The organism is Terriglobus saanensis SP1PR4, from assembly GCF_000179915.2.
In the GTDB taxonomy this organism is placed as follows: Bacteria; Acidobacteriota; Terriglobia; order Terriglobales; family Acidobacteriaceae; genus Terriglobus; species Terriglobus saanensis.
Map to the genome: position 1 here is coordinate 3,220,828 of NC_014963.1, position 230,686 is coordinate 3,451,513.

The 230,686-nt window shown below is 55.7% G+C and carries 150 protein-coding genes, 2 tRNA genes and 2 pseudogenes (1 of these 154 cut by a window edge); 77 read left to right on the top strand and 77 right to left on the bottom strand.

Translation table 11 applies throughout. The annotated features are described in order from the left end of the window. The 5 genes from ACIPR4_RS13085 to ACIPR4_RS13105 all read right to left on the bottom strand — a co-directional run. On the bottom strand, positions 1 to 860 hold the 5' portion of the coding sequence (locus tag ACIPR4_RS13085) for an ABC transporter permease (protein ID WP_013569140.1). Its footprint begins 1,792 nt before the window's first position; 860 of the gene's 2,652 nt are visible here — the first part of the coding sequence; its start codon is at positions 858 to 860; the stop codon falls past the left edge of the window. Further along, a complete protein-coding gene (locus tag ACIPR4_RS13090; protein WP_013569141.1) occupies positions 857 to 1,201 on the bottom strand; it encodes a PadR family transcriptional regulator in 345 nt (114 codons plus the stop codon). Before ACIPR4_RS13090 ends, ACIPR4_RS13085 begins: the two co-directional genes overlap by 4 nt. A 98-nt stretch (positions 1,202 to 1,299) precedes the next feature. Beyond that, positions 1,300 to 2,715, bottom strand: coding sequence for an efflux transporter outer membrane subunit (locus tag ACIPR4_RS13095; RefSeq protein ID WP_013569142.1), 1,416 nt, complete (start codon positions 2,713 to 2,715; stop codon positions 1,300 to 1,302). Then, positions 2,712 to 5,948, bottom strand: coding sequence for an efflux RND transporter permease subunit (locus ACIPR4_RS13100; protein ID WP_013569143.1), 3,237 nt, complete (start codon positions 5,946 to 5,948; stop codon positions 2,712 to 2,714). Before ACIPR4_RS13100 ends, ACIPR4_RS13095 begins: the two co-directional genes overlap by 4 nt. Before the next feature lie 3 nt (positions 5,949 to 5,951). Next, positions 5,952 to 7,193: an efflux RND transporter periplasmic adaptor subunit gene (locus ACIPR4_RS13105; protein WP_013569144.1), complete on the bottom strand. Its 1,242-nt coding sequence runs from the start codon at positions 7,191 to 7,193 to the stop codon at positions 5,952 to 5,954. Positions 7,194 to 7,261: 68 nt separating this feature from the next. On the opposite strand from ACIPR4_RS13105, the gene ACIPR4_RS23325 reads away from it, so the two are divergent. Further along, positions 7,262 to 7,960, top strand: a complete 699-nt coding sequence (locus ACIPR4_RS23325; protein WP_013569145.1) for a TetR/AcrR family transcriptional regulator — start codon at positions 7,262 to 7,264, stop codon at positions 7,958 to 7,960. A 17-nt stretch (positions 7,961 to 7,977) separates the two neighbouring features. Here ACIPR4_RS23325 and ACIPR4_RS13115 read toward each other — a convergent pair whose 3' ends face one another. Continuing rightward, positions 7,978 to 9,528 (bottom strand): oligosaccharide flippase family protein, encoded by a 1,551-nt coding sequence (locus tag ACIPR4_RS13115; protein WP_013569146.1) that lies wholly within the window; start codon positions 9,526 to 9,528, stop codon positions 7,978 to 7,980. Between the two features lie 117 nt (positions 9,529 to 9,645). Between ACIPR4_RS13115 and ACIPR4_RS13120 the strand changes: the two genes are divergently transcribed. Next, the gene (locus tag ACIPR4_RS13120; RefSeq protein ID WP_013569147.1) at positions 9,646 to 10,728 is read left to right on the top strand and encodes a hypothetical protein; all 1,083 of its coding nucleotides are present in this window, start codon (positions 9,646 to 9,648) and stop codon (positions 10,726 to 10,728) included. Between the two features lie 30 nt (positions 10,729 to 10,758). On the opposite strand, the gene manD is transcribed toward ACIPR4_RS13120, so the two are convergent. The 3 genes from manD to ACIPR4_RS13135 are packed head-to-tail and all read right to left on the bottom strand — an operon-like array spanning position 10,759 to position 13,959. Further along, positions 10,759 to 11,967 (bottom strand): D-mannonate dehydratase ManD, encoded by a 1,209-nt coding sequence (gene manD, locus ACIPR4_RS13125; protein WP_013569148.1) that lies wholly within the window; start codon positions 11,965 to 11,967, stop codon positions 10,759 to 10,761. Between the two features lie 28 nt (positions 11,968 to 11,995). Next, entirely contained in the window at positions 11,996 to 13,204 is a 1,209-nt protein-coding gene (locus tag ACIPR4_RS13130) for an ROK family transcriptional regulator (RefSeq protein ID WP_013569149.1), read from the bottom strand. Next, the gene (locus tag ACIPR4_RS13135) at positions 13,201 to 13,959 is read right to left on the bottom strand and encodes an SDR family NAD(P)-dependent oxidoreductase (RefSeq protein WP_013569150.1); all 759 of its coding nucleotides are present in this window, start codon (positions 13,957 to 13,959) and stop codon (positions 13,201 to 13,203) included. The genes ACIPR4_RS13130 and ACIPR4_RS13135 overlap by 4 nt, the downstream gene beginning before the upstream one ends. A gap of 401 nt (positions 13,960 to 14,360) precedes the next feature. On the opposite strand from ACIPR4_RS13135, the gene ACIPR4_RS13140 reads away from it, so the two are divergent. Together ACIPR4_RS13140 and ACIPR4_RS13145 are read left to right on the top strand one after the other, a co-directional pair. Beyond that, positions 14,361 to 15,500, top strand: a complete 1,140-nt coding sequence (locus ACIPR4_RS13140) for a Gfo/Idh/MocA family protein (RefSeq protein ID WP_245536332.1) — start codon at positions 14,361 to 14,363, stop codon at positions 15,498 to 15,500. Between the two features lie 31 nt (positions 15,501 to 15,531). Then, positions 15,532 to 16,923, top strand: coding sequence for a Gfo/Idh/MocA family oxidoreductase (locus ACIPR4_RS13145; protein WP_013569152.1), 1,392 nt, complete (start codon positions 15,532 to 15,534; stop codon positions 16,921 to 16,923). Positions 16,924 to 17,111: 188 nt separating this feature from the next. Here ACIPR4_RS13145 and ACIPR4_RS13150 read toward each other — a convergent pair whose 3' ends face one another. Together ACIPR4_RS13150 and ACIPR4_RS13155 are read right to left on the bottom strand one after the other, a co-directional pair. Next, complete coding sequence (locus ACIPR4_RS13150) at positions 17,112 to 20,093, bottom strand: glycosyl hydrolase (protein WP_013569153.1); 2,982 nt, start codon at positions 20,091 to 20,093, stop codon at positions 17,112 to 17,114. A gap of 115 nt (positions 20,094 to 20,208) precedes the next feature. Further along, positions 20,209 to 23,778 (bottom strand): TonB-dependent receptor, encoded by a 3,570-nt coding sequence (locus ACIPR4_RS13155; protein WP_013569154.1) that lies wholly within the window; start codon positions 23,776 to 23,778, stop codon positions 20,209 to 20,211. 261 nt (positions 23,779 to 24,039) lie between these two features. Here ACIPR4_RS13155 and ACIPR4_RS13160 point away from each other — a divergent pair, with 261 nt between their 5' ends. The 3 genes from ACIPR4_RS13160 to ACIPR4_RS13170 all read left to right on the top strand — a co-directional run bounded on the left by ACIPR4_RS13160 (position 24,040) and on the right by ACIPR4_RS13170 (position 26,726). Continuing rightward, positions 24,040 to 25,368: a hypothetical protein gene (locus tag ACIPR4_RS13160; RefSeq protein WP_013569155.1), complete on the top strand. Its 1,329-nt coding sequence runs from the start codon at positions 24,040 to 24,042 to the stop codon at positions 25,366 to 25,368. 103 nt (positions 25,369 to 25,471) lie between these two features. Beyond that, positions 25,472 to 26,050 carry a TetR/AcrR family transcriptional regulator gene (locus ACIPR4_RS13165; protein ID WP_013569156.1) on the top strand — a complete coding sequence of 193 codons (579 nt, stop codon included), beginning with the start codon at positions 25,472 to 25,474 and terminating at the stop codon, positions 26,048 to 26,050. A gap of 79 nt (positions 26,051 to 26,129) precedes the next feature. Further along, complete coding sequence (locus ACIPR4_RS13170) at positions 26,130 to 26,726, top strand: hypothetical protein (RefSeq protein ID WP_013569157.1); 597 nt, start codon at positions 26,130 to 26,132, stop codon at positions 26,724 to 26,726. A 281-nt stretch (positions 26,727 to 27,007) separates the two neighbouring features. On the opposite strand, the gene ACIPR4_RS21715 is transcribed toward ACIPR4_RS13170, so the two are convergent. The 7 genes from ACIPR4_RS21715 to ACIPR4_RS21720 form a co-directional block, all read right to left on the bottom strand. Continuing rightward, positions 27,008 to 27,577 carry a phosphatase PAP2 family protein gene (locus ACIPR4_RS21715; protein WP_013569158.1) on the bottom strand — a complete coding sequence of 190 codons (570 nt, stop codon included), beginning with the start codon at positions 27,575 to 27,577 and terminating at the stop codon, positions 27,008 to 27,010. A gap of 466 nt (positions 27,578 to 28,043) precedes the next feature. After that, positions 28,044 to 28,874 carry a CpsD/CapB family tyrosine-protein kinase gene (locus tag ACIPR4_RS13180; RefSeq protein WP_013569159.1) on the bottom strand — a complete coding sequence of 277 codons (831 nt, stop codon included), beginning with the start codon at positions 28,872 to 28,874 and terminating at the stop codon, positions 28,044 to 28,046. 221 nt (positions 28,875 to 29,095) lie between these two features. Further along, entirely contained in the window at positions 29,096 to 30,253 is a 1,158-nt protein-coding gene (locus ACIPR4_RS13185; protein ID WP_013569160.1) for an esterase, read from the bottom strand. A gap of 79 nt (positions 30,254 to 30,332) precedes the next feature. After that, positions 30,333 to 31,700, bottom strand: coding sequence for an APC family permease (locus ACIPR4_RS13190; RefSeq protein WP_245536333.1), 1,368 nt, complete (start codon positions 31,698 to 31,700; stop codon positions 30,333 to 30,335). 296 nt (positions 31,701 to 31,996) lie between these two features. Then, positions 31,997 to 32,296, bottom strand: a complete 300-nt coding sequence (locus ACIPR4_RS13195) for a hypothetical protein (protein WP_013569162.1) — start codon at positions 32,294 to 32,296, stop codon at positions 31,997 to 31,999. A 239-nt stretch (positions 32,297 to 32,535) separates the two neighbouring features. Then, the gene (locus ACIPR4_RS13200; RefSeq protein ID WP_013569163.1) at positions 32,536 to 33,537 is read right to left on the bottom strand and encodes a zinc-binding alcohol dehydrogenase family protein; all 1,002 of its coding nucleotides are present in this window, start codon (positions 33,535 to 33,537) and stop codon (positions 32,536 to 32,538) included. Next, positions 33,534 to 34,052, bottom strand: a complete 519-nt coding sequence (locus ACIPR4_RS21720) for a hypothetical protein (RefSeq protein WP_013569164.1) — start codon at positions 34,050 to 34,052, stop codon at positions 33,534 to 33,536. Before ACIPR4_RS21720 ends, ACIPR4_RS13200 begins: the two co-directional genes overlap by 4 nt. 143 nt (positions 34,053 to 34,195) lie before the next feature. Here ACIPR4_RS21720 and ACIPR4_RS13210 point away from each other — a divergent pair, with 143 nt between their 5' ends. From ACIPR4_RS13210 to ACIPR4_RS13220, 3 genes are all read left to right on the top strand, one after another. After that, entirely contained in the window at positions 34,196 to 34,528 is a 333-nt protein-coding gene (locus ACIPR4_RS13210) for an L-rhamnose mutarotase (protein ID WP_013569165.1), read from the top strand. A gap of 522 nt (positions 34,529 to 35,050) precedes the next feature. Continuing rightward, positions 35,051 to 37,384 (top strand): discoidin domain-containing protein, encoded by a 2,334-nt coding sequence (locus ACIPR4_RS13215; protein WP_013569166.1) that lies wholly within the window; start codon positions 35,051 to 35,053, stop codon positions 37,382 to 37,384. A gap of 64 nt (positions 37,385 to 37,448) precedes the next feature. After that, complete coding sequence (locus ACIPR4_RS13220; RefSeq protein ID WP_013569167.1) at positions 37,449 to 39,116, top strand: alpha-L-fucosidase; 1,668 nt, start codon at positions 37,449 to 37,451, stop codon at positions 39,114 to 39,116. A gap of 88 nt (positions 39,117 to 39,204) precedes the next feature. Here the strand turns inward: ACIPR4_RS13220 and ACIPR4_RS23525 are convergent, their stop codons facing one another. The 6 genes from ACIPR4_RS23525 to ACIPR4_RS13245 all read right to left on the bottom strand — a co-directional run bounded on the left by ACIPR4_RS23525 (position 39,205) and on the right by ACIPR4_RS13245 (position 51,986). Further along, positions 39,205 to 39,576: a PDZ domain-containing protein gene (locus ACIPR4_RS23525; RefSeq protein ID WP_083811934.1), complete on the bottom strand. Its 372-nt coding sequence runs from the start codon at positions 39,574 to 39,576 to the stop codon at positions 39,205 to 39,207. Continuing rightward, positions 39,459 to 41,633, bottom strand: coding sequence for a right-handed parallel beta-helix repeat-containing protein (locus tag ACIPR4_RS22540; RefSeq protein WP_049780910.1), 2,175 nt, complete (start codon positions 41,631 to 41,633; stop codon positions 39,459 to 39,461). The genes ACIPR4_RS23525 and ACIPR4_RS22540 overlap by 118 nt, the downstream gene beginning before the upstream one ends. A 94-nt stretch (positions 41,634 to 41,727) precedes the next feature. Next, positions 41,728 to 44,271 carry a beta-galactosidase GalA gene (gene galA / locus ACIPR4_RS13230; protein WP_013569168.1) on the bottom strand — a complete coding sequence of 848 codons (2,544 nt, stop codon included), beginning with the start codon at positions 44,269 to 44,271 and terminating at the stop codon, positions 41,728 to 41,730. Between the two features lie 79 nt (positions 44,272 to 44,350). After that, positions 44,351 to 46,444, bottom strand: a complete 2,094-nt coding sequence (locus ACIPR4_RS13235; RefSeq protein ID WP_013569169.1) for a beta-galactosidase — start codon at positions 46,442 to 46,444, stop codon at positions 44,351 to 44,353. Positions 46,445 to 46,487: 43 nt separating this feature from the next. Beyond that, positions 46,488 to 48,077 carry a GH39 family glycosyl hydrolase gene (locus tag ACIPR4_RS13240; RefSeq protein WP_013569170.1) on the bottom strand — a complete coding sequence of 530 codons (1,590 nt, stop codon included), beginning with the start codon at positions 48,075 to 48,077 and terminating at the stop codon, positions 46,488 to 46,490. 135 nt (positions 48,078 to 48,212) lie between these two features. Then, positions 48,213 to 51,986 carry a TonB-dependent receptor gene (locus tag ACIPR4_RS13245; RefSeq protein ID WP_187290181.1) on the bottom strand — a complete coding sequence of 1,258 codons (3,774 nt, stop codon included), beginning with the start codon at positions 51,984 to 51,986 and terminating at the stop codon, positions 48,213 to 48,215. Positions 51,987 to 52,403: 417 nt separating this feature from the next. On the opposite strand from ACIPR4_RS13245, the gene ACIPR4_RS13250 reads away from it, so the two are divergent. After that, a complete protein-coding gene (locus ACIPR4_RS13250; protein ID WP_013569172.1) occupies positions 52,404 to 53,465 on the top strand; it encodes a LacI family DNA-binding transcriptional regulator in 1,062 nt (353 codons plus the stop codon). A 180-nt stretch (positions 53,466 to 53,645) separates the two neighbouring features. Here the strand turns inward: ACIPR4_RS13250 and ACIPR4_RS13255 are convergent. The 5 genes and pseudogenes from ACIPR4_RS13255 to ACIPR4_RS13270 all read right to left on the bottom strand — a co-directional run bounded on the left by ACIPR4_RS13255 (position 53,646) and on the right by ACIPR4_RS13270 (position 61,220). Beyond that, a pseudogene (locus tag ACIPR4_RS13255) lies at positions 53,646 to 57,148 on the bottom strand (outer membrane beta-barrel protein). 554 nt (positions 57,149 to 57,702) lie between these two features. Further along, positions 57,703 to 58,497 carry an IclR family transcriptional regulator gene (locus ACIPR4_RS13260; protein ID WP_013569173.1) on the bottom strand — a complete coding sequence of 265 codons (795 nt, stop codon included), beginning with the start codon at positions 58,495 to 58,497 and terminating at the stop codon, positions 57,703 to 57,705. Between the two features lie 556 nt (positions 58,498 to 59,053). Continuing rightward, complete coding sequence (locus tag ACIPR4_RS23155) at positions 59,054 to 59,860, bottom strand: sensor histidine kinase (RefSeq protein WP_245536334.1); 807 nt, start codon at positions 59,858 to 59,860, stop codon at positions 59,054 to 59,056. Between the two features lie 54 nt (positions 59,861 to 59,914). Next, positions 59,915 to 60,475, bottom strand: a pseudogene (locus ACIPR4_RS23400) (HAMP domain-containing protein); the annotation flags it as partial. Between the two features lie 7 nt (positions 60,476 to 60,482). Next, the gene (locus ACIPR4_RS13270; protein WP_013569176.1) at positions 60,483 to 61,220 is read right to left on the bottom strand and encodes a response regulator transcription factor; all 738 of its coding nucleotides are present in this window, start codon (positions 61,218 to 61,220) and stop codon (positions 60,483 to 60,485) included. A 132-nt stretch (positions 61,221 to 61,352) separates the two neighbouring features. On the opposite strand from ACIPR4_RS13270, the gene ACIPR4_RS13275 reads away from it, so the two are divergent. The 6 genes from ACIPR4_RS13275 to ACIPR4_RS13305 all read left to right on the top strand — a co-directional run bounded on the left by ACIPR4_RS13275 (position 61,353) and on the right by ACIPR4_RS13305 (position 73,890). After that, entirely contained in the window at positions 61,353 to 62,663 is a 1,311-nt protein-coding gene (locus ACIPR4_RS13275; RefSeq protein WP_013569177.1) for an efflux RND transporter periplasmic adaptor subunit, read from the top strand. Beyond that, positions 62,663 to 66,145: an efflux RND transporter permease subunit gene (locus ACIPR4_RS13280; RefSeq protein ID WP_013569178.1), complete on the top strand. Its 3,483-nt coding sequence runs from the start codon at positions 62,663 to 62,665 to the stop codon at positions 66,143 to 66,145. The genes ACIPR4_RS13275 and ACIPR4_RS13280 overlap by 1 nt, the downstream gene beginning before the upstream one ends. Further along, on the top strand, positions 66,142 to 69,252 hold the full coding sequence (locus tag ACIPR4_RS13285) for an efflux RND transporter permease subunit (RefSeq protein WP_013569179.1): 3,111 nt from the start codon (positions 66,142 to 66,144) through the stop codon (positions 69,250 to 69,252). Before ACIPR4_RS13280 ends, ACIPR4_RS13285 begins: the two co-directional genes overlap by 4 nt. Further along, the gene (locus ACIPR4_RS13290; RefSeq protein ID WP_013569180.1) at positions 69,249 to 70,769 is read left to right on the top strand and encodes an efflux transporter outer membrane subunit; all 1,521 of its coding nucleotides are present in this window, start codon (positions 69,249 to 69,251) and stop codon (positions 70,767 to 70,769) included. The genes ACIPR4_RS13285 and ACIPR4_RS13290 overlap by 4 nt, the downstream gene beginning before the upstream one ends. A 173-nt stretch (positions 70,770 to 70,942) precedes the next feature. After that, positions 70,943 to 71,884 carry a hypothetical protein gene (locus ACIPR4_RS13295; RefSeq protein ID WP_222829227.1) on the top strand — a complete coding sequence of 314 codons (942 nt, stop codon included), beginning with the start codon at positions 70,943 to 70,945 and terminating at the stop codon, positions 71,882 to 71,884. 731 nt (positions 71,885 to 72,615) lie between these two features. Next, entirely contained in the window at positions 72,616 to 73,890 is a 1,275-nt protein-coding gene (locus ACIPR4_RS13305) for a TolC family protein (protein WP_013569183.1), read from the top strand. 82 nt (positions 73,891 to 73,972) lie between these two features. Here the strand turns inward: ACIPR4_RS13305 and ACIPR4_RS13310 are convergent, their stop codons facing one another. Together ACIPR4_RS13310 and ACIPR4_RS13315 are read right to left on the bottom strand one after the other, a co-directional pair. Further along, positions 73,973 to 74,353, bottom strand: a complete 381-nt coding sequence (locus ACIPR4_RS13310; RefSeq protein ID WP_013569184.1) for a VOC family protein — start codon at positions 74,351 to 74,353, stop codon at positions 73,973 to 73,975. Positions 74,354 to 74,424: 71 nt separating this feature from the next. Further along, positions 74,425 to 77,502, bottom strand: coding sequence for a protease pro-enzyme activation domain-containing protein (locus tag ACIPR4_RS13315; RefSeq protein ID WP_013569185.1), 3,078 nt, complete (start codon positions 77,500 to 77,502; stop codon positions 74,425 to 74,427). A gap of 134 nt (positions 77,503 to 77,636) precedes the next feature. On the opposite strand from ACIPR4_RS13315, the gene ACIPR4_RS13320 reads away from it, so the two are divergent. Next, the gene (locus ACIPR4_RS13320; protein ID WP_013569186.1) at positions 77,637 to 78,392 is read left to right on the top strand and encodes a response regulator transcription factor; all 756 of its coding nucleotides are present in this window, start codon (positions 77,637 to 77,639) and stop codon (positions 78,390 to 78,392) included. 171 nt (positions 78,393 to 78,563) lie between these two features. After that, positions 78,564 to 79,010 carry a hypothetical protein gene (locus tag ACIPR4_RS13325; RefSeq protein ID WP_013569188.1) on the top strand — a complete coding sequence of 149 codons (447 nt, stop codon included), beginning with the start codon at positions 78,564 to 78,566 and terminating at the stop codon, positions 79,008 to 79,010. A gap of 680 nt (positions 79,011 to 79,690) precedes the next feature. Here ACIPR4_RS13325 and ACIPR4_RS21735 read toward each other — a convergent pair. The 3 genes from ACIPR4_RS21735 to ACIPR4_RS13340 all read right to left on the bottom strand — a co-directional run bounded on the left by ACIPR4_RS21735 (position 79,691) and on the right by ACIPR4_RS13340 (position 85,622). Then, entirely contained in the window at positions 79,691 to 80,917 is a 1,227-nt protein-coding gene (locus ACIPR4_RS21735) for a GGDEF domain-containing protein (protein ID WP_013569189.1), read from the bottom strand. Between the two features lie 669 nt (positions 80,918 to 81,586). Next, complete coding sequence (locus ACIPR4_RS13335) at positions 81,587 to 83,533, bottom strand: type II secretory protein PulD (protein WP_144312430.1); 1,947 nt, start codon at positions 83,531 to 83,533, stop codon at positions 81,587 to 81,589. Further along, entirely contained in the window at positions 83,523 to 85,622 is a 2,100-nt protein-coding gene (locus tag ACIPR4_RS13340; RefSeq protein ID WP_245536335.1) for a cohesin domain-containing protein, read from the bottom strand. Before ACIPR4_RS13340 ends, ACIPR4_RS13335 begins: the two co-directional genes overlap by 11 nt. A 1,002-nt stretch (positions 85,623 to 86,624) precedes the next feature. On the opposite strand from ACIPR4_RS13340, the gene ACIPR4_RS13345 reads away from it, so the two are divergent. The 5 genes from ACIPR4_RS13345 to ltrA all read left to right on the top strand — a co-directional run bounded on the left by ACIPR4_RS13345 (position 86,625) and on the right by ltrA (position 92,265). After that, the gene (locus ACIPR4_RS13345; RefSeq protein WP_013569192.1) at positions 86,625 to 87,128 is read left to right on the top strand and encodes a carboxypeptidase-like regulatory domain-containing protein; all 504 of its coding nucleotides are present in this window, start codon (positions 86,625 to 86,627) and stop codon (positions 87,126 to 87,128) included. A gap of 32 nt (positions 87,129 to 87,160) precedes the next feature. Then, the gene (locus tag ACIPR4_RS13350; protein WP_013569193.1) at positions 87,161 to 87,460 is read left to right on the top strand and encodes a KH domain-containing protein; all 300 of its coding nucleotides are present in this window, start codon (positions 87,161 to 87,163) and stop codon (positions 87,458 to 87,460) included. 217 nt (positions 87,461 to 87,677) lie between these two features. Continuing rightward, positions 87,678 to 88,235 (top strand): carboxypeptidase-like regulatory domain-containing protein, encoded by a 558-nt coding sequence (locus ACIPR4_RS21740; protein ID WP_013569194.1) that lies wholly within the window; start codon positions 87,678 to 87,680, stop codon positions 88,233 to 88,235. A gap of 217 nt (positions 88,236 to 88,452) precedes the next feature. Next, positions 88,453 to 89,724: a carboxypeptidase-like regulatory domain-containing protein gene (locus ACIPR4_RS13360; RefSeq protein WP_013569195.1), complete on the top strand. Its 1,272-nt coding sequence runs from the start codon at positions 88,453 to 88,455 to the stop codon at positions 89,722 to 89,724. Positions 89,725 to 90,780: 1,056 nt separating this feature from the next. Further along, complete coding sequence (ltrA, locus tag ACIPR4_RS13370) at positions 90,781 to 92,265, top strand: group II intron reverse transcriptase/maturase (RefSeq protein ID WP_013569196.1); 1,485 nt, start codon at positions 90,781 to 90,783, stop codon at positions 92,263 to 92,265. Positions 92,266 to 92,468: 203 nt separating this feature from the next. Here ltrA and ACIPR4_RS13375 read toward each other — a convergent pair whose 3' ends face one another. Beyond that, entirely contained in the window at positions 92,469 to 92,870 is a 402-nt protein-coding gene (locus tag ACIPR4_RS13375; protein WP_013569197.1) for an arsenate reductase ArsC, read from the bottom strand. Between the two features lie 182 nt (positions 92,871 to 93,052). On the opposite strand from ACIPR4_RS13375, the gene ACIPR4_RS13380 reads away from it, so the two are divergent. From ACIPR4_RS13380 to ACIPR4_RS13405, 6 genes are all read left to right on the top strand, one after another. Next, positions 93,053 to 93,463 (top strand): ArsR/SmtB family transcription factor, encoded by a 411-nt coding sequence (locus tag ACIPR4_RS13380; protein ID WP_013569198.1) that lies wholly within the window; start codon positions 93,053 to 93,055, stop codon positions 93,461 to 93,463. Further along, on the top strand, positions 93,463 to 94,584 hold the full coding sequence (gene arsB / locus ACIPR4_RS13385; RefSeq protein WP_013569199.1) for an ACR3 family arsenite efflux transporter: 1,122 nt from the start codon (positions 93,463 to 93,465) through the stop codon (positions 94,582 to 94,584). The genes ACIPR4_RS13380 and arsB overlap by 1 nt, the downstream gene beginning before the upstream one ends. A 79-nt stretch (positions 94,585 to 94,663) precedes the next feature. After that, positions 94,664 to 94,972: a PadR family transcriptional regulator gene (locus ACIPR4_RS13390; RefSeq protein WP_013569200.1), complete on the top strand. Its 309-nt coding sequence runs from the start codon at positions 94,664 to 94,666 to the stop codon at positions 94,970 to 94,972. 106 nt (positions 94,973 to 95,078) lie between these two features. After that, entirely contained in the window at positions 95,079 to 96,410 is a 1,332-nt protein-coding gene (locus tag ACIPR4_RS13395; RefSeq protein WP_187290182.1) for a TolC family protein, read from the top strand. Positions 96,411 to 96,431: 21 nt separating this feature from the next. After that, positions 96,432 to 99,578, top strand: coding sequence for an efflux RND transporter permease subunit (locus ACIPR4_RS13400; RefSeq protein WP_013569202.1), 3,147 nt, complete (start codon positions 96,432 to 96,434; stop codon positions 99,576 to 99,578). Then, positions 99,565 to 100,656: an efflux RND transporter periplasmic adaptor subunit gene (locus tag ACIPR4_RS13405; RefSeq protein WP_013569203.1), complete on the top strand. Its 1,092-nt coding sequence runs from the start codon at positions 99,565 to 99,567 to the stop codon at positions 100,654 to 100,656. Before ACIPR4_RS13400 ends, ACIPR4_RS13405 begins: the two co-directional genes overlap by 14 nt. Before the next feature lie 130 nt (positions 100,657 to 100,786). Here ACIPR4_RS13405 and ACIPR4_RS13410 read toward each other — a convergent pair whose 3' ends face one another. Beyond that, positions 100,787 to 102,976, bottom strand: a complete 2,190-nt coding sequence (locus ACIPR4_RS13410) for a PD40 domain-containing protein (protein WP_013569204.1) — start codon at positions 102,974 to 102,976, stop codon at positions 100,787 to 100,789. 403 nt (positions 102,977 to 103,379) lie between these two features. Here ACIPR4_RS13410 and ACIPR4_RS13415 point away from each other — a divergent pair, with 403 nt between their 5' ends. From ACIPR4_RS13415 to ACIPR4_RS13425, 3 genes are all read left to right on the top strand, one after another. Next, positions 103,380 to 106,739, top strand: a complete 3,360-nt coding sequence (locus ACIPR4_RS13415) for a TonB-dependent receptor (RefSeq protein ID WP_013569205.1) — start codon at positions 103,380 to 103,382, stop codon at positions 106,737 to 106,739. 409 nt (positions 106,740 to 107,148) lie between these two features. After that, positions 107,149 to 108,978 (top strand): prenyltransferase/squalene oxidase repeat-containing protein, encoded by a 1,830-nt coding sequence (locus ACIPR4_RS13420; protein ID WP_222829228.1) that lies wholly within the window; start codon positions 107,149 to 107,151, stop codon positions 108,976 to 108,978. A 225-nt stretch (positions 108,979 to 109,203) separates the two neighbouring features. Continuing rightward, entirely contained in the window at positions 109,204 to 110,373 is a 1,170-nt protein-coding gene (locus tag ACIPR4_RS13425; RefSeq protein ID WP_187290183.1) for a ComEC/Rec2 family competence protein, read from the top strand. A 272-nt stretch (positions 110,374 to 110,645) separates the two neighbouring features. Here ACIPR4_RS13425 and ACIPR4_RS13430 read toward each other — a convergent pair. The 3 genes from ACIPR4_RS13430 to ACIPR4_RS13440 form a co-directional block, all read right to left on the bottom strand. Beyond that, a tRNA-Leu gene (locus tag ACIPR4_RS13430) sits at positions 110,646 to 110,732 on the bottom strand. 113 nt (positions 110,733 to 110,845) lie between these two features. Further along, entirely contained in the window at positions 110,846 to 111,826 is a 981-nt protein-coding gene (locus ACIPR4_RS13435; protein WP_013569208.1) for a magnesium transporter CorA family protein, read from the bottom strand. 20 nt (positions 111,827 to 111,846) lie between these two features. Beyond that, on the bottom strand, positions 111,847 to 112,539 hold the full coding sequence (locus ACIPR4_RS13440) for a queuosine precursor transporter (RefSeq protein ID WP_013569209.1): 693 nt from the start codon (positions 112,537 to 112,539) through the stop codon (positions 111,847 to 111,849). Positions 112,540 to 112,648: 109 nt separating this feature from the next. Between ACIPR4_RS13440 and ACIPR4_RS13445 the strand changes: the two genes are divergently transcribed. After that, a tRNA-Glu gene (locus ACIPR4_RS13445) sits at positions 112,649 to 112,724 on the top strand. Between the two features lie 49 nt (positions 112,725 to 112,773). On the opposite strand, the gene ACIPR4_RS13450 is transcribed toward ACIPR4_RS13445, so the two are convergent. From ACIPR4_RS13450 to ACIPR4_RS13460, 3 genes are all read right to left on the bottom strand, one after another. Next, positions 112,774 to 114,342, bottom strand: coding sequence for a hypothetical protein (locus tag ACIPR4_RS13450; protein WP_013569210.1), 1,569 nt, complete (start codon positions 114,340 to 114,342; stop codon positions 112,774 to 112,776). A gap of 211 nt (positions 114,343 to 114,553) precedes the next feature. After that, entirely contained in the window at positions 114,554 to 116,017 is a 1,464-nt protein-coding gene (locus tag ACIPR4_RS13455; RefSeq protein ID WP_013569211.1) for a hypothetical protein, read from the bottom strand. Further along, a complete protein-coding gene (locus ACIPR4_RS13460) occupies positions 116,017 to 117,225 on the bottom strand; it encodes a hypothetical protein (RefSeq protein WP_013569212.1) in 1,209 nt (402 codons plus the stop codon). The genes ACIPR4_RS13455 and ACIPR4_RS13460 overlap by 1 nt, the downstream gene beginning before the upstream one ends. Before the next feature lie 120 nt (positions 117,226 to 117,345). Between ACIPR4_RS13460 and ACIPR4_RS13465 the strand changes: the two genes are divergently transcribed. Further along, on the top strand, positions 117,346 to 118,590 hold the full coding sequence (locus ACIPR4_RS13465) for a dipeptidase (RefSeq protein ID WP_013569213.1): 1,245 nt from the start codon (positions 117,346 to 117,348) through the stop codon (positions 118,588 to 118,590). 24 nt (positions 118,591 to 118,614) lie between these two features. Here ACIPR4_RS13465 and rfbD read toward each other — a convergent pair whose 3' ends face one another. Beyond that, positions 118,615 to 119,541: a dTDP-4-dehydrorhamnose reductase gene (gene rfbD, locus ACIPR4_RS13470; protein WP_013569214.1), complete on the bottom strand. Its 927-nt coding sequence runs from the start codon at positions 119,539 to 119,541 to the stop codon at positions 118,615 to 118,617. A 27-nt stretch (positions 119,542 to 119,568) separates the two neighbouring features. Continuing rightward, a complete protein-coding gene (locus ACIPR4_RS13475; RefSeq protein ID WP_013569215.1) occupies positions 119,569 to 120,720 on the bottom strand; it encodes a mannose-1-phosphate guanylyltransferase in 1,152 nt (383 codons plus the stop codon). Positions 120,721 to 120,901: 181 nt separating this feature from the next. On the opposite strand from ACIPR4_RS13475, the gene ACIPR4_RS13480 reads away from it, so the two are divergent. Further along, positions 120,902 to 122,014, top strand: a complete 1,113-nt coding sequence (locus ACIPR4_RS13480) for an aldose epimerase family protein (protein ID WP_013569216.1) — start codon at positions 120,902 to 120,904, stop codon at positions 122,012 to 122,014. 26 nt (positions 122,015 to 122,040) lie between these two features. Here ACIPR4_RS13480 and ACIPR4_RS13485 read toward each other — a convergent pair whose 3' ends face one another. From ACIPR4_RS13485 to ACIPR4_RS13505, 5 genes are all read right to left on the bottom strand, one after another. Then, a complete protein-coding gene (locus tag ACIPR4_RS13485; RefSeq protein ID WP_013569217.1) occupies positions 122,041 to 123,231 on the bottom strand; it encodes a glycoside hydrolase family 88/105 protein in 1,191 nt (396 codons plus the stop codon). Positions 123,232 to 123,257: 26 nt separating this feature from the next. Beyond that, positions 123,258 to 124,253, bottom strand: coding sequence for a LacI family DNA-binding transcriptional regulator (locus tag ACIPR4_RS13490; protein WP_013569218.1), 996 nt, complete (start codon positions 124,251 to 124,253; stop codon positions 123,258 to 123,260). Between the two features lie 67 nt (positions 124,254 to 124,320). After that, on the bottom strand, positions 124,321 to 125,313 hold the full coding sequence (locus ACIPR4_RS13495; protein WP_013569219.1) for a pectinesterase family protein: 993 nt from the start codon (positions 125,311 to 125,313) through the stop codon (positions 124,321 to 124,323). A 12-nt stretch (positions 125,314 to 125,325) separates the two neighbouring features. Continuing rightward, positions 125,326 to 126,552 carry a glycoside hydrolase family 28 protein gene (locus ACIPR4_RS13500; RefSeq protein ID WP_013569220.1) on the bottom strand — a complete coding sequence of 409 codons (1,227 nt, stop codon included), beginning with the start codon at positions 126,550 to 126,552 and terminating at the stop codon, positions 125,326 to 125,328. Positions 126,553 to 126,584: 32 nt separating this feature from the next. Then, entirely contained in the window at positions 126,585 to 130,277 is a 3,693-nt protein-coding gene (locus ACIPR4_RS13505) for a TonB-dependent receptor (RefSeq protein ID WP_013569221.1), read from the bottom strand. A 487-nt stretch (positions 130,278 to 130,764) separates the two neighbouring features. Here ACIPR4_RS13505 and ACIPR4_RS13510 point away from each other — a divergent pair, with 487 nt between their 5' ends. After that, positions 130,765 to 134,379: an alpha-mannosidase gene (locus tag ACIPR4_RS13510; RefSeq protein ID WP_013569222.1), complete on the top strand. Its 3,615-nt coding sequence runs from the start codon at positions 130,765 to 130,767 to the stop codon at positions 134,377 to 134,379. A gap of 64 nt (positions 134,380 to 134,443) precedes the next feature. Here ACIPR4_RS13510 and fdhA read toward each other — a convergent pair whose 3' ends face one another. The 3 genes from fdhA to ACIPR4_RS13525 all read right to left on the bottom strand — a co-directional run bounded on the left by fdhA (position 134,444) and on the right by ACIPR4_RS13525 (position 139,461). Then, positions 134,444 to 135,634, bottom strand: coding sequence for a formaldehyde dehydrogenase, glutathione-independent (gene fdhA / locus ACIPR4_RS13515; RefSeq protein WP_013569223.1), 1,191 nt, complete (start codon positions 135,632 to 135,634; stop codon positions 134,444 to 134,446). A gap of 274 nt (positions 135,635 to 135,908) precedes the next feature. Next, a complete protein-coding gene (locus ACIPR4_RS13520; RefSeq protein ID WP_013569224.1) occupies positions 135,909 to 138,617 on the bottom strand; it encodes a glycoside hydrolase family 2 protein in 2,709 nt (902 codons plus the stop codon). After that, complete coding sequence (locus ACIPR4_RS13525) at positions 138,589 to 139,461, bottom strand: winged helix-turn-helix domain-containing protein (protein ID WP_013569225.1); 873 nt, start codon at positions 139,459 to 139,461, stop codon at positions 138,589 to 138,591. The genes ACIPR4_RS13520 and ACIPR4_RS13525 overlap by 29 nt, the downstream gene beginning before the upstream one ends. Before the next feature lie 166 nt (positions 139,462 to 139,627). Between ACIPR4_RS13525 and ACIPR4_RS13530 the strand changes: the two genes are divergently transcribed. The 3 genes from ACIPR4_RS13530 to ACIPR4_RS13540 are packed head-to-tail and all read left to right on the top strand — an operon-like array spanning position 139,628 to position 141,541. Beyond that, positions 139,628 to 140,419: a hypothetical protein gene (locus tag ACIPR4_RS13530; protein ID WP_013569226.1), complete on the top strand. Its 792-nt coding sequence runs from the start codon at positions 139,628 to 139,630 to the stop codon at positions 140,417 to 140,419. Between the two features lie 28 nt (positions 140,420 to 140,447). Further along, complete coding sequence (locus ACIPR4_RS13535) at positions 140,448 to 141,149, top strand: CDP-alcohol phosphatidyltransferase family protein (RefSeq protein WP_013569227.1); 702 nt, start codon at positions 140,448 to 140,450, stop codon at positions 141,147 to 141,149. Then, positions 141,146 to 141,541, top strand: a complete 396-nt coding sequence (locus tag ACIPR4_RS13540; protein WP_013569228.1) for a GtrA family protein — start codon at positions 141,146 to 141,148, stop codon at positions 141,539 to 141,541. Before ACIPR4_RS13535 ends, ACIPR4_RS13540 begins: the two co-directional genes overlap by 4 nt. Positions 141,542 to 141,551: 10 nt before the next feature. On the opposite strand, the gene ACIPR4_RS13545 is transcribed toward ACIPR4_RS13540, so the two are convergent. The 5 genes from ACIPR4_RS13545 to ACIPR4_RS13565 form a co-directional block, all read right to left on the bottom strand. Beyond that, positions 141,552 to 142,229 carry an ABC transporter ATP-binding protein gene (locus ACIPR4_RS13545; RefSeq protein WP_013569229.1) on the bottom strand — a complete coding sequence of 226 codons (678 nt, stop codon included), beginning with the start codon at positions 142,227 to 142,229 and terminating at the stop codon, positions 141,552 to 141,554. Further along, the gene (locus ACIPR4_RS13550; RefSeq protein WP_144312435.1) at positions 142,222 to 143,319 is read right to left on the bottom strand and encodes an ABC transporter permease; all 1,098 of its coding nucleotides are present in this window, start codon (positions 143,317 to 143,319) and stop codon (positions 142,222 to 142,224) included. Before ACIPR4_RS13550 ends, ACIPR4_RS13545 begins: the two co-directional genes overlap by 8 nt. A gap of 106 nt (positions 143,320 to 143,425) precedes the next feature. Beyond that, complete coding sequence (locus ACIPR4_RS13555; protein ID WP_013569231.1) at positions 143,426 to 146,929, bottom strand: TonB-dependent receptor domain-containing protein; 3,504 nt, start codon at positions 146,927 to 146,929, stop codon at positions 143,426 to 143,428. A 472-nt stretch (positions 146,930 to 147,401) separates the two neighbouring features. Then, positions 147,402 to 149,648, bottom strand: coding sequence for an alpha-galactosidase (locus ACIPR4_RS13560; RefSeq protein WP_013569232.1), 2,247 nt, complete (start codon positions 149,646 to 149,648; stop codon positions 147,402 to 147,404). 181 nt (positions 149,649 to 149,829) lie between these two features. After that, positions 149,830 to 153,162: a TonB-dependent receptor gene (locus ACIPR4_RS13565; protein WP_013569233.1), complete on the bottom strand. Its 3,333-nt coding sequence runs from the start codon at positions 153,160 to 153,162 to the stop codon at positions 149,830 to 149,832. Positions 153,163 to 153,734: 572 nt separating this feature from the next. Here ACIPR4_RS13565 and ACIPR4_RS13570 point away from each other — a divergent pair. Beyond that, the gene (locus tag ACIPR4_RS13570; RefSeq protein WP_013569234.1) at positions 153,735 to 155,054 is read left to right on the top strand and encodes a Gfo/Idh/MocA family protein; all 1,320 of its coding nucleotides are present in this window, start codon (positions 153,735 to 153,737) and stop codon (positions 155,052 to 155,054) included. Between the two features lie 94 nt (positions 155,055 to 155,148). Then, complete coding sequence (locus tag ACIPR4_RS13575; RefSeq protein ID WP_013569235.1) at positions 155,149 to 156,693, top strand: M81 family metallopeptidase; 1,545 nt, start codon at positions 155,149 to 155,151, stop codon at positions 156,691 to 156,693. 6 nt (positions 156,694 to 156,699) lie between these two features. On the opposite strand, the gene ACIPR4_RS13580 is transcribed toward ACIPR4_RS13575, so the two are convergent. Both ACIPR4_RS13580 and ACIPR4_RS13585 read right to left on the bottom strand, forming a co-directional pair. Continuing rightward, positions 156,700 to 158,025 (bottom strand): MFS transporter, encoded by a 1,326-nt coding sequence (locus ACIPR4_RS13580; RefSeq protein ID WP_013569236.1) that lies wholly within the window; start codon positions 158,023 to 158,025, stop codon positions 156,700 to 156,702. A gap of 52 nt (positions 158,026 to 158,077) precedes the next feature. Beyond that, positions 158,078 to 158,878, bottom strand: a complete 801-nt coding sequence (locus tag ACIPR4_RS13585; RefSeq protein WP_013569237.1) for a 6-phosphogluconolactonase — start codon at positions 158,876 to 158,878, stop codon at positions 158,078 to 158,080. 305 nt (positions 158,879 to 159,183) lie between these two features. On the opposite strand from ACIPR4_RS13585, the gene ACIPR4_RS13590 reads away from it, so the two are divergent. Together ACIPR4_RS13590 and ACIPR4_RS13595 are read left to right on the top strand one after the other, a co-directional pair. Continuing rightward, the gene (locus ACIPR4_RS13590) at positions 159,184 to 160,281 is read left to right on the top strand and encodes a LacI family DNA-binding transcriptional regulator (protein ID WP_013569238.1); all 1,098 of its coding nucleotides are present in this window, start codon (positions 159,184 to 159,186) and stop codon (positions 160,279 to 160,281) included. A 57-nt stretch (positions 160,282 to 160,338) separates the two neighbouring features. Further along, positions 160,339 to 161,592: an MFS transporter gene (locus ACIPR4_RS13595; RefSeq protein WP_013569239.1), complete on the top strand. Its 1,254-nt coding sequence runs from the start codon at positions 160,339 to 160,341 to the stop codon at positions 161,590 to 161,592. A gap of 2 nt (positions 161,593 to 161,594) precedes the next feature. Here the strand turns inward: ACIPR4_RS13595 and ACIPR4_RS13600 are convergent, their stop codons facing one another. Genes ACIPR4_RS13600 through ACIPR4_RS13620 form a run of 5 tightly spaced genes read right to left on the bottom strand, consistent with a single transcriptional unit; the run spans position 161,595 to position 167,457 of the window. After that, complete coding sequence (locus ACIPR4_RS13600; protein ID WP_013569240.1) at positions 161,595 to 163,211, bottom strand: acido-empty-quinoprotein group A; 1,617 nt, start codon at positions 163,209 to 163,211, stop codon at positions 161,595 to 161,597. Continuing rightward, complete coding sequence (locus ACIPR4_RS13605) at positions 163,180 to 164,016, bottom strand: c-type cytochrome (RefSeq protein WP_013569241.1); 837 nt, start codon at positions 164,014 to 164,016, stop codon at positions 163,180 to 163,182. Before ACIPR4_RS13605 ends, ACIPR4_RS13600 begins: the two co-directional genes overlap by 32 nt. 23 nt (positions 164,017 to 164,039) lie before the next feature. Next, entirely contained in the window at positions 164,040 to 165,446 is a 1,407-nt protein-coding gene (locus tag ACIPR4_RS13610; RefSeq protein ID WP_013569242.1) for a Gfo/Idh/MocA family protein, read from the bottom strand. 38 nt (positions 165,447 to 165,484) lie between these two features. Next, positions 165,485 to 166,483 (bottom strand): DUF6807 domain-containing protein, encoded by a 999-nt coding sequence (locus ACIPR4_RS13615; RefSeq protein ID WP_013569243.1) that lies wholly within the window; start codon positions 166,481 to 166,483, stop codon positions 165,485 to 165,487. Positions 166,484 to 166,542: 59 nt separating this feature from the next. Next, positions 166,543 to 167,457 (bottom strand): amidohydrolase family protein, encoded by a 915-nt coding sequence (locus tag ACIPR4_RS13620; RefSeq protein ID WP_083811936.1) that lies wholly within the window; start codon positions 167,455 to 167,457, stop codon positions 166,543 to 166,545. A gap of 174 nt (positions 167,458 to 167,631) precedes the next feature. Here ACIPR4_RS13620 and ACIPR4_RS13625 point away from each other — a divergent pair, with 174 nt between their 5' ends. Beyond that, on the top strand, positions 167,632 to 168,429 hold the full coding sequence (locus ACIPR4_RS13625; protein WP_013569245.1) for an IclR family transcriptional regulator: 798 nt from the start codon (positions 167,632 to 167,634) through the stop codon (positions 168,427 to 168,429). Positions 168,430 to 168,460: 31 nt separating this feature from the next. Here ACIPR4_RS13625 and ACIPR4_RS13630 read toward each other — a convergent pair whose 3' ends face one another. Together ACIPR4_RS13630 and ACIPR4_RS13635 are read right to left on the bottom strand one after the other, a co-directional pair. Then, positions 168,461 to 169,498: a dihydrodipicolinate synthase family protein gene (locus tag ACIPR4_RS13630; protein WP_013569246.1), complete on the bottom strand. Its 1,038-nt coding sequence runs from the start codon at positions 169,496 to 169,498 to the stop codon at positions 168,461 to 168,463. Continuing rightward, a complete protein-coding gene (locus ACIPR4_RS13635; protein ID WP_013569247.1) occupies positions 169,485 to 170,516 on the bottom strand; it encodes an NAD-dependent epimerase/dehydratase family protein in 1,032 nt (343 codons plus the stop codon). The genes ACIPR4_RS13630 and ACIPR4_RS13635 overlap by 14 nt, the downstream gene beginning before the upstream one ends. A 187-nt stretch (positions 170,517 to 170,703) precedes the next feature. Between ACIPR4_RS13635 and ACIPR4_RS13640 the strand changes: the two genes are divergently transcribed. The 3 genes from ACIPR4_RS13640 (at position 170,704) to ACIPR4_RS13650 (ending at position 174,130) form a co-directional block, all read left to right on the top strand. After that, positions 170,704 to 171,708: a Gfo/Idh/MocA family oxidoreductase gene (locus ACIPR4_RS13640; protein ID WP_013569248.1), complete on the top strand. Its 1,005-nt coding sequence runs from the start codon at positions 170,704 to 170,706 to the stop codon at positions 171,706 to 171,708. A gap of 98 nt (positions 171,709 to 171,806) precedes the next feature. Further along, entirely contained in the window at positions 171,807 to 173,360 is a 1,554-nt protein-coding gene (locus ACIPR4_RS13645; RefSeq protein WP_049781135.1) for a sodium:solute symporter family protein, read from the top strand. A gap of 32 nt (positions 173,361 to 173,392) precedes the next feature. Next, on the top strand, positions 173,393 to 174,130 hold the full coding sequence (locus ACIPR4_RS13650) for a glucosamine-6-phosphate deaminase (RefSeq protein ID WP_049780925.1): 738 nt from the start codon (positions 173,393 to 173,395) through the stop codon (positions 174,128 to 174,130). A gap of 78 nt (positions 174,131 to 174,208) precedes the next feature. Here the strand turns inward: ACIPR4_RS13650 and ACIPR4_RS13655 are convergent, their stop codons facing one another. Next, positions 174,209 to 175,120 carry a sugar phosphate isomerase/epimerase family protein gene (locus tag ACIPR4_RS13655; protein WP_222829229.1) on the bottom strand — a complete coding sequence of 304 codons (912 nt, stop codon included), beginning with the start codon at positions 175,118 to 175,120 and terminating at the stop codon, positions 174,209 to 174,211. Positions 175,121 to 175,299: 179 nt separating this feature from the next. Between ACIPR4_RS13655 and ACIPR4_RS13660 the strand changes: the two genes are divergently transcribed. Next, positions 175,300 to 176,232, top strand: a complete 933-nt coding sequence (locus ACIPR4_RS13660) for a sugar phosphate isomerase/epimerase family protein (RefSeq protein WP_013569252.1) — start codon at positions 175,300 to 175,302, stop codon at positions 176,230 to 176,232. An 81-nt stretch (positions 176,233 to 176,313) separates the two neighbouring features. Continuing rightward, positions 176,314 to 177,399, top strand: coding sequence for a LacI family DNA-binding transcriptional regulator (locus ACIPR4_RS13665; protein ID WP_013569253.1), 1,086 nt, complete (start codon positions 176,314 to 176,316; stop codon positions 177,397 to 177,399). A gap of 23 nt (positions 177,400 to 177,422) precedes the next feature. Here ACIPR4_RS13665 and ACIPR4_RS13670 read toward each other — a convergent pair whose 3' ends face one another. Next, positions 177,423 to 178,775, bottom strand: a complete 1,353-nt coding sequence (locus tag ACIPR4_RS13670) for a carbohydrate porin (RefSeq protein WP_144312436.1) — start codon at positions 178,773 to 178,775, stop codon at positions 177,423 to 177,425. 209 nt (positions 178,776 to 178,984) lie between these two features. Between ACIPR4_RS13670 and ACIPR4_RS13675 the strand changes: the two genes are divergently transcribed. After that, positions 178,985 to 180,118 (top strand): NADH:flavin oxidoreductase/NADH oxidase, encoded by a 1,134-nt coding sequence (locus ACIPR4_RS13675; protein WP_041586786.1) that lies wholly within the window; start codon positions 178,985 to 178,987, stop codon positions 180,116 to 180,118. A gap of 24 nt (positions 180,119 to 180,142) precedes the next feature. Beyond that, positions 180,143 to 180,592, top strand: coding sequence for a thioredoxin family protein (locus ACIPR4_RS13680; protein ID WP_013569256.1), 450 nt, complete (start codon positions 180,143 to 180,145; stop codon positions 180,590 to 180,592). Between the two features lie 227 nt (positions 180,593 to 180,819). Here ACIPR4_RS13680 and ACIPR4_RS13685 read toward each other — a convergent pair whose 3' ends face one another. Then, positions 180,820 to 182,376: an MGH1-like glycoside hydrolase domain-containing protein gene (locus tag ACIPR4_RS13685; protein ID WP_013569257.1), complete on the bottom strand. Its 1,557-nt coding sequence runs from the start codon at positions 182,374 to 182,376 to the stop codon at positions 180,820 to 180,822. 123 nt (positions 182,377 to 182,499) lie between these two features. Beyond that, positions 182,500 to 182,634: a glycoside hydrolase family 3 C-terminal domain-containing protein gene (locus ACIPR4_RS23530; protein ID WP_083811998.1), complete on the bottom strand. Its 135-nt coding sequence runs from the start codon at positions 182,632 to 182,634 to the stop codon at positions 182,500 to 182,502. A 292-nt stretch (positions 182,635 to 182,926) separates the two neighbouring features. Between ACIPR4_RS23530 and ACIPR4_RS13690 the strand changes: the two genes are divergently transcribed. Both ACIPR4_RS13690 and ACIPR4_RS13695 read left to right on the top strand, forming a co-directional pair. Next, entirely contained in the window at positions 182,927 to 183,754 is an 828-nt protein-coding gene (locus ACIPR4_RS13690; protein ID WP_013569258.1) for a VOC family protein, read from the top strand. 32 nt (positions 183,755 to 183,786) lie between these two features. After that, on the top strand, positions 183,787 to 184,551 hold the full coding sequence (locus ACIPR4_RS13695; protein WP_013569259.1) for a DUF899 family protein: 765 nt from the start codon (positions 183,787 to 183,789) through the stop codon (positions 184,549 to 184,551). A gap of 46 nt (positions 184,552 to 184,597) precedes the next feature. Here ACIPR4_RS13695 and ACIPR4_RS13700 read toward each other — a convergent pair whose 3' ends face one another. Both ACIPR4_RS13700 and ACIPR4_RS13705 read right to left on the bottom strand, forming a co-directional pair. Then, positions 184,598 to 186,433, bottom strand: coding sequence for an alpha-amylase family glycosyl hydrolase (locus tag ACIPR4_RS13700; RefSeq protein WP_013569260.1), 1,836 nt, complete (start codon positions 186,431 to 186,433; stop codon positions 184,598 to 184,600). A 91-nt stretch (positions 186,434 to 186,524) separates the two neighbouring features. Then, the gene (locus tag ACIPR4_RS13705; protein WP_013569261.1) at positions 186,525 to 189,893 is read right to left on the bottom strand and encodes a TonB-dependent receptor; all 3,369 of its coding nucleotides are present in this window, start codon (positions 189,891 to 189,893) and stop codon (positions 186,525 to 186,527) included. Between the two features lie 252 nt (positions 189,894 to 190,145). Between ACIPR4_RS13705 and ACIPR4_RS13710 the strand changes: the two genes are divergently transcribed. The 5 genes from ACIPR4_RS13710 to ACIPR4_RS13730 all read left to right on the top strand — a co-directional run bounded on the left by ACIPR4_RS13710 (position 190,146) and on the right by ACIPR4_RS13730 (position 198,265). Continuing rightward, positions 190,146 to 192,365 carry a winged helix-turn-helix domain-containing protein gene (locus ACIPR4_RS13710; RefSeq protein ID WP_013569262.1) on the top strand — a complete coding sequence of 740 codons (2,220 nt, stop codon included), beginning with the start codon at positions 190,146 to 190,148 and terminating at the stop codon, positions 192,363 to 192,365. Positions 192,366 to 192,477: 112 nt separating this feature from the next. Beyond that, positions 192,478 to 194,982: a glycoside hydrolase family 31 protein gene (locus ACIPR4_RS13715; protein WP_013569263.1), complete on the top strand. Its 2,505-nt coding sequence runs from the start codon at positions 192,478 to 192,480 to the stop codon at positions 194,980 to 194,982. Between the two features lie 106 nt (positions 194,983 to 195,088). Continuing rightward, positions 195,089 to 196,471: a glycoside hydrolase family 28 protein gene (locus ACIPR4_RS13720; RefSeq protein WP_013569264.1), complete on the top strand. Its 1,383-nt coding sequence runs from the start codon at positions 195,089 to 195,091 to the stop codon at positions 196,469 to 196,471. 17 nt (positions 196,472 to 196,488) lie between these two features. Next, positions 196,489 to 197,550: a pectinesterase family protein gene (locus ACIPR4_RS13725; RefSeq protein WP_013569265.1), complete on the top strand. Its 1,062-nt coding sequence runs from the start codon at positions 196,489 to 196,491 to the stop codon at positions 197,548 to 197,550. Between the two features lie 43 nt (positions 197,551 to 197,593). After that, positions 197,594 to 198,265 (top strand): DUF6988 family protein, encoded by a 672-nt coding sequence (locus ACIPR4_RS13730; protein WP_013569266.1) that lies wholly within the window; start codon positions 197,594 to 197,596, stop codon positions 198,263 to 198,265. 64 nt (positions 198,266 to 198,329) lie between these two features. Here ACIPR4_RS13730 and ACIPR4_RS13735 read toward each other — a convergent pair whose 3' ends face one another. Next, positions 198,330 to 199,982, bottom strand: a complete 1,653-nt coding sequence (locus ACIPR4_RS13735; RefSeq protein WP_013569267.1) for a TIGR03118 family protein — start codon at positions 199,980 to 199,982, stop codon at positions 198,330 to 198,332. Positions 199,983 to 200,145: 163 nt separating this feature from the next. Beyond that, entirely contained in the window at positions 200,146 to 201,339 is a 1,194-nt protein-coding gene (locus ACIPR4_RS13740) for a substrate-binding domain-containing protein (protein ID WP_013569268.1), read from the bottom strand. A 159-nt stretch (positions 201,340 to 201,498) separates the two neighbouring features. Between ACIPR4_RS13740 and ACIPR4_RS23160 the strand changes: the two genes are divergently transcribed. From ACIPR4_RS23160 to ACIPR4_RS23165, 12 genes are all read left to right on the top strand, one after another. Further along, positions 201,499 to 201,705 carry a hypothetical protein gene (locus ACIPR4_RS23160; RefSeq protein ID WP_245536337.1) on the top strand — a complete coding sequence of 69 codons (207 nt, stop codon included), beginning with the start codon at positions 201,499 to 201,501 and terminating at the stop codon, positions 201,703 to 201,705. Further along, entirely contained in the window at positions 201,689 to 204,931 is a 3,243-nt protein-coding gene (locus ACIPR4_RS13745; protein WP_245536338.1) for a TonB-dependent receptor, read from the top strand. The genes ACIPR4_RS23160 and ACIPR4_RS13745 overlap by 17 nt, the downstream gene beginning before the upstream one ends. Positions 204,932 to 204,964: 33 nt before the next feature. Then, a complete protein-coding gene (locus ACIPR4_RS13750; RefSeq protein ID WP_013569270.1) occupies positions 204,965 to 206,476 on the top strand; it encodes a GH39 family glycosyl hydrolase in 1,512 nt (503 codons plus the stop codon). A gap of 12 nt (positions 206,477 to 206,488) precedes the next feature. Further along, positions 206,489 to 206,869, top strand: a complete 381-nt coding sequence (locus tag ACIPR4_RS21745) for an L-rhamnose mutarotase (RefSeq protein WP_013569271.1) — start codon at positions 206,489 to 206,491, stop codon at positions 206,867 to 206,869. Continuing rightward, positions 206,859 to 208,295 carry an arabinose isomerase gene (locus tag ACIPR4_RS13760; RefSeq protein ID WP_013569272.1) on the top strand — a complete coding sequence of 479 codons (1,437 nt, stop codon included), beginning with the start codon at positions 206,859 to 206,861 and terminating at the stop codon, positions 208,293 to 208,295. The genes ACIPR4_RS21745 and ACIPR4_RS13760 overlap by 11 nt, the downstream gene beginning before the upstream one ends. Before the next feature lie 304 nt (positions 208,296 to 208,599). Further along, the gene (locus ACIPR4_RS13765) at positions 208,600 to 211,836 is read left to right on the top strand and encodes a TonB-dependent receptor (RefSeq protein WP_013569273.1); all 3,237 of its coding nucleotides are present in this window, start codon (positions 208,600 to 208,602) and stop codon (positions 211,834 to 211,836) included. 35 nt (positions 211,837 to 211,871) lie between these two features. After that, complete coding sequence (locus tag ACIPR4_RS13770) at positions 211,872 to 213,374, top strand: sulfatase/phosphatase domain-containing protein (protein ID WP_013569274.1); 1,503 nt, start codon at positions 211,872 to 211,874, stop codon at positions 213,372 to 213,374. A gap of 156 nt (positions 213,375 to 213,530) precedes the next feature. Continuing rightward, positions 213,531 to 214,697: a LamG domain-containing protein gene (locus tag ACIPR4_RS13775; protein ID WP_013569275.1), complete on the top strand. Its 1,167-nt coding sequence runs from the start codon at positions 213,531 to 213,533 to the stop codon at positions 214,695 to 214,697. 26 nt (positions 214,698 to 214,723) lie between these two features. Continuing rightward, on the top strand, positions 214,724 to 215,851 hold the full coding sequence (locus ACIPR4_RS13780; RefSeq protein ID WP_245536339.1) for a sensor histidine kinase: 1,128 nt from the start codon (positions 214,724 to 214,726) through the stop codon (positions 215,849 to 215,851). Further along, on the top strand, positions 215,832 to 216,617 hold the full coding sequence (locus ACIPR4_RS13785; protein WP_013569277.1) for a LytR/AlgR family response regulator transcription factor: 786 nt from the start codon (positions 215,832 to 215,834) through the stop codon (positions 216,615 to 216,617). The genes ACIPR4_RS13780 and ACIPR4_RS13785 overlap by 20 nt, the downstream gene beginning before the upstream one ends. Before the next feature lie 177 nt (positions 216,618 to 216,794). Continuing rightward, a complete protein-coding gene (locus ACIPR4_RS13790; protein ID WP_013569278.1) occupies positions 216,795 to 218,015 on the top strand; it encodes a PQQ-dependent sugar dehydrogenase in 1,221 nt (406 codons plus the stop codon). Positions 218,016 to 218,130: 115 nt separating this feature from the next. Beyond that, complete coding sequence (locus ACIPR4_RS23165) at positions 218,131 to 218,664, top strand: c-type cytochrome (RefSeq protein ID WP_281047441.1); 534 nt, start codon at positions 218,131 to 218,133, stop codon at positions 218,662 to 218,664. Between the two features lie 41 nt (positions 218,665 to 218,705). On the opposite strand, the gene ACIPR4_RS13800 is transcribed toward ACIPR4_RS23165, so the two are convergent. Then, on the bottom strand, positions 218,706 to 220,106 hold the full coding sequence (locus ACIPR4_RS13800) for an ATP-binding protein (RefSeq protein ID WP_013569280.1): 1,401 nt from the start codon (positions 220,104 to 220,106) through the stop codon (positions 218,706 to 218,708). Next, positions 220,103 to 220,804 carry a response regulator transcription factor gene (locus tag ACIPR4_RS13805; RefSeq protein ID WP_013569281.1) on the bottom strand — a complete coding sequence of 234 codons (702 nt, stop codon included), beginning with the start codon at positions 220,802 to 220,804 and terminating at the stop codon, positions 220,103 to 220,105. The genes ACIPR4_RS13800 and ACIPR4_RS13805 overlap by 4 nt, the downstream gene beginning before the upstream one ends. Before the next feature lie 376 nt (positions 220,805 to 221,180). Between ACIPR4_RS13805 and ACIPR4_RS13815 the strand changes: the two genes are divergently transcribed. From ACIPR4_RS13815 to ACIPR4_RS23335, 6 genes are all read left to right on the top strand, one after another. Further along, positions 221,181 to 221,984 carry a hypothetical protein gene (locus tag ACIPR4_RS13815; protein ID WP_049780931.1) on the top strand — a complete coding sequence of 268 codons (804 nt, stop codon included), beginning with the start codon at positions 221,181 to 221,183 and terminating at the stop codon, positions 221,982 to 221,984. Between the two features lie 82 nt (positions 221,985 to 222,066). Continuing rightward, the gene (locus ACIPR4_RS13820) at positions 222,067 to 223,383 is read left to right on the top strand and encodes a TolC family protein (RefSeq protein WP_013569283.1); all 1,317 of its coding nucleotides are present in this window, start codon (positions 222,067 to 222,069) and stop codon (positions 223,381 to 223,383) included. A gap of 14 nt (positions 223,384 to 223,397) precedes the next feature. After that, a complete protein-coding gene (locus ACIPR4_RS13825; RefSeq protein ID WP_013569284.1) occupies positions 223,398 to 224,615 on the top strand; it encodes an efflux RND transporter periplasmic adaptor subunit in 1,218 nt (405 codons plus the stop codon). Between the two features lie 27 nt (positions 224,616 to 224,642). Next, positions 224,643 to 227,807: an efflux RND transporter permease subunit gene (locus ACIPR4_RS13830; protein ID WP_013569285.1), complete on the top strand. Its 3,165-nt coding sequence runs from the start codon at positions 224,643 to 224,645 to the stop codon at positions 227,805 to 227,807. An 88-nt stretch (positions 227,808 to 227,895) separates the two neighbouring features. Next, a complete protein-coding gene (xylA, locus tag ACIPR4_RS13835; RefSeq protein ID WP_013569286.1) occupies positions 227,896 to 229,227 on the top strand; it encodes a xylose isomerase in 1,332 nt (443 codons plus the stop codon). Between the two features lie 138 nt (positions 229,228 to 229,365). After that, positions 229,366 to 229,794, top strand: a complete 429-nt coding sequence (locus tag ACIPR4_RS23335; RefSeq protein ID WP_013569287.1) for an MGMT family protein — start codon at positions 229,366 to 229,368, stop codon at positions 229,792 to 229,794. 22 nt (positions 229,795 to 229,816) lie between these two features. Here ACIPR4_RS23335 and ACIPR4_RS13845 read toward each other — a convergent pair whose 3' ends face one another. Continuing rightward, positions 229,817 to 230,434: an energy transducer TonB gene (locus ACIPR4_RS13845; RefSeq protein ID WP_041586096.1), complete on the bottom strand. Its 618-nt coding sequence runs from the start codon at positions 230,432 to 230,434 to the stop codon at positions 229,817 to 229,819. Positions 230,435 to 230,686: the final 252 nt, after the last annotated feature.

A 230,686-nucleotide genomic window follows, 5' to 3' on the forward strand; every position in this document is an offset into this window, starting at 1 on the left:
ACATTTTCCGTCACCAGCGGAATGAAGTAATCCATCTTAGCTCCCGGCGCAAAGACAGCACCGAAATCAAAGCGGGATGGAAGTACACCCACCACGGTCATCGTGTCTTTGTCCAGGGTGATCGTTTGTCCGATGATCTTTGGATCTGCGTTGAACTGTCGCTGCCAGAAGGGATAGCTCAGCATCACGGCCGGAGGTCCGCCCTTCACCGCCTCAGTGTGCAGAAACTGACGTCCCAACACAGGCTCAACTCCGAGTACTTTGAAGAAGTCCTCCAGAACCCATACACCGGCCACGGGCTTCGGTTCTCCGTAGTGCATCAACTTTGTTTCACCCACAGAGAGGTAGGGGACAAATCCAGTAAGGTTTTGCAGCGAACGGCTGTCCTGCTTGTACGCCTCATAGTCATCGACGCGATACGACGTGTCGGAGAGACCGCCCTTGCCGAAATTGCCCGCCATCCAGACCAACTGTTGGGCATCGTGAAATGGGAGGGGCCGTAACAGAATCGTATTGACGACACTGAAGACGACGACATTGGCACCGATGCCGAGCGCGAGAATCAGGATGGAGATGCAGGCGAATCCACGGTCGCGGAGAAGGGTTCGCAGAGTGTAGCGAATGTCCTGCCGCAGAACATCCAGCCACTGCCCGGGCCGCTGCTCATCGCACGCCTCGCGCGTTCGTTCGACGCCGCCGAAGTCAATCATTGCCCTACGACGCGCTTCGTCAGGGGACATGCCGGCGTCGACGTTTGCTTCGATGGACCGCTCGATGTGGAGACGGATCTCTTCTTCAAGATTCTCTGCGGGAGGACGGTTGAAAAAGAAACGCAGACGTGTGAGCAGTTCGCGGATCATGCGGACACCTCCGCGCCTTGCCCCAGCACAAGCGCGATGGCCGTGCTTAAACGATTCCACTGTTGTAGTTCGGCTTTGAGCTGCTTCTCACCAGCGCGCGTCAATGAATAGAACTTGGCGCGGCGGTTGTTCTCGGATGAGCCCCAGTCGGATTCAATCCAACCCTTGTACTCCAGACGGTGCAGCGCGGGGTAGAGAGAACCCTGTCCAATCTGCAGAACATCTTTTGAGACATTTTGAATGCGACTGGCGATACCCCACCCGTGCATGGGCTCCAGAGCCAAAGTTCGCAAGATCAGAACGTCCAGCGTTCCCTGCAATAAATCGGTCGATGGCGGCATGCAATTCTCCCCTTGACGTTCGACAACAGGATGCAATCTGCTCTTGTCGAATGTCAAGGGGAATATGGGATTACATTTTATTTTCCGGGGAGCCTGCCTTACTGCCAGCCGCCACCAAGTGCTGCGTAGAGCTGGACAAGCGTGAGTGCCTCATTCTGCTGTGCAGTCACCAAGCTCAATTGCGCGGAAAAGAGATTCGAGTCGGTGGTGAGCACTTCCAGGTAGCCAGTTGAGCCCCCCTGATACCGGATGCGGGCGAGACGGGTAGCATCCTTTGCGGCATCAACAAGAAGTTGCTGCTGCTCGCGATAGGCACGTTGCTTATTCACTGCAATCAAGGCATTAGAGACATCGCGGAAGGCGCCAGCGATAGTTTTCTGATAGTTCAGAACCATCTCTTTCTCCGTTTGCTGAGAAAGACGAAGCTGACCGCGAAGCTTGCCTCCGGCGAAGAGAGGCTGCGACAGCGAACCGATGCCGTATACCGTTTGTGCACCACTCTTGAAGATATCCGGGAAGCTGTCTCCACCTACACCGCCCGAAGCACTAATCGAGAGCTGAGGGAAGAACTGTGCTCGGGCCACGCCAATGTTTGCATTCGCCGCCTTGAGCTGCGCTTCCGTTTGTTGAATGTCAGGACGGCGCTCCAGAAGCTCAGAGGGCAGACCGACGGGAAGATTCTGAGGCACCGGCGAAAGCGCAGTCGGCGAACTCCGGATGATCGTGCCGGGGTTATCGCCCAATAGGAACTTGATCGCGTTCTCCTGCTGCTGTACCTGCTGCTCAAGCTGCGGGATCTGCGAGGATGCTGTGTACAAAAGCTGCTCGGCCTGACGAACATCCGAGAGCGGGACGGAGCCACCGGTTTCCAACTGGCGTGTAAGACCGACAGAGTCCTGGCGGATCTTGTAAGTCTGCCGCGCGATCTCGAGCTGGTGATCGAGGGCACGGAGCTGGATGTACGCAGTGACTACCTGCTGCACCAGCGTGAGACGGACGGCGCGCTGGGCCCAGGTCTGGGCGAGAAGCTGATCCCGCGCAGCTTCTGTTTGTTTGCGATAGAGGCCCCAGAAATCGGGGTTCCACGCTGCGGACAGATTGAACGATCCAACGACGAGAGGGCTGGTGATCGAGCTTCCGCCGATCGAAGGAATCTCCGCACCAGCGCCGGTTCCACCGGCACTGATCGTGGGAAACTGTTGCGAGCGTGTGATCTGCACCTGCGCCTGTTGCTCGAGGATACGTTGCGCAGCAATCCGCAGATCGTAGTTGTTGGCAAGAGCCTGAGTGATGAGCGCCTGGAGCTCCGGCTCTTTGAAGATTTGCGTCCATTGCTGATCGGCTATGGAGTTCTTGGCCTCTCCAACAATAGCCTCATCATCCGCGCCGCGGAAGGCTGGAGGTGCGGGATAAACGGGACGCTTGTACTTCGGTCCGACGTTGCAGCCAGCCAGTACGAGCGCCATGGAGCCACCAAGGACAGCCATGCTGCCAAGTTTCAGAAGGGTTTTCATGCGTGACCTCCTGGGGTCAGAGTTTTGCCTTCTGTTTGCGGGCCGCCGCCTGCCGCTTTACCAAGAACAACGGGGTCGACGTCAGGCTTGGAGTCCATCGTGGTTCCCTTGCCGCCCCGCGTGTAGCGATGCGAGACGTATTCTACGAAGGAAAAGGTGACCGGGATAAAGAGAATGCCGATCACAGTGGACAGCGCCATACCGCCGACGACCACGGTGCCGAGGATGCGTCGCGATACTGAGCCTGCGCCTGTTGCGGTCCATAGAGGTAAGCAACCACAGATAAAGGCAAGCGCGGTCATCACGATGGGACGGAAGCGAAGACGTGCGGCGTTGAGTGCTGCCTCCGAGATACTCTGACCAGACTCGTAGTTCGTCTTCGCGAATTCCACGATCAGGATGGCGTTCTTTGCAGACAAGCCGATGAGCATGACCAGACCGATGGTGGCAAAGACATCGTTTTCAAGCGATCGGATATTCAACGCAAGATATGCGCCGAGGATTGCGACGGGGGTACTGAGAAGAACGCTGAACGGCAGGGTCCAGCTTTCATACAGTGCTGCGAGAATCAGGAAGACGAAGAGGAGCGAGAGTCCGAAGACGACCCAGGACGGTAGACCCTGAGATGCCTTGTGTTCCTGGTAGGACATACCGGCGTAGTCGAAGCCCATACCTGGCGGCATGCTCTGCGCGAAGGTCTCTTCGAGCGCCTTCATCACCTGCCCGGAACTGTACCCCGGAGCGCCCACGATACTGATCTGGGTGGCGTTGTACTCATTGAATCGGTAGATGAACTCCGGTCCATTGATCTTCTTGATGTTGACCAGCGCGGACAGAGGCACCTGGCTTCCATTTGCACTTCGAACGTAGAACTGATTGATATTCTCTATCTTGCTTCGAGTGACACCTTCCGCTTCGACGTAAGTCTGCCACTGTCGACCAAATCGGTTGAAGTAGTTGGTGAGATAGCCTCCCATAAAGGTCTGCATGGTGGTGTAGACATCGCTGAGTGCGACCTGCTGCTGAATGACCTTCTCTTTGTCCACGGCCGCGTAGATCTGCGGTACGGCAGGGAGATAAGCAGGAATTGCAGCGATGACTTCCGGACGCTTCTTCAGAGCTCCGAGGAAGGCACCGAGGTTTTTCGTAAGGAACATCGGATCATCGTTGCCCGAGCGATCCTGAAGAACAAAGGTGACGCCGCCAGAGGTACCTACACCGGGAATGGAAGGCGGCGGGAAGCTGAAGGCGATACCATCAGGATTTCCTGCGAGTTGTTTCGCCATGCTTGCCTGGATCGCGGTGAACTGCTCTTCCTTCGACTTGCGCAAATCCCAATCCTTCAACGAAACGAAGAAGAAGGCGGTGTTGGTGCTCTGCGTCTGGGTAAGAAGACTAAAGCCGTTGACCTGAATGACACCGCGAACACCGGGGGTCTTCAAGAGAGCGTCCGAGATCTTCAAAGCAGCTTCATCCGTACGCTGCAAGGACGAAGCATCTGGCAGTTGCAGAGCGACGAAGGCGTAGCCCTGATCTTCCGTAGGGATAAAGCCCGTGGGAAGCTTCGAACCGAAGAGCACGGCCAGGACACCCACACCGACCAGCACCAGCATGGAGAGACCGGACTTGTGCAGCAGAACGCTCGAGGTAGAAACGTAGCTTTCGGTGGTTCTGCCGAAGATGCGGTTGAACCAGCTGAAGAAGCGACCGAGCAGACCGGGCTTCCTCTCTTTGTCCCTGGGCTTCAAGAGCAGCGAGGCAAGAGCGGGGCTGAGGGTAAGCGCGTTGAAGGCAGAGATTAGAACCGAGATCGCAATGGTGATCGCGAATTGCTGGTAGAGACGTCCGGTGATTCCAGGAATCGCAGCGGTCGGGATGAATACTGCGGCAAGGATCAAGGCAATACCGATGACCGGGCCAGATACTTCTTCCATCGCCTTGTAGGTGGCGTCCTGCGGGGTCATGCCCTCGTCGATATGGTGCTCGACGGCTTCCACCACGATGATGGCATCGTCGACGACGAGACCGATCGCCAGCACAAGACCAAAGAGCGAAAGCGTATTGATCGAGAAGCCAAGCGCCGGGAAGATGATGAACGTACCGATGAGCGAAACCGGAACAGCAAGCAGGGGGATGAGCGTGGCGCGCCATCCCTGCAGGAAGATGAAGACCACGACGACTACGAGCGCGAGGGCTTCGCAGAGGGTAAGGATGATTTCGTGAATGCCAGCGGTAACAGCCTTGGTGGTGTCGAGGGGAACGTCATACTTCAGACCTGCCGGGAAGCTTGTAGAAAGTTCAGCAAGACGCTTGTTGACGAGCTTGGAGACTTCTACGGCGTTCGAACCAGGAAGCTGGTAGACACCGAGAACACCGGCTGGCGCTTTGTTATAACGACCATTCAGCGTATAGAACTGCTGACCGAGCTCGACGCGTGCAACGTCTGAAAGATGCACGATCGAACCGTCTGCATTGGCGCGCAGGACGATCTTCTCAAACTCTTCGGGCGTGACAAGACGGCCTTCGGTGCGGACCGTATAGGTGAACTGCTGGCCTACTGGTGCGGGATCGCCACCAATTTGACCTGCGGGATTTACATTGTTCTGTGTCTGCAATGCTGCGATGACTTCAGGCGCTGTGATGCCGAGCTTCGCCAGCTTGTCCGGCTGCACCCAGATACGGAGCGCATACTGTCCACTGAAGACCTGAACGCGCGCGACACCCGGAACGCGCGTGATCTCATCCTGCAGCTTGATGATGGCGTAGTTCGTAAGGAACTTGGCGTCGTACTTGTTGTCCGGGGAAGAGAGCGAGACGAGCAACAAGGGTGAAGTCAGAGACTTCTGTACCGTGATGCCCGCAACCGTAGCCTGCACTGGAAGCTGGGACTGTGCCTGCGAGACGCGGAGCTGGGTAAGAATCTGATCGGTATCGGGATTGGTCTTGACGTCGAAGTCGACAAAGATCTGGGACTGGCCGTTGTTCGCATTCACCGAGTACATGTAGAGCATGTTGTCTACACCGGTGATCTGCTGCTCCAACGGCGTAGATACTGCCTGCAGGAGCGTCTTTGCATCGGCACCGGCATAGTTCGCCTGCACCTGGATTTCAGGCGGAGCGATGTCCGGAAACTGTGCTGTTGGCAGCGTCAGCATGGAGACCGTGCCGAGAATTACAGTCAGGATCGCGATAACGATGGCCACAATGGGCCGTCGGATAAAGAATTTCGACATCGATTACCTCCCCGCCGAACTGGACGTCTGCGGTGTAACGGCGGCATGAGGAGCCACGGGCACGCCTTCCTGGAGCTTCTGGGCATTGTCTATGATGACGCGTGACCCTGAGGGCAGACCACCGGTCACAATCCAGTTTTCGCCGGACTCTGATCCGAGCGTCACATTGAGAACGTGAACCTTGTTATCGTCACCCGCAACAAAGACCTGCTTGACGCCCTGCAGATCCTGTACGCCAACCTGTGGAACCAGAAGAACGTTGTGGCGAATCTCTGTATCCGCGGAGACACGGCCGAACTGACCGGGACGCAGTACGTTACCGGGATTCGGGAACACAGCCGCTATCCGGATGGCGCCAGTCTGCTGATTCATCTGACGATCGATGAAAGCGATGTGCCCCTTTTGCGGGAAGGTCTCACCGTTCGCAAGTTTGAGCGAGAGTTGGATCGCCGAGGCATCTTTCAAAAGATCGCCCTTGCCCTTACGTGCACGATTGATGAGAGCGAGATACTCGCCATCGCTGAGCGAGAAGTACACCTTGATGGGATCCATTTGCGAGACGGAGGTCAACACCGATTGCGGGCTGACGAGATTGCCTACCTGCGTGGTGGCCTGCCCCGCGATACCGGAGATCAGCGACCGGACCTGTGTAAAACCAAGGTTCAATCTTGCGCTTTCAACATTGGCCTGGGCCGATGCGATGGCGGCTTCTGCGGCTTTTACGCTCGCTTCTGCCTGCATGGCCGTCTGCTTGTCGTTGTCGAGCTGGCTCTGGGCAATGGCGCGCTGCTCGGCGAGTGGCGTGTCCCTGTTCAAGTTAATCTTTGCCAGGCCCAACTGTGCCTGCGCCTGACCCAACTGCCCCTTGGCCTGACCGACCTGCCCCAAGGCCTGATCCAACGTGGCCTGGAAGGGACGAGGATCGATCTGGAAGAGCACCTCCCCCTTACTTACGGACGAACCTTCGCGGTAGTTCTGGCGAACGAGGTAACCACTGACCTGGGGCTGAATCTGCGCGTTCACAAAACCATCGAGGGTTCCAACCCATTCGCTGGTAATGGCGACATCTTCGGCTTTTACCGTAACAACAGAGACGGGAACAGGTGCAGGAGGAGGCGCCGCAGCAACTTTGTGGTCACATCCGGCAAGACCAAAAACACCAAACACGAGGCAGGCCGTCGCACGTTGGAGGACTGTGCCCGCACCGATCTGTGGCTGCCGATTTTCGACTTTATTTGACGTCATGCAACATCCTCCGGCTAGCTGAAAAAGTCATTCATACATGTATGTATCTTCCATGAGATTCTTAGAGGGTGAATCAGGATTCAGAAAATCCGCTTGTTGATTTTTCAGACCATGGTGCTAAGCGTCAGGAGCGTTCGCTGTTGACACGGCAAACATTGATCACCGCCGCGCGCGTGATCTTTGCGCGCGATGGTTTTGAAATGGCGCGCTTGGAAGACATCGCCGCGGAAGCCGGAAAAACACGTGGCGCATTCTATGCGCATTTCGAAAACAAAGAAGATGTCTTCTTCGCAATCTTTGAAGAAGACATTTATAACGACCACTCCCGCCTTGCCGATCTGCTGAGCAAAGCCTCGAATTTCGAGGAACGGCTTGAGGTCTTCATTAACAAGCTCATGAAGATATTAAAAGATAAGCGCCGCATGCTTCTGGACATCGAGTTCAAACTCTACGCGATTCGTCACCCACACAAACAGAAACGCCTGGCCGATTTGCACGCAGCGATGTGCTATCGCTGTGCGGGAGAGGAAGTAGATTCACTCTTCTCCGAGGTCACGGGTTTCAGTGGTGGAAATAAGAGAAGAGAAGCCACTCAATTCGGAGCGCTGCTGAACGGTTTCGCTTTGAATGAACTCTTTGATCCGATGGGAATGAACGAAGAACAGTTGCGCCAGCATATTCGAGCAGCCCTACTCACCATGATTGACCTGGGAATGGCTGACCGCAAAGGTTCACTCATCTCTTCCCTCGGCTCACGCCCAAGCTGAAGTTTGTGGCAGTTGCTTTACATCATGTCAATCTCTGCCGCTGCCGGTACAGCAAACGCGACGAGAGCGGAGAAGCCCGGACGAACAGGACCAGGAAGCCGATTGATGAGCGGCATGAGACGCAGGCGATCCGATGACTCAAGGCCGCGAGTGAGCCTGACCAGCCCCAGGTAAATAGGAACAGCCGAGACTACCGCCACGATCAACCCTGGCATACCTGGAATGGCACGCCCTACCGCGAAGGCGATGACCGCCATGAGTACCCCCGCTACTCCAAGCCGAATTGTGGACTGCATCGGGAGACTGAAGCGATAAGCCCGTTGCGCCTGTTTCCACATGGCAACAATGCCAAATGCTTGCGAGAGGCCATTGCCCCATGCCGCTCCTACTGCGCCGAAGTGAGGGATCAACGCTGCGTCGAGCGCAATGTTCAGGACACCGGTGAGGATAAGCCAAAGGAAGAGTTTCTTCTGTCGATCTGCTGCTCGAAGAAGAATGTCGGGGATTTCCTGAAAGGCCCTGGGTATGGAAAGAATGGATGCGACGATCAGGACTGGAATCGCGCCTACATACTTTGCACCATAGACGAACCGGATCGCTTCGTTTGTAATTGCCGCGCAGCCAAGGTGTACCGGAAAGACAACCAGCAGCAGATAGCGGCAGGAGTTCTTCACAATGCTGTCGATACGATCAGGATCACGCGCTGCCTCGACCATGAGGGAGATTCCCGTGGCAGAGCCAAAGGTTCGAGGAACGATGAGAAGATTCGCTGCGAGACTGAAGCTGATCGAGTAAAAGGCGATCTGCTCCAGACTCGAAAAAGCGCGAAGGAAGACCATCTCCGAACGGTCCCAGACGACAGACATGAGAAGTTGAATTCCGATCGCCTCCAGACAAAACTTCCGGATCCGCAAAACTACTTCACTCTCCAGTTTATCCAGCGGAAATGTGCGAAGCTTCGCGTTGAGAGGAATGGTACGGAGTACCACCTCAACAGTTCGCGAGATCAGAGCGGCCGATGCGACACCCACAAGGTCCCAATGAAAGTGGATGGTAAGGCTGATGATGATCGCATACGCGATCAGATATCCGAACGCACTGAGGGTGTTTTTAGAGACATCTTCAAACGCATTATTCGCCTGTGCGGGCACCCACGACATGACCCCTGGAACGATGGAAAGGATCAACAGATACGACATCAATTTATAGGACGGATCACCCCATATGGCAACGGACGCCAAGCCCAGGAGTGTGATCAAAACTGCGCCCAGGAGCTGATATCGATAGGCCAGGTTGTAGACGGCGCGTGCCGCTCCAAGCTGGTCCAGCGCGATAAACTCGGACATATATTTCCGGGTTGCTCCGGCCAGACCGGAGCCGCTGGTTCGAGTCACAATCATCACGAAGAAATTGATGTAGCTGAAGTAACCAAGCTTTTGCGGCCCCAGATATCGGGCAACAGCAACGGACGCCGAGAGAAAGACAATCGTCTCGATGACGGTTTCAAGACCGAACCAGATCGAGTTGTGGAGAATCTTTCCTGCGGTGGTTGCTGCCTTCGAACTCATACCTTCAGCATAACTGCTGCGTTAGTGGATGGCTGGAGCATCTTTGATGCTCCCAAAAGACAACAGCCTATTGCACCGTATAGGATCAATAGACTGATCACAGCCGATAGGAAGACGATGTCTGGAATAGCGTATTTGGGGCCACCCATTCAACATCGAGACAGCCTGTGCCTGGCATTTCGCAAGATTGGCGTCGAACTCACCCAGGTCTACGACTATCTTTCCTGGCCGGGACGCAGTGATTCCCCTTTGCAATCGTCCCTTGCTGCTCGAGGTGCAAGAGTTCAGGCACAGTTCTTCGGCACAAATGACGAGCGGTACCTGGAAGAAACGCTTCGTATTCTTGACGAAGCGCATATTACCCACGTGCTTGCATTCTGGGGAACACGTCCGCTGGCGGACATCAAAGCCCTGAAGCGAAGACGTCCGCATCTGAAATTTATCCTCAATGTGCTTTGCCATCCCATCGGGCTTACCCCTTTGACCGTAAAGCTGCAGCACCTGGTGATGGGCAGTGCGATGAAGAGCCTCGACGGTCTCGTCGTTTCAAGCGCGTATATGCAAAAGTATTTCGAGCAGAACGTGCCTGGAACCGCAAAGGTACCAACGCTTGTGCTGCCTCCTTGCTGGTCTGAAGAGTACGCCCGCAAGGTTCCTGTGGAACCGTCCGATGCACGACCGAATGTGGTCTTCCTTGGACGGACGGACTGGAGTTCCGGCCAGCCTTCGGACAATGTCTCCGTGTCTTTGCGCACCCTCATGCAGCAGGGCATCGACGTTCACTACAATCGATCGCCCGAGAGCGAAACGAGCGAAGAGCACGCATGTCCCTTCGACGGGATGGATATTGACAAGCTCACCAACTTCGCCGCTCGCTTCGATGCTTCCCTGATCGTGTATGAACTCGGGAATGTACAGAGGAGAGACCGTTTCGATGTGACGGTTCCCGACCGTTTGATCACAAGCGTCGCGGCCGGGATTCCAGTTGCACTTCCGGCCGAAGGCTACTCCGCCTGTAAGGAGTACTTGCGACAGTATGGTGCCGTCATCGAATATCGGTCGATGGCTCACCTCGCCGAGCAGCTTCGTGATCGGACGATGGTGGAGGGTTTGCGCAAGACTGCCTTTGAAAAGGCCAAAGAATATCGCGCCGAGAAGCTGTTACCACGCTTGACGAGTTTCCTGAATGAACTCCGCTAAATCGGCTGAGCCGCTTATGTCGCGAGAGTATCACCAGTCAGTCAGCGTGCCATCCAGCTTGCGTGCAATAGGCAGATATGCACGCTGGTAGGGATACCTTGCCGCCAGCTCTTCGTCGATATCCACGCCCAGACCGGGCGCATCGGTGACACTCATATAGCCAGCGTCAAAAGAGTAGGAGTGCGGAAAGACTTCATCCGTCAGCGCTGTGTGGCACATGTGTTCCTGAATCCCAAAGTTGTGAATGGCCAGATTGAAATGCAGGGCCGCCGCCATCGTAATGGGTGACAGGTCGGTCGCTCCGTGAAAACCGGTGCGTACCTGATATACCGCAGCGAAGTCCGCGGTTTTCTTGAGTGCGGTAATTCCTCCGCCGTGGACGATGGTCAGGCGAAGATAGTCGATCCACTGATTGCGGATCAAATCGTGCGCGTCCCAAAAACTGTTGAAGACCTCACCCGTTGCGATGGGAATAAGTGTGTGTTCTCGAATCAGCCGGAAGGCATCGGGGTTCTCGGCTGGCGTGGGGTCTTCCAACCAGAAGAGATGGAAGGGCTCCAACTCTTTGCCAAGACGTGCCGCTTCAATGGGCGTCAAGCGATGGTGGACATCGTGCAAGAGATGCAGATCTTCACCTACCTCGCTCCGTAGTCGCTCAAATAACTTCGGTGCAAAGTTAAGGTAACGCTCCGTCGACCATAGGCTTTCACTCGGCAACCCACGCTCTGCAGGCTCGTATGACTTCCCCGCCTTAGGTACACCATAGCTGGATGCAACATTTGGAACCCCCGATTGCGCACGCACGGCGAGATACCCCATCTCAACATGCTTCTGCACAGAATCAACAGCCTCCTCAATATTGCTGCCGTTTGCATGCGCATACACGAGCACTCCGTCGCGGCTCTTCCCTCCCAGCAGGTTGTAAACAGGTGTTCCTAATGCCTTGCCCTTGATGTCCCATAGTGCGACGTCCACCGCAGCGATCGCGCACATAGTGACTGGACCGCGACGCCAATAGGCACCGCGATAGAGATACTGCCAAGTATCTTCGATGCGCGAAGGGTCGCGGCCGATGAGGCACGGGATGACGTGCTCTTCCAGATAGGCAGCGACGGCGAGTTCACGCCCGTTCAGCGTTGCATCGCCGAGACCATAGATCCCCTCGTCCGTCTCGATCTTCAATGTTACAAAGTTACGATCCGGTGAGCATACGATGAGGCGCGCGGCAATGATCTTCATCGGCTTGATTCCCTTCTTCAGAGTTCTCTCAAGTAGTCGAACGGTGATATCCAGCATGGCGTTGCAGAACCAGGGCAGCGGCGCCACGCAAACGCGCCGTCTCACCGTCTCCGATGGGGAGTAATAACGGCGCGCTTCCGGCGAGCATTCCATCATCGACCACCGTTCGAATAACGGACTCAACATGTGGCCAACAGGCAGTGATGTCTCCTGCAAACACAATCGCATCGGGACTCAGGGCTGCGGTGATCATCCGCAGACCAACCCCGATATACTTCGCCTGCCGCGCTATGGCTTCCAGTGCGGCAGATTCTCCCTCGTCGGCGCGGTTCATGAGGTCCATGATGTCGTCGGCAGGATCTTTCGGAAGCAACTCCGCATGGTGCCGAAGGGCCGCACGCGACGAAGCGAAGGTCTCCCAGCAGCCCCGTTTGCCGCAACTGCATAGTGCGCCAGCGGGATCGATCTGAATATGACCGAACTCTCCCGCGAGCCCCCTGCGACCCGTAATAAGTTGACCGTTCGTAAGCACTCCGGTTCCGACACCTTCGCTAATCGTCACGACGACAACGTTCCGCACATTTTGCATGCCGCCGAACCACAACTCACTTAGGAGGCACGCGTTCGCTGCATTATCCATCTCAACCTGCAGACCCAGCTCACGCTCAAGAGCGGCTCTGATGTCGTACTTAAGCCACTTCGGATTCAGATTCGGCGCAAGAATCAATTGATGTGTCTCTGGATCGACACGCCCGGGAAGGCTGATTCCAATTCCTTCAAAGGTTCCGTGTTTGTGCTGGCTGCGAAGACGCAACATTCCTTCTGCGATTCTGGCAACGCCGAGCTTCGGATCGCTCGCCAAACGAACTACTTCCCGCAAAATAAAATGGCCATTGAGATCGACGACCGCGAGCGTCGCCTGGCTGGGTCTGACATCGGCCACAAGGATAGCAAGATCGCGATTAAGCGACAGCATCGTTGGAGGGCGGCCGCGCGGTGTGCGTACCATCGCACCTTCCACCACCCACTTTTCTTCGATCAACTGCTCGACGATCAACGAAACAGTGGAACGCTGCATCCCGGATAACTCCGCCAGTTCAACCCGTGCGATCGGCTGGCGCAGTCGCAGTAGTTCCAGGATGATGTCGCGATTGATGTCGCGTGCCAGGATGCTTGAGGCACGATCTTCCTGAAGAAGATCGAAACGACGCTTCGGCGGTCGCGCGGTTTTCTTCATTGGTTCACACCGCTAGCCAGAAGACCGCCGTCCACCACGAGGATCTGCCCGGTAGTAAAGGTTGTTGCATCGCTGGCAAGATAGAGTGCCGCGGAGACTAGCTCAGTCGCATCACCGAAGCGAGACATCGGTGTTCTCAGCTTAAGTTCTTGCCCGCGCGCGCTGTCGATGATTTTGCTGTTTAGCGCAGTAGGAAAAACTCCCGGCGCAATCGCATTGACAAGTACGTCGTATGGCGCCCATTCGACAGCAAGAGATCGAGTAAGAGCGCCTACAGCGGCCTTGCTGCAGCAGTAGGCCGTCACTTCAGTAAAGGCAACAAAGGTCGAGAGCGACGCGAGGTTAATGATGCGTCCCTTCCGCCTCTCGATCATGTGTTTACCAAAGACCTGACACGCCCGCAAAGTTCCTGTCACATTGATATTCATGATGTGGTTCCATCTCTCCTCCGAGACATAGAGCGTGGGCTCTCGCTTTGTAATTCCAGCGGCGTTCACCAGGATATCGACGCCTGCGAACCGGGCGACACTTGCACTCAGCAAGCGCTCCAGGGAGACGCGATCGCTCACATCGCTCGTCTGACGTATTGTGGAACGGCCAAGGGCCTCAATTGCCGATGCGGTCTCTGCAACAGCTTCCTCCGAACGCGACGATGCAATCACATCTGCACCTGCCTGAGCGAAGCCGAGAGCGATGGCCCGTCCGATCCCCGAAGTACCGCCAATCACGACGGCACAAAGTCCGTTTAAACCCAATTTTCAACCTCAGTCTTAGACCAGGTTCGCACACCTCAAAAATATGTCAGGCGAAAAAACAAAATCGCCATCAGCGTTCGAATACCACAGAAGACATCCTCTACTCTAAATAGAAAGAGCAAAGCTTTGTGAGATAAGTTTTCCCAATTTTTTGAAATCAACGGAAGGCCGTTTACGCTTCACTATTGGACTTGCCAGATCATGACGGCTCAGTTTATATTTCTGGCTCGCAAGGCTCAAGCTTTTCAAGTTGCTTCGAAAAGCGTTAGGGCATATTAAGTTTGATATTCCAATCAAAATCTATAAAAGCCAGAAGGATTGTAATGACGATAAACGATCAAAGTAGACGTCTCTTTTTACAAGGGATGGGCGCAGCTGGCTTGGCCGGCGCTTTGCCTCTTATGGCAGTGGGAGCCGGCGCCAGCGGTGAAGGCTTAAGCGGACACGTGCTTCACGAGGTCGTACCACCCGGCCCGGTGGAAACGCCCAAACATGCGATCCGCTTCGCTGTGTGCGGTATGAGCCATGATCACATTTATCTGATGGTGGAAGCCATTCGACGCGGCGGCGGCGAGCTGGTGCTCGCCTATGCAACGGAGCCTGACAAGATTGCCGGTTTCAAAAAGCGCTATCCCGATGTCAAGTGGGCATCAACCGTCGAGGAGATTTTGAACGACAAGTCGATCCAACTGGTGCTAAGTTCTCAGATCGCCAGTGAGCGCGCTCCTCTTGGTGTACGCGTTATGAAGAGCGGGAAGGATTTTCTTTCGGACAAGCCAGGAATAACCACGCTCGATCAGCTTGCAGCCGTTCGCAAAACGATCTCGGAGACTGGGCGTATTTATGCTGTGGAGTACTCTGAGCGGTTCGATGTGAAGGCGGCGGTCAAGGCTGGAGAGCTAGTGAAGCAAGGGGTGATCGGACGGGTCATTCAGACGATCAACATTGCGCCGCACCAAATCTCACAGCGCGCAGGAGATGCTGGCGGGTCGGGTGGACGTCCCGACTGGTTCTGGAACGATGCGCAGTTCGGCGGCATTCTTTGCGACATCGGCTCTCACCAAATCGACCAGTTCCTCTATTACACCGGTTCCACAAAGGCTGAGGTCGTAGCGTCACAGATAGCGAATCTGCAGCATCCAGAGCACCCCCATTTCCAGGACTTCGGCGACATGATGCTGCATGGAAACAATGGCTGTGGATACGTGCGCCTGGACTGGTTTACACCTTATGGCCTGGGCACGTGGGGAGATGGACGACTCTTCATCCTGGGGACCGAGGGATACATCGAAGCACGCAAGTACACTAATGTTGCAGTGAACACGCAGGGAAATAATCTCTTTGTCGTCGATGGCAAGAGTTCACGTTATATCGACTGCAACAACCTGACTCTTCCATTCGGTCCACAGCTTGTTGGGGATGTCGTCAATCGTACTCATACCGCACAAGACCAGGAGCAGTGCCTGCTGGCCGCAGAACTGAGCATCAAAGCCCAGAGCAATGCAAAGCGAGTTCATCTTGATTGGCAGAAGAAGCCTTAATTCTCCGGACAGTTCTGTAAAGGAAACGCATATGTCGAGTAGTCGTCGCACGTTCCTCAAGACTTCCGCTGCGGTGGCTGCAGTGGGTTTCCCCACCATCGTTCCCTCCAGCGTCTTCGGTCAGAACGCTCCGTCGAACCGTATCCAGATTGGGGCCATCGGCGTGGGTCGGATCTCTCGCGGCCATGACATGCCGAGCGTAATGCAGTTCACAGGCGTGGCTGGACGCGACAATCGCATCATCGCGGTCTGTGACCTCGATAGCAAGCGGGTGGAACTTGGCAAGAAGTTCGTGGACGATACCTACACAAACAAATTAGGTAGAGAGCATCGCGGAACCCTTGGATATGCGAACTACAAAGAACTGCTAGCTAACAAAGACATCGACGCCGTTCTGATTTCTACGCCAGACCACCAGCACGCGCGATTGGCAATCGAATCCGTGCATGCCGGGAAAGATGTCTATCTTCAAAAGCCTGCCTCGCTCACGATTCGTGAGGGGCGCGCGATGGTAAAGGGAGTGGAGGCGACAGACAGAATTCTGCAGATAGGTTCACAGCAGAGGAGTTGGAAGCAGTTTCATCGCGCGTGTGAGTTAGTTCGGAACGGCCGCATCGGCACACTCAAGCGTGTGGAGGTCGGACTTCCAGGAGATCCTGCCGGAGGAAGCCCAACCCCGATGCCTGTCCCTGCGAGGTTCGATTACGATGCATGGCTTGGTTCGACGCCATCTGTTCCCTACACCGTAGATCGTGTAATGCCCCAGAGCGACTTCGATCGCCCTGGCTGGCTTCGCTGTGAGCAATTCGGTGCGGGGATGATTACCGGATGGGGCGCGCATCATGTCGACACCGCACATTGGGGCATGGACACAGAGCACACCGGGCCTATCGAAATCTGGGGGAGTGCTGAGTTTCCTCACTACACTGACGAGAAGCCGGGACTGTGGAATGTCCACGGCAGCTTCAAAACGTATGCGCGCTATGCCAACGGTGTGGAAATGACGATCTCGGGCGACTTTGAAAACGGGATCAAATTTTATGGAGATAGGGGCTGGATTTTTGTCTGCCGCGATGGCATGAGTACCCCAACAGCATCGGCGAACGATAAGCCTGTAAAGATCGATCCGCTTCGAGCAAGCGACCCCAAGATCCTTACCAGCGTCATCGGTCCGAACGAAGTCCACCTCTATACAAGCGATGAGCAGCATGGCAATTGGCTGGACTGCATCCACAGCCGCAAGGCCCCGACTGCACCTGCGGAGATCGGCCATCGGGCTTGCTCTACCTGTCTCATTCATCACATTGCGATGAAGACGAAGCGTCACCTGCACTGGGACCCCAAAGCCGAGCACTTCCTCAATGACGAAGAAGCCAACCGCATGTTGAGCCGGCCGCAGCGGCATCCTTACGAACTCAGCTGAGACCAGAACAACGAGGGAGCTACGCAGAGTCTCCTTAGCTCCCTAACTTCCGCCAAATTAGAACTGAAAGCGACCGCCGAAGCAATCGTCCGGTTGCTGTTCTGCAGCCCGCTTGTAATGCGGCGGAAGGCAGCATCTCTTACGTTGGAGATCGGCCGCCCTCGATCATTCTGTACCGTGCATTTGAACTAGCGTGTTTTGTAGATGACCCACTCCGCAGGTCCGATCAGGCCCGACGGAAGCAGTGGACCTTGGATGGTCTTGATATTCGTCTTCGTGATCTTCGTCTTCTGCTCAGGGTCAAGATCTCCCAGAAGCCGGTTGTGCCAAAGATTTGTTACTTTGATCGTCAGCTTGTTCGAACCTTTCAGCATTGGAATGTGAATACAGGCCATATAGGGGTTTGCCCAGATGGTGCTCACAGGCTTTCCGTTTAAAGCGACCTGCGCAATCTCCCGCACATCCTGAAAACGAAGGCAGGCTTCTTCTTCCGCAGCCAGTTTTGGTGCATCGAATTCCGCAGAGTAACTTGCCGTTCCTGAAAAGTACCGAACGTCGTCTTCGTTCCACGTGGTCCAGCTTGTCAACTCTTTCGTATGGCGGGCAACACCTGAGACGCCACGGTTTCGTTGAAAAGAGACGTTCCAACCGTCGATGACTTTGAGCGGCTCGACGCGCTGCATCTCGCTCCGCAGCCCTGCGACCGAAGACTGCTGCACAAAGAGCACGAAGGTCGAGCCAAAAGCAGGTAAATTCAACGGAACATCCGTTGTTCCATCAGGATGGGCTTGCGATAAAACGCTACGCTTCATCTCTCCCGTCACAGCGTCCCATAATTCAATGTTGCCGCTTGCGCGGAACGTTGCGGTGAAGCTAGCTGCTCTTTCACTCGGATTACGAAGGAAGTAGACCTCGGATGTACCGACGCGGCGATGCACATAATCAATCCCACTATGGCTTGAAGCCGCCAGGTGGATTTTTGGGTCGGAGGCGGTGATCCTCAAATCAGGCAGCACGTGGGCGGAGGCCAACGCATTGCGGCCGTTCGAACTGCAGACCACTGTTCCGCTCTCGAAGAGATGGACCGAACCGTCCCGGCATCCCTGCCAAATCTCCTTTACAAGAGCATCAAAGCTGAGTCGCTGCCGCGCATCAACCAGTCCGGTAGGCGAGGTAGGCGAGAGCGACGCCACTGTTCCACCTGCCTGGAGATAACGCTTCACGAACTGCAGGACAGAAAGCGACACGCGGTTTGTCCTGGGCAAAACCATCACGCTCCATCGCACACCACTTGGGCCAATGAGTTCCCTGCCCTGGATTTTGATGGTGCGAAGCAACGCGTCTTCATTGGAGACGTCATAATCATAGCCGGGAAGTACACCCGCAGGATCGTCGGCCTTTAGGCGCACGAAGTTAGGAACGTTGTCGCCGTAGAAGTACAGCGCATCGTTGACCGGCGTACCGGCCTGCATGACGAACTGGATGCGATTCAGATATGCAAAGAATGCACCGGAAGCATTCCACCACGTCACTTTGGGGTTGAGATGTGTGCCAGCAAAGTACTCCTGACCCGGCAGTCCCGTGCCCTTTGGACTGGATGTGAACTCGTGCCATACCAGGCGATTCATACCTTCAGTAATGGCCATGTCGAAGGCGGGCTTCAGATCCGTTGCCAGAGACTCCGACCATTGTGGGCCGATGGAGGTTTCGCCTTCCTGTGCGACGAAGCGCTGGCCATAGATGTTTGCGGCACTGGCACCTTCCTTAGTAAAGAACCGCTCACGATCCAGACTGCGGTGAGGATTCGCAGACCAGAACTCTGTCTGCGGAACTGCGGCATGGCGAAAGGTCTCAAGCGCATCGATAGGCGCCCCATGTGGTCCACCACTCTCCGCCTGTATGCCGAGCCCGTGTTCTTTTGCTTTCTCCGCGAAGACGTCGAAGTGCTCCGACACGATGAGGTCGGCTACCGTTCGCCGCAGGTCCGTAAGGAAACGCGTGCTGTCCCCTCTTCCATCCACGATGCGTCCAGCAACGATTGGAAGGTAAAGAATGGGATCGTAGCCTCGCAGCTTTATAAATTGGCTTTGAAAGTCGTCCGTCCAGTTTGTACCTCCAAGCTCCCAACTATCGGTCGCAAGATATTTCAGACTCTTGAAAGGCTTTGCCACACGTAGAAGAGGTTCGACCACGGTGTTCCAGTACGTGTCGAACGCGTGACGGTTCATATGGTCAATGGCAAGGCCCTGCCATGCGCCGCTTGAGGTAGAGACACGCGCATCGGAGTCCGTATATCCAATACGCAGGAACTCCCATTCCCCTGCCGGCAGTTCTGTCTGAAGGCTGCCGTCCTTCCCCATAAGGATGGTCAGGTTCTTCACCTCATGCAACTGAGTGTCTGCGTAGGTGGGATCCGAAGCAAACTGCGATCTCGTCCCATCGTCCAGCATTGAGGCAGAGTCCGGCATGCTGAAGCCATTCTCCGCCGCCGCGCTCCGAAACTGAAGAGTCAGCGGCACACTATCTTCCTGATCGCTGTTCGCCGTATAGCGATCTCCCTGACGATCGTTCGGTTGTTCCGGCAGCTTGGCGCCGTGCGACAGCGGATACGCCAGCACAGCAATATCTCGATAGAAACCATTCTTTGTCGGAGGCTGCTTGAGCACCAACTGCACTTTGCCGCCCGCGTGGATCTCTCGTGTGTACGTGAGTATCTTGGAGGCCTGCTCGGGCTTCACGGGTGGCCCCCCCAGATTCCAGCCGCTGTTGATATTGAGCGTAATCTCCAGTCCTAAACGATCCGCTTCGCGTAACGCATGCGTGTACAGATCAACCCACGCAGGAGATCCAAACGTCGGCCCCGGCGCAACACGCGTATTGCCGGCCTGTCCTGAACCATCCGCATCGACTAGAAGGGCTCCGCCGAAACCTTTGGCCTTCATCTCTTCCAGGTCGTGGGTGATGGTTGGCTTGTCCGTGTTGCCATTCAGCCACCACCAGTAACAACGCAGGCGTGCCTGTAGTGGAGGGTTCTGAAATCCCGCGCGCAACTCCGCCAGCGAAACGGCGGCCGAAGCGGTGGAAGCCAAATGCGCTGAGCGTTGTTGCGAAAACAAAGGGAGCGAGACGATCAATCCAAGGATCGCAAAGAGAGTTCTTTGAGGGCGCATAGTTCCTGGTCTCGCTTGCTGTGCAGGCATGGTTGGGCAGAGATCTGAAATAAAAGAAAGATTCCGCAGCCGATCGGAAGACAATCTCCGAGTAGCTGCGGAATCGAAATGGCGGTTAGAAATTAATACGCCCAGTCAGTTGGCCGATGCGCGGGTCATTTGCCTGAGTGTAGTAAGTCGCACCGTTAATACTGGAGTAGGGCGACGCTCCGAACTGCGAGTTGCCGATCGTGGTGTTGGGGCCGCTGAAGTTTGGAGTATTCAGCACATTGAAAAACTCGCCCCGAATCTCAAAGCTCACACCCTCACGGACCACAAACCGCTTGAACATGGAGAGATCCAGCAGCGGATAGATTCGCTGACGAACACCGATGTAGGTGCTGTTGTTTTGCAGATCGTAAGCATACCGCTGACGGTACGCCGGGTTCGGAGAGAGAGCATCGCAGGCGGGTGCTGATGCAGTAGAAGCCACGTTAGCCCCTGCCTGGTTCTGGTAGCAGGTGTTGATGTAACGGCTGTAGGTTTTATTGCCCTGATTCGGATCGCCGATGATATTGACCGTGGAAGGAGCAGCTACGAGATTTCCGTTCTGCGCACGGAAGACAGAGTTCAGTTGCCATCCTCCAATCAGCAGACGCTCATATGCTGGGCGCTTCAGGAATCTCGGCAGCTCTATCGTGCCAAAGACATTGCCGATAAGCGTGGCATTGAGATCCTGCACCGAGTAAAGGTTTGGGTTGGTGACCTGATTGCCGTTGCTGAAGAAGCCATTCCGCAACATGATCTTCTGCCAGGTGAAGTTGCCCTGGATAGAGAAGTGGTTCCTCATCGGACGCTGCACCTGAATCTGCATGGAATTATAAGGCGCGCTGCCAATAGAAGAGTACTGCTCTGTGACCGTTCCAAACTCAGGAAACGGTAGCAACAACTGGTACTGTGGAACGGTTGCGTTGTTAAGTGAAGTGGTACCCATCCCAGTGAATTTTCCAGCCATCGGATTCGTCACCGCTGCATTGAGGAAAGAAACGCCTGCAGCTCCCTGGTTCAGATACTGTGCGGGCAATACGTTGATGTTGTGACTGACTTCCAGCCGCGTGGGACGTGCACCGATATACGCGATCTGCAGAACAAACTTTCCAGGAAACTGCTGTTGCACGCTTGCAGAATATTGAGCACTCTTTGGCGTGACGTGATTCGGATCAACGAAGTTAATATTTTGTCCGAGACCCGTTCCAAGACCCAGAGAGCTGCCCGTAGGCAGCGTAACGCCGGATGGATACGGATTGCTAAGTGAATACAACGGTGCGCTGGTGGTGTAGTTGTTGTAGGTCGTTGTCTGGCTGAAGCCGGTGCCGATGGGTGATTCCAGCGTGTTGAAGTAGATGATGCCGAATCCGGCGCGAGCGACGGTCGTCGGCGTTGCCTGGTAAGCCGCTCCGAGGCGCGGCTGAAAGTTGTTCAGATCGCGCGGATACGGAAAACGGTTCGAGTTGCTCGTAAAGCGAAGGCCTCCGTTCAAAGCAAGGTTGGGAACCGAGGCCTGCAGCGGACTGGCGCACGTGGTGCAGAAGTCCGTGACCTGCTTGTTGTATCGCTCCGTGATGGGCGATTCGTAATCCCAGCGGGCGCCGAGGTTCAACGTCAACTTGGGAGTGATGCGCCAATCGTCCTGAACGAAGGGCGCCACGTATATCTGTTGCAGAGCATAGGCCGCCTGGATGTTGTACGTCGCTGCCGAATGATATCCGAGCAGGAGAGACGCCATGGCATCGCCCGAGCTCGCATCCGCGCCCACTGCTGTATTGACGGAGTTCTTTTGCGTGAAGCGACGGTCGAAGGTCAGCGCGCCAAAACCACTGAGCGGGTTCTGCACGTTATAACGGATCATGTTGCCTTCAAATCCAAAGCGAACCGAGTGCTTTCCCCAGATCTTCGTAAGGATCTCGGAGAGAGAACCAGTAACATTGGAGCTGATTTGACCGCCCGCACCCGCCGCAAGGCCTGCGTAAGAATCCGTCGGGGTCACACCGGGAAAGGAGAGATTCGGATAGTTACTGGTCGACATGCCGATGCTGCTGAGATCGAAGTTCGAGTTGCCGGGATACTGCAGGCCGAACGGGTGGTAAATCAAGCCGAAGCGTGAATCGAGCACCATGCTCGATGTGAACGTATGAACATCGTCGATGCTTCCGCCGCGGTTGTTGCGGTAGACACTGTATCCATAGCCTGTCGGGCCAACGGCTTTTGGAAATCCCTGCAAGGGGTAGCTCTGTGTCAGGCCAGAGCGAAAGAAGGTTGCGTTCAGGCGGTTCTTCGCTGTGACCTGGTGATCCAAACGAAAGATGAAGGAAGGATACGTGCTCGGATAGGAGGTCTTGGTGGAGATATAGTTGGTGCTCGTAATCGAGGCTCCAGGCACATTTGGCAGTGGCAGATACGTCATCAGGGCCGCGCCTGTGGGGTTAATCGCGGATGCGATGTTGTTATTTGCGTAGAACGCCGTGCGATTGTTATTACCGTCCAAGACCGAGGCCGGACGATAGAGTTGAATGCCCGAGGTGCAAAACCCAGTTGCATCGAAGGCACTGCAGAGTGCGGAGAAGTCGCCCGCGCGCTCGGCTGCTGTCGGTACGCGTGCGGAATAATTGATCGCCGTGTGCGAGGCATAGCGTTCAAAGGCCGCCATAAAGAACGTTTTGTCGTGACCGTTGTAGATCTTTGGAATCCATACGGGCCCGTCGACCACAAAGCCGGTCTGGCTTAGTTGATCGTTGTTGCGCGGCGTCCGAACGGTCGGATTAGTCGAGTTCTGATTCAGCACTTTCTCCGAGGTATTGGCATTCAGATACGTGTTCTGAAACACGTAATAGGCCGCGCCGTGCAGTTTGTTGGTTCCACCGCGTACGACCGTGTTCGTTACGGTGCCGTTTCCATGGCCGACCTGCGCGTCAAAGATGGAGGTCTGTACCTTTACCTCTTCGACGGCCTCTGGTGAAGGAACAAACCCGGTGTATCCGGCACCGGAGAGACGCTCGGCGGGATCGTCGGGAATACCATTGAGCAGAAGCCGATTGTGACCGGCGTTGCCATCGGTTGTAATCTGGACCGCCACGCCGCTGAACGGGTTGGTGAACTGGCTGGCTTTGCCCTGGAAGTAACCGCCCGATCCTGTATTGACCACACCCGCCGCCAAGGTCGCCATAACGAACGGGTTCCTGCCAACATTGGGCAGGTCCGTCACTTCTTTTGTGCTTAGAGTCGTCGCAATATTCGCGGATCCGGTGTCGAGCAAGGGATTGCTGGCGGAGACATCCACACTTTCCGTGGACCCGCCTGCCCTCAGCTTGAAGTCGATCTTTTGCGACTCGCCAGCGGTAAGCACTACTTCGTGGCGCGTGTCCGTTCCAAAGCCGGTCGCTGTAGAAACGACCGTATAGTTTCCCGGATTCAGGGCCGGGAAGGAGTAGACGCCCGATGCATTCGTCGTTGTGGTCGATTTGAAGTGGGTTGCCACCTCCGTGACCGTCACCGATGCATTTGGAATGACCGCGCCGCTCTCATCTGCGACTTCGCCCTGAATCGCTCCAAGATAACGCTGTGCGGAACTGACTACGGAAAATAAGGTGAAAACGATTGCTATCAAAATTGCGGGAAGGGACATCTTCCCCACCAGGTACTTCTTCATACTGCCTCCAGAACGGTGCAAAGGGGTGCATTGAGAACGCCCAATCCTCTGGATCGGCTAGTAACATTGCCAAGTTAATTCACGGGCAAACGCAGGTAAAATTAACCGCTAGAAGCATATAAGCCCTTTATTACTATTTAGATGCAAAGGCACCTCCGTCGCCCCACTGCTGGATGAGTTGTGACCATCTGGCCCAAAAACCAGAGATTCAGGCCAAATGCTAAACTTGCTCTCTCGCTTCTTAGGTGCTGCAAGCATCACATGTCTGTCCTTCATGAAAATCCGGCTTCCCTGTCTGACACCTCCATCCCAGCTTCTGTAGAAGAGCGGCTGGCGATCATCGAACGTGTCGCAAACAGCACCCAATTCAGCAAGTCCACCAGATTGCGGGACTTCCTTCGCTTCGTCGGGAAACGGTCCGTCAAGGCCGGTGCAAACGAGATTCATGAGCATGAGATCGGAGTCCAGGTCTTTGGCCGTTCGGAGAGCTATGATCGCGGGCAGGACAACATCGTCAGGGTCAACGCGACGGAGCTGCGCAAACGGATCGACTCCTACTTCTCCTCGGAGGGCGCACACGAGACCCTGATCTTCACGATTCCACGCGGTAGCTATATCCCTGTTTACGAATACCGCTCGCTCGCCCCGGACATACCTGCCACGGGCGAACCGCCGGTTCCCCTGGGGATCGACTCACTGCTGCCCTCGGCGTCTCGCTGGAAGAACTCACAAGTTTTCTGGATCTTCTTAAGTGCTGGACTGGCCGCCATCTGCATATTCCAGTTCGTCCAGATGCGCTCGTTGAATACGCCAACGCGGGCCTGGGCCAATAAACCAAACGTCGTGGCCTTCTGGACAGAATTTACCAAGCCGAACACCTTAACCGATATCGTTCTTCCCGATGAAGCCGTCAGTATGAGCGAGGAGATCGTGGGCCACCCCATTACTCTGAGCGACTATCTGGATAAGGCCTATATCCACGAGTTCGAATCGTCTCCGAAGATGAGCGCCGAACGCAAGGCCGACCTGCACACTATTTTCAATCACAATCTGGTCACCTTTGGTGGGTTCCACGCGGCCCAGGAGATCATCGAGATTGGGCCGATCGCCCGCTCGATGCACCTGGTGCACTCCCGTTTCTACGAAGCGGAATCCCTCAAGCGGAACAATCTCATCCTGATCGGCGGGAAAAAAGCGAATCCCTGGGTTCATCTCTTTGACGATCAGGTCAACTTCAGCCTGGATTACGACGATGCACATTCGCAGGCTTTCGTCTCCAATCACCAGCCGAAACCAGGAGAAGAGCCGATCTACAAAGTAGTCATGGATCGCAATGCGCTCTATGGCTACAGCGTGATTTCCTACTTGCCCAACCCGAGCCACACCGGCAACGTCCTTATTATCGCGGGCACAGATTCCGATGCCACGGCCGCCGCCGCAGAGTTCCTGACGTCCGAAGAGGGCTTGCGAAAACTTCGCACGACCTTTGGTGGTGGAGAGTTCCACTACTTTGAAGTTCTGCTGAAGACGTCCAGGCTCAGCGGCACATCTTTTAACTCTCAGCTTGTCGCTTACCGCACGCATGCTTGATGCGGTGATCTAAAACGCACAGAACAAAAGATACCCAGCGGTTACAAAATTGTGCATCCCAAACCCTCCTTAGACATCCAACCTACTGATAGGTAGTTTGAAAATGGAAAACGACACCGCAGAACGCATTCTTGACTCAGCCCACGCACTCATTGCGGAGCGCGGCTATGCCGCGTTCAGCTATGCCGACATCGCGGACGTGGTCAAAATCAGAAAAGCGAGTATCCACTACCACTTTCCCTCGAAGGAGGCGCTCGTGACTGCGGTATTAAAGCGACATCGGGCGAAACTGAATGCGGGCATTGAAATGCTAAATGCTCAAATACCGGATCCGTTCGCCCGTCTTGCTGCCTATATGAACCACTGGGAAGGCTGCATTCGTGCGAAGACCGAGCCGATTTGTATTGCGGCTTTGCTTGGCGCTGAACTGCCAACCCTGCCGGAGGAAGTCAAAGTAGAGATTCAACGACACTTCCAAGACCTGCGCGATTGGTTCCGTGAAACGCTTGAGGCTGGCGTCGCGGTGCGCGTAATCCGACTCAGTCTATCGGCTGCGGTTGAAGCCGAAAGCCTTCTCGCTCTGGTACATGGAGCCATGATCTCGGCCCGTGCCTACGATTCCACCGAAGTTTTCGCCCTGATTACCGAGGGCGCGCTTAAGCGACTTTCACCTGGAATTTAACAAGTATTTATAGAACAGTCGCCTCCATCACCCCAACCTACCAACTAGTCGGTAGCTGCACCTCGAAAGGAATAACTCCATGACAAATACATTTAGAAACCCAGGAACACAGAAGCCAACAAGCTCCCTCCGTACCCTCTACTTCAGCCGAACGATCATCCAGTTTATTTGGGCAGCTCTCGTCATTGCTTTTGCAACCTCATCTCCCCTCCTGGCAGTCATCCTCATGGTCGCCTATCCACTTTGGGACGTAGCTTGCACGCTCTTTGATCTGAGTTCCAGCAATACCTCCGACTCAACTGCCTCTTCCAAAACGTTGCAGTACTGCAACATTGCTCTTGGCGTCGTAACCGCCATCGGCATTGGCGTGGGCGCGAGTTCGGAGATGCGTTATGCGGTTGCTGCCTTCGGGGCCTGGGCCTTTGCCGCTGGGCTTTTACAACTGGCGGTTGGAATCTATCGCCGGTCTTTAATGAAGGGACAGTGGGCCATGATTCTGAGCGGTGTGCAATCGATGATTGCGGGCGGCGCATTTCTATTCGGCGGACTCGGAGGGAAGGTTCATGTTAAGGATTTGGGGGGCTACGCTGTCTTTGGTGGTGTCTATTTCCTCATCTCGGCGATCTTGCTCGGCCGCAAAAATCGTTCCCTGGAGACGACCGCCGCTGGCGCTTAGTAGTGAGCCTTCCTCGAAACGCTACGCCGAAAAACTGGCCTTACTGGACGTGCCTATGATGGAAAACGCGGGCACGTCCTTTTTACTAGCCCTTTTAAACTTTCTGGCTCAGAAGCATGGAAAACAAGATCTTCTTAAACCTCTCCGTCGGCACCAGACTGCGTTCTGCTTTAGCCAGCAGAAGTGCACCCTCCATCGCGCCGTGGATGAAGCCTGCGAGATCATCACACTTTGTCTGTTGTAATCGAAGATATTCCTACGGCCTGAGTTCCGCTTGCGCGTTACAAAAGGATGAGCGCGACAGTAGTGCCGACAAAATATCCCACTCCAATACCAGCAACCAGATCCGAAGGATAGTGTTGACCGCTTGCAACCCGCGCCCAACAGAGCAACAGCAATCCTAAAGCGAGTGCGGGAATGGCTGCATGATGCTGCCAGCAAAGCAGAAAACCGACCACTGACAGCGTCATACAATGTCCGCTTGGGAAAGAGTATCTATCCAGACAACGACTACGGCTGGGTATATTCTCGACGAAGTTACAAGGACGCACTCGCGCAAATCTAGGCTTGGTTGAGCCATAGAAAAGATGAGAGAGGGCGACCCCGGTGATTAAAGCGACGAGGAGCCTCCACTCTCGCAAAACAACAACGTAGAGGGCGATGGGCAGGTAAATCCAACCATCGCAGAGTTGGTTGATGGCGTTGACCGTCAGGAGAAGCGGCTTCGGCTCAGAATACCGCACCAACTTCGCAACAACGTGCACTTCCCTTTGGTTCATCCGCAGAAACAGGTCGTCAATTCTGGCTCGATAAGTTGACGATAAGGTAACGTCCGTATTTACCTGAGACATAATCTTCACCTGTCACGTTTAAATAGCCAAACAATGTGTCCGAAATGCTACACCAACCCATGTGTCGTCACAAGCGTTTCCTATCACCGACAGGCAAAGGCCCTCATAGATTAATTGAGTAAATAGCTAAGCGAAAAGAATCGAGACGCTGGTGGAACGTAGAAGAACAAGATGCTCACCAACGTCCCCTTGTGCATAAATTTGGATCGATAAAGAGGAAAGAATCATTGGCAGCTAAAGAGCCATTCCAACGATTCTGTAATACGGGAGGATTTCTATGTAGTTATTGTGGGATGACGGAACGTTCCATCCTTCTCTTATTACTACGAGCCATGCTAGTTGCAAATGTAGCTCCCAGCCAAAATAACACCGTCGCAACATTTCCTCCAGACTTTACCAAACTTTCAGGCAAATGCAATATGCCGTTGAGAACGAATACATGAGAAGAGGAATTGTAGTGGGCGTGCTAATCATAGTAGCCTTCGGTATTTGGAGGCACTGCATTCAGAACAACACCAAGATTTCCATGCAGATGGCGCGAGAGAAGAAGATGGGCAGTCTGCAAAGAATGAGTTGTGGTCTCGCCGAAGCGCGTAATGAGTAGAACAAGGTCGGCTTGCTCGGCCATCATAACGGAATCAGCCACGGCTAATACGGGAGGGCCATCGAGAATCAGCACATCATATTCTGACCTCCACAAGGAAAGCTGATTCTTCATTACGTCCGAGCTGAGCAGCTCATAAGGAAATGGCGTCCGCCTGCCGCCGGGAATGTATTTGAAATTGGGAATCTCGGGTAGTGAAATAGCCCAACCAGGGGGTAACTGTCCCGTGAGTATGCCGGAGAGACCGTCGTGCAAGCTCGATAGATTCATTCGGCTAGCAATCACTGGCCTCCGAAGATCCATTTCTACAAATAATGTGCGTACCCCTGCTCGAGCATAGGTCGCTGCAAGATTGATTCCAGTTGTGCTCTTTCCTTCAGCGGGGGTGCTACTCGTAATAAGAATGACTTTAACCATTTCAGGCTTCGACAGGAGAACAGCAGTTCTAAGGGCGCGCAAAGCCTCCGCATAGGGCGCTCCAGGGTGAGCGAGGACCTCTATGTTGTAGTGTTTTCCGAGTGAATCCAGGGAAAGCGGCGCAGAGACCCTGGAGCGTTGTCCGAACCAGCGGCAGAAATCCCAGGCAAAAAATCGTCTTGAGTTTACATAGTTGAAATCCGGTACCACTGTGTAAACTGGCAGTTCTAAATCGGCCTCGATCATCTTAACTGAATTCACTTTGTCGTCCCGCATCTCTACTATTCCTTCGAATCGGGGCCAAATTATCTCAGAGGCTAAACTGTGCGGGCCGTGTAAGCCAGTTGCCGGAGATAGGCCGTATCTTCCAGGCGTTCATCTTGACCTTGCCCGCGCCCGTCGCATGCAATCGCACATCAGGCGCTGTCTTTCCCTCGTAATAGAAGTGATGTAGTCTCCAGGTCTCTTTGCGTTGTTCTGGTTTGACGCACGTCGGGTTATTTTTGGAAGAGCAGCGGTGTGAAGTGGATTAGGTTGTCGCGCCAGACGGGCCACTGGTGATGGCCAGGAGTTTCGATGGCAGTAACCGGCAGGCCCTGGGCCTTGAGTGTCGCGATGGCGGCGCGGTTGGGTTTGAGCAGCGCGTCGTCAACACCACAGGCCATCCAGAGGAGACGGAGATTGGCCTTCTGCGGAGTGACTGTGGGGAGCTTGGCAAGCGTAGCGGGATTGAGGCCAGCAGAGAAGGTGCCAATCCAGGCAAAGAGGTCGGTATGGTTGAGACCGGTCAGGAGGCTCTCCCCGCCGCCCATGGAGAGACCGGCGATGGCGCGGTGATCGCGATCTCCGATGACAGGGTACTCGGCCTCGACCCTGGGGAGGATCTCGGTGAGAAGCATGGCCTGGAAGAGGTCGATGTTCTGGATATTCAGGGCGGGGGTGCGGCCGGGTTTGAGAACAGCGAGGTTGCCGTAGCCGAGGGTCATGACAACGATCATGGGCTTAGCCTTGCCGGTAGCGATAAGGCTGTCGAAGATATCGTTGGCCCTGCCGGCGGAGAGCCAGCCATCGGCACCGTCGGAATAGCCGTGGAGCAGGTAGAGCACGGGGTATCTGATTTTGGCCTTTGCGTCGAAGCCGGGCGGCGTGTAGACGTAGTACTCATCCTGATTGGCGGGAGCGTTGAGAACAACACTGGTGGTGTAGAAGTGGTGGTTAATTTCACCGTGGGGTATGGCCTGGATCTCCCAGGGCATGGGCGGATTGCCGGGGATGGTGAAGGTGTTGACAAGCTCCTGGAGATTGGTCTGGATAGTGGGGTTCTGGGTATCGAGAACATAGCTGCCGTCGATGCGGAAGCGGTAGGAGTAAATCTCAGGCGAATAAGGCTGGGTGGTGAGGGTCCAAAGGCCCGCGGCGTCCTGGGCCATGGGCATGTTGGCGTCTTCGACGCTGACAACGACCTCTTTGGCGTTGGGAGCGGCGATCCGGAAGGTGACGGAACCGTTGGGCTGGACCTCGGGCGAGATATAGGTGAGCGCAGATTTCGGCCGGGCTGGCTTCGAGGAGTCGACCGTGCGGACGGTAGGGTTCTGGGCGGCGATAGGAAGGGTCGCGGAGAGGAGGAGCACACAGAAGATCGCCAGCTTGCGCATGGGCGCAAGTCTATCGCATGAGTAGCGCCCGTGCCCATGCGATACCTGAGGACGAGGATCGCATGGGCACGCTTGTCGGCTATCTTGGTGCATCCATTAGTGGGCTTGACGTCGCCGAAGGCCCCTTCGAAATGTATCGACGTCGCGTCCAGTAAAGCACCAGACCTATCGTTATCCACGTAAAGCCCAAAAGTTGTGCACTTCGCCCAAGATGAAGCCAGATAAAAGTACAAACAGTGATTCCCGCAATTGGAATCGTGGCGGCGAACCGAATCTTTTCGCCTGAACGAAACTTGTAATGTACGAGAGCTGCCGCGTTGACGCCTATGAACGCGATAAATGCACCGAAGTTTAGCAACTCGGCTCCCTTTTCATAGGTAAGCACGAATACTCCAAGCAGCGTGCAGGCACCAACGATAAGGACATTATTTCGCGGGATTGCTGTCTTCGGACTCAGCGCAGCAAAGAGACGATGGGGTAGCACATTGCTGCGTCCCATACTGTAGAGGAGCCGGGCTGCTCCAAATTGCGCCGCGATGCCGGACCCCAAATTAGCAATCAGGAGAGTGGCATTCAAAAGATGAAAGAGCAACGGTCCGCCGATCCTTCTGGCTACTTGCACGTAGGCAGTATCGACAGTTGAAGTGGGAAACGCGCCAGTATGGGGCCAAGCCAGTTGCGCGACATAGACTTCGATAGCGGACAAGATACCTATGATTAAACAAGTGAGAACCGTGGCCAGCATGATGTTTCGACGAGGATTCTCCACCTCCTCGGACATCGTGGAGATACCATCAAAGCCAATGTAGGTGAGGACGGCAATCGACGTGCCGCGGAAGAAGCTGGAGGCGGAGAAGCTGGATGGATCATAGAAGGGTATGAGCCATTGACCTCCAATGGGACGGGCTACCCGTGCAAGGTACTGGATCGCATAGCCCAGGAAGATGAACACGACAATACTCATTGCAATGGCAAGAACAGCGTTGACGCGCCCTGAAGCCTGAACGCCAACCAGGTTAAGCGCAGTAAACAGAATCACGATAGCAACCGCCCATGCGGCGTAGGGAACGCCAGGCAAAATGTTGCTGGCAGCGGCGCTGCACCATATGGCACAGATAATCGGATTCAAAAGGTAGTCCATCAGCATGGACCAGCCTACGACGTAACCCGCGACGGGGTTGAGTTCGCTTCCGACATAAGTATAGGCAGATCCCGCACTGGGATAGACACGTGCCATCCGCCCATAACTAACGGCCGTGAAAAGCATCGCTACCATGCCCAGCAAAATGGTAGACACAACATGTCCACGAGCGACGTTGCTGACAACGCCATAGATCCCCATGGGAGCCGTTGGCTGGATGATGATGATGCCGTAGAAGATGAGATTCCAGAGCTTGAGCGTTCGCCTAAGGGAAGGCGCTTTCAAGGCGATCGTTTCGTCGGTCAAATTCGCACCAGCATACAAAATTTTATTAAGCGGGATTAGGCCCAACCTTGTGAAGGTGGAAGTCCGCGTCTGTGACAACATCTTAGCCTCAGCATAGCCGTATGGAACAGCCAAGGAGACATCGAGGGCGGTTGGCCATTTTCATTACGCTCAAAGTGGCCCGAGCTTCACTTAAGCTAAAAACGCGCAACGATTTAGTTGTCTTTTCACGAGGATGCGTGACCTACATTTTTAAGACACTCGACGCCCTGAATGTAGTACCAAATCCCACCAGATCCTAGCCCCCCGGCTCCTTCTCAAAATCCCCCGTTCTTGCGAATGACCTTCCTCGGCATCTTTGTGTCCTCCCTAATCGACAACAGCAAATGAGGTATAAACCGGCACCAGCTCTTTCGGACATGAAAAAGCCTCTCGGACTGAGGGGCTTTGGTCATTGCGAAGCTGGTTAGCTTTTCGTCTGCCGTCCCTTCCAATGCCATCAGCACGATTTCTTCGTCGGACTGCTGCGCGTTCTCGTCACCCTTGGCGAGGTGACTCGCCACCTCCTCAAGGAAGCTGTAGTCCATGTGGATGAGCAAGCGCAGGAAGACTCGCATCTGTTCCGCGCCGAAGATTGCGGGAGTCTCCGCGAGGATGCGTTCGAAGGTGGCGACCCTATGCAGCGGTCACTTATATTTCATGATAATCATTGGCTTGCAGCATCATCGAACTCCGTTCTGAGGTAATGTCCAAGAGGCAGGACCGTTAAGGCCGATGCCATTTCTTCGATTCCCGGCTGCAAAGCAAAAGACCATGATCGTATCCATTAAACTCATCTCAGATGTTTATGCTGTTCCTAAAGGCTCACCATGATCTTGGTAAAGCTGGCGGGGTTCTCTGACCATTTCGCAAGCATCGCCGGAGCCTCCGTGAGTGGCACAATTGTAGAGACTGCACGGTCGACTGGGAACCTGCCTGCCTCTAGAATCGCCATCACCTCCCGGAAGTCCTGCGGAAGTGCGTTTCGGGATCCCATAATATCCAATTCCTTTTGTACGAATAACCTAGTCTCGTAGCTAACCAGCTCCTTCGCATAGCCGATATAGACGATACGTCCGGTGAAGCCCACCTCTTCGACCGCCGCCCGAAAGGTGTCGGGAAGGCCGATAGCCTCGATCACCACATCCGGTCCGAAGCCACCGCTTATCTCCTGTAGACGTTCGTGTACATTATCCCGGCTCGAATGAATCAGATGGACTGCGCCAGCTGCCCTGGCCGTTTCGAGCTTCTCGTCATCAAGATCGATCGCGATCGTTGTGGCCCCCCGAAAGGCAGCTCCTGCGATAGCGCCCAGGCCAACGCCCCCACAACCATACACGGCCACGATGTCCTTGGAATCGACGCGCGCACGAGCTGCGGCGTGGACTCCCACCGTTAGGGGCTCAACCAAGCAGAGTTCCTTAAACGATAGCGAGGACGGATACAGCTTATCCGCCGAAACGCTCAGCAACTCGGTCATTGCGCCGTCTCGCTGTACACCAAAGGTTTGATTGAATTGACATGCGTTCACGCGACCATGACTGCATGCAGCACAGTGGCCGCAGTGGGTGTAAGGTGACACCGTGACACGCGTACCTGCAGGAATGCTTACGCTTCCCTCGAGAACAGTTGCGGCGATCTCGTGTCCGATCACCCGCGGGTATGTTATCAGTGGGTTCTTGCCGCGAAAACTGTTCAGGTCTGTTCCGCAGAGGCCGACCATCTCGACCCGCAAAAGGACCTCTCCCTGCTTTGAGACAGGCTCCGTGATCTCTGTGATCGCTACTTGACCGGGTCCGGTCAGCGAAACTGCTTTCATACATCGGCTCCATTACCCCTCGTCAGGTCTCCTTGCATGACATGCCGAAGTCCCTTTGGGAGCCGCCCTCGATAGCGTTCCAACAATGCCGGAAACCGCGAGCCACGTTGCAGCCAGTGGATAACACCATGCATGAGCGGAGCTGACTCGGCGATTGTAAGTAACCACTCTATCTCTTCGATCCACGGACGCGCCTGCGCAGCAACTGCACTTCCCACATCGGCCCGCGCAACATCTTTGATGAGGTCTTCGGCGGCAAAGTGTCGGTGAAGAGGTGCTAAGGTGCCCCTCCGCCAATCGAACCCTACAACGTCGTATCGCCAACGGTGATGATGCGCCTCAACGCCAAGCATCGCGGCTCCCGATGGCTCTTCGAGGTGCGTCTTGATTCTGCTCCAGCCCCGAACGCCAAACCGCGTTGTGCGCGGGTGCAATGATTCTCCGCACCTTTTGGACGCACCGAAGCCGATGATGGACGCCTCGATACCCGTTTTGCCGAGCGCGCGATACTGCATAGAGTTTCCCATCTAATCAGTGTGGTTCGACTGTAGGAGGATCCTACTATAGACGATAAAGGTAACGAATAACATTATGTAAAATTGCGCGTGAAGTGGTTTCCGCAGGGTGTTAAAAGCCGTGATCACACAGGAGACATTAAGTGCAACGCTATTGTTTTGTGTTAGATCTTCGCCCCGACCCGGTCCTCATCGCTGAGTACATACGTCTTCATCAGGGAGTTTGGCCTGAGATCCGGGAGAGTATTCGTGAGGCTGGCGTGCTCGATATGCAGATTTACCGCCTGGGCGACCGACTTTTTATGATCATGGATACGCTCGATGACTTCACGCTTGAGAGGAAAGCGGCTCTGGACGCCGCTAATCCAAAGGTGATCGAGTGGGAGACACTGATGGGAACTTTCCAGCAGGTGGATGCCGCGGGAGATCTTACTCGAAGGTGGCAATTGATGGACAAGATCTTTCAACTCACCTGAAGCGCCGTAAGTGAAGTGAATAACTCAATCAAGACACGAACTGCCGTCACTGCCGCACGCGCGAACAATAATTTCAAATTTTGGAAGCTAAAGACATTGCTTGCTCAAGGTAGCAAAGACCGCATGATCTCACCGAAGAATGGAGGAACGAGATCCTGCACAACGAGTCCACCAAGTGGGCTTCGTCCTGTAAGCAGACTATGCGCTTGTGAAGCTTGGCCTGCAGCTATTCGGGACTAACGCGCTCTTTAGAAACAATCGATAAAACAGTCCGTGGCTCTGGCTAGAAAGCGCTACAGTAAACGTATAATTCCAGGATGACAGGCATGGTTTTTAGGGAAGTCGGACGGAAAACCAACCGTCCAAGGAACACGTCGTGACCGGGTATTCTGCAACTTTTGATAAGGGCCAACCGAGGATCCATTATGCTTCAACGGTGGTCGCTCCAACATTTCATCAACACTCAGGTCTTTGAAACCGCAGTTTCAAGGTGTCCAACACAGCGTCGGGAGTGCTGAAGCTATGAAACTTGCATGTGCGGTCTCGACATTCACTCTTTTGTCCGTATTTACCCTGGGTTTGTCTTCTGCCACCGCGCAAGCGGCGCTAGAAGGCGAAGACGCATCATCGTCGGCCGGGTATTCCACTTTGCAGCACATTATCGGAAACGACTCGAGTCAGGTGATCGTCCAGAAGGCATCAAGGCTTCTGCCCCGCCAGAACCAAACGGACTGGATGCGTCTGGAGCGCACATTCTTCATCCACTTCGGACCAAACACCTTTCGAGGCGTTGAGTGGGGCAACGGCCACGAGGATCCTTCCGTCTTCAACCCTGTACAACTTGATGCGGATCAATGGGTACGCACCGTGCGGGATGGCGGCGGCAAGATGGTGATTCTCGTATGCAAGCACCACGATGGATTGAACCTGTGGCCGACCCGCTATTCGAATCACTCCGTAGCGTTCAGTCCCTGGGAAGGCGGAAACGGAAATCTTGTTCGCGATGTAGCCGCGGCGGCGCGGAAATACAACATCAAGCTTGGCGTATATCTTTCACCCGCTGACCTCTATCAGCTGAAAACCAATCCCTCCAATCCAAAAGGCTACTATGGCAACCAAAGCCCAAAGCTGCGCTCGATTATTCCGACAGATCCCACCTTCTTCAAGACGGATCCATCCAAGGGTCGGACGCAGCCTGCGGGCTTTGGCAGATTTACGTACCAGGTCGACGATTACAACCGGTACTTCCTCAACGAACTCTACGAACTCTTGACGGAATACGGTCGGATCGATGAGGTCTGGTTCGATGGTGCGAACCCTGATCCGAGCGTGCAGGAGACATACGACTATAACGCCTGGTACGACATGATCCGGCATCTTCAGCCGCATGCGATCATCTTCGGCAAGGGGCCCGATGCTCGCTGGGTCGGCAATGAGAGCGGTGTCGGTCGAGCGACAGAGTGGAGCGTGATCCCTCTTCCCACCCCGCCGGATCAGTTCCGGTGGCCGGATATGAGGGATGAGGATCTGGGCAGCCGTTCCAAACTCGTCCCCGGATCGTACCTCTGGTGGTATCCGGCAGAGACCAATGTTCCGATTCTCCACGGTTGGTTTTGGGCTGAAGGTAAGAGTTCGCGAACCGCCGCCGAACTCGTAGATATCTATTACCAATCCGTCGGCCGCAACAGCAACTGGCTGCTGAACCTGTCACCGGATAATCGCGGCTTGATCCCGGAACTACAGGTTGCCAACGTCCGTCTGATGAATCAGGTCGTTAGCGAAACCTTTGCGAGAAACCTCGCGGACGGCGGCACCCTCACGGCTGATTCAAGTCAAAGAATGCACAGTCCCTCCGCTGTTCTCGACGGCAATCCGGATACGTGGTGGGAGGCCACGCCTGGTCGCAGCACAGCCATCCTGACGATAAAGCTTCCACACCCGGCCAAGTTCGACGTCATCTCCCTGCAAGAGGCCGTCGACCATCGCGGCCAGAGAATCGAATCCTTCGCCGTGGACGTGAAGGATGGATCGCAATGGAAGCAGGTGGAACAACAGACGACGATCGGTCACAAGAGGCTCTTGCGGCTGGACTCGCCGGTGAGCACCGATGAAGTGCGTATTCGTATCAACAGTTCCCGAATGGAACCCACCCTTGCCGAAATAGGTCTCTTCAAACAGGCTGAGCTAGTCCAGGCGCCCGTGATCGGGGATAGGGATACTCATGGAGACGTCACTATCACCAGCACGAAGGACCTGCCGGTTGTTTACACCCTGGACGGCACCGTGCCCACAGTTCGGTCGGCTATCTATCGGACGCCTATCCATCTGGTAAATGGCGGTGAAGTCCTGGCGGCATGCATTGCTCCAGATGGGCGACTCGGTATGCTGGCTCTGAAAGATATGCCAGGTGTCGCTCCGATCGGCTGGAAAATTGTCAGCGTTTCGAACGAGTTGCCGGAGCATCCTGCGATCAATGCGTTCGACGGAAATCCGAAAACGCTCTGGGAGACCGGTGCGAATGCACTGCCAGCTCCGCAAATCACGGTCGATATGGGAGATATTCATCGGGTCGCTGGCTTCACATATCTGCCGCGTCGGGACGGTAATCCCTCGGGCATCGTAGAAAAGTACCGTTTCGAAACCAGCGCCGATGGCCAGACCTGGAGTCTAGCTGTCGCTTCGGGCCGTTTCGAAAACATCTCTAACAATCCCGAACTGCAAAAGGTTTTCTTCCCTCCATCAGACGCCCGCTTTTTCCGGTTTACGGCATTGCAAGACACACAGAATGCTGGCAGAGCAGGTGCAGCCGAGATCTCCGTCATCTCGCCCTCTGAGACGACGCCTCACAACAAATGACGCGATTGTGAGCGCCAGCGTTATCACACGGCCTGTTGTAGTGCTACGAATACGAAAGGATCGAATGATTTCAGGCAATTTGTCCCGACGTGCACTCTTGAAGGAAGGTTCATTGGCTGCTGCGGCTGTTCCTTTCGGCCCCTACCTTCGAGCGCAGGCAAGCGTCTCGTCTACAAACGGGATCACGAAGGGAAAGTATCTGCCGACCTGGGAGTCTCTGCAGCAGTGGCGCATGCCGGAGTGGTTTCGTGACGCGAAGTTCGGTATCTGGGCGCATTGGTCGGCACAGTGCGTCCCGGAGCAGGGCGATTGGTACGGGCGCAACATGTACCTCCAGGGCAATCCGCAGTATGAGTTCCATTGCAAGACCTATGGGCATCCCTCCAAGGTGGGCTTCAAAGATATCGACCACATGTGGAAGGCGGATCGCTGGCAGCCCCACCAGTTAATGGACTTATACGTCAAGGCGGGAGCGAAGTACTTCTACGCACTGGGTTGTCATCATGACAACCTGGACTGCTTCGACTCCACCTATAACCACTGGAACACTACCAGAGTTGGCCCCATGAAGGACATCGTCGGCACATGGGAAAAGATCGTGCGCCAGCATGGACTTCGCTTCGGCATTTCAAATCACTCCTCGCACGCATGGCACTGGCTACAGCCAGCTTACGGCTACGATCCGGAGGGTCCGATGGCGGGGCTGCGCTATGACGCATACACATTGACGAAGGCGGACGGGAAAGGCCAGTGGTGGGATGGGCTCGATCCGCAGGAGCTTTACACGGGCCGCAACATTGTGATGCCGGACGGCATAAAGACCATCGCCAACGCCAATGCCTGGCATGAGAGCGGTGATCGCAAATGGCATGAAGAGCCACCGTCAATGAATCCGGCGTTCACCCGCAGGTGGTTTCTGCGCTGCAAGGAGATGGTCGACAAGTATAAGCCGGACATGCTCTATTTCGACGATACGGAGCTTCCACTTGGCCAGGCTGGGTTGGACGTTGTCGCCCACTTTTACAACGCAAACATGCGTTGGCACAATGGCCGCGAGGAGGCAGTGGTCGCGGCCAAGGAGTACACCCCCAAGCACATGGGTGCGACCATGCTGGACATCGAACGTGGCCGCGCACAAGGCATCCTCGAAGCTCCCTGGCAGACAGACACCTGCATTGGGGACTGGCATTATCGACGTTCGCTCTTCGACGAGCACTCGTACAAGCAGCCCAGCACTGTCGCGCAGATGCTCGTCGACATCGTAAGCAAGAACGGCAACCTGATGCTCAACATCCCTGTTCGTGGCGATGGAACGATCGATGAAGAGGAGCATAAGTTTCTGCGCGACTTCGGACGTTGGATGGCGGTGAATGGGGAGGCCATCTACGGCACGCGACCGTTCGCTGTCTACGGCGAGGGTCCGCCGGACATAACCGGTGCGCACAACTTCAACGAGCAGCACACCCGCCCCTACACCGCGGAAGATATCCGCTTCACGCGCAAAGGCGACCAGCTCTACGTATTTGCCTTGGGTTGGCCACACGACGGCGTGCTCCGGGTGAAGACACTCGCGAAGGAGAACTCCGTCTATCCGCAACTCATTCGCGGCGTAGAAATGCTGGGCAACGCAGGACGCCTGAACTTTCAGCAGACCGCACACGGTCTAGAAATTAAGCTTCCACCGCGAAGCCCTGAGATCCTCGACGCTTACTCGTTCCGCATCCTGGCCTGAGCCGCGGTTTGGACTGCGTACTCTTCAGGAGCCAACAGCTTTGCGATTGGCTGACCGACGTTCGCGAGTGGTTGCCCTGTGCAGGGCATCACTCAGCACAGAGCAACGTAAACTCAACCTTGCGCTGGTTCCGTAGTCCGCTCAGCTTCAGCCGTTGGCCGGACTTGCATGAATTTGTGATGGACCGCAATTGATGTGTAGTTTTCGCCGCCTTACCATTCACTTCAAGTAAGAGGTCGCCCGATTGCAATCCCGCACGCGCAGCAACAGAATCTGGAGGCGCGGTTTCCACGATCACACCCGTCTCCATGGGCGCCCCCTTCTCGGACATTTCACCTTGGCCTACAAGGTTGCGAACGGTAGCTCCCATCCACGGCATGGTGTCACGTCCCCTAGTGACGGCGAGCGTGGCCGATGGCGTGGCGAGCCACTTTGCGATATCCGGAGTCTGGGCAAGCATCCGCAGTCTCTTAGACCGAACTCCGTATTGCCTATGTGATAGACCCACGATGTCAAGACGGCGCGCTGGAGACTCCTCCGCAGAGAGAAGTCGCCTCCTACAGGGTCGAGGAACAGCGCATCTCCCTCAAGCGAGAGTGCATCCTGCCCGGAGAGCCTCTGCAGGTCCTCAGCACTCTTTGTTGCCGTCGCGCCGTCCCGTTGAAGGAAGTTCAGGTCGATCAATTGACCCCAGCCGCGCATTCGAATCGGCTGATATGGAGCGAAGACAATGTTCCTTTGAATCACGTCGCCAGTATGCGCGGGCCATACATGTGGATGAAACGTGTTGTTCACAAGCACATTGTCGAGTGCAGTCCGCAAAAACCCCTCACGGAACTTGATGCCGCCGCACAGGCAGAGATTTTCTGTAATCCGATAGTTCGTCGATCCATCGTCCAGATCGATATCCCATCCATGCGCGCATGCCCAGCGCGTGCGAGTGAGCACAATGGGTTGCACCGCATCGAGTGTCGGCAGGTCAAGCAGCGAGCCTGTCAGGAGGTCGTCTTCATTCGCACCATGGAGATGCCACCAGCGATCGCGCCCCCACGAATTGAACGCACCATGATCACTCGTCTCCAGCACTGTATCGAATACATCGCAACCATCCACGCAATGTCCTCCGAATGTACCATCGCCGATGTTGATCCCGGCGCGAGGTACACCGTAAATCGAACAGTTTGTCACCCGGATCTCACAGCTGGTGGAGATGTGAACACCGGCCGATTGCTTTTCAAAACGTCCGGTCCTCGCAATGAGACAGTCATCCACAAAGCAGTCGCGCGGATATGCGTCGTCCTTCGGCCCCAGTTTCCGGTCAATCTGATCGAGAGACGCTTCCTGGGAGTACCCAAGCAAAGCATTGCGCACCGCGCCAGGCCTGCCCACAAAGCAGATGCCATTCGATCCCGCCTCCTCAATGCGGCACGTTCTGAAACCCACCCGTCTCGCGTGGCCACTGACGAACACTGCGTTGCCGCCAACCTGATCGAAGAAACAATCTTCAAAACTGATATCTTCGGCGTTCTCGATCAGGAGTGCTCCACCGCGAAAGATGCGCCAATCGCTGCGCAGCAACTGTTCCCGCGTCTGCATGAAGGTGCGCTGCGTATGGCGGAAGGTGAGGCCGCGCAGGCGGACGCCATGCGCGGTCGCTGCCTCTTTCGAACCGATTTCGATGAGATTGACGAGGCGAACGATATCCACGTGCGCTCTCTTCAGATCGATACCACTGGGAGGATAGAAGTAAAGCGTCGAGGATCCTTCGTCGAGGTACCACTCGCCTGGCGCATCCAACTCCTCGAAGATCCCTTCTACGAAGCGAAACTCTTTATGCATCGGTTGGTCGCGATCGATCTGCCAGCCGCCTTCCATGGTCAGAAAACCTTCCACGTTGCGACCGGTCACACGATAGTGCAGGCTCCCCCAAAGCGACGCCTGCAAGCCGTGTACGTATGCGCCTTCCGGATGTTTCCATCGCCGCACGCGCTCGGGACTCAAAGCATCGATTGCCGTCCCGTTGAAATAGCACGCATTCTTGTCGAAGTTCGGATAACGCGCCAGGATTTGTCGTTGTCCGTTGACAAATAATTGGTCGGTCCTGGTGCCAGGAGGGACGGAAGCCTGATAGATCCCATCGCGGTATGGCTTCCATTCGAGAGAAAGACGGGAACCTCCACTTAGCACGGTCTCGCTGTCTCCGAAGGCTTCTATGCGTAGCGGACAAGCAGCCGTTCCCGCATCGTCGCTCGTAAGCCGGAGCGTCGCGGATAATTCGTGGACTCCTCCGTGCAGAAGGATCAACGCGGGAAAACCAGTCTCGTGCTTGCATTTCCGAGAGAGTTGCAATGCCCGCGAGAGGGTTCGAACTGGCGCAACAGGGGTTGCTGGATTGAGGTCATCACCCGACGGACTGACGTGTATCTCCGCTTCCACGCCGGGGCCTTCTGCGTTGAGCGCAAGCGGTCCACCTACGGCCACTGCACCAACGTTTCGAAGAAACTGCCGTCTATTCACTTGAACCTCTACCCTGCCTCAATCTCATTTCATTCTGTGGAGCCCGGAACTCCGTTCGCGGAGTCCTGGAATCTCGCAGACACCAGCACACTCGTCACCCTCTTGGAACGACTGGGATTGTGGGCCGCAGCCGCACCTGCTTGGTAGCGATGATCAACGAGGCAGGTATCAACCCGGGACCATCCATTTCTTCTTTCACTACCTCGACACGAATATTTCCGGGCTCCATGGTGCTCTGGACGATCGCCTGGGCCAGACCATTGAAAACCGAGCGCCTCGGTTCCTTATCGCTTTCCTGGCAGTTTGGATCTCCGTTGCCAACACCGATGAGTGTGCCCTCGCCGGAAACTTTCAAGACGATCTTGTTATCTGCGGTTGGTACAGGTCTGCCCTGCCGGTCGAGGATCTCGATCTTGAGAACAGCAAGATCTTCACCGTCGGCATTCATCTCGGTGCGGTCAGCGGTGAGCCGGATAGAGTGCGGTGCTCCAGTGGTCTCTCGCCTTTCGATCATGACCACCTTGCCGTCCCTCGATCCTCGTGCTTCGATCACGCCGGGCTCGTACTTTACCTTCCACTCGAGATGGCTCAGATGCGGAACCTTCTGCTTGCCAGCAGACTTTCCGTTCACCAGCAACTCCACCTCGTCCAGATTGGAATACACCCAAACCGGAATGTCTGTGCCTTCCCTGCCAGTCCAATTCCAATGCGGAAAGAGATGCAGCGAGGGTTCAGGACGCCACCACGCCTTGTAGTAGTAGAAGTAGTCCTTTGGAAATCCACACAGATCGACAATCCCGAAGTTGGAGCTGACGGACGGCCAACCGTATGGGGTCGGTTCACCACGATAGTCGAAGCCTGTCCAGGCAAATCCTCCTGCGGTCCAATCCCTCTCCCCGTAAAATTTCCACCATAGTTCTGGCAGCTCATAAACCCCGTGGTAGGAATCGACTACATTGCGCTTCGAGTCATTCGTGTATTCACCGCGCGTACTCACAGCACTCGACGTCTCCGAACCGAAGACTGGGCGCTTTGGGTTGTCCTTGTGAAAGGCATCCGGAAAATCCAGATGGTAGTTAAAGCCGACAACATCCACGGCGTCGGAGATCCCCCGCCTATTGTCGGCGTTGACAGCGGCAGTAACAACGCGAGTCGGGTCTAGTTCATGGCACTTGCGCACCATAGTGGCTGCAATTTTCGCTCCCTGCTCGGCCATCGGCCCTTGCAGCTGATTTTCTTCGTTGCCAATGGACCAGATGATCACCGACGGAGAGTTGCGGTACCGCTTGATCATCACTTCAAGTTGGCCGAGACCTTCCGCGCTTGAGCTCGTCTGCCGGGCTTCGCACATCAGCATCATGCCCATACGATCGCATGCTTCGACCCATTCGGGTGTAGGCATGTTATGCGCGGTCCGAACCGCGTTCGAGCCCATCTCACGCAGCACGGCGAGCCTGAACCACTGCAGTCGATCTGGCAGGGCAGCCCCCACGCCAGCATGATCCTGATGGTTGCAGGTACCCTGGATCTTCAAGGACTCGCCGTTCAGGAAAAAGCCCTTCTCGGGGTCGAAGGCGAGGCTACGCACGCCGAAAGAGACACGCTCACCATCGCAGACCGAGCCTTCCGTTTCGACGGTAACGATGGCCGAGTAAAGATTCGGTGCATCCACCGACCAGAGCGCGGGATTTGACAACTTCGCAGATGCCTGGAAAGTCGCGGATCCGTCTGGGTTGATCGATTGTTCGAGAGCCTCAGCTGTCGCTACCGCAACGCCGCGGGCATCTACGATGCTCCACTTGACTTTGGCTTTTTGTGGCTCATTGTGCTCGTTTTCCACGATCGTCGAAAGGTGCAGCGTTGCAGGTCTGCCGTCAACCGTGGAACGGACGACGCTCTCCCACCTGCTAAGGTGCACAGCATGGGTTTTGAGCAGCCAGACGTGCCGATAGACGCCCGCGCCCTCGTAAAACCAGCCATCTCCGAAGCTGGCGTCGACGCGCAGAACGATGTAGTTCTTCGCCCCGTATGCCAGGAAATCTGTCAGATCGAAGCGGAACGGGATATACCCGTTGTTGCTGCGGCCAACGAAACAACCATTGACGAAAACCAGGACATCGCGGAAGGCACCGTCGAACTCAACCCAGATGCGACGACCGGCATCGCTCGCGGGAGTCTCGAATTCACGCCGGTACCAACCCACACTGGTCTCTGGATAGCGTCGCCCCAACGGCTTATATCCGTGGGAACGCAGTTGGCTATCTCCGGTTCCGGAATCGTCATGAACGGATGGAAGCGCCACCGCCCAATCATGAGGCAGACGGACGGGAACCCAGTCAGAGTCGTTGAACTCAGCCTTCGCAAACTTAAACTCGCCCGTCTTTGAAAAATCGGCTTGGCCGTAGCCAAATTCCAGGTCCTTTGAGGGATCGGTGCCGTGACCAAACTTGAACTTCCATCCGAAGTCGAAGAGCAACTGCTCCCGAGGCGCGATAGCTGTCACGCTATCAGCTGCAGAGACAAGCTTCCTATCCAAAATCGAGTTCATGTCCCGGGCCCAGAGAGACCGCTCCAGTAGCGACGATGCCGAGATAGCAACAGAAGAAGCAAGAAGCTCACGACGAGTGATCAAAACCATATCAAGTCTCCGACCAAGGCGAATTGTCCTCTATCCAACCAATGAAAGCCACTCGCCAATGTTGGCAGCCAGCATGACGCTACTTCACAAACTCCTCACCGTATGGAGCCAGCTCGATCTCTCCCTTGTATCTCCGGTCGGAGAAAACTTCTTGTACATCCTTACCGAGGATGACCTTCTTCGTCTCGTTCGTTGTGTTGACGTAAAGTGTCCGGCCATTCACGACTCGTGCATATACCCCTTCGGGTGTGTTGGGACCGGGTTGTATGCCCAGCGGCCCATAGAGCGTGCCAAGAATCGCTTCAAGAAAAGAACGCTGCGCGGGAGCCGCGAGATAAAATGCCCGCCCTTTGCCGTACTTGTTCACGGTGAGGGCAGGCGGTGTTCCTGGGAGGTTGGAAAACTTCGCCAGCGGTTCTGCCGTCCCTGGCTCTAGAACTTCGTAGAAGCGTATGCTCCCCTTCACGGTCTTTCCGTCGAGCGTGAATTCCGGCGCTTCCTCCGGTTTATAGAACTGCGAGGTGCGCAGCCCGAAGACGTCGCTTAGTCTTCCCGGTAGAGCAGTATCGAACCACTGTCCATGTTCGTCGACTTTCGCGGAGAACGCGGTCATCAGGACAGCTCCTCCTCCGCTTACATAGGCGCGAATGGCCCTGGCGCTAGCATCGTCCATCACGTAGTCGGCCGGTATGACGACCAGTTTGTATGGCGATAGGCTGTCATGACCTATGTTGATAATGGCCGTATCGATATTGGCATGAAAGAACGGCTCGAAGGCACTTTGCACCTGATCCGTATAAGAGGGCGCAAAGTACTGAAGCGTCGTGTTGGAGGGACCATTCGGATGCGAAACAACGAACGAATCGAAGGAGTAGGCGATGGCTACCTCCGGATGCGTGTAGCGCGGAAAGCCAAACTTCTCCATCTCGCGAAACTCGGAGGCAATGTGCGCGAACTCATCGACCTTCCAGGAAGGTCTGCCGTCGTGGTCGAGTAGCCCAAAGAGCGCCTGCTCCTCTCCACCGAGGTGGCTGTTGAACGTCCACGCTAGAAATCCTTGCGCGCCCATCATCAATCCCAGATAGGCATACATGCGGCTTCTGCCAGGCGTTCCATAGTAGCCTCCGCCCCCTGCCGTGAACTCGTTGAACCATATCGGCGTTGGTAAATCCCCTTTGGTCATCAAGGCCCCGAATGCGCCGCTTACAGGATCCCCTGGGTAGAAGCCTTCGGCGCCGTAAGATACATACGATTTATATGTACTCAGATAGTCGAAGCCACGGCGCTGCGCATTGTCCCAGAGGTTGGAGATCGCTGGGATATCCGGCATATTGCGGCGACGGATCGCGTCGAGTTCATGGAGCCGTGTAACCGAAACATTTGACCAATAACGGTGCAAATCCAGGAAGCGTTCAGACGGGCCGGGCCCGTCGGCAAGCGGTAGATCAACATCATCGAAGCTATTTAGCCGACGCGACCAGCGCTGTGTGGCCCAGGCTTTATTGAGTTCCTCGATCGTTCCGTACTTCTTCCGAAGCCAGGTAATGAACCGCTGCCGGTCGGCCTCCGAGTACGACATTAAACCATTGCCGATCTCGTTGTCATAGCCGACCGCGATGACTGCCGGGTGGTGCATATACCGTTTCGTCATCGTCTCCGCGAGAATCGCGATTTCGCGGGCATAGTCAGGATCGCTGATGTTATCCATGTAACGCTCGGCAGGTGGTCGACGTTCCCCATTCTGGTTGACGATATCGACGCCGGGGTACTTGCGATGGAGCCAGATCGGTGCCGGCGTGCCGGGAATATCCAGAATCACCCTGATGCCGTTGGCCTGCATCTTATCCATGACCTTGTCGAACCATTCGAATTTAAACTGTCCTTGTGAAGGTTCAAAGGAATCCCACGAGAGATCCCCCATTCGCACCACGTTGAAGCCTGCATGCTTCATGATCGCGATATCGTGGTCAATCTCTTCAGGGGATCGATCGATGGGTTGGTAGCAGGCGCCGACGAAGAGCTGGCCGGCCCCCGGCCAACCCGGATGCGTTATGGCTTCCTGTGCAGTCGCTGCGAAGTTCGCGCTGGCCAGGGTGAGAAGAAAGGGTGCAACCCGCCGGATGGCCCAGGGGAGGAAAGTTCGCTGGCTCGCTGGCTCGACTTGATTCTTCATAGCTCCTCTCGCGCAAGAGACCGACTGCAGGCCTCTTGCGCCGTTATCGATTTCGCGTCAGTTTGATCAGAACAATATCGTTGCTATTCATGGGTACGGTGAATTTGAGTGTGCCCATCGCTCCGCTCCGAAGATTCCTCTCCGTCTCGGGAAGGTCCCGTGTGAACAGATTTAGCTGAGACACCTGTTGTACTGTCAGCGTCGTCGGAGAACCCATCTCGATATAGGCGCTGTAGGCATCGTTGGCGCGATAGCCAGTCCGATAAACCTTGAGATGGTAGATGGACTTGGGCTCAAGACGCACAGCTTGCACCATCATGGGCACGGCTTTGTGGGAAGGAACCAGTCTCGTGTAGAAGGAGTGGTTGCTGAGTTTCTGTTCCGGCTGCTCGAAGTTCCAAATCACGCCAGCAAGGTCACCGCCGCTCTTCGAGAACAGGGACTGTTCGTCGTTGTTTAGAAGACTCTCTCCTTGAAGGGCGTGCAGGTACTTATAAGCAAAGTACGCTGGCTTGCGAATCCCTTGGGGATTCATGAGTCCGAACCCGCCCTGAAAGGGAGCGGTAGGAGGGCCGGGTTCTTCGAACAGATCCGTATAAGTCCAGTAGCTCATCCCCTGCGCCATCCCTTGGCATGCCTTCAGCTTACTCAGGATATATGCGGCGCTTATGTAGGAATCGTGAACAGCGTCCCGCGGAGTATAACTGGTGGTCCACTCGGAGAAATAGAGCGGCAAGTTTGGGAACGGTGACTTTGAAATTTCCGAACGAACGCGGCGCACATCGCCAACGATCGCATCCGGAGACGGATCAAGCTTGGTGTCCGACTTTCCATTCTCATCGAGGAAGCCACCCTGCACCCCATAGGTATGCGTCGTTACGAAATCGACGCCTGCGCCGCTCTGCTTCATATGGGCCAGAAACTCAGGCACCCAGGCCGCACCTGCGGTAGATGGTCCGCCCACGCGCAACGCCGGGTCGACAGACTTGATCGTCTTTGCGGTCAGATCGTAGAGGGCAAAGTAAGCCTGCTGGTCTCCACCCTCAAAAAAACCTGAGAGATTCGGTTCGTTCCAAACTTCAAAGAACCATGTACGCACCTCATCCCCGCCGTAACGTGCCTCGATATGCCGGATGAAAGCGTCCACAAGATCGCGCCAACCGTCAGGCTGGGGATGCGACGTATTGCCATGCCAATAGAAGATGCTGCTCTTCGAGGTAGCAAGTGCGTTTGGCGTAAAGCCAAGCTCGACGAACGGTCTTATGTGCCGCGCCAGCAAATCATCATAAAGCCGGTCGATCCCCGACCAGTCATAAACGGTTTTTCCATATTCAGTCTTCATTGTGCCGAGGACGTCGTGGAAGATCGCATGAAACCGGATGTAGCGAAACCCGAGCTCGTCCGTGACGACTTTGAGCTGCGCCTGACTGTCATCACGCATCAACGTGCCTGGATAATCGGAGCCTACCGATAGGTCGAAGAAACGATCTACCGGCCCTCTCGCATCCGCCATGTCCACATGCACTTGACGAGATACCGTAGGTGGCGATTCAGCATTGATTGCTGCCGCAATAAAACATGCGGAGAAAGAGAATGCCACAAACGATATCGGCCAGAAAGATAACTGAAGCATCGGGTAGGAGCTCCTCTGCGAACAAAGTGCTCAGGTGACGCACGAGCCACGATGGATGGAGTGACAGATGTGAATGCATCACTCTGAATGAGAAAAGAACGCCTGGCGCATCCCGTGGAAACGCCAGGCTGGTTCTTACCAGCTGAGTCGAGCTGACAGTTGCACGTACCGCGGATTGTTGGTGGGTCCGCTTGGACCCTGGCTTATCGTTCCGAAATCAATGCTGGTTGGATCGTTGTTGTAGCTTTCGTCCCAGTTTGCATGGTTGAAAGCATTGAGAAGATCAGCGCGGAGCTGCAGATTCGCCGCCTCCCCGAGGAAAATTTTGGAAGCTTCCGGAATCCTGAAGTTCTTCGAGGCGGCAATGTCCAGTTTGTATGCACCCGGTTGACGAACGCCAAAATCGATGTTCGCCCGGCCGATGGCATATGCGTTCGGTGCCCGCACAAACTCGATGTTCGTGCAGCCGGCCGCAGTTGCTGCCGGACTCGGGATGATCTGACCTGTATCCGTGTCCTTGTATCCGACGCAGGGTGTCACTCCACGGAGCCGAGTGTATCCGTGCGTACCATCTCGCGGAAGGACCGTATGCTCAACTCCCATCGGCTTATCAATTGGAGCGCCCGTCGAAGCCATTTCCCAGTTTCCGGCGTAGTCATACGGCCCTCCAGATCCACCGGAGTCCGTTGGACGCCACGCAAGGCCGCTGTAGTAGGTAAAGAGTGGACTAATCTGCCAGCCGTTGATGAGCGTATCTACAAACCTATTTGCATTCGAAGCGAAGAGCTGGCCCCTTCCGAAGGGCAGATAGCCGACCCCCGAAAAGGTGATCGAATGATTGACGTCACTGCTGGTGCTCACCTGGCGCGCAAACACACGGTTGACCGTGTCCACCCAGCCTGAGGAGGTTTCTGCTTTCGCGTGTGTGTACGTAGCATGCAAGGTCAGACTCGACGAAACCTGATGCGATGCGACCGCCTGGAAGGAGTTGTACCAACTCTTTCCATCGCTCGTGCTGCCGTTTTCTGTAATATCGCCGAATTGAGGAAAGGAACGTGTGAAGGCAGACTTTGAAATAATCGAGGACGAATAATAAGAACTTCCTTGAAATCCCGCAATGCCGACGAATGGATTGGCGATCTGGCCTGTGGCGGTGTCGTCGCAGATGTGACGATTGCCTCCCCGCTCCACGTCGCACTGGGCATTCCACTGAGCAGAGATGTGATTGATGTTGTCGCTCACCGCCAGGTTAGAGACGCGATTTCCGACATAGGAGACGTTCACTACATCGTGCTTGCTCAGAGCAACCTCGTAGGTCATGCTGTAGGACCACACGGCAGGTATCTTGTAATGTGGATTCACGAACGTGAAATTCTGCCCGAGATCTTGCGTGTAACCGCGCGATGCCCCGGCAGGTTGCTGGACCGACGCAATTGGGTTGCTCAAACCCTGTCCGGTTGTCGCAGTGTAGGGCGTGATGCCGTTATCGAGTGAATTGGTATAGGAGGTGGAACTGCTGAAACCGTCCGCGTTGTTCGCGGACGTGTCGGCTAGGTAGTTCTCTCCAATGCCACCTCGGATCGACATACGGGCCGAGATGGCGTATGCGAAGCCAATCCGAGGTTGGACGTTCAGCATATTCATGGCGTATGCGCCCCGCTGCACACCGTTGACCCCTGCAAACGTCAAGCCGCCCTGGAGGTTTGTACTCGTTCCGAGCGCCACTGTCCCACCGGGGATCAGCGAAGAGACTGGATTCAGGACAGTCGGGTCAAATGCGCCGTTCGCCTTATTGTGGCGTTCGACCTGTGGAGTCAGGAAATCCCACCGCATACCGAGATTCAACGTCAGTTTCTTTGTCAACTTCCAGTCGTCCTGTATCCATGGCGCGAAGTAATGTTGAGACCAAAACTGGTGAATGTTCGCGTTCAGGGTTCCTGAGTTTGGGTAGCCCAGGAGCAAGGACGCGATAGACGCTCCGCTCGAATAACCCGGCGCATCAGGCGAGTTGTAGTAGTGGTTGCTGAAGTTCGACGTGAACTGGAAGGTGTCGGCATTGCCACCCACAGGATTGACATACTGATAAAAATTCATATTGATGCCCGTGCGAATGGAGTGGGCTCCGTGTATGTAGGTCACCGTGGGGAGCAGGCTGATCGTATGCCGGAGTCCCGAATAGCCCAGCCAGTTCGGTCCAAAGTCAGCAAAGTTTGCCGAGTTCGGCAGACCGGTGGGTTGGATGTAGGGAAAAGTATGGATATTTTGAAGTTGGTTGTAGTACCCGGCGGCGAACCCCAGCTTTGCCACGATGTTGTCAGAGAAGGTCGTGCCTTCGAGCTGTTTGTTGTTGTACGTCAGCAACGACCCGCCCACATTTAATAAGAGAGTCGGACTGAAGATGTGGGTCCACTGAACTTGTCCGGTCTCAGAGAGTGGCGCCACGCCGTGACCGTTCGAATTGGCTGGATCATCCGCAGGTGCGCCGGTATTCCAGTTGGCAGCAATCCAGCGCCCCTGTCCAGCCCAACGGAACGAGAACTTGTCCTTGTCGCTCAGATTGTAGTCAACTTTGAAGACGGCGTTTCTCCAAAGATCGTGCTCCACCTGAAGGTTCTCGTAATTATTGGTCCATGGAGCAAATCCCGCTCCCGGATTTACATTCGGATTAAGGTAGCTGTAGTACGAAAGAATGTTTGCGGCAACAGGATCGATTCGGTTGCTCGGAACTTTGTTGCCGGGAAATGGATCGTGCGCCAGCTTCGTCTTGCCGTCGATTGGGTCGACCACTGTATGCAACGGTGTAAGTGGATCGTAAATCGTCAACGGTTGAAGGCTATTGGTCGTGCTGTTCCAATACGTGGCGGTACTGAAGTCGCCGGTGAGCCACGCAGGATTCGGAAGAGAGTACACATTGTAGGAAGGGTTTGGGAGAATGTCGTTCATTTGTTCATAGCTGGCGAGGAAAAACAGCTTGTTTCTTCCGTCGAACACATGAGGAATGATGATCGGGCCGTCCAACTCGAATCCGTACTGATCGCGTTTGTGAGGCGCCTTCGAGGGGTTGGCGGGATTGTTATAGTTCGACTGCCATGCATTGGTATCCAGCCAACTGCGGCGCATGTACTCATAGACAGAACCATGGATCTGGTTCCCACCGGACTTCAGGGAAACATCGATCGATGAACCGCCGGAGTGCCCGTAAGAGGCGTCGTATGCGTTCAGAACAATCTTGAATGCCTGAACCACGTCAACGGAAGGTGTAAATGCTGTTCTTCCCAGATCGGATGCGTCGTTGCCAACGCCATCGACGTTAGTTTGACTCACTTGGGGCGAACCATTCGCATACTGGTTTCCCGTTACGTTGTCGAAGGGTCGCGGGTATTGCGAGCTCGAGGTATCACGAACGCCTGGGCTAAGACCAACCAGATTGAATGGGTTCCGCCCATCAAGCGGCATTTGAGTTACCCGCTCACCTTCAATCAACTCTCCGCGATCCGCCTTGGAGAGCTCGACTTGTGCGCCACTCGCATTCACGGTGACCACCTCGCTTGCCGCTCCTACCGCCATGCTGAAATCGATGGTAGAGGTCTGATCGACGGTGAGCTGGATGCTCGTCTTCTGTTGCGTGCTGAACCCGTCTTTCGTAACGGTGATGTCGTAGGCCCCCGGCGTGAGATAAGGTGCGCTGTAGAGTCCGGTGCTTGTGGTCGTAGTCGTAACATCGACACCCGTGGCTTGGTTGTGGATCGTCACCTGGGCGGCAGGGATGACAGCGCCGCTGGGGTCCACAACATGTCCGGTGAATTGCTGGGTCGTTTGTGACCAGCAAACACCCGCCAAGAACGGGAAGAACATCGTTAGGACGATGGAGACAAGAGTCTTCCCGGCCCTCTGCTTAGCATTTTTCATCAGCCCCATCTCCAGCCTCCAGGTAAGTTTTGCTATTCGCTCGGCCCCTCGATGACCTGCAAACTGACAGCAGATGGAAGGCCGCTTCCATCTGCGTATTTAGTAATCGAATGACGCAATGGTTACAGTTATCGTTGACTTTTCGAAGCGGGCAAAATTACACCAGTCGGGATGTGTGATTGTCAACGTCCGAATTTTGCGCGTGTTTTACGCATCCGCGGACGGAAGCGAGGGGACGATTCGACGACCGCGATCCCACCGTCGGGCGGGAATACTCTTATGGATAGTGAACGACAAACGACTAGCCTTCGAGGTACCCGGCGCCGCTTTGGTGAGCCTTGGAGTGCCTGCACGGTAGAGTAAGTATGCCCATCGTCAAAACTTCCTCTACTATGGGCATTGGAGATTTTGTCTCGGATGACATTGACGCTGAAGGATGTTGCGCGCGATTTGAGCCTCTCGGTGGTCACCATCTCGAAGGTGCTCCGAGATCATCCCGATATCAGCGACAAAACGAAGAAACGCGTCCTGGCCCGGCTGAAAGAACTCAACTACCAACCCAACTATGCCGCACGGGCTCTGATCACAGGCCGCACCCTAACGATGGGCCTGATCGTTCCCGACTTGCTGCATCCATTCTTCGCGAACATTGCAAAATCTATGTCTGCCGAAATTCGGAGGCAGGGTTACGGGATGCTGATCGTCAGCTCCGACGAGGAGCCGGAGGTGGAGCAGCACGAAATCCAGCAGTTCCTAGCTCGCAGCGTCGACGTGATGATTATCGCGTCCTCCCAGATCGGCACAGATAGTTTCCGGCAAATAGAAGAGCGAAAGGTCCCCTACATTCTTCTGGACCGCCGCTTCGAGGGATTGTCGTCCAATTTCGTCGGCGTCGATGACCGAGTCGTTGGCCAGCTGGCGACCTCGCATTTGATTGAGCAAGGGTGCAAACGGATTGCACACATCCGTGGACCAGAAGTCAGTACGGCCGTTGGGAGATTGGAGGGCTACAGAGAGGCTTTGGCTGCACACAAGATGGCTCCCCTTCCAGGACATATCGTTCCGATCGGCGCTTCGGGAGATCACAACGGTGAGGCCGGTGGTTACGAGGCTGCCCAACATCTTCTTCTAGCCCGCAAAAAGCCAGACGCCATATTCTGCTTCAATGATCCGGTGGCGCTTGGTGCGATGCGCGCAATTCTGGATGCTGGCTTACGCATCCCAGAGGATGTGGCCGTCGTGGGTTGCGGGAACCTAGCGTATTCGGACTTCCTGCGCGTCCCTCTAACCTCTGTCGATCAAGGCAGCGCACAGATCGGCAAAATCGCCGCAGCAATGGCTTTGAAATTAGCTCAGAACCGCGTTCAATCCGGTTCGAAAATAAAGCTCATCCAGCCCTCCATCGTAGTTCGCGCTTCAAGCTCTCGCGCCCAGACGAAGGGGAGACGCGTCAAGAACCGCACCGCTCCTAAGCCATAGCCCCGCCACAGGACAAGTTCGTAGTCACAACTCGCGGATTCTCGGCGCACGTCACTTAGTAACCCACGAATCGACGCCCTGGAAAGAATCACCAAATGTCTAAGAAATCCCCAAACCCTCAAGCTACGCGGGAAAGCCGGAGAAGAATCTCTCCGGCTTTCCATTGCTGGCCGCCTTCGCTTAGAACTGATACTTCAGAGACAGCGTGAGCTGCCGCGGAAGTGATCGTACGCTTGTGATCTGACCGAAAGTGCCACTCGTGGAATCGTTGTTGGGAGCGCCAAGACTCGTCTGGTTCAAGACGTTGAACGCATCAGCTCTGAATCCAAGTATGTTCTCACGGAAGACGGCGAAATCCTTGAAGAGTGAGACGTCATATTGTTGGAACCCAGGTCCGCGTTCCGAGCCAACACGTGCGTTGCCGTAGGTGCCGGCCGTGGCTGGGCCGTACTTTGTGGTGGCGTCGCCAAACCAGTTGTTGACGGTGTGTTGATTGAGCTTCACGTTGCTGATCTGATTAGGACGTGAGGTTTTGTTGTTGGTGTAGGCGAAATCAGAGCCGCTGATGGTAACCGGCGCTCCACTGTATACGACGCCTGCCATGGCCAGCTTCCAGCCACCGAGGACTTCGTTGACAAATGGGTTTATGTCGGAACCAAACTGTTTGCCGTGCCCGAAGGGTACCGCATACACTGCATTTCCATTCACGGAATGGCGCACGTCACCACCCGCCGGACCATACTCCGAAGCATTGTCGTAGGCATTCTGTGCATATGGGCTGGGACCATTGATGCCAGAAATTCCGAAGAATCCGACAGCGTTAGTCATGGCACGTGCATACGAATAGTTCACCGTATATTCCAAGCCCTTGCTCGCGCGTTGCCGATAGGAAACCTGCAGCGCGTTGTAGTTTGCCATACCCTCGGTGACGGTCTCAAACAGACCTCCGCCTTGACCTACCAGAGCCTTAAACGGCGCGGGATTGGCCGCAGCACAAGCCGTGCTATTCGGATCTGTGGACAGTACTCCGTTGATCGAGCATGGCTGATGCAGCTGGTTACCAGCGACGGCTTGGACCAGATGCTGGCTGGTCTCGCCAACATAGCTGACACGGAACGTGCTGGAGTTGCTTACCTGATATTCGGTCGTTAGGCTGAACTCATTCGTGACCTGCGGCTTCAGGTTAGGATCGTCAGCGCGGTAAAAGCCGCTGCCATAGTTAGTGGAAGTTGAGGTGAAGCCATCCTCCGTCCTGAAGGACGTGCCGGGATTGGTAGTGGATGGAGCGACACCATACTTTTCGACCGACGACTGGAACGGAGGATGTAGGTAAGACGAAGATTGGCGCCCGTGCCTTCCAACGCCTTGGTAATACCAAAGCCGCCACGAACCACGACCTTGGGCGTCGGCTGGTAAGAGAATCCCACGCGCGGCATGAAGTTGTTGTACGTTGTACTGTAACACGCGCGAGTTGCACAAACTGTCGAACCCGCCACTGTATTCGTTGAAGGAACGCTGCCCGCATATTCGAGGAGGCCCGTGCTCAGATTAACGTTAACTTCCTTGTTGTTGACTTCGTAGATGGGCTGAAAGTACTTGTAGCGAAGTCCCAGGTTGAAGGTCAGGTTTGAACGGAACTTCCAGTCATCCTGAAAAAAGTATCCGGACCGCCACTGACGCTGACCAGTACGGCCGGCCACACCACCGATGCCGACGAAAGCCGCGCGGTCGAGAAGGAAGTCTGCCGGCGCGTAACCGTTGGCGTTGGTCGTTGCACTTGCCGCCGCGTTGGGATTCGAAGTGAAGAGGGTCGTAGCGGTACCGTTATTGCCATAGTTGAATTGGCCATTGGCACCATCGTTGCCGGGGTAGTAGTTGTTCTGCTGGTATCGGAGAAGCTCAACACCGACCTTCAGCAGGTGCTTGCCGCGCTTCCAGGTCACATCGTCTCCATAGAGAAACGTACTATCGATCAATTCGGTGCCGCCCGCCGAGTTTCCGACAGTCGACAGATTTGCCACATTCAATGCACTGAAGCCTGGGAAGGCCTGGGTTCCGGAAATACCTACGATGGAATTGCCCTTCAGACCAAAAGCGCCAGTTCCATCCACCGGCTCCCCTTGCTGAAACCGAACGCGCGTGAAACCTCCGCGGAACTCATTGATGAGAGCCGGCGAGAAGGTGTGAACATAGTTGATCGCGATGCCCTTGTCGGGATACACGTTTGTGCCAGGAAAGCTGATTGTTAATGGATTGGTGGAGGAATCGCCAGCCGTGCCCTGAAGGTAGCGAGCAGAGATGCGATCTCTTGTATTGGGGGTGTAGTCAACCTTTACGTCGAACTGGTTGTTATGGATCTCGCTTTTGCTGGGGCCGCTGTAGTTATTCGATACGGGCGAGTTCGTGCCGGGGGACAGATTCGGCAGCGGATAATATTCAGGATGCGCAACAAGATATTTTGCCACCGAATTGTTGATCGGAACGCCCTTGTTTCCCACGTATGGCTGATAGTTGTTGTTCGGGTCATATAGTTGAATCAGCTTTCCCGCGCCGGAAGCAGCGCAGTTTCCTCCTGTACTGGAGCACATAATGGCCGGATTGAGCAGCTCAGAAAAGTCACCCGTCCGCATCAACGACGTGAGTACACTGGCTGTCGAGTTCCCGCCACGGTGGTAACGCGTACCAAAATAATCTGCAAAGAAGAAGAGCTTGTCCTTGATGATTGGGCCACCAAAGGTAGCACTGTACTGTGACTGCGTGTAAGGATTACGCGCAACTTGATCGCTCACAAGTGGGTGATTCTTGTTGCTCCAGGTATTAGCGTCCAGCAGATAGTTCTGCAGGTACGCGGAGGCGCTCCCATGAAAGCGGTTGGTTCCGCTCTTGGTCACCGCGACGATGTCACCGCCATTTACGTTACCGTACTCTGCAGGTGCATTTGCGGAGATCACCTTGACCTCACCAAGAGCGTCGGGGTTGGGGTTATAGCCAACCAAGTTGTTGACGGTCTCGTTAATCTCGATACCGTCCAGACGATAGTTGTTCCCTTCAGCCCGGTTACCGTTGACGTTGGCCTGAGAGACTCCGCCGCCGTTCTGGTTGCGCTCAATTGAATTCCCGTTACCCGAACCGCCGAAGGTGCTGGGGTTTGATGAAGTCGCACCCGGTACAAAAAGAGAGAGGCTGGACCAGTTGCGGCCGCTCAGAGGAATGTTTTCGATCGCATTAGCAGTCAGGGTGGTAGCAATGGTGCTGTCTTCGGTGTCCAGGAGCGGCATAAGCGTGTCGGTAATCTCGACCGTGGTCGTCGAGGTGCCCACCATAAGCTTCACGTCCACCTTCGCAACCTGATTGATTTCGAGTGGAAAGGGGCCGTAACTCTGCGACTGAAAACCGTTCGCATTCGTGACGACTTTGTACCGACCAATTTGCAGGAAGCGGAGATTGAAGATACCGGAGCCGTTTGTCGTGTCAGTCACGGAGACGCCGGTATCAACATTTGTGACGATCACGGTCGCCCCCTTGACGACGGCCCCGCTAGGATCGGTGACAGTTCCGCTCACTGATCCGGTGATGGTTTGCGCAAAGGCATTGCCGCTGATGTTCATACAGACACAAACTGCGACAATCGCTATGCGGAGAAGGGTCCGAACGTGGTTCAACATGGGCGCATCTCCTGGCATTCGAATGATGTAAATGGATCAAAAACCGCCTTCAATCCAGCAATGACCGCCTTTGTTTCAATGGGGTCTCTTCGCTGCAAGATTGGTCGGCTAAAAAATCTATCGCTGTTGGAAGGGTTCTTAAAGGAAGTGAGATGGACTTTGGAATTTCACTGGAATTTCATATGAGTAGCGTGAATTCCATGTATGAAACATGATTACGTTATGATCCGCCATATTGTCAATAAAAAAGCTTTTTTTTCGCATCTGCATTGCTGTCCCCGTAAACGAGGGAGATGGCAAACAGGAGGCATGGTTCTGACTTGAAATCAAGAACATTCTGAGTGCCCGCAGCCCGCGTCGCATACTGAGAGACGGTTGTCGAACACTAGGGGCGAGAAACGCTAGACGGCCGATGCCTCTAAGAAGAAAGCCTTGGTCGTATCTCTATGTTGAAGCAGATGCCTCGCTAAACCTTTACATGAAGTATGGGCTGCACAGTATGGATTGGATGAATTGAGCAGTTCAGTCAGACTTTAATAAGAACTTCTCCCGCAATGATCGCTCCACTCTACTCAGAGCGTGCGGGCGCCAATCGCTGCAGAGATTTCCCGGGTTGCATCTTGCAGAAACGTCGCCGCGTCTCGAAGAGAGACGCCTCCGCCGAGGCGCTTGATGAATGGAACAGTCAAAGCAGCCACGACGCGGTTCCCCTCCCTCATCACCGGGCAGGAAATGTTAGTAATGCCTTCGATCTGATAACTCATTCGCTTTTCGTATCCACGCCGTTCAATCGTATTAAGATGATCGAACAGATCGGATGGAACCTCGCGGCCGGTCTCTTTCTGCCAATCGTTCAGGATCTTTTGCCTCGATTCAATGGGTAGGTGAGCAAGAATCACTTGTCCCGTAGCTGCCTCCATCAAATCCACTGCGGAGCCGACTTTGACATACAACCCTACCGAAGCCGGAGCATTCGCCTGGGCGAGAATCACCACACGCCCAGACTCTAGTACACCGAGGTGACAGGATTGGATCAACTTTTCCGAGAGCCGGTGCATCCGTGGAAGCGCCTCAGAAAGAAGGCGCTCGGTCGGCGGATGTTCCTGAACAAGTTGAAACAGACGCAGTGAAAGAACGTATCGATCCTGGGCCGTTTCGACGATATACCCACGCCTTTCGAGGGTATTGAGCATACGAAAGATCTCAGAAACTGTCCGCTGCAATGCCCGGGCTATCTCACTTTGGGTGAGACCAATCCGTTCATGTGCCAGCAATTCAAGGATGTCTAGTCCTTTGTCGAGTGCTGGCGTCGCATACACAACACTCTCAGAATTTTGAGCAGTTTTTTGTAACAATCCAGGTGACATACAGAATAGTATGGCAGAGCAGAGAAACTTCGCTCCGTCTCAGTCGTTTATCACAATCAGGGGTCTTCCGTGAAGTGAGTTGACAGTTCGTCTCCATACTGCTCGGTGGCCGGAGCGAAGCGCAACAGAAGCCTGGAGTGGACCGGCGCAAAGAGTTTGCACGGCCTTGGCACGGGCGCTCTGGCACCCCTGCAGGCCTCGCTGAATTCCCTTATTGCCGCGAAATCCAGTGACATAGCGGGATCTGTCATGGGCCACAAAGAGCAGTAAGGAGAAACGGGGGCAGATGCGACAAGATGAACAGCCATCATTGGCTATACCGTCGCCTTCGATTGCACGCGCCTGACAGAAATAGCCATCGCGTCGACGGCGGGATGGCTATCTCGTTTACCTGGAATTGCCGGGACAGGCGTGGGAGCCAGAAGGGTTTTGTCGCATTCTGCCACCCGGAATATCTCGGTCGACACTTCGGACACGTCGGGGATCCCCGGCATGCCAAATGCCTTCTGGAGGTACATCGGAATAAAGAGTAAACAGCGGTCACGATTTGTGACGTTTAGTCACCTTGGCCAAAGAAATGATGAGCCGGAGTTGGACTGTCATCGTCCGCGTTCTCCAGTGAGGGCGGGAGGAGAATCTGGACGTTAAGCCCTCCAGTGGCACGGTTGCTCGCCATGATCTTCCCACCATGGAGATGAACAGCGCGTTCGGCGATCGCCAGACCAACGCCGAACCCGCCCGAGCTCTCCGATCTTGCCATGTCTACACGGTAAAAGGGCCGAAAGATGTGAGAGAGATGATCCAGAGGAATTCCCGGTCCTGTATCTCTCACTGAGACTTTAAGACCGCCAGAGGGTATTTGAGCGGCGGCTGAATCGTGTTGATCAAGATTGCTCAATTCAACTTCGATAACGCCGCCTGGCAGCGTATAACGAATCGCATTCCGTAGAATGTTTTCGATGGCCCGGCTAAGCATCTCCGGCTGCCCAGTCATCAGGCTGGTCGTCAAATTGGATTCGAACTCGATCCTGCAACCCCGTGCGCTGGCCTCGAAGTTCGCATTCTCCAGCAGCTCTTCTATCAGAGCCTGCATGTTGAAGCTGTCTAGGCGAGGCGTCTGCCTGGTACTTTCCAGAAGCGAGAGCGTGAGCATCTCGCCGATGAGCGCGTTTACTTTCTCGGTCTCCTGCTCCATATGATCGAAAACTGATTGATCCGCACTGCTGCCCTCGCGGGCAAGTTCGACTGCCATACATAAACGCGCAAGTGGAGAACGAAGTTCGTGGGAGACATCTCGAATAAGCATCTTTTGCGCATCGATCAGTTCCGTCACTCGGTCCGCCATGCTGTTGAAATCCGCCATAAGTGTTCTCACATCAGCGCTATCGAATTGTCCCCAGCGTGATCGACCAGCGACAGCAAGACGTGTATCCAAGTCGCCCGCAGTAAAAGTACGGAAGGCCTTGGAGAGGGACCGAAGCGGACGCGTCAACAAATACGCAAAAATGAACGTCACCAAGATAGAGACCGGCAAGGCGCTCTTGGGAAACGGTGGGAACCAAGGCGGACGCCCGAATGGCGATTTTAGGACAATGAACCACTTCGTGCCCGATTCCAGCGTAATGGGCAGCGCGTGAATCCATTGACGACCGCTCCTGGTCCCCGCCAACGCGTCCTTACTGATGGCACGTTGGAGGACCTCGCTTTCGACGCGGGTCAACGAGCGACCACACAGTGGGGTTCCCTGCGCATTCGCAACGACCCACATGGGATCGGAAAGCGAAGCAGCGGAACAACCTTGGGATCGGTAGTCCTGAAGGACTATGTCCAGGGAGTGCTGAGCCGAACTTTTGAATATAGCCTGCAACTCAGTCGGAGACTGCGGCGCGTCCCCTGGAAAGAAGAGGGTGGCTCCCACGAACACTGCGATCGTGGCAAGCCAAAAAGAGAGAAAGAGTTGAAGGAAGAAGGTACGCATGGGCCTGCTAGGCCTCTCCAATGCGAGCCGCAGGCATGGATGGGGAGAATAGATAACCGCTGCTCCGTATCGCAATGAGTCCGCCACTGAACAGTGGGAACGCTTCAAGCTTCTTGCGCAGACGTGAGACATGCATATCGAGACTCCTGTCATAAGCGCGGTGCGGTCGTTGCAGGGCTTCCATGCAAAGCATTTCGCGGTTGAGTACCTCCCCAGGGTGGGCAAGAAAGATGCGTAGGAGGAGATACTCCACATCGGTTAGATCGATCAGGCGGTCATGAAACGTGACCTGACGGTTTGAAGCATCAATGGAGAAACCGGGAGTCGCTTCTCCGGCGGGCAAATCGACACGTGGCACAACATGCGCTCGGCGAACCACGGCACGCATGCGAGCGAGCAATTCCCGAGGGTTGAATGGCTTCGGAAGGTAGTCGTCTGCTCCCATTTCGAGGCCAACGATGCGGTCAATCTCTTCGCCTCTTGCGGTCAGTAATAGCACATGGGGATTCATCTCACGCTGCAGACGACGCAGGACTTCGAAGCCATCGAAGTCAGGCAGCATCACATCGAGTACCACGAGTTCCGCACGGACCTTGCGCGCAGCCTCCATTCCCGAGGCTCCCGTGTGCGCGGATGTCACGTTCCAACCGTGACGAGTCAGGTAATCCCGCAGCATCGCGCAGAGTTTCACGTCATCGTCAATGACTAGGACGCTGTCCTTCTCCACAGTCTGTGCCTCTGTCATGTGCTCGCCCTCCTCTCATAGTCTGCGCCAAAACTTCCCAGAGAAAACGCCTGGTGACACTTTGTTACAGTCCGTGACCCATCATTACCCCCGCGCAACTTGTATTCGATCACTCTTGGACAAGAGGTATCAATGTTCTCTTCCGACAGGCCGATGCACCAGCCTACATCCGCCACTCCTAATGAACCCGCTCCCCACTCGAAACCCAAAAAAAACCGGTGGCTCGCCTGGGTACTCGTTCTGTTCGTCTGCGGCATTCTGATGATCCCTCTGCTTCTTCCGACGATGCCGCCGAGTGGAATGCCTCCCGGCATGGGACCTGGAGGACCTCCAACACAAGGCGCCGGAGCAAACCGGAAAGGCATGAAGGCTTTTGGACCTCCATCGGCGGTTTTTGCAGCGACCGACAACAGCACCCCAGTTACGGCCGCCAAGGTTCAATCCGGGAATATGGATATCTTCCTGGATGCACTCGGCACCGTAACCCCACTGGCGACGGTGAATGTCTATAGCCAGGTTAGCGGACGAGTCCTTGCGGTCAATTACCGCGAGGGGCAGATGGTTCACAAGGGGCAGGTGCTGGTCGAGATCGATCCACGGCCGACCGAAGCGCAGTTGCAGCAGGCGCAAGGCAGTCTTGCCCGGGATCGAGCGCTTTTGGATCAGGCTCGCGTCAACCTGCGACGTTACCAAGAGGCACTGAAAGAGCGTGCGATCGCCGAGCAGACTGTCTTCGATCAGTCCGCAACGGTAAGGCAGTATGAAGGCACGGTGGCCAATGATGAAGGCCAGGTGAAGTATTACGAAGTTCAGCTTAGCTATTCTCATATCATAGCGCCGATCAGCGGAAGGATCGGACTGCGTCTTGTCGACACCGGAAACACGATCTTTTCCGGAAGCTCAACCACCATTGCGACGATCACGCAGCTCAACCCGATCACGGTTGTCTTCTCTGTGGCAGAAGACCATCTTCCAAAGATTCAACAAAAGACAAGACCCAGTCAGGCGGCTTTGACGGTTGCTATTTACGATCGCTCCCAGAGCAACCGCCTCACCACCGGTAAGCTGCTTACTCTTGATAATCAAGTCGATACGAGTACCGGGACGGTCCGCCTGCGTGCTCAGTTCGACAATGCCTCGGCATCGCTCTATCCCAACCAATTTGTGAACGCTCGGCTGCAGGTGGATACCCTCCAGAATGCCAAGCTGGTTCCAACCGGGGCCGTGCAGTACAACGGCCAGCAAGCCTTTGTCTACCTCGTGAAACAGGATTCATCGGTAGCGTTGCGCAACATCACCGTCCTCAACACCGAAGGAGGCCAGAGCGCGATTGAAGGCCTTACTACCGGCGACACTGTTGTGACCAGCAACTTCGATCGTCTCACCGATGGCGCAAAAGTGACGGTTGGCTCGGGCCAACCTTCCATGATGGGGCCTGCTTAATGAACATCTCACGGCCTTTCATCACGCGGCCGGTTGCGACAATCCTGCTCATGGTGGCCATCCTTCTAGTTGGCGTCGTGGCATACAGGCAACTACCCATCTCAGCCCTGCCGGAGGTCAATTACCCGACCATTCAGGTGCAGACGCTCTATCCCGGGGCCAGTCCCGAGGTGATGAGCTCCACCGTGACCGGGCCCTTGGAAAAACAGTTCGGCCAGATGCAAGGTCTGTCGCAGATGACCTCCACCTCATCGGGAGGTGCGTCTGTGATTGTGCTTCAGTTTGACTTGAGCGAGGACATCGACGTCGCCGAACAGGAGGTTCAGGCTGCAATCAACGCGTCGAACTCGTATCTTCCGACGGATCTTCCAATCCCTCCAACCTACAGTAAGACGAATCCCGCAGACGCTCCTGTATTGACGCTTGCACTCACATCCAAGGTGTTGCCTTTGAGCGAGGTGCAGGACCTAGCGGACACACGTCTGGCACCGAAGATTTCGCAGCTCGCGGGAGTGGGCCTTGTCACCATCCAGGGAGGTCAGAAGCCTGCGGTCCGTATTCAAGCGAATCCGACCGCACTCGCGTCCTACGGGCTGACTCTCGAAGATGTGCGGACAGCAATCACCGGTACGAGCGTCAACACGGCCAAAGGCACTCTCAATGGGGCTCAGCAGGCGTACACGATCGATGCCAATGATCAGCTGACTTCCGCCGATCAATACAAGCAAGTCGTTGTGGCCTACCGGAATGGATCGGCTGTCATGCTGCCAGAGGTCGCAAAGATCACCAATGGCGTCGAGAACAGTCGATTGGCTGCCTGGAAGGACACCACGCCGGCGATCATTCTCAGCATCCAGCGGCAATCCGATGCCAACACAATTAAGGTCGTGGACTCGATCAAAGCGCTGTTGCCGCAGCTGCAGGCTAGCCTGCCTGCGTCTATTGAAGTGCATACACTGACGGACCGAACCATCACGGTGCGCGCTTCCGTCGAAGATGTCGAATTCGAACTTCTGCTCACAATTGGACTCGTCATCGCCGTCATCTACGTCTTTCTGCGATCCTGGCGAGCAACAGTTATCCCAGCTGTCGCTGTTCCGCTTTCCCTGATCGGTACGTTCGCGGCGATGTATGCGCTTGGTTACAGTCTGAACAATTTGACGTTGATGGCATTGACCATCTCGACTGGCTTCGTTGTCGATGATGCCATCGTCATGATTGAGAACATCAGCCGCTATCTCGAAGAAGGTTTGGATCCTCTGGAGGCAGCCCTCAAAGGTGCTGAGGAGATCGGGTTTACCATCCTCTCGCTTACAGTTTCTCTGATCGCCGTGCTCATTCCTCTGCTCTTCATGGGGGATATCACTGGCCGCCTCTTTCGGGAGTTCGCGGTTACGCTAGCCGTAACCATCATCATCTCCGCCGTTGTGTCATTGACCTTGACACCGATGATGGCGTCCCGGTTGCTGAAGCACACCCCTCCGGAAGAGGAGACGCGCTTCTACAAGTGGTCGGAGCACCAGTTCGAGCGGATCATCGGTTTCTATGGGCGAACCTTGAAGTGGGTGCTCGGCCAGCAGTCGGTGGTTCTAGTGATCGCGTTCAGCATGATCATTTGCGCGGGACTTCTCTACTACTTCATTCCCAAGGGCTTCTTCCCTACGCAGGATACCGGGATTATCCAAGCCATCACACAGGCTCCGGAGGCGACCAGCTTCGATGCCATGAGCGATCGTGAACAAGCTGTGGCACGGTCGGTCCTGGAAGATCCCGCTGTGGAGTCTGTCTCTTCGTTCATTGGAGTGGAGGCCAGCAACACCACGCCAAACACGGGACGGATGCAGATCAATCTAAAAGCACTGTCCACCCGTGGCGTGTCAGCGACGGAAGTGATCCAACGCCTCCGACCGAAGCTGAACCGCCTTACTGGAATTAAGACCTACCTGCAGCCGGTACAGGATCTCACTGTTGAGGATCGTGTAAGCCGCACGCAATATCAGTACACGATCGAAGACTCCGACAGCACAGAGCTAAAGGCGTGGTCTTCGAAGCTCGTAGCCAAGCTTCGTACCCTGCCCCAATTGGAGGACGTGACCACAGACGAGCTCCCCAACGGCAACGCCGTCAGGATCGATGTGGACCGCATTACGGCGTCTCGTCTCGGCATCAACCCACAGAGTCTCGACAACACGCTCTACGATGCCTTCGGCCAGCGGCAGATTTCGACGCTTTACACCCAGACGAATCAGTACCATGTGATCCTCGAGGCCGATTCGAAGTTCCAAACCGGAGTGGAGCGACTCAACGACGTTTACATGCAGGGCACGAGTACTGCAAGCAATTCCAGCAGCAATGGCGGAGCGGGAGGTTCCGGCCAGAGCGGGACCTCGTCTTCCTCCTCGACGAACTCTCAACTGGCGGCTGGCAGCAGCAGCAGCGTGAGCGCGACCACATCCAGTAGCTCCACGCTCGCAACGACGTCAGCCAGCAGTCAACTGAGCAGCTCTGCTCAGAGCGGGGCAGTTTTGGGGTCCACCACAAGCAGCACTGTGCTCCAGACATCCGCGACCAATGGCAGCACCTCCGCGCTGAACAACGCTTCTTCAACCAACGGCGGCTCGTCGGCCACCGCGCAGAACAGCACCAGCTCAGGGGGCGGCAGTGCAAGCTCGAGCAACTCTTCGGTTGCGCGTTATCCAGTCCCGCTTGCGGCATTCACCACGATCACGAAGTCTCTTACGCCGCTGACCATCAATCGTCAGTCTCAGTTCCCCGTCATTACGATCTCGTTCAATCTTGCCCCTGGCATTCACTTGAGCCAAGCCGTGAATGCAGTGAATGATGTGGCTGCCGCCCTGAAGATGCCGACCAACGTACAGACGAGATTCCAGGGGACGGCAGCCAGCTACGAAACTTCACTGAACAACGAAGGCATTCTCGTGCTCGCGGCGCTCCTCACGGTCTACATCGTCCTCGGTGTGCTGTACGAGAGCTTTATCCATCCGCTCACCATTCTCTCGACTCTTCCATCGGCAGGCGTCGGCGCGCTGCTCGCGCTCATACTCTGCCGGATGGACCTGGGCATCGTGGGCATCATCGGGATTGTGCTTCTGATTGGAATTGTGAAGAAAAACGGCATCATGATGGTGGACTTCGCTCTCAAGGCGGAACGTGTCGAGGGCAAAGACCCAGAAGAGGCAATCTACAACGCGAGTCTCCTGCGCTTCCGACCGATCATGATGACCACTCTGGCTGCTCTCTTCGGCGGTCTTCCGCTGGCGCTTGGGCGCGGGATTGGTGCGGAGCTGCGCCGGCCACTCGGTGTTGCGATGGTGGGCGGCTTGCTGTTGAGCCAGGTACTCACGTTGTACACAACGCCGGTGATCTATCTCTGGTTCGATCGCATGAGCCAGAGGTTGCAGCGGAAAAAGAATGTCCAACCGACAGTGCAGCGGGATCTGCCGCTCGGGGAAGAGGTATGAACATCTCTGCCCCCGCGATTCGTAGACCGATCGCTACGATTCTCCTGACTTCCGCATTGGGACTGGCTGGGCTTCTGGCGTTCAACGTTCTTCCAGTCTCGCCATTGCCACAGATTGATTCGCCAACCATCACTGTCAGCGCTCAGCTTCCGGGTGCGAGCCCCGACGTGATGGCTGCGGCGGTGGCAACCCCACTGGAACGGCAATTCGGTCACATTGCCGGCGTCACGGAAATGACCTCCCAGAGCTCGACTGGATCGAGCACGATATCTCTACAGTTTGATCTCAGCAAGAACGTCAACGCAGCGGCGCGAGAAGTGCAGGCCGCCATTAGTGCAGCCAGGACCTACCTTCCGACCAACCTGCCTTCTAACCCGGTCTATCGAAAGGTGAATTCCGCTGATGCGCCCATCGCGATCCTCGGTATCGAATCCGATACCTACCCAGTGGGTGCACTCTACGATTCTGCATCCACGATCCTCCAGCAGAAGATCGCCCAGATTCAGGGCGTCGGACAGATCACGATCGGTGGTTCTACGCTCCCCGCGGTACGTGTTGAGATCAACCCGCTACAGCTTGAGCACTATGGCCTCAGCCTCGCGGACGTTGCCACTTTTCTGAAGAACCAGAATGCTCACAGTCCGACCGGGGCAGTGTCCGACGGCCAGACGACGAGCTATATCACCGTCAATGACCAGCTCTCGAAGGCAGAGGACTACCGCAAGCTTGGGGTGAGCACCCAGAATGGCGCTGCGGTCCGCTTGGAGGATATCGCAACGGTGGTGGATTCCACAGAGAATCTCCACTCCAGCGGCTACGTGAATGGTCGGCAGTCTGTTGACCTGATCATCTTTAAGCAGCCGGGTGCCAACATCATCGAAACGGTGGATCGAATCAATGCGCAGCTGCCCGCACTGCGTTCCGCCATCCCTGCCGGACAGACGATCACAAAGATCATGGACGCAACGACCACGATCCGTGCATCCCTGCGTGATACGGAACTGACATTGCTCCTCTCCATCATGCTTGTGATCCTGGTCGTCTTCGTGTTTCTCCGTGACTGGAGAGCCATCATCATTCCGGGCATCGCGGTTCCAATCTCCCTGATCGGAACCTTTGGCGCGATGTACTTGTTGCACTACTCCCTGGACAACCTCAGCCTCATGGCTCTTACCATCTCAACCGGATTCGTGATCGACGATGCCATCGTCGTAATGGAAAATATCACGCGTTACGTTGAGGAAGGCGTGGCGCCGCTCGAAGCTGCTTACAAAGGGGCACAGGAAATTGGCTTCACCGTCATTTCCATCACGCTCTCTCTCCTTGCAGTCTTCATTCCCATCCTGATGATGGGCGGCATCATCGGACGGCTCTTCCGGGAGTTCGCCGTAACACTTTCGATCGCGATTCTCATCTCGATGATCCTGTCGTTGACAACGACGCCGATGCTCTGCTCCCTGCTGCTAAAGCGGCGCGAGAAGTCGGACCACGGACGCTTATATCGAGTGATCGAGGGAGGGTTCGACTGGCTGCGCGGGCTCTATGAGCGCACTCTTCGCTGGGTGATTCGGGACCATGCCATTCTCGTCCTCGTTGTTTTTGTGTTCACGATCGTCCTGAATGTGGTTTACCTCGTGCGCGTTTCCAAGGGCTTGTTTCCACAGCAAGACACCGGCCTGTTGATGGGCGCGGTCATGGGGCCTCAGGATGCGTCTTTCACAATGATGGATGACGCCACGAAGAGGGCGGTAGAGATCGTTCGCGCAGATCCCGCGGTCCAAAACGTCATTGGCTTCACCGGAGGCGGCATCAGCGGCACATCGAACAACGCCTTCATGTTTGTTGTTCTGAAGCCCTTGAACCAGCGAAAGCTGAGCGCCACGGATGTGCTCAACCGTCTACGTCCGAACCTTGCAGCCGTGAAGGAAGCCCAGACATTCTTGATGGCTGCCCAAGAGATCAACCTTGGAGCCCGTCAGTCCAATGCTCAGTATCAATACACGCTACAAGCCGACTCCACGAGTGACCTGAAGAAGTACGTTCCTCTTCTTACTCGCGAGATGAAGAAGCTTTCCGCCGTGGCCGACGTGAACTCCGACCTGCAGAGTGGGGGCCTGGAAACATATCTGACCTATGACCGTCTGACGGCGGCCCGCCTCGGTCTTATGCCTGCCAATATCAATGACGTCCTAAACTATTCCTTTTCGCAGGCGCAGACATCAACGATCTACAAACCGCTGAATCAATACCATGTCATCCTTGAGGCCCAATCGCAGTTCACGCAGAACCCCGAGACCCTCCGGAATACTTATATCCAGACTTCCAGCGGTTCGGTACCTTTGAGCGCGATCAGTAGTTACAAGACCCTCACCGCACCGCTCTCGGTGAATCATTCCGGTCTCTATCCGTCCTCAACGATCTCTTTCAATCTTTCATCCGGAACCTCACTGGAGCGTGCAACCAGCAAGATTCATAATCTCGAAGATCAGCTGCACATTCCGAAGAGTGTGCATGGAGCGTTCTCGGGCACAGCGCAGCTCTATCAGGCTTCGATCGACTCCGAGCCCATTCTCATTGCCACCGCCATCTTCGCGGTGTACATCGTGCTGGGCGTTCTTTACGAGAGCTTCATTCATCCCATCACGATCTTGACGACTCTTCCTTCCGCATCGCTTGGTGCGGTGATTACGCTGGTTCTCTTCCATGCGGAGTTGGACGTCATCTCCCTGATCGGGATCATCCTCCTCATCGGCATTGTGAAGAAGAACGCCATCATGATGATCGATTTCGCCCTGCAGCTCGAACGCGAACAGAATCTTGCTACAGAGGACGCTATCTTTCAAGCCTGCGTTCTGCGCTTCCGTCCCATCTTGATGACCACAGCGGCTGCCTTCTTCGGGGCGGTTCCCCTGGCCTTCGGTACTGGGATTGGTTCGGAATTTCGTCGCCCGCTTGGCCTGACGATCCTGGGCGGCCTTCTTGTTAGCCAGGTACTCACCCTGTACACCACTCCCGTGGTGTATCTCATGCTGGATCGCTTGCGCCACCGGTTCGGGGGTGGCACTTCAAACCGTCCTCACGCGGTCGCAGCTCAGGAGGCACTATGAAGTTTGCTCATGTAACGTTCGCTCTTTCTCTTGTCCTCATTTCAGGCTGCCGTGTCGGACCCAAGTATGTTCGCGCGAATCTGCCTACCGCCCCGCCTGATGCCTACAAAGAAAATCAGGTCGGCAGCGAGGAAGCTCGCGCGAACGGATGGCGTCAGGCCCATCCAGAAGACGCCATGCTGCGGGGCAAGTGGTGGGAGGTGTTTCAGAACACCGAGTTGAATGGTCTTGAAGAACAACTCAACATCGACAACCAGAACATCAAACAGTACTTCGAGAACTACATGGCCGCACGAGCTGTAGTCCGCAACGCCCACGCATCTCTTTACCCCTCGATTTCATTTGCGCCCAGCTTGAACGTCCAAGGCCAAGGTAGCCAGAGCACGGCGACGGCGACAACTTCTACTACGGACACGAGCGGTACAGGCACAACGGGAACGACTCTTGCGAGTTCGACCAGTCAGAGTTATTCACTTCCATTCAGTGCTTCCTGGGAGCCTGATCTGTTTGGGAAGGTCCGCAATACCATTCGCGAGGACGCCAACGCTGCCCAAGTGAGTGCCGCCAATCTGGCTAACGAAACTCTTAGCGAGCAGTCGAGTTTGGCCCAATATTACTTCGAGCTTCGGGGCCAGGATGCTCTTCAGGAGCTCTACAACAAGACAGTCGAGGCCTATCGGGAAACCTTGCGCCTTACGCAGACGCGATATCGTACCGGTCTCGACTCTGACCAGGACGTCGCCCAAGCGGAGACCAACCTCCGCACCGCCGAAGCGAATGCGGCCTCAGTAGCCACCACGCGGGGCCAATACGAACACGCGATCGCTCTGCTTATCGGTCAATCTGCAGGCAGTTTCTCGATTCCCGTCCGTCCCCTGGAGGCCAAGCCCCCGTTCATACCTGTCGGGATACCGTCTCAGCTTTTAGAACGACGTCCCGATATCGCAGCAGCCGAGCGGACGATGGCCCAGGCGAACGCTCTGATCGGTGTCGGTCAGGCCGCTTATTACCCTGACATCTCTCTGACCGCGAGCGCGGGAACGCAGAGCTCCAACATCTCGCACCTGCTCAATTTGTCCGCCGGATTCTGGTCGCTAGGCACCAGCGCGACGGAAACAATCTTTGATGCTGGAGCGCGGCGGGCCACCGTGCAACAGTACAAGGCGCAGTACAACGCCGACGTTGCAACCTACCGCCAGACGGTTCTGAATGCCTTCAAAGAGGTGGAGGACTACCTGATCGCCACCCGTCAACTTTCCGAGCAGCAACAGCGCCAACAGTTGGCGATTGATTCCGCCCAACGGTATCAACAGCTCGCGTTGAGCCGCTACAGGACCGGAGTGGATACCTATCTGAATGTGCTGACGGCACAAAACAGTGTTTTCAGCAGCCAGGAAACTGAGGTCAGTTTGCGAACGAACCGAATGGTTGCGGCGGTGCAATTGATTGCTGCATTGGGTGGTGGTTGGAACGCGTCCAATTTGCCCTCCGAACAAGAGGTCAGACGCAAGCCATAGCGCCAACGGAAAGATACTGTCGTCACCTACATAAACGCTGACCCAGATTCGCCACTCCGAGCGGATCACGTTAGCTTTAGGAAGTCGGGAGAATTCAGATGCATCGCTTATTTGGTCGACGTGCTTTGAGGCTTTTGTGCTCGAAAGTTATTCCAATCACTCTGCTGCTTCCAGTGCAACTCATTTATTCACAAGGGCCAGAGCCAAGCTCCGGGCAGGCAATCTCCAGTTCACCTGTGTGGAGATCGGAACACGCAAGTCATCTCCTTGGTCTAATGGAGCTGGCTCCCAACCTCAAGGGCTCACTTGCACTGTCGCCCAACGGTGTGGTCTTCACGACACCATCCGGCGAAACCACTATCGAGCACGGACACGTCCTTGCGGTCTCGGCTGGCAATGTTCGTATGGAGATGGGGGGTAAGGCAGGCAGAGTTGGCAGGATGCTCATCCCGTTTGGGGGCGGCGCAGTTCTCGCGGCTGTCGCTCAAGGACAGGTCGATTTGCTCACGGTGGAGTTCCGTGATGTCCATGACGCATATCACGGAGCCGTTTTTCTGTTGCCGAAGTCAGAAGCCCTGGCGGCAGCGAAGGTATTCGGTCTGCCCTTGGCCCAAGGATCTGCGGAAGAAGAAGGCCAAGCGTGTGGGGATGTACCAACAGCACCTGCTTCGATGAAGCTGGCAAGTATCGCTGTCGAGGGTCAGCCTATTCCCGCTGAATACAGGGTGCTGCTGTACGAACAAATGATCCGGGGAATTCATGCGGATGCACGCTTTGGGCAGATCTTTCGCGATGGCGATCGCTCGCCCGCGGCGCATTGTCCGGAGTTTCAACTCAAGCTGACGTTGACTACGTTCACCAAGGGAAATGCTGCATTGCGTTCTACGGCTGGACCATTGGGGCTGTTCTGGGGAGTTACCAGTCTCAAAGTTCACGTCCAACTGGTCGACCGCAGTGGGGCCGTGATTTTCAACCGCGATTTCAAAGAGTCAGAGCGCGGCGATACGGACACTCTTGACATCGCCAATAAGATCGCGAAGTCCGTCACAAAGAAATTGAAGAAGACCGCCGCTCATCACAAGGTCGAATTGGAGCCGCCACCAGCCAAATCGTAATCGCGCAAGGCGGAAGTACAACCAGTTGCTTCACAGCGGTTCATTCTTTATAACACCTGGGCGGCGCGACGGTTTCGCCGCCCGCTTCTTTAGGGCTTTGCGATTTGTTCCCCAGGTGTATCACGCCAATCACTCTCATTTTCCTTCTGCCCCATTTCGTCGTCGTTGCCTACATGGGACCTCAACCGGGCGGATGGCCGGGACCACTCAGACTCCATCGAGCGCCCCATCCCCACGGGCGAATGGCACAGCAGCCCCGGTGGCCGATCTCAACGGTTGTTGGGACATGAGCTGGCGTAGTGGTCGAGAACCATTGCAGCACGGATCATTGCGCATCAATCAGGCTGGATCCAACGTGGTTGTAAGCGTCCGCGCACGAGACGGTAAAGATTTCGCGGGTGCGACGTTCATAAGAGGCACCTTCGATAGCACTGATCTTTTCTTTATTACCCGACCCGCCCAGTGGCCCCTCTGTCACCTTCCACGGGAGCATGACGAATGGCTGATTGTTGGAACAGCTGGAACCGGGTTGAGCTGGCTTGCCGTGCGTCACTTCGATTAGTCCTCTTCAGGGGGTCTTCCTGGAGGAATGACGTGACCAATCGTTACATATCTACGTGCTCCTCTCTAGCTGATGAGGCATCTGTTAATTAGTGGAATATTCAATCAAGACCAAATTCGGATGGACTCGAGAATGGGTTCTTCGGCCCATATGGACTGCATTGATAGCGATGGCATCGATGGTGGCAGCAGATAGAGCCTACAGCCAAGACACGCTCAGCAACGTGGCACTGCAGGCCACGCGCAATAGCGAACGAGTAAAGGTCGCGGAGAGTGATCTTGTGAAAGCCAAAGCGGCGCTCTCCGGGGCGCGCGATGTCTACATCCCATCTGTATCCGTCTCAAGCGGCCTAGGAGCGTCCTCGGGAATTACGCTCAGCGTTCCGACAGTTTTCACCGCAAGTGCGCAGTCTCTTGTCTTCAATTACTCGCAACGCAACTACATCCGCGCTACCCGCTTCGGTGTCGAAGCGGCCGATCAGTCGCTTGCCGAGGTTCGGCAGCAGGTGGAAGAGGACGCGGCCGTGACGTACAGTTCGCTCGCATACGCGCTGCGTAGTCAGGCTGTCCTGAGGGAACAAAAGAAAATCGGCTCCCGTCTGATCGAAATTGTAAGCGATCGGCTGGCCGCGGGCTATGAAACAGAATTGGAAGCCATGAAGGTGCAGAAGGAAACAGCGGCTATCGAGCTTCAGGAGATTCAGATGGCGCACCGTATTGAGTTTTTGAAACAACATCTTGCCGTACTTACAGGGACGGCGGAAGGATTTATCACAGTTGAGGTCCAATCCGTACCTCTCAGAACGATCGGGCTGACCGCGATGCATCTGGACGTTCCCTGTGCTGCCGGGGCAGATGTGCTTGCAGCACTGGCGGAGGCACGGGCCAACCTCCAGACCAGCTTCGGGGATGCGCGTTATACGTGGCGTCCTCAAGTTGTTCTCCAGGCACAATACGGTAGAATCAGCCCCTTCAACGACGTGTCGTCCTACTACAACCTGCACGGCAACTACAACACGCTGGCCGTGGGTGTCCAACTTCAACTTCCCATGTTTGATTTCGGTCGACACGCTCATGCGAGGGAAACGGCGGCGGATGCTGCTAAAGCGGAACATCAGGTAACCTTAAGACGACAACAGCAGACCGAGTCATGCGGACAAGTTCGGCATTCCGTCACAGAGTTAGCGGCGCAGGGGAAGATTGCACAGCTCGATTACAAGATTGCCGCTGCTGAACTCGAAGCAATAGACATCCGGGCCAACAACGGGGATGCATCAGCACCTACGCCTATAACGCCTAAGGACAGATTCCGGACGCTCATGCAAGTAGGTCAGAAGCATCTTGACAGCCTCGCAATCGACGCTCAGCTCATGGAGGCTTACATCCACTACCTCAAGAAGACAAGCGGACTGGACAATTGGATCTCCTCGGGAGCACAGCTTTAGCCTTATCGTGCGGTTGGAGACTTTCGCAACGTCGTTGATGTATGCGCGGAGGCGAGTGCTATCACTTTAGATCGAACACGACCTACGGTTCTGCCCGGATCTCCCAGAGGCTGAGAATATTGCCGTCAAGGTCTTCGATTTGCATCTCCAGACTCGACCCAAAATCGGTGGGCGATTTCGCGATCTTTGCACCAGCCACCAAGTATTCCTCAAACAAGACATTCACATTGTTTGCTTCCGCCCGGACCCACATACCCGATTGACTCTGATCATCAACGGTGAGCAGGATGGTGCAAGCTCCTCGGGAGATATACGCGGATCGAGTTGCTTCCTGCCATTCAATCTCGAACCCCAGTGTTTGGCAGTAATAAGCAAGACTCTCGGCAAAATCGTGTACTCGGAAAACCGGCACAGCAGGGCCGAAACCATCGGCAAGCATTTCGAACTGTTTTTCATACTTCATTGACGTGACCCTCTCTGGATATCGCGGGCCTTCCTAATTGGGAGGCCCTTTCGCTGCTATTGCGTTGGGAGTTAGTTCACGGTCAGGTTTAAGTTCGTCGACGATGAGAGGGCAGAAGAAGTGCCTGTCAGTGTCATGGTGTAGGAGCCCGTCGGCACAGCCGAACTGCCTGCGGAGATGGTCATCGTTGAAGGAGACACGGAAACCGCGAAACTCTTCGAAGAGGATCCTCCGCTGCTTCCACAGCTAACCAGCGCGGCTCCGGCAAACGCGGCGAGTAGAACCGCAGGAAAGAGACGCATTCGTCGGCCACGCAGAGTCAAAAACCCCATTACAAAGGCCCCTGCGAGGCTCACCATGCCGCCTGGGAATCCGGGCGTTGTTGCAGGAGAAGGTGCGGTTCCTTGGGCGGCGCTTCTGAATGTATGGATCTTACCCTTCAATTGCGCACTTTCGCAGTAGCTCGTACCCAAGTAAACGGTCAGCGTCTGACTGACGGAACCGGTACCGGTCACATTAGCGTTCGACAGATCGTAGCAAGCATACTGCTGCAGGTATGTGCTTGTTGTGGAGAGCGATAGGTCCACCGTTCCGGTAAAGCCACCCGACGGTGTCACTGTGACCGTCGTAGAGCCGGAACCTCCGTTTCCGGAAGTAGTTCCGCCAGTAGAGCCGATCGTAAGGGTTATGGTTCCCGTTGAACTGCCATAAATGGAATCTCCGGAATAAGTGACGGTGACAACATGGGTGCCGGAAACGGTCGAGGAAAACGTGTAGCTCGCCGATCCATTGGACAAGGCGAGTGATGAGCTAACGGTAGTGCCGTCGACAGCTACTGAGAGGGTGCCTGTCGGGACGGACGAGACCGCACCGGAGTTCGACGAGACCGTGATGGTCACCAGGTCACTTTCTCCTGAAGTCGGTGTAGTCGTCGCAGCAGTCAGTACGGTCTTTGAGGTAGCTTTCGAAGATGTATTCGAGGGCACCGGCCACACTGAAAGAAGGTTGTAGAGATTAACGGATCCGAGCCCGGTCGCTTGATCATAGCCGTTGGCTGCGGAATACTGGCTTGTCGCGCTACCGGAACAATAGCTCGAACCTGCCGTACAAGCGTTATTTCCGCTCGTGATGTCGTGGAAAGACGATGTATAGGTGCTGGAGTTCGATGCCAACTCATATAGCGTGGAGTTGACGACGCCCTGTCCAGAGGAATTGAGTTTCTGATTGATCAATGCCAACATTCCGGCGAAGATCGGGGAGGCGAAGCTCGTGCCACCGGCGACCGTAAGGTATGAATTGTTGCTGTCACGAAATCCGTTAGAACAGCTTCCGCTCACACCCGTTGCGTCGTTATCACTGGAACAAAAGAGATAGCCTGCGTTTGCCGGCGAGGAATCCAGTGAAATGTCAGGCACGAGGCGGTAGCTTCCTGAGGGGATCCCTGCGACGCCTATTTGCCAACTCGGTCGCGAGGTAAGGATGCTCACTCCTCCGCCTCCGGACGAAAGGCCGTTGCTTGACGAATCGTCGTTCCAGGTTTGCTCCGGTATATAGGATTTTGCCGAGGAGACCACATCACTGCTATTGCCAGACTCCCAGTACGTGGTGTTGGATGAGGACACATCTGAGGATGAAAACTCTGTGCCCCCTAAGCCTGTGACATATTGGCTGCTCGCTGGAAAGTCCACTGCTAGGGCTTGTCTCTGTGAAGTTGTGAGTGTGGTCTGCTCGTAGCAATCGGTTGATCCGGAATCTCCGCTTGCGGCGACAACGGTCTGTCCTTGGGCAGCTGCCTGCGCCAAGACTGCGTTGAGGGTCGCGTAGTCGGTGGATCCGATAGCGGTTTCGCAAGCCCCGTAGCTGACACTGATGATGGGCGCAAGCTTGGTGTCAATTGCATATTCCAGAGAATCGAATACACCGTAGTTTTGATTATTGCCGGTGTAAACGAAGTAGATCGTGGCTCCTTTCGCGATGGTACTGGTGTACTCAAGATCCAAGTCCGACTCCGCTTCGTCTCCGCCGGTGTAATACGTCGAACTTCCTGAGTTCGGAACCAGAACGAGCGTAGGGTCTTTTACATCGAAACCCGCGGCTTTCTGAAAGTTTTCGATGTCCGAGACTTGGATTGCGGACTGTCCCACGACGGCAATCGCCTGGCCGCTTCCTGTGTAGCCTGCGCTATAGGCTGGATTTATGTCGTAAATGGTCGCGATATCCGCGGGACTGAGGTAATGATTACCGGACTGGCCGGAGGTAAAGTTCGGAGATACAGACGAATCTCGCTGTCCCTTCTTAAACTTCACATGGGGCTTGGGCCGAAAGGTCGAAAGGTCTGAAACGGTCTGAATAACAGAAGAGAACGCACGCGGGATCGAGATGTCCGTCGACGGAGCATAGTCTCGGACGGTACCTGATTGGTAGTAATGAATCTGGGTCCCGAAGGCAGTTTCTGCCTGCCCCACAGTTCCGGAAAATTTTATACGGGTTTTGCTGCGGGAGACTCCCGTAACCGTGAATCCCTGTTGCTGAAGCCAGGATTCGATCTTTTCAATATCGGAGTCTGCAACTCCGAATCGCTCGGCGAATTGCTCTGGACTCAGCCATTGGTGATAGAGAGAAGAGGCCGTGTCTTGCTGCGCGGTAATAAGTGCCTGCAAATCGGCCTCCTGCTCCGCGGTCCGATTCAGCACCACACTTAATCCCTGCAGTTGTTTATCGGAGTGTGCGCGGCCCGTATCCTGTTCCGTCCGAGCCATGGGCGGGTGAGTACCAGGAATGGTTGCACGTTCCTGCGTATTGACCTCCGTGGAGATGCGGGGGCGCACGCTCTGAGCAAATGCATGACCGCCGAGAGCAAGGCAGACCGAAAAGATGAAGAGCGAAGCGAGCACCGAACGTAGGAGCGCAGTTCGCGTCACGGGCGGATTGTTCGGCGCAGCGACAGAGATCGATCTCCCGTTTCCGTAGAACCGAACAACTTCCGATACGTCAAAACAGACAGAGAGCAACGCGTAGAGAAAACCGTAGAGAGCGCCGCCCGTAAGAAAGCTTGCGAGGAGCGATGGAAACCAGGCCGACATTCGCAGGATTGGTCCTTTAATCGCCTCGTCGAACGAATAGAACAGTTCAGAAGTTTGTTTTCTCATGGATCTCCCCGAATGGAATCTCTTTGCTTATAGACGGGAACCATAGAAGACGGTTCGGTAACAGGTAGTCACCGACAGTAACGATTTGTCACAGCGGCGACGAGCGTCACGGAAAGGAAGCGTTCACCGAAACGGTGCAGGAGAAAGACATTCACGGCCTATCAGATCACCACATCAAGTCGCGCGACGTCTTGATCGTGGACGACGATGTCGACCTATGCCGGATGCTTACGGACTTTCTCGCGCGACACGGTTGGATCGTCCATACCGTGCATACTGGTCAACGCGCGCTGGAAATCTCCCGCAGCAACCTTGTTGCAATGATTCTGCTCGACATTGGCCTGCCGGACTACAGCGGGTTCGACCTCATTCGAGAGATACATCGGTTTGTGGATACGCCCGTCATCGTCATCAGTGCTCGCGGTGACGAGACCGATCGTATTGTGGGCTTAGAACTAGGAGCCGATGATTATCTCGCGAAGCCATTCAGTCTTCGAGAATTGCTCGCACGGATGGGTGCCGTTGCGCGTCGCTCCGGCCCACAAGCTGCTCTGGAGCGACATCTCGCTTCGTTTGTGATCGATCAATTCCTGGTGCATACGGAAACTCGCGAAGTCTTCTACGGAAAGACGAAGCTGTCGTTGAGTACAACAGAATTTCAACTTCTTCGGTTTCTCCTACAGAGGCCGTATGAAGTGTGCAGTCGGGAACTTCTGGTGCGGACCGTGCTGCTCCGGCCCTACGAGCCCCTCGACAGGAGTCTAGACATGCACATTCTCCGTTTGCGGCGGAAACTGGAGTGCCTTCCGAAGTTCGGAGGCAGCATCCGCACCGTGCGGAGTAGCGGCTACATGCTTGCTCTCCATCCTCAGAAGTTCAATGGCGCTTGAGCGGACAGGAGGAAGAATGCGATTCCGCGAGAGCATGCTTCCTTTCGTAGCACTATGCAATTTCGACGAGGAGCATCCCAAGACTATGACCAATCGTTACAATTTCACGACTTTCCGTTACAGTCGCCGGCTTTTTGACGCACTAGCATAAGGGCAGTCTGGAGCGCACCTATGTTAAAACGATTGCCCTATACCCGCTTGATCTTGTTCGGCGCATTTCTCTTGATGGCTGCAGAAACAGCTCCAGTCTACGCTCAGATTCCGATGGAAGTACCGCCGCCGCCGATGGCAGAGGGCCGCACCCCTGATGAAGAACTGAAGCGGCTAACTAAGGCCCTTAAGCTCACGGAGCAACAGAGGGCACACATCCTCCCAGTTCTTCGGGAGCGTTCTGAAGCTATCGACAGATTGTTTGGGGATAAGAGTGTCCCTATGCGAGAGAGATTTCCGAAGATTTTGGAGCTCATAGATCGATCTAATGCCACGATTCGGATGATACTGGACGGGCCGCAGCAGAAGAAGTTCGACAAGATGGTGACTAATGAGAAGAAACGTCAGGAGACAGGTCCGGACGATGGACCGCCGCCCGGCGATATGCCACCGCCGCCGCCTCAGTAGACCCCAGGGTGCGCCATCCCGTTTTGGAATCGGTGAAGGCCGAGCCAATCGTTACGTTCCGAGCATGCTCCGTCGAGGCTGAATGAGCTAAGTGGCGCACTCAGTTTCAATGTCCGCGATGTTATGCAGTTCGGAAGTTAGACCCTCAAGGCATCGGACCATAGATTTGCTCCTCCAACTTAGTACTCTCCGACCTGCCGATGTACCGAACTCGGTCGGCGCTTCTAGCATTTCCAACTCATCTTCCAATGAGCTAGAAATACTCACTCCAGGGTGTTCGGAGGTGACAAGAAGCGGCCAACAAGTGTGAGAATCGATGCTTGCAAGTTCAGGAGACCCACTGCGTGGCTGTCTGCGAGGAGTACCGGATGCTTACCGAAGAGTTGAGAGGCGCTCTTCATCCACGAACCGCGGCAGTCCGGCGCAGACATAAATCTGCGGCAGACAAGGCAGAAGAACGGCGAGAAGTGGCAAGGCGAAGGAATAAGAAGGTTGCTCAAGCTTTCGCCAGACTCTCCGCGCACGTAAAGATTTGTCCCCTCTGCAGTTCCTAAGGCCCGCCGGTCGCTGCGCTCAGCGTGGCAAGATGCGCACTAAAAGCGGTCTCATAAAAGTCTGAACATCATGTGGATGCAAGCGACTTGGGCGAAGCCAAGAGAATTTATGAGCCCTCGCTCTAGTCAAGGAAAACAGGAAACATGGTTGCGGCCATTTTGCTTCGCGCGATACAAAGCTTGGTCTGCCGTACGAAGCAATGCATCCGGCCTGAGTTCTGGAGTAGGTTTGACGGTCACCCAGCCTATGCTCAGGGTGCAATGCGAACTCGAGGCCTCCATCTGAGACCGCGTCCTCTCCGCCAGGCTCTGGACAGCACTCGCGTCGATTCCCGTCAGCAGGACGACGAATTCGTCGCCGCCAACGCGGGCAACCAGATCTTCCTCACGCCGAAATATCTCTCGCAGCATTACTGCAAGCATCTTGAGATAATCGTCGCCCGCTGGATGCCCGTACGTGTCGTTCAGTTCCTTGAAATGGTCGACGTCGATCGCAATAATGGAAAGGCTGTCCCGCTCGCCGCGCACCGCTCTGCGCCATTCGATAGCAAGATGTCTTTCCAGGGTACGACGGTTCGCCAGATTCGTGAGAGGATCAATGCCCGCAAGATGGTCCAATTCGAGATTGGCTGCCGTGAGTTGTTCCATGGTCTGGTCCAGGGTCTGCCTTATCCTTTGATGTTTGTGGTCGACAACGTCTACCATTCCAAGGATCATCAGGCCAGAGGTAGCAGACTGAAGAAGAAGGACCCAGAGATATACGGACGCTTGTGGATCAGGCTTGCCTAGCGCGCCGGCGCTCTGTGACAGGAAAGCTGTCGCCAGAAGGAACTTCGGCACCAGGCTTAGGAATTTCAATCCGCCACCGATGGCCAGAACCCGAGTGGCTTTCTGCCGAATGCCTACAATCGCGATATAGAGAGCAGCGCCTGTCATGGCCAGGTCTCCGAAGATCGTTAGATGAAGGGACTCGACCTGTCCTTTCCGGAGAACCGCGCTCGCCAGGATGACCCCACTGCCCAGAGATAAGAGAGAAATGTACATGCGGTTTTTAAGAGATAGAGGGCGGCCAACCGCTTCACGGAACCCTTGCAAGAAGAAGATCGGTCCGAGCCCACCTATGAGGAAAGTGGCTGTCCTGATGACCTGCTGCCCTGCGGTAAGGGATTCGTGAAACAAGAGGAAGAGATCTCCAGACAGAAAGGCCGTCTGTGAGAACTCAAAGATCATCCACGAGCGCAGGAATGGTTCGTCGCGGAGGCCGCGATAAAGAATTAGGAGCAACAGAGCGCCGAGCGCAGATAAAGGGATCTCGGCGCCTAGTAAACCTGCGCCCTGGAAAACCGTCGGCATTGAGAACCTCAGCGACTTCAGCCTGCAACACAGAGCAAATTCCAGTCTACTCGGTATTGAGGAGGTTAGACTCGAGAACCGGCATGCCGCGAATTGCTCGGCCGAATCGGATATTCAAGCCCGTTCTTCAAACCTGTGCTCGGGTTCCACCAAACCCGCATCGACTGTTCTATATCCGGCACGACTTCCCTCTAGCCTCGTCGATAGCCCGAGCCGTCGGGCTATCGCTTTATCTTTGCTGTTTAGACGATTAGAGGGGGCATCGAGCCACCGGAGGGTCCATCTGGCAAGATCTGCTGGAATCTGGCAGCTTCGTCAATCGCCTTCGAGAGGGGAACGTCTCTCGGTCCAGTGCGCATAAAACGCTAAAATCGAACACTGTTGGAAACACATTAGACACTTGGTATTTACGCGACTCGGTCCTAGCCCCGACCTTCTCCAAAGAACAAGCGATAGAGCAACTCCGCGGAGGACATGTTTTCGAGTAGAGATCGAATGCCCTTCGCTCCCGGCTCTTCATCTCAGATTCGGGACGATCACGGGAAATCTGGTACGACTCATTTGGTGGGTTCGTAGTTTGCTTGGGTCGATCGATCATCCGGATCCTTCTTTCTCAGGTTTGCGGCGGAGTTATTGTCTATTGGTCATCACCCATTTGGCATGTCACGACTAGAATTTGCCGACTGGTCCATACACACTGATGCGCGTCGTGCTGCCACTCACAATGTGTGGTGTCACAGTGATCAGAAGTTCGTCTTTGGCTCCATCGGCATTCCTGTCGGTACTCTGGAAACCGGGGAGATTATCCAAGCCAGGGACACCGTCTAGCGCCTTGGTCTCGTTGGTGCTGACCAATGCGGCGAGCATAGTCGTCTCTCCCGGTGGGATGGTCACAACGGACTTTAGTGCGCGATTATTGAGAATCGGTATGTCATCGACCCCAGTTCCCGCCAAGGATTCCAGTTTGAAGTCAAGATCCAGTTGCACTTCTCCGCTGCGCAGCACTCGAGGTGTGATTTTGAGCGTGAGGCCGATGTCCTCAAACTGAATTTGCGGTGTAGACGTGCTGCCACTGCCGCTTGAACCTGTGAGTTGCGCGATGACCGAACTGCTGACACCAGCGGCTGCAAGCTCGTTGGCCACATCGCTGCTCGAAGCCGACGTGGTAATCGCCGTGAGTATGGGATAACGAGACCCGACCCTGAACGTGACTTCCTGTCGATCGCTTGAACGTAACTGGAGAGCATTCAACATCCGGGCGTCGGTAGAGTTCAGAAGCATGTTCAGGCTTGTCGAACTCATAGAAATTCCGAGCAGAGGAATACCGTCAAAACTTCCCAACGTTCCAAGGATGCTTGTGAATGAGCTGCTTCCTGAAACACCTGCCGCAACCAGAAAGGCCACCTCTTGCAGTTCTTGGTCATAGGTGCTGCCAGAGAGAGTAAGAGCTCCGCTCGAGATCGATTGGCTGAGCAGGCTTTGATTGTCCGAGATGAGTTTTTGTGCGGTGCTGGCGACATCGATGGCGGTAGCGGAGGTCGGAGGTGCAAACCCGATATTGCGGGTCGTGGATTTGTCGACTTCGTAGATATTGATATCGAACAGAATATCCGACGTTCTACTGGCAAGCTCTGTGAACAAATCATGGACGCGATGTACCACGGCTTGCGGCCCACGTATTACAACAGCTCCGCTCTGCGTGTTGACGGCGATCTGAGTCAGGCCGAAGAGTGCTCGCGTCATATTCGCCAAATCCAGCATCTGCTGCGGCGTCTGACCAGAGAGATAGATGGTCTCTTCCACGAGTGGCGTGAGAGATTCACGCAATTCCTTCGTGTCTGCCGCGATCAGGGCGGTCGTCGGATCGAGCGGCACAGCCAAGAGATGAGCTGCCTTCTTGAGGACGCGGACTGAATCAATAAAATCCACATCGTCCATGTCAATCCGGAACGGCGTGTCACTCGCAACCGACGAGTCGAAGACGGCAGCGATGCCGAAGCCGCCATAAAGTTCATGCACGACTTGCCCTAGCTCACCTTGGATATGAAAGCTCTTCACCCCGCCAAAAGGAGCAAAGGCAATGGGTCCTTCGAATTCCTCTTCCATGCGTTCCTTGGTACGCGGGGCCGATTGCTGGAATTCTTGCCCGGCGTTGTATTGCGTGACCAAAGGATTTTTCGGATCGAGACGTCTTGCCGACATGAGCAACACATCTGCATTAGCGAAATCGCCTCGAAGCCGGGCCCTAAGCGCAGCTCGGATCAGGCGGTTCACATTGACTTCGCGCGAATAGAGTAATGCGAGGATGTAGGTCCTGTTGCCAGGATCGAGGCGAACGGCTTGTTCGAAATGATGTTGAGCCTTGTCGAAGTCCCTGCGAGCGAAGCAGCGTGCGCCTTCGAGATAGGCATCATCAGCGTTACGCTCTTGCTTGGGAAGCATTCTGTGCACCGCTACTCCAGGCTTCACTTTCGCCTCCGCTGACGTCGGCTGCGCTTGGCTCGGAGCGGCCCCACTGTTCTGGACGGTAGGGCTGTCAACCGTTACGCCCGGGCTCTGGCATACAGCAGCGAGCGGAACGAGCATAATGAGTCCTGCGGCCAACCTACTGAACATGCACCGCCGCCTGGGTACCCACTGCGGATAGGCTGACATGTTTGCTATCGGTGGCGTTCAGGTTGGTTAAGGTTAAGGTGGAATCTCCGGGGCCGATGGCTTTCATCGTTAGAATCACGACGCTCCCATCACCCGTGACGCCGCCAGCATTAGGGGGACGCGACACAGAGATGGAGACCGCACCGCTGCCACCGTCACGTTGCATCAGGGCCGCGGGCTGGCCATCTCGGCCTAGTAATTCCCCGCTATCCACGCGGACAAGCGACAAAACCTTTGGATCGAAATTCAGTTGGAACGGAGCGCTGAACAAGTCCGCTGCATGGGAAGCCATCACGGCGACCTGGAAGGTGGATCCCACCGCTTGATTTGCCACCGACGGCACCACATTGAATATAACGGAAGCTGCGGATGGCTTCGAAATGGCAGCGCCTGTATCGCCTAATGCCGGAGCGACAGGACGTGCTTGAGCGGCAAGCTGACCAATCATCGCGGACGCTGCGTTTGCTGCGGACGTTGGTTGACTGATGACGGTCAGGTCTGTGGCTCCGTCGCCGCCCAGATCGCGATTGGTGGCAAGCCTACCGTTCGGGCTGCGGCGCCGCAGTTCAATACCTTGGTTTGTGCCGCTATCGATGATCCTCGTGTTCGCGTCGGTCAATGGAGATTCTCGGACAATGTGCGGGATAAGCAGAAAAACGATCTCGTCACTCGACTGTTTCTTATCCTGACTGCTGAAGAAGTACTTGAGGAACGGTATCTCTCCGAGTCCGGGTGTTCCGCTTACACTCTTCGTATCGCTCTGCTGCAGAAGCCCCGCGAGGATGGAGGGCTCCCCGTCCTTAAGCTGAATCACCTGTTGCACCACGCGCTGCGAGATGATCGGTTCTGACACACCACTGATGGTGGTTGTACCGGTCTGCGAGGACACTTCGATCTTCATCTTAAGAGAGACCTGGCCATCAAGGTGCACGGTGGGCGTCATGTCTATGTTGACGCCCACATCCACATAGGTGAATTGCGTCGTAGCGGTAGCGGTTGAGGTAAGTGTTGAGGTGGTCGAACCGGTTGCGACTGGTATCTTGGATCCGATCTTCAACGTCGCTTGTTGGCCATCGCTGGCACGCACGCGTGGGTTTTGCAGCACGCGCGTATCGGAGTCTGAGAGCAAGGCGTTCACCGAAGCGCTACTCAAGGTAACCGCGAAATTGGTTCCATTTAGGTTTGCAAGAGTATTCAGCGTCAGGCCAGAGGTTGAACTGGAAGTTGTGGATGAACTAGAGGAACTGGATGAATTTGCATTGCTCGCCTGGGCGCTCAGGCTGAAACTGGTAGGCAACGTAATACCAAGATTTCGTTCAAGATCACGACTCACCTCGAGTACAGCCACATCCACCACGACTTCCGGGCGAATGCGGTCGAAGTCATCGATGAGCTTCTCAACGAGGACCAGTTCAGCGGGCGTGGCGCGGATAACGATTGCATTCTGTGAAGCTAGAAGAAACACTTTTGTGCTTGGATCCAGGAGGTTTCTGAGTGCGGTCACCACTTCATTGGCATCATTCTGCTGCGACATATTTGTGAGATAGAAAGTCTCAACTGCGAGACTGTCGTTGTCGGTATGCTTCGCACGGTTGTTTTGAGCAACGAAGATCGTATTCTCCGTTAGCGGAGACCAGAATGTGCCGGCGAGCTTTCCGACAATCCGGAGAGCATTGGTCAGCGATACATTGGATAGATCAACTGAAATTCGCCTTGAGTTGTAGTCGGGGTCGAATATTACGTTGAGGCCCGCGAGCTTGCTAATCCCCTGGTAGATGACCTTGCTGTCTTCAACCATGTGCATGGTGATCGGATCTGTTGAAATTGGCTTGAGTTCGACTGGGCTATCTAAGGATTCAATGTCACGCCGCACACGCTTCTGATGGAGGGTCTGCGCCTCTACCCCGGCGGGTGTCACACCAGCACCTCCACCAGGTTCTGCACTTGTAGTTACATGCGCTATGTTCGGCGCGTTCTGTGATGCACGAAGTTCCTGCGCGGCCGATTGATTACCCCGGTCAATCTGCAGAGCACGGGCGAACTCCGTCATAGCCCCGCCAGGATCGCCGGATTGCCGCAAAACCCGTCCTCTATCGAGATGTGCGTTCGAGGCCTGGAAACGCATCCTTTCATAATGGGTCTGATATCGAAGGTCCTTCGGCTTCAGGAGATGCGCTTGACGATAAGCTTCAAACGACGCATCAAAGTCTGCACGCAGCTCTGCCTCATGACCGCGCTTGTCCCATTTCGCAGCGGTTTGACCATAAGACAGGGATGGGACAACACATGTAAAGGCTACGAAGAGCAGAGATAGAAGTACCGTGCTTTTGCCGGAAGTTATGGCGCGTCGAAGAATTAAGGTCAGAATGTGTCGGCCCCCCAATGCGATAGACGTTCACCGAACTACTCGGCAACGTTGTGGCGGGTAACGAATTGTCATCACGAATCGTTACATTCCGGCAAATAGAACATCCCGCTGACCGCTGGAGGCTCGGCCCGAGCCTTCTGTCCAGGTGATGGCCATCTCCCATAAAAACAAACCCTATCTCACGTCAGCTCATGGTCGTTCGTGATGACCAAACCATTGGTCTCGCCGACTGGCCGCCTAAGCCTAGGGGACTTTCCACGAGAAGCGGTGGAACGGCTTGGACAGCTATTCCGAACAGCGCGATCACACTGCGGCTGTTTCCACCGTACGTTCATCCGCAAACGCCGTTGCGGATACTCGTGCGCGGATGGAGCAAAGGGAAAGGCGCAGGCAGGGGAAACATCGACCCTTCGCGCAGTCGGCGAGCGAGGTCGGAAGGCAAACAGACGAGAGCTGGAAAAGCTGCGGGATTCCCCCGCTACCTGTCAGAAGGGAGGATCAGAGAGCATTCGGCCAGTGAAACGTGTGGGCGCATCGGCGTTTCTGCGGAGAACACTGCCACTTAACGCCTGTGCCACGATGACAATTCGTTACAAACCGTTACCACAGCAACAGCCCGGACGCGTTCTCCTAAAGTTACGTAACCGCAGCTCTTGTAGTAGGAACCGCTGCACAAGGAGCACGATGTTGAGCATGTTTTCGATCTCACGGCCTCGCTCCCGGCTTCTACCCGCCAGCCTAACCGTCTCGAGCATCTTTCTAATCCTCAGCCGGTGCTCCGCAGCGCAAGGTTCGCCGCTCGAAGCACCGGCACCATTCAAATCTGTTGTGACCGTCCGCGGCGGCGGCATTGAGCACAACGCGCCATATCGGGTACCACAGCGCGTCGTGCAAGGATTTGTGCGGGATGCAAATGAGAAAGGAATTGCTCAAGCAGAGGTCTTCCTTAGAGATGAAAAGACATCGCAGATGGGCCAGATGCTTGCGGACGAGAATGGAAACTACCTCTTCGGTGGGCTACCACTGGAACATGATTACCAAGTGTGGGCGAAGGTAAGGGAGATCATCACTCCCAAGCGGCCTGTCAGGTCCTTCATCGGGATGCATGATGTAACGATAAACTTCCACATCCCGACCAATAGTCATGCGGCGGAAGTGCCAAGAACGACCGAAGCTGCGCGCCGGTAGCTCTCGTATCATTCCTGACTCGAGGTAACGTGATGGACATACCGAAACATCCGCAGGAGCCCCACGCGGCGGAAGAGATGCGCGACTTGGTGCGCAAAATCGCAAGAGCGCTGGTGGATAAATCAGATCAGGTGCGAGTCGAAGTAACCGCACGTCATGGCGCAATCGTGCTGGAACTCAGTGTCGCTACGACTGATCTGGGCAAGGTGATCGGTAGGCAAGGACAGATGGCACATTCCATTCGCACCATACTGGGTGCGGCCTGTATGAAGTGCGGGCCACGCATCACGCTTGACATTGTGAAAGAAGATCCTCACTTGGGCCGCCATTGAGCTGACCATAGATACCGACGCAGTTTTGTGTCCGGAACGAAAGAGACAGTTCATCACGCAACATTCGGCTCACTCTTCGCACGAAACTAAACTCGTTCTTCTTAGTCCATATCGTGACAAGCGGTGACCAATCGTGACGTTCAACTGCTGTTACTTGATCTTTACTGAAGGAGTGGCCAAGGAAAAATCGGGATGCTGCAAGTTCTTAGGAGGCCAAATGATGTTCTCTTCAGCTTCACGTCGTTGCGAATCTACTCATGCCCTCGCCTTTACAAGTGCGGTGTTGATGTTCTTTCCGGCCGCAATCTCCGCCGAGGCGCAGACGTCGGGTCCTCCTCCCCCTTTTAAGCCTATAGTGAGCATTCGCTTTGGCGGCGCCTACAACGGCCCTCGGTACGTCCCACATAGAACGATCCTTGGCTTAGTGAAGAATGAGGACGGCCAAGTAGTGTCTGACGCAATGGTCTACATGAAAGATATTCAGGCCAAATCGACTCTCGTAGCTTCCGTCGACACTAGCGGGACGTTTCGTTTTGGTTCTCTCTCTTTGGATCATGATTATGAGATCTGGGCGGAAGCAGGCGAGCTGAAATCCCCGACCAGATCGGTGACTACATTCATGACTCAGAACGAAGTGTCGATGCCATTGCTAATCCGAGCGGAACGCAACCATGGCGAACCGATTCTGAAGCGGCGGCCCACAGCGGCGGATGCCGCTGCGGGTCAAACACAAGTGGGGCAAGAACCTAAAACTCCAACGGCAGCACGGCAATGATGCTTGCCCAGACAATGCAGATAACCTCCGCGCAAAACCCTTGCCTGCATCTTCTACGGGCGACTGGTCCGTAAGAGCCTAGTGAGATTCCTGAAGCTCCACGGGGACTACGATGGCACAAATGAAGACTCGCGGCAATGGGAGATCGCTGTCCTGAACTTTCCACAAGAGGTGATCCCAGTGCTCCCTGGCGGCGGACGGTACGAGACGAGCAACCATGTTCCATATCACGGAGGCAAAAAACTATTTGCCTTCCAGAATTCCTGAGGATCACCTGAACAAGACAAAGAAACTCTTCCTGCATCGGGGTCGCCTCAATCTACGCGTACCCTCGTCCCTCGATATACGCTCTCTCCCAGAGCCGAGGAATGAAGTAAGGCCGAAGAAGGTTTTGCGATTCAACATTATGAATTGCGGAACTCTATGCCTCTTTGCTATCGGCTGTTTTGTCACCACCTTTTCGGTCGCGGCTCAAGAGCTGAGCTATGCGTCACGCGAACTGCACTTACCAGATGGGCCGGTCCCCCAAAATACGACGTCTGTATCCATCTCTCAATCTACGACGCAAGGGGAGTCAGCGCTGTCCGGCGGGGTTCTCGACCAGACAGGTGCCGCAGTGGCCGGGATCGATATTCATCTTGAAGACGCCACTGGCGAGGAACTCCGAAGATCATCAACGGGTACGAATGGAGAGTTCACATTCAGCAATCTCCCGCCTGGCCGCTATCGTGTCACAGTGCTGCCGCAAAAAGGATTCCAGGGATATGCCTCCGATGCTTTGGAACTCAGCGGGCAGCAGGCGGCCGCGATTCCCACGATCGTCCTGAGTGTTGCATCTGCCATCACTGAGGTTACCGTACGGCCAACTGAAGAGATCGCTGCGGAACAGATCAAGGCCGAAGAAAAGCAAAGACTGATCGGAATTCTGCCGAATTACTACGTGAGCTTTGTCCATGACGCTGCGCCGATGACTGGGGCACAAAAGTACGGGCTAGCACTTCATGAGTTTCTAGATCCGACCCGCTTCGTGGGCACGGCGATTGTCGCGGGAGTCGAGCAGGCGAACAACTCGTACGCCGGTTACGGGTCGAATGCGGCAGGGTACGGGAAGCGCTACGCGGCGGCTTACGGTGACGGTCTTTTCCAAAGCATGCTAAGCCATGCAGTGTTCCCTGCCCTGTTTCATCAGGATCCTCGGTATTTCTACCAAGGAACAGGTTCCACAAAATCCCGCGCACTGCACGCCATAAGCTTCGCGCTCGTTGTACGCGATGATAGCGGGCGGACGGCCCCAAACTACTCGTATCTACTTGGTGATGTGGGTGCTGGTCTGATATCAAACCTCTATTATCCTCATGCCGATCGGGGATATGGGCTCGTCTTCACGAACGCACTAATTAGTTTGGGGGGGCGCGCCGCTGGCAGCCTGCTTCACGAATTTCTTGATAAGCACATCACAAAGAACGTCCCAAAAAACTCGGCGCCATGACGAAGCCATTTTATACAGAATTGGAATAGATCTGACCTAATAGATGAAGAAGGCGGAACAATTCTTAGAAGTCGATTTTTTGCAGCGGTTGCAATGCAAGCGAAAGTTCTAAGGGAAAAGGACAAGCGTGTCCGCTCACTGCTCCTTCTTGAACAAATCCTGGAAGATAAGCGACCCCAGGTGCGGCCGCGTGCGTGCACCAGCGCGCCACCCTCGTTGAGCTTCCCCAGCTTGACGGGTGCGAACCCGAGTTGTTTGGTTAGATCCGCTACGGGGGCGATGGCGTCCTCGTCATCGCTCGACAGAAAGACGACCCGGTGGCTGCCTTCGACGACTGGATTCGGTCGCCAGGATGGCCGCAACCAGGTGATTGAAGCCTTTCACGAGCTGGCGCCGGTAAACGCTCATTTCGTTATTGATGAGCGCCGCAGGCCGTAAAGGGGGAAGGTGCAGTGCGACTTGAAGTCGTTTGAATGATTGTTCAACACGAAAGGAGTGAACTGAACCTGCGGTTCCGTCCGCAGTAGCCTATCGACATCGGCGTGGCTGGTAACGGCTGGGTCGAATAGCTGTCGAGACAACCACTCTCTTTCCTTTGGATAGGAAGAACTCCGTGAGGCGTTTTTCCGCACTGCAAGCGTCGAAGCGGTGAGAGGGGCAGGCTGAATGATATGTCCAACACATGTGAACTGCCGTAGGCACCGTCATCCCCACAGAGCCAAAGGCGCTGTCAGGCTCCAGCCAAAAGGCATGCGGCCGGTTGCTTCCATCTGCACTTGGAGCACACGGACAGAAAGGCCGCCGGTGTACAGGCAGGGACTAAGTCATTCGTGTCGTTCAAACGGAACAAGGTAAGCCCGATGCTTCGCCCTCTCGGGGGCAAGCTGTGCCGCAAGGCAAGCTGTCGAGGCAGCGGGTAAAGGAGGCTGGAGAAAGCGAATGCCGTTCTGTAATGGAGCGGATAGGAGTAGATCACTCCGCTGCGAAAGCAGGCAGACTTCCAGCAGGTCGCGGTTGACGAAAGAACTTACGGAATCTTCGAAGGAGGAAACGCAAATGAATATGGAGCGATCCATGTGTGCAGCCTCCGACCCTGCGGCGCAATGGGAACAGATCGACTGGTCTCAATGCGAGCAGAAGGTCAGGAGACTGCAGGCGCGTATCGTCAAGGCAACACAGGAAGGCCGCTACGGCAAGGTGAAAGCCCTGCAATGGCTGCTGACCCACTCGTTCCATGGCCGAGCGTTGGCTGTGAAACGAGTGACGCACAATCAGGGCAAGAACACGCCGGGAGTGGACGGAGCGATCTGGAGCACACCGGCGTCCAGATACAAGGCCATCGACACGCTGAAACGGCGCGGCTATAAGCCGAGACCGCTGAGGCGGGTCTATATCCCGAAGACCAATGGGAAGTTGAGACCGCTGGGAATCCCCACGATGAAAGACCGCGCCATGCAGGCGTTATACCTGCTTGCGCTGCTCCCAATCGCGGAGACAACAGCCGAACCCAACTCCTATGGTTTTCGACCGGAACGCTCGACCGCCGACGCTATCAACCAGTGCTTCCTCGTGCTGGCTCGCAAGAGCAGTGCGCAGTGGGTTCTTGAGGGCGACATCCGTGGCTGCTTCGACAACATCAGCCACGCGTGGATGCTCGACCACATACCCGCTGACAAAGATGTGCTGCGGAAATGGCTAAAGGCGGGCTTCATGGAGAATCGAACGTTGTTCCCTACGGAGGCAGGTACACCACAAGGCGGGATCATCTCGCCCACGCTGGCCAACCTGACGCTGGATGGGTTGGAGCGCCTTCTGAAGGCGACCTTCGATAGGAAGGCTGCACGATGGAAAGCCGAAAACCCGAAGGTGAACTTCGTAAGGTATGCGGACGACTTCATCATCACCGGAAGCTCGAAAGAACTGCTGGAGGATGAGGTCAAGCCACTCGTTGAGCGCTTCATGTTCGAACGTGGCTTGCAGCTCTCACCTGAGAAAACCTGCATCACGCATATCGAAGACGGCTTCGACTTCCTGGGGCAGAACGTGCGAAAGTACGACGGGAAGTTCCTGATCACACCGTCCAAGAAGAATATGCACGCCTTCTTGGAGAAGGTGCGCGGTGTGATTCGTCAGAATCGCAGCGCAAATCAGGAAAGTCTGATCAGGATGCTCAACCCGATCATCCGTGGATGGGCAAACTATCACCGTCATATCTCGGCGTCTTCAGCGTACCGGAAGACGGGAATGGTCCTCTGGCACTCGCTCTGGCGATGGGCGAAGTTCCGCCATCCAAACAAGACCTCTGCCTGGATCGCAAAACGATACTGGCATCGGCTTGGAGGACGGAAGTGGTGCTTCGCTGCGGTTGCTGGCCCTAACCCGCACCCGGCGCCTCCGATGATGGCTTGGTTGGTTGATCCCACCAAGACCCGCATCCGACGGCACGTAAAGGTCAAGTCGGACGCTAACCCGTTCGACCTTGGCTGGTACGGATACTTCGAGTCTCGCGAGAGACTCAAGAAGGCCCGCGCACGTCGCTGATCCCTGTGCGTTGTTACCCCGGCCCCGCTTGCGCGGGGCTTACCAACGGCTTGAGCCGGATGATGGGAAACTATCACGTCCGGTTCTAAGGGGAGGGAGTGGCAGCAATGCCACTTCCTTACCTGACGGAAGGGGGAATGAGACTGTTACGAAACTCTCCAAGCGCCTTTAATGTCGAATCGCGCTCCCTCGGGGGCGATTCGTTATTTTCCTGCTTTTTCAGCCTCGATCAAGTTCAGTACTTTAGCCTTCACTTCATCCCGGATGCCCCTTACCTCTTCCATTGGTCGCCCCTTCGGGTCAGGCAAAGGCCAATCGTCTCGGCGCAAGCCAGGAACGTAGGGGCATTTGTCCCCGCAACCCATGGTGATGAGTAGCGAAGCGCCTTCAGCTAATGCTTGAGTAAGCTTTTGAGGCTGGGCGTTGCTCAGGTCAATCCCGACCTCCCGCATTGCGGATAGAACTTCCGGGTGTACGCGAAGTCCGGGCTCTGTACCAGCCGAAACAGCTTCCGCCTTGCTGTGATCGGCAAGCTGATTGAAGAACGCTGCGGCCATCTGCGACCGGCCAGCATTGTGAACGCAAGCGAAGATGATCTTTTGCATCGTTTCCTTTCGGGCTATTGCTTACCGATCTTGTTGATCTCTTGCTGGATCGCAAAACTGTCAAGGGTTCCGAGGAGGAGACTAAGGAAGAGACTGATACGCCAATCAAGCGCCTCTCATCACATATGCCTAGGCGACTATATGTCTTGATATCGCATTCGTCAAGGCGTATACATTAAAGCATGGCGAAACAAAAATTCAATGTCGAGCGATTCTTCCAAGCTCTCGGCGATAACACCCGGCTCCGCCTCCTGAACCTGATGGCAGATCAGGAGATCTGCGTATGCTATTTCGTTGAGATTCTCGGCGGGCCTCAGCCGAAGGTTTCCAGACATCTCGCTTACCTTCGCAGCGCGGGCATCGTCGCGGCACGGCGCGAGGGAAAGTGGATGCACTATCGGATCGTGGTGCCTCCACATATTGGAGCGGCACAAATCCTCAAACAAACCTTGGGCTGGCTCAAGGAAGATAAGGCGATGCAGTCTGATCGGGCGCGACTGTCGAAGGCTTGTTGTTTCCCGTCCAAGTACGCATTGCTCGACGGCGCACCCCTTCCCACAATGATTCAAGAAACATCCTGCGAGGCTTGTTGATGTCTACCGCGCCTTTCACGCAAGGGCAGATTTACGCTCCTGCGGACCGCAAGAAGCTCTCGTTTCTTGATCGCTTTCTGACGCTCTGGATCTTTCTGGCAATGGCAATTGGTGTCGCCGTTGGGCACTTCGTTCCATCGACTGCGGGATTCGTCAACCGCTTTCAGACCGGAACCACGAATATTCCGATCGCAATCGGTCTCATCATCATGATGTTTCCGCCATTGGCGAAGGTGAGATACGAGAAACTTGGCGAGGTCTTCCGCAACAAGCGCTTACTCGGTCTGTCGCTTGTTCAGAACTGGCTCATCGGACCCGTGCTGATGTTCCTGCTCGCCATCGTGTTCCTGCGTGGTGAACCAGCTTACATGCGCGGCCTGATCTTGATCGGGATTGCCCGCTGTATCGCAATGGTGCTTGTTTGGAACGAGCTGGCTGAAGGCGATACGGACTATGTTGCTGGTCTGGTCGCCATCAATAGCGTCTTTCAGGTTCTCTTCTACAGTCTCTATGCTTGGGCGTTTCTGACAGTGCTTCCAAAATGGTTTGGCCTGGAGGGTAGCGTTGTCCAGATCGGCATCGGCCAGATTGCAAAAAGCGTCGGAATTTATCTCGGCATCCCGTTTGTAGCAGGTTTCATCACGCGCTTTGTCCTGATTCGGTTGAAATCAGAGGAATGGTATCGGACTCGCTTCATTCCCCGAATCAGTCCTCTTACGCTTATCGCCCTGCTCTTTACCATCCTCGTCATGTTCTCACTGAAGGGCGATCTCATCGTTCGCCTGCCCCTGGATGTGGTGAAAATCGCAATCCCGCTTGTCATCTACTTCCTCATCATGTTCCTCGTGAGCTTTTGGATGGGTAAGAAGCTGGGTGCCAACTACGCTCAGTCGGCGACCCTATCCTTCACAGCGGCCGGAAATAACTTTGAGTTGGCGATTGCTGTCGCAGTAGCCGTCTTCGGACTGAACTCAGGTGAAGCTTTCGTTGGCGTAGTCAGTCCGTTGATCGAAGTGCCCGCTTTGATCGGATTGGTGAATGTTGCTTTTTGGATGAGGCGGCGCTATTTCACTTCGGGTTCAACCGGCTTCAGCGTTCATCCCATCGAAGATGCGTCTTAGCGCGTTCACCTTGAATGCTTTAACTCGGCTGTGACGTATCTTGTGATATCGTCTTTCGATAACGAAACTCGTTTACTATATGGCCGACGATCGAGATCTTTATTCAGGAATGATTCGGCTGCACATCCTGCACCACGCGGACAAGGAGCTGATCTTCGGCTCCGGTATGGCTGAAGAATTGGCGCGTCACGGTTACAAGATCAGTCCTGGAACCCTGTACCCGATCCTTCACACTCTGGAGAAGCGCGGATATCTACGCGCCCGTGAGAAGCGATCTGGAAAGAGTGTCCGGCGTCTTTATGGCATTACCCCGGCTGGACGTCGCGCTCTCAAGATTGCCAAGCAGCGCGTGAGGGAGCTTTTTGGAGAGTTGATTGATGACAAATAGCCAAATTCCTAGAGCTCTCCGTAGCCCACGGTCTTTCCTCAGAGCGCTGCCGCTTTTTCTGCTTGTGTCCCACTCATCCATCTTGCGGGCTCAAGCGGTGGATGCTGTGGGGCCAACGACCAGCGGCCTCTCACTTCTTACGGTAGTTCAAGACGCCGAACGCGATTATCCCCTTATCCATGTGACGGAGGCCGAGTTGAATGCTTCCATCGCAAACATTCAACTCTCTCGTACCGCCTACCTTCCCCGCGTAGACGGCATTGCTCAGTTCAACCGTGCGACTCGTAATAACGTCTTCGGAGCTCTCCTACCCCAGAGCACCTTGCCCTCGATGTCTGGTCCGGTCATTGGAAGCAACAATGGCGGCTCTGTGTGGGGCAGCGCGACGGGGCTGCTGATTAGCTGGCAGCCGTTCGACTTCGGACTACGTCATGCGAATGTTCAGTCGGCGATTGCAGCCAGGGATAGGGCGGACGCCACGGCAAAGAGGACCCAAATCGAAGTAGCGACAGCGGCGGCAGACGCCTATCTGACGGTGCTCGTCGCGATGCGGGCGAAAACAGCAGCACAGGCGGCGGTAGGCAACTGGGAGACTCTACGTGTGAGCGTCCATGCCCTGACTTCCGCAGAGCTTCGTCCCGGCGCCGACGAGTCAAGGATCGAGGCAGAAAAAGCCGCTGCAAAGACGCAGCTAGCACTCGCAGACGAAGCGATGGAAACGAGCAAGGCTACCCTTGCAAAATTCTTAATAAAGCCAGAAACAGCTGCTCCTGAGATGGCTTCAACCCATCTTCTCGAACAGCTTCCAGCGGTCACAGAAGATGGTCTTCCTTTCCAACCGTCCGCTAACCCCATCATGGCGGAGCAGAAGGCGTCAGTTGCTCAATCCGCAGCTCAACTCCATTCGATCGAAAAGAGTTGGGTGCCACAGTTCAACTTGGAAGGCGCTGCGTATGCGCGTGGTACGGGCGCGGAGACCAACGGGCAACGGCTCTCAGGAGCAAACGGCCTTGCTCCGAATGTCGGGGACTACGCGGTCGGGGTCAATATCACGTTCCCATTCATGGACTTTGCCAGCGTCCACGCTCGTTCTGCCTCTCAAGCGTCGTCTCTGAAAGCAGCCGAAGCGAATGAACAACTCGCTGGCCGAGAGCTTCAAGAGCAGTTCGCGCAGGCGAAGGCCGTTCTGCGGACCAGCCGCGCCATTGCTGAGAACACGCCTGTGGCTCTGTCCGCCGCGCAAACGACCCTTGCACAAGCCAATGCCCGTTACAAAGCGGGCCTATCATCGATCGATGAAGTGGCTCAGGCACAGAGGCTTGGAGTCCAGGCCGAAATCGACGATTCAATCGCTCGCTTGAATGTGTGGCGAGCTCTTCTTCATTTGCAAGCAGTCCGAGGTGATCTTCAGCCTTTTCTACAAGCGGCGAGCCGATAGCGAACCGGGAGATAGATTCACATGCGTCTTGTACTGGCAGCCTTAACTCGACCGCTTACGCTCATCGTGGCCCTGATCGCGATTCTGGCCGGCTTCTTTATGGCGGTCGGCCGAATGCGGATGGACATCTTCCCTCAAGTGGGAAATCCGGTGATCTACGTCGCACAACCGTATGGCGGAATGAATCCCGCGCAGATGGAAGGCTTTCTCACGTACTACTACGAGTACCACTTCCTCTACATCACCGGAATCGAGTCCATAGATAGCAAGAGCATTCAGGGCGCTGCCCTGATGAAACTGAGCTTTCGCGAAGGCACGAACATGGAGCAGGCGATGGCCGAGACAGTTGGCTATGTGAATCGCGCTCGCGCTTTCATGCCGCCGGGAACCGTTCCTCCTTTCATAACACGCTTCGATCCGGGAAGCGTCGCTGTCGGATTGTTGCTGTTCAGCAGTTCGACGCATACCCAAGGAGAATTGCAGAACATTGCCCTCAACCAGGTTCGACCTCTGTTTGCGACCCTACCGGGTGTCTCGGCGCCACCGCCGTTCGGCGGCAATCAGAGAACGATCGTCGTCACTCTCGACCCTGACAAGCTGAAGCAATACAGTGTATCCCCTGAACAGGCGATCTCCGCTGTGAGCACTGGGACGGTTGTTGCCCCTTCGGGAAATCTATACGACGGATCACTCAATCGGATTGTCCGAACGAATGCCACTCTGGGTCCTGAACTCACCGACCTGATGGCGACGCCCATCCACCCGCATTCCGGGACAAACGTCTATCTCCGTGACATCGGCACGATTGAGAACGGCACCGACATTGTCACGGCCTACGCGCATGTTAATGGAAAGCGAACGGTCTATATCCCGGTGGCCAAGCGGTCGGATGCCTCCACCCTTGCCGTGATCCAAGCAGTCAAAGCAGCTATCCCAAGCTTCAAGAAGGTCATGCCGGACGATGTTGACGTACAGCTCGCGTTCGACCAATCGGGCTATGTCTCAAACGCGATCAATGGCCTTGTGCGAGAGGCCCTACTGGGCGCGGTCCTGACTGGCTTCGTGGTGCTCCTGTTCCTGCGCGACTGGCGTAGCTCCGTGATCGTGGTTGCAAACATTCCGTTTGCGCTTGCCGGTGCCGTGCTTCTTTTATGGGCCACGGGACAGACCATCAACATCATGACACTTGGAGGACTAGCGCTCGCGGTCGGTATCCTCGTAGACGAGGCGACGGTCGAAATCGAAAATATCCATACGCAAATGTTGCCAGGCGTTTCTCGGGCCAAAGCTGTGCTCGAAGCCTGCCGCCGCACTGTGACCGCGCGACTGCTTTCCATGCTGTGCGTCCTGGCGGTATTCGTTCCTTCGTTCTTCATGAAGGGCGTTGGTCGTCAGCTCTTTGTTCCGCTTTCGCTCGCCGTCGGCTTCGCCATGATCTCGTCTTACTTTCTTTCGAGCAGTCTCGTTCCGGTCTTTTCAACTTGGCTGATGAAAGAGTCACATCGTGGCGAAGAGACGGAGGGAGCCCTCGGCAAACTTCGCCTCCGCTATGACCGCTACCTTGAACGAGCCTTAAGCTGGAGATGGCAAATCATCGTTGGCTACCTTGCGCTGACAGCCGTCATCTTGCTTGTAGCATCTCCCCTCCTCGGCACGGAGATATTTCCAAACTCAAATGGGCCTGTGCTGCGTATGCGCCTGAAGGCCCCTGTAGGCACTCGGATCGAAGAGACCGAGCCGATGGTGCTGCAGGCTCTCGAACTCATCCGGAACACCGTTGGAAAAGACAACGTCGAGATTACCTCTGACTACGTAGGCATTCAGCCTTCAAGCTACCCCGTCAACCTGATTCACCTCTTCACAAGCGGCCCCGAAGAGGCTCTGGTTCAGGTGCAACTACGGCACGGTCATCCCGACGATGAGGGCGTGCGCGAGTCGCTTCGTTCGGCTTTCCAGAAGCAGATGCCGAACCTGAAGATATCGTTCGAGGCAGGTGACATCGTTTCGCAGGTTATGAGCTTCGGCTCTCCGACTCCGGTTCAGATCGATGTTCAGGGTGTGGATCTCGATCAGAACTACGGCTATCTCGCCAAGGTGCAGGCGGAGTTGCAGAAGCTGACATTCCTGAGAGATGTCTCCGTGGTTCAAGCTCAGTCCTACCCGGTGGTGGATGTGAAGGTAGACCGGGACTACGCAGGTCAGTTTGGTTTGACGATGGCCGATGTCACCAACTCCCTTGTACCCGCAACCGGCTCTTCTCGGTTCATAGCACCCAATTACTGGCGTGATCCAAAGAATGGCAATGCGTTCCAGATTCAGGTGCAACTCCCGTCGAACCGGATGCAGGGGCTCGGTGCATTGTCCGCACTTCCGCTGATGCGTGATGGACAGTCTCAGCCTCAACTGGATCAGGTGGCGAGCCTTCAGTATGGAACAATGCCCGAGATGATTGAACGGCTGAGTGGGCAGCGGATCGTGAGTGTTACTGCGAACCTGCATGGCATTGCGTTAGGTGACGCACAAAAGAAGATCGAAGCTGCTCTCAAGGGCATTGCAGCTCCGCCCAAGGGATCGACGGTCGTGGTCCGAGGCCAGATTCCTGCTCTTGAGCAGACGATCTCCGGTCTCCGTCTGGGCCTTCTACTTGCCATTGCGGCAATCTTCTTGCTGCTCATGGCGAATTTCCAGTCGCTACGTCTGCCACTCGCAATTCTTTCTACAATTCCTGGAGTTTTGTGCGGCGTTGTTCTAATGCTGCTTCTCACGCGAACGACGCTCAACATCCAGTCGTTCATGGGAGCGGTTATGGCGGTCGGCATCTCCGTTGCAAATTCGATTCTTCTCATCAGCTTCGCGGAGCAGTCACGGTATGAGTATCATGACGTGGAGACAGCAACCCGTGCAGGTGCGACGGGACGGATACGCGCCATTTTGATGACGGCTGCCGCGATGATCTGCGGCATGATCCCTCTGGCGATCGGCTTTGGCGAAGGCGGGGCGCAATCAGCCCCGCTCGGTCGCGCCGTCGTCGGCGGGTTGGTTTTCTCTACCTTGACGACTCTCCTGATCCTCCCCATTTTCTACGCCCTACTTCAACGGAAGGCTGCCATAACCTCCAACTCTCTCAACCCGGAAGATCCTTCGAGCCGCTACTATGCCCACTCCTAAGTCTGTTCGTCTTGCTCTTGCACTCCCACTTTTCGCCTGCGTAGCGGCGCAGTCTCAGACCGCCGCGCACATCGAGATGACGAAGGTAGAAAGCCGCTCCGCATCGCGGACGATACCGCTGACTGCCGAACTTCAACCGTATCTCCAGACCGACATCGAAGCCCGTGTGCCAGGCTATGTCGTTAAGATGCTGGTGGATCGCGGAAGCGTGGTTCACCGCGGACAGTTGCTCGTTCAACTTTCCGCGCCGGAGATGAGCGCACAGACGAATGCGACTGACTCGGCGTTGCATCAAGCGGAGGCAGAGGTCGCACAGGCGCAAGCACAGGCAGCGGCTGCGGCAAGCATGTACGCACGTCTACAGGAAGCGGCCAAGACGCCAGGAGCGGTTGCGGGCAATGAATTGGAGCAAGCCGAGAAGCAGAAGGAAGCAGCCGCATCGCTTGTGGAAAGCCGCCGAGCTGCAGTCCGTTCGGCGAAGAGCAAGCTTCAGGCGACAAAGGATATGGAGTCTTATCTGAATGTCATCGCGCCGTTCGACGGTACCATCACCGATCGTTTCGTACATCCCGGCATAATGGTGGACGCAGGTGGTCATACGCCGCTTCTCAAACTACAACAGATTTCGCATCTTCGACTGGTCGTGCCGGTGCCCGAAAGCTACGTCGGTTCCATTGCAAAGGGTAGGTCTGTCACCTTTCATGTCCCTGCTCGTCCTGGGAAAAGCTACTCCGGCAAGATCGCGCGCGTACCGAACGCACTTGACCAACAGAACCGCACGATGATGGCGGAGTTGGACGTGTTCAATACGGACAAGACACTTGCTCCCGGAATGTACCCGACAGTCGATTGGCCGGTTGGATCGAACGACAACGCGCTTTATGTACCGATCACAAGTGTCGTAACCACTACGGAGCGCACCTTTGTCATCACAGTTGTCAATGGTCGCGCTCATTGGGTTAACGTGCGCAAGGGAGCCACAGCAGGGGAACAAGTCGCAATTCGAGGAGAAGTATCGGATGGACAGGCCGTCGTGAAACGTGCCACAGATGAAATCCGTGAAGGCTCGGCGATCTAATTTCAAAGAGAGCCTGACAGAGGATCTTTGATCATAAAAGGGAAAACACTCCGGGCCTGAATTTGAGCGTTCCAGCTAAAATTCAGAGATGCACGGTACACAGCTTGTTGTTCTCGTAGTGATCTTCTTCTTATCGATTTCTCGCCAAAGCAGACTCGCGACGAATCTTGATATCGCTCTTCGTACTGTCGATACAGGCATACAAGAGCCACTTGCCGTCGGGAGACACAACCAGGCTTGGTGTACCTAAGGACAGTGCCTGTGTGAGCTTTCCAGCCGACGTAATCCGGCCGTCTCGGAAAGAATAAAAATTAAGTCTCGCCGACACTGCATCGCCCATCGCGAAGTAGATTCCATCTTTGCTCACTGCCCAATCCAGATCCGGATTAGGGTGAACCCCCGGTATTTGTTTTAGATCATTCCCATCGGTTCTCTCGGACCAGAGACTATGCTCTCCTCGTCCATTTCCACTAAAGAAAAACAATGTCTGACCGTCCATGGATTCGGACGGATACAGCGTATCCTTTGGAGCGATCGGCCGAGTAGCGCCCGTCGCTAAGGTCCGTTTCCATATTTGAGGCATACCGGCCCGGGTAGTATCGAAGTACACCGATCTTCCATCGCGTGACCATCCTGGCCTGCGTACCTCAAATTGCTCGTGTTCAAACAGGGTTGGCTTGCCTCCCGAGGCGGACATAGTAAAAATCTCAGAGTTCCCATTCGGCCTTGCATCGAAAACAACCGCCTTGTTATCAGGAGACCACCGAATCGTTCCAAGCCAAGGTCCCCCGAAATGGGTCATCTGTCTGAGACTGCTCCCATCTTCATTGGCAAACCAGATTTCGGGAGTTCCGGACCGATCCGATACAAAGGCAATCGTCCGACCGTCAGGTGAGAAACTCGGGGAATGGTTGTGGCCCTGAGAAGCCAGAAAGCGCTTAGGGCTCCCAATGTGACCGTTCTGGATGGGCACCCGCCATATATTCCAGTTTTCGTCGCTCTCGACGAACGCCATCCAGTTGCCTATGCGTGAAATAGCAGGCTCCGATGCGGAGGCGGTATCCGACGGCAGCGGTTGCGACTCGCCTCCATTCCTATCTATCTCGCGGAGTTCGTATGACCCTCGCCGATTGGAAGCAAAGATGAGGTGCCATCCGTCCGAAGCCCAATCGACCCCGCGAACATTCCTGTGGTCCGTCGTCAGCTGCTTGAGGTCTGTGCCATCGGCCGCCATGGTGAAGATCTCCCCGGCGCCGTGACTGATATAGCGTACAAATGCGATTCGTTTCCCGTCTTGAGAGAACCTTGGATAGCAATCCTCATCCTGCGGACGAGGCGAGGTGAGGGGTTTCTCGGTACCCGAATCGACGGAGAGGAGAACGAGACCGGCTCCGTAGTCCTTGCCGAGACCATCAGTCAGCAACAATTGCCGACCGTCCGGGGTCCAGGTTGGACTTTGGCAACCGGAAAAAGGATTCTCGGAAGCCCAAAGACCGCTTGTATCTCGAATAGCACCAACCGGATGTTCAGCACCGCCACCTGCGGACTTCACGAACACCTCAGTGCCGGAGGGAGATCGCCGAAGAAAGGCGACCTCCCTCCCATCCGGTGACCAGGCGGGATGAATGTCGGGCTGCTTGTCGTCCGTCAAACGGACGACTCCGCTCGTCTTCAGGTCCTTAATATAGATATCGTAGTTGTCCGCGTTCCCGTCCCAGACATAGGCGACTCGCGTTCCATCTGGGGCAATCGACGGGCTGAATTGCTGTCCGATCTCGTTCGAAAAAGGCACGATGTCGAAACTATCCGCTTTTGCCTGGACAGACCTGTGTAGAGAGATGAGCGACGAACCAGCTAGCGCAGTCAGAACTACAAAGGCGCTTATCGTCGCGATGGAAGTAGGCGATTTAAAGCGGTGCCAAAATCCTTCAACAGAAGTGGCCGCACCCTGAGATTGCGGCAGGACTCCTGGAGACCTGCTCTTTGCCGGGAGCTCGACGAACTGTGCAACGTATCCCCCCTTGGGAATCGTAATGCGGATCGTCTCATCCGGATTATTACTGGCCGCGTATGCATCGAGCTTCGCTCTGAGTCGTCTCGCCTCGCTCCGGACAACGTTATCGAGTTTGGGATCCCAATCAGAGGGGCGATCAAACACCTCGATGCCTATTTGTCTCTCCCTCAATGCGTCCGCATCGTCACGCAAGGATCGTTCCACAACAAAACGCAAAAAGCGCACCATGCGGTCAGCTCGCCCGAACTCCGCGCTGACAGCAAGACGCTCGAGTTGCTTGCGTACGTTTTCTTGAAAACTTTCCATTGGTAGATCGGCCGATGTGGTCCACTCCAGATCTTACATTCGCAAACGTACCAAAGGATGAATCGGGGCAGCGTGACTTCGGTCGAGCGATTCGAGCGCGCAGTAACAGTAAATTAACAAACCCGGAAAGCTATTGGGTGGCGCCCTGCAATCGACTGCGTATCAAAGACATACGTTAGGGTGTGAACGGCGTTCCCACGCCATCGATGGGCTGCGGAGTAGCTCTTTCCCACCCCATACCCACTTGTTTGCGCAACGGTGGTCGTAGAGATTCGCTCTGTACCTTCCCCCCCGAACGGCAAAGCCCTTTCGCCCAACAGGGCCTGCCTTCGTGGGGTAAGGGATCACGAAGCTTTACTTAATTTCAGCGCAACAGACGCAATACTTTGAGGAGATGAGCCAGATGAATTCACTTTTACGAACGATCGGAGCCGCAGTACTGATACTTGCGCCGATAGAGTTCAGTTCCCTTGCGCATGCCCAGGTTCTGTACGGCACCCTTGTTGGAACAGTGGCCGATCCAAGCGGAAAATCAGTTCCTGGTGCAACCGTTATTGCAACCGAAGTCCAGACGGGAACAGAACACCGGCAAACGACAAACGGTGATGGTGGGTACGATCTTCGTGATCTCCTGCCCGGTGTTTACAAGGTCCAGGTCACCGCCAGTGGGTTCTCTCAAGCCGAGCAGACGGGCCTCAATATTCGAGCAAACCTCATCGTGCGCGTCGATGAAAAGCTCAGCGTTGCCGGGACCTCGCAGACAGTTGAGGTGAATGCATCGAACACTGAGCTGCAGACCGACAGCGGGACGATCCATGGCGAACTTACGACGAGAGAGCTTAGCAACATTCCGATCGGAGGATTCAATAACTATCAGAGTCTTCTTAGCCTGCTGCCGGGCGCAACTCCATCGCGATACCAGAATTCCGTGATGGACACTCCTTCCCGCTCCTTGACGACCAACATCAACGGGTCATCCCGCAACAACAATGAAACCGCTGTTGATGGTGCTGCCATTCAGCAGGTCTATCTTCCGCACCACACCCTCTACAACCCGCCCACCGAAGACATCCAATCCGTTGACATCGTGACGAACAGCTTCACCGCCGAGCAAGGTCTGGCTGGCGGCGCAGTCGTTTCGGTCCTTACCAAATCCGGGACGAATCAGTTTCACGGAACACTCTGGGAGGAGAATACAAATTCGGCGCTCGCCGCAAGAAACTATTTCTACAACAAGACCTACTTCTCAGGTGCGAGCAGTTCGGCCCCGAAAAATATCCTGAACCAGTTCGGAGCGAACATTGGTGGTCCGATCCTTCACAACAAACTCTTCTTCTTCTCCGGCTTTGAAGGTCTATCCCAGCGCCAGCTCTATCCCGAAATCGTCTCGGTCCCAACAGATGCAGAGCGAAACGGGGACTTTACAGGTTTGGCTGCACTATACGATCCCAACACTGGTAACTCTGACGGAACGGGACGTGCGACCATAGCGAGCAAGAACATCGACGGACGAAATGCGATTGAGAGCGGCATCAGTCCCGCGGCTCAAAGAGTTCTCGCTCTCATCCCGCATGCCAATCTTCCTGGGACCTCAAACAACCTCTCCGTTGCAGGCACATACAGTCTGGATCGCTTCTCCTTCGACGAAAAGATCAACTGGCAGATCAATCCAAAATCTTCGATGTTCGCAAAACTAAGCTACCTCAGGGCCGACGTCATGTCTCCGAGCACGCTGGGAATCGGCGGAGGTACAGGTCTTAGCCCCGGAGGGAGCAATTCGGGCTCCGGCTATAGTCAGACTCGCATTTTTATCGGTGGCATCGGCTATACACGTACTCTCTCGCAAAACATATTGTTCGACGCGAACTTCGGCGTTGGGCATAACGATCTCGCATGGTATGAGGCCGATTTTGCAAGGAACCTCGGGCCTGGCCTTGGAATACCGGGAACAAACAGTGACGGCAACGGAAGCTATGGGACCGATCCCAACCAGGCGGGCTTGCCTTCATTCGCGGTCACTGGACTTGAGACGTTCGGCAATCCGGATGCTTATACCCCAGAGCTGAAAAATGACTTTACCTACACGTACGTTGGCAACCTGACGTGGGTGGTTGGTTCGCATACCATGCGCTTCGGTACACAGATGCTCAACAATCATCTGAACCAGTATCAACCACAGAGAGGATTTGGTCCGCGCGGTGGCTTTACATTCACCGGCGGTGTCACCGCTCTCAAAGGCGGCGCGTCTCCAACCTCAGCCAACGCATTTGCACAGTTCCTGCTGGGGCTTCCTGACTCCCTTGGGAAAAGCTATCAATTCGAGAACCCCATCTCCGAGACGGAATGGCAATACGGTGTCTACGCGCAGGACCAGTGGCAGGCTTCCCATCGTTTGACACTGACCTACGGTCTCCGTTGGGAGTTGTATCCAATCATGTCCGGCATGGATCGGTACGATTTCACAACAAATCGTATGGTTCTTGGAGGAACCAACGGACAGCCAACCGGAGCTGGATCGAATGCCAGCAAACTGCAGTTCGCTCCTCGCTTTGGATTCGCCTATCGTATCGATGACAAGACCGTCCTTCGAGGTGGATATGGAATCAGTATTGATCCTTATCCTTTCACTCGTGCCATGCGCGATCCTTACCCAGTAACCATAGCCCAAACCATCAATGCAAACAATTCCTATGTGGCCGCTGGCAATTTCGTAACCGGCATCCCCGGATATGCGACCGTCGCACCCGCGATTGGCGGTGACGGTACCGTCGCGCTTCCGCTCACCGCATATACAAAAACTCTGCCAGCGGGTAACTTCCGCAGAGGCTATGTTCAATCGATGAACTTCACGGTCGAGCGGTCGCTCCCTGCAGGCTTCGACCTCACGGCGAGCTACGTGGGAACGCAGACCATTCGCCAGACCACGTACTTTGAAGCGAATGCAGGACAGACTCCCGGACTCGGCGCTGCGGGACAGCCCCTCTACGCTGCCTTCGGTCGCAATGCCGAAACGCAGGTCATCCTTCCCTACAACACGGCTCACTACGACGGATTGCAGTTCAGCCTCAAACATCCGTTCAAGCATGGGGTGCTGCTGACAACCTCGTATACCTACAGCAAGTCTCTCGATGAAGCTTCAGACGATGACAGCGTACCACTGTTCAACGCAGTTGCTTATCAGTATCGCAATCGTGCAGTCAGTGACTTTGATCGAAAGCATGTTTTCGACATGGGCTTCACCGCCGAGCTTCCTTTTGGAAAAGGCCATGCCTTCCTGCGTGAGCGTGGCATCGCCAGTGCAATTATCGGGGGATGGAAAGTGAACGCGGTTATCTCAAAGTACACGGGATTACCCTTTACCCCTGTGGCTTCTGCTACCTCGCTCAACGCGGCATTCAATACGCAGGTCGCGAATCAGATTTCACCTCATGTTGCTACGCTGCACGGGATTGGGAAGTTCTCTACCTGGTTTGATACATCTGCTTTCGCACCGGTCACAACATCCAGCTTCGGAACGGCAAATCGCAACTCACTACGAGGCCCCGGCGATGCTGATCTTGATCTGGGTATCTCCAGAGACTTCCCCCTCAAGGAGCGACTGCATCTGGAGTTGCGGGGAGAGGCCTTCAATCTCACCAACACGCCAAATTTCGCGGTGCCAGCAAACAATGTCTCAAACAGCAACTTCGGCCAGATCACTTCGACCTTCGGAAGTGCAGCGGATTCAAGGATCATTCGATTCACCGGCAAGCTGAATTTCTGAACTCTTCCGTCATCTCAAGAACTGCTGGTGCTGGCCACGCCATATAGCCGGCACCGTAAGCTCTTGAACGATGACTGTTGGCTCCACAGCATTCGTGAACGCGAACCATCTTGATTACATGACAGGAATCAGTCCATTGATTGACAGCAGAACTATATCGAGGCGAACATTCGCACGTACCCTTTCTTCTCTGCCGTTTGCGGCCTGCTTGCCATCCTTCGGACGCACAAGTTCGATGCCATATGACCGAGATAGGATACTTTCCTTTGTAGCCCGCCACCGCAAGCCCGAGGGCGGCTACGGATGGCTTTCCAGGACGAAAGCCCATATCACGCCAACCTTTGCTGCTGTCGGTTGTTATCGAATACTGCAGTCGCCCGTTCCCGAAACAGAGGTTTTAGCTGATTTCGTGCGTTCGCATTATCCGGTACCCGCAGGGCTTTCTCAACAGCCACTCTGGAGGATCGACTATGAACAAGCACAAATACTGAATTGGTTAGGCAAGACCATCGGACCAGACAAGCTTGCGATGTTGCAGGAACCGTTTGTCTATAACACCTATTTTGAAAAAAACGCCTATCCAACATTTCAGCATCAGGCCATGGCGCTGCGCTTGAGAAAAATGATCAGCGCAGACAAGAATCTCTCTTCAGCAGCGTGGCGAGACTACTTCAAACTGCGGAGAAGGACGAATGGCACATTCAACAACAGCGTAGCCGCTGATGGCTCCGATGGCCACATCGTCAATACGCTTTGGGGGATGGGAGCGCTGGAAGACCTCGGACAGCAGGTGCATCTTCCGGCTGACGGAATCGCCTGGATAAGGAGTTGCCAGTTAGAAACCGGAGGATTTATATGGTGTCCTTTTCCCGCGCTGGGTCGATGCGAGAACATGATCTACACATGGGCAGCAGTGTCCCTACTATCTCAGGCAAACTCTAAGCCGCGCGATACGGACGGCTGTATCCGGTGGATCAACGAACAGTTCACGGACGAAGGTGGTTTTCGAAGTTCGCCGCTGGCCAATCCAAACCTTACCGCAACCTACTACGCTCTTGACGCGTTACGAATACTTGGCGCTTCGGCATCGAAGAGAATTCGCCCGCAGTCTGCTCGCAGGAGCTCATCGTTACCTTCGACGCTCAAGGTTTATAGCGCCCAGATCGAGGCGCCGGGCAACGGTAGCCCGAGCGAAGCTGTCAGGCTGGCCCAGAGCTTGGACATTCATCTATGGACAGCAAAGAACGCTTCGCACCAATGGATCGCAGAGGCGCAAAGGATCGCCAGCATGCATGGCTTCAGTATTCAATTCGCCCGCGGTGATGAGGAATACGGAACCTACACGAGCGTAAGCGGCTTCGGAACATATAGCCATCTGGACGACTTGGTCGCTCCAGGCGATGCACGGCTTGGACCATATCCTCCTCAAAAAGACGTTCCATTGCCCTGGACCGAGTTTCGCGATACGCGTATCAAGGCTATCCGTGAAGACAAGGGACGTATGGTGTGGCAGTTCAATGAAAACGAGGAACTGACACGCATTCTGCTGGACGAGGCATGCCATACAGGCGACTATGGCGCAATCAGCAGCTTTCATTTTGGGCTTGATGATTTTCTCGATTTCGAACCCTTCCTCATGGAGTGGGAAGGGCGCCTCGCAATGATTGGCCTGCAGGACTCTCACGGCGGAGAAAGCTGGTGGTGGACAAGCCAACTCGAAGGTTTCCGAACCCTCTATCTTGCTGAAGATCCCTCCTGGGAGAGCTTCCTCAAAGCAATCGATAACAAATGGGTCTTGTCCGTTCGAAGGGATGCATCCACGAACCACCAGATCGAATGGAGCGGCGCATTGTCCGAGGTTCGTCGGTTCATCGCCGACCGAGAGCAGGACTGGTCATGGTGGACCGGTAGCCACTCTGATCGACCGCTAGCCATGCTGACAGTTCTTCGGCCGAACATGCCTTTTGAAATTGGCGCGCCAAAAGAGGGCCTGAGCATCCGTGTGCGTCTGCGCTTTGGCTTGGGCGATAGCCCGAACAAAGCGGTTCTATACGAACAGCAAAGCGAACTCGTATCCATGCACATCGACGATCGGGAGGTGCATCCGGAACAGGTCGTACTGACACATGATCGATATCTCCTCTATAACGTGCGAGAACCCGAATCGAAAGTAGTCAGCGTAGTCGTCCGCGATCTTGCGAACGGCCGGACCGAGGCCCTTCATGCGGACCTTAGATAGTACTTCTCGCAGCCTCGACACACTCTCAGAACAATCAGATACCACTGGAAAGGTGACTACGTGCCTAATAATCTTCCCTTCATTTCACGTCGCGCTGCTCTGCGGGGCTTCGCCGCAGCGAGTTTCGGTTCTTTGCTGCCCACTGACAATCCCGCCCAAAACGTCTCGACCACATCGCAAGCGTCTCCAATCGTGACAAAGCTGCAGCCTTGGAGGCCCGGCGCTTTGGATATTCATCACATCTCCACCGGCCGCGGCAATGTAGCGTTTGCTGTTTGTCCCGATGGGACGACGATTTTAATTGACGCCGGCGCGCTGCAGGCCGCGCCCGACGGGGACAGCGATGAGAAATACCGGATCTCACATCTTCCTGATGCATCTCGCAGACCAGGGGAATGGATCGCACGCTACATTTCGCGTCATATGCCATTTGGTCGTCAACCAGAGATCGATTATTTCATTCTGACCCACCTGCACTCCGATCACATGGGTGGACTTGATCTTTTGACTCCAAGGCCAGCCATGTCTCGTCTGGGACCTTACCAACTAACTGGAGTCATGGATGTTCACGAACAAATCCCGATCAAAATAATTCTCGACCGGGCTTATCCCGACTACAACTATCCCGTCGAACTGAACGATCCTCATCAACTCAACTATCGGAAGTTCATATCTTCTTTCGCGAAAAGCGGCGGAACCGTGGAACGCTTTGTGCCCGGATCCTCAAGACAGATAGCACTTCGTCACTCAAGTCCAGGAACCTACCCTATGTTTACGGTGCAGAATTTAGCAGCCAACGGAAAAGTCTGGAATGGAAAAGATCATGATGCCGTCGACACATTTCCCTCGCTCAAGACTCTGGCCACATCGGATTATCCGACCGAAAATAAATGTTCCGTCGCTCTGCGGCTTTCTTATGGCGGATTCCGTTATTTTTCGGCCGGTGACATGGATCATGACGTCACCTACGGTCGGCAGCCGTGGGGCGATATTGAATCAGCAGTTGCGAAAGCGGCAGGCCCCGTTGATGTGGCTGTGGCGAACCATCATGGCTATGTCAATGCCTGCGGAGCGAGTTGGGTTGGCTCTCTTCGCCCAAGGGCATTCATCGTGAGCGCGTGGGACTCGGCGCATCCCACCATTCCCTCTCTGGGGAACATGTTGAGCGAAGATCTCTATGCCGGGCCGCGTGATGTGTATTCGACAGCTCTGAAACCTGAAAACATCATCGCGACAAAACGTCTGAGAGAGATCCAGAGCGGAAATGGACATGTCGTAGTGCGCGTTCCCCCGAGCGGACGTTCCTTTGAGGTAGCCATCACAACGAACCTTGATGAAAGTGATGCCATGATCGCCAAGTTCGGACCATACGAAACAAAATTGCAAGGCAAGTAGTTCGAAGCGGATTGGTGGTTGTTGGACGTTCTCGAGGATCTTGATTCATGCCCGTAGGTCATTCTGGTGTTTGCCTAAGACCTTGATAGCATCGCTTTGGGTTCGGACTTTCTCCGCTTGAAGACGCCTTGGGTGCGATAGCGGTATGTCCTCCTCGAATCGGGGGGAGCAAATGAGGTACAAACCGGCACCAGCCATTTTGGAGCATGAAAAAGCCTCTCGGGCTGAGAGGCGTTGGTCATTGTAACCTATTCATTTTATGTAGCTTATCATGGTGCCGGGAGGGGGGGTCGAACCCCCACGAGGTTGCCCTCGGCGGATTTTGAGTCCGCTGCGTCTGCCAGTTCCGCCATCCCGGCTTGCCTTTGCTTGCGGCCTGCGACCTAAAACCGCGAAGCCACGTTTTGCGTTGCAGACTCAAGTCTCGCACAGTGATTTTTCATGAGCAAGTCGCCACTCCGCACGCCTGTTTCTAGAGCCAGCCCTTCACTCGAAAATAGAGGTATGGGCCGATGGCAGAGACCACCATTAGGGCAAGGGCGTAATAGTAGCCGTGCTGCCACTGCAACTCCGGCATGTGGGCAAAGTTCATTCCGTAAATTGAACCGATCAACGTCGGAGGGAGAAAAACCACCGAGGCCACAGTCAGCGTCTTCATCACAGCATTTTGCTGAATACTGATCAATCCAAGGTTGGAGTCCAGCAGAAATTGAATCTGCGCTGTAAGAAACGTGGCGTGATCGAGCAGCGAATGCACATCTCGTTGCAGGGTCTTGAGGCGGCTCCGCAAATCGGCATCCAGTCCCTCAAGCTGCAAAAAAGGTACAGCCCTGCCGACGGAGTGCAGGCTCTCCCGCACCCTTGTGGACAGATCTCCGCTCGCACCAATCAACTTCAGCACGCCGCCCAAGTCGGCAGTTGCAATGGACTGCATCGAGTTCGAATTCTGAGAGAAAATCTTCTGCGAGATCGGATCCAGCGAGTCGCCCACTTCCTCGAGGAGGTCCGCATCACGATCCACAATGGTCTCGGCAAAACAAAGAAACAACGAGAGCGCAGTTGGAACATGCGACTCGGGTTTGGCTACGCGCTCTACAAAATTCCGAAAAGACGTTGGTTCCGCATAGCGCACGGTGATCATCTTTTGCCCGGTGAGGATAGTCGTGATCGAAGTCAGCATTGGGGAAAAGCCCTTCAGACGCGTCACCACACGCAGGGTAACGAACGTCGAACCATCCTCGCGGTAGAGCTGGCTGCTGCTCTCCACCTCACGCATCTCATCTCGCGTTGGGATATTCACGCGCAGGAGCGTCTCTACGAGCTCCTCTTGCTCTGGTGTTGGCTCGAAGAGATCGATCCAAAGTGCGCGGTCAATAGAAGATTCATCCACAGATGTGGAGGCGGTGAGAGGACCCCCATGAGAAAGTTCACTCGCAAGATAAGCAGTTAGCATCGTTGCCTAAGGATATCGCGCTAATCCTGCATCTCGGCCTTGTTTGCTCCAAAGCGGAAGGGATTGAAGCTCGTATGCGTATCGAATACGTCTGCATGCTCAGCCTTTTTTAGCCAATAAATCACTAGATAGGTCAGCGGAGTCGCCAGCACTTCATAGCCAACTTTCAGTAGGTATCCCGTCCCGATCATCGCTCCAATCGTGCGCCACGGAAGAGTGCCGCCGAAAGTCAATGTGATGACGATCGCGGTATCAATAGCCTGCCCCACGACCGTTGACCCAACGGTCCGTGTCCACAGCCATCGCCCACGGGTCACGAGCTTCAATTTGGCCATTGTGTAGGAGTTTGCAAACTCTCCTGCCCAGAATGCCGTCAGACTTGCCGCAAGAATACGTGGGATGAAACCGAACACGGTCGCAAACGCCTGTTGATTGTGCCATCCCGGATCGGCCGGAAGGGCAATGGTCACCGTCGCCGCGGCATACAGGAGCGCGGTTCCGAAGAAGCCCAGCCAGATCGCTCGCCGGGATGCGGCGTACCCGTAAATCTCCGTAAAGATATCGCCGAAGATGTACGTCACTGGAAAGAGCAGGATGGCTCCACTGACCGCGAACGGTCCAATGCGGCATACCTTCTGCGCCAACAGGTTGGACACCAGCAAAATCACCACAAATGCCGTTGTTAAAGCATCAAGATAACGATATCTCTGCATGGGGAAAGACTAGCGCAAGCTGCCTCCACTTTGACACAACCCTCAGGTATTGATAGCGTTGGAGATGGCTTGAGAGCACAAACACCAGTTTGCTTTCGCCCACCAAAGCGTCCCCGTCGTCCAGAGGCCCAGGACACCGCCCTTTCACGGCGGTAACACGGGTTCGAATCCCGTCGGGGACGCCAAATATTTTCAACAACTTCCCGCTTTCGAGCTTCAAAGATGTGGGTGAAGTCAATAAAGATTTCCGCCTTGGATATGTGGTGTTTCTTTGCTCAATCTCCAGAGTCCCTCTGGAGATTGAGCAGGGCCCAGGAAGAACGTTTGCTCCAAGCAGTAGTGTGCATGGATATAGTCACGGAATGGACCGGCATGGTCATGCGGGGTCGTGGGAATATCGGGACCCAGGACCACGTATTTCGCAGGGTGCTTTTGCAAAGCATCGAGAATGAGTTTTACATCCTGGACCGAGGTGAAATCGTCATTGTTCACAAACTCGGCGTGCGTCGGGTTCTCCAGTCCCAGATAAAGGGTCATGGCACTCTGGTTGAACACAATGTCACCAGGGGAGGTCCGCTGCAGGAGCCAACCCATCTCCTGCCATTGTCCCTTATCCGTAAAGGTGATCTTTCCTGTGGGCAGCAAAAGTGGGCGGTGCCATTGCATCTGACGATGAATCGGCAGCCAAATCATGGATGCCACGGAAACGCACCATAACGTGTAGCGTGCAAGCTTACGTACTTCTCCTGGTTGATAGATCATCACGACGCAAAGAAGAAGGGCGGGCGGGGCAACCGTGCAGAGACGGAAGAACGTTGGACCTGAACTGACCGCGAGACAAAGATCGAGCCCCACGAGGTTGAGCAGCACCAACTGCTTTCGCTGGTCCTGCGTCGGTCCATCTTTTATCTTGCTCAAATCACGCAGACTTAGAAAGTAGACATAAGGAACCAGAGAATAGATCACCAAAAAAGGAATCCACCGAACCAAATCCCCAGCACCATGGAGGCGCGGCAACTGATGAAGATAGGTTCTGGGTGAATTGACGGTTCCGGAGAGGCCCGTCAGTGGAAAGATCAAGAGATCGTATACAAGGCGACGGGTTCCTGCCTCGTATGCGTAATAGCCAAGCACACTCGTGCATAGACAGATAAAAGGCAGAAGCAACAGACCGATCTGCTTCCAAAAGCGGACCGTTCCATTGCCCCGCAGGAACACTAAGAAAGCAATGAATGCCAGAAGAGCAAGCGCCCCCTGGACCTGTGTAAACAGCGTTGCTATGCCGCAAAGTCCCCCTGCGACGACGATGCGCCATGATTCCTGTCCTGGCATGAGCACAGCAACAGCCGACAGTGCGGCCAGTGTGCCCCACCAGTGATGCGTGACATCCATAGCGCTACTGAGATCGAAGGCCAGAAAAAGCAGCATCGGCAAAAAAACAGCGGCACCCCGCAGAATCCGCCGCGCGATCGATGTGATGACGAGACAAAGGGATGTGCCAAGCACAATGTGCCAGGCTTCCATGACCCAGCCACGCACACCAAACAACCTGAAACCCAATGCATAAAGGAGTTCGGTGCCCGGAGTTACAAGCTCGAAGAAGTCCCTATAAATAACCTGTCCATGAAGAATGCGGAGGGCACGGGAGAAGAAAAGAATTTCGTCTCCATTCACTGCAAACGGTACTATCGGAACGCGAAATGTCCTGAGATACAAGAAAAGGAGAGCAATGCCGAATGCCAGCAGGTTTGTTCGAGTTGCGTTCGGCAGATCCTTTTCAAATTCCACTTTCAACGTGCTCACAGCATCGTCTCAGCTTTCACGATGGATCTAACGAATGTTCACGCAGCGATCAAGCTGAGTCGCAAGACATACAAGTGTGGATGCGACTTTCTCTCTCTACTACCCTGCGGCAAATTTAGTGCACAAGTGCAACAGATGTGTCTTTGGCTTGTAAGAAAACTGTCACTTCTTCGGCTGGCCGCCTCTTTGTTCAAGAAGCACTTGGTCCCCGTTAGGTCCGAGAGTACTGCGACTCTGCGGATGCCTGGTAACTGACCTCAAGTTGAGGCGTATCCAAGCGCTCATTCATGCGATGTTTCGAATGTAGACTCGCCTCCAGGATGCCCGTAGTCAACAACGCGCGATGGATAGAATAAGGCGCACTGCGTGTCTGATACATCTGCTCGATCTTCGCCGCGAGACATGCAGAATGCGTCTCGTTCGGCGCTGGCGTCATAAAGAATTGGGTTGAGACAATACCGTGGCCCGTCACTCTCGCTGCGATGTTGAAGTCTCGAATCGCTCCGTTTAGCAAGAGCAGCGTGCCGCATGTGCCATCGGTGTATTCGATGCGGACTGCGGCGGGATCCTTGACGAGCTGCGGCAACAGACCGGGAGCGGTTAGATCCTGCGTACGACCGTCCAGCCAGGTCAGCCCCAGTGGTGTATCGCTACGTGAAAGCGCAGAGCTCAGCAGATCCTTCGACCAACGGCCTGCATCTCCTGCTGCCCATACATCGTCGCCTTCGAACAGTTGCACAGCCTTCACGCCTGTCTCGCCCCCCTTGCGCCGCTCCAGCATGCACTGCATCGCTTCAAGCGCGTCAAAGCCCGTGCCCTGCAAGCTGCCGACGCCCACCATTACAGCCTCCTGCACCTTGGCTCCGAATGGGATATCCGTATCCGGCAGACGCCACGTTACCGGCATGGAAGCACCCGCGAGCAGCGGAAACTTGAGACGTTCTGCGGTCTTCACCATGCTCTGCGCTTCGGCGTAGCTGAAGGAGAGCTGCCTGTGGTTGAAGTAAGGAACCGCATGTCCGTCCGTCTCAAAAACCTGGGCACATTGCTGGAAGAAATCGTAGTTCGGCAGCAGGATCTCTCCCCTGTCGTTGCGCGGATACTCGTCATCCTCGATGACCGTCAACACAGCGTCGACGGCAAGGAGGTTTCCGCCACAGCGCAGAGCCTCAGGAATATTACGACAGAGGCGGAAATCAAACTGCTTGGCGCGCGCTTCGCTCAGATCACTCATCGGTCCAAGCTCTTCCAGGGGCGTGACAGGCGGCGGTGGCGGAGTAGCAGCTGGTGCGCGTTTCTCACCCACGCGACGCTGGTCCTCGTGGAGTGCAGGAACCCCCGGCGTAGGGCGGAGCCACGCGGCTTTTAAATTGCCGGACATCGCCTTCTGAAACTCGTTCGGTCCCTCTTCCGCTTTGCGAATTCGCTGATCCACATAGAGCGAGACGACCTTTATCTCCGGCATGTGCCACTCGCCCTCGTGCGGATAACCCACCATGAAACGGTCTGCGATGGTCTGCAAAGCGGAACCCTCACGATAGACGCTGCCAAGGATCGCCAGCCGCAGCGGTCCATTACCAGTCGCCTGGCCGAAGGCGGAGCGCAGCAGTGGACCATTTGCCAACAGAGCAGACGAGAGGGCGGAATAACCTACAAAACGGCGGCGGGTCAGCATCAGCTTCTCCAGTACGAAGATTCGGGGTAAGGTTGGTAGGTTACGGCGGCCAGCTCAGGTGTTTCGATGCGCTTCCCTTTAGCTTCACTTTCGACACCGGCGATCAGAAGCCCACTCGTCAGCAGTGTCCGTTCCACGGGATACTGCGTCTTGCCCGTAAGAAACATCTTCTCCGCGTTATAGACCAGCGGCGTAAAGAAGCTTGCCAACGTGGTGCGACCATCCGGCATTGGTAGATACATCTGTGTAGAGAAGGGCTTTGCCTGTCCTTCAATCTCCGCAGCAAAGGTGAAGTCTCTCACCATCCCGCCGAGGAGAAGCATGGTGCTCTTCAGGCCGTCGCGATGCTGATAGTGATACGCAACCGGATTGGGCACGATGGTCTTCATCTGCTCGATGGTTGGAAGCATGTCCGTAAAAGTCGGAACTGCAGACCGCAACGTCGCGCTTCGACTAAGCGCCGCCTTGACCAGCTTCTGCGACCAGACATTGCTCTCGTACGCCTTCCAAAAGTTATCGCTGCGATACGTCTGCAACCACTCCACACCGGACTCACCGCCCTTGCGCCGCTCCACCATGCACTGCAGCGTCTCCAGGCCATGGAAGTCGTAACTTCCCATCCCGCCGTATCCGATCGAGATCGCTTCTTTTACCGTGGCACCGGTTGGAAACTCGACCGAAGGAACTCTCCACGTCACCGCCAGGCTCGACCCTCCTTGAAAGGGAAAGTTGAGCTCCTTTGAAACCGCGACCATCTTCTTACACCAATCCCACTTCCACGAAAGTTCTTTATCGTTGAAGTAAGGCACGGCACGTCCACTGGCGCGAAAGACGGCGGTAATCTTTTCGAAAAACTCATAGTGAGGATGCATGGTGATGCCTTCGGGGCTCAGCGGATAGTTGCCATGCTCTCCAACGACCACCACTCCATCCACCGCAAGTTTGCCTGTGCCAAGGGTCAACGCGTCTTCAATGGAAGTCGCGATGCGCAGATGCGGATGCCTGCCTGAGCGCTCCTGCGTCAGATCGCCTTCGCCATCGCGCTGGTCCACATAGAGCGAAACCAGGTCCATCTCGGGATGGTGATATGCGCCATTCACTCCGTACCCTTCGAGGAAACGATCCACGATGTGTTGCGGGTGCAGCATTCGCTTATAGGCGGTCACCACGGCTGCAAGCCGCGGACGCTTCGGTGTTGTTTCTGCCATGGACAGAACCTCTTCTGGATGTGCGCTTTGCGACGAAGTATACATACGCCACATAACGAAGCACATAGGAGCTTTGTCCTACGCAAGCTGTACGCCGCAAGTCGTACACTCCAAGAAACCATGCTTACTCGCCGCCGTTTTCTCCGATACGCCGCTGTCGCACCTGTTGCTCTGAGCCCCGCTGTATGGAGTGCCTCACCCTCCGTACCCCAGATCTCCGCACGCGCCATGACCATACACAAGCGCGCGTTGATCTTCGACGGACACGTGCATGCACTGGATCGCGAGTTCTATCACGGTGGAAGTATGGGAACACAAACGACCGTGGGCCAGTGGGACTTGCCACGCGCACGCGAAGGCGGAGTGGGAGCTTTCTTCCTCTCGGTCTTCACTCCGGAGGAGTACTACCCCGCACGATTTGAGACCAAGCAGGCGCTACGCAGAATCGATCACGCGCTGCGTCAGCTGGAGATGAACCGCGATCACGTGGAACTCGCTCTGAACTCCGCCGATATCCAACGCATCCGCGCCAAGGGAAAGATGGCTGCTGTGCTCGATCTCGAAGGCAGCTACGACTTGGACGGCGACCTTGGTGTTCTCCGTGAACTGTACGCGCTCGGTCTGCGCTCTGCACAACTCTCCGCGCACAACTGGAACCAGAACTACGCGGACGCCTGCTGCTCGCCTCCAAAATCGAATGGTCTGAACGATCACGGACGCGATGTGATTCGTGAGATGAATCGGCTGGGCATGGTCATCAACGTCTCTCACTCTTCCGACGAAACGATCTCGCAGGCCATCGATGTAAGCGACGTTCCGGTTGTCGCCACGCATCACGGTCTGCGAACCGTGAACAATATTCCGAGAAACATGCCGGATATTCTGCTGAAGAAGCTCGCTGCGAAGGGCGGCATCTTCGGCTTCCAGATCGGCAGCGAGTTCGCCTACCCCAAGGAATATGACTGGCTCACTGCACAACGGAAGAAGACGTTCTGGGACACCGCGAGCATTCCTGATCGCGTGAAGGGCAAGACAATCTACGAAGTAGATGAGTTGGTTGCACCACAGTTCCCCATGCTCGGCGCACAGGTGCCGGAGTCCGTCATGATGAAAGTGGACGACTGGGTGGCTGTAGTCGATAAAGCAATCGAATTGGTCGGAGAAGACCACGTCGCCATCGGTACAGACTTCGACGGTGGCCCCACGCTCGCACGCGGCATGCGTGACGTACGCGACCTCCCCATGATCACCGATGCAATGCTGCGACGGGGATACTCCGAAGAGCGCATCGATAAATTCTGGGGCGGCAACTTGTTGCGCGTCTTCGGGCAAGTGACGCACGCGTCGAAGACTATAGCTTCCTGAGTCTCTATGCGTCGAGGCTTAGCGTCATATGCCTTTCGCCGTTCGCGAAGCAAGCGCCTCATCCACGGACTTCGTCCACAACGGCATCGTCCACCCGAATATATCCCACAGCTTCGTGCAGTCCAGACGCGAGTTCAGAGGACGCTTCGCGGGCGTCGGGTACTCCGCGGTTGGGATAGGCAGGATCTCGGCGAAGGTCTGATCGGGATAACTTGCCTTTCCAAAAGCCACGATGTGCTTCGCGAAATCGAACCAGGTCGCTTCTCCTGTCCCGGCTGCGTGGTAGACACCGCTCTGGGTCCTCACAAGATCCTCCGCCCTTCGTCCCTCGCCTCCATCTTCCAGTTGACGAACAAGGTAGGCCGTCATCTCCGCCAAATCCGATGCAGAAGTCGGCGCACCATGTTGGTCGTTGATGATCGACAGCTTTTCTTTTTCTCGCGCAAGCTTCGCAATAGTTCCCAAAAAGCTCCTGCCCTGCGCTGAGTAGACCCAGCTCGTTCGAAAAATAAGATGGGCTGCGCCCGATGCAGCTAAGGCGCGCTCCCCATCCAGCTTGGTCTGTCCGTAGACGTTCAATGGACCAGTGCTATCGGTCTCTTTCCAGGGAGCACTTCCACTTCCGTCAAAGACGTAGTCGGTAGAAAAAGCAATCACAGCGGCCCCGATCCGCTTGGCTTCTTCTCCAAAGACGCCGGGAGCGACCGCATTCACCGCATGAGCAATCTCAGGTTCGGTCTCGGCTCGATCCACGGCCGTGTACGCCCCGGGATGCACGACCCAACGTGGTCTGACGGCAAGCATCGTCCTGCGAATCGACGCAGCATCGCTCAAGTCCAGTTCGGATCGAGTCGGCGCGACCACCGTTCCCAAAGAAGCTAGTAACGGTTGAAGAGCCGCACCCAATTGTCCAGTGGACCCGGTGAGCAGAATTCTATTGTTCAAGGACAAGTTCGCTGTCTTTCTGCATGGCGCGATTTAGGTGAATTGTTGAAGACCCTTTGCGTTCAGGGCCTTGACCACTCCCCCAACTTCCTGTGCCCCTTCGCGCGTTGTGATCAGAAGTGCATCCTCGGTTTCTACAACGACGAGATCGTGCACACCGACGAGAGCAACCTGCTTCCCAGGAGCGTAAACGTAGTTCCCCGTGGAAGCCAGAACCACACTTCCGCTCGAATCCACAACGTTCGCGTGAATATCGCAGGAACTCGTCTGCTGAGAGATCTGATGTTCATGCAGAGCAGTCCAGGAACCAAGATCGTTCCAGCCAAACTCCGCGGGGATACAGTACACGTTGGATGCGGACTCGCCCTTTGCGGACCGAGGTTCGAGCACGGCGTAGTCGATGCTGATGTTTTCGCAAAGAGGATAGACGCGCGCAAAGGTCTCTTCGAAGTGCGATGTTCCATTGGCATCCGCAATCTCCTGCAGCTGCCCTGCCAAGTCGGGCGAATGCTCTCGGAGCGCGTTGCAAAGCGTCTTTGCGCTCCACAAAAAGATTCCACTGTTCCACGCAAATCGGCCAGAAGCTACAAACTCTGCGGCGCGCTTCCGATCCGGCTTCTCTGTGAAGCGATGAACGTGACGCGCAGGAAGTGGGAGCCCTTGGACGACGGAGGCAGCATCGCCCTGCTCAATGTATCCATAACCGGTCTCGGGCCTCGTCGGCGGAACTCCCAACACGACGATATTTTCTCCCGCAGCAGCGATTGCGATGCCGGTTCCCAGAGCCACAGCGAAACGATGCGGATCCATGATGACGTGGTCCGACGGGAAGATCCCGATCACCGCATTCGGCTGTTCGCGCTCCAGCAAAAAGGCCGCCAGGCCACAAGCGGGCGCGGTATTTCTCGCCGCAGGTTCACAGATAATGTTCTCAGGAAGAACCTCGGGAAGCTGCGTCTGAATCGTTTGAGCAATCGTATCGTTCGCGATGATCCGGATGTTCTCTTTGGCCGCAACCAGAACAAGTCGATCCACCGTCTGCTGGATCATCGTGCGGTCGCCGTCGAGAGCCAGCACCTGCTTGGCGCGTGCACGGCGACTGCGCGGCCAGAAACGCGTTCCGCTGCCTCCTGCAAGAATCACGGGAATGAAGACAGCTTTCGGATCTTGTGCTTCAGAATGCATGCATACTCCTCTTCGATCTGGTTTCCGTGGGAGACCTATTCCGCAGTCATATTGTCAGCATAAAGGAAAAGGAGGACGTCGCAGAACCAAGGATGACCATCACAGAAGATGACATAGTCAGAGATACCCTTGTACGGATACGATGGACACCGGCAGTATACAAAAAGTGGAGTGCGCTGAAATGAAGCTACTTTGGACGGGAATACTCATGACGGGTTTGACAGCAGGATTAGGTATAAACGCACATGCGGCAGTAACCAAAGCACCTTTTGGCAAGCTTCCCGACGGTAAAGCCGTTGAAATCTACACTCTGAAAAGTGCCACGGTCGAAGCGCGAGTAATGACCTTCGGCGCTCGTATCGTCAGCGTACGCACGCCAGATCGCGCCGGGCATGTGGCCGACGTAGTGCTCGGCTACGAAAATATCGAAGGATATCTCGCAGACAAGAAAACATACTTTGGTGCGATTGTGGGTCGCTATGGCAACCGTATCGCAGGCGGCAAGTTTTCACTCGACGGCAAGTCCTACCAGGTTCCTACAAACGATCATGGCAACTCCCTGCACGGGGGTACCAGTGGTTTCGATCAAAAGCTCTGGACGGCCAAAGAAGTCAGCAACGGAGTTGAGATGACTTTGGTTAGTCCTGACGAAGATATGGGCTTCCCCGGCACGCTCACAACGCACGTTACCTACACGCTCGTGGGAAACGCCCTCCATATCGACTACGTCTCAACCTCGGACAAAGACACCGTTCTGAACCTCACAAACCACAGCTACTTCAACCTGAATGGAGACGGCGCCAGCGACATTCTGAGCCACTCCATCACGATCGACTCCGAGCATTTCACTCCAGTGGATGCCACGCTCATCACGACCGGCAACATGGATACCGTAGCCGGGACGCCGATGGACTTCCGCCAACCCCACACCATGGGTGAGCGTATCAACAGCGACTTTGCACAACTCAAACTCGGTGGCGGCTATGACCACAACTGGATCCTGAACGGACCCAACGGCGTAATCAAGCGCGCCGCCTTTGTGCTGGATGCTACGACCGGACGCACGCTCACCGTCACCACCACCGAACCGGGCGTACAGTTTTACACCGGCAACTTCCTCGATGGTTCATTCAAGGGCAAGAACGGAATCAGCTACGGCAAACGAACAGGCTTCTGCCTGGAGACGCAGCACTATCCGGACTCGCCCAATCACCCCGGCTTCCCTTCCACAGAACTGAAGCCTGGACAAATCGCAAAGTCGACCACGATCTTCACCTTCGGTGTTCAGAAGTAGACTGCGATTCTTGGAGCCTCAGCCATTCATTTCGTCGCACGGCTGAGGCGCTCCATCTCGCTTCCTGCCAGTAGAAAAGCTCCAAGCCCCTTGAGATCGTTCGTTACCACTTTTTCGTGAATGTAGTACTCATAGGTTCCTGAGCGATACGGTTTGCCCCCAAGACCTGAGACAGCAACCGTGCCCTCCAACTGCAATCCTTTGCCGTCCGCCATTGGCTTTACAAAAGCCCGTTCGATCTCCTTCCAGCCCAACAGCGCAGCGCTCTTGTACCTGGGTTCAATCCAGCCCAACCGCGATCCCTTCGCCATCGCATACACAAACATGCAGGCGGCAGAAGACTCTTCAAAATTTGCAGGCTCGTCCGGGCCCGTCAGAACATCACGCCATAGACCGCTCCTGGAACTCTGGGTCGCAACGATCGCGGCCGCAGTACGATTGAGCGCTCCGATAAGGGCCACACGCTGCGGATGATCGCGTGGAAACCACTCCAACACATCGACCAGAGCCATCGCATACCATCCCATCGCCCGTGCCCACACCTCGGGCGAGAGTCCCGTTGTTTTATTGGCCCACGCCATCTGCTTGCTCTCGTCCCAGCCGTGGAAGAGCAAACCCGTCTTCGGATCACGCATATGCTCATCCATCAGCAAGAGTTGATGCACAATGTCCGAGAAGTCCTTCTCTTCTCCGAACATCTTCGCGTAAGCCGCGTAAAACGGCTCCGCCATATACGCCCCGTCGAGCCACATCTGGTTGGGATAGATCTGCTTGTGCCAGAAACCACCGTTCTCCAGACGAGGCTGGGTTTCAAGTTCCATGCGCATCGCTTGTGCCGTCGCTGCATATCGCTTATCGTGCGTCTCTCCATAAAGAAACAGTGCAGCGCGCCCCATCTCAAGGTCGTCGAGCGAGTGCGCCTCCGGTTTGAACTCTTTCACCTCTCCATGGCCGGTCAGCAGCGGATCGACGGTGGCACGCACATATTCCAGGTAGCGCGGGTCTCTGGTGGCCTGATACATCGCCGCCATGCCGTCGAGCAAAGTACCCACCTCATACTTCCAACCCGTCGAGCCTCGATACAGCATCCGGCCTGAAGCTTCACTCTGCGTCTCCGCCAGCACCGTATCTGCCATCTGGCGCGGTGTGGATACCGGAGCCGCAGCCAGCGCAGTCGCACTCAAAACAGCGAGACATGGAGCAAGATATTTCCGCATGCGACCGCTTCCTCTCCGACAACTTTCTAGGAACATCCACACGAGCGGCGATAGACCAACTGCCCCGGAAGCGCGATGTTCTGCGGCTCCATCAACTCACCATCTTCAATTCGGCGGAAGAGGATATTCGTCGCGTGCCGCATCATGTTCTCAGTCGGCTGCCGAACTACGGAGAGCGGCGGATCCACCAGCGATGCCAGATCAAAGTCGTCAAATCCCAGCATTGGGATGCGGTCCTCGCGCGCGAAAGCAAGCTCATCGAACGCAAGAAGAATCGTCTGCGTCACACGATTGCTGAAGGACAACAGCGCATCCGGTCGTCTCTGTCCGAGGAAGCTGGACGTCAGGGCGTAGCGAAGCTGGTCGTGGTCGGGAGCTTGAATCAGTATGGTGTCGAGGTTCTTCTCCGCCATCGCTTCGACATAGCCCTGCCACCTCTGCTGAAAGCTGGCGATCTCCGGACGGCTGATCACCGCGGCGATGTGCTTATAACCATGACTCAGCAGATGCTCCGTTGCAGTGCGCGCCGCTTCTCGGTTGCGCAGCACCACCGAATCCATCTCCGGCGAAATCAATCGATCAATGGCAACCACCGGTGTGCCGGGAAGTGCGGAGCGAAGCTCCTCCAACGTAGACCCTGCCGCCGGTGCCAGAATCAGCCCGTCCGCGCGATAGCGCCGAATGGTGGCAAGCTGAACAGCCTGCTGTTTCCGCGACTCCTGATGCGTCAGCAGAATCACAGCAGATCCACGCCTCCCCACTTCTTCTTCAATCAACTGCACGGCGCGACTGTAAAACATATTCGAAACCTGCGGGATGATGACACCAATCGTCCGTGTTCTGCCGACGCGCAGTGCGCGCGCCGTCTCATCCGGGTGATACCCCAGTTGCACAATCGCCTCTGCAACGCGAATCGCCACCTCGGGGCTGACGCTCACGCCGCGAAGGTGACGCGAAACAGTAGACGCACCTACGTTAGCCAGTTTCGCAACATCGGTAACCGTGGGACGACGCTTCTTCATTCTTCTCCGCGAAACAGGTGGATCTATAGATCGCTGTTGAGAGTTAAATAAAGCCTACAAAGAGCCATCATGGCAAGTTCGCCGCCTCGCGCACGGGATTCCAGTGATCTTTCCCTGCGAGAAACTCCAACGTCCCAAACGGAATAGCCTGTCGCGCCGTCAGTTGATGCGACCAAGACACACGCGACTCGGCTCGCGCACCTGGCCCCGAACTGTTTCGCTCGGCATAGAAGGTATCGCGGGGTTCATCTCCATGCTTCCAGGGAGACCAACCCTCCGGGCTTAGAGATGCTGGCAGCTCTGTATCTAGAAAAACGACGCGCGAATAGAGTCTCCATGGCCTACCTAAATAGAAAACCTTGTCGCCGAAATCATCCGCTGTCACACGGGAGTGCTGAAAGACGAACCCAGTAGCCTGCCATGGCTGCGTCCGCGACTGCGCCGTAAGATATCCCGGTCGAGCAATATGAATTTCGCTCTTCTCGAAGACCGCCGCCGCATTGCCAAAGATAAAATCCACGCCCCCCTGAATGTACGAATCCACGTAGTATTGTCGGCCAAAGTTTGCGAGAAGTGTGTCCTGATCCCCGAGAAAGCGACACCGTTTGAAGATGGCTCGGTCGGAATGAACGGCGATCGCGACCGCTTGCCCGTTGTTGCCAGCAGTATTTTCAAAGGTGATATTGTCAGCTTGAAAGCCATCTCCATTCACCTCCACCGTTTCGCTGAAAAAGGTGCTCTGAGAAGTTTTCGCGTTCTGCGCAGCCGTAATTACCACCTGTGAAGGATCGCTTCCAGTCCCCAGCAATGTCGTGCGGGCGCGCAAGGGAGAGACCCAGACTCGCTCTCGATATGTCCCCGGCGCGATATGCAGGTAAAGACGGCCTCTCGGTCCAACGTCCGGCGCATGATCCAACGCCATCTGAATCGTCGGAAAATCGTCTGTGCTCGCCGTCGTCCCGGTAGACGTGGGTGACACATGAATATGGACGTCCTGAGCCTCAAGTAAAGAACAGGAGAGCAGCGTAAACAGGACCATCATATAACTGCGAAGGAGCATTCCATCCCCTCTTCACTTCAGGTTGCTATGCACTCCGGCGCCAATCCTGATTGCTTCCCCTTGTTCCGCCTTCACCACAAAGTCCGTAGCAACAAGGTCAGTGTACTGAATCGTAGCGCCATGAATCGCACTGATATGCACGTTGGTAAGCTTCAGATTGCGGATCGGCGACTCGGGAAGACCGACGATGACGGCCGCATCGCGCGAGCCAACGGCCTGCACATTCTCGATGGTGATGTCGTGAAAGTGAGGCGTAAGCCGCGTCACTGGCTCTTCTGTAATCGTGTCGGGAATCTTGGGATAGAACTCGCTGAGCAGAATCGCAGTCTTCACATTCTCCATCGTGATATCGCGAAAGACAAAATTGCCAATATCGTTTCCGCGGTCGCGATTCGACTTCACTCGAATGCCTTGATCCGTACCCTTGAAGTGAATCCTCTCCGCCCGCACATTCTGCACCCCACCGGCGATCTCACTGCCGATGGACAAACCATGCCCATGAAGAAATTCGCAATCCGTGATGGTGATATCGCGGCTTGGCAGGTCCGGTCCAGGCGATCCGGGCTGCCCACTCTTGATCGCCACGTTGTCATCGCCTGTATCGATATAAACATGATCGATCACGATCTTAGTAGAGGCAAACGGATCAATGCCATCGGTGTTGTGCGAGGTTTGCGGAGCAAGCACCTTCATGTTGCGAAACACAAGATCGTCCGAGTAATAGGGCACAATCTGCCACATCGCCGAATTCTGCGCCGTGATATTTTCCATACGAATGTGCTTGCAATGATCGAAGACGATGAGCCGTGGTCGCGGAAGATTCGGTTGTGGCCACCAGGACTCACCCCGGCCGTCAATCACACCTCCGCCGGTGATCGTGATGTCTTCGGCAGCCTTCGCCGTGAGCATTGCCTGTCTGCCGTGGTCCTTGAACTCCTCCTTCTCAGGAAAATCGTTGTGGTCCGTGCTCGCCTCCAGAGTCGTTCCAGCTTCGACACGGAAGATCATCTTGCTCTTGAGCGTGAGCGGCGCGGTGATGAATTTGGAGGAACCGCCGATCACGACGGTCCCTCCTTTCCCTGCACATGCGTCAATCGCTTTTTGAATCGCCACGGTGTCTTTCGTCGCTCCATCGCCCCTCGCACCGTAGGCACGCACGTTGCAGGTTTTGGCCGCGAGGCCAGAGAACGGAAGCAGGGTCGTTACAGCAAGGCTGCAGAAACGCAGGGTACCAATCATTATTCGTCTCCCGTGGGACATAGAACTTCTTACTAAAATTCAATGCGGGCCGCCAGCTGCAGCGCCCGGTTAGTGGGAGAGTTTGAATCTACAACGAGCGTGCCATAGCTGGAGGTACCCCAGCTGCTGAGCGGCGCCGCCGCCTGGCTATACACAAAGTGCGTGTGGTTCGTCACGTTGAACCAGTCCGCCTCCACCACCAGCCGTGTACCTTCATGAAGCCCGGCTGTCGGAATGCCAAAGCTTCTCCGCAGGCTGAGATCCAGCTTGTAGTTTCCAGGCTGGAAGAGACCATTGTAAGGAGCCGTCCGTGCGATCGTGCTGAACTGGTAGGACGGCGTCGCCAGAAACGCATTGGGGTCCAGGTACTGCGTCTGGCCGAGCGTGGCCGACGTAAGCGGAAGAGGATTCGCGATCTTGCCATTCCCACCGTAGTTCGGGTTCTTGATGGGATAGCACACACTTTGCGACGGGTTCGTATTGCAGGAGTTCATGATGACCGAAACGGGAGCTCCCGAGTAAGCATTGAAGATTGTGGACAACTTGAACCCGCCAAAGAGAGCCCGCATATAAAAGTTCGAGCCACCCAGCATTCCCTTACCGAAGGGCAAATCGTACGCACCCGTCAACACGAACTTGTGTCTCTGGTCTCCCAGCGAAAGACTTCTGTCCAGCGAACGCGCCGCATGGAACTGACCGTCCGAAGCCGCGAAAGCGGGAATGTCATATCCCGAACGGAAGGTCGCATTGTTGTCGATGGCGCGCGACCAGGAGTAGTTCGTCATAAACGTAAGACCGCTTGCCAGACGGCGCGTCATATAGATCTGCAGTGCGTGGTAACGCGTATTGCCTACGAATCCATAGGTATCGCTGATACTGCTGTACTGGGGAAACGGCTTAAGCAACTGCGAGATGGTCGGATTACCCGTACCTCCGAAGGAGGCATACGGCAATCCGGTAATTCCTGCCGATGCGAGGTTCACCGGTCCAGTCGATCCCGTAGCAGGAAGCGACAGCTTCGAGCCCAGCGTCAGATACGCAGGATCCAGCTGATTGGACCACTTGCCGCGACCAGTAAGACTATCCGGCGTAAGGAAGTGTCCCTGGGAACCTACATAGCTAATCGTGAGCGTCATGTCTTTGCTGATCTCACGCTGCATACCGAAGCTCCAGTTGATGAACTGCGGAGCACGGCCACCATAATAGGGATCGGCATAGGCAGGCGTCTGCGCGGCTGCCGTGGAGAGAGACGTGTTGTACGTACCCAGCGATGCGTCCAGCGTAGGTGGCGCGGTATACGTAGGGTAGGGAGTATCCAGCTTCCAGTATTGATTTCCGACCTGTGTCGTACTGGGATTATTGAAACTGGTCGATGGCGAAACGCTGTACCCTGCAAGCCCCGAACCTTGTCGAGAAGTCGCGCTTCCACCATTCGCATTGCCATGCGTGTAGATCACTGCATAGCTTCCGCGAAAGACCGTCTTCGGGTCTGGCTGATAGGCAAAACCAATGCGCGGTCCGAAGTTCTTCAGGAAGTCGTTGACTGGACTGTTGCAGTTGCACTTGCCCGCACCGTTTCCTCCAAAGGCGAGCGCGCCCTTAGCACCGATCAAAGGATTGGTCGCGTTGGGATCGAAGTAGGCGAAGCGGTTCTGCACCTCGCGGTACGTCGGGTAGTAGTCATAGCGCAGGCCAATATCCAACGTCAATTTCGAAGTAATCTTCCAATTGTCCTGAATGTAAGGGGAGATAGGCCGAAAGCGCCCGCCCGTCTCAGGAACAGCGGAGAGAGTAAAGGTCGCAGAGTTGGGAGCGCCAGCAAGAAAGCTTGCATAGGCCTGCCCCGTGGTCGGAAGAGCCGTCGTAGAACCGTTGTATCCTGACGTCGCCGTGCTATTGAACGTAAGTTGCAGCGGGTTCACTCCCGTCGAATTATTCAGAAAGTTGTACTGCATCCATGCAACTTCGCCGCCGAACGTAACGAGATGTCTGCCCAAGGCCCATTGCACGTTGTCAACGACAACATAGCCCGTAGCTACAGGACGATTGCTGGAATAGCCCGCCCATCGATTGATGTTCGTATTGCCCGTAAACGTCACCGTGGGAAAAGAATCCTGCGCCTGTCCCGCTGGCAGTCCTGTGATTCCGTTCGCCGCCGCACCATACGTCGACCCCACGTCCTGGTTGTAACCGGGACCGTCGTAACGTCCGAAACCATACTTGAACTGATTCGTAATGCGTGGAGTAATCGAATACGTATGCTCGATCAAAAACACCTTTGTCTTGGGTGAGAACTGCTGCGACGAGATATACGGCGGTGGCAGACCATTCGAGGTGGAAGAGACCGTTACGGCAGCAGGGGCCGTTGTGGCTTGACGTCCCCACGCAAGCACAACCGATAATTGCTGCTTGTTGTTGATCGTGTAATCGATGCGGTTGGTCGTCGTCCAGTTGCTGAGACCGGTCTTGTAGTTCACTACGTAGTTATTCGAAATACCACCGACCGTTGGAGCCGGAAGATACGATTGCAGCCTCTGAGCTGCAGGCGAAAGACGCCCAGCCGGAATAATATTTCCTGGAAAGGGGGTTCTTACATAGGCGGATCCATTAAACGTTGTAGTGTCCGGATCGTAGATACAGCCGACCCGCTTCGCCGCATTGGTCGACAGACAATCGGCACCGGCAACGAGTTGCTCAGAGAAATTTCCCTGTCGCATCAGCATCGTGGGGATCGTCTCATTCTGATAGGGAACCTGCCTGCGATAGCGATAGCCCTCGTATCCACCGAAGACAAACAGCTTGTCCTTCAAAATAGGAAATCCGAGAAAGAGGCCATACTCGTTCTGGTGTTCGCTCGGCTTCTGCGGAACGTTGGTGAGCGGGTTGTTGACCTTCTGAAAGCCCCACGTGTCGAGGCCCGTATCGCGGAAATAATCGTAGACAGAGCCATGCAGTTTATTCGTTCCATTTTTTACAACGTAGTTCTGAACTCCCTGCCCTTCATAGATCGCGGAATACCCAACCGTCTGTACCTGGAACTGGTTGATCGCATCCACCGCCATCGAAGTCCACACAAAGCGAGGATCGCCTTCACCCGCAGCCGAAGTAATCGGCACACCGTTGATATAGATCGAAGACACCGCACCGCGGCTGCCGCTGCCATTCACCGTTCCCGCGTTCGTGGTCAGGTTGCCATTCGTCGTCTGGCTGTTTACACCAGGAAGAAGCTGCGCAAAGTCCGTCGCGCGACGCTGGCCCCCGCCATCCTGAATGAGAGGCAAGGCCGAATACTGTTCCTGCTCGATCGTCACACCCAGAGTTGCATTCGAAGTCTCAAGCGTCGGCGGCGCATCGGTTACAGTCACCGACTCCGACGTTGCGCCCGTCGGCAACAGGACGTCTACGGAGTACGTCTGCAAAGCGTTGACGGTGATGTTCTCCTGCGTCACGCTCTTGAAACCTGAGTGCGTCACCATAAGGGTGTACTTCGCTGGGTCAAGAGAAAAAGAGAACTCACCCGCTCCTGTCGTCGTCACGATTTGCTTGGTGTTGGTTGCGTCCGCTGTGATCTGCACGGTGGCTCCCGAAACCACTCCGCCGTCCGCGTCGGTCACACGGCCGTTCAGACCGCCTTTGCCTGCCAGCTGTGCCCATCCTGTCGCACTCGTACCGGCAATCAAGATCAATAGAAATGGGAAGTGTTTGAAGAATTGCTTAAGCCCCATCGGTGAACCTCCTGAAGGAACTGCGCCTGGCGTCTCTGGTCTGATTGCCAATCGCGTTTCCCAGAATCTGAAATTCGCATAGGGAACGAATCGGCAACGTTGCCATTGATCCGCGCAATCCTAGTCACCCAGATTCTGATTCGTCAAGAGGAATTTCCTGGAATATAAAAATCGTTGATTCCCCTGTATTGATCGCTGTTCTCGTCTCAAGCAATGGCGTTCGCTCGGTGGACGTATCGGCTTTACCCGTTGCAAGGCTGGATATGCGAGGGGTAGATAGATAGTCCTATCTGTAGAGGGAGAAACCGGCATCGTTGCCAAAAGAAGCCCCATTGCTTGATGGTGCGCAATTCGCCATTCATCGTGGGCATTTATGATGGACGGCGCAAGACCGCGCCATTTTCAGGGGAGCCGAAGTTTAGAGACTCAGCTTGTCCCACTTAGCTTTTTGGTTACCGAACCCAACCGGGTTGGAGGAACGTGTCTCATGCTCCTGAAGTCTTTCGCACGCCGTCCCCTGTTCAAGCAATGCAATCGATTGCTTTTTGTCTCCTGCCTGGCACTCCCGATCTTCAGTGCGCCTCTTTTTGCGCAGCAAGGGCCTATCAATAAGGCTCCGGATATTACAACGGTACCGACGCTATATGTCGTTCCCTATGCTCATCTGGACACGCAATGGCGTTGGGAGATGCCGCAGACGATCAGCGAATATCTGCTGAAGACACTGAAAGTGAACTTCGATTACATCGACAAGTATCCCCACTACGTCTTCAACTGGACCGGCTCGAATCGCTATCGGCTGATGAAGGAGTACTTCCCCGACGACTACGCGCGGATGATGAAGTATGTCGCGGCAGGACGATGGTTTCCGGCGGGATCCTCCGTGGAAGAAGGCGACGTCAATCTGCCCAGCGCCGAAGCCATCTTCCGCCAGGTCCTCTACGGCAACGACTACTATCGCAAAGACTTCGGCAAGTACAGCAACGAGTACATGATTCCGGACTGCTTTGGCTTCCCAGCTTCGTTGCCTGCAATCCTTGCGCATGCCGGCGTCAAAGGATTTTCAACGCAAAAACTGAACGCAGAATGGCAGCCGGCGCCAAAGATCGGCGGCCCGGGATCGCCCGAACAGACTCCCGAAGGTATCCCCTTCAACGTTGGTCTTTGGATCGGACCCGATGGCACCAAGGTCATCGCAGCGCTGAATCCAAGCGGCTACGGCAGCAATGTTTACACCGATTTGAGCAAGGAAAATCCTCCCGTTCCCATGCCCGTCGTCTCAGCAGAGGAGATGGCGACCCTCACCACACAGCAGAAATCCATGTTGACGCGGAATCGCACGCGCAACAATGAACCGAACTGGGTCAAGCGAATCGATCTGGACGGCAAGGTCACTGGCGTCTATGCCGACTACCACTATGTGGGCACGGGAGACATCGGCGGAGCCACGCAGGAGTTTTCCGTAAAGCTATTGGAGGCAATCGCAACCAAGAGCGAGACAACCCTTCCTCCACCGCCGCGCCCCAACTTTTTGAAGCCCACGCCACCGTCGACCGAAATGGTGCGTGTCGGCGAAGGTCCAGTGCATGTCATCGAGACCGAAGCCGACCAGATGTTCAACGACATCAAGCCCGACATGATGGCGAAGATGCCGAGCTACCAGGGCGATCTTGAATTGATCAATCATTCGGCGGGGTCGCTCACATCGCAGGCATACCACAAGCGTTGGGTCGTAAAGAACGAATTGCTTGCGGAAGCCGCCGAAGAGACTTCTGTTGCGGCAGCTCTCATGGGAGGCCGCGCTTACCCGCAGAAACGAATGAACGATGCCTGGACGCTTGCGCTTGGTGGCCACTTCCACGATACGGCCGCAGGAACTGCGACACCTCGCTCGTATGAATTCGCCTGGAACGACGACATCATTGTTGCCAATCAGTTCGCTGGTGTGCTGACGAGCGCCACCGAAGCAGTCGCCTCGGGGATGAACACGCAGGGCGCTGGCACACCTCTAGTCGTCTTCAACTCGCTCAACATCGATCGCGAAGATCTGGTCGAAGCAAAGGTACCCTTTGCTGGCGCGGCTCCACGTGCCGTGCACGTCAAGGGCCCGAACGGTGAAGACGTCCCTGCACAGATGCAGGACGGTAAAGTGTTGTTCGTGGCCAAGGCACCCTCCGTAGGCTTTGCCGTCTACGACGTCTCCGCAGCCTCCGCTCCAGCGCCCAGTTCGGCGTTGAAAGTCACGGCAAACTCACTGGAAAACCCGCGCTACAAAGTAGCGTTGAACGCAGACGGCGATGTATCGAGTGTCTTCGATAAAAAGCTGAATAAGGAGCTGCTCTCCGCTCCGATTCGCATGGCCTTCTCCAACGACACGCCAAAGCAATGGCCTGCATGGAACATGGACTTCGACCAGGAGCAGGCAGCTCCCGTGGGCTATGTCAGCGGACCGGCGAAGATTCGCATCAAGGAGAACGGTCCGGTGCGTGTATCGATCGAGGTCGCACGCGACTCGATGGGCTCGAAGTTCGTGCAGACCATCAGCCTGTCTGCAGGCGATGCAGGCAACCGCGTCGAATTCGCGAACGTAATCGACTGGCGCAGCAAGAAGGTCAACCTCAAAGTAGCGTTTCCTCTCTCGGCCTCCAACCCCAACGCGACGTATAACGAAGAAGTAGGGACGATCCAACGTCCGAATGCAACAGACCGTCAGTTCGAAACCTTCTCGCATCGATGGATCGATCTCACCGATGCAAGCGGCTCTTTCGGCGCTACGATCCTCACCGAAGCAAAGAACGCTTCGGACAAACCTTCCGACAATACGATCCGTCTGACGCTGCTCCGCACACCAGGTCTGCAGCCGACGGCCAACGGTTCCCCCGCCGCATACGCCGACCAGGCGAATCAAGACTGGGGACATCACGAGTTTTCCTTCGGCCTCATCGGACACGCTGCAGGATGGCGTGAGGCGCAGACGGATTGGCAGGGATACCGCCTGAACGATCCGCTGCGCGCGTTCTCCACAACAAAACATGCAGGCACACTGGGCAAGAGCTTCTCGCTGGTCCAGGTCAGCAATCCGCGCGTGCGCATTCTTGCCCTGAAGAAAGCAGAAGGCAGTGACGAAACCATCGTGCGTCTGGTCGAACTGGACGGCAAGCCCGCGCAGGATGTACGCGTCTCGTTTACCGCACCAGTCGGCGCAGCGCGCGAAGTCAACGGACAGGAGCAACCTCTGGGTGAAGCCAGGATCGATGGCGGCGCTTTGGTCACGTCGTTTGTCGGCTACCAGCCGCGCACCTTCGCACTGAAGTTAGGCGCAGCCAAAGCAACCGTTCCTGCAGTCACTTCGCAGAGCGTCGATCTCAAATATGACCTGGCAACCGCCAGCAACGACGATACCAAGACCACTGGCGAAGGCATGGACGGCAAGGGCAACGCCTTCCCTGCCGAGATGCTGTCCTCACAACTCTCGTTCCATGGGGTCGACTTCAAACTTGCAGCCCCTGCCACTGGAACTCCGAACGCAGTGGTAGCAAACGGCCAGACGATTCAACTGCCTGCTGGAAAATTCAACCGCGTCTACCTTCTGGCTGCATCTGTCGGAGGCGATCAGGAGACAGAGTTCCGCGTGGGAAGCAGCGCTACAAAGGTCACTGTTCAGGACTGGGGCGGCTTCATCGGCCAGTGGGACACACGCCTCTGGAAGAACGAAGACCATCGCGACTGGGCCATCTCTGCCCACCATCCGGAGTGGCCGGGTGACTTCAAAGCACGTGAGGCATCTCCCGCAGCTCTTCACTATCCGGAAGACTACGTCGGCCTCCGCGAGGGATATGTGAAACCAGCCGAAGTGGCCTGGTATGTCTCGCACCATCACACCGCGGATGGTCTGAATGTGCCCTACCAATACTCTTACTTGTTCGCCTACGCGATGGACGTCCCTGCGAATGCGAAGACACTGACCTTGCCGAAGAATGACAAGGTTCGCATACTTGCTGTCTCCGTAGCGAATGAGAATCCGACGGTCATACCGGCGCAACCTCTCGCTGATACCCTGCGACACACAACGCAACCGACCTCACAGGAGCCAGCTCAGTAGAAAACTAACCAATAAAGGTTTCACGATAAAGCCCCGCATCTGCGGGGCTTTGTCGCGAAACGATCTACTTTCCAAGCAGTCCATGCGGATCGAGCACGAACTTCTTAGCGGCGCCGGAGTCGAAGGCCTTGTAACCTTCCGCCGCGTCGCCCAGGGAGATCACCGTTGCGTTGACGATCTTCGCAATGGGAATTCTTCCATGCAGAATCGCCTGCATCAGCTGGCGGTTGTACTTCAACACAGGCGTCTGCCCGGTGTAGAAGCGGTGCGACTTCGCCCAGCCAAGACCGAAGCGCAGACTAAGGTTTCCTGTCTTGCCCGCTGCATCCGCCGCTCCTGGATCCTCTGTAACGTAAAGACCAGGAATGCCGATGCCACCTGCCGCACGGACAACGGACATCAGAGAGTTCAGTACCGTCGCCGGAGCCTCCTGCCCATTCTTGCCCTGCGCCTTGGCTTCAAAACCAACGGCATCAATGGCAGCATCGACCTCGGGCTTACCCAGGATCTTTTCGATCAGCTCTCCGAGGTTGTCGCCCTCGCGCAGATCGACGGGAACGAAGCCAACATCGGCCACATGCTTCAGCCTGTCCGTATTCATATCACCGACCAGCACGACCGCCGCACCGAGAATCTGCGCGGAAGCCGCTGCGGCCATCCCTACGGGACCCGCGCCAGCGACGTAGACGGTCGATCCAACGCCAACACCCGCCGTCACTGCTCCGTGAAAGCCTGTCGGCAGAATGTCTGACAGCATGGTGAGGTCCAGAATCTTCTCCATCGCCTGTGCCTTATCCGGAAACGGGATGAGGTTGAAATCGGCATACGGAACGAAGACAAACTCAGCCTGCCCACCAATCCAACCGCCCATATCGACATAGCCATAGGCTCCGCCCGCGCGGCCTGGGTTCACGTTCAGACAAACACCGGTCTGCTGCTCACGACAGGTGCGGCATCGCCCACAGGCCACATTGAATGGCACTGTAACCAGGTCGCCTACCTTGATGTACTCGACATCAGAGCCCGCTTCAATCACCTCTCCTGTGATCTCGTGTCCAAGCACCATACCCGTCGGCGCGGTCGTACGGCCACGCACCATGTGCTGATCCGAGCCGCAAATATTAGTTGAAACCACTTTCAGAATGACGCCGTGCCCAACCTTCTTCCCTGCAGGGTTCTGCATCTTGGGGAAATCAATCGACTGCACTTCTACCTTGTTCTGTCCAAGGAAAACTACTCCACGATTTTCTGCCATACATCCTCCGACAACGTGCGACCTACCGGTTCAACGTTCGCTTCGGTTTAACTGCACTGGACGCCGGTTATCGCTGAGCTTCACAAAGCTGCAGCAAACCAACCGACGTGCGAGGCGATTCTACTGGATCTGTTTGCGTTGCGGCCCGCAGATCATCTTCTTCTTATTGGAGTCGCGGAATCAACAGATGTCTTCACGACAATTGCGGTGAAGTCACGCCGATATGCCTCAGCCAACACTTCTGTGCGTTTAGCGACCGCGCTTCGGTTTCCGTTTACTTCGCAACGGGATCCGCAACGAGGTTCGTTGCCGGCCAAAGCTCAGGCTGTGCCGTTGTATTCAATTCCACCAGCAACGCAGATCCCTGCGTCGGTTCCACTTCCACGTTGAAGCCATCCAGGGCAAGCGCGGGGGCGTCGCCTGTAAGGTTCTTGTTTGCCACCTCAATCGTAACGGTGCGCGCCTCGCCGGGGATCAGTGAGATGTAGTTGTCGGAATAAAAGACGGGAAGCACGCGCACACCGCCAGTCTTTTGACGAAGCTGAAGATGCGTCATCAAAGCAATGACCGATGAAGGATTGCGAAGCGTCACGGTAAAGATCGTACGATCGCCATCTTTACGCGCACTGCCTTCAACATGCAGCTTGGCTTTGGGCAGTTGCGCCAGATCCGCGAACTGATCAGGCTTCGTGCTCTGCCAGTAGAAGTTCGTCGAGAGCAAAGAGCCGTCCGTCGCCTTGAGATCTAGTTTCACGAAGTAGACAGGAGAGATCCCCTGAGGAACATTCAGCGCCGCGACATCGGTCGTTTTGCTTCCCGCCGCGCTGTCGACCGGCAGAGTCTGATGCGTGATGACTTTGCTATCGAGGTCGTAGATCGTTGCCTGCAGGGTAAGGTTGTGCAGATCGTCCGGTTGGTTATTGACGACTTCCAGTTGTCCCGTAGCCTCATTCAGTTGCACATGAATATGCTCGCCCGCCTTCTTCACCGCGAATAACGAAGACTGCGGATCGAGATCATAGTGATAAAGCTGCCAGACAAAACTAGGCTGCGCCGGATGACTCATCCATGTGATGATGCCCGTGGTGGTCTTGAACATCAACGCATTGCGCCCTTCGTACATCGCGCGATACGCCTCGTAGTTCGCAAGCTGCCCTTTGCGTACAAAGTCTGCAAGGTTGCGGATATGTCCGAAGCGTGCGGCCAGCTCCGTAGGATAGGTATCGCCGTGTTCCGCGCCCTTGGCCATATCGTGTTGCGCCCAGTCGTCGTTGATCGTCTCCCAGTCTCTCTCCGGCATCATGCCCTGGATCGATTCAATCGTCGGAATCGACATGGAGCCCACCTCGGTCTTGAAACTCTCATTGAAGGTGTAATAAAAACGCGGAGCACGCCAGTAGTACGGTCCATGCGAGGAGACACCGCGGCCGTCAGCGGAGTTCGACTGATAGAGACGCGATCCATCGAGCTTGCCCATCATCGCTTTGAGCATGTCGTCCAGCTCTTTCGGCGGATAGCCTTCGTTGCGCGCGCACCAGACGGCGATAGAAGGATGGTTGCGATAACGAACAACCTTATCCGTCACATTCGCCAGATACGTCGGAATATCGGTAACGTTTGGGCCATCACTCGGGTTCGGCTGGAAGAACTCATCCCACAGCAGAATGCCGTACTTGTCCGCCATCTCGTAGAAGTCGGGGTTCGTACTCTGGCCGACCCAGTTGCGGATCATGTTCATGTTCGCGAGCGCGTGCATGTGGAACTGCGCGTCCAATCGCTCACGTGGAACACGCTTCATGCCCTCGTCCAGACCCCAGTTGCCGCCGCGCACCATCACGCGCACGCCATTGACGGAGATCGTAAGATTCTCCGAATCCGACACCTGATACTCGATCTTGCGAATGCCAAACTGCACGGTCTGCGCACTCGACTCCCTCTTGCCGGATTCAAACCGCATCGTCATCTGGTAGAGATTCTGCGGGCCGTAGCCATTGGGCCACCAGAGCTTTGGATCAGTGACATGAAGCGCGGCAACCGACTTGCTATCCAACGAGACCACTTTCTGTTCGTTCGGCGCAACCGTGACCGGCGTACGGAAAGTAATCTCTCTTCCCTGCCCATGAAGAACACCAACGAGCGTTCCAGAGACGGGCGCACCTGTTACATTCTTGAGCGTAGTCGCAACCGTAAGGTCAGCTGTCGCGTGCGACGCCGCAAGATCAGCGGTAACAAAAGGATCCTTCACTATTACCGGCCCGGTTGAAGATAAGGTCACAGGCAACCAGATTCCGGTATCGCGGTCGCGAATCGCCGGTAGCCAATCCCAACCGATGGTAGACAGAAACGTCGGCCCATCAATCGCGGTTTCGCCGCCGTTCAAACCTTCGCCCAGGGCGACGTTGTGTTCATGCGGTATACCGGGATGCGGCTGTGGACTGACCAGCACTGCTAGCGTCGCATTCTGTCCCGGTTTGACCACCGCTGTGATGTCGAAGTCGCCACGGATGAATGCTCCACGCGTCGTACCAACCTGCTTGCCGTTGATCCACACCTCCGACGAGTAATTCACTCCGGCAAAGTGCAACCATGTGCGACGCCCTGCATGCGATGCAGGCACCAGGAACGAGGAGCGGTACCAATAGCTTTTCTTGTTCAGGCTCTCCGGGATCGGTCGCATGTTTTCGCCATAGAGCGGTTCGGGGTAGACCTTGTTATTGACCAGCGTGGTCAACACCGTTCCCGGCACCGTCGCGGTGTACCAGCCGTCGGCCGTGAACTTCGCGCTGGCGACCGCAGACGCAGAAGCGGAAACCTGGGTGGCATCCTGCATCTGCCAACCGCCGATGAGCTGATCGGATTGCTGAGCTTTTGCAGTGGCAAGCGAAAGAAGGGCGGCGAGCATGGCGAGGTTCTTAAGGATCACGTTGTTTGCTTTCTGACGAAGTGGGTTGATGTCATTTCTGAAGAACCGCAGAGATCTCATGCTCCGCACCGCCTGCCCCCATGAGGACCAGAGAACGCTGCGCAAAAGGAGAATAGACGAGAAGTGCCGTGCAGGAAAGTGCCAGTCCGAAGCTCATGTGATGCAACAGAAGGAAGGGTGAAAGTGACCAGAGCACGTCGAGTGGCAACAAAAACCGCCAGAGTTTAAGAAGCTTTTCGCCCGCCCTTGGAGCATGAAAGAGGACGGCACAGAGTACAAATGCTCGGACAGGAATCAGAACCGCAGCCGTCAGAACGAGAAGAGCGAAGGCCTGGCTGGCTCTCGGCAAAACCGAGAAGAGATCTTCAATCTCCGCCAGATTAGCTAACGCTCCGACATAAAATCCCAGATACATGAGCTGAAGCAAAAGGAAAAGTGTTTGTACAACGGGGTGGGATATCTTCGGGAGCTCCTCTGGCGTAGCTAAAATTCGGCTGCGCGCTTTCGTTTCAGCAACAGCTGTCTGCTCTTCCGACGATACCGCGTCCGACACGGTTTCACTCGGAGCGATCCGTTCGACGGGAGCGACAAAGCGATAGCCCCGCCTCGCCAGGGTCTCCACAAAGCGCGGATTGCTCGCCGCATCTCCCAGAGCTTCTCGAATGCGATTCACCGCGGAGTTGACGCCATGTTCGTAATCGACGAAGGTGCCGTCGGGCCAGAGTTGCCGCGAGATTTCCTCGCGCGTCAGTACTTCGCCGGGACGTTCCAGGAGCATGGAAAGCACTTGAAACGGTTGCGCATTCAAGCGCACGCGCATGCCCTGCCTGCGAAGCTCTCCCGTGACCGCATCTGCCTCGAAAACTCCGAAGCGATAGCGCCGATCTGGTAGCGAATCCGACATAGCTCGTGACCAGTGTACTCAATCGCAGCGTCGTTCCGGACAATCGGCCAAAAGAGAACTTCCGATAAATCTTTTTCCTGCAACCACTTGCGCCGTGAGAACTAGACCTCCTCCAGATGAGCTTCCGTGTCTTGTCTCGGAGACCCAAACGGAGGAGGGTTCAGACATGAAGCGACGACCATTCTCACTCTTCCCCGCTTACCTCACGTTGAGCCTCTATGTAGCTTCGAGTTGCGCGGCGGCGGAGCCAGCGCCACCCATTGTTTCGGCTTTCAATGTGTATACCCATGGCATCGAGTTACGTCTGGCTCAGCAACACCGATCCAGGATTACTTTTCTTGCTCGACATAATGAGACCGGAGAGCGGCGTGGGGAGTTCACCATCGAGCAGCTCACGCCTTCGTCCAGTGGAGCTTTACCCGGAGCGTTGCTTCACCACTGGCGTGGAACCGCATTTGCCCCCGGAGCCACGGCTGCGGAATTCGAGCAGCTGATGAAAGACTTTACTGCGTATCCCCAATACTTCTCTCCCCAGGTCCTCCAGGCGAAGGTGCTCACATTACACGGCGATCATCTCCAGGCATGGATGCGCGTACGCCAGCGCCACATCCTTACCGTCGTAATGGATACGACCTACGACATCACGTACGCGCACTTGGGCGGGCAGCACGGATACAGCGCCTCGCAAAGCACCCGCATCTCCGAGATCGACAATCCCGGCACCATCAACGAACGAGTCCTCAGTTCCAGCGAAGAGCATGGCTTTCTTTGGCGACAGAACACGTACTGGAGCTATGAGGAGCGCGATGGCGGACTCTACATGCAAATTGAATCGGTCTCGCTGACACGATCCATTCCACGCGGCCTCGGCTGGGTGGTTCGACCCTTCGTTGAGAGTATTCCGCGCGAGTCGCTCGAATTCACGCTTCGCTCCACCTGCAATGCACTTCGGAAGTAGCCCAGAAACGCAAAAGAGAGGAATCCCGATGATCAAAACGAAACCGGTCACAAAGAGTAACGCAACGGCTTTCGCCACGGTACGCAGAGTCAACCAGTCGCTCACAGCTTCCGAGGAGAAGCGCCTTCTACAGTGGATGGCGGGACGCGCGCCTGCATGGCTCACTTCAGATCAGCTCACAGCGCTTGGCCTGGGCGCACAGGTCGGAGCCGGAATCTTCTATGCCCTGTCACGCTCTCATCGGCATGCTTTGCTTCTGGTCATCCTATGCGTGCTGCTCAACTGGTTTGGAGACAGCATGGATGGAACTCTGGCTCGTGTGCGACGGCAACAACGACCACGCTATGGCTTTTATGTCGACCATATGGTGGATGTTTTTGGCTCTGTCGCTTTGATGTGCGGTCTCGGCTTTTCAGGATTTCTGCATTGGCAAACGGCCATCGCGATGCTGGTAACGTTTCTTCTGCTGTCGAGCGAGAGCTATCTTGCGACCTACACCTTGTCCTGCTTCGAACTATCGCAAGGCATCTTCGGCCCCACAGAGATTCGTCTTCTCTTGATCATCGGAAACCTCGCACTTCTGCGTAGTCCGTACTCCACGCTGTTCGGACACAAGATGCTGCTCTTTGATCTGGGAGGAACGATTGCCTCGGTCTGCATGTTTGTCCTGGCAATCGTCGTCACCCTCCGCCACACAGCAGAACTCTACCGGCAGGAGCCCTTACCATGACGCCTTTCCTGCGCTGGTGGAAGTTCAATCTCGTGGGTGCGATAGGCATGGCGGTGCAACTCACAGCGTTGGCGTTCATCAACCACTGGATTCCGGGGCACTACCTTTATGCCTCGGCTGCAGCCATCGAGCTAACGCTGCTGCATAACTTCGTCTGGCACCTGCACTACACCTGGCGCGACCGTCGCAAAGATTCCTCGTGGCTCTCGCAGTTGATCCGTTTTCATTGCTCCAACGGCCTGGTCTCTCTGCTGGGAAATCTTGCACTGATGCGGCTTCTCGTCCATGAGGCGCATCTGCCCTTACTCATTGCGAATAGCATTGCAATTCTGTGTTGTTCCATTGTGAACTTTTGTATTGGAAACAACTGGGCGTTCGCAGCAGCTTCGTAATGGAACGCCGTTACTGCAACAACTGTCCGTCCCGCATATGCACACGTCGATGCGCATAAGATGCTGCTTCCTCGTCATGCGTAATCATGAGGATCGTTTGACCCAAACGTTCATTCAGATCCTTCAACAGATTCAACACGGCAGCGGAGTTCTGGCTGTCGAGATTCCCTGTGGGTTCATCCGCCAGAAGGATGGCTGGACCATTCACAATCGCGCGCGCAATCGCCACACGCTGCTGTTGCCCTCCCGAGAGCGCACGCGGTTTGTGCTTCAGTCGTTCCGCGATTCCAAGTAAACGCAGCACTTCGTTGAACGGCGCATCGAAATCGGTGCCGTGGCCACCGATGTACTTCACAATCTTGATGTTGTCTTCTGCCGAGAGCGTAGGCAGCAGATTGTATTTTTGAAAGACGAATCCCACCGTATCCTTGCGAAGATTCGTCCGCTCCGCGTTCGTCATATGCGAGAGATCTTTACCGCCGATATGGACGCTCCCCGTAGAAGGCGGCGTAAGCCCGCCGAGGACATTGAAGAGCGTCGACTTGCCTGAACCCGAAGTTCCGACCACCGCAATAAACTCGCCCTTCTGCACTTCAAGATCGACGCCACGCAACGCATGCACATCGACCTCGCCGACGCGATAAGTCTTGGTTAACTGCCGCACTTCGATGATGGGAGTCTCATTCATAAGACAGAGCCTCCGTAGCGTCCTGACGAACTGCCTTGATTCCGGGAATGATCGCGCCGATGAGGGATCCTGCGATCGCGATGACTCCTGTAATGGGCCACCACTTGTAGACCGTCTCCTGCGTCATGCCACCCGGCGCGAAGTGCACCATCAACCATTGCGTAAGGTACGTCAGCAGAATGCCTCCGACCGTACCAATCACCGCGAGCAACAGCGTTTCGCGCAACAACATGTTGAGAATCAGGCCGGAAGAACTTCCAACGGCCTTGAGAATTCCAATCTCTCGCGTCCTCTCCAGCACCGCCGTATACATGGCCATGAAGACCACAATGAAGCCAACGATCATGGCAATCCCAATCACCACATAAGTGAAGTTACGCAGCAGACCGAGACTGTTCACAGACAGAAGCGAGGTGTAGTACTCCAACGTATAGATTTGATAGCCGGGATACTTTGCGCGCAGCGAATCGACGATAGCCTGGGCCTGATTCGGGTCGTCCACCTTGAGGTAGATCTGACTCAAACGGTGTGTGTTGGCAGTGAAACGCTGCAACGCTTCCAGCCTCGCGCAGATGCGCGCGAGCTTTCCGGGCTCGTAAATACCGGAAACATGCCATTCCTGGGAGATCAACTTCAGCGTGCTCCCTACCTGGAGATGTTTTTCTCTCGCATAGGGTTCGTCAATGATCAGGTCCGTATCCTGCACGGGCAGACCGCCCTGAACGAATCGGAATCCTCCACTCATCTTTGCGAACTCATCCATGTTGAGCCCGGTGAGCGTATCGAAGAGTTCCAGCGGCTGCACGATAGTTCCCGTCACCATGACGATATGCGGCTCTGCTCGAAAGACATCGACAAGCTTGTCGCTCATGGGAGAAGAGCTCACCGTCGAAAGCGCGGAAGTTCCCGGAGGACGCACCAGAATGTCCGCACCAGTACCTCGCGCGCGACGGGCTGACTCATGCAGCGTGCCGTTGCTCACGCCCACCAGCGTGAGAATCATCGTCACTTCCACAGCGATGGCCAGAATACTCAGGAGTGTCCGAACGGGCCGATGACCGAGATTGGCAAATGTAAGTTTATTGAGCAAGACCTGATCATTATAAGAGGTGCATCGCAACAGCGTGATGAACGTGATGAAAGAAGGGGGCAGCACCGAAGTGCTACCCCCTCTTTAGAGGGCCTCTTCTCGAAGGCTAGAACAAGACGCGGCCTCCGACCTGGATAATGCGGTTGCTGCCGCCTGTACCGGTCACCTTGCCGAAGGTAGTGCTGTTCATCGCGGTCGAGGGAGTACCAAGGTTCGTAAGGTTGAAGACATTGGAGAACTCACCCCGCAACTGGAAGCGAAGCTCCTGATGAATCGCAAAGTCGCGGAAGAGCGAGGCATCCACATTCCGATATCCTGGACTGTCCAATTGCGCAGGGCGAGTATTTCCCAAAAGGCCCAGAGGACCCAGACCAGGACAGCCTGCATCGACACCCGGTCGGCAATATGCGGTTGTGTCGAACCACTGATTCATCATCGCAACACGCGACCGGCCATTGTCTATGAGGTGAGCAAACTTGCCCGGCGCGATGCTCGGGCGGTTATTGCCATTGCCTGAGAAGTAGTTGTCGTTCCCCGTAGTCACGGTAAACGGCTGTCCACTGTTCGCTGTCCAGATGCCCGACACCGTCCAGCCGTTCAGCGCAATCCTGACCACACGGTTGTACTTGTCGAAGTAATCCGGCTTCCAGACGAAGGACATCGTCATCATCTGGCGGCGGTCCTGGTCCGAACGCTGGCGATACTCAAGCTGGGGATAGTTCGAATCCACAAAGCTACCGTTCAACCCGCTGCCGCTATCGAGCGCGTTGCTCTGTAGCGTCTTGCTCCAGGTGTAATAACCGCGCGCACTGACATGGTGCGTCAACCGCTGCTCAATGGAAATCTGTAGAGAGTTGTAGTTGGAGTTCTGATTGGACCGAATGATGTACACGTTGGAGTAGATCGGATTTGCCGCAGACTGACCGAAGCTGGAGTTGAGCGGCCGACGATTGTTGACGGTGGCACTGGTGTTTGCATAACCGCAAGCCTTGGTGAGATCGGTGCAGCTTGCCCCACTGGTGCCTGCTGCAGTGATGTTGAACTGCGGTCCGTTGATGTCGTTATAGAGCGGCGTCTTGCGATTGAGCGACGCAACATAGTTGGCGCTCAGAGCCAGACCTTTACCGAACTGCTGCTGAAATCCAAAGTTCATCTGGATCGTATACGGCCAACGATAATTCGGGTCGAACGCAACGACCTGGTTGAGCGGAAGGAAGGTCGCATTGCCGCTTCCACGAGAAAAGTTTAGAGCAGGGTAAGGGTTCGAACCGGTCGGGAACTCAGTCGGATCTCCGCTATACGGATGCGTCAGCGAGACCACCTTGTTATAGGTATTGCGAACGGCATAGGGAGCGAAGTTCGATGGGAACTCCCACTGGTTGCCGGAGATACCACCGAAGAACAGACCAGCCGCCCCGTGGAAAACAGTCTTCCCATCGGAGAATGGATCATAGGCAAAGCCGACGCGAGGCGATGCGTGGTTGTTCGGCGTAAAGGCACCTCCCTTTGGCACACCTGAGTCTCCGGGAAAGAGCATCCCGATGGGAGCGAGTTGCGGCCCGGTCTTTCCAATGATCGATACGTTAGGAAAGGCATGCGATTGCTGCCCCGGCACGAAGTTCGTCTGACGCACCTGCGTGTCCGTCGGCGCCTGCTGCCAGTCATAGCGGATGCCGAGATTGACCGTCAGATTCGGCAAGACGCGCCAGTCGTCCTGCGCAAAGAGGCCATAGTTAAAGTAGTTGGCGTTGGCGTAGAGCCCCGTATCCTGCCCCATGCTGACCGGGATGCCTGCAAGAAAGTCCGACAGGCCATTGGTGGTGCGCGCACTGCTTGCTCCATTCGTCGTGGAGAAGGTGAACGCCCCGTAGTTGCCCAGCGAGGTCTGCTGGAAGTCTTTTTCCAGCCCTGCCTCGCCGCCCACATATAGGGAGTGCTTGCCTCGGGTTGTAGTGACGATATCGCGAACGCCATAGACGTTCGTACCAGCCTTAGGGCCGGTGATGGCCTGTGCCAGCGTAAAGCCCTCTACGCCGCCCACACTGATGTTCGAACGCGAAGGCGTTCCGACCACGCCGAAGTCAGAACCGAAGTCCGCCAGTGTGCCACCCGGAACCGGAATACGGCCGCCGTTCTGGCGCGTGTAGTTCACCCAGAACTGATTGATCGTTCGCGGACCGATGGTCCAGACATCACTGATGTTGGCGTTTTGCTGCTTGTTGGCGTAGTTGGAATACGACCAGGCCTGTGTGAAGCCGGTAGGATTCTGACGGACCTTATAGTTCAGCAGGAAATAACTGAGGGTCAGGCGATGCGACTTGGTGACCTGATGATCTGTCTTAATAAGGTACTCTTCGTTCTGTTCCGGCAAAGGAGAGCGCGACCGATAGGTATACTGCGTATCGCCGAAGACCGCCGGTTGTTTTGCTGGAAGGTTTTTGACAAGGTAGTTCAGGATGTTCACGGCCGTCGGATCGACCGCAGGCAGCGTGTTATTGGCATAGGGCAAACGGGTCGTCGGATTGCACACCAGGAAGTGGACGGCGGTATTCGCAGCGGCGGTCGGCGTCGTCGTGCAGCTCGCCTGTTCCGCAGCGGTAGGCGTGTTCTCAGAAAAATTGCCGGTGATCTGCGCCGGACTGGGCAGACTGCCGCTGTAATTGGCGTACTGAATAAAGCGGTACCCAGCGAAGCTGCCGAAGAAGAAGTCCTTGTCATGACGGATGGGACCGCCTACGGTCGCGCCGAAGCGATGCTGGTTATACGGGTTCTTGGTAGCTCCCGCACCAGAATTATGCGCAATGGCGTTGAAGTTACGGTCGCGGAAGAACTCGAAGAGCGAACCATGAAATTTGTTCGTGCCATCTTTCGTGATCACACTCACCACCGCCGAGGAATAACGCCCCAGCTGCGCGCTGTAATTATTGGTGACGACGTTGAACTGGCTGACCGCATCGGGATTCGGTACCTGGTTTCCGCTGTTCCGAAGACCCGTCATGTTGAGACCGCCGTCGAGATAGTACGATACCTGGCCGACGAAGCCGTCCGTCGATCCATTCACCAAGACCTTGATCTCCTGATAGCCGAGGTTGTTCACCGTGCTGACCGACTGTACCCCTGGGACGAGTTGCAGCAGGCGACTGACATCCCGGTTCACGAGCGGAAGGTTGTCGATCTCCACATTGTCTACTGTGCGTCCCAAAGTGGAACTTCCCAGGTTGACCAGAGGCACATCCGCGCTCACATTGACGGTCTCAGTGGTGGTTCCGACGTCGAGCGTGAGACTTAGTTCCGCGTTCTGCATGACGGAGAGAACGATGCCAGTGCGCTCAAGGGTCTTGAAGCCCGGGGCCGCGACCGTCACCTTATAAGGACCGAGCGGAAGGAACTCTTCACGGTAGGTACCGTCTCCTTTAGAGATAGCTGCCCGGGTGAAATTCGTATCGGTCTGGACAAGGGTGATCGTGGCATTGGGTACTGCGGCTCCCGAAGTGTCGGTGATATTGCCGAAGACGGTGGCCGTACTGAGCTGGGCGAACGCACTCAACGCCGAAAAGGCAAAAAGCACGATTCCGAACACGGTTCGGTGTAACGAGGTTGAAACCTTCATGCGGGTGGCTCTCCTAAAGCACTGCATTCCTACAAGTTTGTTTAGCGTTCGGCAGGCTGCATCCATAACGTCATCAAGAAAGACAAAACCTGACTCCGAGCATTCCCTTCCCTCGGTGCAAAACCAGGCACATTAGCCGTTTCTTGTCTGAGATTTCTGGGGGACGCGAACATTTGAAGTGCGGCTTAATTCCCGAACACAAACAGAGCCACACTGAACGCCAGAGCGCGAAACTGACAAGTGACTCACCGTTTGGCACAGAAACTTCACAATAATTTTATTTAGAATCAATTACTTAGACTTCACATCGATACTTGTTACAAACCAAACAATTGCCTTTTGAAAAGCAGTTCTTTTTATTCCCTATGGGAAGATCATCGTTTTTGGTCTCGAAATAAAGGCAACGAGCAACCGCAGACCCCACCCGGGCCGGCCTGATCGATTCTGCAAAATGTTGTTTGAAGCGCCGCAGCTAGCGGCGGTTCAAGGTGAAAGCCATCGCCTGAAAGTCTCCTCGAAGCTGAACGTCGATACCACGGTGCATGAGATAAGCTCCGCTCGCGAAGGCAGGAGTGTCGGACGAGAGCTTTCCTGAGAGCGCCTTAATGTCGTAGGTTGCGTTCTCGTCAAGACCCCGGAGATAGATCCGCGGAAATGGATAATTCTGCGTGCTCGAATGGAGAAAGGCAAAGGTGACGGCCTGTTTTCCGTCGCGGGAGACGCTTTCGGTAACCGACGCTTCTCCTTCTCTGGGTGACATCAATCGATAGAGTGCCCCGCGCTGCACCGTCTCCCGGACCCCCTTGTACGCGGCCACCATCTGCTTGGCCGTCGCAAAATCCTCCGGCTTCCATTCGTTCAGGTTCGCCCCGATGCCGAGCGAACCCTGCATGGCGGAGAGGAAGCGGTAATCCAGCGACACAGAACGGTGATTGACCCAGTTGGGAGAGTCGGTCACCCAGGCCATCATCACCCCGGGGGTGTAAGCGTAAGTAAACCCTTCCTGCAGGAACAGGCGGTCATAGGCATCCGTATTGTCCGAAGGCCAGACCTCGTCGGTGTAATGCATTACGCCGAGGTCCACCCGGCTTCCACCACCGGAACAACTTTCAAACTCCGTATTGGGATGCTTTTTGCGCATCTGCTCCAGAATGTCGTAGAAGTTCCGTGTGAAATCCACATAGACATTCTTCTGCTCGTCCTTTGCGACCGAGGGCCAACCCGGTTCTGCCCAGTTGCGGTTGTAATCCCACTTGATGAAGGAGATATCGTTCTCGGTGAGCAGCTTATCGAGCCACTGCAGCACATAGGCATGGACATCAGGACGTGCTAAGTTCAAGACGAGCTGATTTCTACCCTCGGTCTGCGGGCGTCCCGGAAAGTTAAGAATCCAGTCGGGATGTTTCCGGTAAAGATCGCTATCAGGATTGACCATCTCCGGTTCGACCCAAAGGCCGAACTCCATCCCCAGCGAATGCACCTTATTAATGAGTGGCTTCAATCCATGGGGAAATTTCTGCGGGTTGACGTACCAATCGCCCAGACCGGCATGGTCGTCCTTGCGCTGCCCGAACCAACCATCGTCCATCACAAAACGCTCAACCCCGAGGGTCGCCGCCTTTTCCGCGAGGGCCATCTGCCCAGGCTCGTCCACCCGAAACTCTGTGGCTTCCCACGAGTTGTAGAGGACAGGTCGCAGCTTCGGCGTCGGCGCGTGGGGTAAAAGGCTATCGACTTCAAAGCGGTGCAAAAGGCGCGATGCCTCACCTATACCGTGGCTGGAGTACCCACCATAGAAGTAAGGCGTCTGAAAGCGCTCTCCCTTCTTGACCAGATACGAAAAATCGAAGGCGTTCGGACCACCCGTCACGCGGACCTGCTGCATCACGTCCTGTTCGATGGCGATCTGCCATGAACCGCTCCATCCAAGCGCACCGAACCAGACGCTGCCCTCATCCTGGTCTTTCGTGGTGGCATGGTCGATCATGAACCACGGGTTATTGTGCGACCCCGTCGTCCCCCGTCTGCTCTCCAGCACCGTCATGCCGCCGTGCACGGGCTGCTCCTGAAGATTCCACTCTCCTGCCCATCTGCCCGTGACGTAGCGCAGGCGATACTCTGTCCCGCGCGGAAGGTTCCAGGTGCCAGACGCCACCTGCTCGATCGTGAAAGGCGCTCCGGTGCGGTTCTCAATCTCCGCGGAGCGGCGGAGAATTCCAGTTTCGGAATCCATCTGGTACTGCAGCGTCACGTAAACCTCGCGCGAGATGTCCTTCATCACGATCGCAAGTTGTGCATCGCTCACTTTGTTCGAGACGTACTTAAGCACGAGGTCGCGGTTCCCATCAGGGAACGTGATCTTCAGGTCCGGCTGCACATAAAGAGCCCCACCCCATCCAACATATTCGTGAGGCTTCGTCGTCACTGGCGGGTCGAAGGACGCGTTGCCCTGTGAAGGACGAGCCGCATCGAAGTGTTCCGTCGCAGGTAAATGCTTGCCCCAATACAGGGTCTGAACCTGTCCCTCACTGTTTACGCCGAGGACATACGTCACATCGCCTCCATCGAGACGAAATACCTGAGTAGTCGAATCGAACCGCGCACTCGCGGCATTTGCCTGTGCCACGCCTGAGGAAGGCACAAGAAGCAAGCCACCGAGAGTTCCCGCAGCAAAAAGGTGGCTCAGGGTCTTTGTGAGGAAGCGGCGGGACGGTTTCATGGATCACTCCTGCGAACAAGGGAAAGTACATCCATTATGCATTTCCCGTGGAGGATGCTCCGTCCGCAAGACCCGTTCTCTCAGAGAGTGCTTCCATTTCGATGCTGCAATGAATCCGGGTCGAGAGCAAAAAAAAACGGAAGAGCGGGCACATTTGCCGCTCTTCCGCTCGCGCCTGAATCTACCAGTTAGCGCTGAGTCCGAAACGAAGATTTCTCTGGTCCTGCGCGGCGGCGGTAGTCGTCATAAAGCCCGAGTTACTTACGTTCGCATTGGGAGCGGAGAAATGCGGTGTGTTGGTTAGATTGAATGCTTCCGCACGGAAGGTCATCGTCAACCGTTCGTAGAGTGGGAAGGTGCGGAAGAGCCCAGCGTCGAAGTCGACCTGACGAGAAGACCTCAGAGCATTTCGGCTGGAAGTACCGAAACGGGCCGTGGTGACTGCTGCAAAGGAAGAGGGATCGTAGAGGTATTCCCCAGGGCCGCTCGTTCCATACCGCACGATGGGCTTGATCAGATCTGCCGTTTGGGTATTGTCGGGAGCATTCAACGAGGTGGTAGACGCTGTGACGGTAAACGGCCTTCCCGAAACGGCAGAGAATATTCCGTTGGCCTGCCAACCTCCGAACAGAGCGCTTGAAATCCCCGATGTGGCGAAGCGTTGTCCACGCCCAAAAGGCAAGCTGTAAGTGGATGCAAGCTGCAGGTTGTGGGGGATGTCGTATCCGGCGCGCGCATAGTTTTTGGGAATCTGCGATGGCGTGTTGAAGGCTAACTGAGCCCAACCGTCGTTGTCGGTGAAGTTCATCGCCTTGGAATAGGTGTATGCACCTTTAATCGTCAGACCTTTGGCCGCTCTCTTTTCGATCGATGCCTGCAGGCCGTGATAGTTCGCGTTGTAGCGACCATTCCAGGCCCAGGTGATTGCCGTACGCTTGAGAGCCGCCGTGTTGAGCGGCTGTCCTGCCGTACCGCCACCGGGTACGCCCGCATTGACATCGATATCTACAAAGGAATGAATCGTCTGCGTTCCAACGTAAGCGATCGTGGAGAAGAGGTTCCAGGGAAGCTGACGCTGCAAGACGAGATTCCAGGATTCAACGTATCCGCGCTTGATGGAGTTCCCATCGATATAACGTTCCTGCGCCGTGCCGGGAACGGTAAGATTCGGCTGCGTGAAGTCAGGAGTAGCGATGGCCGGGATACCCGAGGACAGGGAGTTAAGTGCGGTATACGAGTTAGCCGAGGTAAAAGTGGAAGAGACCGTCAAGGGATAGAAGCCACGCAGAGGACGTGCCAGCGGAAGCGGATCGATGCTGATACCGTATCCACCACGAAGGACCGTCTTGTCGTCGAGCTTCTGCGCGAAGCCAACACGCGGAACGAAGAGCGTATGGTTCGTGGAGATTCCAAGCCCTTTGGGATTTCCGCCGACTCCACCGAGCGCGACCTGATTGGTCGCGGGATTGAACTCTTCGATACCGCCTCGTCCCGAGCGCGTCATCATGGGGTAGAGCTCATAGCGAACGCCGATGGAGAGAGTAAGGCTTGGCGTTACCTGCCAGCGGTCCTGTGCGTATCCGGCCCACTCGTAGTTATAGGTCGTGAAGTTGGCAAATTGCAGCGTTTCTTTGTCCGATTGAGGAAGACCTAAAAGAAATGCCGCGTAGGAGTTGTACTGCGTCGTTGCAGGGCCTCCGTTGAGGCCCGTGATGCCGCCTACGAAGTTGAACTGTCCTTGCGGTCCACCGTTGCCACCGCCATCCGGTTCATAAAAGTTCATGTGGTGACGAATGACTTCAAAGCCGAAGCGGAAATAGTGCTTCGTGTGCGACCAGCCAACATTTTGCGCAATGGCGTAGGTGTCCTGGTGATAGAGGTAAGGGCGCGTGTCGGTGTCTCCACCGTACTGCGAGTAGCCGGAGATGATGAACTGCGGAGCTCCGCTGTTAAGGATGCTGCCGTTGCCACCGTTCGTTCCCGGAATACCAAGCTGAGTGATCGGAATGGACTGACCGTATCCAAAGCCGTAGACATTGTTTCCGAGGCGGATGTAACCGAGCGTTCCATCCCAGCTAAGGTTTGGGGTGATGACTTTGGTAAAACCGAGATCTGCAACCTGTGTGACGCCATCCGACACTCCGATGTAGCCGGAACAGAGAGGGACGCCGCCCGCGTCGCCAAGTCCGGGAGGACAACCGGTAGTAGCGCGCATAAGGCTGTACTTGGCCCAGAGGCTGGTTCGATCGGAGACGTTGTAGTTGACCTTGGTGTCGTAGTTATCGCGTGTGAGTGACTGCGAACCAGAGTTGGTGTAGTTATTGCTGGTGCCTGCGCCGTTGGGGAGAGGGATGAGCGACTGAATTTTGAGAGCGAATGGGTTCAGGCGCGCTGTGGGAATAACGTTATTGACACCTGCGCTCGAGAGACGTGAACGACCGGTGCCATCCGCGTTTCCTGTCTGCGGATCGTAAAGTGGTGAGCTGTAGGCGCTGAAGTTTCCGGCCCGCTGGTCGGCGGTGGGGACGGTCATGACGGCCGTAGTTCCCTGCCGTTCGCGGGTTCCTTCCCAGCTCTGGAAGAAGAAGATTTTGTCGTGCTTGATGGGACCACCGATGGTGACGCCGTCGATGTTGATATTGGTGAAGGCCTGTTTGCTGCGGTTGAAGAAGTTCCTTGCGGCAACCGCCGAGTTACTGTTCATGGCAAACGCAGAGCCGTGCCACGCGTTCGTGCCGGATTTGGTGATGACGTTGGTGACGATGCCGCCTGCCATGCCACTTTCCGCGTCGAAGTTGTTGGTCGACATATTGACGGTTTGAATGGACTCGGCCGGGGGAATGTACGCCGCGTGATCAGGCAGCCAGAGATAGATGCTCTGAAGACCGTCGACGCGTGTGTCGTTGTTATTGGTATTGACGCCATTGACGTTGACGTCCTGTGAACGCTCCGGGCTTGTCTGGAGAGAGTTTGCGAGGACGCCGGGTGTTGCACCTGGGACAAGATTGATGAGGCTTTGAAAGCTGCGATAGTGGCCTACGGGAAGATCGGTGAGGTCGCTCGCAGTGAGCTCCGTATGGAGATCGGCCTTGTCGGTCTGCAGACCGAGAGCTTGCGCGGAGACAACAACGGACTCGTCCGAGCCACCGACCTGGAGAGGAACGTCTTCGCGAAGAACTCCACCCGCGCTCACGGAGATACCATTTTTGGTATAGGCCTTGAATCCGGCAACGGTGACGTTCATGTTGTATGTGCCCTGCTGGAAATCCGGGCGAAGGTAGTGACCGGCGTCATCAGTCTTGAGCGTGATGACCTGCCCGGTGCCGGGGTTTGTAAAAATTACGGTGGCGTTGGGGATGGCCGCACCGCTGGCATCCTGTACGGTGCCGGAGATCGAGCCGTACAGAACCTGGGAGAGGAGAGTTCTACCGGAAAACAGACCGAGGACGAGCAAGAGGGTCAAGGTACATGCTCGGATACGGATCAGACCGCTTCTGACGAAAAGGCGTTTCATAAGACCTCCTGAAATCGAACATGGATAAAGCCGGTGGAGACAACGCGACAGAATCTGTGGTCCATCTGCCAACTGCCATCCCGGAATGGGATGTAAGAGTGAAGCGCTTGCGGCTCTTCCGGCCGCATTCCTTTTGCTCTTTTGCTACCTCTGTAGGTTTCAAAGGAAACTTCAGCAGAGCGATGCCTTACGTCTTGCGGGGGATATTGGCGTAAGTTAGCATGCAACCGCTTGCATGTAAAGAAACAATTTGCTGGAAGTGAGAGATTTCTTCCTGAGCCATTCTTAGGCGCCTACAGCCTTCAGACGGGGGCATCCCTTCCTTGGCGGCCTCAAATCCGGAGTTAGGGGGGTCAAGTATTCCTGGCTCCGATATTTGCGGACTTAGCCACGAGAAATCCACGAAAGTGGAGGCCCAGGCCACAATTCTGCTGCCTTCGCCTCAAAGAAGAGTTTGACCTGCAACCGCTTGCATGATAGCGTCTCACCCAACGCACACGCTGCACAAACCGCGTGTGTCTGCCTCACACTCTCTTCAACGACCCCTGAGAATTTGTATCGGCGGAGGAACAATGATCTCTAGACGCACCTTTATCGACGGTCTTGCTGCGGGCGCGGCGACGGTTGCAGTGGCCACATCGGCCAAAAGCTACGCGCAGATACTGGGCGCAAACGAGCGCGTCAACTTTGCCATCGTCGGTACGAACTCGCGCGCTCTTGCTCACTTGGCCGGACTGAAGGCAAATGCAGGCAAGTGCCAGATTACCCATCTGTGCGATGTGGATTCGAGGAACCTGACCAACTTTGCTGCGAAGACGAAGGCAGCACTCGGATATTCTCCTGCAACGACGGGCGATTTTCGCCAGGTTCTGGAAGCCAAGGATGTGGATGCTGTGACGGTAGCCACACCGGACCACTGGCATGCGCCGATGGCGATCCTGGGACTTCGCGCAGGCAAGCATGTCTATGTCGAAAAGCCTTCGAGCCACAATCCTCGCGAAGGCGAACTGCTGGTCGAGGCGCAGAAGAAATATGGAAAGCTGGTGCAGGTGGGCAACCAGCACAGGTCTTCCGCCCATGAAGCGAAGATGGTGCAACAGATCCACGAGGGCCGTATCGGGCACGCGTACTTTGGCAAGGCCTGGTATGCGAATACACGCGCATCCATGGGTGTCGGCAAGGTAGTGTCGGTACCACCGGAGTTGAACTGGGACCTGTGGCAGGGGCCTGCGCCCCGGTCGGAGTACAAAGACAACATCCATCCCTACAACTGGCATTGGCTGCGGCGATATGGCACGGGTGAGGCCCTGAATAACGGAACGCATGAGACGGATGTATGCCGATGGGCATTGGGTGTGGGCTACCCGGAACGCGTGGGTGCACAGGGCGGTCGCTATCAGTTCAAGGACGACTGGGAGTTCTACGACACGCTGGTTGTGACCTTGAAGTATCCGGACAAGATGATCAGTTGGGAAGGCAAGAGCTGCCAGGGGATGAAGTACTACGGACGCGATCGCGGCGTATTGATCCAGGGCACAGAAGGGTCTGTCATCCTGGCCCACGATGGATACGAGGTCTACGACTGGAAAGGCAATAAAACCGACGAGTACAAGCTGGGCAGGGTTGCGAAGAGCAGCGATCTGTTGAGCCAGGACGAGATGACGGATGAGCACTTCGCGAACTTTATCCGTGCCATCAGGACGGGCGAAAAGCTGCACTCGGATATCCACGACATCAACCTCTCCATCACTTCCCTGCAACTGGCCAATATTTCGTGGATGGTGAATCGAGAGCTGGACATCGACACAACGACCGGGCATGTGAAGAACGATGCCGAGGCGATGAAGCTTTGGGGACGCTCCTACGAAAAGGGCTGGGAGCCAAAGGTGTAAGACGGTTGCAGTTTCGGGCAGATCCACGGATGGATCTGCCCCTTCTTTCGACGTGTTGCAGGTAAACAGGATTCGGAACGATAAAGGAGCTCGCATGCAGCGCAGATCTTTTCTGAAGAATGCTTCGATCGTCACACTTGGCTCCATAGCATCGCGTGCAGCTCTTGCTGCTCCTGCTGCTCCTGCTGCTCCTGCAAAGCCTCCCCGTATTGCCTTTGGCGGCATCAGCATTGAGTGCAGCACGTACAGCGAGCTACGGACGCACATGGAAGACTTCACGGTCACAAAGGGCGAAGCGCTGAGTTCGTCTCCGACATTCGCCTTTCTGAAACGCTATCCCGTCACCTTTATGCCTACGTTGAGCGCCGTGGCTGTGCCCGGCGGACAGGTGGAGCGCGCCACCTACGATGCGATCAAAGGGGACTTCTTGGCGCGTCTGACGGCGCTGCTTCCGCTGGATGGACTGTATCTTCCGATGCATGGCGCGATGTCGGTGGAAGGCATGTATGACGCCGAAGGCGATTGGATGGAGTCGGCAAGAAAGGTCGTTGGGACGAAGTGTTTGATGTCTGCAAGCTATGACCTGCATGGCAGTGTGAGCCAGCGAGTGATCGACAATATCGATCTATTTTCGGCCTTCCGAACCGCGCCGCATATTGATCGCGAAGAGACGATGATCCGTGCGACCGACATGCTGGTGCATTGCCTCGAGAAGAATATCCACCCCACGCTGATGTGGGCTCCCGTGCCTGCGCTTGTTTCAGGAGAGATTAGCAGCACAGAATGGGAGCCGGGCAAGCATCTCTGGGCGCAGCTACCGGCAATGAACAAAGAACCGGGCATCCTGGATGTCTCGATGCTCGTAGGCTATATGTGGGCGGACGAGCCACGCTCGACGGCGTGCGTCGTCGTCACCGGAACGAATCCTGCAAACGAAGAGAAGGTCGCCCTGAACCTTGCGCAGCAATACTGGGATGCACGAAAGATATTCCAATTTGGATCGGCGACCTGCACTTTGAAAGAGTGCGTTCAGCAAGCCATTGCTGCGAAGACGCAGCCTGTGATCCTTGCCGACTCAGGCGATAACGATACGGCGGGCGGCGTAGGTGACCGCGCCGACATGCTCGAAGAGCTTCTTCGGGTGAAAGCAAAGAATGTAGTGCTTGCGGGCATCGCCGATCGAGCGGCAACCAATGCCTGCTATGCCGCGGGCGTGGGTGCGACACTTCCTCTCTCCATCGGCGCCACCCTGGATTCGCATGCCAGCAAACCGGTGAAGGCACAGGCTAAGGTGAAGTTTCTTTTGCCTGCAACGGACCCACTCCTGCGTGAAGCGGTGGTCCAAGTAGAAGGCATCACGCTGGTATTAGGCGCGCGACGTCGGCCTTATCACGACATCATCGACTTCACCCGGCTAGGACTGGAACCGAAGTCATTCTCCATCATTGTGGTGAAGTCCGGCTATTTATCTCCCGAGTTGAAGCCAATCGCAAACCCCAGCTTGATGGCGCTCTCGGATGGTTCCGTGATCCAGGACTATGCTCGCCTGGGCAATCACCATCGCAAGCCGCTGTATCCGTTTGTGCCGGATTTGGCCTTCACACCGAAGGTGTATCTGTCGGCACGCAGTAAAGCGTAAGTCGGATCACGCCGAGGTAGGATTTTCCGGCAGAGGTCTTGCTGGTCGGATGAGAAGCTTGAGGCAAACCGTCGCAGCAATGGGCAGCAGACCTGCCACAAGAAATGCCGGGCGATACGAGAAGCGGTCGACCGTAACACCGATGACGAAGGTGAAGAAGACACTTGCGAGTCCCGCCGCGAATCCACTAAAACCCGTGACAGTGCCTACAACGTCCTGCGGAAAAAGATCCGAGGGCAGCGTGAGCCCCATCGTGGACCAGCTCGCGTATCCCCATAGAGCGAAGCAGATGAGAATGAGCGCACTGTGTGCGCTGTCTACGCGTGCAGCGGGAATACCAGCCAGGATGGGAACACAACTGATGACGCAGACCCAGAAGCGCGCCTGAAAAACCGTCATACCACGACGAACAAAGTAGCTGGAGAGATAGCCGCCCGTGAAGTTTCCAAGGTCTGCCGCCACAAAGGGCATCCACGCAAAGAGCGCGATTTGTTTGAGACTAAACCCGCGCGCGTCGCTGAGATACTGCGGTAGCCAGAAGACGTAGAACCATCCAATCGGATCGGTGAGTGCACGACCGAGGACGATTCCCCAGACATTGCGGTCCTTCAGAAGATAGGTCCAGCGCGAGATCCCTGTGCGCTGGATGACTTCAACGCCTTCATGACCTGCGCGAATGAGAGCGACCTCTTCCGGCGATACGCGCGGGTGACGGTCGAGAGGGTGATACACGTAGAGCCAGAGAAAGAGCCACACGAAGCCAAGTCCACCCGAAAAGACAAAAGACCATCGCCAGCCAAAGACAATTGCGATCCACGGAATGACGATGGCTGCCAGTGCACCACCCACGCTGGAGCCGCTATCAAAGATGGCAACGGCCACGCTGCGCTCTTCGTTGGGAAACCATTCGGCTACGGTCTTACTCGCCCCCGGCCAGTTCAAACCTTCGCCGATGCCGAGCATGAATCGCATGGCGGCAAAGCCTGCAACCGAGCGTGCGAAACCCATGGCGATATTGACCGCAGACCACCAGATGACTGCGATGGTAAGGCCGATCCGCGTTCCTACGGCATCGAGAAAGATGCCACCCAGCAACCAGGTAAGGGCATAAGAGAGTTGAAAAGCACCGATAATCTTCGCGAGGTCCGCATGCGAGAGATGGTACTGCGATGCAATCATGGGCGACAGAACGGAGAAGGTCTGCCTGCTGATGTAGTTAATCGTGGTGGAGCAGAAGAGCGTCCAGACGATCCACCAGCGTGTGCGTCCAACGCTGCTGGATTTGCCTGAAGACGGAGCGAACGGTGCGTTGCCCGCGCCGGAAACTTTCATGCTTTCCCCTGTCGTTCCGTATGGAAGAGTTCTATTTTAGTGAGACAGAGGGCTAATCAACGCTAAGATAATTTCCAATTTCCGCTGCAGCTTCCTCATCGAGATAGAGCACCGTGCCAGGGTGTTCCCGCAGGATCGTTGCAGGGCATGCAGTAGAAATAGGCTCTTCCAGTGTGCGTCGAACGATGCTGGCCTTACGGCTTCCGGGAACGGAGACAATAAGCGTTGGAACGCGAAGGATCGTCGGAATCGTGATGGAGATAGCCTCGGCTGGCACCTCGGCCGGGTTGGCAAACCATCCCTCCGCAGTCTGCTGTATGCGGCACGTGGCATCGAGCGGGACAACTTTAACGTCGAGCGGATCGCTGAAGTCCGCGACACCGGGATCGTTAAAGGCAAGATGCCCGTTTTCACCGATGCCGACCATGCAGATCTGCGGCGGTATAGAGCGCATCTCCTTCGCATAGGTAGCACAGACTTCCTCGAGATTAGCTGCGGTGCCATCGATCTCAAAGAACTTTTGCATGCCGACTTTTTGGGTTAGATTTCGGCGAAGATATCCGCGAAACGACGCAGGATGTTCCATGGGAAGGCCTACGTACTCATCCATATGAAAGCCCACGACCTGCTGCCAGGGTAGACCTTCTATTCTGGTAAGAGCGTCAAGGGTCGCGAGTTGCGAGGCACCCGTCGCGAAGATAACAGATACGATTTTTCCCACTTTACCGAACCGGAGAATTTCTTTCGCAGTTGCCAAGGCCGCGGCTGCTCCCATGGCTTCCCGCGTGGGATGAACTTCCACTCTCATCTCTCCGACTTTGCCATAGCGCACTTGTGTGGCTTCGATACTCATTCTTTAGAAGCTCCTCTGAGGATTGCTGCATGGGTGGCCAGTTCTAACGGAGACGAAAGATTTCTTGAAAGCGAGGCATGGCTGCCTGCGTCACAACAGCCAGATCCTTTGAATACGTGACTCGCGCACAGACTGTCAATCGTTTTCACGTATTCGAGAAATTTTTCTCATCGAATCGGCCGCAGAGCCAACATAATGACAGATCCTTGCCATAAAAGTGCGATTATTCATTTAGATGGCGAATTTTGCGGAGTATATTTGTACACGGTTTACGAGAAAATATTGCTCCAAAGTGTGGTTTCAAAATGACGAAGCAAGCAAAGACGAAGATTGGATTGCGTGAGATTGCGGCGCTGTCCAAGGTGAGCGTGGCCTCGGTTTCTCGCGTTTTAAATGGAAACAGCCGCGTCGATCCGGCAATCCGGAAGGTGGTTTTAAACGCGGCCGCCAAGCTGGAAGTCGATCTCTCGAAGAGAAACAAGGCCAAGACGCTGGCTTTTCTCCTGAGCAATCGGGTCATGCTCCATCCGTTTCATTCGCGCGTTCTGAGTGGCGCCGAGGCCCACTGCGCCGCAAACGGCTGGGACATGGTGTTTCTTTCGTTCAACTACTCACCGAATACTCCGCCGGAGGAGTTGCACCTGCCAAAGGTGGTGCAGCGACGCGACGTGGTGCGTGCGCTGATTCTGGCGGGAACAAATTCGGCCAATCTTACCGATCTTCTGGACCAGAAGGGCATTCCGTACGTGGCACTGGGCAATAACATCCTGAACGCGTCGGAAGATTCGAAGAGCGATCTGATCTTCTCCGACGACACGCAGGGTGGAGAGGACATGACGCGCTATCTGATCGGTCTGGGACATCGTCATATCTGGTTTGTCGGGAACCTGCGGCTTCCATGGTTCGCGCGTTGCTTTGAAGGACATAAGCGCGCCATGGAGCAGGCCGGGCTGGAGGTCCGTTACACGACGACGGACTCAGAAGATGACAAGGAAGTTGGGTATCTCGGGACCAAATCCTTGTTGTCACGCGGCGAACCCGTGACGGCCATCTTTGCCGGAAACGATCCGACGGCGCACGGTGCGTATCGCGCGCTGCGGGATAGTGGACGACGCATTCCGGAGGACGTCAGCGTCGCCGGATGCGATGACACAATCGGCGCGTGGCTTTATCCGGGACTGACAACCCTGCGCGAGTTTCCCGAACAACTCGGCAAGCAAATGGTGGAGCTCGTATTGAACCGCATCGCACAACCGGGACTGGAGCCTCAGCGCGTTGTCCTTCCCACGGAACTGATACGACGAGAGTCCTGCGGCCCCATTGCTGCAACTACCGGAGCAAGCGTTAAGCTGCCTGAAGCAACCAAGCGTACCGAACGTCATGCCGTAAGTGCACGCAAGTAAAAGTCTGCTTCGGGGCGCGAATGCTTCTCGATATCCTTGTCCTCAGAAAGTTGCTGCATGACGAAGCCTGCATCTGCTGGAATCTTTTATGGATGGTGGATTGTAGGAGCGGCTTTCCTTAATCTATTTTGCGCCGTAGGCATTATTTACTACGGTTTCCCCGTCTTTTATCCCGCGTTCGTCACCTCTCTTGGATTTACGCGGGCAGAGGTGACACAGGGATTTTTGCTGGGTTTCCTTGTGATCGGTCTTCCCTTCGGACTTCTTGCCGGGGTGCTGATCGACAGGATCGGCACGCGTTGGGTGATTCTTTCCGGCGTAGGGCTGGTGGGACTTCCACTCATCGGAATGGGTTTCATGAACCATTTCTGGCAGTACCAGCTCCTGTGCATCTTTGAGGTGATCGGGTACACACTGGCAGGACCGATTGCGAACCAGGTGCTGGTCGCGCACTGGTTTCATACGCAGCGCGGGCGGGCTATGGGATATGCCTACCTGGGATTGGGTCTGGGAGGCGCGGTTTCTCCACCCACGATGAACTGGCTTCTTCATCACTTTGGCTGGCGGCATGCGCTGGAGATGGTGGGTGCGACGATTCTTCTTGTGCTGTTTCCAACCGGTTTCTGGGTAACCCACTCGAAGCCTGCAGACCTTGGGCTCTATCCCGATGGGGCACTCGTCCCTGTGCCGCGGGAGGTCCACACGGCGGCGGACCTTTCCACCCTCGGCGCAATGAAAGTGGCGTTCAAGGACAAAAACTTCTGGCTGCTCGTTGCAGGATCCGCACTCGTCATCGGAGCCTTGAATGCCGTGATCCAGCACTTCATCTTCTTCCTGATAAGCCGCGGGTACACTTCCGCGTCCGCATCGAGATATCTATCGATGCTTCTGATTGCGAGTCTTGGAGGGCGCGTGGTGGTTGGGTATATCGCCGATCGCTTCAAGCGAAAGAACACCATGGCCGGGTTTTACTTTCTGCTGGGCGCTGCAATTCCACTGCTCTATCTCGCACACCAACCATTGATTGCCGCAACTTTTGCCTTACTCTTCGGCTTCTCCATGGGAGCGGACTACATGTTGATTCCCCTGGTCACGGCCGAGTGTTTCGGCGTCGCTTCGCTGGGAAAGATCCTGGCGCTCGTCATCATGGGATATTCGATTGGCCAATGGATCGGGCCATGGGTAGCAGGGCGTATCTTCGACGCACACCACAGCTACGATCCGGCATGGAAGGTAATGTCGATTGCCGCGCTGCTGGGATCTGTGGCGATCTATAGCATCTCAAAGAAACCCGTCGTAATAGCCGAGTAGCTCTAGTTTTCCGGCAGACTCCACACATAGAGCATGTCGCCCACGCCTGTGGCGACATACTGCTTTCCATCCAGCATGTATGTCATGGGCCCGTTGCTCATGTTCGCTCCTCCGCGCGTGTGCCACAACAGGCCGCCATTGGTTGGATCGAGTGCGAGCAGGTTGCCAAGCGCATCGCCGGTGAAGAGAACATGGCCTGCCGTAGTGAGAATCCCGGAAGAGTTGACACCCGCGCCACTGGCCCGCGTCCACTGCACTTTGCCAGTCTGGTAATCGATCGCAATCAGCTCCGAGTTGGTCGTAAGGCCAATGGAAGCTCCTCCCTGATGGTCTTCGGGTTCATTGTTCTCATCAAGAACCAGGTGCCAGTAGCTGTATCCTTTCACCGCAGAGACATAAAGCATCTTCGTCTCCGGATCGAAGCTCGGAGGCATCCAGCTGGTGGCACCGATGAAGGTTTGATGAACCAGTGCACCGTCTAACTGGGGCTCCTTCATTGGATCGGGGATGGGTCTTCCCTTCGAATCAATGCCTGTGGTCCAGTTGCTGGGCACGAAGGGACTGGTCAGGAGGTTCTCACCCGTCTGCCTGTCGAGCAGGAAGAAGAATCCGTTGCGACTAGCCTGCGCGAGCATCTTGCGCGGCTTGCCTTTGAAGTCTCCGTCGAAGAGGATGGTCGTTTCTACGGCGTCGAAGTCGTGTGTATCGTGCGGTGAGACCTGGAAATACCAGACGATCGCGCCTGTATCTGGATTGATCGCGAGGATACAACTGGTGAAGAGGTTATCGCCCTTTCTAGCAAGACCGTCCAGCACTGGATGAGGATTGCCTGTTCCCACATAAACGAGATTGAGCGCGGCATCGTACGTTCCACTAAGCCACATGGGACCACCACCGTGGCTCATACTCTTTGCGTCGGGCCAAGTCTCCGATCCGGGCGCGCCGGGTTTTGGAAGGCTCTCTGTCCGCCACTGTTTTGCGCCTGTCTCCCAGTCGCGCGATTCAAGAAAGTGTGGGACGTTAGCCTGGTCGCCCGAGGTCCCGATGAGTACGTGGCCCTTCACCACGATAGGTGCAGCACTGAGGTAATAACCGAACGTCTTGTCTGCAATCTCAACGTCCCAGAGCTGTTTGCCATCTTTAGCGCGGATGCATACGAGATGCGCGTCGGGCGTTCCGAAGTAAAGCCTGTCTTGATAGAAGGCGACTCCACGTTGGCCGATATGATTTCCGACGGAGATGCGCGTGTGCTGCCAGACCTGCTGGCCCGAGCGCGCATCGATGGCCCACACCTTATCGGGTGCGGTGAGATACATAATTCCGTTGACGACCAAAGGCGTGCCTTTGAGCTGAGGCCCATGCGTGGGAAAAGCCCAGGCGAGCGTTAACGACTTCACGTTCTCGCGATGGATCTGCTTGAGCGTACTGAAGCGTCTGCCGGAGATATCCCCGTTATAAGTTGTCCACTCTTCACCAACGGACGGGGTGGAGTTTGTCGCGACGCTCGCAGCGACAGGGCGCTTGATTGTCTTTTGGGCGGATAGACAAGGTATGCCTCCAGCTAACAGAACTCCCGCTCCGATGAACTTACTGGAGCGTTTCGAGATACGCAAAAACATTATGAATTTCCTTGTCTTGATACCGTGCCAGAAGATCGCGATGAGCATGCAAGGGATCGTCGACCATCACCTTGACTCCGTGTTTGAGCGTCCAGGATCGATATGTTCCGGTGTTGTCCATGAGCGATACGTAGAACGGATCCAGGTGGAGTAACTCTCCGTGAACCTTCTCTCCCGAAGGGAATACTACGGTCGCGGTTTCATGCGCCAGCGTCGGATAGAGCAACCTGCCTTCGAGTTCAAGTGCCGAATATTTCTTAGCAACTCCCTTGAGGTCTCCTGATTCAGAATGGCAGTCTGCGCACCTACCCTCGCCGGAGAAGAACGTCTTCCCTTCTTCGACACTTCCGGTAAGCAGGCGCTTGGCCGCAAGACCGCGCGCCGGACCGCTGGCGGAAGCGCGATTGTCGTACGCGGTGACGATCGCATGCAGAAAGGCGCTAAGGTCAGCGATCTGTCCGTCCGTCAAATTCGGAAAGGGAGGCATGCCCTTGGCGATCCGTCCGTTACGCACGACATCGCCGATGAGATTTCCATTTTCATCATGCCGGACGAGAGAGGAGTCGATGAGGCTTGGACCGGATGCACCCTTCCCCTCCGATCCATGACACATCGCACAGGTGGCCTTGTACTGTGCCATACCTCGCGCTGCATCTTCCTGGACAAGCGGATTTGTCTTGGGAGCACGTCGTTCCTGCGCTATGTTTGCGACCGACCCCAAAAGACAGAGGCCAAGACAAAGACCCCATACGGCCAGACGATGCCGCATTGTGCGCGACTTTTGAAAAAATCCTGCGAGATTCATGACACTCCAAAAAGCGCGGTTGATCAGACTAGCTCGGGAACGACGAACGGCCTTCGGTAGCCTCGATCAGCGCCGCGCAGCAAGCGGTTCGCTTCCTCATCGTTCTGCACAAGTTGAGTTTGAGGATCGAAGTCGAGCGTTCTGCCAAGACGATACGATACGTTTGCAAGGTGCGCCAAACCTGAGGAAATGTGACCATCTTCGATAGGTGCGCGGAGATCTTCCTTCTTACGGCTGACGACACAGGCGATGAAGTTAGCGAAGTGGTCTTCAGGGCCATCGGCTTTGGATGGGCCCGGCTTCTGATCGCGCCCGAAGAAGGTTTGGTAGCCTGCGACGTTGTCGATCGCGAGATAGCCCTTAGGTCCATAGAAAATATTTCCCACAGAGTTATAACTTCCCTCCAGTGGTCCCATTCCACCTACGGCCGTTTCTCCCACCACTGCGTTTGCGGGGCGCGCCGCGCCAATACCTGCTTCGTGATTCGTCATCCAGTGGCGAACCTCGAATTCCAACAGGACGGGCTTCTTGTTGAGACGTTTGTATTCAAAGGCGCAGTTGAGAGTATTCGGCGTCTCCTGGTCGTCATCAAACATGACGTGCCCACCGATAGCGGAGATCTTGTCAGGAAAGCCAAGACCAAGTCCCCAGCGTGCAACATCCAACTGATGAATACCCTGGTTTCCAAGATCGCCGTTGCCGTAGTTCCAGAACCAGTGCCAGTTGTAGTGGAAGTGGTTTTTAGTGAACGGTAGAGAGGGTGCAGGCCCTGTCCACAGGTCGTAATCGACGCCAGGAGGGACGGGAGAGATCGGCGTGCGACCAATGGTATCTCGCCATTTAAAACAGAGGCCGCGCGAGAGATAGACGTCGCCTAGAATCTGCTGGTCGCGGATTTTTTGTATGGCGTCCATCACTCCTACATTAGAGCGAGTCTGCGTTCCATGCTGGACGATGCGATTGTATTTTGCGGCCGCCTTGACCATCTGGCCGCCCTCCCACAAGTTATGCGAGCAGGGCTTTTCAACATAGACATCCTTACCAGCCTGGCATGCCCAGATCATCATCAGGGCGTGCCAGTGGTGTGGAGTAGCAATGGAAATAGCATCGATAGATTTATCTTCGAGTAACTTACGAATATCTTTGTAAGTCTTTGGTTGGTGTCCCAGCTTTCGCACTTTGGCTGCATGTTCGGTAAGTACGGTATCGTCGATATCGCAAAGGGCAGCGATTTCCACGTTCGGCAGCGCAGCATAGCCTTTGATATGGTTTTCGCCTCGTGCGCGCAGACCAACAATGGCGACACGTACGCGATCGTTTGCACCGACACGTTTTTGTGCGGAGCCCCACTTACCAAAACCTTCTGCAGCAGCGACTGCGGCCACTGACTTTGCGCCTGTCTTAAGAAACTCTCGTCTGCTCTCGTCCATCTCTGCTCACCTCCCAAAGTTGAATGTACTTAGCGCAATTACGGATGCTTGGAGTATTCGCCGTACTCTTCCGCGACCTTTGCCTGACGGGAATCACCTTCGTGGATAAAGACGCGATAACTGAAGGTGATGCTTTGCCCCGGAGGGATGGTGTAACTTCCATCCTGCTTTGGATCGTTGAGAAAGTAGGAGAGTCCGAAGACATTGGCTGCAAGGAGGCCGTATCCACGCGCATGCCAGTAGGTGGGATGGCGGAAACTTTTAGGGCTGTCGAAGACGGCGATGCCCACCTTCTGTCCATCGATCGTTCCATCCACGTTTACCCAGTTTGCGCGCTTCCCCCAGACCTGGGCTTCTCCCTGGCCTCCCTCGGAGTTGGTCATGGTTCCGTTGGTAGCTTCGAGTTCGGGTGCCACGCGCACAGCGAAGGTGCCCTCTTTGGTGTCGCCGAACTTTACCGGCTTGTCGAGAGCATGAAGGACAAAGATGCAGTCGACCATGCGTGTCTCTTTACCGCCGCTGAAGGTGAAGCTTTGGTCTTCACGTGCAAAGGTCTTTCCGTCCGGACCCACGAGATCAAAGGAGGCACGGATGAGCCCGGAAGACGCGCCACTGCGGACCTCTTCCAGTTTGCGGAAGACCATCCGACCGAAGTTAGAAGGCGTTGTGGGCGGATAGTATTTCGAATACAGACCTTCGGCCCAGAAGTTATATCCGTTGATATCTCCATGTGCGAAGTAGAGTGGTCGTTGATGCGGCTCGAAGCCTCGGTCATGCTCGTGGCCCGCAGGAATGGTCTCCATCACGGGATAGCCGCGTGTCACTACCACTCCATTCGCGGTGCGGAGCGGCTGCAGATAGGCCTTCGCAATCTTTGGATCGAAGTGATAAGTGGTGAAGAACTTTCCGCCGATCGTAACTTCCACGGCATTTCCCTGCTGCTTGAGCGTCACTCTCTCTGCGACGCTCTGGCCAGGAGAGCACAGGACGCCAATGGCGAGGAGCGGTATCGCAAAGCGAAGCAATCGAAATTTCATGCACGGTCCTCTCAAACTAGGGTGTTCCACGATGCTTCTAAATCTGGATACAACAACTTTCAGCGGAGCACGTCTGCCGCGATGGCCTCTTTTTGCTGCTGCAGAATGCGCCACATGGTTCCGGAGAAGATCAGTGCCTGGTCAGACTCTGAGACATCGCAGGCCTTCAACATCGCGTGGTAACGAGAGAGCGATCCGTCAAACTCATTCAGATCTCCGCCGAAGACGTCGGAGGCGAAGAGCAGTTTGGTGAAGGCTCCAGGCCCACCGGAGGGAGTATGAGGACTGACGACTCCGCTCCACCAGAAGATCGAGCGGAAGAAGCGATAGTCCTCCTGTTTCTTCAGAAGAGTTGTGCCGGAGGCGTCGAAGTACAGATTCGGATCCCAGCGTCCTATCTCCGCAGCTTCGGCATAATCGGGATTGCCGAGATGCGCACCGATGAGGATGAGTTTTGGCCAGCGGCGCGCAATCAGATCGAGACGCGTAATCCGGCTTCGATCGAAGCTGACATCTTCTGCTACTTCGGGGTGCAGACGATTCACAATCCCCGTATGGAACAGAAGGATCATGTGATATTTGTTGGCGCGCTCGTAGATTGGCCAGTAGATGGGGTCGTCGTAGTTCTTGAGAGTCCTGGTGATTTCGCCGAGTCCGAGCATTCCGGCCAGGTGAAAGCGTTCCATCTGGTTCATGATGTCAGGGTCGTCGAGGTTCACATCGCCGAAACCCACAAAGCGATTGGGATGTGCCTGGATGAATTTGCTTGCCTCGGGCAGTCCTTTGGGCGTGATCAACAGTACCGCAAGGCCATCGGCCTGGTTGAGTTTTTCGAGTAGGGTGCCGAGAACGTTGGGTTCGCCGTTGTAATGAAAATGAACGTCGATCAACTTCGGTGCAACCGTTTGAGCTCTCACGGACAAGGCGGCGAAGAGCGATAGCAGCAACATTGCCCGTCGACGTGTCGGTCGCATTCGATCCACCAGCCCAATTTTCGCAACGATAGGACGAGCGTAGGCAGACGCTTGAGCAGTGTCAAGAGAAATTGCACACTTTTGCGAAAATTTTCTTAGAATCTTCCGCACTTTGATTTCTGTTAAACGGCTGGCACGTCTGTATGCTGCTGTCTGGACTGTTTCAAACACACTATGCCTGCAAAAAATCACATCGAGCTTGTCGTCAAAACATTGGCCGTATTGGAGTCTCTTGCCACGAGTGAGCGCGGAAAGGCGTTGAAGGAGATTGCCGCCGATGTTGGACTTGGAAAGAGCACTGTTTTTCGAATTCTCTTTACGCTGAAAGAAGCCGGATATGTTGAGCAGTATGCGGCCAATGGGAGCTATCGTCTGACGCTGAAGACCGGCGGTCTGGCGCGGCGTCACAGCGAGCGACTTCGCCTGACGGATGTAGCTCGTCCTCACTTGATTCGTCTTCGGGACGACCTGGACGAGTCCGTTGCTCTGGCCGAGCGAAGAGCACAAGCGGTCGTTTTGATTGACGTTCTCGAAACCTCTCATCCGCTGCGTCTCTCTTTTCAGATCGGTGATGACTGCCCTATTCATGCGACGGCGCTGGGCAAGGCGGTGGCGGCATTCCTGTCGCCGGAGGAGCTTGCTTCTCTTCTAAAAAACTTTGCTCTACCTCAATACACAAATCGAACAAAGACCAAGGTATTGCAACTGAAGGCGGAACTGGCGCGCACGAAGGTCAAAGGCTATTCGATCAATGATGAGGAGACTGTAACGGGCGCTCTGCTGGTCGGCGCCCCACTCTTCGACCGGAACCGTATTGTGTGTGGTGCACTAAGCGTGAACACGCCCACTGCACGGTGTTCAGAGAAACGAAGACAACAGTTGATCGCTGCGGTTGTGGAAGCGGGACAGCATATCTCCGGCGATCTTGCGGATGTCGGCTTCCTTCATCCCGTGACAAACTCCGGTAGCTAAATCTTTCAACGACCTCCTTTCGTGAGTGGTGCTACGCCAGCCATGCATCGAGATTCTGTTTTATAAAGGCGTCATCGACGAGATGAGGATAGGCAGCGACCACGCGGTCAATCTCTTCCATTTGGCCAATAGACAAGTCCTCCTTTGGGTTAAGGCACCAGCGTCCCGCCATGAGCCCCTGACGCCGCAGGACTTCGTGAATGCCTGCGATGCAGCCGTGGAAATGATTTGCAACGTCGAAGATGGCCCCATTCATGTCCGTCACTTTTCCGTTCCGAACGATCCACTTGAGATCGATGGGTCCGTCTGATGCCACGACTTCGCGGATCTCGCGATGCATCGCTACTGCCGTCTGGGTCCAAACCGCCCAGTGACCGAGCAGGCCTCCGTGCATACGTACCGTCTTGCCTGCATAGGTAAACGGCGAAAGAAGGTCCAGCACGATGTGATCGTCGTTGCCGGTATAGAGCGTAATTTGATCGCTACGGCCCGAAGCGATCACTCCGCGAAGAACGTCCTGCGTGGCGTAGCGATGGAAGGGTGCGATCTTGATGGCGATGACGCTTTCGATCTCTGCAAACCGACGCCAGAAATCGTAGGGGAAGATACGGCCACCGACTGCAGGCTGGAGATAGAAACCGAGGATGGGCATCACTTGCCCCACAGCACGGATATGCGCGAGGATCTCGTCCACAGGGGCTTCACCCATAGCCGCCAGACTCAGGAGGGCTGTGTTGTAACCAAGGTCGCTTGCGGTGCGCGCTTCGGCCAATGCCTGTGTCGTTTTGCCACAGACGCCCGCAACCATCACCATATCGCTACCCGCGAGCGTCTCCGCAGCAAGTTCCAGCACTGGTTTATAAAGATTGAACTGCGGCTGACGAATTTCGAATTGAGTGGAGTGCACACCAACGGCCACACCGTTTGCGCCTGCCGCGCGGTAGTAGCGTGAGAGTGCGCGCTGGTGCCGCTCATCCAGCTTGCGCTCCGAGGTGAGGGCCAACGGATGTGCGGGAATCACACCGCCTGCCCGCAGCTTCTGCATCCAGATTGATTTAGAAGCGTCCATCGCGGCTCTCGAATTTCGTTGGCTTACCCAGGGTCACACCTCCGGCACTTAGCCAGTTGGCGGTCATCTCAAAAAGCTCGTCTTCACTTACTTCCGGCGGACCCAGAAGTTCGGTGCATAGGGAGGAATCGCTCAACAGTGCAGTGGCCGCTTCTCCGCCAGTGAACTGCGGCATCTTTCCAAAGCGGCTGCCGAAACGCTCAGCCATCTCCCGGACGGAGATCGTCCTCTGACCTGTCACATTTAGAAAGCGGGCAGGTGACGTACATAAAGAGAAAGAGCGGAGGCAGTACGAGTTTGCGTCGCCCTGCCAGATGACGTTGGCATATCCCGTCGTGAGGTCGATCGGTTTGCCGTCCAGGACCTTCTGGCCGATGTCGACCAGCACACCATAACGAAGATCGACGGCGTAGTTAAGACGGAAGATCAGTGTGGGCGTGCCATGAGCATTTGAGATGTATTCAAAGAGACGTTCGCGTCCCAGTGCGGATTGCGCGTATTCGCCCGTCGGCGCGGTAGGAACAGTTTCATCCGCTCCACGCCCCTGGATGGGCATGAAGGGATACACGTTGCCGGTAGAGAAGGCAACGATGCGCGAGTGGCGGAAGCGGTGCGCTGCAAGACCGGCCATCCAGACATTTGTAGCCCAGGTCATCGGTTGGTCGCCTACAGAGCCAAACTTTCTGCCTGCCATGAAGACAACATTCTCAGCGTCAGGCATGCGGGCGTAACTTGCAGGATCGAGCAAATCGGTTTCAATCAGGTCGATGCCGTCCTTATGCGCGGCAAAGACACCCTCGCGGTCTTTACGAACAACGACGATCACACGATGTTTTGCACCCGCTTCCTGGATGGCCCGCTTGATCCGAACCGCGAGGGTCGGTCCCATTTTGCCGCCAGCGCCCAGGACTAAAACGTCTCCGCTCCACCCCGAGGCTGCGGCAATATCCGCGGCAGAGGGTTGCGTCAGAAGCTCTTCGAGTCCCACTTCATTCCGAATCTGCGGCTCAGCCATCATGATCGTTCTTCTCAGTGGAATCTATTCTGTTTATGATACGGTTCACGTTAATTGCTCCTGAACTTCTTGTCAACGAAACAATCGCGTTCCTCAAGATGAGGCGCGTTCTGTCGCAAATTCGTTGGCGCGATCACCTGAACACGAAGACCGATGAAAGATGCAAAGAAGACACGAAAGGCGGAATGAAATGTTCTCAGCAAAGACCTGCTCACAACAGACACGTTCTCTTCGCAAAGCATTTGTCCTTACAGCCGTTCTGCTGGCGTATGTTCGCTCCGACGCGGCGCACGCACAGGATTTGAAACTTGGCATTCTGGGAACAGACTCTTCGCATGCGGTGGAGTTCACACGGATTTTGAATGATCCCTCAGCCATGGACCACGTTGCAGGCGCGAAGATCGTGGTGGCCTACCGTGGTGGGAGTCCTACTCTTCCGTTCAGTCGCGACCGGATCGTGAAATTTACAGAAACTCTGCAGAAGACTTGGTCCATTCCTTTCGTGCCTTCGATGGTAGATCTGTGCACGCAAAGCGATGCCATTCTGGTGCTGAGTGTGGACACGAGTGCACGCATGCGGGAACTCGGCGAGGCGGTAAAGTGCAAAAAGCCCATTTTTATCGATAAGCCCCTTGGGGGGACGCTGGCCGATGCGCTCCAGGTGGCTAAGTTTCTCGATGAGCAGCACATTCCCTGGTTCAGTACCTCTTCCTTGCGGTACGGCCACGAACAACGTCCGGCCAATGTTGTGGGCGCGGAAACCTGGGGGCCCGGAAAGTACATCGAAGGGTTTCCCCTGGACCTGACCTACTACGGCATTCATTCGATTGAGTCGCTCTTCAGCATCATGGGGCCGGGCGTGCAACAGGTCGCACGTACCCGCGTAAAGGACACAGACGTGATCACCGCGATCTGGACAGATGGCCGCATGGGGACCGTTCGTCTGATTCACCCGGAATCGACCTATGGCGCCGTAATCTTTCGCGAAGGGGGACACGCCGAACCCAATAACAATCTCCAGGTTGGCTACGGCCCACTGGTGACGGAGATTGTGAAGTTTGCGCGGACCTCGAAGCCTCCTGTCTCAGAACGGGAAACGCTGGAGATCTTTGCCGTGATGGATGCGGCGCAGCAGAGTCTGCAAAAAAATGGCGCATTTGTACAAGTCGTTGTGCCGGAGATAAAGAAGCCTTAGGTCTTCGCCCCATAAGCTCTATTTATGTCTCAAAATTCATTTGCTCTGCAAGCGGTTGCATGAAAGGATATATCCATGCGCCGATTGAGAGCGGACCCATGGGATCTTTAGCCTGGCTCGTACTGGGCGCTTACTTCGTCTTGATGATCGGTGTCGGTTACTGGGCCCGCAAAAAGGTCAAGACCGCCAGCGATTTCTTTACCGCAGGCGGCTCTATGCCGTGGTGGTTATCGGGTATCTCGCACCACATGTCCGGGTATAGCTCCGCCGTCTTTGTGGGATACGCGGCCCTGGCGTATACCTCGGGCATCACGGTTTATTTCTGGTGGGCGTGCTCCATCGCGCTTGCGCTGATCGCCGGTCTGGGGATCTTCCCTGCGAAGTGGGCGAGGATGCGGCAGCGACTAAACGTCATCTCCCCTCTCGAATATCTGAAGATCCGTTACAACCTGCCGACACAGCAGTTGCTGGGATGGAGCGGCGCTCTCCTTAAGATCTTCGACGTAGGTGCAAAGTGGAGCGCCTCGGCGATTCTTCTCCACGCCTTTGCAAACGTCCCCTTTTTCTGGGGAGTCGTTTTGACCGGTGGCGTTACGGTCGTGTACTCCGTAATGGGCGGCCTATGGGCCGATGCGTTGACCGACCTGAGCCAGTTCGTGATTCAACTGGTTGCCGGTATCTCCATGCTGGTGGCCGTACTGCATCGTCTGGGCGGTGTGAGCTCGTTGTGGACGATGTGGAAGTATCTTCCCGCGAACCATGTAAAGCCATTCCATGGGGACTACACTGTGGCCTTCGCCATGACCTATTTCTTCGTGAATCTGCTTTCGTATAACGGCGGAAGCTGGAGCCTGGCGCAGCGATTCATTGCTTCCTCTACAGGAAAGGACGCTCGGAAGTCTTCCCTGCTTTCAGCGTCTCTTTACCTGGTGTGGCCGCCGGTGCTCTTCTTTCCGATGCTGGCTGCGCCGGTTATCTTTCCTCACTTACAGGATCCATCTGAATCCTATGCGTTGCTTACAAAGACGCTGTTGCCTTCGGGCTTGATCGGCCTTGTGCTCGCCGGGCTCTTTGCCCACACCATGGCGATGACCTCCTCCGATGCGAATGCGGTCTCCGCAGTCATCGTGCGCGACATCGTTCCAGTACTTCGCGGTGGAAGAGACAAACTGAGAGACGCAACCCAGTTATTACTAGGCCGCGTCTCTACGTTCTGCTTCCTTGCACTCAGCATGATTCTGGCACTCTTTGCTTCACACTTCGGCGGAGTGATTGGGCTGGTGATTCTTTGGTACGGCGCACTGATTGGGCCCATCGCCATTCCGATGTTGCTGGGGCTGCTCATGCCCTTCCGGCGCAGCGGGCCCGCTGCGGCCATCGCATGCTGGGTAATGGGAGCGGCCACGTTCGGTCTGGCCAAGATCTTTCCACCGGCACAGTGGCTCGGCATGCCTTCTCGCTACGATAACGCCCTCGCTGTAGGCGCTCCCATGCTCGCTTCATTCCTCACCTACGTAATCGTGGGCTACCTTGCACCGCTGCACAGCGCGAGTTCGATGTACTTCCTGCAGACACTGCAGGACGATATGCCCTCAACACCTCTTAAACCAACTCCCACAGAAAATATCAGCATAAAGAAAGTGAAAGCGTGACGATCACCACCCCTGGATTACTGAAGACCTCTATGAATATTCGAATTGAACCAACGCGAGAGGCTCTGGGCAAAGCGGCCGCAACGGATATCGCTCAGGCAATCCGTGAAGAGCTCCTTTCCAAGCCAACGCTGAGAATGATCTTCGCCGCGGCCCCCAGCCAAAGCGAGATGTTGCATGAGCTCATCCGCCAGCCGGGCATCGACTGGCAGCGCATTTCGGCCTTCCACATGGATGAGTACATTGGCCTTCCCGAGCGCTCTCCTCAGAGCTTCGGCATGTGGCTGCGCGATGCCATCTTCGATCGCGTCCCTCTGGCCAACTATCATCTGATCGAACCGGGAAACAAGCCAGAAAAAGTCTGCGAAGATTACGCGCAAAAGCTTGCAGAAGGTCCTATCGATATCGTCTTGCTGGGTGTCGGCGCAAATGGACATCTTGCGTTCAACGATCCCCCTGCCGATCTGGACGACCCACTCTTCGTGAAGGTAGTGGACCTGGACGATGTTTGCCGTCAACAACAGGTCGACGATGAATGCTTCGCAACGTTCGAGGACGTACCCACAAAGGCGATCTCGCTCACGATACCGACTCTCTTGCGTGGAGAAAGACTGTTCTGCTGCGTTCCCGGATCGTTCAAAGCCAGGGCCGTACGCGATATGGTCCATGAGCCGGTCAGCGGGAATTGCCCTGCTACGGCGCTTCGTACGCATCCTCGCTGCATGGTGTATCTGGATCCTGAGTCGAGCGCGGAACTTGAGCGCGAATAAAGATCCATTCTTACGGCATCGGAAAGCACCTGCTCCTTCTACGAGCAGGCGCTTTCCGATGCCTGGAAAAAGGAACCTCTAGACGCTGGAGTATTTCTTGCAGAGCTGTTGAATTTGCGCGATCTGCGAGGGTACGCCTGCCTTGTTCAACTCTTCTCCCTCGTACGACATGTAGCCCTTGTACCCGGCATCGGCAAACATCTTCCAGACGCGATCCATGTCAATCAGCGAACCATCGTCAAAAGTATTCCGAATGTGGGTATGGCTGGCAAAGGGAACACATGCGGCAATTTGCGCATAGGAGTCCTGCGTAGGTGAAGGCGCGAAGTGCGAGATATCGATGTTAATGCCAGCATAGGGCGAGTTCACGCGGTGCATAATCTCCAGGCAGACGTCCGCGCTTTGCGAAACGCCAACGTGGTCTTCAAGACCAAGCGTGATGCCCTTCTTGCCTGAATAATCGCATGCGGACTTCATGGTATCGACGACCCATGTTGTGGCCTGCGCGAGGGTTGTGCCCGCGGGCTGCTTCCCTGCGAAGACACGCAAATGGGGCGCGCCGAGGCGGTCCGTCACATCGACCCACTTCTTAATCTGCGTGAGAACGTCGGCACGCTTCGCGGCATCGGCCTGGACCATGCTCGCGCCACATCCTGCGCCGGAAAAAGGCACGCCGTGTTTGTAGCCAAGATAGCGAAGGTTCTCGATGTATCCCGGCGCGGTGGACTTCATATAGTAGACCGTCATATCGACGCCATCGAGGCGCAACTCTACGGCCTTTTCAATAAAGGTTTCGAGCGTGAGAGAACCATTTTCGAACTCATGACGATAGGTGTAGGCGCAACAACCGGAGAAGAGCCTGGGAGTCTTCGGTACGGAAGGATAGGAGGTGGCGGTTTGCGCCACAGCGGAAGGGGCTCCGACAAACTCCACACCTGCGCCGGCGAGCATACCTGCACCGACTGTCTTCAGAAACTGACGACGTGCCATTTGATTTTCCATCTTTCCTCCGATGAGAACGACTCCGTGCTGCATGGATGTTTGCTGACGAAACAGCAAGAGAGAGCGGCGAGTCCCAAACATAACAAGTTCTGCCGTATCATGCAACCGATTGCATGATATTCTCGCGTCAATCTCTGCAACACACCTTCACACGTCGGAGAACATCGATGGGGCTTTCGAATCGACGCAGCTTTCTGCAATCGGCAAGCGCTCTTCTAGCCAGTACCGCCTTCCCGCTACACAGTCAGGCACGGGAGACACGGAGTTCTTCCGTCCCGCGCCTCGGCATCGTCGTGCAAGTCAAGCGTGGAGGAAGCTCCGAAGAAGTCATCAAGCATGTGCATGACCTGGGATTTCCAACCTGCCAGATCTTTTTCGACGAGTTGAATATGCGCGAAGCACAGCCGCTCCTGCTCGCGCTCAAGAAGTACGGCGTGGAAGTCTCTGCGCTCAGTGAACACAATCCGGGCCCTCGCATCTTCGACTTTTATCGCGGTCCGCTGACCATAGGCATTCTTCCCCAGGAACACCGGCGTGCCCGGATCGATGCTCTAAAGTTGGCTGCGGACTTTGCACGCACATGTGATATCCCATCCATCCACACGCATCTTGGGTTCATTCCAGAAGACCCAAACGATCCGACCTATCCCGTGGCCGTCGAGGCTATCAAAGAAGTCGCACAACACTGTAAGGACCAGGGACGAATGCTGCTCTGCGAAACCGGCGAAGAGACCCCCATCACCATGCTGCGCATGATTCAGGATGTTGGAACGGGGAACGTTTTTGTAAATCTGGATACAGCCAATCTCATCCTCTATGGCAAAGGAAACCCGGTGGACGCGATGGACGTCTTCGGCCATCTTGTTCGCGGCATGCACGCGAAGGATGGACTCTTTCCAACAAACCCTCGAACGTTGGGCGAAGAAGTTGCGATTGGCACAGGCCGCGTGGACTTTCCTGCCTTATTCAAAAAGCTCAAGGAAGTGAACTACGATCGCACGGTGACGATCGAGCGTGAGATCTCAGGTCCGAAACAAACCGCAGATATCCTTCAATCGAAGGTCTATCTTCAGCATCTGATCGACGTCAACTTTGGATAATGCTCACGGCCCTCGCCTGCTTGACGCGTAACTGTTGGCCCTTTCATTTCAATTTCTATCCTGGACGCATAGACTTCTGATATGCGTCCGATCAAGACAAATCCGAGCCCCACGATCAGCGATGTAGCAAAGGCTGCCAGCGTTTCCACAGCCACTGTCTCGCGAGCCTTCAGCCGTCCGGAGATGCTGCGCCAGGAGACGGTGAACCAGGTTCGCTTCCACGCAACCAAACTTGGATATCTGCCGAACCTGGCAGCCCGCGCACTCAGCACGGGCAGGCAGGGAAATATCGCCATCCTTGTGCCGGATATTGCGAACCCGTTTTTCCCTCCCCTGCTCCGGGCGGCCCAGGCTACAGCAGACTTCGCCGGATACAGCGTCTTTCTCGGCGATTCCGATGAAGATCCAGAGAGAGAGCAGCGCCTGGTGAACAAGCTTGTCATGCAGGTGGAAGGATTCATCCTCGCCTCCTCGCGCATGCAGAACAAAAAAATCCTCGAACTTTCAGAACGGCAGCCCGTCGTTTTGATCAATCGAGATACGCCCGGACTGCCTCGGGTTCTGATCGACACCGTTGCCGGGATTGATGCGGCTGTCGCTCATCTTGCAGCGTTCGGCCACCAGCATCTGGTGTACATCAGTGGGCCCGCTGCCTCCTGGTCAGACCAGCAACGACGTTCGGCTGTGAGCAACGCTGCGGCCCGCCACAAAATGAAGATGCAGTCTGTTCCAGCACGACATCCAAGCTTTGACGCGGGCAGAGAAGTCACGAGCACCGTTCTGAATATGGACGTGACCGCAGCAATCACCTTCGACGACTTTGTAGCCCACGGCTTGCTCGCGGGGCTCGCAGAACAGGGCGTTCTGGTCCCCCGCGACTTCAGCGTCATCGGGTGCGACGACGTGCTGGGAGCTTCCACCTACCCAGCGCTTACAAGTGTCTCCGCGCGATGCGATGAAGCTGGACGTATGGCGGCAGACCTTTTGATCAGTACTTTGCAGACCGGCAAGCGCGGCGATGTGCGCTGCCTATTGGAGACATGGCTCGTGATTCGGGATACGACCGCACCTGCTCCTAAAACAGGCCGTCCAAAGTTGAAGAAGAAAGTTCTTCCGAAAAACAATCTGGGAGATCTTGCATTCACGGGCACGCGAAGCTCTGTTTAACCGCACAGCGTCTCCGTGATCAACTAAAAAATGATCCTCATCCTCGCTCCAAGCAGCGCCGTCGTATACGCGTGAGCATTGTTGGTTGGGTGGATGGACACTTCGAGATCCGGCCCGAGTTCCAGGCTCTTTGTCACCCTCACGCGATAAAACGTCTCAAAGAGACTTTCATGGTGCTTCGCTCCATGGCTTGGGTCTGTGAGCGTGAAGGATGCGCCGAACATATCGCCTCGTCGTCCGAAGGGCCGTATATGGACCAACCCCGCGTCAAACACTCTCTTAATCGATGAGCCTTTATCCGTGGCGATCCCAATGCGCCCAAATGGAACCCAGCCGTCTTTCAGTTCATAATCCGATCCAAATCCCACCCCGGCTCCGCTTCCCTGTGTCGCCGTATCGTCACGCCACACCACGAACCGGAACAGATGCTCCTGCTGTGTTGGTGAGCCCTTCTTCCATCCCAGTTCGACGGCGTTCATATACTTTTTATCGACAAGCGTCTTAAGGTTCTTCTCCTGCCCACCTTCTGTATCCACCGTGACCGCATGAATGTAAATGCGAGGCGTGACCTGATACTCGAGCGCTGCGCCTCCCGCGTAGGTCCCGTCCGAGGGAATGGTCAGATTTCCATCGTTCTCTGCATTGAGAAACTGCGTTCGTTCGTCGTTGTTGTAGAGGCTAAGGCTGATGAACTCGTTGGGGTGAATCTTCCCGATATAGAAGGCCATCCTCTTTTGATAAAAATCCTGCCGATAATACAAAACATTCAGAGTAATCGGACGCTGCGCACCCCCACCCGGCAGGCAATTGAGTACCAATCCTGAACCCAGCGAATCGCTCAAATTGAACTGCTGACTCACGCCGAGATTCGTACCCGAACGCACCAGCAGACTGAACGAACCCGCGCTTCCGCCGTGGTCATACGCCTTCCATCCACCCGCCAGATCGAACCGCCCCGTTCCCCAGTTATGTCTTATTCCTTCAGGTGTCGAGGTGGCGTACTGGTTGACGACGGTATAGGTCGCCGCAAAGCTGAGCCCCTCTTTCTTACGAAGCTCGTTCATTGTTTTGTCGGTGGGTACGAGCAGCAGGCGAAACGGATCGCGGACGAAAAGCGGATCGGAGGGCACCCTCGACAATACGGCCACATCCTGGTCGAGGGCCTGTCCCCCGATCGTCGAATCAGAACCTGCCTTGTCTGTGTCTCCGGCCTGCGTCTGCACCTGCACGTGCGCCGAAGCATGCGGCGACCCTGACCCCACCTGCGCTGCAGCCCCATCGCATCCCAGCATGAGTGAGGCCAGAACGGCACTGCGCACGATCCAGTCCATCGGTCGCAGCGAATTCGACCAGAGACAACTCCATTGATTTTTCATAACCTGCCGTTCTTTAGCCAACGCTTCAGGACAAGCATATCGCCCTGATCTCCAATCGCTTTCCGCCGGCGCGTAGTTCGATGATCCGGCCTCCCCGATGACTCATATCCGGTCCTGGAGATCTGGAAGAAGAACTGCTGGTTTTCTGCCAGATTCGGTCACTTATGGGACCCACGAACCTTCCTTCGCTTTGGAACATCCAACAAGTCATGGCAACCGCTCCGAACGATCTCTTCTCTCCGCTCGCGCAACGCTCGGTAACCTTTCCCAACCGAGTTGTCGTCTCGCCCATGTGCCAGTACAGCTACACCGACGGCATCTCTGACGACTGGCAGTTTGTGCATCTCGGCAGCCGCGCCGTCGGAGGAGCAGGCACAGTCTTCACCGAAGCTGCAGCAGTCAGCCCCGAAGGCCGCATCACGCTCGGCGATCTAGGGATATGGACGGACACGCACATCGCTCCGCTCGCCCGAATCAATGCCTTCGTGAAGGCCCAGGGCGCTGTTCCGGCGATCCAGCTTGCGCACGCCGGACGCAAAGCCAGCATGGCAAAACCGTGGGACGTGCCTTCGCGAGCAGTTCCAGTGAACGAAGGCGGCTGGCTGACGGTTGGGCCAACCACCGAGCGGTTTTCCGAGACCTATCCGACGCCATCAGCGCTCGACCGTTCTGGCATGGACAAAATAGTGGCAGACTTTGCCGCAGCCACACAGCGCTCTGCCGCCGCTGGCTTTCTCCTCGCAGAAGTCCACGCCGCCCACGGCTATCTCCTGCATGAATTCCTTTCTCCGCTCTCCAACACGCGCACCGACGAGTACGGTGGCAGTCTGGAGAACCGCGCACGCTTTCCACTCGAGATTGTTCGTACGGTCAGAGCCAACTTCCCCGCTGAACTTCCGGTCTGGGTTCGTCTCTCCGTCACCGATTGGATCGATCCCTCAAAAAACATTCCGACCGGAGGCCTCACGGTAGAAGACTCCATCGCCTTCGCCAGGCTCTTGAAAGCCGAAGGCATCGATCTCGTGGACTGCTCCTCCGGCGGCAACGATCCTCGTCAGCAAATCCCCATCGGCGCGGGATATCAGGTCGCCTTCGCAGACCGCATCCGACGCGAAGCCGGCATCCCGACGGGCGCAGTCGGCATGATCACCGCACCGGAGCAGGCAGATCAGATCGTCCGCACAGGCCAGGCAGACGTTGTTCTGCTGGCGCGAGAACTTCTCCGCGATCCCTACTGGCCCCTGCACGCTGCGGAAGCTCTTCACAAACCCGCCAGCTGGCCCGTACAGTACGAACGCGCCGCTCACGGCAAGGTGGAACGTCGCGAACCACTCAAGTATTGATTCATCCAGAAATCGAGGTCAACCATGCCCGTCGTTCGCACCTGCAGTCACTGCCAACAGAAAAACCGCATCTCGGCCAGGCATCTTAGCGCCACTGGCCGCTGCGGAGCGTGCAAGACCGAACTCCCTCCCATCGCTGAGCCCCTTGCCGTCGACACCGCCCTGTTTGACGACATCGTCCAGAACGCCACCGTACCGGTTTTGGTGGACTTCTGGGCTAGCTGGTGTGGCCCATGCCGGACCGCAGCTCCGGAGGTCTCCCGCACAGCCGCAGACATGGCAGGTAAGGCCATCGTCCTGAAAGTAGACACAGAAGCTCACCCAGAACTTTCGGCCCGCTATCAGGTGCGCAGCATCCCCAACTTCGTCGTCCTCTCTGGTGGACGCGCCGTCTTTCAGCAACCGGGGCTGGTAGGCCATCAACAGATGGAGCAGTGGCTCCGTTCAGCCTCGGCTCAAGGCACCACCGCATAAACGAAGTCAAACTCCAAAACCTAACCTGTGCCCCATGCATCGCGTTCTTTGCGATGTGTGGGCTATGCGCAAAGCGCATCTATCGCTCGAAGAGCGACCCCATAACGACAACAAGCTCCAATGGCGAGATCAGAATCGTCACATACTCCGTAACGCGCGCATCGCCCAGTGCGAAAGAACTCTGGGGACAGATCGCATCACTGCTCCTGTTCGTACCAAAATGGAGTCTAGAGAGATACCCGTTGATTGGGCGATAGGGACAGCGTCCGCGTCGCATGGCCAGGAAGCTTCAACGAAACCTTCTGGGCCTGTTCATGAATCCCCAGCAGCGCGACCGGCTTGCCCGTCTTATCTGTAACGAGGCGCGCTACACCTGATTGCAGGCTGGCAATTAGGTGGCCGTTCAACCTAACCTCTCCGCCATGGCTCTTATAATTCACCTCGGCAACACGTCCAGCATCGGTCACGATGCGGAAGTACGCCGCCTCCGCCGCAGGATGCCCAGGTCGGATATTCCACTGCAACTCATCCGCCTCTTCGCAGACACCCACGAGACGCCAGGTGTACTCCATCATCACCAGCGATGCCGGGGAGTAGCTCGGCATATCCTGCTTCGTGAACACGCCATCGAGCGGATCGAGCTGCTGGCGAAATGTCATGTCTCGCTGCAGTGCCTCACACCAGCGATCCATCATGAAGCTGAACTCGGCGGCGCGCCCATAGTGGTCGAACCAACGAACCGCGCGCAATGCCGTCAAGGCCTGTGATGCCCCGCCCCATGAGTTTCTAGGGATGGGCCGTACGAACTGCGGATCGTCCAACGCAACCGAAGGCAGTGGAAACGGAGCCCAGAACGCCTTCGGGTTATGGATCTGTAGCGTCCACAGCTCATCGAAGAGCTTCTGGTCTACCACGTGTTCCCCGCACATCCGACTGAGAATATCGGAGCGAACCTTAACGAAGTGGTCTTCCCCATCGAGATCGTAGAAGGCCGCATCCTCGGGAACATAGAGTTTGGAGAGAATCAGCTCTCGAATATCTCCGGCACGATCCATCCAGCGCTGAGAATCTGCTGTCTTCCCCAGCGCCTGCGCCATCGCCGAAAGCGCAAGACGTCCGCCATACACAGTAGCCGATAGGTCCGGACAAAGCCGCGGAAGACTCGGGATCGGCGGATACCTCTTCGCGTCCTTGCCCGGACACTGCGGTGGAATACCTTTCCATCGCGGACTATTATCGTGCCCGGTGTCGTAGGTGCAGAAGCCTTCCACCAGTCCGGTGCCGCGCGTGTTGCGAAACTTCGCAAGCCACTCATCCCACTGCGAGCAGGACGTATACGCCACACGCAGCAGTTCGTCATCGCACGTCGCCCGCGCCAGTTCCCACGCCGTCGCGGCAATGGGGACCACCATCTGAATCTGTCCGAAACCTGTCTCTGTCAGCTTGTTGTTCGCGGGAAGCTGCCCGTCCGCGCGCTGCAGCTTAAAGAACGTCATGTGGCTGTTGCGCGCAACATCTTTGCGAAAATGCCGATAGACAAGCGACTCATGCGGCCCACACTCCTGCCAGATACCCGCATAGCTGGCGCCTTCGATAAGCACCGGCTTGTCATACTTCGGCATCACCTGCACGTTGTGCGCGAGGATGCTGAGCGCCTTGTCGTACGCATCCTGCCAACGCCGGTTGGACGTGCGAAACTCAGGCGCGGACCCCGAACTGTCTGGTACTTGCGCGAGAACGGGAAGGCCGCTCAGTACGGCAAGCGAAGCGACTCCCTGCTCCATAAAAACACGTCTGCTGACTCTGCTTCGCATCAAGTACCCATGTCGACCACGGTGCTACATTGCTAGACCCGGTGATTCTAAACGGGAGGAAGAGACCGGCATCCCGCGTCGGCTGGCTCCCACCTACGTAGAGATCGTAATCCTCCGAATCGGTAGCCGTCCGGGGGGGTTGTTTTCTCCAAGTAAGTCTCCGCAAATGGCCGTGCCTCCTTCCTGCCCCGGATACCATGCTTCAAAAACCGCCGACGCAACGGCGATTAAGGGGTTTTGCTAAGCGTGAAGTTTCTACAGAGCCGGGGATGAGACAAGTGAGACAGGTACGGTTCCTGACGGTCAGGAAGTGAACAATATAGGCAATTTTTGAATTTGAAATCGGGTTCGCGATAAAACGAACGGCCTACTCCGCGGAAACCTCCTGTTTTGGCAGCGAACTTGCCTTCCTATGCAACAAGACCTGTCGCGGAATTTTAATCTTCTTCTTGTGGACAGCGTACACTTCCTCTGCTACGTTGTTGTGGCCGGCGTACACAGCCGAAGCGAGGAGGCAAGGATGAGCACAACAACGGCACAGATTTCAGACACACCCGTGAAGCTAAAGACTGGCAATTTCGTCTGGCACGAACTCAGAACCACCGACGACAAAGCGGCGGAAGACTTCTACACCCACGTCGTAGGTTGGAAGGCGAAAGGGTCCGGCGATCCCGGTGGCATGCCATATACGCTTCTTTGCGTTGGAGATCGAGAAACCGCTGGTCTCATGGAAATCACACCTTCGCTGTCCGCTGGTGGCATGAAAGCAGAGTGGGTTGGGTTCGTGGGTGTAGACGACGTGGATGCCTACGCTCATCGGCTGGAACAGGCTGGTGGTAAGTTGAAATTCCCGCCACAGGACATTCCCGCAGTCGGTCGTTTCGCTTCCGTAGAAGACCCGCAAGGGGCGGTCTTCTTCTTATTCAAGGGATCGCTCGCGGACGCGCCAACGCCTCCTCCCGAGGGAACCCCAGGTACAGTCGGCTGGAACGAACTCGCAGCGAATGATGGCGAGTCCGCATGGCCTTTTTACTCCGGTCTCTTCGGCTGGAAAGAAGACAGCATCATGGACATGGGCCCAATGGGTGCTTACAGAATCTTCAGCAACGGCGGAAATTCCATCGGTGGCATGATGACGCGCGATCACTCAAAATCCTCGGCACCGACCTGGCTCTACTACATCAACGTCGGCGATATTGACGCGGCGGCAGCACGCATTCAGGAGAAGCAGGGCGTCATTCTCATGGGGCCGCATGAGGTTCCCGGTCCGGTGTGGATCATCCTCGCCAACGATCCGCAGGGAGTGATGTTCGCCGTCGTCGGTACTCGAAAGACCGCAGCCGCTTAGTTCGAAAAAGCTTTGTCCGACAGGAGAACGATATGGTTGACCCAAGGATCCTTGTCCCGGCAACGGAACTCGCAGCAAAGAACACGGTGAGTTTTCCGAAGGAAAGCAGCGCCTATCGGGAGGCGCGCAATGCTCTGCTTGCAGAAGAGATCGAACTGCGGCGGCATATCGAACGGGTCGCAGAGTTGCGTCGCGCACTGCCACCCGGCGGAGAGATACCGCAAAACTACGAGGTCGAAGGAGAAGCGGGGCCAACTACCTTCGACCAACTCTTCGGCGACAAACAGACACTTGCGGTCTACAGCTTCATGTTCCCGCCGCAGCGCCCGCGTCCTTGCCCGGTATGCACATCGCTGCTCTCCGCATGGGATGGTACGGCGAGGAACCTCCGCGAACGCATTGCTTTAGTGGTCTTTGCACGTTCCCCCATCGATCGGCTTCTCGACTTCAAGAGAGAGCGAGGCTGGGTCAACCTGCAACTTTATTCCGACATTACAGGAGACTACACGCGCAACTATGTAAGTGCCGAAGATGAGGACTATCCGGGATTAAACATCTTCACACGCCGCGATGGCACGATCCGCCACTTCTGGGGCGGAGAGATGGGCGGCAGCATGGCCGACCCCGGCCAGGACCCGCGAGGCGCTCCAGACATCGATCCACTCTGGACGATCCTCGATCTCACACCCGAAGGTCGCGGTACAGACTGGTACCCAAAGCTTGAGTACACCACGCCTCCTCTCATGAAGATCGAAATGAGTGAGAGCGCCGTGCCGATTAGTGCTGGTTCCAGCTAACGCGATCGCCCAGCGCAGCATTGCGCGCTACGAGCATCAAGCTTCCTTAGTGCAAGACGCCAATGTAAACCGAGTTTGCAGGCAGGCTCATCGTCGCGTCGCTCACGCCAGACTCAAAGCTCCCTCCTCCAAAGAGAAGCTCCGCCGCTTTCAAATTTTCCAGACCAGTATTTTCTTTCGGGATATGGAAGCGAACATCCTCATCCCCTGAATGGATCGCAATCAGAAGATGTCGCCCGCCTTCTGTTCGCAGATAGACGATGCTATCGGCAGACGTATAAACAATCTGTTCTACACCGCTCCGCAGGGCGCTCTCTTTTTTCCGCAGGTTAAGCAGCTGTCTTACCCAGGTCAACATCTCTTGCGGCGCCGGATCCGGTATTGGCGTCACCTTTGCCTGTCCGCTCCTCGGGAAACCACCGAGAAAATCGTGGCGATTCTCTGGATCGTCGCCGCCTGTCATCGCGATCTCATCCCCCGAGTAAAGCTGCGGCATCCCGCGCGTCGTCAGTAGAAACGCAAGCGCCAGCTTCTGCCTGGCCACGCTCGCGCCCGGCAAACTCAGAAATCGAGAGGTGTCATGGTTATCCAGAAACGGGACGAGACGCTCCGGATGTGGGTAGAGAGAATCATGTCTGAGTACCTCAGCCAACTGGTCCATCGTTGCCTTTCCACTAAACACGTTACCCATGGCGACATGCAGCGGAAAATCGAATGGAGTATAAAGCCCCGTATCGGCGCCGTCGCGCGTGACCCCTCCGGCAAAGGAAGAAGTAACTGTTGGATCCGGATTGAAAACCTCCCCCACGGCGGTCAGATGGGGATAGAGTTTCTGCAGCGTCGCATGAAAATCGCGCCAGAACTCGCGTCGAACATAGGGAAACGTGTCGATGCGCAAGCCATCGACACCGCCCTGCTCAATCCACCAGATCGCATTTTGAATCAGATATTGCGAGACCACCGGGTTTTCCTGATTCATGTCCGGCAGCACATCGGCAAACCAACCCTCGGTCACATCGCGTCGATCACGCCACGGCGCATGGGGATTAACGAGCGGGAGAAAGTCGCCTTGCGCAACGTGATGATTCGCCTTCGTCCCGTGAAACCAGTCCGGCTCAGGTGAATCATTGACCCACGGATGCGCGGGTCCAACGTGATTGGGAACGGTGTCCAGCACGAGCTTCATTCCCCTGCTATGCAGGGCAGCAGCCAGTGCACGATAGTCCTTAAGTGTGCCGTAGTGCTCGTCGACGGCGTACATATCGGTCGCTCCATAACCGTGATAGCTATCGGGCTCGTGATTCTGATAAACAGGCGTAATCCAGACGGTCGTAATGCCCATGGTTTGGAGGGAATCGAGGTGCTCGATCACTCCGCGCAGATCTCCACCATGCCAGCCGCGCGGCCGCGCACGCTCTTCGACTGCAACGGCACTCGCCGCGGGACTGTGCGCATCCGGTCCGTCGTTCGTCAGATCTCCATCCGCGAAACGATCGGTCATGATGAGATACATCGCATCCTGCGAAGAGAAGCCTGCAAAGCCATCGCTCTCTCCGCGTCGCGGCGCAAAGGTAAACGGCATCGCCGCACGTCCTGCACTTGTCTCCGCAATCACAGTGATGTTCATCGGCTTCTGCGGTGCCGCACTCAGCCACAACTCCGCCCAGTGACCGTTGGCCGAGATCTTTGCGTGATCGATAGGGACCGCAGGGCTATCCGTGCGAAAACGTGCGCCCGTAAAGTTCTCTCCCTGCACCAGCAACATCGCCTTCGGCATATTCACCCACCAGTTCGGCGGGTCGACCTTGATCATGCGCGGAGCCTGCGCAAACACCGAAGAGGATAAGAGAAGAAAGAGAGCAGCGCAGCGCTTGAAAGTCATATCGTCCAATTTTTGTGGTGCGTAGGTGAGACAGAAAGTGAAGCACCACACGACCAGGTCGTGTGGTGCTTTGCCTCCGTTGGTGAATCCTTTAGAAAAGGAAACGCAGCGCCATCTGCATCTGGCGTTCAGATGCCTGGCGGGTTGCAGTAACACGACCGAAGTTGCCATCCGTCGGATTCGTCGTCGGATTGGTGAACTGCGGCGTGTTGGTCACATTGAAGACCTCCGCACGAAGCTCCGTCTTGATACGCTCCGTGAAATTGAGCGTCTTGAAGAGAGAGACATCGCCCGTGGCAAGACCAGGACCGAAGAACTGGTTCCGGCCCGTGTTGCCTTGTCGATTGACAGGAACGACTTTAGAAAACGCACTCGTGTCGAAATACGTGCCCGTGATACTGTGCGCGAACGTGACTGGCTTGACCGCATCGGCACGAATCGAAACGCCGCCGCCGAAGGTTGGGAAGGTAACAGAGAAGGGCGAACCCGTCTCCAGCTGGACAACGGTATTCATCTGCCAGCCCCCCACCAACAGATCCAGACCGCGATTCATGTTGTTCCCGAACATCCGTCCCTTGCCAACCGGCAGATCGAACAGAGCGCTCGAAACAAACACGTGACGCTGGTCCAGGGTGGAGTTTCCCTTGTTCAGAGTGTGGTCGTAGAAGTACAGATCGCTGACAGCAGAGAAGCCGATATAACCGTTGGTGTTGTCGATATTGTGCGACCAGGTATAGGACGTCGTAAGCGTCAGACCCTTGGCCGCACGATAGTTCAACTGTGCCTGCAGGCTGTTGTAGTGCGAGACGCCGTCGTTCAGGTTGTAGACCACCTGTCCCAGGTTCGGGAAAGCGTTCGGTCCTGTCGAACCGAAGGGCTTGGTGTTGTAGTTATATCCGGTAGCCAGATGCGTTCCCAGATTTCCAACATACCCAACCGTAGCTACAGTGCGGTTTCCAAACTGCTGCTGCAACTGCAGATCGTACTGCTGAACCGAGGGCAGCTTCGCCGAACGATTGACCGCGAAGACGTTGATGCCTGCCGGAGGGTTAGTGCGATCGAAGTTGGGCGTGCCAGGAAGCGGCAAGGGATTCGTCGCTGCCGTGCTGATGAGCGATCCGTTCACCGCGTTCTGTCCCGTAAATGTAATACGGTAACCGCTGCTGGCAAAATAGCTTGTGCTGCCACCGAAGGGAACTTGCTGGCCCAGCTGGTTATCGATCCCACCGCGATCCAGGAAGTAGAAGATGCCGTAGCCGCCACGGAGAACCGTTTTGCCCTGACCGTAGACGTCATAGCTGAAACCGACGCGCGGTGCAAAGTTCGTATAGCGCTGATCGATGATGGAGCGAGGCACACCGTTCTGCCCAGCCAGGTCGATGAAACCGGACGTAGGGTTCAGTGCCGCCTGCCGATTCTGCTGCTCCGTCGGATAAGTGATCAGGTCATAGCGGAATCCGAGGTTCAAAACGAGCTTGCTGTTTACCTTCCAGTCGTCCTGTATAAACGCACCTACTTCGTAGTTGCGCGTTCCGAAGAGACCAGTCTGCGCGCCGATGCTGTAGTTGTCCACAAAACCCGCAAGCAGTTCCGAAACTTCATAGCCGGTAAAGTCGCCGTTTCCAATCTGGAAGAAGCCCTTTCCGGAGATAGGACGGAAGAAGGCGACGTCGCGACGAATGCCGCTGCCGCCGATCTTGAAGGTGTGATGACGTAGTGTGTACGTCACTGCATCGTTGATCTGGTAGGTGTTCTCCGGAACCACGTAGCTTCCGTAATCGCCCGTGTACTCAATCTGGTTCTGGTTACCGCCGATCAGAGCGCCGCCGCCCAGATCCGGGGTGCGATTCGCATTGACGATACCCAGGTTTGCCGAAATCGGCGTGTTGGAAAAGACCGGGCGGTTGGCAAAGGTGTAACGGTTATATCCGGCACGGAACTCGTTGATCACGTTCGCAGAAAAAGTATGCGTCTCGCCGATCGCATAGCCACGGCCGTGAACATAGCTGACACCGGAAGCGAATCCTGCAGGCAGCGTGGAAAACCGCGAGGTGCGGGAGAAGTTGCTGTTGTCGTAGATGAACCGCGCAAACAAGCGATCCTTGCCGGTCGCGTTGTAGTCCAGACGGCCGTCGATCGTGTTGTTGTGCGTAATGTTGGTGCGGATGGTGCGGTAGTTGTTCTGTGTGCCATTCACCAGACCGGGCAGGTTGGGCAGCGGGTAGGCATTGAGATAGGCCACTGCCGCACTGTTTAAACGCCCTGCAGGGATCTTGTTGCCTGCAAATTGCTGGCAGGTGTTTGGATCATAGATACCGCCGTTGACTACCACGGTAGGAGCGGCATTCGCGACGCCGCAAATCGACGGTGCCATCGTGGAGCCCTGTCCTAGCAGCTCGGTAAAGTCGCCGGTACGCATCAGAGCTGTAGGCACGGTAACGATCTCAGGATTGAGAGGCTGATTCTCTCGCACACCCTGGTAGTCGCCGAAGAGGAAGAGTCGATCCTTAAGAAGCGGTCCGCCTGCCGATCCGCCAAACGTATTGCGTTTGAAGGGGAGCACAGGCGCAACGCTTGCCCCTTGAAAACGATAGTTCGGGCTGGCGTCGAAGAGGCTGGAGCGTGCGAACCAGAATGCGGAACCGTGAATGGAGTTGGTTCCGGATTTGATCGAGCTCTGAACGATCGAACCACCCGCCCGGCCAAACTCCGCCGGAGCCGTGCTGGTGTTCACACGGAACTCTTCCGTTCCTTCGATGTTCGGGAAGAAGTCCAGTGTGTTGACCAGTGATTCGTTGTTGTCGATACCGTCGAGGATAAAGTTGTTCGCCTGGGGACGAAGACCGTTGCTCGAAAGCGATCCACCGCCGCCGGACGCGTTACGGAACGTCTCGGCATCCCCGTTCACACCGGAGGCGCCATTGCCATAGTTTCCGCGCGTGACACCTGGCGTCAGTAGAGCCAACTGAGTGAAGTTTCGCCCATTGAGGGGGAGCTCCGTGATCTGGCGTCCCTGAATGACCTCGCCGACGGACGACGTGGCTGCGTCGACCAGGGGAGCTTCGGAGGTAACCTCAATGGTTGTGTTCTCGGAACCTACCGTAAGCGCAAAGCTGAGGGTCTGCACCTGAGAAACCTGCAGGTTGAAACTCTGCACCGCAGACGTAAAACCCGCCTTTGAGACAGTGACCTTATAGCTTCCGCGCGGAAGAGCGGGAGCGTTGTAGTTGCCGCTGTCGTCGGCCAGGATGGCCGTGGTGGCGGACGTTTCGGTGTTGACGATGGTGATGGACGCGCCGGGTACGACCGCTCCGGTGGAATCAGTGATGACGCCATTCACGCGACCGGTATCTGTCTGTGCGAGAAGGCGCGACTGTGTGCCAAGGATCAAGGAGAGAATGACGACGGCCACGCCCAAAATACGGCTGACCGGGCTTCTCATCTTATAAGGGGTGTTCATAAACTAAAGCCTCCAGGAAGAAACATCGGTCCGGGTCTTTTCACGGGCCGATTGCTTCACCGGGACTAACACTCGTCATTCTGCAGAGATCACCGCAATCTTCTTCGTTTCCTTTGTCTTTCTTTTTTAGATCAACACTTTCATCAAATCAAATCAATCACTTAGCAGCTTCCCATCGATCGATTTGTATCTCTGTAATAATGTTTATTGATCCGCTAGCCCTCCTTCCCGGGGCCTATCCGCTCTTTCTTTATGACGAGTAATTCGCTCCAAGCCCGCATCGCTTTCGGCCTGTTTGAGGCCGACCTGACTTCGGGAGAGCTGTACAAAGCGGGCTTTCGCGTAAAGCTTCAAAGTCAGCCCTTCCGCGTCCTGATGGCCCTGGTGGAACGCCCAGGAGAGGTGGTCACGCGCGAGGAGCTTCAGCTTCGCCTCTGGGGCAAAGATACGACCGTCGATTTCGACCATTCCCTCGGAACAGCGATTAATAAGATAAGAGAAGCCCTCGGGGACTCCGCCGAGAACCCTCGTTTTGTAGAAACCCTGGCGAAGCGCGGCTACCGATTCATCGCACCGGTCACTCTCCCCCCGAACTCGGTCTCTCAGGAGACGCCCGAAGTTCTTCCCGCAGCTTCCCCAACACCGACCTCAACCGATGTGCCGCCTTTTTACCCTCCCACCATGATCGAAGCTTCTCCGACGGGGGCACACGGAATTTCGCCAGGCGAAATTCTGTCCCGGCGGATCCAGACCCGATACCTGCTCGCCGGAGGAGTCGCTCTCGTTGTTGTAATCGCCGGAGCTTTCTTTCTCGGTGCGGGGCGGGAGCAGGTGCTCGTTCCAAAACTTCGCCAGATCACGCACGATGGCCATATTCTCCCCGGATCGCGTGCCATGGAGGCCTTCCCCGCAGTCGTTACCGACGGAGTCCACCTTTTTACCTCCGATGTGCAGGAAGGCAAAGTGGAACTCGTCCAGATTTCGACCGTCTCGGGAGACGCAAAGCCCCTGGGGATTCCGGACGAGGTCATGGGACCGTCCGTGGGCGATATCTCGCCCGATGGATCGAGGCTCCTGATACGGAGCCACCTCTCGAATGAATCGGAGCAACCTCTTTGGATGGTTCCCGTGGGTGGCGGATCGGCCCAGCGGGTGCCGAATGTGCTGGCGCATGACGCCACATGGATGCCAAACGGAGAAGATGTCCTCTTCGCTGCGGAAGAGAAGCTTTTCGTCGCCCACCTTAAAGACAGATCCATCGAGGAGATGGCAAAGCTGCCGGGAAGGGCGTTCTGGCTCCGCTGGTCCTCCGATGGAAAACGCCTGCGTTTCACCATCTTCGATCCGATCACGCACACACAGGCGCTGTGGCAACTGGATGCTGGCAGTGCCAGCCCAAAACCGTTGCTGAAGGGGTGGAAGGAAGACGCGGACACCTGTTGCGGTGTGTGGACCGCCGACGGCTCCTCTTTCATCTTTCAGGCGATGCACGGCAATGAATCGGACCTATGGCGTATGGGTGGTCATGGCGTTGGAACGCCACAGAGACTGACGGACGGGCCGATGGTCTTTCAGGGCGCCGTGGCCGCACGAACTGGAACACGCATCTTTTTCACCGGTGTGGACGTGCAGTCGGATGTCGAGATCTACCGCCCGCAGAGTAAGGACTTCGGTCCGGTGCAGAGCTTTCTCCGCGACGCACATCGGCTCGAATTCTCCCGCGACCGGCAGTGGGTTGCGTGGGCCGATACGAATGGGCGGCTCTGGCGGGCGCGGATCGATGGCAGCGAAAAACTCCAACTGACGCCCGATGCCATTCAGGTCTTCCTCGTGCGCTGGTCTCCGGATGGCAACCGGCTCGCCCTCATGGGACGGGAGACCGGAAAAGCGTGGCAGATTTACTTAGTAAAAGCCGATGGCAGCGCCCTGGAGCGCGTCCTGCAGGAGTCGCGGAACGCCGGAGATCCTACCTGGTCGCCTGATGGAAAGTCGCTCGCCTTCGGACGGGTCCCGGACCTCATGGGGAAGGAAGAAGAAGCACGCATGGTGCAGATCGTCGATCTGGACACCCGTGCCGTGCAGACCCTGCCGGGTTCGGAGAACCTCTTCAGCCCGAGATGGTCGCCGGACGGACGTCACATCGCGGCGATCTCTCTCGATCAGCGCCGACTGATGCTCTATGACACGGCGACCCATCAGTGGCGGCAACTCGCCTACGGGTCCTTCGCCGACCCGGTCTGGACCTCGGACAACCAGGCGATCATCGCCCATGGATTTATGGACTCACGTCAGCCCATCGTTCGCGTTGCGGTGCAGGATGGCCGGGTGGAAGAGCTTGCCACCCTGTCCAACTTCCATGCGGGCAGCATCATGGATTTCTTCTTCTGCGGTCTGACACCGGACAATCTGGCAGTCGTGCGAGCGCAGCGAGCTACGGGCAATCTCTATTCGCTGGATACCGGAGCGCATTAGCTGGCAGCTCTTTCTGACTGAAAACAAAGCGCTTGCGTGTTGACTGAAAGTTGATCCTCAAATTATCGCAGGGTGCTTGCGTTGATCGATCGATTCGCGTTTTTCTCCTCATATGCGATCACGCGAATCTTTCCTTTTAAAGACTTCCCTCACTTTAAAGACTTCCCTCACTCTCATTCTCGTCACGGAGGCTCTCTCGGCCTATGGTCAGCAGTTCAAACCGACGGGACACGGAGTCGAGGCAAGCGCGGACGGAACCGTCCTTCAGATCTCGGCACTGCGTGAGGATGTTCTGCGAGTGCGGATGTGGAAGGCGGGCAAGGAGTCTGAGGACGCATCCTGGGCCGTATTGCCGAAAGCACGGAAGAGTTCAGTCCACGTCGTCGCAGAACCTCGGGGGTTCCACACGCAGCAGCTTCGCGTGACCATCGGTACAGACCTCACGCTGACTGTCGCGGACCTGAACGGAAGAGTTTTGCAGAAGGATGCGGAGCCAGTGACATGGCAAGGCGATCGATTCCGTGTGCGTAAGGACCGGACGTCCGAGGACAGCTTCTTCGGCTTGGGCGACAAGCCCGGTCCACTCGACCGCAGCGGCCAGGCTTTCGCCATGTGGAATACCGACACCTTCGGCTGGCAGGAGACGACCGACCCCATCTATAAGAGCATTCCCTTCTTCATAGACTTCAAGAACGGCAGGGCCCTTGGCGTTCTGGTCGATAACACATGGAGAAGCTTCTTCGACTTTGGCCGCGAGAACCCGAATCAGATCTCCTTTGGGGCCCCCAACGGCCCCATCGACTATTACCTTCTCTACGGTCCGGAACCAAAGCAGGTCGTGAGCGCCTACGCCTGGCTGACTGGACCCACGCCGCTTCCCCCTCTGTGGTCCCTCGGGTTTCAGCAGTCTCGCTACAGCTACTATCCCGCATCGCAACTAATGGAGGTCGCGAAACGCCTCCGCGACGACAAGATTCCGAGCGATGCCCTCTACCTGGATATCGACTTCCAGAACAAGAACCGCCCCTTCACCGTAGACGACGAGCACTACCCCCACTTTTCGGAGATGGTGAAGCAGCTTGCGCAGGACCACTTCCACCTCGTAGTCATCACCGACCTGCACATCGCTCATCTACCGAATGCTGACTACGCTCCCTACGACAGCGGCACCGCCGGAGACCAGTTCGTGAAGAATCCGGATGGTTCGACCTACGTGGGAGAGGTATGGCCCGGGCCGTCGGTCTTTCCGGACTTCACTCAGGCCACCACACGTGCCTGGTGGGGAACGCTCTACAAGGACTTCACCTCCATGGGCGTGGCTGGTTTCTGGAACGATATGAACGAACCGGCAGTCTTTGGAGTTCCGAGCAAGACCATGCCGGACAACATTCAGCACCGCATCCACGAACCGGGATTTGCGGAGAGAACTGCGACCCACGCGGAGATCCATAATGTCTATGGGATGGAGAACTCGCGCGGTACGTACGAAGGTCTTCTGGCGCTGCAACCGAATGTGCGGCCCTTCGTGCTGACGCGCGCAAGCTATGCCGGTGGCCAGCGCTATGCCGCAACGTGGACGGGGGACAATAGTTCCACGTGGAACCATCTGCGGATGACCGTTCCCCAGATTGTGAACCTGGGTCTCAGCGGCTTCTCCATGTCCGGAGCTGACGTGGGCGGATTTGCAGGATCTCCGTCGCCCGATCTGCTCACAAAGTGGATCGAAGTGGCGGCTTTTCAGCCGATCGATCGTGACCACGCCGCCAAAGGGACACGTCCGCACGAGGTGTGGGCGGACGGCCCTGTGCATGAAGCCATCCGCAAGCGCTACATCGAGGAGCGCTACCGCCTGATGCCGTATCTTTACACTGCCGCTGAGGAGACTTCTCGCGATGGTCTGCCCATCATGCAGCCTCTCTTCCTTGAGTTTCCACATGCCAATGCGAACGGCCGCGCGATGGATTTGGACACGGGCGGCGGCGAGTTCCTTTTCGGGCAACACATCCTCGTCGCTCCGAATCCTTCCCCTGAAGAGGGGGCAGCGTACGAGGTGCATCTCCCTCCCGGAACCTGGTACGACTACTGGAGTGGCGAGCGCTACGAGCGGAACCAGCAGATGAAGACCCTCGACCTGGAGCAGCGAGACAAGCTGACGCAGGAGAAGCCTCTGATGGTGACGCCTACCCTGGAAGCCTTGCCCGTATACGTTCGCGGCGGAAGCATCATCCCGATGGCGCCGCTGACGCAGAGTGTGGATGAAACACCACAAGGACCTCTGACCGTCCGCATCTATCTTGCAAGCGATGCGAAGGAGCCATGCGCTGGCGAAGTCTACACAGACGACGGCAAGAGCTTCGACTATCGCAAGGGACAATATGCGCGTGTGCACTTTGCGTGCGCGCAGCAGGCAGACGGTTCGCTTCAGATCAGCGTGCTTCCGCAGGAAGGAAAGTACACGCCGTGGTGGAAGAGCTATCGCTTCGAGGTTCTCGGCTGGACTCCGAAGGAGAAGAAGGCCGAGGTCTCAGGAAGATCCACGTCTCTGGAGACGGATGGCGCGACCGCAAAGGTCACCTCAGAAGCTAAACGAAACGGCCTGCAGATTATCCTGAGATAAGCGCGAAGACGAACGAAGCAAAGAATCTTGACGAGGCTCGGCGGGCCTCCATATAGTTCAGGCCAACGATTGCAGTGCGATCCTTGCCTGTTCCAAGTGGAGTTTCGTGATTCGAACAGCCTCTTTTGCCCTTCCTTTCTTTTGTTCGTTTGCCCTGTCTGTGCTCGCGCAGGACACACGCCACGTGGCGGAGCCGGTTATTCCACCGGCATGCATTGTCCTGAGGGCGCAGCTTCACGCCGAGAAGAATACTCTCCGTGAAGCGGATGAACAGCGGCTCGACACCGATCGCATTCAGAAGGCGATCGACACGTGCGGCAGCGGAAGGGCCGTAGCGTTGCGCACCGACGGGGCCGCGAATGCCTTCCTAACCGGGCCTCTCGAACTGCGGGAGGGAGTCACGCTGCTCGTTGAAAAGGGCGTGACGCTCTACGCTTCGCGCGACCCCAAACTCTATGACACGCAGCCGGGCGGCTGTGGCACCTCTGGGCCTGACAGCCGACCGTGCAGGCCGTTGCTCAGCGTGAAGGATGTAAAGAACGCGGCGATCATGGGCGAGGGAACCATCGACGGTCGCGGTGGAAGCACGCTGCTTGGAAAGACCTATAGCTGGTGGCAGCAGTCTCGCGCCGCCGAGCCTACAAATCTGAAGTACTCCGCGCCACGCTTACTGGTGGCCAGTCATGCCGACGGTTTGATTCTCTACCGCATCCGTCTGCATAACTCAGCGAATTTCCACGTTGCGGTGAACGGAACGGACGGCTTCACGGCGTGGGGTGTCCATCTTCTGACTCCCACCATTCGCGGCACGGATGCACGCAACACGGACGGCATCGATCCCGGCTCATCACAGAACGTGACCATCACCAAAAGCTGGATCGACAACGGCGACGACAATATCGCGATCAAGGCCGGCGTCCACCACATGAGTGTGATCGACAATCATTTTTACAGTGGCCACGGGATGTCCATGGGGTCAGAGGCTCGTGACGAGTCGGAGATTCTTGTGGATACGTTGACGCTCGACCACACGACCAGCGGCATTCGCATCAAGAGCAACGTGCAGCGCGGCGGTATGGTGCGGGGTGTGGTCTATCGCAACCTCTGCATGCGCGACGTGGCAGTTCCGATCTCGATCAGCCCGTTCTATAACGGCCAGACAACCGACGGGATCGACGATCTCGGTTTGAAAGGATCGTTCACGCCCGACTATAAGGGCATCCGTGTCGAAAATGTTTTGAGTCTGACTCCCGGTATCGTGCAGGTTGCAGGCCTGAACCCTGAGCATCCGACGGAGATCACGTTGGATGGTGTGGAGGTCCGAGGTGTGAAGCCGGAGCAGGTCCGCGCTCGCTACAGCAATATTACGTTCGGTCCCAAGGGTGCGAACTTTACCTTCAGCGGTACAGGTGTGACGAACACGCCTCCCGCACCGAAGCTTCAGATGGACTTTTCGTGCGCGAATAAGTTCGTGCCGTATCAGGATTAGCTGAAAGGATCTCCACCGTGTCACGCACCTGTGCTTTTTTCACCTTTGCCCTCGCCACTTTGTGCGTCACATCTTCTCTGACTGCGGAATCGATGAAGCGGGTTACCGTCTCCGCCTCTGGCGACACTGACTTCCACACGTTGCAGGAGGCCGTCGATCATGCGCCGTCCACAGGAGAGATTATTCTTTTGGCTCCTGGCCGATATCGAGAAAAGATTCACATCACCACACCCAACATCCGGTTGATCGGCGTTGGGAAGAGGCCGCAGGATGTGGTGCTGAGTTGGAACGACTCCGCCCGCAGGGCGGGGGGCACGGGCAAGAGTGGGAGCGTGAGTGTGGATGCGGACGGCTTCGCCGCCGAAAACCTCACGATTGAAAACACATGGGAGATGGAGAACGAACGTACAGAAGAAGGTGCGCAGGCGGTAGCCCTGCTTCTCAATTCGGACCGCGCCGTGCTGGACAACGTACGACTGCTGGGCGCGCAGGATACGCTCTATGCGAACAGCCGCACCTGCCACGAGAACCTGCCGAAGGATGGCAGCGTTCCACCTCCGGGGCAGACGGCCTGCAGCGCATCCCGTGAATACTTCCGTAACTGCTATATCGAGGGTCACGTCGATTACATCTTCGGTGATGCCAAGGCGGTTTTTGACCATTGCGAGATGCACTCGCGGCATCATGACACCGTAATGCTGACGGCACAGAGCAGGCACTTTCCTGAAGAGGACTCCGGCTATTTCTTCCTGCACAGCCGCATCACCGGCGAGGACGTTGGGGACAAAGTTGTTCTGGGCCGTCCGTGGCGCGACTACTCCACCGTGCTTTTCTACGACACAGACGTACAGCAGAAGCTGAGCGCGGATGGCTGGTCGGAGTGGGCTGGACGTCTGAAGACCAGTTCGTACCACGAGTACAAATCGCACGGGCCGGGAGTGAACGGGGGCCATCGCATCGTGAACTATCCTCCGCTTTCGGCTGCGGAAGAAGAGCAGCTTACGCCGACGGGCCTACTTGGCGGAAAAGACCATTGGAATCCCATGGAGGAGGCGAATCGTCTCCGCGAACGCCGGTAGACCCGGAGCCTGTCGCGTTTCGATCTCCTTATTGCGCAGAAAGATGCACTCATTCGCTCACGCTGCTATTCTGACGCGGATGATTACGAACGGGCCACTTTTTCGAAACATCAAGAGAAGCAACGATTTTCGCAACTTTGTTGTTCGTGGCGACTGGTATTTTGGGCAGGTTCCCTCCTACCGCAGCCTACTCACTGGAGCGCTCTTCGACGTTGCTTCGGAGCATCATGCTTCGATTGGACATCTCCTGCTTTCCCGGCGATCTTCCAGCGCGCAGGCGTTGCTTCGCCCACTTGTGGAAACTGCGCTGCGCGTGATGTGGATCATGAAGTGTTCGGACTCTCAGATCGACGCGATCAAGAATAAGCGTGGCAAGCGAGACGGCTGGCTGGATCTTGCGCATACGATTACTGAGATTGAAAGTCAGTACCGGAGCGAGAAATTTCTAAAGAAGTACTTTCCGAATACCGATTTCCTTGACGATCTGACCCACGGCGGCATGGGACTGGCGATAGGAAAACTCGCGGTTCTGCTCGATCTCCAGAAGGAGTCTTTCGAGAAGGACGCTAATTTCTGCATCTTCACGGCAGACAGGACTCTCGTTCTCATGAGCCTGGCTTACTTCACCAATGTGGGAAATAAGGTGCATACGAATGCTCTGAGTGCTTATTACGCTGCGGTATTCGACGAATTCGAGCACGCCTCTGCCGTATAAGCGTCAGGCAGCTCAGACAGAAAAAGGGTGACCGCACCGAAGGTATGCGGCCACCTGCCCGAATCTATTGAACCGTTAACGCGACCATGGTCTGCTGACTTGTCGCGCCCGAGGTGGCAACGATGGCTACGCTGGAGCTTCCCGCAGGTGTGGGGATGGTGGTGTCCCCGCAGCCAGCCAGGAACGCGATGCTTCCTGCGCACACAAACAAAAGTGCACGCAGTAATGAAGCTCCCGGTCGCTTCTTCCGCCAGCACAGCAGCGACACGAAGGGGACCAGCGAGGCCAGGGCGATGCCCGAACCCGGTCGGCCCTTGTTGAACGGACGAAGCGCACCCATGGTGGAAGTTGTCTGGATCGTCACGGTGCTAATCGCTGCTGCCGTGGGAGACACACTCAGCTGACTGGGCGCGAAGGTGCAGGTCGCACCCACGGGCAGGCCGGTGCAGGTGAGCGTCACACTCCCACTGAAGCCGTTAACGGGCGCAACGCTGATGGAGGTGTTGACCGAGCTTCCCGCCTTGACGATGAGCGCGCTGTCCGCAGTGGTGAAGCCGAACGTCGATGCACCGCCTGTGGACGTGCTTGAAATTGCGCCCAGCAGGCCGTGTGCTTCTTTATCCAAACCTGCCGTGAAATACACGGTGCTGAGATCGCCTCCGCTGACGGAAGCACTGCCCGTCACCTTAGTCCCACCGGTCAGCAGGTCCCACAGGCTGGCATAGACGAGTGATTTGCCTGTGCTGTCCATCACTTGTCCGACGTAGGCGTAGGTCTTCGGGTCGTAGACATTGATCTTGCCGTCGCCGAAGTTTCCGACCAGCAGATCGTTGCTGTAGATCCCGAAGTTCGCAGGCGCGAAGGCCACGCCCCAGGGGGAGTTCAGGTTGCCGCCCGTCACGGCACGCGTTACGAAGTTGCCTGCTGTGTCAAAGACATCGAGGACACCCACACCAACGCCATCCTGCGATCGAAACGGTGCCGTTGCTGTGCGTTGGGTGTATGCGATGAAGATCTGCGTCCCTAAAATATGGATGGAAAACGGTGCATAATTTGCCGGAAGATTTGGGTCGGTGAAAGTCCCGGCAAGCTTCGCTGCTTTATAGGTGGAGTCGTATACCTCGACTGCGGCCGTCGCAAAGTTGGGCGCTAACAGGAAGCTTCCATTCGCAGTGTTGAGGAGCGCCAGGCCGGTATAGGACGCGCTGGTGGCGCTATTGTTGACCACGATCTGTGCGTGCGCATTGTTGGTGCCGAGCTTTGAGTTCCAACCGGAGATCGTTCCGTCCAGCGTGGAGAAGAGGAAGCTGGGTGCCGTTCCGTTCGGGAGCAGGAGACCCGTCGATCCTGCTGCTGTTACGGAGCCGGACGGTAATCCATTTGCAGTCGGCACTGCTCCGAGAGGAACGATGACTTTGAAGGCAATCGTTCCAGAGGGTTGCACGACGTAGTTGTAACCGGTGCCTGCAGCGCTGATCCACCAAACAGGACTTGCAGAGACACCCCAAGGATTGATGAAGTTCGGATCGACCGTTGTCGCAGGCACCGATCCATCCGAAAGTATGTTGGTTACACTGAAGGCTTGCGCCCCCGCGTGCAGAGAGGCTACGCCACAAAATACCGCGGCTAAGAGTCCTGCGACGATCTTCCGTTGCACCGCGGCAAGCTTTTGCAACGGTGCGGTTTTTTCTTGATTCCGTTCACTCGACACGCGCATGTGAATCCTCTTTCCGTAATTGGCTGAGATGGAACTCTGGCGGAATGTTCGGCAGAGGGCAACGTTACGAGGGGGAGGGGCGCCTGATGTCAGCAAAATGTCATGCCAATGTCATCACCTGCACAAGATTTAGCGTGGAGCGTTTTCCAACCCACCCATGCTGCTAGTGCTTGCTGAAGAGCAGCGAATCCGTATCTGCGGAGCTGATCTGGGAGTCGTTGGGATAGGCCACGTCCACATTGGCCGCTGTAATCAGCCGGTGCTTGACGAAGGCGGCAGAGGGGATCTCCCGACCCTGGACTCGATCGACAGCCAGTGCGATCACGGCCTCTCCATAGCGTTCGGGAAAATATCCGACCGATCCGATGAGACGAGAGTTCGGTCGTCTCATCTCGCGCCTCGCTTCGATACTCGCGTTTTGACCTACGGCCAGACAATGCTCTGAGCGGCCAAATTCTTCAAAGGCCTGCAGACCTCCAAGGCAGCTGGGGTCATTCAGCGCGGCGAGCAGGATCTTCTTTGACGTGCTTTTGTAGAGATGTTTTCTCACGGCCAGGAGACTGTCTTCGAACCTTCCTTTGCCATCCAGGAAGATCGCCTTCTCATCCGGCAACTTCGGCAGGATTTCGCGGATCCCCGCAAGCGTCGCGATCATGCGCGTCCGAGGCAGAGGACCGGCGATGGGAAGCTCCAGCAAAATGACTTCGTCTACTGCGCCACCCCACTGTTGAACACAGGCATGGCCTAATGCCCGGCCTCCGATGATCCCTGCCTTGTAGTTATCCGCGCCGTAGTAGGTAGCGCCGGGATGTGGAATATCGATCGCGATCATCGGAATTCCCGCCTCGAGAATTTTGGAAGCGACCAGCGAAGCGCTCTGGTGAACTGTCTGGAATTCGATGACGAGATCCACGTGCTCGCGAACGAAGACGTCGGCATTCCGGACGGCGGCCTTTGGATTGTATTGATTGTTCAGAACAAGCAGGTCGATCCCAGCACGGTAAGCGCTGCTGCGGATGCTGTCGGAAACCAACCTGGAGAAGGAGAACTCTTCACTCTGCGAAGCATACCCAAAGCGCAGCTTTCTCTTCAGGCCCTGCTTGCCTGACGGTCTGTAATTGTTCTTGGAGACCCTTTCCAGGACACCGCAGCTTACGAGAGTGCAGAGCAGACGGTAGGCCGTAGGGCGAGTCAGCTTCGTATGTTTACAAACCTCGTCGAGACTTACCTCCTCAGTGGAGGCCTGCACGTATTTGAGGATCTCGCACGCTCTGACGACGGACTGCACTGTGTTGTCTCGAACGGCATGAACATGTGCTGGCTGAATCGAGGGGCTTTCTTTCTTCTGAGACGACATGGCTCCGACCTTCTTCCGCAGTGCGAAATATTACACGACCCTGCGGCATCTCGACCAGCTGGCAAAATGCTGCAAAGAAGGCCAATTCCGGGAATGTGCGGCCAATCGATATTTCGCAGAACGAAATAGTCGTTCCACGCCCTTTTCCAATGGTGCCTCGTGAGTGAGATGCCTAGTATGGCCGTCGTTCGCAGGCTTGCACCGTCATCGCTGCTCGGGCCTGCACTCAGGAGGCAATATGAAATCCGTACCATCAACATGCAGGTCCTTGCGGGACAACGCGAGGCGCCGGGCCGGGGCCTGGTTGAGATCGACGCTATTTTTAATAATTATGGCGATGGTGCTCTTTATGCCGCAGAGGTGTAGAGCACAATCGACTACCGGAGATATCGTCGCGGCAGTCATTGACCCATCGAACGCTGCCATCCCGAAGGTGGGGCTCGTTCTTTCGCAGGTCGAGACCGGTCAACAGATCAAGCAGACCGGTGATGCGAACGGCCTGGCGGTCTTCAGCTCGCTCAAGCCGGGCAACTATAAACTGATTGCGACGCAGCCCGGCTTCAGAACAACGGAGTTGGACAACATCACGGTGGTCATCGGACAGCGTGTCAGCCTGGACGTGCGGATGCAGGTGGGAGCAAGCAGCGAGTCTGTGACGATCTCCGCCAGTGAAGCCGCTCTTCTCAACTCAGAGAGCGCCTCCGTGGGTCAGGTGATCAATAAAAGCAGCATCGATACGCTGCCGCTGAATGGCCGCAATTTCATTCAACTGACTCAGCTGACCACAGGGGCCGCACCCATCGGCGCAGGCAATTCTCCTGCAACAACATGGACTGGCCGCTCCGACACGACGGTGTCCTTCGCTGGCCTTCGGGAGAGCGACACGAGCTTCCTGGTGAACGGAATCGAGACGCGCAATGCCCGGTTTGGCAATACGGGCATTCGTCCCTCGGTGGACGCCATCCAGGAGTTCCGCGTGCAGAGGACGACCTTCGGCGCTGAGTTCGGACATGCTGCTTCCATCGTCAACACGGAGTTGCTGGGCGGCGCAAACCCGTTCCATCTCGTCCTGTTTGAACTGAATCGCAACCGCGCCTACGCTGCCAATACCTACTTTGCAAAGCAGGCGGGAGCGCAGCAGCCAGCGCTGAATCAGAACAACTTTGGTGCTACGTTGAGCGGGCCTGTTCTTCTGCCGAAGATTTATAACGGGCGAGACAAGACATTTTTCATGTTCAACTTTGAAGCCTTTCGGCTGACCCAGGGGCAGACGCTGACGAGCATCTATCCGTCGGTCGCGCAACTGCAAGGCAATCTAGCGGACGATAGCGCAGGGACTGGGCTCTATCCGACCAACTCAGCCTTTTGCGCTGCGAACTCTTCTTCCGCAAAGTGCGTTGATGTGATCAATCCCCTGACCAACCAGCCTTTCGCAGGAAATATTATTCCGACGGCGCAGCTCGATGCTACTGCGCAGAAGGCACTGCAGTTTATTCCTGCTCCGAACCTTGGAAGCGCCGGAGGTGTGAACTTCCCGAGCTTTAACACAATCCGTACACCGCGCAATACGCAGAGCATCAATCAGTACAACGTTCGACTGGATCACAGGTTCAGTGATCGCGACAGCATCTATGCGACCTGGTCCGACAGCAATGACATCCTGTACTCACCGGCGATTAATCCACTCGGTGGCAATACGGCGCCTTTGAACGACCATCTCTGGACGGGTACTTACGCACACGTCTTCTCACCGACTCTCTTCAACGAATTCCGATTCGGTGTCAACGACTCGGCGACCTTCCGCAATGCAGAGAGTGCCTTTGGTCCAAACTACGCGGGCGATCTGTTTGGGCTACCGTATGCGAACAATGCGGATGCCGCCACGTATGGCGTACCCAACTTCGGCATCTCGGGGTTCGGTCCGGTAGGCTCCATCACCGAAGTGATCGGAGCGGATGACAAGAATTACCAGGTCTCCGACAACCTTACCTGGACGCATGGACGGCTAACCTCGGTCAACGGGCTTCAATACCTGCATGAGAGCTTCACCCAGATCACGGATTTCGGATCGAATCCCAATCTTGTTTATAACAACGGCTATTCGACGCGGAATGCTTCAGGGAATCGTGTGAGCAGCATCGGGCTCAGCGACTTTCTTCTTGGCGAACCCTATTCGATTACGGCAGCCAGTGGCGACTCGACCCAATCCCTGCATACTGCTTACTACGGCTTCTTCTCGCAGAACAACTGGAAGGTCCTCCCGTCGTTGACGCTCAACCTTGGGCTTCGATACGAGTATGCGGGATCTCCCATCGAGTCCCGCGATCGGAGTCAGTTCTTCGATACAACAAACGGTCAGTTCTACTATGCGGGCTCTACGATCCGGCGATCGATTGTGAAGCCGGATAAGAATAACTTTGCGCCTCGCCTAGGCTTTGCATGGCGTCCACCTTCTCTTACCAATACGGTGATTCGCGGCGGTGTAGGAACTTATTACGCCACCGACAACTTCAACGAAGAACAGTTCAAGAACCAGGGAAGCCCCTTCTATACCTCCCGGAGCAATACGCCGAGTTCTACCACTCCTGTCTCGATCTTCAATCCATTCGCTTCGAGCTCCACTGCGTTCCCGCCGGCAAACGCAAATATCTTTACTCTGGATCAGAACAATCGCACGTCTTACATCAACCAATGGGGATTGGATATTCAACAATCCTTTGCATCGGATTATCTTTTTGAACTGGAGTACGCAGGAGGTAGCGGGCAGAAGCTGGCGCAGCGGCGCAATGCGAACATTGGCGCTGTCGATACGACGGGGAAGATCCCCCTCCTGAACCGCGTTCCTTTCCCACAGTATGGCTTCATCCTGGTGACCGGCAACTACGGCCGGTCGAACTACAACGCACTCACCGCGAAACTGGAGAAGCGGCTGAGCCATGGAAATTCTTTTCTGGTTGCTTATACGTTCTCGAAGGCAATCGACATCGGCATCACGGATGACTTCTCTGCTCTCTCGACCGACTTCTTTCGTTACGACCGTGGAGTCTCCGACTACCACGTGCCGCATCGGCTGGTCATAAGCTATGCCTATCAACTTCCGTTCGGCCGTGGCAAAACATTCTTTGGAACGGCTCCTCTTCCCGTGGAGTATCTCATTGGAGGCTGGCAGTTCAACGGGATTACAAGCTTTAGTTCAGGCCAGTACAGCACGCCCACGCTAGCGGGTGACAACCTGAATATCGGCTCCTTCAGTCAATCGCGTCCCAATCGTGTGTCGGACCCGAGGATTGGTCGGAACACCCCCACACAGTGGTTCAACGTGGCAGCGTTCGTACAACCAGCCTTTGGGACTCCGGGCAATGCGGGGCGTAACTCTGTCGAGCAGCCTGGCTATCAAAATTGGGATGCCAGCTTGTTCAAGGCTTTTCCTGTGAAAGATCGTGCTAACTTCCAGTTGCGGCTGGAAGCATTCAATCTCTTCAATCACACACAGTTTGGATCGGCGAATACTTCAGTCGGTCCGGGGTTCGGCTCAATTACATCCACGAGAGCCGCACGCATCGTCCAGGTCGGCGGCAGGTTCCAGTTCTAGATCCAGTACCAGGCTTTCATAAGAGAGGAAACTATGATTCTGAGAAGTAAGTATTTGTCTCTTGCAGCCATCTTTGTTTTTGGCATTGCATGCTCTTCTGGCGCACAGGATGCGAAGAGGTATGAGATCAAGATTGATCGATCGAAGTCTCTGGTTTCTAAATCGACTCCTACGCTTCAGGTCGTGGTGAACCCGATGCTTCTTCGGGGGGCGCCGATGCATGATGGATCTTTTGAGGCGCTGCATGCGCTCGGAGCGGACTATGTCCGTTACGTTCCCTGGCTTCCCTATCCACGTCAGGCCGTGGCAGAGCTTGAGGAGCCGAAGGATGGTCATACTTCGTGGGACTTTTCGCATATCGATCCCACGCTTGAAGACTTCATGAAGGCGACCGAAGGGCACAGCGTCATCCTTAACTTCAGCACGATCCCTGCATGGATGTACAAGACGGCGAAACCGGTCACCTACCCCACGGATCCGAACGAGGTTTCCTGGGACTACACACAGGGAACAGAGCTACGCGATCCTTCGATGAAGGAGGTGGCAGGCTATTTCGTCCGACTTCTGAGTTGGTACACGAAGGGTGGGCTCACGGATGAGTACGGGAAGTGGCATGAATCAGGACATCACTACAAGGTGGCGTATTGGGAGTTATTAAACGAGATCGACTTCGAGCACCATTGGTCTCCGGAGACCTACACGCGTTTCTATGACGCGACGGTGGAAGCCATGCGGAAGGTCGATCCCAATTTGAAGTTCGTGGCGCTTGCCATGGCGATCCCGGGAAAGAGTCCGGAGATGTTTGCGTACTTTCTGAACCCGGCGCACCATCGCAAGGGTATTCCGATCGATTTCATCTCCTACCACTTCTACGCTTCGCCCGGCGACGACCAAACGCTCGATCACTGGCAGTTCACCTTTTTTGCGGAAGAGGAAGGCTTCCTGAACACAGTCCGCTATATCGAGACCATTCGGAAGCACTATGCTCCCTCGGTGAAGACCGATCTGGATGAGATTGGAGTGATTCTTGCCGAAGATGGGAAGGAGAATGCCCAGCCCGGAAAATACGTCGCAAAAGACGAGCCACCTGCCTATTGGAATCTGGCTGGAGCCATGTATGCCGACCTCTATACGCAATGCGCTCGCATGGGGATCGATGTGATTGGTGAGTCGCAATTGGTGGGCTACAAATCCCAGTTTCCGAGTGTCAGCATGGTGAATTACAAGACTTCAAAGCCCAATGCACGTTTGTTGATCTTGAAGCTGCTTCACGACAACTTCGGACCGGGAGACAAGATTCCTGACACGACCGGTGGAGATTCTTCTCTAACCATCCAGGCCTTCGATACAAAAGAGGGACACAAGCTACTGTTGATCAATAAGCGAAATCGCGGACAGGAAGTTACTCTGCCATCTGACGTGGGAAGTTATCGCGTCTCTCGTGTTGTAACGTCGGCAGCCGACAGCATCGAAACGGCGGAAGCTCAGTCTCGCCGTTCGTTGAAATTGGAACCCTTCGAAGTTGCTGTGCTTACATGGAAGTGAGGGTAGCCGCACATGCAACGGGTTGCGTTCCAACTATGCATCAAGGAAGGTTGCGAACAGGCCTATGACGAAGCCCACCGCAGAGTCTGGCCGGAACTTATCTCTGAGCTGCGGGCCGCGGGCGTTGTGGAGTATTCCATCTTTCGACGCAACCAGGACCTGTTTCTGTATATGGAAGTGTTGAGCTTCGATTCTTTTCTTCAGTATCTTGATGAGAGCGAGGTGGACCGGCGATGGCAGCAGGAGATGGCAGACCTGTTTGTGCAGGTTCCCTCTCTACGCTCGGGAGAACGTTTCGCCATGATGAACGAGGTGTTCCATATGTCCGGTCAGAAGACATCTACAACCGACCAAGAGAGAACGAACGAAAGGATGTCATCGAATGGAAGCTGAGTACAGCGCGCTGCGTGTGGGTCTTGTCGGTTTGGGCCTGGAGGCTTATTGGAGTCAGTTCGAAGGTTTGGAGCAGAGGCTTCGTGGATATCTCACGACCGTGGAGGAACGTATCGCTGTTCCTAACCGGCAAATCGTGAATCTGGGTCTCGTCGACAGCCCCGAGAAGGCACAGGAAGCGGCACACCGTTGCCGCAAGGAAGAGATCGACATCCTGCTGGTGTATGTCACAACATACGCCTTATCATCTACCGTTCTGCCTCTGATCAAACGTGCCAAGGTGCCTGTGGTTCTTTTGAATCTGCAGCCGGAGCGAAGCATTGATTACGCGCGGTTCAATGCAATGCAAGACAGAAGGAAGATGACCGGGGACTGGCTGGCCTACTGCAGCGCATGTCCCGTTCCTGAGATCGCGAACGTTCTTAGCAGGTTGTCGATTGCGTTCCAGCAGGTGACGGGAACGCTGGAACCAGAACATCCGTGCTGGCAGCAGATTGAAGAGTGGCTGCAGGCCGCCTACGTTGTGCACCGGTTGGCTGAGAGTCGTCTCGGTCTCATGGGCCACTACTACGGTGGGATGTTGGATATCTCTACCGACCTGGTCCAGGTAAGCGGGCGATTCGATGTTCATATTGAAATGATTGAAGTGGATGAGTTGAGCGCACTGCGGCGAGAGGTTGACGAGGAAGCGATCCAGAGCAAGATCCGGAGCTTTCGGGAGTTCTTCACCGTTGGCGAAGATTGCACAGAGGTCGAACTGAACAGGGCGGCAAAAACAGCAGTCGCGCTCGATCAACTTGCCCAGGAGAAGCGTCTGGATCTGATGGCTTACTACTATAAAGGCAGTGGAATCGCTGAGAATGAAGACACGATGAGTTCGATCATTCTCGGAACCTCCATGCTGACTGGAAGTGGCTTACCCGTGGCGGGCGAATATGAAATCAAGAATGCCATTGCAATGAAGATCATGGATTTGCTCGGTGCCGGTGGGTCTTTCACGGAGTATTACGCGATGGACTTCGAGCGGGATGTCGTCCTTATGGGACATGACGGGCCAGGTCACGTCGGGATCGCGGAAGACAAGATCAGGGTTCGGCCTCTGGAGGTGTATCACGGCAAGGTGGGAAACGGACTTTCTGTAGAGATGTCCGTAAAGCATGGCCCGGTGACTCTTCTCTCTGTCGTGGAAGATCGCGAGCACGGCTTCAAGTTACTGGTCGCCGAAGGAGAGAGCGTAGCGGGGCCTATTTTGGAGATCGGCAACACGAATAGCAGTTACAAATTCAGTGTGGGGGCGACAGCATTCGCAGAGTCATGGAACGCAAATGGTCCCGCACACCACTGTGCCATCGGTGTCGGACATGTAGCATCCTCGATCAAAAAGATCGCTGAATTACTTGGACTGAAAGCGGTTCAGATTTGTTGAAATGCTTTCGCATAGGAAGGCCGACGCCAGGGGGAGATTCACTCCATGTAAAGCAGAGGGAATTTATGCAACCGCTTGCTTTGTGTTATTCTTTCTTTCGTATGCGAAGCACACACATCCATTTGACGTATTGTTGTTGCTGTTGACCCTCTCTGCGGTCCGGCAAGAACTATGGGCGGTCTAGTTCTTCTTCTCATCCCCTGAATGAATAAAAAATTAGTGTTCGACGCTTTTGTGTCTTACCTGTTTTTTGTGCGCGGAAATCTTTCTGCGCCTTTGCGACTTATGTCGTCCGAGAGGCTTTATGTTATCGAAGCGATCCCTTTCCTTTGTGTTGATGTTTTTCTCTTCTTTTCTCTCAATTTCCGCAAACGGACAGAGCTCCGGAAGCGGAACCCTTAGTGGAACGGTCACGGACAGTGCGGGCGCTGTCCTGCCGGAAGCGGAGGTAACGGTTCGCCAGACCGCGACAGGTGTTGAACGCTCCACTAAGACAAACTCAAGCGGAATTTACTCTTTGCCTGCTCTCCGTGCCGGGGAGTACGTTGTGCGTGTGCAGGCACCCGGGTTTCAGCGAATAGAACAGGATGGAGTTGTCCTCCAGTCGGACACGACCCGCACCATCAATCTTCAACTTGCGGTAGGTGGAGCGTCGGATACGACGACGGTTACGACCGCTGCTCCTGCGATTGAAACGTCGGAGGGCTCACTCAATACCATCATCACAGGAACACAGCTGAGCGAGCTTGCAACGAACGGTCGCAACTTTACCCAGTTTCTTTCGCTCGGCACAGGCGTGAGCAGTTCGCAGACTGGCCAGCGCATGGGCGTGGGGCAGGAGGGCAATCCGCTGACCTCTGTCAACGGTGGACGCATCAATTCCAACGCTTTCACTTATGACGGCATTCTTGCGATGGATACGGGCGGCAACCGGGGTCTGAATCTTTTCCCTCCGATGGAGGCGATTCAGGAGATCCAGGTTCATAAGAGCAACTACACAGCAGATATCGGCTCCTTCGGCTACAGCCAGGTGAACGTTGTGACACGCTCCGGTGGTGAGAAGTACCATGGCGATGTGTACGAGGTGTTCTCGAATGACGCTTTGAATGCGCGCAACTACTTCAACACTTCCAAGCCACCACTCCATGACAACAACTTTGGATATGACTTTGGCGGCCACCTCTTGCCCGGAGCGAAGGGCAAATTTACCCGAAATCTTTTCTTCTTCTGGTCGCAGGCGTTTGATCGTCGTTCCGGGCCGGAGCTTACGAGTTTCACTTCGGCTCCGCAAAGCACTTTCACGGCGACTACTCCTACCGTCGCACAGAGGGCCGGAAACTTCGCCGGTTCCGCGGCGATTACCAACCCCGATACGGGCTTGCCTTACGCTGGAAATCAGATCACGAACATCGATCCGAACGCGACACTTCTTTTGAATGCCTACTTCCCACTGCCCAACAGCACGAGTTCATCGAACTATGTCATCAGTCCGAAGAGCCAGACGAAATGGCGCGAGGAGTTGATTCGCATCGATGCAACGCTGTCGCCCAGCGATACGATCACGGCACGCTATGCGCATGATGCGTGGAGCCAGCAACAAGCAATCTTGAAGCCGTCCAACCAGTCTTTTGCAACCATCGGTGGATTCTTTGCGAAGCCGGGGCAGAGCGGCGTGTTGCAGTGGACGCATATCTTCTCGCCAACGCTGCTGAATCAGGCGACGATCGGTTATTCGCGCAATCAGATTACGCAGTCGCCCGATTCCAACGGCCAGCGTCCAGCGGGGTTGACTATCCCAAGCTTGTATGGCGCGAACATCTACAATCTGATCCCCACGATTACGATCAGCGGATTCTCCTCCATTGGCGCACAGGGTCTGACGAATAACACGAATAATGTCTACACCTGGCGGGATGACGTAACGAAGCAGCTGCATAGTCACTCGTTCAAAGCAGGTTTCAATATCCTTCGCATTCAGAAGTTCGATCGCTTTCCTTATGGCGGACAGGCAGGGTCGTTCAGCTTCACGGGATCTGCTACTGGAAATGCGCTGGCTGATTTCCTCACCGGTCATGCTTTCAGCTACGTGGAACAGAGCAATGTACCCAATGTCTATCTCTTCTCCAATATGTATGAAGCCTATGTGCAGGACGACTGGAAGATTACGCGTAACCTCACTTTCAATCTCGGGGTTCGCGACACGATCTTCCAAGGTGCGCCCAATGGCTACGACAAGTACGACCGCATCTCGGGATTTGTGCCCAGCTTATACTCTGCCGCCAATGCGCCCACAGTGACTTCGACTGGAACGTTGGTCGCTGGTACGGGCGATCCTCTTAATGGGATTATTACGCCGGGTAATCTCAAGGGACTCGACCTTCCCCGCTCGCTTACTGGAGCGAGAAATAACATCGGTCCTCGTGTTGGTTTTGCGTGGTCTCCGTTCGGTTCCTCCACTACATCGGTTCGTGGCGGCTACGGGCTTTTCTATCACTGGGACAACGATAACCATGAGAACCTGAGCGGCAATCCGCCTTTCGCACAATCCGCGACGATCTACAACACAACACTGACGGGGTTCGCTTCGGGTGCGCAGACACTCTTTCCACCGACGCTCGCTGCCTTTGATACACGCAAGCTTTATCCAACAGTCACGCAGTATTCCCTCACGGTGGAGAAACAGCTTCCGGGGTCCACTGTGCTTTCGGTAAGCTACGTTGGTAACAGCGCGCGTCATCTGGACCAGACGCCCAATATCAACCAGGCGCAACCCAACGCTGCTGTGGCAGCAGGGACGGTGAACGTCAATACTGTTCGGCCCTATAGGGGCTATGCCGCGATCAACTATGACGTGCGTTCCGCTTCCGCGAGTTACAACTCATTGCAGGTCGATGCGCGCCGTCGTTTCAAAAATGGCTTTCTCTTCGAAGCAGCCTATACCTATTCGCGTTCGCTCGGATCGCAGGTAGGGCAGAACCAGTTTGTGAATGAGAAAGGCCCGACGGCTTATGATCGCCCGCAGAGTTTCACGATTAACTACGTCTACGACCTGCCGTTCTTCCGTGGCCGCCGCAGTCTTGCGGCCTATACGCTTGGAGGCTGGGAAGTCAGCGGGGTCTCTACCTTCCAGGGTGGCACGCCTGTGACCCTGGCGATCTCTGCAGATCGCGCAGGCGTAGGCAACACGGGACAGCGCCCAAATGTGACCGGTCCGGTAACGTATCAGCATGGGAACATCAATGGCTATTTTTCAACGACTAACTTTAGCCAGCCTGCACTGGGCACGTTTGGGAATTTGGGGTTGAACACCATCCGCCAGCCTGGATTGAATAGCACGCAGTTCAATCTCTCAAAAAAAGCGACCTTCCGCCTAGTTGGAGATACCCCGGTCACAGCGAAGTTTGAAGGAGAATTCTTCAATCTCTTCAACCACCCGGCGTTTAATGGACTGGGAACCACCGTCGGTGCAGCGACCTTTGGCAAGATCACGTCCGCACTTGATCCACGGAATGTTGTCTTCAAGTTGAAGTTCTCTTTTTAGGCGCAACGCACGTTTTGATAGACGAAAGGATTTCCATGTCAGAAGTAAAATCATCCAACGAAGACTTTCAGGCTGTGACGCCAAGCAAAGCGACCAGGCGTGATTTTCTACAGGCGTCGCTTGCCATTGCAGGCACAGCAGCGGTTTCGAGCGTAGCGACAACTCCGCCGGCAGTCGCACAGACGAAGCAGAAGCGCCCTAACCTCGTCTTCTTTTTTGGAGAAGGCCAACGGGCGGATGCACTCTCCATCGCCGGACATCCCATTCTCAAGACACCGAACCATGACCGTATCGGACGCGAAGGTGTTCGCTTTACCAACGCGTTCTGCACCAATGCGCTTTGCGCCCCTGCCCGTGCGACTGCACTCACGGGCATGTATTCGCGTTCGACGGGGGCGCTCGACAATACGAAGGGCCGCATTCCACTTGCTTCGGATATCCCGCTCTTCACGGAGATCCTTCAGAAAGAGGGATACGAGGTTGCGATCCTGGGGAAGGTACACACGCGCAATGGCGTGGAGGAGCGGAATTGGGACTATTACTTCGGACACAACAATCCGAGCAACGACTATGCGAATCCTCTGTTTAAGGAAGGCCGCAGAGGGAAAGTGGGTCCGCAGAAACAGTATGAGGCCGTCTATCCAGACGACCTTACGACCGACCGCGCCATTTCCTGGATCGACGAAGATCGTGGCGACAAGCCGTTCTGCGTTCTGATCTGGTTTGTTGCACCGCACGAGCCCTTCTTCCGTCCGCGCCGTCATGCGGATCTCTACAACGGCACACCCATAGCCAAGCCCGTGACTTTTGATGACGATCTCAAGGGATATCCCGGCAAGCCAAAGAGCTTTGTTGCTGCGGAAAACAAGCTTGGAACCACGTCCAGTCACGTGGCCTGCGGGTCGCTCGAAGGCGTCGCGAAGGATTATTACGCAGGGCTAGTCGCAGTGGATGAGAATATCGGCCGCGTTCTCGATCATCTGGAGAAAAAGAAGATTCTCGACGACACGGCCATCCTGCATAGCTCCGACCATGGATACTTCCTGGGAGAGTGGAGGCTCTTCGATAAGCGACTGATGCACGAGCCTTCGATCCGCGTTCCGTTCCAGGTACGTTATCCGAAGCGTATTCCTTCCGGTACGGTGCGTGAAGAGATGGTGTTGGACACAGACATTGCACCCACTCTTTTGGATCTTGCGGGTGTGCCAATTCCAGCGCACATGCAAGGCAAGAGCATTCTGCCGCTGACAAAGAAGAACGATCCGGAGTTCCGCAAGGAGTGGTACTACGAGTATTACGAGTGGCCGAACCCGGAGAAAGTAGCTCCGCACCGCGGCATTCGCACGGAACAATACAAACTGATTCAATACGTCCTCGATCCCACAGAAGGAGAACTTTACGATCTGAAGAAAGATCCGGGTGAACGCAATAATCTTTATGGCGCGTCGCAGTTCACCGCTCTTCAGAGTCATCTGACAGAACGACTTAACGCTTTGCGTGCGGAGATTCCTGAACGTAAGGAAGCCAGTCAGAGTTAGCTGACCAGTATCCCGCAGCAAATCCCCGATGGTTTTGCTGCGGGATACTGGACGCTATGGGAGTTCGGCCTGGCTCTGCAACCGCTTCACAACTCGCTGGTCCGTTTCGCAACATTTCACGCGACACGATCATGACCGCTCGATAGCATCCGGCTCATGAGAAACTCAATCGCCTCCCTCTCTCAGATCCTGATCTGTTTCGCCTCTTTCACAGTGAGCGCCTCGGCTCACGCAGCGGAACAGATCAAAGTTCCAATGACCAATGACCGCTGGACGACGACAGCCGGGAAGGTAGACTTTGTCGAATTCAAGGGCAAGCCGTCGATTGAATTGAAGGCTGGCAACTACGCGCAGCATGTTCCCACCGGTGCAGCGGTGCTCAAAGACCTTACCTTTCGCAACGGAACGATCGAGTACGATGTTGCGGCGACCAGCGACATGGGCGCAGGCTTCGTCTTCCGTCGCGCAGACAAAGACAACTACGAAATGTTCTATCTGCGCCCCAGGCCCAAATGCCAGGAGGCCCCGGATTGCGTGCAATACGCTCCAGAGACGCACGGTGTTTTATTGTGGGATGTCTTCCCTCAGTATCAAGGGCCTGCACCCTTGCGCATGGACGAGTGGAATCACATTAAGCTGGTAGTCTCCGGCAAACGCATGCACGTCTACGTGAACGGCGCGGCGGAACCGACCTTGAAGATTGGACGATTGGAGGGGGACGCCAGCGAGGGCGGCCTCATGTTGGAAGGACCCGGCATCTTCGCCAATCTCGTCGTTACTCCGGACGCAGTGGAAGGCCTGCCCAGTGAACCAGAGAGCGACGCAACGATGTCCGACGATCGCTACGTGCGCCACTGGAAGCTTTCGCCCTTCGCGAAGCTGGAGGCGGGTCAAATGCCGACTTTCGCCGATCTGCCGAAGGTCTCGGCGGCATGGACCTCGCTCGACGCAGAACGGGGAGGCCTGGTGAACGCAAGCCGCATCTATGGATTGCCTTTGGCCCGAGCGGACCGCGCCGTAGTCTGGCTCAAGACAAACATTCACTCCGAGAGCACCCAGGAAAAGCACGTTACGCTGGGATGGCTCCGCGAGATTGTGGTGTTTGTAAATGGTCAACTCGTCTTTGCGGACAAGAACCTGTATCAGCCACCGGCGGCACGCAAGACGCCAGATGGACGTCTATCGCTGGAAAACGGCTCGTTGATGCTTCCCCTGAAGGCCGGTGATAATGAAGTGGCTGTAGCCATCGTGAATAACTTTTACGGGTGGGGGCTTCAGATGCACTTCGACGACGTGAAAGGGCTTACACTGGCCGCGCAATAGCAGAGGGAAAGAAGAGCGGGAGGCATTTGGTTATCGATAGAGAGCGGCGCTCAGTGTTTGGCGGAAGCAGCAGGTGGGGCCGTTGGTTCGTCGCCTTCCTGCTCTGGAGCATCCTCGGCCTGCTGTTTGCGCTTCCCAATCTATCGGCTTCCAACTGGATCCACCCGCTCCTCGGTTCGCTCGCGCAGTGGTGGTCCTGGGGGTTGGTCACTCCGCTTATCTTCTGGGTGGACGAACGACTTCCATTCGAGGAAGCTCATCCTGGCAAGCGTGTCCTTGCACAGCTGCTGCCCAGCATCGCTTTAACCACTCTCTATGTCTACGTCTTTGCAGCCGTGCGAGCGCTCTTCGGTCTGAGCGCGTGGAATTCGCTGACGGGTACACAGCTCCTTTTCATGGCATTTCGCGGCGGCATTCTTTGGAGCCTGCTGGTCTATTGGCTTATCTTCGGGGCACGCCAGACCTTTCGCTACCATGAGCACTACCTGGCCAGCGAGCTGCGATTGGAGCGCATGGAGCGCAGCTTTTCTCAGGCCCGCCTTGAATCACTGCGCATGCAACTGGATCCGCATTTCCTCTTCAACGCGCTGAACACCATCTCCTCGCAGGTGGAACGAGACCCCAGGCTCGCGCGCAGCATGATCGAGCATCTCGGAGATCTGCTCCGGCTTTCCCTCGAGGCCCACGACAAACAAGAGGTCCCGCTCGCGGAAGAGATGGCTTTTCTGGATCACTATCTTGCGATACAAACCATTCGTTTTGGAGCCAGCCTACGTTTTGAAACTCACATCGCACCGGAGGTAAAGTTCGTGCTGGTTCCCTGCCTCATGGTGCAGCCCCTCGTCGAGAATGCGATCCGTCACGGTATCTCCCACCGTGCCTCGGGTGGAGAGGTCATCGTCACGGCACGGCGGAACGCGGAGCGTCTCGAGATTCGCGTCACCGACGATGGAGTAGGGCTGCCACCCGGTTGGACGCTCGAAAACTCCACAGGACTCGGACTCTCCGTCACGCGCGAACGCATTGCGGGTCTCTATCCCAAGGGAAGCAGCCATTTTGCAGTATCGCGACGGCCTGAAGGAGGCACAGAAGTCGAGATATCCTTGCCTTTGCGATGGTCTGGAGGAGAAACCGATGATCGCACCGCGCGATGAAGCCCTGCGTATTCTCGTGGCGGATGATGAAGCGCCGGCACGCCAGCGCCTGATCGACCTGTTGCAGAAAGACTCGCGCGTTGGGATTATTTTTGAAGCCAGCGACGGACAGGCAGCAGTAGAAATTATCGAACGCGAGGCCCCCGATCTTATCTTTCTCGATGTGCAGATGCCGGAGCTCAGTGGACTGGAAGTCATCGAAGCCATCGGCGCCGCAGCCATGCCACTCACTATCTTTGTCACGGCCTACGATCAACATGCGATTCGAGCTTTTGAAGCTAATGCACTCGATTACCTGCTGAAGCCCTTTAGTGACGAACGACTGGAAGCCGCGTTGGCCCGTGCCAAGACTCGGCATGATGAGCGTAGCGTGCAGGAGTTCGGACGCAACATTCTGCGCATGGTCTCCGCGACGCCGCCAGTCGACCGACGAATCGACCGGTTGGTCGTAAGAACTGCAGGGACGACTCGCTTCATTCGCGTAGTGGATATCGATTGGATCGAGGCCGCAGGCGTCTATGTCAATCTACATGTCGGCGGGAAAGAGTTGCTCTACCGCGCTTCAATCAACGAGCTTACCGACCGGTTCGATCCGATGCGTTTTATCCGCGTCCATCGGTCGGCCATCGTTAATATCGATAGCATTGTCGAGCTCCAGCCTATTTCTCACGGCGAGTTCGAACTTGTTCTGAAAGATGGTCACCGCTCGCGTGTCAGCAGAACCTATCGAGGTCTGCTTGAGAAGCGGCTAGGTCAATCTTTATAAGGAGAGATCGCAACTTCATGGCCGACAATGACCTTTCGGAAGCCGTTCCGATAGTGTCGTTCATCCTACAATCGACTAAGCGGGTTACTCTGTAACGGAACAAAAGATTTCGAAGACAAGCGTTGGCGTGACAAGATTTTTCGACACCGATCACTCGATTGATAAAGGGAGAAAAAGATGAAGCATTTTGCGATCGCGGGGCTTTGCCTAGCCATGGCCGCGAGCGGAGCATTGGCACAGGTCAATGCAGGGGAACAGAAGTCTGAGCCTAGCCTGCCATTCAATATGGTTCAGGTAACGACGTTGAGCTTGCCCTGGAAGATCGCTTTCCTACCCGACGGGCGGATGCTGATTACCGAGAAGGTCGGCGGTTTGCAATTGGTCACCCAGCAAGGAGCAAAGACGCCCGTTACGGGCGCGCCAGCCGTTCTCTATCGAGGTCAGGGTGGAATGCTGGGTGTCTACGTTTCGCCACACTATGCCAAAGACCACAATATCTACCTCACCTATTCAGAACCCGGCGACGGAGGGTCGAGCCTGGCGCTTGCGCGTGCCCAGTTGAAGATCGGCCAGGATGCGGCAAGCCTTGAGGGGCTCCAAGTGATCTGGCGCGACGGCGAGAGAGGGGATGGCGGCCAGTTCGGCGCGGAGGTTGCCTTTTCTCCAAACGGCAAGTATCTCTTTCTCTCCTCTGGCGATCGTCAGCGGATGACGCCAGCCCAGGACCCTAACCAGCCGCTCGGTAAGATATTGCGACTGACGCTGGATGGCAAACCGGCTCCGGGCAATCCGATGGCTGGCAAGACAGGCACGCCCACTGTGCCCGTCATCGATCCTCCTGCAAATACGGAAGAAGCGAAGACCGCCCCGGTCATAAGAACGTACACCTTTCCCGGCCCTAATCTGACGCCAGCGGAGACTTGGAGCACGGGAATCCGTACTCCCTATGGTCTGGCCTTTGCGCCGGACGGTCGGTTGTGGGAGCTTGAGCATGGACCACGGGGCGGCGATGAGTTGAACCTGATCGAACCCGGCAAAAATTATGGCTGGCCGCTGGTCTCTTACGGACACAACTATGACGGTGTGCCCATTCCCAATCCGGACACACGCCCCGACTTGACGAAGCCTGTTATTTATTGGGTGCCAGTCATCGCACCGGGCAACCTCGTGTTCTACAAAGGAGCAATGTTCTCGAAGTGGAATGGCTCGGCTCTTGCGAGCGGACTGATATCGAAAGCGCTCATCCGCATCACCTTCGACGGCAAGGGAGGAGCGCAGACTGCGGAGCGATGGGATATAGGTCGTAGAGTCCGCGACGTGGAAGTTGCTCCTGATGGCGCGCTGTGGATGATCGAGGATGCAAAGCCAGGTGGTCTCTTCCGCCTGACACCGAAATAAGGCCAGGTCTTCTTCTACCGCCTAAGCAAAGCTTAGGCGGTAGGCGAGATCAACGTTGTAACCCCGGAAGAGCGATGACGATATGGACCAAAAATTGAAAGTAGTGTTTGGGGCGATGTTTGCGTCACTGTGCTTCCTTTGCCTCTCTGGGGAAGCCGTTGGCCAGACTCTGCCGGAGGGCAAAGGCAAGGCGGAATTTGTACACAACTGCACTGCCTGTCACCGCGCGGATATGACCACCCGTCTAAGGAAGACCCCGGATGAGTGGAGAAAAACTGTTGATAACATGGCAGCCCGCGGCACGGATGGCTCAAAAGAAGATCTGGACAACGTCGTTCTCTACCTGGTCACAAATTTTGCAGCGGACGAGCCTGGCCCGGCTGCGACAACTCCATCCACAACGCCTCCTTCGATCTCGGCTGGAACAGCGGTGCTGAACTCCTCAGAGATCGAACGCGTGAAGCGCATCATCGCGGAGAGCGATTGTTTCGCATGCCGTCGTATAGAAAAACAAGGTGCGTCTACCGAGCCAGCATGGAATGGTGTGGGAGGATGGCGCATGACGGATGAGATACGAACGGCTATGATTCGTCCGCATCCAACACTCGCGCCAAGCAACAAACTCGTTCGATCGACCGACACGAGGTAGAGTCCGTCATTGGGTTCGCTTGCAGTAGCCGTCCAAGAGAGCTACGGCGCGAGCGGTAAGCGGATGATGCACTTAGCTCCATGAAGAACTGCTGTGTCGAAGGTGATGCTTCCACCATCTCTTTCAAGCACCAACTTGGCGATGGAAAGCCCCAGACCGGAGCCGCGATTTGCGGAAGCCGCAGAAGAAGTGCCAGTAAAAAAGCGTTCAAATACCAGTTGTTCGTCGCTCGATGCAATCCCAGGTCCGCTGTCGTGAATGCTCACCTGGGCGTGAGAAGTGTTTGTGCCATAGGTAATTTGAAGCGGAGAGTCCTGTGGAGAAAACTTCACGGCGTTATGGATCACGTTGATCAGGGCGATTCGGACGAGGCTCCGATCGGCATAGACGATGAGACTGCCGTTGTCCTCATAGACTTCGGAGACGGTTACATTTCGCTCTTCGATCAGAACCCCAAGAAGGTTCAATACCTCGCGCACCAGCTCTGGAATGGGAAAGGAGGTCTGCGCTTTTCCGGGCTGGGCGGACTCTGCTTTTGCGAGCAAGAGCAGCCCTTCGATCGTCTGATTCAAGCGTCTCGTCTCTTCAAGAATGCTTCCGATCGCTTCGCGGTACTCTTCCGGAGTCGATGCTTCCTGTAGCGCCACCTCGCCCACGGCGCGAAGCGAAGCCAGTGGCGTGCGAAGTTCATGGGCGGCGTTGGCAGTGAAGCGTCTCAATTGCTCGAATGCCTGTTCCAGGCGCTCCAGGAGATGATTGAAGACGCGGGCCATGTGTCCCAGTTCGTCATGCTCGTTTTCGACTTCCAGACGATCATGCAGATTGCTCGCGGTAATCTGCTCTGCGCGCGCGGCCATCTCCTCCATGGGCTGTAGCGCGCGCTTCGCGATGGCGTATCCGGCGAAACCCGCCAATAAGAGACCGGCAGGAAGTGCCACGAGAAGCAGAGCAAAAAACTGCTCCATGCGATCGCGAAAGAGGCTCAAGCTGTAGCCCAGCCGTATGAGAACCGTTCTACCCTGCATGCCGTGCAGATGGCTGATGAGGAAGACATGTTCCCCATCGGCCATTTTGACGACACGCTGGTTGAAGGTGCCATTCCCTTCCTCCGGCATAGACGAACCGCCAAGGCTGGAGCCGTGCAGAGTATCGCTACGGTACAAAATATTGCCTGACAGATCGCGCACTTCCATCAACCGATCAATGAGCAGATGCGAGCGCGGATGAGAGTGGTAATCCTCCCTGAGGTGGAGAACGTTTTGCTGATCGAAGTAAAGCAGCCCCTCTACTGTCTCTACATCCTGCACTTCGTCGTGATAGACCTGACGCGTGAGCACGGCGTATTGGAAGATGAAGACGAGACCTATGTAGAGCGCGAGGAGAACGGCGAGAACCGTAACGTACCAGAGCGTCAACTTTGTACGGAGTTTTCTGGGCCTCATGGCTGCGGCTCCCTAAGGCTGAATCCGACACCGCGAATCGTCTGCAGCAGTTTGGTTGGATAGGGATCGTCCAGCTTCTTGCGCAGGCGCGCCACTTGAACGTCGATCACATTGTCGATGGGAGTGAAGCGAGAAGACTCCTGCCACACATCCTTCGCAAGCATCTCCCGCGAAACTGTGCGCCCCTGATTCTCCGCAAGGTACAGCAGGAGATCGAACTCTCGTGGCGTAAGTTCAAGACGTACACTGGCGCGATGAGCGACCTTCGATTTCGCATCGATTTCCAGATCGCCGATCTGAATCGCGGAGGTGTCAGGAGTCGGCAGTGTGCGACGGAGCAGGGCCTGGATGCGCGCCATGAGTTCAGGAAATGAAAACGGTTTTCCCAGATAATCATCCGCGCCGGAAGAGAGTCCTTCCACGCGGTCCTCCACCGTGTTGTGCGACGTAAGAACGAGGACCCGGAGGTCGAGGCCCTCTCTGCGAATCTGTTTCAAAATATCCAGACCGCTGCGGTGCGGCAGCGTAAGGTCCAGAAGCAGGAGGTTCGGCTGCAGCGTGTGCACAAGGAAGAAGCCCTCTTCCGCACTGGACGCCGTGGCTACTTCATAGCCTGCGGGTTCCATGCCGGCGACGAGAGCCGCAGCCATTTTCCTGTCGTCTTCGATGATGAGAATCTTTGCCCGCAGATGTGTCACTCGCGCCCGCTCCTTCACGATGATTCAGCACGCAACCGCTAAGGACAAGGGCTTCCTTACAAATGTAAGGGAACTGTCAGAGTTTTGTAAGGAACGAAGGTGGTTCACTGCAGATAGACCATTGCAGAGACCGATGACTGCAGCGCGCCTGCTTTTGTGGATGACGGTTTTGCAAACCTTCACGGCTGCCCAGCGGCGCTAGATCGATGGGAATAGAACGTAGTCTCACAGTGTTTATAGCCACAATAGTGCGGCCGCACCAAATATTTGAGTAGAAACGCCGCAGCACCGCGCAAAGGAGCTAAAGACGATGCGAATGACAACGAGTGTAAGGGACACAGGTGATTCATCCGCAAATAGACTATTGGAGGTTCCGATGACCACAGTGCGCACTTGGCTTCTCGTTGCTCTTGGATGCATATCTGGAACGCTTGTTTTTGGTCAGGCATCAGTTTCTACTCGTGCGGAACTGCTCGCACCCAAGACGACGCTACCCATCGTGTTCTCAAGCGGGATCAACGCAGCCAGCGTGCACGACGGACAAAAGTTCGTGGCAAAGACGACGCAAGAGGTCTTGCTGAAAAATGGTGCAGTGGTTCGCCCAGGAGCTTCTGTTGTCGGGCACGTCGTTGCGGCGAAGGCGTTCGTTCTGGACAAGACGCCCTATGCGAACCAAGAAGAATCCGTTCTCACGATCCAGTTTGATGCGCTGCTTGTTGCCGGGGAACGCATTCCACTGCGGGTGTCGGTTCGCGCGATGGCTGACCCAATCACAAGCTGGAACGCGCCTGCTCCAGCAGCGAGCGATATGGATCCGACCGGAACACGAGAGCAGATTGGTGGCGATCAGGTCACGCCATCGCGTCGTGAAGTGCTTTCTGCAGAGGGCGATGTCGTTGGCTACCAGCGTCACGGCGGGGTTGCCGCCCATCTGATTGCGAGTGTCGGGAATGCGCCCACTCCATGCGATTCGAGTTCTACCGAGGAACCAATGGGTCTCTTCTCTGCCTCAGCTTGCGGGCTTTACGGCTTTGTAGGGCAGAAAGCTCTTGTAACGGGAACGGCCTCGAATCCTTCGATTTTGTCCCTTGCGTCGACTCGCTTTTCTCCGCAGATCTGGCGGCAAAGCACGGCGCTCCTCGAAGTAGTTGCAACTGAGCATACGCAGATGGTCCGGTAATAGAGCTAAATTCACGGTTTCAATGGTCACCGCATGAGGCACAGAGTGCGGGATCAATTTCTAAGATTTGGGTGATTTCCTGATGAGATTTTGCACGGCTCTTGTAGCCGGCGTCCTGGTCTGTCTCACCGTGCCGAGTAGTTTCCTGCGGGGGCAGGAAGTGGCCGCGGCATCTGTAACACCAACGCTGACCCTGGCAGAAGCCGAGGCGGCGGCGATCGCGAATCAGCCTCGTCTGCTCGCCGCTCAACTGAGATCTCGCGCCTCCGCGCAACGTATTCGAGAAGCACGGTCGGCCTACATGCCAACGGTGGGCTTCAACGCCACGGGCGCGCTGGTGGCCGATACGGGAAGCTCCACGGCAACGGGGAATATCACAACCTCCGCGATCTCGGACCGCTTCGCCTATGGCGGCAACCTCGTGCAGCTCGTGACCGATTTCGGACGGACGAGCGCTCTTGTAGGCAGCGCCCAAGCGACTGCGGAAGCGCAACGCAGCTTAATGACGCTGACCAGAGCGCAGATCCGACTGAACGTGCGTGAGGCGTATTACCAGGTGCTTGGGGCCGAAGCGGTGCTGCGAGCCGCAGAGGCAGCCCATGCCAGTCGGCAGCTCATCTCACGCCAGCTTTCCGCGCTTGCTCAAAGCGAGCTGAGATCGACGCTCGATGTCAACTTCGCCAAGGTACTGGAGAGCCAGGCGGAACTGGCTGTAGTGCGGGCGCAGAGCGTGGTGGCCCAACAGAGAGGCCACCTTGCCACTGCCATGGGATCGGAAAGAATCATCTCCGCGAAGCTTATCGAGGTAACAGAAGCGCAAGTGCCTCCAGCCGCTCCAGAGGAGTTGCTCGCTGGCGCGCAGACGCAGCGTGCAGACCTGGGCGCGGCGCAAGCCCAGCAGCATGCCGCCGCAGAGTTTGCGCTTTCCGAAAAGCGGTTGAGCTATCCCACACTAAATGTTCTAGGGACGGCTGGTCAGATTCCTTATCGCGACCACACGCTGCATGACAGCTACGCGGCAGCGGGTTTCAACCTGAACATTCCGATCTTCAATGGCGGTCTTTTTACGGCTCGTCGCACGGAAGCGGAGCTGGAAGCGAATGCACGCTCGCGGGATGTGCAGGAGGTCAAGCTACAGGTAACCGAGCAGGTCCGGAACGCCTGGTACCAGACGGATGAAGCCTACCGCAGCCTGGATGTCTCCGCACGGCTGGTTGCGCAGAGCAAAGAGGCTCTGCGACTGGCACAGGACCGCTACGAAGCTGGTCTGGGAAGCATTGTGGAGTTGAACGAAGCGCAGCTCAATGAAACCTCAGCCGAAATCACTTCGGCAGACGCCACCTACACCTACCTCTCTCGCCATGCGGAGCTGGACTTCGCCGCTGGTCTGTTGAATTGAAAGGAACGAAGACGATGGCGTTTACCAAACGTAAAGCGTTGCTCGGAGTTGTGGCTGCGCTCACTGCCTCCAACCTCACGGCCTGCAAGTCCGCCGCGCCTCCTGTGACCGAAGTTCCCACTGTTCCAGTTGCGAATGTGACTCCAGCAACGCTTGAGAACGATCTGACTGTTTCTGCAGAGTTCCGGCCCTACCAAGAGGTCGACGTCATGGCGAAGATCTCTGGCTACGTGAAGAATATTCGCGTGGATATCGGAGATCGTGTGCATCAAGGCGATATTCTCGCTACGCTCGAAGTTCCCGAGATCCAGGACGACAAAGCCAAGGCAAGAGCCGGTGTTGCCGTCGCTGAAGCCAATGTGGTCACCGCGCAGGCGGCTGTCCAGCAGGCTTCTGCTGCAACGAACATGGCCCACCTTTCGTTCCAGCGGATACGGGATGTTGCTGCAAGAGATAAAGGTCTGGTTCCCAGACAGGAAGTCGATGTAGCACAGTCGCGCGATATGGAAGCGACGGCGAGATTGGCGAGCGCCAACTCCGCGGTGAAGGCCGCCAAACAGGCAAAGCTTGCAGCCGACTCGGAGTATGCCAGGGCGGAGGCCATGATGCAGTACGCCACCATTCGCGCGCCTTTTAGCGGTGTGATCACAAAGCGCTATGCGAACACCGGATCGATGATTCAGGCGGGTACATCTTCGCAGACACAGGCCATGCCGATCGTTCGTCTCGCGCAAAACGACCTGCTTCGTCTTACGCTACCTGTTCCGGTCTCTGCTGTCTCCGAAGTGAAGAACGGACAAGCGGTCGACGTAAATCTTGCGAACCCCAGGCGCACTCTGCAAGGAACGATCACGCGATCCAGCAATACGGTGCAGATGGCGACACGCACCATGGAGACAGAGGTGGATGTGCCGAACCGGGATGGCAGCCTGGTTCCGGGCATGTATGCAGAGGTGCATCTCCATCTGGCAGCGCGTCCCAATGTTCTAAGCGTGCCTCTGGATGCAGTGGAAGGCCTCGGGACCAGTATACAGCAGGCTTACGTAGTGCGTGGCGGGGTAGTTCATCTAATCCCTATCGTCGTCGGTCTGCAAACAGCAACGCGCGTGGAGATCCTTTCCGGCTTGCAGAGTGGAGACCGGGTGATCGTTGGCAGGCACACCGGATTGTCGGATGGCGAGAAGGTCGATGCCCACCCTGCTACGTACGAAAGTACATCGAGCCGCAGCTAACCCAGGACGAAAGAAAAGAGCGAAACCATGTCGGGATTTTCCATCCGAAACCCTTATCTAATTCTGGTGCTGTGCCTTGTAGTAATGATTCTTGGCACTGTGAGTGCAGGAGACATGCCGGTTGATATGTTTCCAACCATCAATCTGCCCGTGGTGGCTGTGGCTACGTTTTACTCAGGCATGCCACCCCAACAGATCGAGACAAACATCACGTATCACCTCGAACGTCAGTTCACGTTGGCAAGCGGTATTGACCACATGGAGTCACGCTCTCTTCCCGGTGTGAGCCTTATCAAGGTCTTCTTCCGTGCGGGTACAGACGCAGATGCGGCAGCAGCCTCCATCTCTTCGCTTGCCATGAGCGATCTTCGCGACATGCCTCCAGGCACCTATCCACCCATCATCCTGAAGCAGGATGCTTCCAGCATTCCTGTCGCACTGGTTCCACTGACCGGTGCCGGATTGAGCGAGAGCAAGCTAAAAGACATCGGACAGAACTATGTGCGTAACCAGCTTGCCAGCGTTCAGGGTGCTTCTGTTCCTCAGCCCTTTGGTGGAACGTGGCGCCAGATCCAGCTCTACGCCGATCCGTACAAGCTTGAGGCTAATCAACTCAGTCCTATGGACGTTGTCCGGGCAGTCAATGAATCCAACGTTATCCTGCCCGCTGGGGACGCCGAGATTGGACGCTACGACTACAGCATCTATACCAACTCGATGCTCAAGGGACCGGACGATATCGCCCAGGTGCCGATCAAGACCGTCGGGCAATCGCCGGTCCGCATCGGAGATGTCGCAACGCCGAAGGACTCCTTTGCGAAGCAGTACAGCATCGTTCGGGTCGACGGCCAGCGTGCGGTTTACGTGCCGATTTTCAAACAAGGTGGCGACTCCAACACCATCGCGATTGTGAACGGCGTGCGAGAGACGCTGAAGAAGCTCTATGACGTTCCCTCCGCATTGAAGAGTGAGGTCGTCTTCGATCAGGCGCGCTTCGTACGCACCGCGATTGAAACCTTGATTCACGAAGGCGGCGTGGGCCTCTTTCTCACTTGCCTCATGATCCTTGTGTTTCTTGGGAGTCTTCGCGCGACCATTGCCGTCTTCTTTTCGATTCCCCTCTCTCTGCTGGCTACGTTCATCGTCCTGCGTATGACAGGCAACTCGGTAAACAGCATGGTGCTTGGCGGCCTTGCTCTGGCGCTGTCGCGACTTATCGATAACTCTGTGGTGGTGCTGGAGAATATCTTTCGCCATCTGGAGAACGGAGAGACGCCTGCTGTCGCTGCGGAAAAAGGGGGCAGCGAGGTCGCTCTTCCCGTGCTCGCCGGCACTCTCACGACCGTAGTCGTCTTCTTCCCTGTAACAATGCTCTATGGTGTGAGCCGCTTCCTGTTCTCTGCACTCGCGCTCGCTGTCGTGATCTCACTCTTTGCGTCTTACTTTGTGGCCCTGACGGTCGTGCCACTCTTCTGTTCCAAGTTCATCAAGAGCGCACATGGCGACGTGGTTCACGAGTCCGCGGAGACAGAGCAGGCGATCGATGCCGATCCGACTGTAGATAAAGTAGGACTGTGGGTGCGTTTCAACGCAAGGTTTACCGCGGGGTTCGACGGGCTATTACACCGCTACGACCGTCTGGTGCAGCAGGTTCTGGATGCACCCAAGAAGGTACTGCTCGTATCCGGCATTGTGTTCCTCCTCAGCCTGCTGCTCTTTCCCTTGCTTGGATTGTCCTTCTTTCCACGCACGGATGCTGCCCAGTTCGTCATCAATTTCAAAGCGCCTTCAGGTACCCGTCTGAATGACACAGAGGTCGAAGCGGCCAAACTGGAAGGAATAGTGCGTCGCGTCGTCTCCAAACACGACATGGGGATGATCGTGTCTAACCTTGGTGTCGATCCCGGCTTCTCCGCGCTTTATTCGCCCAACGCCGCGATGCATACGGGATTCACTCAGGTCGCTCTGAATCCGGAACATAAGACGAGCAGCTTTACTTACATCGATGAGGTTAAGAACGCGCTTGCGAAAGAGATGCCGGAACTGCAGACATTTTTCTCCAGCGGTAGCCTGGTAGATGGAGTCCTCAATATGGGCGGCTCTGCACCGATCGATGTACGTATCGCAGGGAACGATATCAACGCCGACTACGGCATGGCGCAGTCCATCGCGGCAAAGATACGCAAAGTCCGTGGTGTGGCCGACGTCTATATTCCGCAGGACATCGATTATCCCGCGCTACGCATTTCAGTGGACCGTACACGAGCAAGTGAGCTTGGACTTACGGAAAAAGAAGTCGTATCCAATCTCATCACCGCACTTACTTCCAACCAGATGATCGCTCCAAGTATCTGGATCGACCCCAAAAGTGGCAACAACTACTTCCTCACCGTGATGTACAAGGAAGGTCAGGTCAGATCGATCGAAGATTTGAAAGCGATTCCGCTGCATGGAACCAATGTTGCACAACCAACGCGTCTGGATATGGTTGCAAACATCGAGCAGTTCAATGCACCGACGGAGTTAGATCATACGCAGATCCGCCGGTTCGTCGATATCTATGTTCGTCCGCAAAACGAAGATCTTGGAAAGATCACCACGCAGATTCAGGCCATCGTGGATTCAGCTCATGCCCCGCATGGCATGGATGTGACGCTCACGGGAAGTGTGAACTCGATGAACGCTTCCTTCCGCAGCTTCGCCATTGGACTTACTCTCTCTGTCCTTCTGCTGTATCTCATCCTGGTCGCTCAATTTCGCTCCTTCCTGGATCCCTTCATCATCCTGCTGGCTCTTCCTCCAGGAATCACGGGCGTTATTCTGACCCTTCTGGCTTGGGGAACAACGCTCAATGTTATGTCGCTTATGGGAGTCGTGATGCTGGCAGGCATATCGCTTTCCAACAGCATCCTGATTGTGGAGTTCGCCCATCATCTGCTCAAAGACGGGATGAATGTTCGCGAGGCCATCATCACTTCCTGTCGCGTGCGTCTGCGGCCGATTTTGATGACTTCGCTGGCTACGTTGATCGGTCTTCTACCGATGGCGCTCAAGCTGGGCGAAGGCAGTGAATCGTATGCACCGCTGGCCCAAGCGCTGATCGGTGGCCTGACGCTTTCCGTGCTGCTCACGGTCTTCCTTGTACCCGCTGGCTTTTATCTCACCTACCGAAACAGGCCAGTCGTCACATAAGTTGCATGAAGAGGAAACAATAAGCGCATCGTTGTCCCCCACCGATAATCGTTCTCTGACGTAATCTTGACGGTGTAAGGAGAATGGAATGCCCGAAACGATTTTTACTCACTTCGAGACAATAAAGTTCGAGGGTCACGGTTCCTCGAAACCGCTATCGTATCAATTTTATGATGCAAACAAGGTAGTTCTCGGCAAGCCGCTGAAAGAGCATCTGCGGTTTGCGGTCGCCTACTGGCACTCGCTCGCCATGACGGGCAGCGACCCTTTCGGCGGACCCACGATTGCCCGTCCCTGGTTTGCCGCGGGCGATCCCATTGCACAGGCCAAGGTTAAGGCTGACGCAGCTTTTGAGCTCTTCCGCGTCCTGGATCTTCCATTCTTCTGTTGGCACGATGCAGATATCGCTCCACCCGGCAATACACTCGCCGACACTTTGAAGAACTTCCACATCATGGTGGATTATCTCGAAGAGAAGATGCAAGGATACGACACGAAACTGCTCTGGGGCACGGCCAATCTCTTCTCTCATCCTCGCTTTATGGCCGGTGCATCCACCAATCCTGACCCGCAGGTATTTGCCTGGTCCGCCGCGACGGTAAAGAATTGCATGGATGCGACCAAGCGCCTCGGCGGCAGCAATTATGTTCTTTGGGGTGGTCGTGAGGGATACGAAACACTTCTGAATACGGACATGAAAAAGGAACTCGAACAGATGGGTCGCTTCCTGTCTCTCGTAGTCGACTATAAGCACAAGATCGGTTTCGAAGGCCAGATCCTCATCGAGCCCAAGCCTAAAGAACCAACCGTGCATCAGTATGATTTTGACGCTGCAACCGTATATGGCTTTCTGAAGCGCTTTGGCCTGGAGAACGAGGTGAAGGTCAATCTCGAAGCAAATCACGCGACGCTTGCCGGCCATACCTTTGAGCACGAAATCGCAACGGCGGGCAGCCTCGGCATTCTGGGCTCGCTCGATATCAATCGTGGCGATGCTCTTCTCGGCTGGGATACCGATCAGTTCCCCAATGACCTGTGGACGATGACGATGTCGATGTACCACGTCATCAGAGCGGGCGGTCTGGGCAAAGGAGGTTGCAACTTTGACGCGAAAGTCCGCCGCCAGAGCTTTACCGCAGAGGACATGGTGCACGCACATGTGGGTGGAGTAGACCTCTGCGCACGTGCCTTCCTCACGGCAGCCGCCATCATCGAAGATGGCACATATGATGCCCTGCTCGAGGAGCGCTACTCAGGATGGAAATCCGGCGAGGCCTCGAGCATGCTCGCCGGAAAGTACTCTCTGGACCAAATAGAAAAGATGGCCCTTGAGAATGCAATCGATCCACAGCCGCGTTCAGGCAAACAGGAACAGCTCGAAAACCTGCTCATGCGCAGCATCTACTCAGCCAAGCTGTAAAAGAAATTGGGGAGACCGGGGTTAAGCCGGTCTCCCCAATCCTTGTTGCACTCAGATTAAATCGTGCGCAAAGGAACTATCACTAGAAGCTCTGGAAGAGTCGACGACTTTTGATCGTCGAGGATATCGGGAGGAAGTGTGAAACGCGTCAAAGGTACAAACGAAGATGCAAAAGGTCGGGCGCTTATCGGCATAACCAAAATAGCCGGAAGGGCGGTTCGGCGAATACCATTCCGTGGCGAAGCGCCGTTCGAGGGAGAGCGAGATCGCTCGTTCCGGCGAATCATCTTATCGATCCCCTCCGGCAAAGTGAGTACTTACGGCAAGGTAGCCGCTGCTGCCGGCTATCCGCTGTATCACCGAGCAGTCGCCCGGATGCTAAGGACAGATCCCCCAGATCGACTGCCATGGCATCGGGTGGTGGGAGCGGGCGGGGCGATCAAGTTACCGGGTGAGGCAGCAAAAGAACAACGCGCGAGACTGCGGCTTGAGGGTGTCAGGTTTCGCGGGGAACGCGTGGACATGGAAGGATTTGAATATCCGCTCTCCCCTTGGGAGAGTGCGTGATCTTCGGCGTTCGATGGCCGGTCTACACTCTCTCATAGCGAAAGATGAGCTCCTGTTCACTTGCCACTGCAACTCCGTTTCGGGTTGCAGGTTCAAAGATCCAACCGCGCACTTTCTCCATGACGAACTGATCGATGGTCGGCTCGATTCCCTGAACGAGCCGCACTTCGGAGATCTTTCCAGTTTCGCTGATGACGACATCCATGATGACATTGCCGCCGCGACCATGAGCCAAGGCGCTCAGGTCAGGTTGCGGTCGTGGAAATACCTTGCCCATGGCTATCGTTACATCGCCCTCGCCTTTGCCGCTCAAAGCAGAGTCCTCCTGGCCCTTCTCTGCTTTCGCAGACGCGGATGGTGCTGCCTGATCTTGAACATTCTTTGTTGTCAAAGCAGGAATTGGCCTGTTCTGCTCGTGACGCATGATCGCCCCTGCGTCCGAAGTGATACGTGAGCCGGGACGGTAGACCAGGAGAGTGCTTTGACCGATCTTTGTACCAGGGAGCCGATAGGGATAAACATTCTTCGCTGCGCCATGCACCAGGAAAATTAGAACGATCACGATCGCATGAACTGTCACGGCCGCGATGGTCGGCCGTATATGGTCAGTGTCGCCTTCCACGGAAACGTTGAGCTTCATAACTCCTCTAGGCAGAACCATGTCGTGTCCTACACAGAATGAGAGACCGGTCAGGTAGACAGTGTAAGGCAGAGGTCCGCCGATCAGAACAGAAGAATGGACCATTCGACCAAGGAAGTCCGAGGTGCACTAAACGGTGCTCATCCCCAGCTCAAGCAGCAGACCGTTTGTGACGATAGGGTCTGCACGTACATCGAAAGTGTCATTTCGACGTAAACCAATATGGTTAGGCGATTCTCTACAATCGTCCTC

Excerpts from the sequence above, each read along its gene's own strand:
- ACIPR4_RS13730 (WP_013569266.1), top strand. The coding sequence starts at position 197,594 with ATGCACTCATTCGCTCACGCTGCTATTCTGACGCGGATGATTACGAAC.
- ACIPR4_RS13545 (WP_013569229.1), bottom strand. The coding sequence starts at position 142,229 with ATGAATGAGACTCCCATCATCGAAGTGCGGCAGTTAACCAAGACTTAT.
- ACIPR4_RS13260 (WP_013569173.1), bottom strand. The coding sequence starts at position 58,497 with ATGTCACCTGGATTGTTACAAAAAACTGCTCAAAATTCTGAGAGTGTT.
- ACIPR4_RS13510 (WP_013569222.1), top strand. The coding sequence starts at position 130,765 with ATGCTCCTGAAGTCTTTCGCACGCCGTCCCCTGTTCAAGCAATGCAAT.
- ACIPR4_RS13115 (WP_013569146.1), bottom strand. The coding sequence starts at position 9,528 with ATGAGTTCGAAGGCAGCAACCACCGCAGGAAAGATTCTCCACAACTCG.
- ACIPR4_RS13615 (WP_013569243.1), bottom strand. The coding sequence starts at position 166,483 with ATGAAATTTCGATTGCTTCGCTTTGCGATACCGCTCCTCGCCATTGGC.
- ACIPR4_RS13465 (WP_013569213.1), top strand. The coding sequence starts at position 117,346 with ATGCTTACTCGCCGCCGTTTTCTCCGATACGCCGCTGTCGCACCTGTT.
- ACIPR4_RS13150 (WP_013569153.1), bottom strand. The coding sequence starts at position 20,093 with ATGCGCCCTCAAAGAACTCTCTTTGCGATCCTTGGATTGATCGTCTCG.
- ACIPR4_RS13695 (WP_013569259.1), top strand. The coding sequence starts at position 183,787 with ATGGTTGACCCAAGGATCCTTGTCCCGGCAACGGAACTCGCAGCAAAG.
- ACIPR4_RS13405 (WP_013569203.1), top strand. The coding sequence starts at position 99,565 with ATGCCCACTCCTAAGTCTGTTCGTCTTGCTCTTGCACTCCCACTTTTC.
- ACIPR4_RS13675 (WP_041586786.1), top strand. The coding sequence starts at position 178,985 with ATGGCAACCGCTCCGAACGATCTCTTCTCTCCGCTCGCGCAACGCTCG.
- xylA (WP_013569286.1), top strand. The coding sequence starts at position 227,896 with ATGCCCGAAACGATTTTTACTCACTTCGAGACAATAAAGTTCGAGGGT.
- ACIPR4_RS13090 (WP_013569141.1), bottom strand. The coding sequence starts at position 1,201 with ATGCCGCCATCGACCGATTTATTGCAGGGAACGCTGGACGTTCTGATC.
- ACIPR4_RS13660 (WP_013569252.1), top strand. The coding sequence starts at position 175,300 with ATGGGGCTTTCGAATCGACGCAGCTTTCTGCAATCGGCAAGCGCTCTT.
- ACIPR4_RS13160 (WP_013569155.1), top strand. The coding sequence starts at position 24,040 with ATGTCTGTCCTTCATGAAAATCCGGCTTCCCTGTCTGACACCTCCATC.
- ACIPR4_RS13455 (WP_013569211.1), bottom strand. The coding sequence starts at position 116,017 with ATGCTGACCCGCCGCCGTTTTGTAGGTTATTCCGCCCTCTCGTCTGCT.
- ACIPR4_RS13335 (WP_144312430.1), bottom strand. The coding sequence starts at position 83,533 with ATGTTCAGTAGGTTGGCCGCAGGACTCATTATGCTCGTTCCGCTCGCT.
- ACIPR4_RS13120 (WP_013569147.1), top strand. The coding sequence starts at position 9,646 with ATGTCTGGAATAGCGTATTTGGGGCCACCCATTCAACATCGAGACAGC.
- ACIPR4_RS13245 (WP_187290181.1), bottom strand. The coding sequence starts at position 51,986 with ATGAAAAATGCTAAGCAGAGGGCCGGGAAGACTCTTGTCTCCATCGTC.
- ACIPR4_RS13535 (WP_013569227.1), top strand. The coding sequence starts at position 140,448 with ATGATCAAAACGAAACCGGTCACAAAGAGTAACGCAACGGCTTTCGCC.
- ACIPR4_RS13705 (WP_013569261.1), bottom strand. The coding sequence starts at position 189,893 with ATGAACACCCCTTATAAGATGAGAAGCCCGGTCAGCCGTATTTTGGGC.
- ACIPR4_RS13315 (WP_013569185.1), bottom strand. The coding sequence starts at position 77,502 with ATGAGAAAACAAACTTCTGAACTGTTCTATTCGTTCGACGAGGCGATT.
- ltrA (WP_013569196.1), top strand. The coding sequence starts at position 90,781 with ATGAATATGGAGCGATCCATGTGTGCAGCCTCCGACCCTGCGGCGCAA.
- ACIPR4_RS13475 (WP_013569215.1), bottom strand. The coding sequence starts at position 120,720 with ATGCATTCTGAAGCACAAGATCCGAAAGCTGTCTTCATTCCCGTGATT.
- ACIPR4_RS13690 (WP_013569258.1), top strand. The coding sequence starts at position 182,927 with ATGAGCACAACAACGGCACAGATTTCAGACACACCCGTGAAGCTAAAG.
- ACIPR4_RS23165 (WP_281047441.1), top strand. The coding sequence starts at position 218,131 with ATGTTTGCGTCACTGTGCTTCCTTTGCCTCTCTGGGGAAGCCGTTGGC.
- ACIPR4_RS13345 (WP_013569192.1), top strand. The coding sequence starts at position 86,625 with ATGTTGAGCATGTTTTCGATCTCACGGCCTCGCTCCCGGCTTCTACCC.
- ACIPR4_RS13400 (WP_013569202.1), top strand. The coding sequence starts at position 96,432 with ATGCGTCTTGTACTGGCAGCCTTAACTCGACCGCTTACGCTCATCGTG.
- ACIPR4_RS13415 (WP_013569205.1), top strand. The coding sequence starts at position 103,380 with ATGAATTCACTTTTACGAACGATCGGAGCCGCAGTACTGATACTTGCG.
- ACIPR4_RS13500 (WP_013569220.1), bottom strand. The coding sequence starts at position 126,552 with ATGATTGGTACCCTGCGTTTCTGCAGCCTTGCTGTAACGACCCTGCTT.
- ACIPR4_RS13170 (WP_013569157.1), top strand. The coding sequence starts at position 26,130 with ATGACAAATACATTTAGAAACCCAGGAACACAGAAGCCAACAAGCTCC.
- ACIPR4_RS13560 (WP_013569232.1), bottom strand. The coding sequence starts at position 149,648 with ATGAAACCGTCCCGCCGCTTCCTCACAAAGACCCTGAGCCACCTTTTT.
- ACIPR4_RS13480 (WP_013569216.1), top strand. The coding sequence starts at position 120,902 with ATGAAGCTACTTTGGACGGGAATACTCATGACGGGTTTGACAGCAGGA.
- ACIPR4_RS13310 (WP_013569184.1), bottom strand. The coding sequence starts at position 74,353 with ATGAAGTATGAAAAACAGTTCGAAATGCTTGCCGATGGTTTCGGCCCT.
- ACIPR4_RS13700 (WP_013569260.1), bottom strand. The coding sequence starts at position 186,433 with ATGACTTTCAAGCGCTGCGCTGCTCTCTTTCTTCTCTTATCCTCTTCG.
- ACIPR4_RS13140 (WP_245536332.1), top strand. The coding sequence starts at position 14,361 with ATGGCAGTGGGAGCCGGCGCCAGCGGTGAAGGCTTAAGCGGACACGTG.
- ACIPR4_RS13845 (WP_041586096.1), bottom strand. The coding sequence starts at position 230,434 with ATGAAGCTCAACGTTTCCGTGGAAGGCGACACTGACCATATACGGCCG.
- ACIPR4_RS13200 (WP_013569163.1), bottom strand. The coding sequence starts at position 33,537 with ATGAAAGCAGTTTCGCTGACCGGACCCGGTCAAGTAGCGATCACAGAG.
- ACIPR4_RS13800 (WP_013569280.1), bottom strand. The coding sequence starts at position 220,106 with ATGAGGCCCAGAAAACTCCGTACAAAGTTGACGCTCTGGTACGTTACG.
- ACIPR4_RS13605 (WP_013569241.1), bottom strand. The coding sequence starts at position 164,016 with ATGAATCTCGCAGGATTTTTTCAAAAGTCGCGCACAATGCGGCATCGT.
- ACIPR4_RS13680 (WP_013569256.1), top strand. The coding sequence starts at position 180,143 with ATGCCCGTCGTTCGCACCTGCAGTCACTGCCAACAGAAAAACCGCATC.
- ACIPR4_RS13440 (WP_013569209.1), bottom strand. The coding sequence starts at position 112,539 with ATGCAGAGATATCGTTATCTTGATGCTTTAACAACGGCATTTGTGGTG.
- ACIPR4_RS13180 (WP_013569159.1), bottom strand. The coding sequence starts at position 28,874 with ATGCGGGACGACAAAGTGAATTCAGTTAAGATGATCGAGGCCGATTTA.
- ACIPR4_RS13585 (WP_013569237.1), bottom strand. The coding sequence starts at position 158,878 with ATGAGTATCGAAGCCACACAAGTGCGCTATGGCAAAGTCGGAGAGATG.
- ACIPR4_RS13635 (WP_013569247.1), bottom strand. The coding sequence starts at position 170,516 with ATGATGGCTGAGCCGCAGATTCGGAATGAAGTGGGACTCGAAGAGCTT.
- ACIPR4_RS21745 (WP_013569271.1), top strand. The coding sequence starts at position 206,489 with ATGCAACGGGTTGCGTTCCAACTATGCATCAAGGAAGGTTGCGAACAG.
- ACIPR4_RS13580 (WP_013569236.1), bottom strand. The coding sequence starts at position 158,025 with ATGAAAGTTTCCGGCGCGGGCAACGCACCGTTCGCTCCGTCTTCAGGC.
- ACIPR4_RS13375 (WP_013569197.1), bottom strand. The coding sequence starts at position 92,870 with ATGCAAAAGATCATCTTCGCTTGCGTTCACAATGCTGGCCGGTCGCAG.
- ACIPR4_RS13790 (WP_013569278.1), top strand. The coding sequence starts at position 216,795 with ATGAAGCATTTTGCGATCGCGGGGCTTTGCCTAGCCATGGCCGCGAGC.
- ACIPR4_RS13765 (WP_013569273.1), top strand. The coding sequence starts at position 208,600 with ATGTTATCGAAGCGATCCCTTTCCTTTGTGTTGATGTTTTTCTCTTCT.
- ACIPR4_RS13630 (WP_013569246.1), bottom strand. The coding sequence starts at position 169,498 with ATGGACGCTTCTAAATCAATCTGGATGCAGAAGCTGCGGGCAGGCGGT.
- ACIPR4_RS13735 (WP_013569267.1), bottom strand. The coding sequence starts at position 199,982 with ATGCGCGTGTCGAGTGAACGGAATCAAGAAAAAACCGCACCGTTGCAA.
- ACIPR4_RS13290 (WP_013569180.1), top strand. The coding sequence starts at position 69,249 with ATGAAGTTTGCTCATGTAACGTTCGCTCTTTCTCTTGTCCTCATTTCA.
- ACIPR4_RS13360 (WP_013569195.1), top strand. The coding sequence starts at position 88,453 with ATGTTCCATATCACGGAGGCAAAAAACTATTTGCCTTCCAGAATTCCT.
- ACIPR4_RS13625 (WP_013569245.1), top strand. The coding sequence starts at position 167,632 with ATGCCTGCAAAAAATCACATCGAGCTTGTCGTCAAAACATTGGCCGTA.
- ACIPR4_RS13665 (WP_013569253.1), top strand. The coding sequence starts at position 176,314 with ATGCGTCCGATCAAGACAAATCCGAGCCCCACGATCAGCGATGTAGCA.
- arsB (WP_013569199.1), top strand. The coding sequence starts at position 93,463 with ATGTCTACCGCGCCTTTCACGCAAGGGCAGATTTACGCTCCTGCGGAC.
- ACIPR4_RS13750 (WP_013569270.1), top strand. The coding sequence starts at position 204,965 with ATGATTCTGAGAAGTAAGTATTTGTCTCTTGCAGCCATCTTTGTTTTT.
- ACIPR4_RS13525 (WP_013569225.1), bottom strand. The coding sequence starts at position 139,461 with ATGTCGGATTCGCTACCAGATCGGCGCTATCGCTTCGGAGTTTTCGAG.
- ACIPR4_RS13565 (WP_013569233.1), bottom strand. The coding sequence starts at position 153,162 with ATGAAACGCCTTTTCGTCAGAAGCGGTCTGATCCGTATCCGAGCATGT.
- ACIPR4_RS13195 (WP_013569162.1), bottom strand. The coding sequence starts at position 32,296 with ATGCGAGTCTTCCTGCGCTTGCTCATCCACATGGACTACAGCTTCCTT.
- ACIPR4_RS13460 (WP_013569212.1), bottom strand. The coding sequence starts at position 117,225 with ATGGCAGAAACAACACCGAAGCGTCCGCGGCTTGCAGCCGTGGTGACC.
- ACIPR4_RS13490 (WP_013569218.1), bottom strand. The coding sequence starts at position 124,253 with ATGAAGAAGCGTCGTCCCACGGTTACCGATGTTGCGAAACTGGCTAAC.
- ACIPR4_RS13095 (WP_013569142.1), bottom strand. The coding sequence starts at position 2,715 with ATGAAAACCCTTCTGAAACTTGGCAGCATGGCTGTCCTTGGTGGCTCC.
- ACIPR4_RS13785 (WP_013569277.1), top strand. The coding sequence starts at position 215,832 with ATGATCGCACCGCGCGATGAAGCCCTGCGTATTCTCGTGGCGGATGAT.
- ACIPR4_RS21735 (WP_013569189.1), bottom strand. The coding sequence starts at position 80,917 with ATGCCGACGGTTTTCCAGGGCGCAGGTTTACTAGGCGCCGAGATCCCT.
- ACIPR4_RS13305 (WP_013569183.1), top strand. The coding sequence starts at position 72,616 with ATGGCATCGATGGTGGCAGCAGATAGAGCCTACAGCCAAGACACGCTC.
- ACIPR4_RS13520 (WP_013569224.1), bottom strand. The coding sequence starts at position 138,617 with ATGAGATCTCTGCGGTTCTTCAGAAATGACATCAACCCACTTCGTCAG.
- ACIPR4_RS13145 (WP_013569152.1), top strand. The coding sequence starts at position 15,532 with ATGTCGAGTAGTCGTCGCACGTTCCTCAAGACTTCCGCTGCGGTGGCT.
- ACIPR4_RS13155 (WP_013569154.1), bottom strand. The coding sequence starts at position 23,778 with ATGAAGAAGTACCTGGTGGGGAAGATGTCCCTTCCCGCAATTTTGATA.
- ACIPR4_RS13390 (WP_013569200.1), top strand. The coding sequence starts at position 94,664 with ATGGCCGACGATCGAGATCTTTATTCAGGAATGATTCGGCTGCACATC.
- ACIPR4_RS13715 (WP_013569263.1), top strand. The coding sequence starts at position 192,478 with ATGCGATCACGCGAATCTTTCCTTTTAAAGACTTCCCTCACTTTAAAG.
- manD (WP_013569148.1), bottom strand. The coding sequence starts at position 11,967 with ATGAAGATCATTGCCGCGCGCCTCATCGTATGCTCACCGGATCGTAAC.
- ACIPR4_RS13655 (WP_222829229.1), bottom strand. The coding sequence starts at position 175,120 with ATGGCACGTCGTCAGTTTCTGAAGACAGTCGGTGCAGGTATGCTCGCC.
- ACIPR4_RS13130 (WP_013569149.1), bottom strand. The coding sequence starts at position 13,204 with ATGAAGAAAACCGCGCGACCGCCGAAGCGTCGTTTCGATCTTCTTCAG.
- ACIPR4_RS13820 (WP_013569283.1), top strand. The coding sequence starts at position 222,067 with ATGAGATTTTGCACGGCTCTTGTAGCCGGCGTCCTGGTCTGTCTCACC.
- ACIPR4_RS13555 (WP_013569231.1), bottom strand. The coding sequence starts at position 146,929 with ATGAAGGTTTCAACCTCGTTACACCGAACCGTGTTCGGAATCGTGCTT.
- ACIPR4_RS13435 (WP_013569208.1), bottom strand. The coding sequence starts at position 111,826 with ATGCTAACTGCTTATCTTGCGAGTGAACTTTCTCATGGGGGTCCTCTC.
- ACIPR4_RS13410 (WP_013569204.1), bottom strand. The coding sequence starts at position 102,976 with ATGGAAAGTTTTCAAGAAAACGTACGCAAGCAACTCGAGCGTCTTGCT.
- ACIPR4_RS13595 (WP_013569239.1), top strand. The coding sequence starts at position 160,339 with ATGACGAAGCCTGCATCTGCTGGAATCTTTTATGGATGGTGGATTGTA.
- ACIPR4_RS13485 (WP_013569217.1), bottom strand. The coding sequence starts at position 123,231 with ATGCGGAAATATCTTGCTCCATGTCTCGCTGTTTTGAGTGCGACTGCG.
- ACIPR4_RS13670 (WP_144312436.1), bottom strand. The coding sequence starts at position 178,775 with ATGAAAAATCAATGGAGTTGTCTCTGGTCGAATTCGCTGCGACCGATG.
- ACIPR4_RS13165 (WP_013569156.1), top strand. The coding sequence starts at position 25,472 with ATGGAAAACGACACCGCAGAACGCATTCTTGACTCAGCCCACGCACTC.
- ACIPR4_RS13185 (WP_013569160.1), bottom strand. The coding sequence starts at position 30,253 with ATGCGCAAGCTGGCGATCTTCTGTGTGCTCCTCCTCTCCGCGACCCTT.
- ACIPR4_RS13325 (WP_013569188.1), top strand. The coding sequence starts at position 78,564 with ATGTTAAAACGATTGCCCTATACCCGCTTGATCTTGTTCGGCGCATTT.
- ACIPR4_RS13215 (WP_013569166.1), top strand. The coding sequence starts at position 35,051 with ATGAAACTTGCATGTGCGGTCTCGACATTCACTCTTTTGTCCGTATTT.
- ACIPR4_RS13280 (WP_013569178.1), top strand. The coding sequence starts at position 62,663 with ATGAACATCTCACGGCCTTTCATCACGCGGCCGGTTGCGACAATCCTG.
- ACIPR4_RS13250 (WP_013569172.1), top strand. The coding sequence starts at position 52,404 with ATGACATTGACGCTGAAGGATGTTGCGCGCGATTTGAGCCTCTCGGTG.
- ACIPR4_RS13530 (WP_013569226.1), top strand. The coding sequence starts at position 139,628 with ATGAAGCGACGACCATTCTCACTCTTCCCCGCTTACCTCACGTTGAGC.
- ACIPR4_RS13815 (WP_049780931.1), top strand. The coding sequence starts at position 221,181 with ATGACCACAGTGCGCACTTGGCTTCTCGTTGCTCTTGGATGCATATCT.
- ACIPR4_RS13600 (WP_013569240.1), bottom strand. The coding sequence starts at position 163,211 with ATGTTTTTGCGTATCTCGAAACGCTCCAGTAAGTTCATCGGAGCGGGA.
- ACIPR4_RS13505 (WP_013569221.1), bottom strand. The coding sequence starts at position 130,277 with ATGGGGCTTAAGCAATTCTTCAAACACTTCCCATTTCTATTGATCTTG.
- ACIPR4_RS13685 (WP_013569257.1), bottom strand. The coding sequence starts at position 182,376 with ATGGAGCAGGGAGTCGCTTCGCTTGCCGTACTGAGCGGCCTTCCCGTT.
- ACIPR4_RS13745 (WP_245536338.1), top strand. The coding sequence starts at position 201,689 with ATGCCGCAGAGGTGTAGAGCACAATCGACTACCGGAGATATCGTCGCG.
- ACIPR4_RS13775 (WP_013569275.1), top strand. The coding sequence starts at position 213,531 with ATGAGAAACTCAATCGCCTCCCTCTCTCAGATCCTGATCTGTTTCGCC.
- ACIPR4_RS13575 (WP_013569235.1), top strand. The coding sequence starts at position 155,149 with ATGCAGCGCAGATCTTTTCTGAAGAATGCTTCGATCGTCACACTTGGC.
- ACIPR4_RS13825 (WP_013569284.1), top strand. The coding sequence starts at position 223,398 with ATGGCGTTTACCAAACGTAAAGCGTTGCTCGGAGTTGTGGCTGCGCTC.
- ACIPR4_RS13270 (WP_013569176.1), bottom strand. The coding sequence starts at position 61,220 with ATGACAGAGGCACAGACTGTGGAGAAGGACAGCGTCCTAGTCATTGAC.
- ACIPR4_RS13620 (WP_083811936.1), bottom strand. The coding sequence starts at position 167,457 with ATGCGACCGACACGTCGACGGGCAATGTTGCTGCTATCGCTCTTCGCC.
- ACIPR4_RS13540 (WP_013569228.1), top strand. The coding sequence starts at position 141,146 with ATGACGCCTTTCCTGCGCTGGTGGAAGTTCAATCTCGTGGGTGCGATA.
- ACIPR4_RS13650 (WP_049780925.1), top strand. The coding sequence starts at position 173,393 with ATGAATATTCGAATTGAACCAACGCGAGAGGCTCTGGGCAAAGCGGCC.
- ACIPR4_RS13830 (WP_013569285.1), top strand. The coding sequence starts at position 224,643 with ATGTCGGGATTTTCCATCCGAAACCCTTATCTAATTCTGGTGCTGTGC.
- ACIPR4_RS13570 (WP_013569234.1), top strand. The coding sequence starts at position 153,735 with ATGATCTCTAGACGCACCTTTATCGACGGTCTTGCTGCGGGCGCGGCG.
- ACIPR4_RS13495 (WP_013569219.1), bottom strand. The coding sequence starts at position 125,313 with ATGCTCCTTCGCAGTTATATGATGGTCCTGTTTACGCTGCTCTCCTGT.
- ACIPR4_RS13285 (WP_013569179.1), top strand. The coding sequence starts at position 66,142 with ATGAACATCTCTGCCCCCGCGATTCGTAGACCGATCGCTACGATTCTC.
- ACIPR4_RS13760 (WP_013569272.1), top strand. The coding sequence starts at position 206,859 with ATGGAAGCTGAGTACAGCGCGCTGCGTGTGGGTCTTGTCGGTTTGGGC.
- ACIPR4_RS13590 (WP_013569238.1), top strand. The coding sequence starts at position 159,184 with ATGACGAAGCAAGCAAAGACGAAGATTGGATTGCGTGAGATTGCGGCG.
- ACIPR4_RS13710 (WP_013569262.1), top strand. The coding sequence starts at position 190,146 with ATGACGAGTAATTCGCTCCAAGCCCGCATCGCTTTCGGCCTGTTTGAG.
- ACIPR4_RS23525 (WP_083811934.1), bottom strand. The coding sequence starts at position 39,576 with ATGCTTGCCCAGACTCCGGATATCGCAAAGTGGCTCGCCACGCCATCG.
- ACIPR4_RS13640 (WP_013569248.1), top strand. The coding sequence starts at position 170,704 with ATGTTCTCAGCAAAGACCTGCTCACAACAGACACGTTCTCTTCGCAAA.
- ACIPR4_RS13275 (WP_013569177.1), top strand. The coding sequence starts at position 61,353 with ATGTTCTCTTCCGACAGGCCGATGCACCAGCCTACATCCGCCACTCCT.
- ACIPR4_RS21740 (WP_013569194.1), top strand. The coding sequence starts at position 87,678 with ATGATGTTCTCTTCAGCTTCACGTCGTTGCGAATCTACTCATGCCCTC.
- ACIPR4_RS13380 (WP_013569198.1), top strand. The coding sequence starts at position 93,053 with ATGGCGAAACAAAAATTCAATGTCGAGCGATTCTTCCAAGCTCTCGGC.
- ACIPR4_RS13770 (WP_013569274.1), top strand. The coding sequence starts at position 211,872 with ATGTCAGAAGTAAAATCATCCAACGAAGACTTTCAGGCTGTGACGCCA.
- galA (WP_013569168.1), bottom strand. The coding sequence starts at position 44,271 with ATGGTTTTGATCACTCGTCGTGAGCTTCTTGCTTCTTCTGTTGCTATC.
- ACIPR4_RS23155 (WP_245536334.1), bottom strand. The coding sequence starts at position 59,860 with ATGGCGGATTTCAACAGCATGGCGGACCGAGTGACGGAACTGATCGAT.
- ACIPR4_RS13100 (WP_013569143.1), bottom strand. The coding sequence starts at position 5,948 with ATGTCGAAATTCTTTATCCGACGGCCCATTGTGGCCATCGTTATCGCG.
- ACIPR4_RS13340 (WP_245536335.1), bottom strand. The coding sequence starts at position 85,622 with ATGACGGAGTTCGCCCGTGCTCTGCAGATTGACCGGGGTAATCAATCG.
- ACIPR4_RS13220 (WP_013569167.1), top strand. The coding sequence starts at position 37,449 with ATGATTTCAGGCAATTTGTCCCGACGTGCACTCTTGAAGGAAGGTTCA.
- ACIPR4_RS21720 (WP_013569164.1), bottom strand. The coding sequence starts at position 34,052 with ATGCAGTATCGCGCGCTCGGCAAAACGGGTATCGAGGCGTCCATCATC.
- ACIPR4_RS13610 (WP_013569242.1), bottom strand. The coding sequence starts at position 165,446 with ATGGACGAGAGCAGACGAGAGTTTCTTAAGACAGGCGCAAAGTCAGTG.
- ACIPR4_RS13105 (WP_013569144.1), bottom strand. The coding sequence starts at position 7,193 with ATGACGTCAAATAAAGTCGAAAATCGGCAGCCACAGATCGGTGCGGGC.
- ACIPR4_RS13240 (WP_013569170.1), bottom strand. The coding sequence starts at position 48,077 with ATGCTTCAGTTATCTTTCTGGCCGATATCGTTTGTGGCATTCTCTTTC.
- ACIPR4_RS13645 (WP_049781135.1), top strand. The coding sequence starts at position 171,807 with ATGGGATCTTTAGCCTGGCTCGTACTGGGCGCTTACTTCGTCTTGATG.
- ACIPR4_RS13235 (WP_013569169.1), bottom strand. The coding sequence starts at position 46,444 with ATGAAGAATCAAGTCGAGCCAGCGAGCCAGCGAACTTTCCTCCCCTGG.
- ACIPR4_RS13350 (WP_013569193.1), top strand. The coding sequence starts at position 87,161 with ATGGACATACCGAAACATCCGCAGGAGCCCCACGCGGCGGAAGAGATG.
- ACIPR4_RS21715 (WP_013569158.1), bottom strand. The coding sequence starts at position 27,577 with ATGTCTCAGGTAAATACGGACGTTACCTTATCGTCAACTTATCGAGCC.
- ACIPR4_RS13740 (WP_013569268.1), bottom strand. The coding sequence starts at position 201,339 with ATGTCGTCTCAGAAGAAAGAAAGCCCCTCGATTCAGCCAGCACATGTT.
- fdhA (WP_013569223.1), bottom strand. The coding sequence starts at position 135,634 with ATGGCAGAAAATCGTGGAGTAGTTTTCCTTGGACAGAACAAGGTAGAA.